The organism is Streptomyces sp. NPDC111507 (assembly GCF_055638955.1).
On sequence record NZ_JBVKBU010000004.1, the window covers coordinates 170,392 to 396,256 of the forward strand.

The window sequence follows — 225,865 nt, forward strand, 5'->3', positions numbered from 1 at the left end:
CCCCCACGGTCCGCAGACAAAGAACCCACCCGAGCCTCAGCTCAAGCGCCGGGCGCCCGCCGAAGGCACCGCCGGAAAGACCCGAGGAGCCGTATGACCGGCGGAGCCGAACGCCTCGGTCACCGCCTTCGTCACCGTGTCCACGTCCGCCGACTCCACCAGCACGATCGCCGAGCCGCCGAAGCCGCCCCCGGTCATCCGCGCACCCAGCGCCCCCGCGGCGTTGGCCGTGGCGACCACCAGGTCCAGTTCCTCGCAGGAGATCCGCAGGTCGTCCCGGAGCGAGGCGTGCCCGTCCGTGAGGACCGGACCGATGGCCCGGACGTCCCCGGCGTCCAGCAGCGCGATGACCCGCTCCACCCGGTGATCGTCCGAGACGACGTGGCGGACGTATCGGCGTACGCGCTCGTCCGAGAGGCGCGCGAGCGCCGCGTCGAGCTCCTCGTACGCGACATCCCGCAGATGTGAGACCCCGAGCTGCCGCGCGCCCTCCTCGCACCCTTCGCGCCGCTCGGCGTACGCACCGTCGCCCAGCGCGTGCTTCACCCGCGTGTCGACGACCAGCAACTCCAGCCCCTGGGAGGCCAGATCGAAGGGGACCTGCCGGATGGACAGATCGCGGCAGTCGAGGTGCAGGGCGTGCCCCTCGGTGCAGCACGCGGACGCCGTCTGGTCCATGATCCCGCAGGGCACGCCGACGAAGTCGTTCTCGGCGCGCTGGGCGAGCCGGGCCAGTTCGGGCCCGGTGAGGCCGAGTTCGTACAGGTCGTTGAGGGCGAGCGCCGTCACGACCTCCAGAGCGGCGGAGGAGGACAGGCCCGCCCCCGTCGGCACGGTCGAGGCGAGGTGCACGTCCGCGCCCGTCACCGCGTGCCCCGCCTCGCGCAGCGCCCACACCACGCCCGCCGGGTACGCGGCCCAGCTGGTGTTGGTCAGCGGCGCCAGCTCGTCGACATGCAGTTCGACGACCGGGCCCTCGATGTCGGCGGAGTGCAGCCGCAGCACCCCGTCCGTGCGCCGCGACACCGCCGCCACCGCCGTGTGCGGCAGGGCGAGCGGCATCACGAACCCCTCGTTGAAGTCCGTGTACTCGCCGATCAGGTTGACCCGCCCCGGCGCCGCCCAGACGCCTTCCGGCGCGGTCCCGTACAGCTCCTCGAACCCCTCGCGAACGCCCACCGAATTACCTACCGCTCCTTGTTCTGAGCGAACGCCCACGCGTCCGCGACGATCCCCGCGAGATCCGCGCGGGACGGGTTCCAGCCGAGCCGCTCGCGCGCGGTCGCCGCCGAGGCGACGAGCACGGCCGGGTCCCCGGCCCGACGCGGGGCCATGACCTCGGGGATCGGGTGCCCCGTGACCTGGCGGACGGTCTCGATGACCTCGCGGACGGAGAAGCCGTTGCCGTTGCCGAGATTGCAGATGAGGTGCTCACCGGCGGTGGCCGTCTCGACGGCCAGCAGGTGCGCCTCCGCCAGGTCCGCCACGTGGATGTAGTCACGGACGCAGGTGCCGTCCGGCGTCGGGTAGTCGTCGCCGAAGACGGAGATCGCCTCCCGCCGCCCCTGCGCGACCTGGAGGACGAGCGGGATGAGGTGCGACTCGGGGTCGTGGCGCTCGCCCTGCGCCCCGTAGGCGCCGGCCACGTTGAAGTAGCGCAGCGACACCGCGCCCAGTCCGTGGGCCGCCGCCTCGCCGGTGATCATGTGGTCGACGGCGAGCTTGGAGGCGCCGTAGGGGTTGGTGGGCCTCGTCGGCGCGGACTCGACGATCGGGGTCTGCTCCGGCTCGCCGTACGTGGCGGCCGTGGAGGAGAAGACCAGCTTGCGCACGCCCGCCTCGCGCATCGCCGCGAGCAGCGCCATGGTGCCGCCGACGTTGTTGTCCCAGTACTTCTCGGGCTTCACGACGGACTCGCCGACCTGCGAGAACGCGGCGAAGTGCAGCACGGCGTCGTACGAGGAGTCCAGCCACTTGCCGGCGTCGCGGATGTCGCCCTCGATGAAGGAAGCCCCCGCCGGGACGCCCTCGCGGAAGCCCGTGGACAGGTTGTCGAGGACCGTCACCTCGTGACCGGCCTCGATCAGATGCTGCGCGACCACGCTGCCGACATAGCCCGCGCCACCCGTGACCAGGTACTTCCCACTCATGAACTCGCTACCTCTCGCAGTCGCTGGGCCGCGGCTTCCGGCGGCACGTCGTTGATGAACACGCTCATGCCGGACTCGGAACCCGCGAGGAACTTCAGCTTGCCGGAAGTGCGGCGAATGGTGAAAAGCTCGAGGTGAAGCGCGAAGTCGTCCCTGTTCACGCCCTCGAACTCGGCCAGCGCGCCGAACGGCGCCTGGTGCCAGGCGGCGATGTACGGCGTCGGAGGCTCCCCTTCACCGAAGATCCGGTCGAAGCGCCTCAAGAGTTCCAGATAGACCTGGGGGAACTCTGTGCGGGCCTCCTCGTCGAGCCCGAGCAGGTCGGGCACCCGCCGCTTGGGGTAGAGGTGGACCTCGTAGGGCCAGTGCGCGGCGTACGGCACGAAGGCGACCCACTGCTCGGTCTCCAGGACGATCCGGTCGCCCTCGGCGAGTTCGCGTGCGACGACGTCGTCGAAGAGGTTCTGACCGCCGGTGGCCTCCTTGTGCGCGGCCAGCGAGCGCAGCATCAGGGCCGTACGCGGGGTGGTGAACGGGTAGCCGTAGATCTGCCCGTGCGGATGGCCGAGGGTGACGCCGATCTCCTCGCCGCGGTTCTCGAAACAGAAGACCTGTTCGACGGAGGAGAGATGGGACAGCTCCGCCGTGCGGTCCGTCCACGCCTCCAGGACGAGCCCCGCCTGCTCCTCGGTGAGGTCGGCGAAGGACGAGTCGTGGTCGGAGGTGAAGCAGACGACCTCGCAGCGCCCGGAGTCGCCGGCGAGCGAGGGGAAGCGATTCTCGAAGACGACGACGTCGTACGAGGAGTCCGGGATCTCGCTCAACCGGTCGCCCTGCGAGGGGCACAGCGGGCACTCGTTCGCCGGGGGGTGGTAGGTGCGCCCCTGGCGGTGCGAGGCGATCGCGACCGAGTCGCCGAGGAGCGGGTCCCGGCGCACCTGGGAGCTGGTGACGGTGGGCTCCAGCGGGCGGCGGTCCACCGCGTCGCGCACCTTGTCGTCGCGTGAGTCGTAGTAGATCAGCTCACGACCGTCGGCGAGCCGGGTCGAGGTCTTCTTCACCGCTGGACTCCTCATCCACACCACACCCAACCATCAAACATAACCGAACACAACAAACCACAAAGCAACAGGGACGTCAATGCCCGCGGGGGTTTGGGGGGTGTCTGTGCAGCTTGGGCAGCATCGTGGGACTCCTGGGGCATGGATACGGGCATGCATGCCCCCACATACCTCGCCGCAGGGCTCCGGCTCCCCACGAACGGGCTCGACTACACGATCCTCGGCATCTATTTCCTCGTCGTGCTCGGCATCGGTTTCGCCGCCAAGGCCTCGGTCAGGACCAGCCTCGACTTCTTCCTCTCCGGGCGGTCGCTGCCCGCCTGGATCACCGGCCTCGCGTTCATCTCCGCCAACCTCGGCGCGACCGAGATCCTGGGGATGGCCGCGAACAGCGCGCAGTACGGCGTCTACACCGTGCACTGGTACTGGATCGGCGCGATCCCCGCCATGGTGTTCCTGGGCCTGGTGATGATGCCGTTCTACTACGGCTCGAAGGTCCGCTCGGTCCCCGAGTTCCTGCTCCTGCGCTTCGACAAGGCGGCGCACCTGCTGAGTTCGGTCCTGTTCGCCTTCGCGGCGATCCTGATCGCGGGCGTCAACCTGTACTCACTGGCGATCGTGGTCGAGGCACTGCTCGGCTGGCCGCAGTGGGTGGCGATCGTGATCGCGGGGCTCTTCGTCCTGGCGTACATCACGCTCGGCGGCCTGTCCTCGGCGATCTACAACGAGGTGCTGCAGTTCTTCGTGATCCTCGCGGCCCTGATCCCGATCGCCGCGCTCGGTCTGAAGCGGGTCGGCGGCTGGGACGGCCTGACCCACTCGCTCGACAAGACCCACGGCAGTGACTTCACCACCGCCTGGGGCGGTACGGGCATCGGCCATGCGAACCCGCTGGGCGCGAACTGGCTGACCATCGTCCTCGGCCTCGGCTTCGTCCTCTCCTTCGGCTACTGGACGACGAACTTCGCGGAGGTGCAGCGCGCGCTCTCGGCGAAGAACCTGTCGGCGGCCCAGCGCACCCCGCTCATCGCGGCGTTCCCCAAGATCTTCATCGTCTTCCTGGTGATGATCCCGGGCCTGGTGGCGGCGGTCCTGGTGCCCAGGATCGGCACGAGCGGCTCGGACCTCCAGTACAACGACGCGGTCCCGTACCTGATGCAGGAACTGCTGCCGAACGGCGTGCTGGGCATCGCGGTGACGGGGCTCCTGGCGGCCTTCATGGCGGGCATGGCGGCCAACGTCTCGTCGTTCAACACGGTGTTCACGTCCGACATCTGGCGGCGCTACGTCATGACCGACCGGGAGGACTCCTACTACGTCCGCTTCGGACGCCTGATCACGGTGATCGGCGTCCTGGCGTCGATCGGCACGGCGTTCCTGGCGTCTTCCTTCTCCAACATCATGGCCTACCTGCAGACCCTCTTCTCCTTCTTCAACGTGCCGATGTTCGTGGCCTTCATCGTCGGTATGTTCTGGAAGCGCGCGTCGGCGAAATCGGGTTTCTGGGGCCTGTTGGCAGGCACGACGGCGGCGATGGTCAACTACTTCGTCATCTACAAGCAGGGGATCATCGCCATCCCCTCCGACCAGGGAGCCAACTTCGTCTCCGCGATCGCGGGCTTCGTGGCCGGCGCGGTGGTGATGGTCGCGGTCTCCCTCTTCACGGCACCCAAACCGGCGGAGGACCTCCAGGGCCTGGTCTACGGCACCGTCTCCCCCGGCATGGCCGAGCCGCCGGCCGTGGGCGACGACGCGTGGTACCGCAGGCCGGCACTGCTGGGCTGGGGCGCGCTGATCCTGGCGGCGGCCTGCTACATCCCGTTCTCGTTCTGACGCAGGAGGCCTGAGCAACCATGTCCGACCACTATTCGGACCGTGATGTCCAGCGCGAGGTCACGGAGCTGGAGCATCAGTCCGCGACCGCGACCCGCCTCTTCGACATCCGCACCGTCATCGGCGGCCTGTTCGTCGTCTACGGCGTCATCGTCACCCTCGCGGGCCTGACCGCCTCCAACGCCGAACTCGCCAAGGCCCAGGGCGTCAACATCAACCTCTGGACCGGCCTCGGCATGCTCGCCCTGGGCATCTTCTTCCTGGTGTGGCTGTGGCTGCGCCCGCTGGCTCCGCCCGCGCCGTTGCCCGACGAAGAATGATCACTCCGGGTGGTCGCCCGTTCACAGTAGCGAGCACCCCCGTTCGAAGCATCTCCGTCACGCGCCTCTGACCTGCGCCTTTCCTTCCAGTGAGGACCTTGGCGAACAGCACGGCCTGGAGTGCATAGGACACGTGGAGTTGCCGGAGGCCGCGCCGCGGGGCCTCCTGGGCTCGGGGATACCTCCCCAACTTCTTCACACAACACACGAAGAAAGGCGCGGAATGTTCTCTTTCAAGCGCTTCGGGTCCGCTGTCGCCTCGGCCGCGGCCCTGGCCTCCCTGTCCATGGCGATAGCCCCGGCGGCCATCGCCGCCTCGGACCCGCAGCCCGTCGTCCAGGAGTCCAAGGGCCCGAAGCCGCCGACGACCCCGACGGTCTGCGCCACGCTGAGCGGTCAGCTCTCCACGCAGCTGCAGGCCGCCGCGACGGCTCTGGCCGCCACGCCGACGCCCAACGTCGCCGCGGCCCAGACGGCGGTCGCCGCGGCCCAGGCCACGGTCGCACAGCTCCGTGCCGCCGGATGCCTCCCGGCAGCGCCTCCGACGCCGCCGACCTGTGCGGCCCTCGCTCTGCAGCTGCAGGCGCAGCTGCAGGTCCTCACCGCCGCGCTGGCGGCCGTCCCGCCCGTCCCGGCCAACATCACCGCGGCGCTGAACGCGGTGCTCGCCACCGCGGCGCAGCTCTTCACCGTTTGCACGTGACCGGTCGTTCACCGCGCACCGTGCCGGCGACTCACGAACACGCCTGACATCGCGCTCTGAACGTATGACGACTGCGGCGTTGCGGCGTTGGGTTCGGCGGTACTTCACCGTCGGACCCAACGCCTTTTGCGTACGCGGTGACTACGCGGGCCCAGGGTCTTCCGCACTCCCCAGCCCCGCCGCCACCGGCCCCGCCCGGTCCAGCAAGCCCGTCCGCGCGGCCAGGGCGGCCGCCTCCAGCCGCGACCCCACCCCCAGCTTCATCAGCACCCGCTGGACATGGGTCCTGGCGGTCGACGGGGCTATCCCCATACCGGCCGCGATGAGCCTCGTGTCCTCCCCGTCCGCGACCCTCACCAGGACCTCCACCTCGCGTGGAGTGAGCATCTGCAGGAGCCGCTGGCCCTCGTCGTCCGGTTGGGCGGCGGGGTTCAGCAGCTCGCTGAAGGCGCCCTGGAGCAGGGCGGGGGCGACCGCCGCCTCACCCGCCCTCGCCTTCATGATGGCGCGCTCGACTCCCTCTATCCGCTCGTCGTGGCGCACGTAGCCCGACGCGCCCGCGGCGAACGCGGCGGCGATACCGCGCGGGTTCGGGACCGGACCCAGAACCAGGACCGCCACCTGCGGACGCTCCCGTTTGATCCTGATCACCGGGTCGAAGATTCCCGGCTCGGCGGGTGTCGCCGTACCGATCAGGCACACCTCCGGCGCCCTGGTGATCACCAGCTCCGCCGCTCCCGCGGCGGGCGCCGCCGCGGCGAGCACCCGGTGCCCCCGCAGTTTCAACGCCGAGGCCAACGCCTCCGCGAGCAGTCGGTGGTCGTCGACCACCATGAGCCGCACTCCCATCGAGCAACCCCCCAGTCCCCCCAAGCATCCCCACTGGTTCCCCGTGGATTAGGAGCCCCCCGGCTCTCCATCCCCCGGAAGCTACACGCTTGTTCGACGTTGCGCTTCCCCTACCGGTGAGAAGTGCCCCGGAATATCGAAATTCCTCGCATTCGGGAGTGATGAGGGGTAAGCGAACGGCCCCGTCCCTGAGCTGGGACGGGGCCATGGTCAAAAGAAGTTGACCTACTGCGTGCCGAACGCGATCGCCAGGTACTCCTTCTCGGAGGCGCTGTACGGCTTGTGGGCGTAGACCGCGGACATGTACAGGTGACCCTCGCTGTAAAGGATCTCGGCGTAGTCCGGGAGCATGCTCGTCTCCGCGTCGCGGACCGCCTCGGTCGCCGGGTTCTCCAGGAGCTTGGTCTCCTTGAAGGAGGTGCCGTCGATGCTCACGATCTGACCGCCCTTGTCGTAGGGCGGACGCTTGTACGCGAGGAGGTTGCCGCCGTCCATGCGCAGCGGGGAGATGTCGTAGCCGTCGCCCGCGTCCGCGCGCTGGCCGGTCTGCTTGCCGGTGCCCAGGTCGAAGGCGACGATCTCGTTGATCTGGCCGGACTGGCCGCCGTCGTGCTGCTCGGTCGGGATGTAGAGCCTGTCGTTGCCGACCACCAGTTTCGTGCAGCCCTCGATCCTGCTGATGCCGTCGCACTTGGCGGCGTAGGTCTTGCCCGGCGCGGAGATCCTGGTGCGCAACTGGCCGGTCTTGTTGTCGATGGAGAAGAAGTCCGAGATGCCGCTGCCGTCACCGGCGGAGTCGCCGACGTCGGCGGCCACCACCAGCGGGTTGGTCGACACGACGCTCGCGTACTCGATGCCGGGCGACATCTTGTACTCCGAGATCACCTTCCCGGAGGTCGGGTCGATGGTCTGGATGTGCAACTGCCGCGTACTGCCGTACTCGCCGCACTTGCGGACCGCGACCAGCTTGTCGCCGCCGCCGTACCCGGCGTCGTAGCAGGTGTCCGTGGGCTTGGGTGCCCACAGCACCTTGCCCGTGGAGATGTCGAACGCGGCGCCACCGTTGGTGCTGCCCACGGCGACGGTGTTCGCGCTGGTGGTGACGTTTTCGAGGCCGATCTTCTGGTCACCGGACTTGACCGACTTCGTCCACAGCAGCTTGCCCGCGGCGAGGTCGAGGGCGGAGAGCTCGCTGCAGCCGTGGGAAGGCTTCGCCTTGGTCGGCATGGCGGGCTCGTAGACGATCGCGGTCCGGCCGGAATCGGTGGTGTGGCGGCTGGCCGTGCACACCGGGCCGGGGAGCTTGATCGTCCAGACCTTGGCGCCGGAGTCGGGGTCGTAGCCGTTGATCTCGGCGTCGCCGCTCTTGGCGTACACCTTGTCGGTGAGCCAGGAGCCGACGGTGGACACGCTGCTCTCCGCGGGCACGGCGGGCGCGGGGACCTGGAAGAGGACCTTGGAGCTGGTGTCGGCGGGGACCTTCTCCTTGCCGGTGGAACCGGTGGTCTTGTCGCCGCCCGAACCGCCCTTGCCTCCGGTGCCGCCGCTCGTACCGGAGGAGTTGTTCTTGCTGTCGTCCTTGCCGGAGCTCGCGTACCAGACCCCGCCGCCGATGATCAGCGCGACGGCCACCACGGCCGCCACGATGATGACCACCTGGCTGTTCGGCTTCCGCCCGCCGCCCCCGCCCTGGGGAACCTGGGGCTGCATCGGGTAGGTCGGCGGCTGCTGCGGATAGCCGTAGCCGTACGGGGGGCCCGGGGGCTGGGCGGGCTGCTGGCCGGGGTAGCCGTAGCCCGGCTGGGCCGGGGGCCCCGGCGGGGGCGCCTGCTGCGGGTAGCCGTAACCGGGACCCTGCGGAGGCGGCGGGGCGCCGAACCCACCGGGCGGCGGAGCCTGGGGCGCGCCGAACCCGCCCGGCGGAGGGTCCTGAGGGGCGCCGAAGCCACCCGGCGGAGGGTCCTGCGGCGCGCCGAAGCCACCCTGTGGGGGCTGGTTCGGCGGTGGTGGGGGTGGCGGCTGGCTCATGACGTGTCTACCTCGGATGCGGATGCGTTGGGGACGGAGATGCGGGAGACGAAGAAGGTGGCGAACGGGGCGAAGGTGGCGTGAGCGTGCGTCACTTGCCGTAGGCCAGCATCAACTTCTCCTTCGACTGGTCGTTGCCCGTCAGCCGGGTGGTGGAGAGGTAGAAGCGCCCGTCCACGTAGTCGACCGCCTTCGAGAAGAAGCCGTTCTCGACCGACGCCGTGCCCTGTGGGTTCTGCAGCAGCTTGGTGGGCTGGTGACTGCTTCCGGTCGTGGGGATCGACACGATCTGCCCGCCGGCGTCGTACGACGGTTCGACGTACGCGATCAACCGCGTGCCGTCCATCTTCAGCGGCAGCATCGACTCGGCGGCCGGGGACTTGACGCGCCACTTCTCCTTGCCGGTCGACAGGTCGAAGGCGACGATCTCGTTGGCGCCGCTCTTCGCCTCGGTCGGCAGATAGAGCGTGTTCGCGTCGGCGGCGGTGCCGAAGCAGCCTGTCAGGTCGCGGTCGAGGATGGCGAAACCGCACTCGGGCCTGAAGGCGTCGCTGCTCTTGAGCTGCGAGCGGACGGCACCGTTGTCCTTGAACGTGGTGACGTTGACCTTCTTCTGGTCCTTGTTGGTCATGTAGATGACGACGGGGTCGACGGAGTACGTGCGCTCGACCGACCAGCCCTTGGGGATCTTCGTGGTCCACTTGGCCTTGCCGGTGGCCGGGTCCAGCTGCTGCACCTCGTCGTGCTCGGTGTCGGTGGCGGCACCGCAGGAGGCGACGGACAGCAGCTTGGCGCCGCCCGCGAACGCGGCCGGGTAGCAGGCCTGGCCGTAGTTCTTCTTGTCCCAGAGCTTCTTGCCGCTGGTGATGTCGTACGCCGTGCCGGACTGCGAGCGACCCACCATCAGCGTCTTGCCGGTGACCGACAGTTCGATGGTGAGCGTGCTGTCGAAGAGCGCTCCGTCAGCGACCTTGCCGCTCCAGCCCTTGGCACCGGTGTCGAGGTCTATCTGCTGGAGCTGGTTGCACTTGGCGCTGTCGCCGGCACCGCTCTTGTACGCCACGACGACCTTGTCGTCGGACGTCTTCTGCGGGGTGACCGCGCAGATCGGCTGCGGGAACGTGATCGGGGCCCAAGTGGGCTTGCCGTCCCCGACGTTGTACGCGAACACCTGCGTGTACGCGGCTTTCACCGCTGTCTTGTCGGTGATCCACAGGCCGGGGGCGTCGGCGCCGGAACCGGGCGCGTCGGGCGCCTGCTTGTACCAGAGCACCTTCGCCTCACCGGCCTGGCGGCCCGAGTTGAGGTTCTCGGGGTCCCCGCCACCGTTGCCGCTGCCGTCACCGGGGTTGACCGGATCCGCGGAGGAGGAGGCCTTCGTGCCCTTGCTGTCCTGGGCGACCGGCTTCTTGCCGTCGTCGCCGCCCCCGCCGCTGACGGCCCAGACCGTCCCGCCGACGACGAGCAGCGCGGCCACGGCGGCGCCGATGACCATGGCCGGGCGGCCCTTGAAGGGGTTCTTCGAACCACCGGGAGGAGGCGGCGGGGTGGCCGGGCCGCCGGGATACTGCGCCTGGCCCGGATAGCCGTACCCGGACCCGTATCCGGGCTGCTGACCGTATGCGGGCTGCTGACCGTACGGGCCGGGCTGGGCGTACGGACCGGGCTGGGCGTACGGACCGGGCTGCTGCGGCGGCTGTGCGTACGGGCCCGCCTGCTGCTGCGGTGCGTACGGGGCTGCCGGCTGCTGCGGCGGTGGTGCGTACGGGCCGGGCTGGGCGTAAGGCCCGGGCTGCTGCGGGTATCCGTAACCGGGCGCCGGCGGACCGGCGGGCGGAGGGGGCGTGCCCTGGGGCGTGTTGGGGGGTGCGCCGAACCCTCCCTGCGCCGGTGCCGCCGGTGGAACCGGTGGCGTCGACGGCGTCGGTGGCTGGTCCTGCGGTGCTCCGAAGTCACCCTGCGGCGGCTCACTCGGCGGCTGACTCATCAGCGCGTTCCCCCTCGTTCACTGATGTGGCGCCCCACCGGCGGCGCGGTCGGCGGCGCCGTTTTCGCGCCACACCGGTGGTTCTCAGACTGTTCTCAGACGGACCTTTCTATCACTCTGGGGACCTCGAACAAGGGGCCGGTACTCCCCCTGTTCCCAAGGGAGGACCGGCCCGTGATGCCCTCGTTATGCGCCTTCACGCCCCCTTCACGGGACGCGCGCGCCACCCGCCAGCGGCTTACGCGTCCTCCGCGAGCTCCAGCCAGCGCAGCTCCAGTTCCTCGCGCTCACCGGTCAACTGGCGCAGTTCGGCGTCGAGTTTGGCGACCTTCTCGAAGTCCGTCGCGTTGTCGGCGATTTGGGTGTGGAGCTTGCTCTCCTTCTCGGAGATCTTGTCGAGCTGACGCTCGATCTTCTGCAGCTCCTTCTTCGCGGCGCGGGCGTCGGCGGCGGAGGCGGCCCTGGCGGACGGCGCGGGCGCGGCGGCGAGCACGGCGGCCGCGGCGACCTCCTCCATGCGCTTGCGCCGCTCCAGGTACTCGTCGATCCCGCGCGGCAGCATCCGCAGGGTGCTGTCGCCGAGCAGCGCGAACACGTTGTCCGTCGTGCGCTCGATGAAGAACCGGTCGTGGGAGATCACGATCATCGAGCCGGGCCAGCCGTCGAGCAGGTCCTCCAGCTGGGTCAGCGTCTCGATGTCGAGGTCGTTGGTGGGCTCGTCGAGGAAGAGGACGTTGGGCTCGTCCATGAGCAGCCGCAGCAGCTGAAGCCGCCGCCGCTCACCACCGCTGAGGTCCCCGACGGGCGTCCACTGCTTGTCCTTGTTGAAGCCGAACGTCTCGCACAGCTGTCCCGCGGTCAGCTCGCGTCCCTTGCCCAGGTCGACCCGGTCGCGGACGGCCTGCACGGCCTGCAGCACCCGCCAGGTCGGGTCGAGCTCGGCGACCTCCTGCGACAGATAGGCGAGCTTGACGGTCTTGCCGGTGCTGATCCGCCCGGCGACGGGCTGCGTCTCCCCGTCGCTGCGGGCGGCCTCGGCCATGGCGCGCAGAAGGGAGGTCTTGCCGGCTCCGTTCACCCCCACGAGCCCGACCCGGTCGCCGGGTCCGAGCTGCCAGGTGAGGTGCTTGAGCAGGACCTTCGGGCCCGCCTGCACCGTCACGTCCTCAAGATCGAAGACCGTCCTGCCCAGGCGCGAGCTGGCGAACTTCATCAGTTCGCTCTTGTCGCGGGGCGGCGGCACGTCCGCGATCAGTTCGTTGGCGGCCTCGATGCGGAAGCGCGGCTTGGAGGTACGGGCGGGGGCGCCGCGCCGCAGCCAGGCCAGCTCCTTGCGCACCAGGTTCTGCCGCTTGACCTCCTCGGTGGCGGCGATGCGCTCACGCTCCGCACGCGCGAAGACGTAGTCGGAGTACCCGCCCTCGTACTCGTACACCGCGCCCTTCTGCACGTCCCACATACGGGTGCAGACCTGGTCGAGGAACCACCGGTCGTGGGTCACGCACACCAGCGCCGACCGCCGCTCCCGCAGGTGCTGGGCGAGCCAGGCGATGCCCTCCACGTCCAGGTGGTTGGTGGGCTCGTCGAGGATGATCAGGTCCTGCTCCTCGATGAGCAGCTTGGCGAGCGCGATACGGCGGCGCTCACCGCCGGAGAGCGGGCCGATCACCGTGTCGAGCCCCTGCGGGAACCCCGGCAGGTCAAGGCCGCCGAACAGTCCCGTCAGGACGTCCCTGATCTTGGCGTTGCCCGCCCACTCATGGTCGGCGAGGTCCCGGATGACCTCGTGCCGGACGGTGGCGGCGGGATCGAGGGAATCGTGCTGGGTCAGCACTCCCAGATGCAGCCCGCCGGAGTGCGTGACACGGCCGGTGTCGGCCTCCTCCAGCTTGGCGAGCATGCGGATGAGGGTGGTCTTGCCGTCGCCGTTCCGCCCGACCACACCGATCCGGTCGCCCTCGCTGACGCCGAGGGAGACTCCGTCGAGCAGGGCACGGGTGCCGTACACCTTGCTGACGGACTCGACATTGACCAGGTTGACGGCCATTTCTCTCCTGAACAAGGGGGACGATCGACCCTCAAGGGTAGTCCGGCTCCCTCACCTCCCGAGCCACCCCCTTTCCCGCCCCAGCCCTCGCCGGAGGGCACTGACGATCCCCTGGCAGGATCCGGGTGCTCAGGCGCCGTCGCCGACGCAGCCCGCTACGAGTGGAGCTTCACCGGCAAGACAGTGGCTGAGGAATGGGAAGCGCGTGGCTCAGGAGGACGTAGAGAGATCCTCCACGACCGTCGCGCCCGGAGCGGGGCCGTCGGTGACCCGTACCGTCCGGCAGGTTCCTGAGGCGCGCAGCGCGTCGGCGACCGTGCGCGCGGACGCGGCGTCCGCCGCGAGGAAGGCCGTGGTCGGACCCGAGCCGGAGACCAGGGCCGCGAGCGCACCGGCGTTCCGCCCGGCGGCGAGCGTGTCGGCGAGGGCAGGGAAGAGGGAGAGGGCGGCGGGCTGGAGGTCGTTAGCGACGGCGCGGGCGACGGCCCCGGCGTCCCCCTTGGCCAGCGCGTCGAGCAGCTCCTGCGAGGCGACCGGCTCCGGGATCCGTACGCCCTCGTTCATCCGGTCGAACTCCCGGAAGACCGCCGGGGTCGACAGCCCGCGCTCGGCGATCGCGAAGACCCAGTGGAAGGTCCCGCCGACGTCCAGCGTCCGCAGCTGCTCACCCCGCCCGACACCCAGCGCCGCCCCGCCCACCAGGCTGAACGGCACGTCACTGCCCAACTCGGCGCAGATGTCGAGGAGTTCCTCGCGGGAGGCGTTCGTCCCCCAGAGGGCGTCGCAGGCGAGCAGCGCGCCGGCGCCGTCGGCGCTGCCGCCCGCCATGCCGCCCGCGACGGGGATGTCCTTGGCGATGTGGAGGTGGACCCTCGGTTCGACGCCGTACCGGCGGGCGAGTTCGAGGGCCGCGCGGGCCGCCAGGTTCGTGGAGTCGAGAGGGACCTGGTCGGCGTCCGGGCCCTCGCAGGTGATCCGCAGCTCGTCCGCCGGCGTCACGGTGACCTCGTCGTACAGCCCTACGGCGAGGAAGACGTTGGCCAGGTCGTGGAAGCCGTCGGGGCGGGCGGCGCCGACGGCGAGCTGGACGTTGACCTTGGCGGGGACACGTACGGTCACGACGTCCGTGCCCGTCCCCGTGCCCTTGCCCGTGTGCGTCGTGGGCTCGGTCTTCGACTCCGTCACGGCTGAGCGCTCTCCTTGTTCTCGGCCTTGTGCTCGGCGTTCTCAGCCTTGCCCTCGGCCTTGTCCTCGGCCTTGTTCTCGGCGATACGGGCGAACTCCTCCACCGTCAGCGACTCCCCGCGGGCCTGCGGTGAGACCCCGGCGGCGACGAGCGCGACCTCGGCGGCGGGCGCGGAACCGGCCCACCCGGCGAGGGCGGCGCGCAGCGTCTTGCGTCGCTGGGCGAAGGCGGCGTCGACGACCGCGAAGACCTCGCGCTTGGAGGCCGTGGTCCTGACGGGCTCGGCGCGCCGGACGAGCGACACGAGGCCGCTGTCGACGTTCGGCGCGGGCCAGAAGACGTTCCGTCCGATGGAGCCGGCCCGCTTCACGTCGGCGTACCAGTTGGCCTTGACGCTCGGCACGCCGTACACCTTCGAGCCGGGGTCGGCGGCGAGCCGGTCGGCGACCTCGGCCTGCACCATCACCAGCGTGCGCTCGATGGTCGGGAAGGTGTCGAGCATGTGCAGCAGCACGGGGACGGCGACGTTGTACGGGAGGTTCGCGACGAGGGCGGTGGGGGCGGGGCCGGGGAGCTCGTTCACGTGCATGGCGTCGGAGTGCACGAGGGCGAAGCGGTCGGCGCGGGCCGGCATACGGGCGGCGATGGTCGCCGGGAGCGCCCCCGCGAGCACGTCGTCGATCTCCACGGCGACGACCCGGTCGGCCGCCTCCAGCAGCGCGAGGGTCAGCGAGCCGAGGCCCGGGCCGACCTCGACGACCACGTCGTCGGCCCGCACACCGGCGGTGCGCACGATGCGGCGCACGGTGTTGGCGTCGATCACGAAGTTCTGGCCGCGCTGCTTGGTGGGCCGCACACCGAGGGCACCCGCGAGCTCGCGGACGTCGGCGGGGCCCAGGAGGGCGTCGGGGGTGGGGCTGTTCACGCCCCAAGACTACGGGGGCGCGGGGCGCAGCCCCCGCCTCAGGGGGCGCGGGGCGCTGCTGGATGCGCGCTCCGCCGCGTGGGCGCGAACAACCCCCACGGGGCCCGCAGCCGGAGAACCCGTCAGCCGTGGAGGTGGGCTCCGCAGTGGGGCCACGGGCTCGCGCCCCGGCGGACGTACAGCTTCTTCGCCCGGCGGGTCTGCTCCGCGGCCGGCGCGTCCTGGGGCCGCCCGGACCCCCCGAGCGTGTGCCAGGTGTGGGTGTCGAACTGGTACAGGCCGCCGTAGGTGCCGGAGGGGTCCACGGCGCCGGGGCGGCCGCCGGACTCGCACGCCGCGAGCCCGGACCAGTTCAGATGGTCGGCACCCTGCGGAGAATCGGGCCGCGGCTTCGTACCGACCCGCACCACCTGTCCACGCGGCTCCCGGACCACCTCGTCGCCGACCCTCCGCGGCTTCTGCCTGACCCCGTTGACGGTCCGCAGCAGGTAGGTGACCCGCCGGGCCCCGGGCTCCCCGGCCCGGTCGACGACCTCGGTGCCACGGAACAGCGAGGGGTCGTTCGTCCGTGTCGTCCGGAAGGGGATCGCCTCCTCGCGGACCTCCTGGGTGCCGGTGATCCGCATCACGCTGACCGTCTGTCCGTCCCGGGGGAAGCTCCCTGGCGGGACGGACGTCGTGTCCTCGCCGTGGAGGGTGATCCCGGCTCTCTCGACGGCCTCGCCGACGGTCGCCGCGTTCGTCCGGATCGTCCGTGCCCGCCCGTCCGCCATGATCGTCACCGTCCGCTCGGTGCGGACGTCGAGCGCGAGGCCCTCACGGCCGATGCGCCGGGAGCGCGAGGTCGACAGGTACGCCCCCTCGGCGCGCACCCCGAGCTGCTGGAGCGCCCCGTCCACCGTGTGCGCCGTCGTCCACACCTCGTGCGGCTGTCCGTCGAGGGTGAGCCGTACGGGCCGCCCGTAGTGGACCGCGATCTCGTCACCGCTGGTCAGCTCGGTACCGGGGGCGGGCGCGACGACGTCGTGCGCGCCGACCCGCACACCCTCCTCGGCGAGCAGTTCGGTGACGTCGTCGGCGAAGGTGTGCAGCGTGCGCGCTTTGCCGTCGACGCTGAGATCGATGGCCTTGTCGTTGGCGACGAAGGCGGACGTGCCGCCGGCGAGGAAGGCGACGACCAGTGCCTGGGGCAGCAGCCGCCGCAGCGGGTCGGGACGCTCGGCGGTGCGCCGGCGCCGGGCGGCGCGCCGGGCAGCGGCCCGCCCGCCGGACCGGGGATCCTCCGCCGCATCACCGAGCGCCTGCGTCTGCACCAACGTCTGCGTCTGCCGGGGCAGTATCGGCTCGGTCGGCGCCTGGGACGCCGCCAGTGCCTCGTACGCGGGCCGGTAGGTGTCCGCGTAGCCGCCGCGGTCCGGGCTTCCGGCACCGTACGACGGCTGCTCACCAGTTTCTCGGTCCTCGAACGACGTTCCAGTCAGGCCAAACGTCTCGTTCTGCGAGTTGCTCACGACGACACGCTCCAGGGGGGTCCGGATCGGGCGACCAGAACCTAGCGGAGCGGTCGTCACTCTCCCAAGCAACGCGGCTACGCTGTGTCGCGATACTGCCCTGGGGTGTGACCCCCAAAGATGGCCGGAAGCGTTATCCCTCAGTAACCGAAGGCCCGTGCGGTGTTCGCCGAGAGCGCCGTCGCCAGCGTGTCCTCGTCGATGCCGCGCACGGCCGCCATGGCGCGCACCGTGACCGGAATGAGATAGGGCGCGTTAGGCCGTCCGCGGTAGGGGGCGGGGGTCAGGAAGGGCGCGTCGGTCTCGACGAGGACGAGTTCCAGGGGGGCCACGGCCAGCGCGTCGCGCAGTGGCTGGGCGTTCTTGAAGGTCATGTTTCCGGCGAAGGACATGTAGTACCCGGCCTGGGCGCAGATTTCGGCCATCATCGCGTCGCCGGAGTAGCAGTGGAAGACGGTCCGCTCGGGCGCGCCTTCCTCCTTCAGGACGCGCAGCACGTCGGCGTGCGCGTCCCGGTCGTGAATGACCAGGGCTTTTCCGTGCCGCTTGGCGATCTCTATGTGGGCGCGGAAGGAGCGCTCCTGAGCGGCCTTGCCTTCGGGGCCCGTACGGAAATAGTCGAGCCCGGTCTCGCCGACGCCCTTGACCTGGGGCAGGGCGGCGAGGCGGTCGATCTCGGCGAGGGCCTCGTCCAGGGCGCCGTCGCCGCCGGGCTGTCGTGCGCCTTGGCGGGACCAGCCGTCGGGGTCGCCGTGCACGATACGGGGCGCCTCGTTGGGGTGCAGGGCGACGGTGGCGTGGACGGCTTCGTACGCGGCGGCGGTCTCGGCCGCCCAGCGGGAGCCCTTCAGGTCGCAGCCGACCTGGACGACCGTGCTCACGCCGACCGAGGCGGCCTTGGCGAGGCCTTCCTCGACGGTGCCGGACTGCATGTCGAGGTGGGTGTGCGAGTCGGCGACGGGGACGCGCAGCGGCTCGGGGAGCGGTGGCGCTTCGGTCTTGTCGGAGGGCATGCCCCGATCCTACGAAAGGGGCATGCCGGACCGGACCTCACCCGGGCGAGGTCACCGCGCTTCCGCGATCAGCCCGCCTTGCGGTGGTGGAAGGGGTGCAGCAGGTCGGAGAGGTGCCAGTGGTGGGGTTCCCTGGGCACGGCCGGCTGGTCGACGGCCTCGTCGTGGGTCTGCTCGCCGTGGGCCTGCTCGGGGTGGGCCGGCACCGGTCGGTGCGTGTGCTGGTGCATGGAGTTCTGGACGGAGGACACCTGTCCGGCGCGCATGATGCGCACCACGTGTCCGTCGCAGTTCTGGCAGGAGGGCCGACTCAGCGGCGACGGCACGACATGGCCGTCCGCCACGTACATCACGAACTCGCCGCCCTCGGCGTCGCGGTGGTGCTCTATCTCGAACGACTGCTCCCAGCCGTGCCCGCAGCGCATGCATGCGAAGGAATACGACTCGTTGACGACGGCGGTCGCCGCGCTGCGGTTGCCGGTCTGCCCTGCGATCTCACTCATGCCAGCTCCTGCTGTTCCGCTGGACAAGCGCCCCCGGTCGGCGGGGGCGAGGGACGGGTACGTCCCTTCAACCAGTGGACGCTTCTCCGAGCGGGAACGCATCAGGCCTGTCGACTATTGGAGTCGTTTTGGCCTTTCCTTGTCGGAATGCCTCAAAGACACGGCCTGAGCTTTGCTTTCCGTGCGGGCCCTTTGCTCTTCTATGGGGCGCTGTGCGCCGCGTTCTTTGCCGCGACCACCGCATCGAAGACGTCGCGCTTGGGAATTCCCGCCTCGGCCGCGACCGCCGCGATGGCCTCCTTGCGGCGCTCTCCCGCCTCTTCCCGCACCCGCACCCTGCGCACCAGTTCGCCCGCGTCCAGTTCTTCGGCGCCCTTCTCCGGCGCACCCTCGACCACCACCGTGATCTCCCCGCGTACGCCCTCGGCGGCCCAGGCCGCCAGTTCGCCCAGCGGTCCGCGCTTGACCTCCTCGTACGTCTTGGTCAGCTCGCGGCAGACGGCGGCCCGCCGCCCGTCCCCGAAGACCTCGGCCATCGCGGCGAGGGTGTCGTCGAGGCGGTGGGGAGCCTCGAAGTAGACCATCGTGCGGCGCTCGCCCTCGACCTCCCGCAGCCGGGACAGCCGCTCGCCCGCCTTCCTCGGCAGGAACCCCTCGAAGCAGAACCGATCGACGGGCAGCCCGGACAGCGCGAGCGCGGTGAGCACGGCGGACGGGCCGGGTACGGCGGTGACCTTGATGTCCTTCTCGACGGCCGCGGCGACCAGCCGGTACCCGGGGTCGGAGACGGACGGCATCCCGGCGTCGGTCACCAGCAGCACGCGCGCCCCGCCGGCCAGCGCCTCGACGAGTTCGGGCGTGCGGGCGGCCTCGTTCCCCTCGAAGTACGACACCACGCGCCCGGTGGGCTGCACGCCCAGCGCCTGGGTCAGCCGGCGCAGCCTGCGGGTGTCCTCGGCGGCGACGACGTCCGCGCCCGCCAGCTCCTGGGCGAGCCGGGGCGGGGCGTCGGCCACGTCGCCGATGGGGGTGCCGGCCAAAACAAGGGTTCCTGTCACGGTTCCATCCTCGCAGGGGCATTCGGCGGCAGCCGCATCCACCCATTAGGCCCGTGCACGGGACTCCCACAGACCTGTTCCCTACGATGGCGCGGTGACCAGTACCGCGTCCTCCACGGACACCCGGCAGGGCCAGGCAGCCGAAGAACGGCGGCCGTCGTGGCAGCAGCGGCTGCGCCGCTTCGGATACAACGCGCCACCCAGAGGCGATGTGCGTGATCGGCTCGTGCCGCCGTACGCCGAGCCCAGTCCCCGGATCTGGGCTGCGTTCGGGCTGCGCCACGAGGTCGCGGAGCGCATCACGCGCTGGTCGGGCTGGGGCGGCCCGCTGCTCGTGACCCTGATGGCGGGGCTGATGCGGTTCTGGAACCTGGGCAGCCCGAAGGCGGTGATATTCGACGAGACGTACTACGCCAAGGACGCCTGGGCGCTGATCCACCGCGGGTACGAGGTCAACTGGGACAAGAACGCCAATGACCTGATCCTGCAGAACAACGGGCACGTCGGCATCCCCTCCGACGCCGCCTATGTGGTGCATCCCCCGGTCGGCAAGTACGTCATCGGGCTCGGCGAATGGATGTTCGGCTTCAATCCGTTCGGCTGGCGTTTCATGACGGCGCTGCTCGGCACGCTGTCGGTGCTGCTGCTGTGCCGGATCGGGCGCCGGATGTTCCGCTCGACGTTCCTGGGCTGTCTCGCGGGCGCGCTGATGGCGGTGGACGGGCTGCACTTCGTGATGAGCCGCACCTCGCTGCTCGACGGTGTGCTGATGTTCTTCGTGCTGGCGGCCTTCGGCTGTCTGATCGTGGACCGCGACCGCGCGCGTGCCCGGCTGGCGGCCGCCCTGCCCACGGACGCGGACGGTCTCGTACGCCCCGACACGCACATCGCCGAGTCCACCCGCCTCGGCTGGCGCCCCTGGCGCTGGACGGCCGGTCTGATGCTGGGCCTGGCCCTCGGCACCAAGTGGAGCGGCCTGTACGTCCTCTTCGCGTTCTGCCTGATGGCGGTCCTGTGGGACGTCGGCGCGCGCCGGGTCGCGGGTGCCCGTCACCCGTATGTGGCCGCCCTCAAGCACGACACGGGCATCACGTTCCTCGCGACGGTCCCGGTGGCGATCGCCACGTACTTCATCTCCTGGACCGGCTGGATCCTCTCCCCCACCAACGGCAAGGGCGGCTACTTCCGCAACTGGGCCGCGACCGACGGCAAGGGCGGCAGCTGGACCTTCCTGCCCGACTGGCTGCGCAGCCTGTGGCACTACGAGCACGAGGTGTACGAGTTCCACGTCGGCCTCTCGTCCCCGCACACCTACCAGTCGAACCCGTGGAGCTGGATCGTCCTGGGCCGCCCGGTCTCGTACTTCTACGAGTCCCCGCTGCCCGGCAAGGACGGCTGCCCCGCTGACGCGGGCGACAAGTGCGCCCGCGAGGTCCTGGCCCTGGGCACGCCCCTCCTCTGGTGGGCCGCCTGCTTCGCGATCGTCTACGTCCTGTGGCGCTGGGCGTTCCGCCGCGACTGGCGGGCGGGCGCGATCGCCTGCGGCATCGCGGCCGGCTACCTCCCCTGGTTCATGTACCAGGAGCGCACGATCTTCTTCTTCTACGCCATCATCTTCGTCCCGTTCCTGTGCCTGGCGGTCGCCATGATGATCGGCGCGATCCTCGGCCCACCCGGCTCCACGGAACGCCGCCGCGTCATCGGCGCGGCGAGCGCGGGCGTCCTGGTCCTCCTGATCGCCTGGAACTTCATCTACTTCTGGCCCCTGTACACGGGCACCGCGATCCCCATAGACCAGTGGCGCTCCCGGATGTGGCTGGACACCTGGGTCTAGCTGCACAGACACAGACCGATGGCGCGGCAGGCTGCCGCGCCATCGTTGTTGTTGGCGGTCGTTGTTGGCTGTTGTTGGCCACCCTCGTACGGCCCAGAGACGGCCCCAGCTACGCCCCGCAGCAGATTTACAGCGGGCCGCTTCCGACCTGCCCCACCTGGCAAGAAGGGCAACGGAGCGTTCCTCGGGGGACACCCGGGGGAATCACGGCTGTGGGCGCCGTGCGGCTAGCCGGCCCGACCGTGCCAGGACAAACTTCGAAAAGCTTCCGCTACGCCACCAGCAGACCGCCAGCCGGCGGCTCGGGGCCACCCATACGAGCCAGCAGGTAAGCGCCGTAGACACTCAGGATGCTGGCGAAGTACTCCCCGAGATCCAGCGGGATCCGGGTATCAACGAGGGCGAGGACGACGGCAACCCACACGAGCTGGGCCGCCACCTTCATCGCCGCCAGCTGCCCCTCGCGGTCGTCGGGCGGCTGGTCCTCGCCATGGTTGTCGGGCGGGGGTGACTTCCTGTCTACTGACATTGGGCCCCTTTCGAGGGCTATAGGTGGGCCGCGTTTCAGTTTTCGAGGACTTGGGGCGCGGCTCCACCGACAACATCTGGACTCCATCGCGACGCCGTGGAGGGTTCTGCCCTCGGCGACCGCGTCGGCGTGAGCCCGCGAGGGGTTTTTCGGGGGTCACCCGGCTCCCTCGTTTTTTGCCTGGCGATTTTTTCGCCACCTGCCTGGCTCACGGGGGGAGCGTAATCACACGGAGTGAGGTGCCGCAACTACCCAAGGTCGTAGAGGGAGGCTTCCATGCCTCCCTCGCGCGCGCGGCGCACGACGACAGCGCCTTCCGTAAGCCGCAGCCCACCCTGCGGGCGACCGCTTCTCACTCGCCGCACCTCCTTGGCGAAACGACCCGCACACCTCATCTGAGCTGCGAACACTTGCCAGTACCGGCCACCAGGAGGCGCGAGCCGGCCGGCCGTGAACCGAGAACGGGTTGCAGAACGATGCAGCGCAAGATTACGCTCGCGAACGCGCGCGAGGCGACCAGAAAAAAAATCGCCAGGCAAAATTTTGGAGAGGGGCGAGCCGATGACATCCGAGGCGAACATGCAGGCGATGGCTGAGGGCATGGACATGCGCCCGGTCTCGTTCAAGACCCCGGCGTTCCGGACCATGATCGGAAAGATGCCTTCGTTCAACTTCGTGCACCCAGTCCCGGCCCTGGTGGAGCTGAGGGCACGCACGGAGTCAGGGGTGATCGTCCGTAAGGACTTTGATCTTGATGACGAGGAGTACGGAAACCGCCCGATCGACTTCAAGCATGTCGAGAAGATCGCTAACGGACTCTACGACCGCCCCGACACGCCGATTCAGCAGATCCAGTTGGCCATCCCCACAGACATCGACGGCCAGGAGACGTACCGCTGGGAGGGTGTCAAGAACCCCATCGCTCCTGGCGTCGAGTTCGGCATGCTCACGGTTTACCAGGGCACGCCTATGCACATCGAGAACGGGCAGCACACGCTGGAGGCGCTCGCCCGGGTCTGGGATCGCGTGAAGGGCGCCTCCTTCGGTGAGGATCAGAAGAAGGAAGGCGTCCTGAAGGCAAGTGCCGCCCCCATCCAGGTACTCGTGCAGAGTGACCGTGACGAGGTCACGAGGATGTTCGTGGTGGCAGGGATGACAAAGCCGATCTCGCCAGCACTCATGACAGCTCTTGACCAGAGTTCGTATGCGAATCGGTTCGGTACGCAGGTAGGGCGGCGCGCACGACTCCTCACTGACGAACCTGCCCGGCTCGTCTATCTCCGCTCTGCCGCACGTGAGGAGGCGTTGTACTCGACCGCACACATGCGGGGATTCACTACAGCCACCGTGGTCGGCTTCAGGGATCGCACTCCCGATGCGCGCGAGACAAACGTACGCAAGGTTCTCGAAGAGCGTGCTGGGTCAAGCGGGAACCTCAATGACGAGTTGGAGGCGGTCGTCGGCGAAACCGTGGCCGCTCTCGACTACGCGTATGAGCGGATCCCCGGCTGGAAGGACCTTCGCCGTTCGCCAGATGGAACAGGCCTGTCACCCAAGCAGTTCCGCGCGGAGTACTTGCACGGATCCCCAGCCGGCCTTTACGTGATCGGCGGTGTCCTTGGCGCTGCACGATTCTGTGGCGTCCCGCTGAAAGACGTCATTGACGCACTCGCAGGACTCGCGTGGGGACGGTCTGAGGGCAAGCTCCGCAAGGTGGACGGCACTGACCAGATGCAGCATCTCCTCTTTGAGGGCACTCTAGTTCGCTTCGAGAAGGGAACTGACTCGGACGGCAACGTGATCTGGTCGCCGACTACTGCAGGTGGGGCCCGCACCAACTACGAGGCCGCCACGGAAAAGGTTCTGAAGGAGCTCGCGCGTGATGCGGCCCTCAAGGAGCTGTATCACGCCAGGACGCTTCAACACCTTGGACTCCGTTCAGCCAAGGGCCGGGGTCGCCCGCGCAAGGTGGTGGAGGGTTAAGCGCCTGCTTCCAGGTACCCCGCGGAGACCCACACGACGATCACACGCGAAAGGTGAAACAGCCACAACTCCGTTGTCAGTGCTGTGACCTACGGTGTCAGCCATGGCTCCTTCTGAGATCACCCGGGCGGGCATCCTGCGAGCGATTGACGAGCACGACCGACTTGGGGTGGACGAGTTCCGTGCCACCTATCGCTTCCACGCGGCTGCAACGTACCTACTCGTGCACGAGGGACGGCAGTACGACTCAAAGGCCATAGCCGGCGTCGCCCACAAGTACGACTTCGGCGAAGCGCTAAAGCCCTCATCGCCAGGGTTCAGCGGTGGCCTCAAGCACGCCGTGGCGTGGCTGCGGCGGGAGGGCTTCACCGTCGTGGAGCCGCCCAAGACCTTCCACCGCCGTGTGGGAGACCTACGGCCGGCACGAAGCGCAGCCGGCACTACGTTGCACCGGCCCGTACTTCTCCTGTGGGCGATCGGACAGGCCGCTGCCGGCGCCCCACGAATGCGATCCTGGTCCGCAACGCGCGATGCTGTAGCCCCGCTGATGGAGAAGTACGCCCAGGTCGACGATGGCCTGGCCGGTGCGCGGTACCCGTTTTGGGCACTCGTGCGCGATAACTTGTGGATTTTGGATCGTGCAGAGGACCTCATCCTCACCAGCCGTGAGCGACGCCCCACCGCGGAGTCCCTGGACCAGGTCGACCCCGCCGGCGGTCTCCGCGAGGACGACTATGCGCTGCTGCAAGCACACCCTGAAGCCGCAGCCTCTGCCGCAGCCGGCCTCATCCTGCGCTACTTCTACCCGCTGCCCCCCGACCTCCTAGGGGACTTCGCGCTGCACGATCTACTCGCCGGCCGGTGGGCCGACGCGCTACGTCCCCAACTAGGTGAGGGTTTCAAGGATCGCGACGCCATCTGGCGGGCCTACGGTGGTCAAAAGATGGCAGGGATCGGCTGCCTCGCCGATGGCATCCTGAGTGCCTTCTCGGACGAGAAGGGGCCCTACAACGACAGCCGCGTCCCGGACACGAACTGGATCGCCTATGTAGGAGACGGACTCTCGGGCGACCAGAAGGTCATCGATGGCAACGAGTTGATGGCCGAGTACCAGGCCGCGGGGCGCCCTCTCAGATACTGGCACAAGCCGTACCAAGGGCAGTTCGGCTTCGAGACCTGGGCGGTCATCGCCCAACGCCGGCTGCGCTGGGGAAGGGGAGCCGACAAGAAGTGGCGACGCGAGTTCCACTGGATCCTGGCCCCCGTTCCCTCCCCGGAGCGCGAGACGTGGCCCGCGGAAGTGTTCGAGGCCCTGGATGCGGACTCGGGCGCCCTGTACGACGAGACGGTCTCCTACCGCCCAAGTGACGTAGACCCGGAAGTACGTGACACCTCCGAGAGAGACGAGGACGCGTACAAGCGTCTGACGCAGAACGCGGAAGCCAACGCCGAGCGGCGAGGGCGGCTCAAGAAGCCTTCACTCGCGGACCGCTTCGTCCGTGACCCCAGCGCCAGAGCAGCAGTCATTCGACGCAGCAAGGGCAACTGCGAGAGCCCCCAATGCGCCGGCCACCCCAAAGAGCTCACCACAGCCGGCAACCCAATCTTGCAGGTCGACCACGTACAAGACCTGGCCAAGGACGGACCCGACGTCCCCTGGAACATGATCGCCCTATGCCCCAACTGCCACGCTCTCAAGACCTATGGCATCAACAGGGAGAAACTTCGGCGCATCCTCGCTGCCACCGCGAAGCGCCTACACACAGAGGCGCTTCGCTAGTTCTCGACATATCTCTCCCCTGGATGCCCGGGGAGAGACGATCGCGCAACCAGCCCCGTCCCGGGGTCGGCCTTGCGTGTGCGTCCGCCAGATCTACGTTGCCATCACGGACTGCCCTCAAGCCCGCTGCTGGCCAGCCTGATTAACTGTGCAACAGCGCACGAAGCAACGCGCCACTGTGGTCTACTCAGTTCTCGTGATGACCGTAGGGGAACGGCAACTCTTCCACTTCACGCACGTGCGCCACCTGTCCGACATCCTGGCCGAGAAGCAGTTGGTCTCGGACACTGTCATGCAAGCCAGGGGCGGAGTGCTGATGGAGTGCGGCGACAGGGACGTCAAGGCTGAACGACGCACGCGACAGATCGTTGCGCCCCCTTACGGACGCCCTTCTGATTACGTTCCGTTCTACTTCGCCCCGCGATCACCCATGATGTATGTGATCAGTCGGGGCGGCGTACCTACGTACCGCGAGGGGCAGACTCCACTTGTCTACCTGGTCACGACCGTAGACGCCGTCAGGACGTCCGGAAGGCCGTACGTGTTCAGTGACGGCAATTGCGCGAGCGCGATCACCCGTCACTTCACCGACCTGAGCATGATGCCACGCGTCGTGGACTGGGAGATCATGGCAGCACCGTACTGGGCGAACACGGTCGACGACGGCGATCGCATGCGACGACGCATGGCAGAACTTCTCGTGCACGAGCATCTTCCAGTGACCGCCGTGCAGGAGGTTGCAACCTTCGATCATGATCACGCTCAGCAGGTGCGGCATCTGCTCCGGGAGGCGGGGACCGAGATCCCAGTGAGTGTCAGACGCGAGTGGTACTACTGACGTGGCAGTAACGAACGGACCCTTCAGGGAAGGACAACGATGATCACGCGCGGCACCGGCAACCTGCTACTAGCAGATGTCGATGCCCTTGTTAACACGGTGAACACCGTGGGCGTCATGGGCAAGGGCATCGCCTTGCAGTTCAAGCGGGCTTATCCGGAGAACTTCGAGGATTACAAGGCGTCTTGCGATCGCGGTGACGTCACGGTCGGCCGAATGCATGTGCATGAGGTTAAGCAGTTTGGCAACCCCAGATTCATCGTCAACTTCCCAACGAAACGCCACTGGCGCGCACCCTCCCGAATCGAGGATATCGCCTCGGGCCTCGTCGCATTGCGAGACGAGATTGTCGAACGCGGAATGAAGTCCATTGCAGTACCACCTCTTGGATGCGGTAACGGTGGGCTCGCATGGCGCGATGTCGAACCAATGATCCTTCAGACATTGGGAACTATTCCCGGGGTGGAAGTTCGTGTCTGGGAGCCAGCTGGAGCACCAAGCGCCTCCTCGATGCCGAATGCCACCGAAGCACCAGCGATGACCCGCGAACGCGCCGCATTTCTCGCCGCGCTCAGCCGTTACATCCGGAATGGAATTGCACGCGGGCTCGCCTTCGAGCCTCGGGTCTCACTGCTGGAAGCGCACAAGGTTGCATACTTCCTACAGAAGCTGAAACTTCCACTAGGACTTCACTTCGAAAAAGGTATCTACGGCCCGTACTCGCAGCCCCTAGACAGGGCTGTTTCGGCAATGGAGGGCCACTTCGTTACAGGCTTCGGTGACGGCACTAGTGGCGCTCAGGCGATCTTGGAGATCAATAAAGACTCCGCAGAAGACGCCGAGCGACTCCTGAAGAAGTATCCGGAATTCGAAGAGACCGCGAGCAAGTTCCAGACACTAACGGCAGGGTTCGAAGACGCATTTGGGATGGAGCTGTTGAGCACTGTCCTGTTTGCCGCCGAAGAACTCGTTATTCCACCACCTACGCCTGAGTCTGTGACTGCCTGTATCAGGGGATGGAATAGTCGAAAGCAGCACCTCTTTACGGAGGATCATGTCCGTATCGCTTGGCAACGATTGTCCGAGGCCGGCCTCTTGTAGCTGGTCAGGCGCAGCCTCTATGAGCAGGACAGCCACGAAGGACCCGGCCAACGTGCCGGGCCCTTCGCCTATCAGCAGCAATAGTGCTGGACTTAAACCCACGGCGGTTTAAGACCGGTCGGATATGTGCAGCCAGATAGCTTCTAACTTGCGCCGCACTCCTCCAGGGCAGCAACATCTGCCGTGCATTGGCCGGAGGATGGCCACAAAGGGCCGCGCGAGTCACGCTCAAGCCGCAAACCGAAGCCTTTCGGGCGCCGGCGCACGGTCCGCGAACCCGTGATCAGCCTGCCGCGCTGCCCGCTGTGCGAGCCAGCCGGAAACCCGGGGACCGCCGTTCACTGCCCCGCCCTCCCGGACAGTGCGAACGTGCGTGAAACCGTGGGCAAGGTAGTAGCGCTGAAGCCCCTCGTTCGTCGTCCACGCGTCCAGACGGAGCCACCGTGCGCCCGCACGTTGCGCACGGTCGCCGGCCCAGTCGAGTAGCCGGCCCCCGAGGTCCTGCCCCGCGTACTCGCGAGCGACAGTGAGCTTGTTGACGAACATCGACGGTTCGGCCAGTTCACCGTCCGTCCACAGCCCCTCTTCGGCGTCCGGCGTGAGCGTAATCGTGCCGGCGGTCGTATGCCCGTCCCGGAGCATGAACACGGTGCCTGCCTCGATCGTGGCCAACAGCTTGTCGGCGGGATACGGACGGCTCCACTGGTCGGACCCCAGACCACGCAACCAGGCTGCCGCTTCCTCGCGAAAGTTGAGCAACTTGGTCACGTCGTGTGGTTCTGCGGGAGTGATGATCACGCGTTCTCGTTTCGGGCGGACAGCTCGCCGATCTCGTAGTTCATGCGGTTCAGATCCCCTCGGAACGTTGTGATCGTGCACCGAATAGGGCGATCGGCGGAGTAGCCCGTACGCGTCCAGAGCATCACTGGCACGCCAGCTCCGATCTCCAGTAGTCGGGCTTCCTCCGGCGTGGGCATCCGGGCGGCGATCTCATCGAAGTACCCGACCTGCTCGATGCCTCGCGAGGCGAGGTATCGAGTGGTGCCTTCCTCTATGTCTCCCGGCTCAGCCAGTCGCGGCGACGCCTCGACGAGCCAGGACGGATAGTAGGTCGCCTGCGTGGACCACGGAACGTCGTCTACATAGCGATGACAAAACCGCAATACCGCCTTCGTACCTGCCGGGACCTTGAGTCGCTCAGCGACGTACTTCGAAGCCGGGAGCATCTCCACGCGGAATGTCTGGTGGGGCCGCCGACCAGCGTTCGTCACGTCGGTGCTGTAGGCGTCGCCGTTCTGCGGGAAGGTCAGATTCTCGAACCGTGTCGCGTTCAGCTCGAACACCTCGTGCGACTTGACCTCGTATCCAAGCCCCTGGCTGGACGTGATCAGACCTTCGCTGACCAGCAGGCTTAGTCCGTTGCGGATCGTGTTTCTGGACGCGTCGAAGCGCTGCTGCAAGTCGTTCTCAGAGGGCAGCCGCGCCCCCGGCGCGTAGGTGCCGTTGTCGATCTCGCGGCGCAGGACGTCAGCGACTTGCCGGTACTTCGGCTGCTTGTTCATGGCCCCATCATGACGCACTCGCACCTCTTGTTGGTACATGTAGCCCCTAACCCCTTGACGGCTCACTGCCCGTGGGTGCAGCATCACTGCATCAGCTTGTACCAACAAGCTGAGCAAGTGGTGCAACACCTCCAAGTTTGCCCGCTTGCGCTGGCAGCGTCCGGAGGAAAGCCCGCAGGGGTGAGTACGAAGGAAACGCCCGTTGGTTGAGAACTCAACAGAGTGCCGACCCAGCCACCCGAACACGGGTGGTCGATGGGTGCGGGTCACCACCCCGACCGCCCATGTCGGGTCGGGTGGCCCGCCCGGATCCGCCCCCCGGGGCGGTGACTGGCATTGCGTGATCTGAAGTCCGCAGCACCTTCACGAGGGTTCGCCCCTCGTCTCGATCGGCTCAGCGGCCGAACGCCGCTGCCGGTTGCCCGATCCCGCCCCGCCGAACTGTCGGGGCGGGTGAGGGGAGCCGGGAACTGCCCCCTCACCTCCTAGGAGTCCCTCATGACTGCCGCTATCGAGATCGTTTCGTTCGGCTACCTGCACGACGAGCCGCCCGCCGCGCATATGACCATCGACCTGCGCCAGCACTTCCGAGACCCGCACGTCAGCCCGGAACTGCGGTACATGACCGCGGACGACGAGCCGGTACGCACGGCGGTGCTGTCCACGCCGGGTATCGCGGCCCTCGTACTCGCGACCGCCACGGCGGTGGAGGCGTTCACGTCCGGCCCGTCCGCCGGAACCGTCACCGTCGCCGATGGGTGTGCGGGAGGCCGGCACCGCGCCCCCGCCTTCGCCCGTGCACTCGCTGAACTGCTGCGCGACGCGGGCCACGACGTCACCGTCCGGCACCGCGACCTCGATAAGGACGTCGTCCAGCGCTGACCGCCCGCTCTCGCCTCGGACCCGCCGCGCTGCGACGGGGGCCACGACGGTGCCGGATCGAATCCGGCCCGGGGCACCGGCCGCAACTCTGCGGCCCGCCGCACCACTCGCGTGCGGCTCTCACCTCAACGGCGCGCGGTCCCCGGGATGCCCCCCGGGGACCGCTTCGGGCCGTACCACCGACTAGGGAGAACACGACCCAATGAACCACATCGTCACTGTTCAGGAAGCTGTTACCGCATTCGCCGACTGGAACGAACCGACGGATGCGGACCTGGCCGCGATCGAGTCGGAAATGCCGCTGATCCTGGCGGATGTCGACCTGATCGACGCGCAGATCATCGCCATGGACCACACCCCGAACGAGGTCGACACCCGCCGCGTGCGCCGCGCCCTCGCCCGGGTCCTCACCGAGTGGCGGATCCTCGCCAACCGCACCACCGACGAGGCGACCGGGGGCGCGGCATGAGCGCCACCACCGGTCAGAGCCTCACCGCCGCACACGCGGAAGTGAAGGCGGAGATCGCCCGCACCGACACGAAGACTGGCCTGCTGCTGGCGTTCGTCGGCGCCGTCCTCGCCGGGACGTGGACCGTCGGGCACGACCTCCCCCTGACCCGCCCCGCCCTCGCGGCCGGCATCGCGGGCATGGGGTTGCTGATCGTCGCGGCGGGGCTGCTGCTGCGGTCGGTCCGCCCGAACCTGCGCGGCCTGCACGGCTTCCCGCTGTGGGCGACCCTCACCCCCGACGAGATCCCCGGTGCCCTCTCGGCCGATCTCGCCGCCGACATCGCCGGACTCGCCCGGCTCGCGGTCGCCAAGTTCACCTGCCTGCGCCGCGCCATCGATCTCACCTACGCCGCCGGCGCCCTGCTCATCCTCGCCGCCCTGCTCTCCCTCGGAGGTGCGGCATGAACGCCAGGACCACCAAGACCGTGCTGCCCGCCGTCGCGATGACGGCGGTGTCCATGGTCCTCACCCTGGCCGTGGTCGTGATGTGGCTGGGCACGGCGATGCCGTGGCCGGTCGCCCTGGTCGTCGGTCTCGGCATCGACGGCGGATGGCTGGCCACCCTCGCCTACGAACGCCGCCTCGCAGCGCAAGGCGACCACAGCCACGCCGTCACCGGGGTCGGCTGGTCCTTCGGCCTGATCGCCGCCGGCGTCCTGATCGCCCACGCACTCACCGCCGAAGAGTCCGCCGGCGCATGGCTGGCCGTGGCCTGGCTGCCCATCGCCGCCAAGGCCCTGTGGCTGGTCCACGGACTGTGGGAGCGCACCGCACTCACCCCGAACGCCCTCGGAGCGATCCGCGGAATCCAGCAAGAGGCCCGCGACGAAGCCGCCGTGGCCCGCGCCCGCCTCCGAGCCGAAGCCACCACCGAGGAGACCCGGCTCACCGCCGTGACGCAGGCCGGCGCCCGCGTCGCACGCGTCCAAGCAAAGACCGCACAGACCCTCTCCCGGGCCTGGTCGACGCTGGAGACGGCACGGGACGGCGAGGACACCGGCAGGGCCCTGACCAGCGTGACGAACCGCGTCACACCCGACGTCACACCCCACTGGCAACTGCCCGTCTGGGGACCCACCGAGCCGGTATCCGCGTTCACGCTGGACGTGGCGCCCGCCCTCACCGACGAAGCGCTTGACGCGCTGGTTGACGAGATCCGCCACAGCGAAACCCCCGCCCTCTCGTACCGGGAGATGGCCACCCGCTTCCGCGCGGCCGGCCACTCCGCATCCGAGGTCCGCCTGCGGGCCGCGTGGAAGCGCGTGGTCGCCTGATGTCGGCCGCGTTCGGCAAGTGCTTCGACCCGTCTGGCGCCCGCTACGGCATCCCCACCTACCCCTGGAAGTTCGCCCCCGACGACGACCAGTTGGCCACCCGCCGGCAGTTACGGGCCCGGGGGCTGCGTCCGGGCGGTCAGCCGATCGCAGCGCAGGTCATGCGCGTCAACCGGCGCGCCGGAAACGTCCGGGTCGCCTACCTCTACCGCGTCGACCTCGCCAAGCCCGTACGGCCGATGACGTCGCGGAAGTGGGGCGCGCTCGCGCTGGCGATGCTCGCCCGCCGCACCTGCCCCAAGTGCCAGATCACTTACAGCTACTGCATGCCGCGCTCGCTCGGCATGTGCGTGCTGTGCGCCTACCCCGACAGCCACGACTCCGCCCACCAGGAGGCCTGTTGAGCATCTGCCGTGAGACCGCCGCCGATGACTGCGCCCGCACCGTGGGCCTGATGGCCGCCCTCGGTGACTCCCTGCCCCCCGACCGCGAGCCGGACGAGTTCGAACAGACCATCGCCCGTGCCCTGTACGCCAACCGGTGCGACCAGCCGCCCGCCGGCCACACCTACCCCAGGAAGGGATGACCATGGCCAACTCCGACATTCGCCGTCTGGACCGCGAGATCCAGCACACGCAGAAGAAGCTCGAAGCCGTCCGCCGGGGCGAGTGGTGGCCGCTGAACGGCTCGGAGCGCCGCGCCATGGCCCGCGCCCTGGCCGGCGGCGCCTACCGCGCCTCCCGCGGCCGCAGCACCGGCCGTGCCGAAGAGCGGATGGACGCCACCGGGTCGGCTGCTGAGATGCGGCTGAACGCGGAACTGACCGCCCTGCACGGCGAGCGGCAGCGACTCATCACCGAGGCCGCCCGTGCCAAGGCCGCGAAGAAGTCTTCCGGCTGGTGGTGACCAGCCCGCACCACCCGCCGGGGTGCCCGCCCCCTGCCACGGACACGGCCACCCCGGCGCCCTCCACAACTCCCGCCCTAAAAGGGCAGTCAGGAGCACCCTCAGCATGTCTGAGAACGTCATTCACCTCCACAAGCCCACCGACCCCCCAACCGACCCCGCGGCGCCCACGGTGCTGACCGTCGTACCCGACACCCCGCCGGCGCCCCCGGCGCCGCTGTGGGTGCGCTCCGGACGCGCCGTCAAGACCGCGGTCACACACGAGACCACGAAGACCACGGTGCGGGCGGTGGCACGGCACGGCCTCTACACGTTCAACGGGGGCCGGATCGTGGCCCGCCGCACCTGGGACGGCAAGACCGGAGCCCGCTACGAGCGCATGATCCGTACGGCCGAAGCCGCGGGGAACCTTGAGGCGGCCGAGGAGTGGGAGGAGCGGTTGCAGCGCTTCCGTGCCGCCCGCCACCACCGCCGCATGGACCTCCTGCACTCGCCCGTAGAGGCCGCCAAGGGCATTGCGGTCGGCACCGGCGTGAGCATCGGGGTACTGGTCGCGCTCGGGGTCGTGATGGCCATCAACAACCACGACGTCACCGACGTCATCACCCCACTCCGAGCCACCATCGACTTCATCGCCCTGCTCATCCGGATCGTGCAGGTCGTATGGGGTCCGGCCCTCACGATCGGCCCGTTCCTCGCCCTGCTCGCCCTGTGGACCGTCGGCAGCAAGCAGCAAGCAGCCCCGCAGTGGGCCCTGCCCGCCAACGTCCGCAACGGTGAGGGCGAGCCGATCACCCCCTCGATCGTCGTCAAGGCACTGCGAGACCTCGGGGTGCCCGCGCTGCGCAACGCCATCAAGGAGATGGGCGACGCCGGCGCCTCGATGCTCGGACCGATCCGGATCGCCGGATGCGGCGTGGAAGTCGACGTCACGCTGCCCTCGGGGGTGTCGACGAACGAGGTGCAGGGCAAGCGGCGCAAGCTCGCAGAGAACCTCACCCGGCACGAACACGAGGTGTTCATCACCATCCCGACCGCGGCGCGCACAGTGCGGCTGTGGGTGGCCGACTCCGGCGCGCTGGACGAGCCGATCGGCCCCTCCCCGCTGGTCACCGACGAGACCCTGACCGCGAACTACAAGACCGGTAAGGCCCCGTGGGGTCAGGATCTGCGCGGCGATGCCGCACAGATCAGCCTCTTCCAACGTCACCTTCTGATCACCGGTCTGTCCAACCAGGGCAAGACTGCCGCTCTTCGCTCCCTCGCCCTGTGGCTGGCTCTGGACCGCTCCGTGCAGTTCTGGACCGCCGACCTCAAGGGCGTCGGAGACTGGCGCTTCATGGACGGCATCGCCGACGTCCTAATCCAGGGCCCCACCGATGACCACGTCATCCAGGCGACAGAGATGGCCGAGGCCGCCGTGGACGAGATGAACCGCCGTCTCCAGGCACGCCAGAGCGACCCGCACGCCGTCTTCCCACCGCTCATCGTCATCGTCGACGAAGCACAGGTGGCGTTCATGTGCCCGGCCAAGGACGAGGAGAACCGGCCCTACGGCGGATCCAAGGCCACCTCCCGGTACTTCATGGCCGTCCGGAAGATCCACAACCAGGGCCGTGCCGTGGACGTGCTGATGTGGCAGGGCACCCAGGACCCGACCAACGACAACCTGCCCAAGCTGGTCCGGGAAGGCGCCCACACCCGCGCCTCGCTCGCCCTGGGCACCGAACAGCAGGCCCGCATGGCACTCGGGGACAAGGCCGTCGACGGCGGCGCCGCCCCCAACCTGCTGCGCCCCGGCCTGGACAAGGGCACCCTCGTGGTCGCCTCGGACGGCATCACCATCCCGGCCGGCCAGGCATCCATCACCGTGCGCACCCACTACATCGACGACGACGCGGCCGAAGCGCTCGCCGAGCGCGCCAAGACCCTGCGCAACGGCATCACCACGCTGCACGTCGTCGACAACGACCGCGAAGTCCGTGACCCGCTCGCCGACATCGCCTCGGTCGTCGGCACGGACACCCGCGTGCTCACTCAGGACGTCCTCAAGCGACTCGCCGTGCTCGCCCCGGACACCTACGGCAAGTGGTCGTTCATCGACCTCAAGCGCGTGCTGGACGGCACCGGAGCCGAACCGTACAAGTCCGACGGGCGCATGGTCATCGGTCGTGACCGCCTCGCCCGCGCGCTCGCCGACCGCGACGAGACGGGTTCCGCTTCCGCTTCCGAGTGACAGGGAGCCGACCCGCCCCGGGTCAGGGAGGCAGGGAGAACTCCCTGACCCCCTCCCTGACCCACCTCCCTGCCTCTGACCTGCGTAATTGATCGTTCAGGGAGGCAGGGAGGCACCCCAGGTCAGACCCCCGAAACCCCCCTCTCAGCGCCCCCGGAAGGGGGTGTCTCCTCCTCCCTGAACCGTGACCGGAAGGGATTCCGCATGTACCCCGAACAGCTCGGCCATCTGCCCGGCGAACGGGCCGTGACCATCCACCAACCCACCCCCCTCGCGCCCGTTCAGGCCGCGCCCCTCGTGCCCATGCAGCCCGCCGGCATCCCTGCGGTGGCGAGCATCGTCCTGCCCGACGGGCGAGTCGTCACCGGCTACGCCATCGAGCCCACCAAACCCGAACCCGTCGCCACCAAGCCCGCAGTGTCCCGCGCCGCGGTGAACATCGCACTCGGGGGCATCGGGTTCGGCGCCGTGTGCGGCGGCCTCGTGCTACTGACCACGTTCATCGCCGCGCTCGCCGCGCTGATCCATCAGCTCATCATTCTCGCCGCCGTCATCTTCGGCGGATGGGTCGCCGTGCAGGTCTTCAGCGCGAGCGGCCACCGCGACGGGACCACGGTCAACATCCGCAAAGCCGTCATCAAGCGCAACCACTTCCACGGCTGAACAGCCCTCGAAAGGAAGCCATGACCGCGCCCGCAACGAAGCCTGCCGTCTGGACCGACGGAGACCCCCTCATGGAAGCCATCGCCCTGGCCGTCTGGGAGCACTGCAACAGGGATGGCTACAACACCGTCGTTGACGACCCGCGCAACATCGCCGCCGTCGCCGCATCCGTCGCCCGGCAGCACGCCATCACCGACCACCAGGCCAAGAGCCAGTAGCTACGCCAAGGGCGGCCCCCGTCTCGCCAAAGCCATGGGCCGCCCTTGTCCACCAGCCGTCAACAGACCTGTGGAGGTCTCCAGCATGACCCAACCGACCGACATCCGACGAGTGCACGCGCTGCCCGGTCACCTGCGGACCGCACTGAACCTTGCGGCGGCCGGTGTGCCGCCGCTGCCGCTCCGGGCGGGGAAGGTGCCGTTCGGGAACTGTCGCGCCTGCGCGAAGAACGCGTGCGGCGGCCGGCCGAACATGAAAGCCCCCGGCCCCTGTACCTGCCCGGCGCCCTGCCACGGCTGGGCCGCCGCGACCATCGACCCGAACGTCATCAACTCGCCCACATGGCGGCGGGCGTGGCGGGAAGCGGCGGGCGTGGCCTACCACCCCGGCGGCGCCGGTCTCACCGTGGTGGATCTCGACAACGCCGACGCCATCGCGTGGGCCCGTGCGAGCCTGCCCGTCACGCGGGTCGTGCCGACGACGCGGGGTGAGCACTGGCTCTATCGGGGCGCGATGCAGTCCGCCAACGCCGTACGGCCCGGCGTGGACGTCAAGTCGTCCATGCAGTACGCCCGGTGGCTCGGGCCCGGTACCGGCACCATGACGGCCCTGCCGGACGTCGTGCGCTCCTTGACCGTGAAGGAGCCGGCCACGGTCCGACCGGTGGCCGTCACGGTGCCCGCGCCGGTCGGTGGCGGGGAGTGCCCGCACCGCACGCCGACCTACTTGGACCGTGGTATCGCCATGGCGGAGCAGCGCATCACCGAGGCCCGTGAGGCGGTGCACGCCACCGTCTACCGAACGTTCCTCGCTGTGCTGTCCACGCACGGCCGGTGCGGCTGCCTCACCGAGGCGCACACCGCGCGGCTGTTCACCGCCGCGCAGGCCAAGGGGGAGTCGCCCCGGCACTGCACCGACGCGTGGACCAACGCCCTGACCACGTTGGGACTGAGCCATGTCTGAGGACGAGAAGGACCCCGCCCGCCAGATCATCGCGGACTACGCACAGTCCCACTTCCGGTACTTCCGCACTGCCGACGGGACCGTGTACGCGCAGCGGAACGGCCACCCCGTGGCCCGCCCGATGCGCTCGCAGGGCACCACGGGCAGCCACCGGCAGGAACTCATGGTCGGCCTGTTCAAGGACGGGCGCGGCGTGTTCAACGGGTCGGCGATGAAGGAGGCGTTGGACTTGATCGAAGCCCTCGCGTTGGACGCGGACACGCACGCCGTGCACATCCGTGTCGCTCCCGGTTTCGACGGGGCGACGTGGCTGGACTTGGGCCGCGATGACGGGCAGTCCGTCCGTATCCACCCCACCGGCTGGGAAGTCCTCGTCCCCGACCCGCGTGAGGTGTGCTGGCGGCGCACGCAGCTCACCGGGGAACTTCCCCTGCCGGCCAAGGACACCGACGGCAAGGGCATCGACCTGCTGATGCGGCTGTGCAACTTCGCCAACGCCGAAACCGAATGCCTGGCCATCGCTTGGCTGATCGGTTGTCTCGGGCCATCCGTGCCGGTACCGGCGCCGTTCCTCACCGGGCCGCAGGGGGCGGGGAAGTCGACCGGGGGCCGGATGCTCACCCGGATCATCGAGGGGATGAGCGGTGACCTGCGACGGGCGCCGAAGGACGAGGAGAACCTCATTGCGGCGGTGGCGGCGGGATGGATCACCGCGCTGGACAACCTCTCCCACATGACCCCGGATCTGTCGGACGCGATGTGCTGCATCGTGACCGGAGCCGAGAGCGTCAAGCGCGCCCTGTTCACCGACGGAGACGTGTTCCGCGTCGGCTACCGCCGCCCCCTGCTCCTCACCGGCATCGACGTCGGCGTCATCCGCCCCGACCTAGCGGAGAGGCTCCTGCCTCTGCGTTTGGAGCGGCCCCGCGTCCGGCGCACCGAAGCCGAACTCTGGGCGGACTACGCGGAAGTCCTGCCCGTGGTCCTCGGCTCGCTCCTCGACCTTACGGTCAAGGTCCGCGCGGTGGACGCGGAGACCCCCACCGATCTGCGGATGGCGGACTTCGCGCACCTGTGCGCGCAGTTCGACGCGGCAACCGGCCTCGGAGCGCTCCCCGCATACCGGGCCAGTCTGGACGACCTGAACGACGACGTGATCGAGGGTGACCTCCTCGCGCAAACCGTCCTGCGGTATGCCGACACCATCGAGCCGGGCGCGGCGCAGCAGATGACGTCCACGGAGTGGCTGTCCTGCCTCGGCCGCCTCTACAGCGGCGAGGACGGCCGTCCCCTGCCCAAGGGGTGGCCGACCACGGGCAAAGTCCTCTCCGACCGCCTCAAGCGCCTCCAACCGACACTGGCGGCCCGGGGTGTCCTCATCGACTCGGGCCGCACCAAGGCGGGCCGCTACCTCGAAATGACCCGCACCGTCGTCCTAACCCTGCCTCCCCACGAGCAGACGCGGGCGTTCTGATCCGCGATCCGCACGCTCAAGCGAACAGCAAGAGGAGCACGTGCTCCTCTTGCTGTTCGGCGGAACGCCGCCTCAAGGTCGTGCCGCGCAGCGGCTCCTTCTTCGCTCTGTGAGGCGCACCGAACTACAACAGGCAGCCCCTTCTTTGTCCTAAGAGGGAAGACGCTGCGTCACCTGCGTCACCCGGCTCGGAAAACGGCCGCTGACCTGCGGCAACAGCGATGACGCAGACGGCCGGCTCTGCGTCATCCTGCGTCACCTGCGTCACCCGGTGACGCAGCCGATGACGCAGCGGTGACGCAGCCCCAATCCGCCGCGTCACCCAAAACAGCAGGTCAGAGCCTCAAGTGACGCTGATGACGCGGTGACGCAGAAATCCGAACCTCGGACAGAAGCGCACCGCGAGAAGCCCCCGAGCCATCCCGACTCGATGCCGAGGCCCCTTATGAGCCGCTCCCATCCCGCTCAACCCGACCCCCGAAGTACCCTCCGTAGCGGCTTGCCCGATCGGTACCTCACCCCCGACGACATCGCCGAGATGTTCGACGTGCCCAAAGAGACCGTCTACCAGTGGCGCCGGAAGCGCAGCGGCCCGCCCGGCTTCCGCATCGGCAAGCACGTTCGCTACGACCCTGCCGACGTCCGCACCTACGTCACCCAGCGCAAGAGCGCCGACCAGGACGCCGGCTGATACAGCCAGACACCGCGCACCGCACCGCTTCCCCAGGGAGGGCCACACCGTGGCCCTCCCTTCTCCTTGCCCAGAAGGGACCGCCGCCGCATGGCAGGCCACATTCAAGACCGCTGGTTCAAGACCGAGACCACGCCCGACGGCAAGACCGTCAAGGTGAAATCCGACCGCTACGGCACTGGCTTGAGGTACCGCGCCCGGTACATCGGCCCCGACGGCACCGAGAAAAGCAAATCGTTCCGCGACAGGGAAAAGCGGCTCGCTGAGAAGTGGCTCACCCATATCGAGGCCGACATGTCGCGCGGCCAGTACGTCGACCCTCGCACCGCGCGAACGACCTTCCGGCAGTACGCGGAACGCTGGGTGAAGACGCACACGGGCGAGATCAACAGCCGGGAGGCAGCAGAACGTCGGCTCCGCCTGCACGCGTACCCCCACATCGGGACTCGCCCGCTCGGTTCGTTCAAGCCGGAGCACATCCGAGACTGGATCGCGGCCCTGGAAGACACCGTGCCGGCGGAATCACACCGCCGCATCATCGTGGGCACCGTCTCGGCAGCGCTAAGCGCGGCCGTCGACGACGGACTCCTGAGCAAGAACCCCTGCCGCGCCCGAACGGTGCAGCTTCCGAAGCCAGGCAAGCCGCGCGTCACCCCGTGGACGGCAGACCAGACGTTCGGCGTGCGGGCCGCCCTCGAACGGCGCTTCCGGGCCGCCGTCGACTCCGGAGCGGGGTGCGGGTTGAGGCAAGGGGAGATCTTCGGTCTGTCCGAAGACGAACTCGACTACGAGGGCGGTTGGCTGGCCGTAGGCCACCAGCTCAAGCGCATCCGCGGTAAGTACGTGTTCGCGCTGCCGAAGGGCGGCAAGGTTCGTGACGTGCCGCTGCCGAAGGCCGTGAGCGCCGCCCTCCGGGACCACGCCAAGGAGTTCCCCCCGGTCGATGTGACGCTCCCTTGGCGTACGCCGGACGGTACGCTCGTGACGAAACGACTCCTGTTCAGCGGGGTCGAAGGCAACCACGTGCGCGTGAGCAACTTCAACGACCATCATTGGAAGGCCGCTCTGGCTGCCGCAGGCATCATCCCGGCGCGGGAGGCGGGCGAGCGGTACGCGTCGGCCCCCGAGCACGGCATGCACGCGCTCAGGCACTTCTACGCGTCGGTGCTGCTGGACGCGGGCGAAAACATCCGGGCCCTGAGCCAGTACCTCGGTCACGGCGATCCGGGATTCACGCTCCGGACGTACACGCACCTGATGCCGAGTAGCGAGGGACGTACGCGAAAGGCCGTCGACAGCCTCTATCTGGCCTCCACTCCACAAGATCACGGCCCAGAGACGGCCCAAGCAGCCTGACACGGCCCCGATCAGTGCCAAACGCCCTGGTCGGGGCCCCATCAGGGCAGATCTCGCAGACTTCATCTACTTCTGGCCCCTGTACACGGGCACGGCGATCCCCATAGACCAGTGGCGCTCGCGGATGTGGCTGGACACCTGGGTCTAGCTGCACGGACACACCACGAGGGCGCGGTTGTCAGCCGCGCCCTCGAGGTCGTCGTCCTCACCGGCCCTTCAGCACCGCCTCCATCGGCATCTCGGCGAACCCACTGTCGATCGATTCCAGTCCGTACCGCGCAAGGAGGGTGCTCATATCTCGCGCAGTCGGCCTGACATTCTCTTCCCCCTTTGAAGGGGAGACGGTCACCGAAATGTTCGGATTCTGCAGCACCCACCACGTGGTGAGTTGTTTTCGCCTTCTTGTCGCCGCAGTCAGATAACTTCCCTCACGCAGAGGAAACGTCCACTTCAGAAAATCAACGCTCGCGGGTGCGCCACCTCTCACCCATTCCGGAGCATCGCTGACGTGTTTAAGTGATGATTCATCCCAGGACTTTTGCACGTCGGGAGTGTCGAGAGATACCCGATCCTTTCTTACCAGAATGGCTTCGGCGTAAGCCATGAGGGTCTGATACTTGACATCCTTTGGCAGCCGGATAACACGATCCACCGTCCGAGTCTCTCCGGGGTCCAACCACGTGTCCGTGCCGGGATAGAAGATCATGCCATTCTCGATCACGGTCGCGCCCTTGATCTGGAAATTATCCCGGACAACACCGTTCGATGCGCCATACAGCCAGTTCTTGCGAGTTCCCGCCACCTGGCTCGTGTCCTCATATTGCCCCTGGACCACGTAGATACTCTGGGGGACATATGCGGAGACCTTCCCGCCATTCTTCAGCGTCAGACGCAGCGGCACCGTAGTGCCACCGGTGACATCGTTCGCCACAGGCTTTTCAAACTCCGCCGTAACCGAGACGAGCATAGGGGTGGAATAGGGTAGATAAACCTGCGAGTACGCAAAGTTACCGAACGCCAAAAGCGTCGTCGCCAGGGCCCCCACGGCGAACGCGCGGGGTGCTGGAATATCTTTCCAGACTTTTTCGCGCCGCAGGAGCACCCATAATGCCCAGCCCGACCAGGCTATAAGAGCAATCCAGGCGATCAGCCAGTTCGTGGGTTCGCGTCCTTCTATCTGCATCGCCAAAAGTCCGGCGTTGATGATCAGGACAAGCAGAACGGCGGCCAGGACGAACATTCCCGATGCTCTGAAGCTCCGCCCTCCCCAGTAGTCGCAAGCGGCAACTACGGCAAGAAACATCAGCAGGGCGAAGACCAATGCGGAGAAGCCGGTTGTCCGGCCCGCGAACGACAGCGCTTCGCTAACGTCCTTCAATCCGAACCAGGCGAGTATGCCGCCGCCGGTCACCAGACCTGCAGCCATCACGATCGCTACGGGAAGGTTTCGGGGCCGTCCACTTGCGTCTTCGTGCGACCGAACAACATTCGGCTCTTCCATAAAGCCACCATGAGCGCAACCGTTGGGCAGAGCACGCCGAATTGCGCCATCCGTGACATGGGTACGGTCCTGGTCGTGTCTGCGTTGGCGCCGTCATCCCAGGATATGGTGCGTGCTGTTCGTGTTGGGAATGCCGCCACCCTGGCGGTTCGGGTCGTTCGTCGCAGTTGGCGTGTTGGGCGTGTTGGGAATGTGCCCGCCGCCGCTCCCTCCACTCGGCGCATTTTGTGTATGTGAGGGGAGCGGTGGGCGCGGGTTGCTGGCCGAATGCACCACTGCGCCGTTCCCGGTTGTGATCACAGCCTCGGCGCCGGCCAAGCCGGCTGTACCAGCGAGCAGCGCAGCAGCAGAGGAAACCCCTACTACGCGCGCGATCCGATTTCGATCAATAAACACGAGAGCCTCGCTATCCGCCGTTTATGCCATTTACAGGTGCGCCCTTCCAGCGGATTCCCTGCACGGTCCAAGTAGGAAATTAGGCAGAACAGCAGATTCAGTGTGGGCAGAACTATCCCTCGGAGACGGGCCGAATCAGGCATCACGCCGAAAGGCGGGTGCACCAGAAAAAGGGGCAGAGGTCCAGGAGAGTTCGAACTTCAGCGATCACCACCGGAAGCCCGCTCTGACAGCCGCAGATATCATCCTGGCACGGGAAGCGGGCGAGCGCGATGTGTCAGCCCCCGAGGACGGAATGCGCATGTGCTCAGGCACTCCTACGCGTCCATACTGCTGGACACCGGCGAGGGAATCCCGGCCCTGAGTTCCCACCTCGGTCACGCCGACCCGGGGTTCACTCTCCGGACCTACACGCACCTCATGCCGAGCAACGAGGGATTTCCCGGAAGGCGGTCGACAGCCTCCGTCCGGCGTCGCCCCCTCAAGATCACGACGCGGAGACGGCCCAAGCCGCCCCGCGTCGTTGCCGTTGGTGGTCGTCGGTCGGTCAGCCCGCCGGGTGGACGGTGTAGTCGCCGAGGAGGTCGGCGTAGACGTCGACAGCGGTGGAGCCCGCGTTGTACAGGTCGATCTCGCCGTCGGTGCCGACCTTGACCAGCGCGCGGTCGGCCACGGTGTGTCCGGCGGTGAAGTCGACCGAGTGCACGCCGGGGCGGGAGGTTCCGTCGGCGTAGGCGATGAGATAGCCGGTGCCGGACGGCGAGGGCACGGTGAGGTTGAGGTCCACGGCGCTCACCCCGCTCGCAGGGACCCCGTGCGCACCAGCGACCTTGAGCTTCAGCGTGGCGTGGGCACCGAGCTTGGCGGTTCTGCCGCTTCCGGTGCCGGTGCGGGTGTTCAGGATCCGTGCCGGGCCGACCGGCTGGAACTCCGCACCGCTCACGGTCGGGCCGTACCAGCCGACGAGGTCCGCGGCGAGGTTCGCCGACGCCCTGCTGGTGTTGCGCAGGACGACCTTGCCGTCCACCAGCGGGAGCACGATCTGGTCGGAGGCGGTCTGCCCGGTCGTCCAGAACGGGCCCGTCACGCTGGAGTCGGAGGTGCCGTGGGTGGAGACGGTGAGGCTGCCGGAGGCCTTGGTGGTGGTCGCCGCGACGTTGAGCACCACCGCGTTCGCCCCGGTCGGGACGCCGTGGGTGCCGGCGACTGTCAGTGTCACCGCGCGGCCGCCCGCGACCGGGCCGGCGGCGGCGCCGGTGCCACTTCGGGTGTCGAGCAGACGGACCGGCGTAGCCGGGTGGTAGGTCCGGGCGAACTGGGCGTGCGATTGGAGGCCGACCGTGCCGACCTCGACGGTCACCGGGCCGGAGCTGCCGTTGTAGACGTCGACCGAGCCGGTCGGAGTGACCTTGACGGTCGCCTCGTTGGTGGTCGTCCGGCCGGGCTCGAAGTTGATGCTGGAGGTGCCCGGCCGGGTGGTGCCGTCGGTGTAGAGGGTCAGGGAGCCGCCCGCCCTGGCCTCCCTGGCGACGATCTGCAGTTGGGCCGCGTCCACGCCGTCGGAGTCGGCCCCCATGGTGGCAGCCGAGAGCTTCAGGACCCCGTGGGCCGCGATGGTCTTCTCCGTGTCGAACTGCGGGGTCATGGGGACGAAGGCGTCCGCGGCGTGGAAGGTCGTTCTGGCGGTGGTGACCCGGCCGAGCCGGTCCGTCTGCGTCAGCGTGGCGGTGTACGTGCCGGGGGCGGGGTACTGGTGCTCCGCCTGGAGGCCGGCGGGCAGGTTCTCCAGGTTGCCGTCACCGAATGTCAGGGTCTGGTAGGCGACCTCCCACGCGTCCGCCGGTGCCGCAAGGGTGAACCGCGCGTATCCCGCGTTGACCTGCCCGTCCACGGTGTCGGCGGCGGCGGACAGCGACGCGGCGGGCGGGGTGGCCGTACCCGCCACGCCCTCGCCGTACCACCCGGTCCGGGTCGATCCGTCGGCGTCAGTCACCGTGATCCTCGCGGAGTATCTACCCGGCGTGGTGTAGCTGTGTGTGATCGGGTCGCCCGGGGTGCCGGTGCCCGGGGCGGTGCCGTCCCCGAAGTCGAACGAGTACGTGAGTGGTTCGCCCCACGAACTGGTGGCGCCGTCGGTCTTCCACGAGGTGACGAACGGCGCGACGCCGGTCGTCGGCGACGGGTAGCCGCCGTTCGGAACGTTGATGATGTCGTGCCGCTCGAAGGCGCCCCGGTCGAGGTACGTCGTCGTGCCGGTGCCGGTGTCGGCGACGATCCGGTCGTCCACGCGCGGGACACCGTCGATGTCGGTGGTGAGCTCGCCGGGCGCGTCGGCGTCGGCCGAGTCGATGAGTGGGGAGTGTTCGGACGGTACCGCCAGAAACTGCGCGTTGAGCCCGTCGATGTCGTGCGCACCCTGCCCGGTCCCGTCCCGCAGTGCCGCGGTGGTGGCGTAGGGGGTGCCGGCCCACGCGTACTCGGGGCGGGGGCGGGCGGAGCCGCCCGCACCGTTCGCCGCCACGTTGTAGTCGCCGGTGACCCGACCCGCCGACTCGGCCGACACCGCGTACAGCGGAGCGGTGGGCGCCTGGCACGTAGCGCTCTGCCTCGCCGCCGTGGAGGCGACCACGTTGTTCTCCACCGTCCCGGAGATCTGGCCGTCCAGCGAGATTCCGGTGGCGCAGGGCGCGATGACGGTGTTGCTCGTCACGTTCGCGCCGGTCGTCCCCGTCATTACGATGCCGCCCAGCCCCGGGGTGGTCACCACGTTGGTCGTCGCGGTGACCCGCGCCGCTCCCGGCTCCACCCGCACGCCGTAGGCGTATCCGTCGCCGATCCGATTCCGCGACACGGTCACGTCCGAGGACGCGCCGTCCACGGTGACCGCGGTCCCCGCGCTGGGGGCCCGCACTGCGGGGCGGGGGAACGACAGCCGGTCGAGGCCGACGCCTTGGGAGCCCGTCACCGCCACCCCGTCCCCGCCGCGGTACCAGAACGCCAGGTGTTCGACCCGTACGTCGTGCACCGCTTTGAGCGTCAGCGCCGGCGCGGATCCGGTGGACGCGAGCTCCGCCTCCGAACCGCCCACGGCGAGGGGCGCCCCGGTGAACGTGATCGGGGCGTCCTTGGTGCCCGACCTGGTCAAGGTCACCGACCCCGAGTACGACAGATGGTCCGGCGACTCGATCCGGACCGTCTGCCCCGGCTCCACCACGTCCGCCGCCGCCTGCACCGTGCAGAAGGGCGCGCTCTGGGTGCCCGCGCCCGTGTCGCTGCACGTCACGTCGTGGTTCACGTACAACGTCCCGGCCGAACCCGCGTCCGCCGTCGCCCTGCCGGTACCCCAGCCACTCATCACCCCCGCCACGATGAGCACGGCCACGGACACCCCGACAGCGGGGCGAGGTCTATGCATGAGGTCTCCACGAAGCGTTCGCGGTGAGGGCAGTGAGGGTGGTCACGCTGGTGAAACTGGTGAGGCCGGTGAAACTGGTGAAGCTGCGTCATCGTGTCAGGCTCACGCCCAAGAAACGGCCATGATCCACCCTCGCCTTGCCCAAGACCGGTCTGTCCAGGGCGCGTTGGGGCGAGCCGTTCATCCCGGTCGATGACCGGCGTTCACGGATGCGGCTGGACATCCGGGTTTAACGATTCGGAGAACCTCCACCCCACTCGCCACTCGTCCCGCATACAGTGCCCTGCAGACCGGCTTTTCTGAACGCGTTCAGAAGTTCGGGGGAGGGGTCCACGGGGAGGGTTTCGCGCGATGCGCAAGGGGGCAAAGGCCGCCGTCATCGGCAGTGTGTTCGCCGTGATGGTGGGGGGTGCCGGATACGGCGCCTTCAATGTGATGTCGGCGCTCAGCGGGAGCGAGGGCGGGGGCTCGGGGAACGGCGGACCCGCGGCCGTGAAGACGGGACCGCCGAGCAGCGCGGAGGTCAAGGAGACCTCGACGAAGTTCTTCGCCGCCTGGGAGCAGGGGGACGCCGCCAAGGCCGCCGCGTACACCAACTTCGCCCAGAAGGCGCAGGAGTTGCTGGCCGGCTACCGCGACGACGCACACCTCACCGGTGTGAAGATCACCCCGGGGGCGGCGACGGGAGTCACCGTGCCGTTCTCCGTCAAGGCGACGGTGTCGTTCGAAGGGAAGTCCAAGCCCTTCGCGTACGACTCCCGGCTGACCGTCGTACGCGGCGAGACCACCGGGAAGGCGCTGGTCGACTGGAAGCCGTCCGTCGTGCATCCCGAGTTGCAGGAGGGGGACACGCTGGTCACGGGCGATTCGGCGAGCCCGCCCATCGAGGCCGTGGACCGGAACAACGTTGTCCTGACGAAGGAGAAGTACCCCTCGCTGGGACCGATCCTGGACGCGCTGCGCGAGAAGTACGGCGACACGGCGGGCGGTACGGCCGGAGTCGAGCTGGCGATCCATCACGCGACCGAGGGCGCGGGGGACACCGCCCTGGTGACCCTCGCCAAGGGCAAGGCCGGCAAGCTGCGCACCACCCTCAGCGCGAGCGTGCAGGCCGCGGCGGAGAAGGCGGTCGCCCGGTACGCCGAGTCCTCCGTGGTCGCCGTGCAGCCGAGCAGCGGTGAGGTGCTGGCGGTCGCCAACCACCGTGCGGACGGCTTCAACGCGGCCTTCCAGGGCACCCTTGCCCCCGGCTCCACGATGAAGATCATCACCGCGGCGATGCTCATCGACAACGGCGTGACCACCATGAACGGCCCGGCGCCCTGCCCGGAGACCGCGACCTGGCAGAGCCAGACCTTCCACAACCTCACCAACCTCGCGCCGAACGAGAAGGCGAGCCTCGCCAACAGCTTCATGCGGTCCTGCAACACGGCCTTCGTGAAACTGATCGACGAGAAGCCGCTCACGGACGAGTCCCTGACGACCGAGGCACAGACGCGCTTCGGCCTCGGCCAGAACAACTGGAAGACCGGCATCCCCTCCTTCGACGGCAGCGTCCCCGCCTCCGGCGGCCCGGACCGCGCCGCGAACGCGATCGGCCAGGGCCAGGTCCAGATGAGCCCGCTGAACATGGCGTCGGTCACAGCGACGGTGCTGACGGGCACCTTCCGGCAGCCGGTCATCGTCTCGCCCAAGCTCGACGACCGGGTACTGGCGACGGCGAAGGGCCTGCCCAGCAGTACGTCGGCGCAGCTGCGCGCGATGATGAACCTCACCGCGACCAGCGGCACCGCCGCCCAGGTGATGGCGGGGCTCGGCGGCACCATCGGCGCCAAGACGGGTTCGGCCGAGGTCGACGCCCAGTCCAGGTCGAACAGCTGGTTCACCGGCTATCGGAACGACATCGCGGCAGCCGCGATGACCCAGGGAGGCGGTCACGGGGTGGACGCGGCCGGTCCGATCGTCGCAGCTGTGCTACGAACGGGCGGCTGAAGTCACCCTTGACAGGGCGGGACCCTAGGGTAGGGGTTCTCGTTGAGGAGCATGAGGGTGCCGGGGGACTTGGGGAACAGGCGGAGGATCGAAAACTGTGGGGAACAGAAGGCGCGTCGCCGAGCGACGAAAGACGAAGCCCGCCGTGGTCGGCGGGCTGATCGCGGTGGTCGTCGGCGGCGGGGCGTTCGGCGCCTACAGCCTGTACGGCGGCGGGGCGTCGGCCGAGGACCGCACGTCGGAGACCGCCGCCCACAAGGCCGTGAAGACCGGTCCGCCGTCGGCGGCCGAGGTCACGGCGCTGTCCACGCGGTTCCTGACCGCCTGGCAGAGCGGTGACGTCGCGAAGGCGGCCGCGGCCACCGACGACTCGGCGGCCGCGACGACCTTGCTGACCGGCTACGGCAAGGACGCCCACATCACCGGCGTCAAGCTGACTCCGGGCACGGCGTCCGGGTCCTCCGTCCCCTTCTCCGTCAAGGCCACCGTCACGTACAAGGGCAAGAGCAAGCCCCTGGCGTACGACTCGAAACTGACCGTCGTGCGGCGCGCCAAGGACGGTGTGGCGCTGGTCGGCTGGAAGGCGTCGGTCGTGCACCCCGACCTCCAGGACGGCGACCGCCTGGTCACCGGTCCTGCGGGCACTCCCCCGGTCACCGCTCTCGACCGGGACGGCGGCGAGATCACCACGGCCAAGTACCCCTCGCTGGGCACGGTGCTGGACGGGCTGCGCGAGAAGTACGGAAAGATCGCCGGCGGCAAGGCGGGCATCGAACTGCGTGTGGTCCGCAAGGCCGCCACCAAGGGCACCCAGAAGACCCCCGACAAGACCCTGGTGACCCTCAGCGAGGGCACCCCGGGGACCGTGAAGACCACGCTCAGCCCGACCCTCCAGGCCGACGCCGAGCAGCAGGTCGCCAAGAAGGACCGGGCGTCCGTGGTCCTGATGCGCCCCTCGACGGGCGAGATCCTCGCGGTCGCCAACACCAGCCACGGCTTCAACACGGCCTTCCAGGGCTCGCTGGCCCCCGGCTCCACCATGAAGGTCATCACGTCGTCGCTGCTCATCGACAAGGGGCTCGCCTCGGCCGACAAGCAGCACCCGTGCCCGAAGTACGTGACGTACGGCGGCTGGAAGTTCCAGAACGACGACAAGTTCGAGATCAAGGGCGGCACGTTCAAGGCGAGCTTCGCGCGCTCCTGCAACACCGCTTTCATCAGCCAGGCCAAGAAGCTGTCGAACTCTGACCTGACGAACCAGGCGCAGCAGTACTTCGGCCTGTCCATGAACAACTGGGCCATCGGCGTCCCGTCCTTCGACGGCTCGGTCCCGGTCCAGTCGGCGGCCCAGATGGCGGCCTCGCTGATCGGCCAGGGCGGGGTCCGCATGAACCCGCTGAACATGGCCTCGGTCGCCTCCACGGTCAAGACGGGCGCCTTCCACCAGCCGTACCTGGTGTCTCCGACGGTCGACAACCGCAAGCTGGCGACGGCCTCCCGCACCCTCTCCGCCACCACCCTCGCCCAGCTCCGCGAACTCATGCAGTACACGGCGGCGTACGGCACCGCCGCCGAGGCGATGTCCGGCCTCGGCCCCGACTACGGCGCGAAGACCGGCTCCGCGGAGGTCGACGGCCAGAAGAAGCCCAACGGCTGGTTCACCGCGTGGAAGGGCGACCTCGCCGCGGCGGGCGTCGTCCAACAGGGCGGCCACGGCGGCGACACGGCGGGCCCGATCGTGGCGGCGCTCCTGAAGGCGGGGAGCTAGCCGGGCGGGGAACCAGGACCTGTGCGGGCGGGGGGCGGGGGGCCCTGCGTCATGCGGCTCGGGAGGGACTTGAGAGCGACTCGGGAGCCATGTCAGTGGGGGCCTCTACGCTCCGCGCATGACGTTCTCCCTTCCCGCGGGACTGCCCGCGGGATTGCCCGCAGGCCGTGCCGTCCCCGACGGCTCCCCCGTCATGTGGCGCTCCGACACGCCTCCGTCGGACCCCCTGGCCTGGTGGACACGTTGCCAGCGGCAGCAGGGCGAGACCGGTCTGCTGCCGATCCTCTGTTACGGGGACGACGACCGGCCGCGCTCGCTCGACCTCGCCGAGATAGCCGCCGTCGACCTCGAAGCCGAGCTGGAGCAGAGCTGGCGCGCGTACCGGCGTGACCAACTCGCCCGGCTCGCCGCTCCGTCCGAACCGCTCGAACTGCCCGAGGACATCGCGCCGTTCGTGGAGCCGTGGGAGGACGACCCCGGCGCGCCCTTCGACCACTGGCCCGGGCTGGCCCCCGCCACCCTCGCCTCCTGCGGCGTCGACCCGGACGAGGCCGCCCGCTCGGCCTTCGCCCACCTCATGGCCGACGACCCGTACAACGCGACGGACGCCCGTCTCGGCCTCGTCGCCGCCGCACGCAGCGCCGACATCCCCGCCGTCGTCGGCTGGCGTGCGGAGGCGCCACTGCCCCTGCTCTGCGCTCTCCTGCGCAGTTGGGAGGACCGCTTCGGCGCCCGTGTCCTCACCGTCGTCGGAGCGACGCTGTACGTCTCCGTCGCGAGCCCGCCGCGCGACGAACAGCAGGCCGCCCACATCGCGCTCGAACACCTCCTGACCACCGCCGACAACATCGTCAACGACCCCCCGACCCCCTTCCCCCGTTACGCCGCCTCCCTGGTCGATGCCCCGCTGTGGCGCTTCTGGTGGGACTAGGACCGGTACGAGACCCGGCACGCGGCGCGCCGGAACCCGCTCGCGTGCCTCCTACACCGACCGATAGCGTGCCGCCCATGACGACCGACGCCGCCGAAGAGTCCGGAGCCCACCCCCGTTTCGCCGAGGCCCTGGCGGACCTGGGTCTCGCCGATCTGCTGCTGCGCATCCGCCGCTTCCCGGACGCGACCCGTACCGCCGAGGAGGCCGCCGCCGCGATCGGGTGCGAGCTGAGCCAGATCTGCAAGTCGCTGATCTTCGCCGCGGACGGCGTGCCGGTGCTGGTGCTGATGGACGGGGCGTCGCGCGTGGACGTGGAGCTCGTGCGGCGGGAACTCGGGGCCGAGAAGGTGACGCGGGCCAGGGTCGAGCTCGTACGGGAGACGACCGGGTACGCGATCGGCGGGGTGCCGCCCTTCGGCCACCGTACGAGGACGCGGGTGCTCGCGGACCGTTCGCTGCTCGGCCACGACGTGGTGTGGGCCGCGGCCGGCACCCCGTACACCGTGTTCCCCATGGACCCCAAGACGCTGGTCGCGCATGCGGGCGGCACGCTGGTGGACGTGCGCGAGCAGCACCCGTGACGCCGCTGGTCACCGCGGCGGTGCTGATCGGGCTGGTGCCGATGCCGTTCGTGGCGGTGCCGGCGGCCGTGTTCGCGCACGAGGTGGCGAACGCGTGGGCGGCGCCCCAACTGGGCCGCCATCGACGCGGCGTTGGCCACCGGTGTGTCGATCGCCGCGTACACCGTCGTGGATGTACTCGGCGTACGCCGCCTACCGCCTGTGCTCCCAGCTCGTCCCCGTCCTGCGGCCCTTCGCCGCCCTGCGCGAGTCCTCAGTCAAGGCGTGCTCGTGCAGTAATGAATTCCCTGGTCAGGGGGCTGGAGAAGTAATTCCGTGCGCCCCGGCCTCGTTCCGCGCCATGAGAGCGCGATGGGGATCTACCGTCTCTTTGACGTCAGTTGCCAACGTTCTCAACCCAGCGTGAGCCATCGGATGCCCAAGCGGTTGACGTCCCCTGCTTCCTCCCTGGTGATCGGCTCGCGCCCCGTCGCCTTGCGCAGGAAGCGGAGCTGACCCCAGCCCAGCTTCTCCAGTGCCGCTGCCCCCTCCGGCCCGAGCAGAAGATCCTGCACCAAATCTGCTGCCTGGGAAGTCAGCCACGGCTCGCGCCCCAGGGCGTCGGCCAGGTCCAGGCCGTGCACGGCGACCTCAACCACGCGCGTCAGCAGGAACTCCGACAGGAGCATCGGATCGCCGTGCCGGGTGCGCACCACACGCCCTTCGGGCTCGGCCCGGCACAGTCGGTCCACCTGTCGCCAAGTGGCGTTGAAGTCCTCGGCAAGCACGGCACCGCTGAGCTGCTCGGCCGCATGATCCTGGGCCAGAGCGATCCGAGCCGCGTCGGTGTCCGGAGCGAAACGGTCGTCGGGCCGGTAGTACTCCACCGCCGAGACCTCGGCACGGTTCGGCGCCGGCGCGGCCAGCATGCCCGGCAGCCAGGCAATCACCACCCGGACATGCGCCAGCAACTCGCTCACCGTCCACGGTGCGCACCGCGTCGGCAGACGCCACTCGGCCCCCGAGACCCCCGTCATCGTCCGCGCGAGCTGCCCCGCCTCAAGACGAAACGCTTCACCTACCCGCCCCTGCTCCATGCCGATCAAGCTACCCAACCAGAACTGGCACAGCAGTTGATCCCAAACGCGCTCTGTGCGCTGGGTCCGGTCGAGGTCGTATCCAGTGCTGCGACCGGACAGGTGTACCGGTCGCCGACCAGATCGCTCCACAGGTTGCCGGGTACTCTCCTCCCGTCGTTGGCTGAGGGGAGTTGCCGAGTGGCTCGGTTACGTGGACCTGTTCTGCGCACGCGGAGGCTGGTGATGGAGCCGATTCGCCGCGAGGACAGCGACGATCTGTTCGAGGCTGTGGTCAGTCAGGACAGCGTCATGCGGTGGCTGGCGACCGGCCGGGCGGACAGCCGGTCGGCGGCCGAGGCCATGTGCGACGATCACGTCGCTCACTGGGCGAGGCACGGCTACGGCGACTTTGCGGTCAGGGACGCGGCGACCCATGCCTTCCTCGGGCGGGTGGGACTGCGCAACCGGGCCTGGTACGGGACCGACCTCGGCTTCGCCGTGCATCCACGGGCACAGGGCCGCGGCATCGCAGGAGAGGCAGGCCGTGCCTGCTTGGACCTGGCGTTTCGTCGACTCGCGCTCCCGGTCGTCTTCGCGTTCGTCCTGCCCGGCAACACGGCCTCGATCGCGGCGCTGCGCCGCCTGGGTGCTCAGGAGGCCGGGACCGTCCAGTCCAGCGGCCTGCACTGTCTGCGGTACCGGTTTGACCCCACAGCCGGCCCGGCCGCGTCGGGGCACGCGGTGGACGACGGTGATGACGGTGTTGGAGGCCTCCGACTGCGCTATGCGCCCGGCCCCGGCGACCGGGAGGACAACGTCGCACTCCGCGACGGTCTGCCCGACCCCTTCGGAGTCGACGGACTCGGTCTGATCCGGGCGGACAAGGAACACACGCTCACGGCCGTCTGTGACGGCCGGCTGGTGGCTTCTACGGGGTGGCTGCTGCGGGAGATGGCATTCGATGGGGCACCGCGCCGTGTCGCCGGGCTGGGCAGCGTGCTGGTGCACCCTGCTCATCGGGACCGGGGCATCGCCAAGACCATGATCAGCGTCGCGGTCGAACACGCACGGGCGGCCGGGGCCGAAACGGTGATGCTGCTGTGCCGCCCGGAGCTGGTCCCGCTCTCCACGCGGTTCGGATGGCGCCAGATGTCTGCGCCGGTCACCTTCCGGCAGCCTGTCGGCACCCGGCTCTGCCCGCTGGCCGCCGTGACGTACGACCTGGCCGAGCTGCCCCGGCCCACCGTCGGCGTGGACCTACGGGGCCTGCCGTTTTGACGTGCTGGGCAGGGGTTCACCGATGAGATCAGGCTGACCCGGCATGAGGGCGTCCGCTGGGGTGGGAGATCACTCAAAGCCGCGTGATGCAGCCTGCCCATGATGTCCTCAACGCGTCTGCCGCTGCTCGGGGGCAAGGAATCCCCGGACGATGGCATTGAATGCATGCGGCGCCGTCATGGGCACCAGGTGCCCGGCGTGCGGAACCACGGACAGGCGGGCTCCCGGATGGCCGCCGCCGTCCGTCGGGCATCCGGCAGGCCGGCGCGATCCCGCTTCCCGCACAGCACAAGCGTGGGCGCGGCGATCTGCCGAAGTACACCGGAGAGATCGCTCGTTTCCAGAGCGTCCAGTATGTCGATCCACCCGACGCGATCGGGAAGGTCGGAGATGACGCGCACCAGCCAGCCGGGGCGATGCCGTGCGATCCGAAGCCGCCGCGATGACGTCCTGCCTGGTGCGATCTCAGGCCCACCGGACAGAACCAACCGGGCAACGAGGTCCGGGGTTTCAGCTGCAACCCGTGCCGCCACGATCGCTCCAAGAGAGTGGCCGCACAGGTGCACCGGCCGTAGCTGCCGGGCGACCTCGGTGGCGGATTCGACTGCCGCCGCCAGGCTGAACGGGCCCGGCCTACCGTCAAACCCCGGCAGGTCAGGAGCAACGACGTGAAAGCTGTCGGACAACGCTCCCAGCTGACGTCGCCACATCCGCGCGCCTCGGCCGGCACCGTGCACCAAGACCAGCGCCGGACGATCAATCTCGTCGCCGGCCTCCAGAACTTGCCTTCTCGTGATCACAAGATGGCAGCCTGACGGGTGCCAGACCAGCCCCGGCCCCAGCCCCAGCCCCAGCCCGGCAAACCTATCCGGTCAGAGCGTCAGCGCAGGCGTGACCTTGGCGCTGTTCAGTCACGCCGGACGGCGAACAGGCGCGCCGCCACAGCCAGCACCAGCCCGGCCGCGATGAGGTACAGGCCAAGACGTTCTTCGGGCACTGCCGGTGACCACACCCGCCAGGCTGACGAGGTGTAGGCATCGGCTGCCAGGAAGGATCCGTAGGAGGATGACGAGAGACTGGGGGGCGTACTGGTCTGGCTGCGCACCCACAGCAGGGTGCCGATGGCCCCGCAGGTCGCGGATATCGCATACAGGACCGTGGCGCGGCGCCGGACCGGTCTGTTCACGGCTTCTCCCTCGGCTTTGTCATCGTGATGCGTGGATTCTCGCTGGCCTTACCGGTCGCGTCCGCGCCGGGGCATCGTGTCGAATACCCGTGAGTACAGCAGCTCTTCTGCGCCATGCCCGCACGCTCGACCACGCTCGGTCGGAACATCAACATCCGGCCCACGCTGAATCTTTGAATCTTTGGTCTTCCGCCCCTTCGATCTGCTGGGCTTGATCCCATGGACACCGCCGCCGCCGACCGTCCGTCGGCGACCTACGACCGCATCGGTATCGGATACAGCGAAATCCGACGCCCTGACCCCCGCCTGCATGCTCTCATCGGCCAAGCGCTGAAAGGTGCCCGCACGGTTGTCAATGTCGGCGCCGGCACTGGCTCCTACGAGCCGGAAGGCGTCAGCGTGACCGCGGTCGATCCTTCTGAGGTCATGCTCGGCCAACATCTCGGGACGAACAAGGTGAAGGCCGCGGCCGAAGCCCTGCCGTTCGCGGACGGTTCCTTCGACACGGCCATGGCCGTCATGACTGTCCACCACTGGCCCGACCTGCACCGTGGACTCGGCGAACTGCGTCGCGTCGCCGACAGGCAGGTCGTCTTCACCTGGGATCCCACGCACCGGACGGAATTGTGGCTACTGGAGGAGTACCTGCCGGAGATCCGTGAGCTGGACCATGCCCGCTTCACCCCTGTGACCGAGGTCGCCGACGCGCTCGACGCGCACACTGTGACGCCCTTTTCCATCCCGCACGACTTCACCGACGGCTTCCAGTGCGCGTACTGGCGCCGACCGGAGTGCTACCTCGACCCAATCATCCGCCAGGCCAGCTCCACCTTCGCCCAGCTACCGCCCTCCGTCGTAGAGCCGGCGATCGCCCGGCTCCGCTCCGACCTCGACTCCGGCACCTGGCACCGCCGCCACGCCGACCTGCTGGGCCAGCAGAGCATGGACTACGGATACCGCCTGCTCATCGCAGGCAGGTAGTCCTGCCGGCTGGCGAAAGCTGTTCAGCGACTCTGCTCAGTCAAGCCTTGCTGATGCGGCAATAACTTCGCCGTGCGCACCACACGCCCTTCGGGCGCGGGCCGGCACAGTCAGTCCACCTGTCGCCAAATGGCGTTGAGTCGTCGGCGAGTGCGGCAACGTTGAACTGTTCGGCCGCATGATCTCGGGCCGGAGCGATCCGAGCCGCGTTGATGTCCGGAGCGAAACGGTCGTCGGGCCAGTAGTCCTCCGCTGCCGAGACCCCGGTCAACGTGAGGTGCCCCGGTGACGGGACGCCACGTCGAGCAGTGGCTCGGGCGGTCGAGCGCCAGGCGGCCAAGTTCCCCCCACGGACAGGGCTGAAAAGCGCTACGCGTCTCGCGCGGCTCCTCGGCCCTGCGCTGAAGGATCCCTAGAAGATGATTGATTCCAAGGGGCTCAGCGGCGGCCTCGCCGGTCCTCGTAGTTGACGAAGTAGCTCACAACAACGAGCAAGCCGAAAATCCCCAGGGCGAAGGTACCGAGGATCGTCCAGATCCCCTTCCCGTCCAACGCGGAGCGCACCCCACCGCCGAGCCCGCCAACGGACATGCAGAAGCCGAAGACGAGCATCTGTGAACTTTGGGGTCTCAGCCAGTGCCGCAGGTCCGGGCGGCGGCGCCCGCGCGTGGGCGGGCCTGCGGAGTGCGTCATTGCTACCTCACCTTTCCCGGTTCTGCCGGGGCGTCCACATGGGTGTCGCTTGGCCCCTTGGGCGTCTCGGGCGTGCAGTAGAAGCCGATCCCCGTCGCGACCACGGCGACCGGCACGCCGAATATCTTCTCCCCGAACTTGCCGATCGTGTTGATGAACGTGGGGCGATGGTGCCTGTATCGCGCCGTCGACATCTCCGTGCAGTGCCGCCTGGCCGCCGTCCGTCCAGCAGCGGTTGTACTCCTCCGAGCCCGTCCGGGCCTGCTGCGCCTGCCAGGCGTCGGTGCTCGCGCTTTTTGAGAGAGCCGTAGTACGTGCTGCCGAACTCATGCTTGTCCCTGGCGAGTTGCCACAGGCACCAGGACCAGGTCGAGTCCGCTTCCGTTGCCCGGGCGATGATCGCATCGATACGCCGCTGCAGGGCGTCGCCGTGCGAGCGGCTCCGCCCCCCAGGACAGCCATACAAAAGACCAGCGTCTGTCGGCCGGCCTGCATCGGCCGGCCTGCAAGAGTGCTCGGACGGCCGTCTTGAGCATGTGGCTGAAGCCATCCTCGGCAGCGAGCCGCTTCCCGCTCGGGAAAGCGATCAACTCCAGGGCGTGCTGTGGCGCGGATACCACGGGCCGTGGCCCGGCGCCACGGTCCCTACCGGCGGTGCAGCGCTCGAGGGGTCAGTGGGCCCGGTCGCCGTGCCCGGCGCCTGCGCGAGTCCGGTGGCCCACAGCTGGTCGACACGCGAGCGCTCGGTGGTGTCCGGGTAGCGGTTGGTGCAGGACGGGCCGGGGCTGCCGCCCGACATCAGCTCACTGCACGGCCCGCTGTAGTCGTCCGGCAGGCCCAGCACGTGCCCGGTCTCGTGGGTGACGACGCGGACCGAGTCGTACTGCTGGTTCTGGGAGTAGTCGAGGAAGACGTAGCCGCTTCCGTGACCGTTGGTGGAGGCGTAGGACCCGCGCGCGTCGTTGCCCTCCCGGTAGGAGAAGTCGGCACCGCTCGACGCCTCCTGGAGCTTGACGTTGGACTCGGAACTGTTCCAGATCGAGGCCGCGCTCGATATCTGCGAACGGAAGCTCGGTGCCTGGGAGGCGTTGTAGTAGATGGTCACCGCCTGCGCGTTCGGCTGGGCGGCGCGCTTCTGGGCGACGGACTTGAGCACGGCCTCGAAGAACGCCTTGTTGTTCGCGGCCTCCTCACCCGACCCGTCGTACCGCGCCACGGAGGTACCGGCGGCAGCGGACGGGGGAGCGGCCGTCTGGGCGCTCGCCGGCACCGCCGCGCCCAGCGCGCTGGAGGCCAGACCCAGGCCGAGAGGGAGGGCGAGGAGTCTCGCGGACGTTCGGGACGACTTCATGTGGGGGGCTCCTACTCACTCGGTGACGCCGAGCACCCGGTGCGCGGTCGGCTCTGCGTGAACACCGGTTCCGAACTGCGGCGACGTCCTGTGGGTCGACATTCTTAGAACGGCTCGACAGGGAGCGCAAAGGGTCCCGCCACTACGTCGCCTCGTAGGTCCCGGGACCTCGCCGGGGCAGTGCCCACGGGTCTCCGGTCCGCACATGGCCGCAGGAGGAAAACTGTCGCGGCGTCAGAAGCCTTACCTCACACGGCAACAGGCGTGCGGGCCGACCACGCGGAATCCCGGGACACGCGGCGGGATCCACATCCGGGCCAAGACGGACATATCCTCAGATGTCCGCCATGCCTCGTCTACTAAGCGTGCAGGTTGATTGGTGGGGCGCTGTGACCGACGTCATAGAACGTCACGGAACATGGGCTTCCGCTTCTTTCGCGCCCCACCGGCCCCGGGGCACCCGCCCCCAGGAGTCACCCTCGGCATGGGCGGCATCCCTCACCGCCGAGCCGCCGCCGCTCAGTCCTGATCAGGAGGGAGCCCGGGCCCGCCGTGCAGCCCGGCGAGCGGCATGGGGGAGAAATCGATGGGTTCCTCGCCCGCCTCCAGCAGGGTGTCCGCCACACCTGGCGGCTTCGGGACCAATGCGGGCCGGGCTGTCGTCAGCCACGCGAACGAGGTGCGTGCCCGGCCGTAGAGCGCCGGCCGCACTCCGGCCCCTTCCGCCGGCACCCGCACCACCCAGTCGTCTTCCATCTCCTTGCGCGGGACGTATCCCCGGGCCCCATCCAGAACGCGGCCGCACGCGGCACATCCGAGACACCCAGCACAACGGAACCGACTCTCAGCACGCGCCGACGCTGACGGACAGCAGCGAGCCGAGGCCCCCTACCAGGCACTCCTTCATCCGCTTGAGGGCGACGGCGCATGGCGTGGAGCTCGGCGGTCGTGAAGTCGTCATCGGTGAGCCACGGTTGTTTCAGCTCCTCCAGCTTCGCCCGGTCCTTTTCGTCCGCGAGAACATCGGCCTCGCCGCGGGCCCGCCCGGGGTGACGGCGGTCTTGGCCAACTTTGATCGGGACATGACAAGACGCTGCACAGACTCATGCCGCGCACGGCACGCGAGCCGATGCCGCACACGGAGTGATGCCGCACGCGGAGTAGAAGGGTCGTCAGTGAGCCACCGGAGTCACCGCTGTGTACGTGCGGCGCAGGAAGCGGATCAGGACCTTCGAGTCGAACTGCACCACGGACACGCCTTGCGCGGAGTGGAACTCCACGACCGCCTGCACCCGGCCGCACGGCCACACGCGTACGTCGCCGGACTCGACCGGACCACGCAGGCCCCGTTCGAGGAGTTCCCGGGGGAAGGCCCACTCGTGGGGGCCGGGCAGCGTCATGTGAACCTGGCGGGGATCAGCGTCGGGGTCGTAGCTGAGGGCCACCGGGACGACCTGGTGTTCATCCTCGGCGGAGTCTGCCGTGTCGGTGACGATGTGGGCTCGTGCGTACTGTTCGACGGCAGACATGAACCGACTCCTTGCGCTGCGTTACCTGCGTGGAATATATGAATCCGTCACCTCTCCAATGTCGCACATTTCGGAGATTTCGCCCACGGACTCCCTTATCCATCGCGTTCCCTGATCGGCCCTCGTCATGCATCACCGCCTCGCCGCTATTCATGGGAGCCTCGCTCTTGCAAGTCATTCGCAACAAGGCACTATCATCGAACGGTGCATGTCCCTGACGGATTCATCAACGCCCCGGTCTCCGCGGTCACCGGAGTGGTCGCCGCCGGCGCCATCGCCGTGAGCCTGCGGGGCGCCCGCCGCGAACTCGACGAGAAGACCGCGCCGCTCGCCGGCCTGGTCGCCGCCTTCATCTTCGCCGTACAGATGCTGAACTTCCCGGTCGCCGCCGGGACCAGCGGACATCTGCTCGGCGGCGCGCTCGCGGCGATACTCGTCGGCCCCTTCACCGGGGTCCTCTGCGTCTCCGTGGTCCTGCTGATGCAGGGCATCCTCTTCGCCGACGGCGGCCTGACCGCACTCGGCGTGAACATCACCGACATGGCGATCGTCACGACGGTCGTCTCGTACGCCGTCTTCCGGGGCCTGGTGAAGGTCCTGCCGCGCAAGAAGCGCTCCATCACCGTGGCGGCCTTCGTCTCCGCGCTCCTCTCCGTCCCGGCCGCCGCCGTCGCCTTCACCCTCATCTACGCCCTCGGCGGCACCACCGACGTCCCGATCACCAAGGTCGCCACCGCGATGATCGGCGTGCACGTCCTCATCGGCATCGGCGAGGCCACCATCACCGCTCTCACGGTCGGCGCGGTCATCGCCGTACGACCTGACCTCGTGTACGGGGCCCGCGGTCTGCAGCAGCGGCTGAAGCTGCGCGTCGGCGGCGAACTGGTCGACGCACCCGCGCCCGCCGCCGTCCCCGTGGCCGCCCATACCTCCCGCCGCAAGGTGTGGGCGGTCGGCCTCGTCACCTCCCTCGTCCTCGCGGGCTTCGTCAGCTTCTACGCCTCCGCGAGCCCCGACGGCCTGGAGAAGGTCGCCAAGGACCAGGGCATCGACCAGAACACCAAGAAGCACCACACCGAGGACTCCCCGCTCGCCGGGTACGGCGTCAAGGACATCTCCGACGCCCGGATCTCCGGCGGCCTCGCGGGCGTGATCGGCGTCGGCGTCACCGTCGTCGCGGGCACGGGGATCTTCTGGGCGGTGCGCAGGCGCCGCACCGCCGACGTCTCCCCCTCGCAGGTGGCCTGAGGTGGGCGCGGGTCACGCCCACCGGCTCTACCGGCACGGGCACTCCCCCGTGCACGCCCTGCCTCCGCACACCAAACTCGCCGCGACGTTCGCCTTCGTCGTCGTGGTCGTCTCCACCCCGCGCGAGGCGATGTGGGCCTTCGCGCTGTACGCCGCGCTGCTGGCGACGGTGGCGTACCAGGCCCGGGTGCCGGCCGCCTTCCTGCTCAAGCGGCTGCTGATCGAGATCCCGTTCGTCGCCTTCGCCGTGCTCATGCCGTTCGTGGCGCAGGGCGAGCGGGTGGACGTCCTCGGGCTGTCGCTCAGTGTGAACGGCCTGTGGGGCGCCTGGAACGTCCTGGCCAAGGGCACCCTGGGCGTCGCCGCCTCCGTGCTCCTCGCCTCGACGACCGAACTGCGCGAACTGCTGCTGGGGCTCCAGCGACTGAAGCTGCCCCCGCTCCTCGTGCAGATCGCCTCCTTCATGATCCGCTACGGCGATGTCATCACGGACGAGATGCGGCGGATGCGGATCGCGCGGGAGTCGCGGGGCTTCGAGGCCCGGGGTGTACGGCACTGGGGCGTCCTCGCGAAGTCGGCGGGCGCGCTGTTCATCCGCTCCTACGAACGCGGTGAGCGTGTCCACCTCGCCATGGTGAGCCGCGGATACGCCGGTTCGATGCCGGTCATCGACGAGGTGACCGCGTCCCGGGCGCAGTGGTCGTACGCCCTCGCCCTCCCGTTCGCCGCCCTTGTCGTCTGCCTGCTGGGATGGACCCTGTGACCCCCTCTCTCGAAGTGGCCGGACTGGCCTTCGCCTACCCCGACGGCCACCAGGCCCTCTTCGGCGTCGACTTCCGCATCGGGCGTGGCGAGCGTGTCGCGCTGCTCGGTCCGAACGGTGCCGGCAAGACCACGCTCGTCCTCCATCTCAACGGCATCCTGACCGGCGGCGCCGGAACCGTGACGGTGGCCGGACTCCCGGTCGGCAAAAGGCACATGGCGGAGATCCGGCGCAAGGTCGGCATCGTCTTCCAGGACCCGGACGACCAGTTGTTCATGCCGACCGTGCGCGAGGACGTGGCCTTCGGGCCCGCTGCGGCCGGGCTGAAGGGCGCCGAGCTGGAGGACCGCGTCCGTACGGCCCTGGAGCGGGTCGGCATGGCGGACTTCGCCGACCGTCCCCCGCACCATCTGTCGTTCGGGCAGCGCCGCCGGGTGGCCGTCGCGACCGTCCTCGCGATGGAGCCGGAGATCCTCGTCCTCGACGAGCCGTCCTCCAACCTGGACCCGGCCTCACGCCGCGAACTCGCCGACATCCTGCGGTCGTTGGACGTGACCGTCCTCATGGTCACGCACGACCTGCCGTACGCCCTCGAACTGTGCCCCCGGGCGCTGATCCTGAGCGACGGCGCGATCGCGGCGGACGGGAAGACCGGCGAACTGCTCTCCGACGACGAGCTGATGCGCACCCACCGGCTGGAGCTGCCCTTCGGTTTCGATCCGCGCTCGACAGCTGTGCGTACTCCGTGACAATGGGCGCGTGACGAAACAAGGGGACCAAGAGGACTTCGGATCGGCCGGGTCGCTGTTCCTCGACGACCAGTTGTGCTTCGCGCTCTACGCGGCCCAGCGCGCGGTGACCGCCGCGTACCGCCCGCTGCTGGAGGAACTGGGCCTCACCTACCCGCAGTACCTCGTCCTGCTGTTCCTCTGGGAGCGCGGCGAGACCACGGTCAAGGAGCTGGCGGGCGCGCTGCGGCTGGACTACGGCACGATGTCGCCGCTGCTCAAGCGCCTGGAGTCGGCCGGTCTGGTCCGCCGTGAACGCTCGCCGCGCGACGAGCGGTCGGTACTGGTGGCGGTCACCGGGCGCGGTGAGGCGCTGCGGGAGCGTGCGGCGGGCGTACCGCGAGCGCTGCTGGCGTCGACCGGCCTCGCCGGGGACGAGGTGGCCAGGCTGCGGCACGAGCTGTGGGGGCTGGCCGAGCGCGCGGAGGGTGCGGCGGGACGCGGACGCTGACCTGCCCGGGCGGGGGTTACCGACGGTTTCTACCCCCTGGTAGGCGCATCTTCCGTACCGGCCGGTACCTTGTGCACGATGTACTTGCGCACTCCTGTGTTTTCCGTCCTGGGGGAGGTCCCGCCATGATCGACGGCACCGCTGTCGACACCCGCCCGACGAAGATCATGTACGTCGCCGAGGCCACCGCGCACGGCGGCCGGGACGGCTATGTCACCAGCCAGGACGGCCAGATCGAGCTGAAGGTCGCGATGCCGCCCGCGCTCGGCGGTGACGGCAACGGCACCAACCCCGAGCAGCTCTTCGCGGCCGGGTACAGCGCCTGCTTCCACAACGCGCTGGTGCTGGTGGGCCGCCGCGCCGGACTGGACCTGACCGGCTCCACCGTCGCCGCGAAGGTCGGCATCGGACCCAACAAGCAGCGCGGCTACGGCCTCGCGGTCGCCCTGAGCGTCTCGCTGCCCGTCCTCGACCAGGACGTCGCGACCAAGCTCGTGGACGCGGCGCACGAGGTCTGCCCGTACTCGAACGCGACCCGGAACAACATCGAGGTCACGATCCTGCTCGGCTAGGAATCGAGCCTTCCGCGTGGGTGTTACATCCACTGTTGAGGGTGGCCGGGCGACAGGGAGTACGGACGTGAACGTGAACGGCGAAGTGGCCGAGGGCTTCGAGCCGGTCAGGGAAGCGTTCGCACGCAACTTCGAGACGCTCGGGGAACGGGGTGCGGCGGTCTCCGTGTACCGGCACGGGCGCAAGGTCGTCGACCTGTGGGGCGGCACGCGGGACGTGGACGGTACGGCCGATTCGGCACCCTGGGAGCACGACACGGCCCACGTCATGCACTCGGCGACGAAGGGTGTCGGGGCCGCCGTACTCCTGATGCTGCACGAGCGCGGCGAGCTGGACCTGGACGCACCGGTCGGGAAGTACTGGCCCGAGTTCGAGGCTCGGGGCAAGGAACACCTCCTGGTCCGGCATGTGCTGTCGCACCAGGCGGGCGTGCCCGTGGTCGACGCGCCGCTGACCCCGGCCGAGGCCGCCGACCCGGACCGTACGGCCGAGTCGATCGCGGCGCAGACCCCCCTCTGGGAGCCGGGCACGGACCACGGCTACCACCCCCACACCTTCGGCTGGATGCTCTCCGAACTGGTCCGCCGCGTCACCGGCGGCCGGGGCGTGGGCGAGTTCATCGCGACGGAGATCGCCGCCCCGCTCGGCCTGGACCTCTGGGTCGGGCTGCCGCAGGCCGAGGCCCACCGGGTGGGCCGCGCGGGCCGGGTCGACGCTCCCGAGCCGTCGAGCGCCCTGCGCACCCGCCCGAAGCGGTCGGTGGCCGAGGCCTACAAGGACCCGGACTCGACGACCGTCCGCGCCTTCGCCGCGATCACCCCGCCGCCCGACGACAACGACCCCGCCTATCGCGCGGCGGCCCTCCCCGCCTCGAACGGCATCGCCACGGCCGACGGTCTCGCGCGTTTCTACGCCGCCCTGATCGGCGAGCTGGACGGCACCCGGCTGTTCACCCCGGCCACGGTCGACCTGGCCCGCGCCGAGGCGTCGGCGGGACCGGACCGCACCCTGGTCATCAGCACGCGTTTCGGCCTCGGCTACATGCTCCACGGCACGGCCTCCCCGCTGCTGGGCCCGGCCTCGTTCGGCCACCCCGGCCGCGGCGGCCCCCTGGGCTTCGCGGACCCCGAGTCGGGCATCGCCTTCGGCTACGTCACGAACGGCTTCCGCAAGACGGTGACGGCGGATCCACGGGCGCAGGCCCTGGTCCGGGCGGTACGGTCGGCGCTGTCGTCGTAGCCGAGCGGGCCGGGTACGTGTCGTAGCCGACCGGGCCGGGACCGCGTCGTAGCCGGTCGGGCCGGGGGCGCGTCGTAACCGATCCGGCCGAGGACATGTCGTAGCCGATCCGGCCAGGGCCGTGCCAGGACACCCCCGCGATCCTGGCCCGCCCCTTCCGGTCCGCCCGTCCCTCGCCGCGCGGCGATCACCAGAATGCGCGGCCGACCGCCCGCCTGTCGTTGGCGCACAGTCGCCACCTACTTGGCGCAGCGTCCACGGCCTTCCGGACGTCCCTCACGCTCCTCGGCCACCGCCTGCCTCCGGAGTTCACTCGGCGGAACGCCATGGGCGGCGCGGAAGGCCCGGGTGAACTCGGCGGCGCGAGGGAAGCCCCAGCGGGCGGCGACGGCATGGACCGGCATCGCGCGCAGTGCCGGGTCGGCGAGGTCGCGGCGGGCGTTGTCCAGCCGCTGATCGCGGATGTAGGAGGCCACGGTGAGGCCCTCGGCCTGGAAGAGGCGGTACAGATGGCTGCGCGAGATGTGGTGCGCGGCGGCGATCCGGGCGGGAGTCAGCTCCTGGTCGCCCAGATGCCGGCGGATGAACGCCTTGATGCGCAGGGTCAGCGTCCGGCCGCGGGTCTCCGGCGGCAGCAGGGCCTCGGCGTCCAGGGCGCCCGCGAAGACCGCCGTGACCAGATCGGCGAGGACCGTGCCCAGCCGGGGTCCGTCCGACGGCTGGTAGGAGCCGGTGTCCGAGGCCAGCTGGACGAGGAACTGCGCCAGGAGCGCGCCGACTCCCTCACGGCCCGAGATCCGGCTGCCGATCACCTGGTCGGCCCGGTTCGCGGGCAGCGCCACCAGCGACCGCGGGATCTCGACTCCCACGAGGCTGACCGGGTCGGGGCCGGTGTGTATCTCGTACGACCGCGAGGAACAGTTCGTGTGGATGTCGTTGACCCGGTACGCGGCCTGCTGTCTGTCCCAGACCGCCGCTCCCTCTCCCCTCAGCAGGAGGGAGAGGTGGTACACCTCGGGATCGGACTGGCGGATCAGCTTCGGCGTCCGGCGGAAGACCAGATGGTCGAAGGTCGCCGGCCAGACCGTGACCTCGCCCAGCCCGATCATGCGCTGGTGCGCGCGGTAGTCCGCCGCGCGGTCGCTGGCCAACTGCATGGGCGCGTGCGTACGGCCCATGCGCTGCGTCCACGCCTCGAACCGGTCACCGACCGGCAGGTCCGCGGATCTGAAGACCGACTCCTGCAACACGGTCAGCGGACGGACACGTGCGCCACGAACCGCCCCCGGGTGGCGGGGACGACGGCTGTCTCGACGCGGTCGCCGACCTCGGGACCGCTGCTGTGGCCGCTCGTGAACCAGTGGAGTTCCGAAGTGCTCACAGTTCCCCCAGGCTTGTTCGACGAAGGCCGGCGACTCCCCTGGTGAGAGAGCCTGAGACCGGATGATGCCATAGCGTAGTTCGAGGATTCGGAGCTGCCACGGGTCCGGGACCGGGCTCCGGGTCGGAGGCGGCGCTCGCGGGCCGAGTTGTCGCGCCCCATACCTGGTGCCGCCCCCGCCACCACGGCCGCCGTTCACTGCCGGGGGGCACCTACCCGGCATGCGCTGCTGTCTCCCCGCTCCCCTCGCCGCCCTGTCGGCTCTCCCCTCCCCCTGCGACGTCCTGCGCTCCGGCGCCCTCCTCGTCCCCGCTCTGCTGCGGACCGCCGCCGCGCGCAGGGCAGGCCGCCGGCACCCCGACTCCCTGATCGCGGTCCACCTGGAACTGGTCACCCTCGCCGAGGACCGCGCCGTCATCACCTGGTACACCGGCATACCCGGCACCGACGACGGGTTCGGTCATCCGCTGCCCGCGGTGACGGAGGGCGAGGTCGTCTACGGCACCCACCCCGCCCGGCTGAACCGCACCGCGGCCGAGGACGGGCCCACCGCACACCACTACGTGGAGCTCACGGACCTGGAACCGGGCCAGACCTACTACTACCGGGCCGGCTCGCGGGGCGTCGCCGCCACACCCACACCCCTGCACCTCGTGCGCGGCAACGCCGTCGGCACCTCCCTCCACGGGCTCGGCTCCGTCGGCGGCCCGTACTCCTTCACCACGCCCCAGCCCCCGCCCGGCCGCCACCTCCTGTCCATCGCGCTCTGCAACGACCTGCACCTCGGCGAGACGGCCGCGGGCCTGGTGGCCGGGATCCCCCTGATACGCGGGGTGTCGCAGACGCCGGGGCTCGCGCCGTACCCCGAGACCATGAGCCGGGCCCTGGTCGAGGAGGCGCGTCGGCGGGGGGCGGACCTGCTGCTGGCCGCCGGGGACGTCTCGGCCGGCGGGGCCCCGCGGGACCTGGCCGAGGCCAGGCGGATCATGGACGGTTTCGGCACCCACGGGCAGGACTACTTCGTCGTACGCGGCAACCACGACCGGCCCGGACAGCCCGGTGCCGCCTTCCACGACGCCTTCCTCGACACCTTCCACGGCGGTGACGGGCCCGCCTACTTCGCCCGTGACCTCGGCGGGCTGGGGATCATCGGCCTCGACACCTACGAGAAGGAAGGCGCCGGCGGTGACGCGGGCGGGCTCGGCGCCGAGCAACTCTCCTGGTTCCGCGCCCGGTTGAAGGAGCGCGGCGACCAGCCGACCGTGGTGTTCGGCCACCATCCGCTGGCCGTGCGGGACTCCGTCTTCCCCATGGGCCGCGGGCAGCGCCTCGACCGTCGCCAGGCGCGCGCGATCCTCGACGCCTACGCCGCCGCCCCGGGCGTCTTCCTCCACCACGCGGGCCACACCCACCGCAACAAACGCACCGTCCTGCCGCAAGCCCCGCACGTCACCCAGCAGGAGGTCAGCGCCGTCAAGGACTATCCCGGGGGCTTCTGCCTGCTACGGATCCACTCCGGAGGCTTCGCCCTCAACCACTACAAGCCCGGCGGTGCCCGCGCCCGCGAGTGGGCCGAGCGCAGCCGCCGGGTGGCCGGGGGCCTGTGGCCACACCACGCCCTCGGCCGCTCGGTCACCGACCGCAACAGCGTGACCGTCCGCGACCTGTCCGGCGTCACCGGCCCCTTGATACGTCAGCGGGAGGCGACGTAGACACTTCCCCCGGCGCTTGCTCGGCCAGGACAACAGTGAGGGGCACCCTGCCACAGCGCAGGGTGCCCCTCACCATCTCAGCCAGACAGCCAGTCAGGCCTCAGACCCGTACCAGCTCCCGGTCCTCGTCCCGGCCCCCGTCGCCGCGGCCCTGGCCCTTCTCCTCCGCCGTGCGCAGGCCCTCGCCCTCGACGTCCACGTTGGGAAGCGCCCGGTCCAGCCACTTCGGCAGCCACCAGGCCTTCTTCCCGAGCAGGGCCAGCACCGCCGGGACGATCGCCATGCGGACCACGAACGCGTCGAAGAAGACCGCGATCGCGAGGCCGAAGCCGATCATCTTGATCATCGACTCGCTGGAGCCGATGAAGCCGGAGAAGACGGCGATCATGATGACCGCGGCCGCCGTGACGACCCGTGCGCCGTGCCTGAACCCGGTCACGATCGCCTGGTGGGGCTTCTCCCCGTGGACGTACGCCTCGCGCATCCGGGTCACGAGGAACACCTCGTAGTCCATCGCGAGACCGAAGACGACACCCACCATGAAGATCGGCATCATCGACATGATCGGGCCGGTTTCCTCGACGCCCAGGAGGCCGGACAGCCAGCCCCACTGGAAGACGGCGACGACCGCGCCGAGCGCCGCCATCACGCTCAGCAGGAAGCCGAGCGCCGCCTTCAGCGGGACCAGGATCGAGCGGAAGACCACGATCAGGAGGAGGAACGCGAGGCCGACGACCAGCGCGAGATACGGGATCAGCGCGTCGTTCAGCTTCTGCGAGAAGTCGATGTTCATCGCGGTGGTACCGGTGACCAGCACCTTCGCGTCGGTCTTCGCCGTGATGCTGCCGCCCGCGTCACGGATGGCGTGCACCAGGTCCTCGGTCTTGACGGAGGACGGCTTGGAGTCGGGGATGACCGTGATCGTCGCGGTGTCCCCGGCCTTGTTGAACGCCGCCGGGCTGACCGACACGACGTCCTTCATGTCCTTGACCGTGTTGGTGACCTTGGTGGCCGCGGCCTTGGGGTCGTCGCTGGACTTGCCGTCCACGACGAGCATCAGGGGACCGTTGAAGCCGGGACCGAAGCCGTCGGACAGCGCGTCGTACGCCCGGCGCTGCGTGGTCGACGTCGGCTGCGAACCGTCGTCGGGCAGACCCAGTTCGAGCGAGGCCGCCGGGAGCGCGGCGGCGCCCAGGCCGATCACACCGAGCACCAGCACGGCGAGCGGCCGGCGCACGACGAAGCTCGCCCAGCGGGTGCCCATGTTGGGCTTGCCCTCCTTCTTCGCGGCGCGCCCGCCACCGAGCAGCTTGCTCTTCTTGCCCGCGGGCTGGACCTTGCGGCCCGCGTAGCCCAGCAGCGCCGGAATCAGCGACAGCGCGATCAGTACCGCGATGGCGACCGTGCCCGCCGCCGCGACACCCATCTTCGTCAGCATCGGGATGTTGACGACCGACAGACCGACCAGCGCGATCACGACCGTCAGACCGGCGAAGACGACCGCGGAACCCGCCGTGCCGACGGCCCGTCCGGCCGCCTCCTCGCGCTCCCGGCCCTCGGCCAGTTCGGCACGGTAGCGGGAGACGATGAAGAGGGCGTAGTCGATGCCGACCGCGAGGCCGATCATCATCGCCAGGGTGGAGGTGGTGGTGCCCAGGTCCAGCGCGTTCGCCAGCGCCGTGATCGTCGAGACGCCGATACCGACGCCGATCAGCGCGGTCAGCAGCGGCAGCCCGGCCGCGATCAGTGAACCGAAGGTGATGACGAGCACGACCGCGGCGACCGCGATACCGATGACCTCGGTCGACCCGGTCTCGGGCGTCGCCTGGAGCGCGTCACCGCCGACCTCGACGCTCAGCCCGGCGTCCCGCGCCTGCTGCGCGGCCTCCTCCAGGGCGGTCTTCGAGGAGTCCTTCAACTCCATGCCGGACACCTTGTACTTCACCGAGGTGTAGGCGACCGACCCGTTCTTGCTCACCGCGTGGGACTTGAAGGGGTCGGAGACGGAGGTGACCTCGGAGCCGTCGCCGAGCGCCTTGACGGTCTTCTCGACGGTCGCCTTGTTGGCCTTGTCGCCCATCTTCTCGCCGGCGGGCGCCTTGAAGACCACACGGGCGGTCGCGCCGTCGGCGCTCATCCCGGGGAAGCGCTGTTCGAGCAGGTCGAAAGCTTTCTGCGCCTCGGTGCCCGGGATCGAGAAAGAGGACGCTCCCGCGGTGGGCGCGGAGGCGGCGCCGACACCCGCCAGCGTCAGCAGGGCCACCCATATCAGGGCGACGAAATGGCGTCGCCTGAAGGCGAATCGGCCGAGTTTGTAAAGGAATGTGGCCACGAGGGCGTACTCCCGGTCAGGTCGTTTGCTGGCAACTGGGCAGGGGAGATCAGCCCGACGACGTGAGCGGTCGCGTCAGGTGCGGGTGTGCGTTGTCTCAGGGATCTCAGGCGCCGAGAGCGGGGAGGATCACGGCATCCATGTACGAGGTGAGGAAGGCCTGGGTGGGTGGCAGCTGGTCGATGACACCGCGCACCGCGAAGGCGCCGATCATCATGTGCAGCACGTACTCCTGGGCGGGGTTGTCCGCTCGGACCTCACCCCGGTCGACAGCCCGCCGCAGGATCACACGGAGCATCTCGGTCTCCGGCTCGATGATCCACTCACGGAAGGCTTTCAGGAGATCGGGGTTTCCGTGCAGTGCCGTGGCCAGACCTCGCATCAGCGCGGAGTTCTGCTCCATGTGGCAGTCGTCCTCACGCCGCACCATGGCGTGGAAGTCGCCCCGCAGGGACCCGGTGTCGACGTCGCTGGTGATCGGCTTCTCGTGCCGCAGCGCCTTCACGACGAGCTCGGCCTTGCCGCCCCACTGGCGGTAGAGGGTGGCCTTGCTGGACTTGGTGCGGGCGGCGACGGCGTCCATGGTCAGGGCGTCGTAGCCGACCTCCCGGAGCAGCTCGAGCACGGCCGCGTACAGCTCGGCCTCGCGCTCGGGGGTGATCCGACTGCGACGCACCGTTGCGGCTTCAGTCATCCCACTCACCTTCTCTGCTCCGGACGATACTGTTTCGTACACCTACGAAGATACCCCGAGATCAAGCGAAACGAAACCGTTTCGTACGTGTGTTGGGTCACGCCCGTCCGAAAGGACACCTACTCACAAGTTGCCAGGGGCCTCCGGGAGGAAAAGCATGGGTAGGTGAGCGACGCGTATGAGAAGGCGACCACGGACCATGCGCCCCCCGGGGACAACGCGACCATCGGGGGCAACGCATCCGGCTATCTCCGCTTCCCCCATCTCAGCGGCGACCACCTCTGCTTCGCCGCCGAGGACGACCTGTGGATGGCCCCCCTCGACGGGCCGGGCCGCGCCTGGCGGCTCACCGTCGACCGGACCAAGGTCGGCCACCCCCGCTTCTCCCCCGACGGCCGGCTGATCGCGTACACGAGCTGGCGCAGCCTGGTGCCGGAGATCCACCTGGTGCCGGTGGACGGCGGCCCCTCCCGCCGGCTCACCTACTGGGGCAGCGCGGACACCCAGGTCTGCGGCTGGTCGCCGCCCGACAAGGACGGGCACAGCGACATCCTCGCCGTCGCCTCCCACGGCCAGCCCTTCTCGTACTTCACCTGGGCCTACAAGGTCCCCACCGACGGCGACCCCGGCGGCGCGCTGCCCTGGGGCCCGGTCTCCGCCATCCAGGTCGCCGACCTCGACGGCGAACACAAGACGCTCCTGCTGACCGGCACCCCGCCGCACGAGCCCGCCTCCTGGAAGCGCTACCGGGGCGGCGCCACCGGGCGGCTCTGGCTGCACGGACGGCGACTGCTCGCCGATCTCGACGGCCACCTCGACTCCCCCATGTTCGTCGGCGGCCGTATCGCCTTCCTCTCCGACCACGAGGGCATCGGGAACCTGTACTCGTGCGCGTACGACGGCACTGACCTGCGCCGCCACACCGACCACGACGCCTTCTACGCCCGGCACGCCTCCAGTGACGGCACCCGGGTCGTCTACCAGTGCGCCGGGGACCTGTGGATCGTCGACGACCTGTCCCCGGACTCGGTCCCGCGCCGCCTCGACGTCCGCCTCGGCGGTCCGCGCGCGGGACGCCGTACGTACCAGGTGCCCGCGGCGCAGCACGTGGACGGTCTCTCGGTCGACGAGACGGGCCGGGCCAGCGCCGTCGTCGTGCGCGGCAGCCTGCACTGGCTCACCCACCGCGACGGCCCCGCGCGCACCATCGCGGACACTCCCGGCGTACGCGTCCGGCTCCCCGAGATGCTCGGCTCCGGCGGTCGGATCGCCTACGTCACCGACGCGGACGGCGAGGACGCCGTCGAGATCGCCTTCCTCCCCCGGGCCTCCGGCCAGCGCGAGCCGCGCCGGCTCGCCTCCGGCGAACTGGGGCGCGTGCTGGAGATGGTCTCCGACCCCCAGGGCGAACGCCTCGCGATCGCCTCGAACGACGGACGCCTGCTGATCCTCGACGCGACGGAGGAGTCCGGGGACACGTCCCCGTCCCGGGCGGAGCCCGAGGAAGCCTCCCGGGCGGAGCCCGGCACCACCTCGGAGCCGGAGTCCGAGGACACCTCGCAGCCGGAGTCCGAGGACACCTCGCAGACGGGGTCCGAGGAAGCCGACCGAACGGAGCCCGGCGACACCTCACCGGCCGAGACCGAGGGAGGGGAGGTCACTGAGCTGATCACGTCGATCAACGGGCCGGTCCGGGACCTCGCCTTCTCCCCGGACGGGGCCTGGCTGACCTGGTCGCACCCGGGGATCGGCCGCTCCCTGCGTCAGATCAAGATCGCACGCATAAAGGACCGGCTCATCGTCGACGTCACCAACGGCCGCTTCGAGGACGAGAACCCCGTGTTCACCCGCGACGGCCGCTACCTCGCCTTCCTCTCCTGGCGCGGCTTCGACCCGGTGTACGACGTCCACACCGGCGACCTCTCCTTCCCGCTCGGCTGCCGCCCCTACCTCGTCCCGCTGTCCTCCGCCACCCCCTCCCCCTTCGCGCTCAACCCCGACGGACGGCCGGTCGCCGGAGGCCTGGACCCGATCGAGGACGAGAGCGCGGACGGCGCGGTGAGCGTCGAACTGGAAGGCCTGGAGAGCCGGGTGACCCCCTTCCCGGTCACCGCCTCCAAGTACTCGGCGCTGTACCCGGTCGCGGGCGGCGGCCTGGTCTGGCTGCGCTGGCCGATCTCGGGCGCCCTCGGCGAGACCTTCGTCAACCCCGACGACACCTCCGGCCGCCCGACGCTGGAGTTCTTCAACATCAGCAAGGCGAAGAAGTCCGAACTCGTCCAGCACCTGGACTGGTTCGCGGTCAGCGGCGACGGCTCCCGGCTGGTCGTCGTGGACGAGGGCGACCTGCGAGCGGTCCCCTCGACCGAGGCCGGTGACTCCGACTCGACGGTCTGGATCGATCTGCGGCGCATCATCCACGAGGTGGACCCGCCCGCCGAGTGGCGCCAGGCCTACGCGGAAGCGGGCCGTCTCACCCGCGCCTACTTCTGGGAACCCCACATGTGCGGCATCGACTGGGACGGTGTGCTCGCCCAGTACCGCCCGCTGGTCGAACGGGTCGCCTCCCCCGACGACTTCGCCGACCTCCTGCGCGAGGTCCTCGGCGAACTCGGCACCTCCCACGCGTACGTCGCCGCCGCCCGCCGCAACGAGGGCCCGGCCCACTACCAGCGCTGGCAGGGCCTGCTCGGCGCCAACTTCGTCCGGCGTGACGGCAGCTGGACGCTGAAGCGGATCCTGCCCGGCGACTCCTCCGACTCCAAGGCACGCTCACCGCTCGCCGGTACCGGCATCCGCGAGGGCGCGGTCCTCACCCACGTCGACGGCCGCCCGGTCGACCCGGTCACCGGCCCCTATCCCCTCCTCGCGGGCGCGGGCGGTACGACGGTGGAGCTCACGTTCACCCCCGAGGCGGGCGAGGGCCGCTCACGCCGGGTGGCCGTGGTCCCGCTGATCGACGAGCGCCCCCTGCGCTACCAGGACTGGGTGGCCAAACGCCGCGAGGTCGTCCGGGAGTTGAGCGGGGGCCGGTGCGGCTACCTCCACATCCCGGACATGGGCGGCTCGGGCTGGGCCCAGTTCAACCGCGACCTGCGCCTTGAGGTCTCGCGCCCCGCACTGATCGTCGACGTGCGCGGCAACGCGGGCGGCCACATCAGCGAACTCGTCGTGGAGAAGCTCACCCGCACGATCCTCGGCTGGGACCTGACACGCAACGCCCAGCCGGTGTCGTACGCCTCGAACGCCCCGCGCGGTCCGATCGTCGCCCTCGCCGACGAGGCGACCGCCTCCGACGGTGACATGATCACTGCCGCGTTCAAGCTGCTGAAGCTCGGCCCCGTCGTCGGCCAGCGCACCTGGGGCGGAGTCGTCGGCATGACCGGCCGCCACCGCCTCGGCGACGGCACGGTGATCACGGTGCCGATGAACGCGGCCTGGTTCGACGCCTACGGCTGGTCCGTCGAGAACCAGGGCGTCCCCCCGGACCTGGCGGTCCTGCGCACCCCCTTGGACTGGGCGGAGGGCCACCACACCGAAATGGACACCGCCATCCAACTGGCCCTGGACCTCCTGACCACCCACCACGCAGCCTCCCCACCCGACTACTCGAACGCCCCCGACAGATCAAGACCAAAACTCCCCCCACGATCTCAATAGAGGTCTTAGAGGTCAGGGGGACGCCCCGTCAGGGGCGCGGGGAACCGCGCGACAAGCCCCCACCCACCCGCACCCGACAACGCCCCCCGACGCCGACAAAAAGCGTGGGGCGCCCCCAACCAACAGGGGCGCCCCACAACTCGGCCTAAGCCGGCGCAGCTAACCGTCAGACGTCGTAGTCCTGGTCGAGCCGGTCCTTCGCCTCACGCTGCACGCGCTCGGCCTCCGGGATCGTCCGGTCGCCCCTCTGCGGGGAGCGCTCACCCGACTGCGGGGAACGCGCGCCCTGCTGCGAGGTGCGGGCACCCGGCTGCGGGGAGTGCTCGCCGGGACGGGCCTTCTCGTGGCCGATGTCCTGGCCCATCTTCTTCTTGCCCTGCTGCTTCATCTGCTCGGCCTTGTTCTGCATCTGGTCCTTCTTGCCCATGAGGTTTCACTCCCATTTGTGGGTGAGGGGGATCGGGCTCGACCAGACTTACACGCACGGACTACGCACGCATTTCGATCACTCACTCACGGTGATATCCCCTGCTGGCGCTGCTCGTCGGCCGCCCCGCCGGCACCCACGAGCCCCGTACTCACGCCTTTGAGCCGCGGCTCGAACCGCCGCATCTCCCGTTGTCCCACGGCCCCGATGATCCCCGGGAGGTAGCCCCGGACGCCCTGCATCCCGCGCAGCCACCACTGCGCGTACACATGGCCGGACCGCCGCTCGATCCCCGCGACGATACGGTCGACGGCCGGCCCCAGCGGATACGTCTTGTTGGACGGCCACGGCAGCCGCTGCCTCAACTCCCGCATCACCTCGTCCTGATCGGCCCCGCGCACCATGTCGGTGTCGGTCCAGGACAGGTAACCGATCCCGACCCGTACGCCCTTGTGGCCGACCTCGGCACGCAGGCTGTGCGCGTACGCCTCCACGCCCGACTTGGACGCGCAGTACGCCGTCATCATCGGCGCCGGGGTGATGGCCGCGAGCGAGGCGATCTGCAGCAGATACCCCCGGCTTTCCATGAGCACGGGCAGGAACGCCCGCGCGGTGACCGCCGATCCGATGAGGTTGACCTCGATGACCCGCCGCCAGGCGACGGGATCGGACTCGACGAAGGGACCGCCGTTCGCCACACCGGCGTTGGCGACGACGATGTCGACCTTCCCGAACCGTTCCTTCACCTCGGCCGCGACCTGGGCCATCGCCTCGTGGTCGGTGACATCCGCATGCCAGAAGCCGCTTTCGCCGTGCAGCCGGTCCGAGACCTGCTTGAGCGCGTCCGGCTCCAGGCCGACCAGCGCGACCTTGGCACCGCGCGCGGAGAGCTTGCGGGCGAGGAGTTCGCCGACGCCCCGCGCGGCCCCCGTGACGACCGCGACCTGCCCTTCCAGGCTCACCTTGGTCATGCGCTGCCCTCCTTGATCTCTGCGTAGGTGGAGACGAGTTCGCGTATGCGGGCGGTGACCAGTTCCGGCGCCTCCACCGGTGTCATGTGCCCGAGTCCGGTCAGTTCGGTGACGCCGACACAGTTCGGCAGGGCCGCGACCAGGGCGCGCGCGTGTACCACGGGCGTCAGCCGGTCCGCCGTACCCACCACCACGGCCGTCGGCACCGCCAACGCCCGTACGCCGTGGTCGAGATCGAGCAGGTCGAGCACCTTCGACCAGGCGTGCCGCACCGTGCGCGGACAGGCGTGCACGATCCGCGCGCACGCCTCCACCATGCCCGGTGACGAACCGGCGCCCATGGTCGCGTACTTGAGGATCCGCCGGGCGAGCGGGGTGACGGGCCCGAGCGGCGCGGCCGACCCGAGGATCCTCTTGGTCACCTGGGTCCGCAGCCACCCGGCCGGCATCGGCACCACCCGCGCCTCGGCCACCAGCCGCGAACTGCCCGTGCTGCACAGCAGAGCCGCCACCGCGTGCTCCCGGAAACGTGGCCGCGCCGAGGCCGCCATCAGCGTCATCCCGCCCATGGAGTGCCCGACGAGCACGGCCTTCTCGCCGGGTGCGAGCGTGGCCGCGAGCACGGCTTCCAGATCGTCGGCGAGCGCGTCCGCGGTGCACGTCTGGCTCGCGGGACTGCGGCCGTGCCCGCGCTGGTCGTACGCGATCACCCGGTGGTCGACGGCGAGGTCCCGTATCTGCGCGGCCCAGAAGGCGGTCGAACAGGTCCAGCCGTGCGCGAGGACGACGACGGGCGCGGCCGGGTTGTCCTCGGGTCCGTGCACCTCTACGTGCAACCGGGCGCCGTCGGCGGAGACGGCGGTCAGTTCGCGCGCCGGCGCGGGCGGCGCGTACGCCCCGTGCTCCACATGCGTCAGTCGACTCACGCTCCCGCCTCCACCTTCTTGGCACCCTTTGTGCCGGAGCTCTTGGTGCGCGACTCGGGTGCGCGCGGCCCGGATGTGTTCGGCGCAGGGGCGCGCAGCACCTCGTACTCTCCCAGGTCCACTCGCCGGGTGGCGCTACGGAACTCGGTCGTCGTGCCGGGCCAGATGGTGGTGTTGCGGCCGCTCGCGTCGAGGTACCAGCTCGTGCAGCCGCCGGTGTTCCACACCGTGCGCAGCATCCGCTTCTGGACCTTGTCGTTCCAGCCCTCCACGGCGTCGGGGCGCGCGTCGAGAGCCGCGCGTCCGCCCAGGACGTCCAACTGCCGCACGTAGTCGGCCATGTAGTTCAGCTGGGACTCGATCATCAGGATCATGCTGGAGTTCCCGAGCCCGGTGTTCGGACCGATGATCGTCATCCAGTTGGGGAACCCGGCCGCGGTGGCCCCGCGCAGCGACTTCATGCCGTCGCGCCACACCTCCGCGAGCGTCCTGCCCTCGGTTCCGACGACCCGGTCCGCGATCGGCATGTCGGTGACGTGGAAGCCCGTACCGAAGATGATCGCGTCGACCTCGGCCGTGCTGCCGTCGGCGGCGACGAGCGTGGAGCCGTCGATCTTGGCGAGCCCGGAGTCCACGACGTCGACGTTGGCCCGGGTGAGCGCCGGATAGTAGGTGTTGGAGAGCAGGATCCGCTTGCACCCGATCCGGTAGTCGGGGGTCAACTTGGCCCGCAGTTCCGGATCCCGGACGGCCCGCGCCATGTTCCGCCTGGCCAGCCGCTCGACGAGGCCCAGCTCGTCAGGACGCTTCGTGAACGCCTGGACCTGCAGCTCCCTGATCCCCCACAGCAGTCCGCGCCGGGCCTGTGTGGTGAAGGGCAACTGCTTGTGCAGCCACCGTTCGGCACCGGTGATGGCCCGGTCGACCCGGGGCATCACCCACGGCGGCGTGCGCTGGAAGAGGGTCAGCCGGGACACGTCGGGCTGGATGGCGGGCACGATCTGGATGGCGGATGCGCCCGTGCCGATCATGGCGACGCGCTTGCCGCGCAGGTCGTAGTCGTGGTCCCAGCGGGCCGAGTGGAAGACCTTGCCGGGGAAGGAGTCGATCCCCGGTATGTCGGGGATCTTGGGGTCGGAGAGTGGCCCGGTCGCGGACACGACGACATCGGCGGTGAGGAAGCCACGGCTGGTCTCGATCCCCCACCGGAGCTTCTCCTGGTCCCACGTCATCATCTTCACTTCGGAGTCGAAGCGCAGATGCGGGCGCAGTCCGAAGACGTCGGTGACGTGCTCCAGGTAGGCCCGGATGTGCTCCTGCCCCGAGAAGGTGCGCGGCCAGTCGGGGTGGGGCGCGAACGAGAACGAGTACAGGTGCGAGGGCACATCACAGGCGCACCCCGGGTAACTGTTGTCCCGCCACGTACCCCCGACGCTTCCGGCCCGTTCCAGGACGACGAAGTCGGTGATCCCTTCGCGGCGCAGCCGCACCGCGGCCCCCAGACCGCCGAACCCGGACCCGATCACCGCGACGCGCACATGCTCGTGCTCGGTCATCCCGACCATCCCACGCCTCCCTAGCCGCCCGACTCTGCCAGTGAACACTGGCGCAATGGGAGCGTAGAGCAGCTCCGTACTGATGGGTAGGGTTGCGACCACGAAAGTTACCGACGGTACGACGTAGGGTTTCGCACGTGGCGGAGAAGCGTGAGTACCGGATGGAGGAGCTGGCCAAGGAGGCCGGCATCACCGTGCGCACCCTGCGCTTCTACCGGGAGCGCAAGCTGATACCGCCGCCCCGCCGCGAGGGCCGTATCGCCTGGTACGACCACACCCACCTGGCCCGCCTGCGCACGATCTCGGCGCTGCTCGAACGCGGCCACACCCTCAGCGGCATCGCGGAGCTGGCCGAGGCCTTCGACCACGGCCGTGACGTCGGTGAACTCCTCGGTCTCGGCGAGCCCACCGAGGAGACCCCCGTCCGCCTCTCCCCCGAGGAGCTGGCCGACGTCTTCGCCGGCCAGGCCACCCCGGAGAACCTCGCCGCGGCCCTCGACCTCGGGTACCTCGGCACCGACGGCGGCGAGATCGTCCACATCAGCCGCCGCCTGCTCGACGTCTCGGCGGCCCTGGTCCGCGAGGGCATCCCCCTGGCCGACGTCCTCACCGCCGCCCGCCGCGTCCGCGACCACGCCGACGCCCTCGCCGACCTCTTCGCCGGCATCGTCCTCACGCAGAACCGCACCACCGAGGACCTCAAACGCCTACGCCCCCTGGCGAAGAGCGTGGTGGAGGCGGAAGTGTCGATGGCCCTGGACCGGCGGCTGCGGGACCAGAGCTCGTAGCCGACCGTCACCGGCGGCCGCAGCGCTACAGCTCGTAGACGACCGTCACCGGCGCATGGTCGGACCAGCGCTCCGCATGCGTCGCCGCCCGCTCCACGAACCCCTTCACGGCCTTGCCCGCGAGCCCCGGCGTCGAGACGTGGTAGTCGATGCGCCATCCGCTGTCGTTGTCGAAGGCCCGCCCCCGGTACGACCACCACGAGTACGGTCCCTCGGCGTCCGGGTGCAGTGACCGTACGACGTCGACGTACCCGCCGTCGTCCGCGGCCAGCACCCGCCCCAGCCACTCGCGCTCCTCGGGCAGGAAGCCGGAGTTCTTCTTGTTGGCACGCCAGTTCTTGAGGTCGGCCTCCTGGTGGGCGATGTTCCAGTCGCCGCAGACGACGACCTCGCGCCCGTCGGCGGCGGCGCGCTCGCGCAGCTCCTTCAGGTGGGCGAGGAACTCGTCCATGAACCGGACCTTCTCGTCCTGCCGTTCGGTTCCGACCTCACCGGAGGGCAGGTAGAGGCTGGCGACGGTGACACCGGGGAGGTCGGCCTCGACGTACCGTCCGCTGGAGTCGAACTCCTCGGACCCGAAACCGATCCGCACCCGGTCGGGCTCGCGCCGGGTGTACAGGGAGACGCCCGCGCGCCCCTTGGCCGCCGCGGGGGCGTGCACGACGTGCCACCCCCCCGGCGCCCGCACCTCCTCGGGCAGCTGCCCGGGCTCGGCCCGCACCTCCTGAAGGCACAGCACGTCCGCGGAGGTCTCCGCGAGCCACTCCACGAAGCCCTTCTTCGCGGCGGCCCGGAGCCCGTTCACATTCACCGAGGTAACAGTCAGCACCCGGGCACGATACTTAATCCATTCCACCCAGAGGGCGCATAGATGTACGATACCTCGCATGAGTATCCGCCCGGTCCCGTACGACCACCCCGACGCCGTCAAACTCAACGACCAGGTGCAGGCCGAATACGCCGAGCGCTACGGCGATGAGGGCGATGTCACACCGCTCGACGCGTCGATGTTCAAGCCGCCGCTCGGCCTCTACCTCCTCGCCTACAACGAGCGGGACCGCCCGATCGCGTCCGGCGGCTGGCGCGGCCAGGACAGGAACGACGAGGGGTACGCGGACGGCGACGCCGAGCTCAAGCGCATGTACGTGACCCCGGAGGCCCGCGGTCTCGGCCTCGCCCGCCGCATCCTGGCCGCCCTGGAGGACGACGCCCGCGCGGCCGGCCGCACCCGCATGGTCCTGGAGACCGGCGCCAAGCAGCCCGAGGCGGTCGCCCTCTACCTCTCCAGCGGCTACGAACCCTGTGCCAAGTTCGGCTACTACCGCTTCCACGAACTGAGCCTCTGCTACGCCAAGCCGCTGACCGTTCGGTGAACGAGCGAGTGTGGCCGAACAGGCAAGAACCCCGCCGGACGAATCCGACGGGGTTCTGAATTGCAGTGGACCTGAGGGGATTTGAACCCCTGGCCCCCTCGATGCGAACGAGGTGCGCTACCGGACTGCGCCACAGGCCCTTGCAACGAGTGAAACTCTAGCATCCCCGTCGGGGTGCTTGGAAATCCGTTCCTGGCAGGTCAGCCGGGGCTCCCGAGCGCCTGGTCATTCATTGGCGGCACGCGGCCGTTCGCCGTCCTCGTACTGGTCGAACAGCGGAGTGCGACCGCGCTCACGGGCCCGCCGGGCGGACGCGGCGCGCCGGGCGTCACTTCGACCGTCGTCGGCGGCCTCGGCCGTCTCGGCGGCTTCGTGGCCCTCCTCGGCGGCGGGCTCCGCCTCCGGCTCGCTCGGCTCGGCGGCGCTGGAGCGCGCCGAGCTCCACGCGTCCGGCGCCCCCAGATCGACACTGGACGTGGCCCGGGGCGCGACCGGCGCGGTCACGTACGTAGGCAGCGGAACCGGCACCGGATCCCAGCTGTCGCCCCGGCCGGGGCCCCGCTGGCGCTCACGCTGCTGGTCGACCCACTCGGCGTGGTCGGTCTGCTCGACGAGGGCGCGGCGGTCGGCCGCGAGCGCGGACAGACCGGGGTCGGTCTCCGGCTCGGGGCTGTCGTCGGGCTCGTCGGCGCCGGGGTCGAGGGTGGGTCGCCGGCGCGGCTGCCGCTCCCTGAGCCGCTGCGCCGCGGCCTCGGCCCGGCGCCGGTCCATGGTGTACGTGAAGCGCCGTCGTTCCTGGGCGCGCAGGTACACGATGTACGAGCTCAGCATCACGGCGGGCACGCCGGGCGCCCACAGGAACGCGAGCCCCCCGACGGCCGCCACGATCGCGCCGAGCGTGAAGGCGAGGAAGAGCATCACGGTCGTACGCCGTCGGCGCGCGAGCACCTTCGAGCGCCGGGCGCGCGCCGCGGCCTCCGCCGCGGAGGCCCGCCGCGCGGCCGGAACCCTGGAGGCCCCGGAGTTGGCCGAATCCGATCCTGAATCCAGTCCCGGCCCCGGTCCCGAGCCCAATCCCGAGCCCGAGCCCGAGTTCGGCTCGGGTTGGGCCGATTGCTGCGGCACCGCCCGGCCGGCCGCCGAGGAGCCCTGTGGGGCGCCCTTCCGGGCGGCGGCCTGTGGCGCCCGCTGCGGTTCGGGCTGGGCGGGCGGCGGGAGTTGGGCCTTGGTCTGCTGCCGGACCGGAGGCATGGCGAAGGCCCGGACGTCCACCGAGTCGGTGACGGCGTCCGGCCCGGCGCTGGGCTCCCCCTCTTCGGTGGAGCGCGCCCGCAGGTCCTTGGCGTACCGGCGCTCCATTCCCGCCCGTCCGGAAAGCAGCCGGATGGCGGTGCTGAAGCGTTCCGTCGGACGGGCTTCGTTCAGCTCGTCCTGCCTACGGAGCCACATCGGCACCAAGTAGGCGGCCCAGGCCCCGACGATGACTGCGTAGATGAGGCCGCTGCTGCTCACGCCTCACACGGTAGAGGGGTTTGCATGAGGCCATCTGCCAATTCGGCCGGTGTGTCGCACGATCCGGCTGATATTTCGAGCTTTTTTTGTGACCGATGCGATCAGCAGGCCGCAGCGAGCGCGAATTTAATGCCCTGAGCCGATCACGCACCGATCAATTTCGAACATACATTTCATTTACTGAGTGCCGGGCTTGCTCTGGTTCTCCGAACGGGCCTGCATCGATCGTGCCCGCCGCCAACGCCCCAGCAACCCCTCCGGCACCTCTTCCGCGGTGAGTGCGAAGACGAGATGGTCCCGCCAGGCCCCGTCGATGTGCAGATAGCGCGGCCTGAGCCCTTCCTCGCGGAATCCGAGTTTCTCCACCACTCGGCGGCTCGGCCCGTTCTCCGGGCGAATGCAGACTTCGATGCGGTGCAGTCCGACCGTGCGGAAGCAGTGGTCGGTCACCATCGCCACGGCCGTCGGCATCACTCCGCGCCCCGCGACCGACTGGTCCACCCAGTAGCCGATGTGCCCGGAGCACATCGATCCCCAGGTGATGCCGGCGACGGTCAGCTGCCCGACCAGACGGCCCTGGTACTCGATGACGAAGGGCAGCATCCGGCCCGCGTTGGCCTCGGCGCGCAGATGCCGGACCATCTGACGGTAGGTCGGCCGGTGCGCTATCGGACCGCTGGGCGTGGGTGGCGGAATCGTCGCCTCCCAGGGCCGCAGCCAGTCCCGGTTGCGCCGGTTCACCTCGCGCCAGGCCCGCTGGTCGCGCACCTTTATCGGCCGAAGGACGACATCGCCGTCCACCAGCTCGACGGGCCAGGATGGGCTGTTCAGCTCGCACCCCCACTGCCGCTGGGTCTGGGGTGGTCGCCGCCACGGATCTGGTCGACGGCGTGGATCAGAAGGGGCTCCAGAACGGCCAGGCCGTCCTTCACCCCGCCGGTGGAACCCGGCAGGTTGACGATCAACGTCCGTCCCGTGACTCCGGCGAGCCCTCGGGACAGCGCCGCCGTGGGCACCTTCTCTCTCCCGAACGCCCTGATGGCCTCGGGAATGCCCGGCACCTCGTGATCGAGTACGCGCCGGGTCGCCTCGGGCGTCCGGTCGGTGGGCGAGATCCCCGTACCGCCCGTCGTCACGATCACGTCGTACCCGGCGTCGACGCCCGCGCGCAGTGCCGCCTCCACGGGGTCGCCGTCCGGCACCACCCGGGGGCCGTCGACCTCGAAGCCGTACGCCGTGAGCCCCTCGGCGATCAAGGGGCCGCCCTTGTCCTCGTAGACGCCCGCGGCGGCTCTGTTCGAGGCCGTGACCACGAGCGCGCGGTACGACGGTGCCGTCATGCCCGGCTCCAGTCGCCCGACTTTCCGCCCGTCTTCTCTTCCACCCGTACGTCCGTAATGACAGCCCCCTTGTCGACCGCCTTGACCATGTCGATCACGGTGAGGGCCGCCACGCTGACCGCGGTGAGGGCCTCCATCTCGACGCCCGTACGGTCGGTGGTCTTCACGGTGGCGAGGATCTCGACCGCGTCGTCCGCGACCGACAGATCGAGCTTGACACCCGAGACCGACAACGGATGGCAGAGCGGGATCAGATCCGGGGTGCGCTTGGCGCCCATGATGCCCGCGATGCGCGCGGTGGCCAGGGCGTCGCCCTTGGGGACGCCCTCACCACGCAACAGTTCGATCACACGGGGCGAGACCAGGACACGGCCGCTGGCGCGGGCGGTGCGCGCGGTCACGTCCTTCCCGGAGACGTCGACCATACGGGCGGCGCCCGCCTCGTCGATGTGGGTCAGTCGGTCCTGCGTACTCATGTCTGCGCGGCGCTCCCGGTCGGGCCTCTTGTGCGCGACACGGTACCGCCACTCGGGGCACTCAGCCGAGCAGGACCACTTCGACCTCGGTGCCGGGCTCGACCGAGGTGACGTCCTCGGGGACGACGATCAGTGCGTCGGCCTGGGCCAGGGCCGCGACCAGGTGGGATCCGGCGCCGCCGACCGGGGTCACCTTGCCGTCGGCGTACCTCCCGCGCAGGAACTGCCGGCGGCCGTCCGGCGAGGTCAGCGCCTTGCCCGTCTCCAAGGTCGCCCTGGTGGTGGGGCGGTGGATGTCGTCCAGGCCCGACAAGGTGCGGATCGCGGGGCGGACGAACAGCTCGAAGGAGACGTACGAGGAGACGGGGTTGCCGGGCAGCGCGAGCAGCGGGGTGTGCTCGGGGCCGATCGTGCCGAAGCCCTGGGGCTTGCCGGGCTGCATGGCGAGCTTGCGGAAGTCGATGCCGCTGCCCTCCTCGTCCTCGTCGCCCACCGAGGACAGGGCCTCCTTGACGACGTCGTACGCGCCGACGCTCACGCCGCCCGTGGTGACCAGCAGGTCCGCGCGGATGAGCTGGTCCTCGATGGTGGCGCGGAGCGTCACGGCGTCGTCGGCGACCGCGCCCACCCGGTAGGCGATGGCCCCGGCGTCGCGGGCGGCGGCGCACAGGGCGAAGCTGTTGGAGTCGTAGATCTGGCCGGCGCCCAACGGCTCGTCGGGCTGGACAAGTTCACTGCCGGTGGACAGGACAACCACGCGCGGGCGCGGGCGCACGCGTACGGTGCCGCGGCCGATCGCGGCGAGCAGGCCGATCTGCGGCGGGCCGAGGATCGTGCCTGCTTCGAGGGCGCGGTCCCCCGCCTTCACGTCGCTGCCCTTCGCGCGCACATGCGCGCGTGCCTCGGCCGGGCGGTGGACGTGCACCTGGCCGGAGGCGCCCTCGGGGGACGCGCTGTGGGCGCGCATCCCGGAGACGGGACCCTCCCCCAGGCCGCCGTCGGTCCACTCCACCGGGACGACGGCCTCGGCGCCGGGCGGCAGCGGGGCGCCGGTCATGATGCGGGCGGCCTCACCGGGGCCCACATGGGGCTGCTCGCCCTGGCCGGCCGCGACGTCGCCGACGACCGTGAGGACCGCCGGGTACTCCTCGCTCGCGCCCGCGACATCGGCGACCCGGACCGCGTACCCGTCCATCGAGCTGTTGTCGAACGGCGGCAGGGAGACCGGCACCGTGACGTCCTCGACCAGGACACAGCCCTGGGCGTCGAGGAGTTGCAGCTCGATGGGTTCGAGAGGGCGAACGGTCGCGAGGATGTCCTCCAGGTGCTCGGTCACCGACCAGAGGTGGTCCTGGCCGGTGACACGGGTCGCGGCGCTGCTCAAGTTCCTACATCTCCTCGGCTACGTAACTGCGAAGCCAGGTCCGGAAGTCCGGGCCCAGGTCATCACGTTCGCACGCGAGCCTGACAATGGCACGCAGATAGTCGCCGCGGTCGCCGGTGTCATAGCGGCGGCCCTTGAAGACGACGCCGTGCACGGGGCCGCCGACCTTCTCGTCGTGCGCGAGCTGCTGGAGGGCGTCGGTGAGCTGGATCTCGCCGCCGCGACCCGGCTCGGTCTTACGGAGTATGTCGAAGATGTGCGGGTCGAGGACGTAGCGCCCGATGATCGCGTAGTTGCTGGGCGCGTCCGCCGGGTCCGGCTTCTCGACCAGGCCGGTCACCTTGACGAGGTCGCCCTCGGCGGTGGTCTCGACGGCCGCGCACCCGTAGAGGTGGATCTGCTCGGGCGCGACCTCCATGAGCGCGATGACGCTGCCGCCGTGCTGCTCCTGGACCTCGACCATGCGGGCGAGGAGGGGGTCGCGGGGGTCGATCAGGTCGTCGCCGAGGAGCACGGCGAAGGGCTCGTGGCCGACGTGCGGCGCCGCACACAGGACGGCGTGGCCGAGGCCCTTGGGGTCGCCCTGGCGCACGTAGTGCATGGTGGCCAGGTCGCTGGACTCCTGGACCTTGGCGAGCCGGTTGGCGTCGCCCTTCTTCTGAAGGGCGGACTCCAGCTCGTAATTGCGGTCGAAGTGGTCCTCGAGGGGGCGCTTGTTGCGGCCGGTGATCATCAGGACGTCGTCGAGACCCGCCGACGCGGCCTCTTCGACCACGTACTGGATCGCCGGCTTGTCGACGACCGGCAGCATCTCTTTGGGAGTGGCCTTGGTGGCCGGCAGGAACCGGGTGCCGAGGCCTGCTGCGGGGATGACAGCCTTGCTGATCCTGGGGTGCGACTCAGTCATGCGCGTAACCATATCCGGTGGCTATGAGCGCAATCTGTTGGTCCCGTTAAATAGCTCTCATATGAGCGCATAAGGAACGGTACGGAGTGAGCTGTGAGTCACGTGGGACGTGCGGCAGAGCCTGACAAGCAAATGTTGCGGCGAGGATTCCTCGCGGTGAGAAGCAGGTTGACACCCTACGACCTGCGGGTATCCGCCGGGGCCCTGGCCCTGCGGGCGCTGGAGTTGCCGGAGCTGGCGCACGCGCGCACGGTGGCGGCGTACGTCTCCGTGGGGAGCGAGCCGGGCACCCTCGCGCTCCTTGACGCGCTCCACGCGCGCGGGGTGCGCGTGCTGCTGCCGGTCCTGATGGAGGACAACGACCTGGACTGGGGCGCGTACGCCGGAGAGGGCTCCCTGGAGCGTGTCCGGCACGGCAGCAGGATGGCTCTCCTGGAGCCGGCGGGTGAGCGGCTCGGCCCCGAGGCCGCCCAGGAGGCCGACGCCGTCCTGCTCCCCGGCCTGGCCGTGGACCGGCGCGGAATGCGTCTGGGGCGCGGCGGTGGCTCGTACGACCGCGTCCTGGCCCGCCTGGAGCGCGCGGGGGCCGATCCCGCCCTCGTGGTGCTGCTGTACGACGCGGAGGTCGTCGAGCACGTCCCGGCGGAGTCTCACGACCGTCCCGTACACGCGGTGGTGACGCCTTCGGGGGTGCGTCGGTTCGGCTGACGGGGCCGGGCGGACGAAAGGGCCCTCCACGCGTGTGTGGAGGGCCCTTTCACCTGTCGCCGTCAGTAACTCACAGTCGCCGTCGGTGACTCGTGGTCGCCGTCAATGGCTCACGGCTTGAGCACCAGGGTGTCGCTCGTGCTCTTGTCGACCGCCTTGTCCGAGAAGGACCACGGCAGCAGTTCACCCTTGGCCCACTTGTCCGTCTGGTCGGTGTAGTGGGCGCTGTAGGCGTGCCCGGAGGCGCCGGAGAGGTTGATCCACTTCGACTTGTCGAAGTCGTCGAGGTTGACCACCATCCGCATGGACGGCACCCAGACCACTCCGTAGCCGCCCGCGGCGTTCCAGCCGGTCGCGTTGACCGTCGCCTCGCCGCCGCTGAGCCTCCAGGGGCCACGGTTGAGCATGTACTGCAGGACGCCGGGGCCTTCGGTGCCCAGGGTCTGGTTCTTCAGGAACAGGCGGTGCAGCCGGCCCCAGCTCCAGGTGTCCATGTCCTTGCCGAGCTTGGCGGTCAGCTCCCAGCGGGCGTCCTTCATGGCTCGCGCGAAGAGCTCGTCCCGGTTGTCGGCCGCCTTGTCGAGGCGCGTCTTGGGCGCCTTCCACCAGTCGTTGTTCGGGTCGTTGATGATCTTGCGGACCACCTCGAACCAGCGGTCGCCGCCGTCCGGTTGCGCCTGGTCCGCCTCACGCTGGCCGCACTCGCGCACGGTCTGGTTCTCGTCCGCGGGGCCGGTGGTGTCGACCGGGGCGACGTTCAGGCACTGGCCCTTGACCCGCAGCTCCTTGGGCAGCTTGTTGCCGAAGGCGAGCTTGAGGATGTTGCGCCAGGTCGCGTTGAAGTACGCGGCCGCCGCGGAGTCGGCGTCCTGGGTGTAGTCCCAGCCCTCCAGGAGCTTCTGCGCGTCGCGGACGTTCTTGTCGGCGACGTCGATCTTGAGCAGCTTGGGCACGATCAGCTTGGCGATCTCACTGCTGTCGTCGAGCTGCATCTGGCGCATGTCGTCGGTCGAGATCTTGCCGCCGCCCTTGATCTTCGCCTCGATGAGATCGGTGATCCGCTGGCTGCGCGTCCCGTAACCCCAGTCCGTGGTGAGCGTGTAGGGGTACTTGTCCTTGTCGACGACCGCCTGGTTGGCGGTCACGATGTAGCCGCGCTTCGGGTCGTACTCGTAGGGCAGCTCGGACTGCTTGATGAAGCCGGTCCACTGGTACTTGGAGTCCCAGCCGGGCGACGGGAGCGAGCCGTCGTCGCCCTTCGACCGGGTCGGGATCTTGCCGGGCAGCTGGTAGCCGATGTGGTTCTCGGTGTCGGCGTAGATCAGGTTCTGCGAGGGCACGTCGAAGGACGCGGACGCCGTGCGGAATTCCGCCCAGTTCGACGCCTTGTCCAGCTGGAAGACGGCGTCCATGGAGTTGCCCGGATCAAGGGCCGTCCAGCGCAGCGCGATGGCGTAGCCGTCGCCGCGGTCGGGGGCCCCGCTGTCGACGGTGGCCTTCTTGCCGACCTTGACCAGTTCGTCGTCGCGGTCGGAGAGCAGCGGCATCCCGTCCTTGGTCTCCCGGACGACGATCGTCTTGCTCGCGCCGCCCGCGACCTTGATCGTTTCCTTGCGGGTCGTGAAGGGCAGCACCTTGCCGTCGTACTCGTAGCCCTCGCCGGTGATCTTCTCCAGGTAGAGGTCGGTGACGTCGACCCCGGAGTTGGTCATGCCCCAGGCGATGTCCTGGTTGTGGCCGATGACCACGCCGGGCATGCCCGCGAAGGTGTAGCCGGAGACGTCGTACTGGCACTTGCTGGAGACGCTCGTGCAGTGCAGGCCCATCTGGTACCAGACCGAGGGCAGCGAGGCCGACAGGTGCGGGTCGTTGGCCAGCAGCGGCTTACCGGTGATCGTGTACTTGCCCGCGACGACCCAGGAGTTCGAGCCGATGCCGTTGCCGTTCACGCCGACGGCGGTGGGCACGTTGTCGAGCACGTTGTAGAGCTTGGAGAGCTGGCTCTGCAGGCCGCCCGGCGCGGTGGTGTTCCCCGCGAGGCCGGTGCCCGCCGTGGACTGCGTCCCGCCGCTCGTCGTCGTGCTGCTGCCCTGGACGTACGACCCGGTGACGCTGTCGTACTGGCCCTCCTGCGTAATCGTCTTGTTCCGGCTGTAGGGGTACTCCGGGTACAGGTCGGCGATCTGCTTCGGGCCCAGGCGGCTGGTCATCAGGGAGCGGTCGATCTCCTCCTGCATGTTGCCGCGCAGGTCCCAGGCCATCGCCTTCAGCCACGCGACCGAGTCGACCGGGGTCCACTCCTGGGGCTTGTAGTCGTTGGTGAAACCAAGGGCCGCGTACTCCAGGGAGATGTCCTTGCCGTCCTTGCCCTTCAGGTAGGCATTGACTCCCTTGGCGTACGCCTGGAGGTACTTCTTCGTGGAGGCCGACAGCTTCTTGTCGTACTCCTCCTTGGCGACCCGGTCCCAGCCCATCGTGCGCAGGAACTCGTCGTTCTTGACCTGGCCCGAGCCGAACATCTCGGACAGCCGGCCCGAGGTCATGTGACGGCGTACGTCCATCTCGTAGAACCGGTCCTGCGCCTGGACGTAGCCCTGCGCCATGAACAGGTCCTCGTCGGACGAGGCGTAGATCTGCGGGATCCCGTTGCCGTCCCGCTTGACGTCCACGGGGCCCGACAGCCCCTCGAGCGTGAGGGAGCCCTTGGTCTGCGGGAAGGAGGCACGGACGGTACTGACCCCCCAGTAGCCGCCATAGGCAACGCCTCCGAAGAGAGCCAGAACCAGGACGATCAGGAACAGTCGGGCCTTGCGCCCCTTCTTCCTGCCGGACTTGCCCGGCTTCTGGCCGGAAGAGGCGGTGGTGTTCGGGGGCATCGCTGTCCTTGCTGTCCTAACGCGAGCGGCAGGCGGTCCTGGAGTGCTGGAGCAACCATAGGCGCAGGGCCCGACGCGCCTTGACGCGGAGTCGGGTACAGGACGGACGAGCGTTCGATCTCGGCCCATGGAGTGTCAAGAAAGCGTCAAGAGTTAGGTAAGGTAACGAAGTACTTGGACTCATGTACCGACTCCGGGTGTTCGGATCGACGTGCTGGGATCCGCGCGATCACCTCGATTCCACGCGTTGACCTCGACGCGATCACATCGGATCGACGTGTTCACATCCACACGTTCGAATCCAGTGCCCGGATTGGCGAGAAGGGAACAGCCGCTGACTGTCCACCACCTCAACCAGCTCCTGCTCGTCTGCTCGCTCGTTCTGCTCGTCGCGGTGGCAGCGGTTCGTATCTCTTCGCGCAGCGGGCTCCCCAGCCTGCTCGTCTACCTCGGCATAGGCATCGCCATGGGCCAGGACGGGGTCGGCGACGTCCACTTCAGCAACGCCGAACTGACGCAGGTCATCGGGTACGCGGCCCTGGTCGTGATCCTGGCCGAGGGCGGCCTCGGCACGAAGTGGAAGGAAATCAAGCCGGCCCTGCCGGCGGCCACCTCGCTGGCCCTGGTCGGCATCGCGGTGAGCGTCGGAGTGACGGCCACGGCCGCCCACTACCTGATCGGCCTGGAATGGCGGCAGGCGCTCATCATCGGCGCGGTGGTGTCCTCGACGGACGCGGCGGCCGTCTTCTCGGTGCTGCGGAAAGTACCCCTCCCCGCGCGCGTGACGGGCATCCTGGAGGCCGAGTCCGGCTTCAACGACGCCCCGGTGGTCATCCTCGTCGTCGCGTTCTGCACGGCGGGCCCCGTGGAGCACTGGTACGTGCTGCTGGGCGAGATCACCCTGGAGCTGGCCATCGGCGCGGCCATCGGCCTCGCGGTGGGCTGGCTCGGCTCCTGGGGGCTGCGGCACGTGGCACTGCCCGCCTCCGGCCTCTACCCGATCGCCGTGATGGCGATCGCGGTCACCGCCTACGCCGCCGGCGCGCTCGCGCACGGCAGCGGCTTCCTCGCCGTCTACCTCGCGGCGATGATGCTCGGCAACGCCAAACTGCCGCACTGGCCCGCCACCCGGGGCTTCGCCGAAGGGCTCGGCTGGATCGCCCAGATCGGCATGTTCGTCCTGCTCGGCCTGCTGGTCACCCCGCACGAGATGGGCGACGACATCGTGCCGGCCCTCGTCATCGGCCTGGTGCTCACCATGGTGGCGCGCCCCCTGAGCGTCGTGGTCGGCCTGCTGCCCTTCCGGATCCCCTGGCAGGAGCAGACGCTGCTGTCCTGGGCGGGCCTGCGCGGCGCCGTGCCCATCATCCTGGCGACCATCCCGATGGTGAGTGGCATCGCGGAGAGCCGCCGGATCTTCAACATCGTCTTCGTCCTGGTCGTCGCCTACACCCTCATCCAGGGCCCCACGCTGCCCTGGCTGGCCCGCAAGCTGCGGCTGGGCGAGTCCGAGGGCGCCGCCGACCTCGGGATCGAATCGGCACCCCTGGAGCGACTGCGCGGCCATCTGCTGTCCGTCGTGATCCCGAAGGGCTCCCGCATGCACGGCGTGGAGGTGGCCGAGCTGCGCATGCCCTCGGGCGCCGCCGTCACCCTCGTCGTGCGCGACGGGACCTCCTTCGTGCCGCTGCCCACGACCGTTCTGCGACGCGGCGACGAGTTGCTCGTGGTGGCCACCGACCCGGTCCGGGACGCGGCCGAGCGACGGCTGCGCGCGGTGGGCCAGGGCGGCAAGCTGGCGGGCTGGCTGGGCCTCGCGGGCAACGGCGCCGAACCGCACTCCCGACATTCCGGACAGTAAACGGGACATTAAGGGGCGATGTGCATTCACAGGCGAACACCGCCATGGTGCTCACTTTCACAGGCATCGCAGCACTCGCCCCTGTACGATGAAGGCACACCTTGATCGAACCAACTCTGCCTGACGCAGAGCTGGCGCGACCGTATGGCGGTCGTGACGCCCCGGCAGTGGGCGGCGCGGCATCTACCGCAGTTCCGCGCAAGAGGACAGCTCTCGGCGCCGCCCGACAAAAGGGGCCGCGCTACCAGGCGGCAGAAAGGCACGGGCCGTGGCATCCACGGTCACCTCCCGCCCCGGATACGGACAGCTGCTGCGCACCCGCGGCGCCTGGACGTTCCTGCTTCCCGGCTTCGCCGCACGTCAGCCCTTCGCGATGCTGACGCTCTCCCTCGTCCTCCTCGTCCAGCACACCACGGGCTCGTACGGGGCCGCCGGCGCCGTCGCCGCCGTCACCGGCGTCTCCATGGCGCTGTTCGCACCCTTCACCGGCCGTCTCGCCGACCGCCACGGTCAGCGGGCCGTCCTGCTGCCCGGCGTCCTGGTGCACGCCCTGGCAGGCCTCTCCCTGACGGCGCTGGCCCTGGCGAACGCCCCCTTGTGGGCCCTTTTCCTCGCCGCCGTGCCGACCGGCGCCTCGGTGCCCCAGGTCGGGCCCATGGTGCGCGCCCGCTGGGGCGTGAAACTCCAGGACTCGCCCCTGATGACCACCGCGGCGGCCTTCGAGTCCGTCACGGACGAGCTGACCTTCGTGTTCGGCCCGCTGCTCGCCACGGCGCTGTGCACCGCCGTGCACCCGGCCGCGGGCCTGCTGACCGAGGCCGGGCTGACCCTGATCGGCGGTCTCCTCTTCGCCGCGCAGAAGAGCACCCAGCCCGTTGTCGCAGCCGCCGGGCACACACGCGTGGAGCACGCTTCCGCCCTGCGGGTCCCCGGAGTGCGCGTGCTGATCGTGACCTTCCTGGGCATCGGCTCCGTCTTCGGCGGTATGCAGGTCTCGCTCGCCGCGTTCAGTGAGTCGATCGGCGAGCCCGGTCTGAACGGCGTCCTGTACGGCGTCTTCGCCGCGGGCAACATGCTCTCCGGCGTCGTCTGCGGCGCCATCGCCTGGAAGGTGGCCCCGCAGCGGCGGCTCGTCATCGGCTACGCCGCCCTGGCGCTCGTCGCGTCCGGACTGTGGGCCGCGCACTCCGTGGTCGTGCTCGCCGCTGTCGGCCTCCTGGTCGGCATGTGCATCGCTCCGTCCCTGATCACCGGCTACACGCTGGTCGAGGGTCTGGTCCCGGCGGGCGCCCGCACCGAGGCCTTCACCTGGCTGACCGGCGCCGTCGCGCTCGGCCAGGCGGCGGCCGTCACGGTCGCCGGACAGCTGGAGGACCGCCTGTGGAACGGTGCCGGATTCCTGGTGCCGATGGCCGGTACGGCACTGGCGCTGGTGACCCTGTTGGCCCTGCGCTCACGGCTGGCCACGCGGCCGAGCGGACGCACCGTCGCACGTGGCGTCGGTCACCGAGTGCCGGTGACAGTGGACTGATCTCGCGGAATACGTCAGTATGGATCGTCGTTAGCACTCATTGAGTGAGAGTGCCAGGAGGAAGACAAGTGCCGACCTACCAGTACCAGTGCACCGAGTGTGGCGAGGGCCTCGAGGCGGTGCAGAAGTTCACCGACGATGCCCTGACCGAGTGCCCCAACTGCGGTGGACGCCTGAAGAAGGTGTTCTCGGCCGTCGGCATTGTCTTCAAGGGCTCCGGCTTCTACCGCAACGACAGCCGTGGCTCCTCGTCGAGCAGCTCGCCGGCCTCCAAGCCGTCGACCACTTCGACGTCGTCCTCGTCGTCGACGACCTCGTCGTCGTCGGACTCGAAGTCGTCGGGCAGCGGCTCGTCGAGCAGCAGCTCGGCCGCGTAGGACTTTCTCGCGGGGACCCTGTCGTCTTACGACGATGGGGTCCTCGGCGTTTTCGGGGGCAGGTTCCCCCCGGAGTTTTCGGAGGACGGGTCCTCGACCTTTTCGGAGGACGGGGTCCCCGACGTTTCCGGAGGCAGACCTTCGAAGCCCGCTACTGTGCTTGTCATGGCGAACGCAGAGATCGGTGTCATCGGTGGCTCGGGCTTCTACTCCTTCCTCGACGATGTGACCGAGATACAAGTCGAGACCCCCTACGGGCCGCCGAGTGACTCCCTGTTCCTCGGCGAGATCGCCGGGCGACGGGTCGCCTTCCTTCCCCGCCACGGCCGCGGCCACCATCTGCCGCCGCACCGCATCAACTACCGGGCCAACCTCTGGGCGCTGCGCTCCGTAGGCGCCCGTCAGATTCTCGGACCGTGCGCGGTGGGCGGACTGCGCCCCCAGTACGGGCCGGGAACGCTGCTCGTGCCGGACCAGCTGGTCGACCGTACGAAGACGCGGACGCAGACGTTCTTCGACGGGCTGCCGCTGCCGGACGGCACCGTGCCGAACGTCGTGCACGTGTCGCTGGCCGACCCCTACTGCCCCATCGGCCGCAAGGCCGCCCTCGAAGCGGCGCGTGGGCGTGACTGGGAGCCGGTGGACGGCGGCACGCTCGTGGTGATCGAAGGACCGCGGTTCTCCACCCGCGCCGAGTCGCTGTGGCACCAGGCGCAGGGCTGGTCCGTGGTGGGCATGACCGGTCACCCCGAGGCCGCGCTCGCCCGTGAACTCGAGCTCTGCTACACCTCGTTGACCTTGGTCACCGACCTCGACGCGGGCGCGGAGGCCGGCGAGGGCGTCTCGCACGACGAGGTGCTGAAGGTGTTCGCGTCGAACGTGGACCGGCTGCGGGACGTGCTGTACGACGCGGTGGCGGCCCTGCCGGAGAACGGGACGCGGGACTGTCTGTGCACGACGGCGCTGGGTGGCATGGATCCGGGTTTCGAGCTGCTGTGACGATGGCCTCGACGGGCGCTCGGTGGGCGCCGATGGGCACCGATGGGCACCGATGGGCACTGACGGGCACTGACGGGCGACGACAAGCGGTGACGGGCGATGACTGGCGTTGACGGGCGTCTTCACGCCGTGGAACTTCCCGTTCGGGTGAGGGAGTTGTCCACAACTCGCCGGTAGTCCACCGGCGCCGACGGGCTCCGCCGCGAAGCCTCATCGTGGGATCGCAAGCCGATCTCTCGTCGCAGGTGGTGGTCCCATGGCACAGCACGCTCCTTTTGTACGCCCGCTGGACACGGATCTCGTACGGGCTCCGGGCACGGATCCTGTACGTCCGCCCGGTGTGGACGCGCCTCCGATCCGCGAGGTGCCGCAGTTCGCCCCCGTGCACGTGCGCGGCGGGCGGTACAGGCTGCGGCGCCTCACCCGTCACAAGCGGCGGGCCGTGGCCGCGGGGCTCGCCGTCACGGCGGCGGCCCTCGTGGCGGCGGGCCCCGGTGACCCCGGGAGGGCACGGGGCCATCCGACGGCGGCTCCCCCGTCCACGTCCGCTTCCTCCCCCCTTTCCTCTTCTTCCTCTTCTCCCTCTTCCCCTTCCGCTACCGCGTCCGTGCGGGGGCGGGGCGCGGTGGAGACGGTGACGGCGCCGGTGCGGATCGCCGACGCGGCCACGGTGCGGCTGCTCAGGCCGGGCGACCGGGTCGACGTGATCGCGGCGGACGGGGGCGGCGAGGGCCGCGTGGTCGCGGCCGGGGCGCGGGTGGCCGAGGTTCCGGACTTCGCCGCCACCGAGACCGGGGCGCTGGTGGTCCTCTCCGTGCCCCGGGCCACGGCGGCGCGACTGGCGGGCACGACCGCACGGCTGGCGGTGACACTGTGTTGAGCGTCGTGCGCAATGCCGTACTGACGGCCCTCCTGGATATCGAATCGGTGTCAACTCTCTCGATCGTGCTACCGAATTGGACAGGTCCGGCGGGCCCTGCCGTAGGTTGCGGAGCTGTTTGTTCCACAACTTGTGCAGAGGGGCCTCTTGGTGAGCGAGAAGAAGCAACCCGGTGTCTGGGAGGGCTTCAAGGCCTTTCTGATGCGGGGCAACGTCATCGACCTGGCCGTCGCGGTGGTCATCGGCGCGGCCTTCACCAACATCGTCAACTCGGTGGTGAAGGGCGTCATCAACCCGCTGGTGGGTGCGATCGGCACGCAGAACCTCGACAGCTACAGCTCCTGCCTCAAAGGTCCCTGCACCGGCACCGGGGACATGGCGACGGGCGTCCGGATCCTGTGGGGCTCCGTGCTGGGCGCCACGCTCAGCTTCGTGATCACCGCGGCCGTCGTCTACTTCCTGATGGTCCTGCCGATGTCGAAGTTCCTGGCCCGGCAGGCGGCCCGGCAGAAGGCGAAGGAGGGCACCCACGAGGTCATCGAGGTGTCCGAGCTCGAGGTGCTCAAGGAAATCCGCGACGTCCTGGTGGCCCAGCGCGGTTCGGGCAACAGCCGGCACTGACGGAGAAGACCGGGGCCGGCCCACGGAAGCCCGGAGGCCGTCTCCGGACGTTCGGGGGCCGTCTCCGCACGCTCGGAGTCGTCCTTCGTTCGCTCCAGGCCTGGATCCGCGACCGTTCTCTCCAGGCCGGGATCCGCAACCGCAGGTCCGGCCGCGACGGCCTCGGGACCGGCGCTCGCCAGGGCGGGGGCGGCAGGCGGCGCCGAAATACGGCGGCTCAGAGGTGGTGCGGCGGCTTCTCGTCGAGGAACCGCTTCAGGTCCGCCACGCTGTCACCGTCACCGCCGGACTGCTCGCCCCATCCCCGGTCCGTGTCGTCCGAGGACTGCTGGCTCAGCGGGTCGTCGAAGATCAGCGCGGACTTCGGATCGCGCGGTGCGGACGCGTCACGCGGTTCGGAGGCGGGGGCGGGGCCGGTGCTCATGCGTCCCAGAGTACGCCGCGGGGTCCCGGGCCCACCCCAGTACGGCCGGGTCCTGCGACCGTCAACCCGAGCGACCTGGACTCTTTTCTGCTGTGCTTGGCCGTATGACGTCCAGCGCCGCTTCCGAACCCAATCCGACGCCCAGGACGGCCCGACTCGGGCCCCTGCGCAGAATGACCGCCCGGAGGAGGGACGAGGCGCACCGCGTCGCGTCGCCGCTGGAGCTCTTCTTCGACCTGTGCTTCGTCGTGGCCATCGCCCAGGCGGGCAGCCAGCTGGTGCACGCCGTGGCGGCGGGACACGCGGGCGAGGGCATCCTCAACTACGCGATGATCTTCTTCGCGATCTGGTGGGCGTGGATGAACTTCACCTGGTTCTCCTCGGCGTACGACAACGACGACGCGCTCTACCGGGTCGTGACACTGGTGCAGATCGCCGGTGTCCTGGTCCTCGCCGCCGGGGTGTCGCGGGCGTTCGAGGACCATGTGTACCTGGCCGTCTGGCTCGGCTACGTGATCATGCGGTTCGCGCTGATCGCCCAGTGGCTGCGAGTGGCCCGCAACACACAGGGCCCCGAGAGAACCATGGCGCTGCGGTACGTGCGCGGTGTGCTGCTGTGCCAGGTCGGCTGGCTGGGGCTGGTGGTCCTGCCGGAGGCCGGGCGTCCCTGGGTGTTCCTGGTGATGGCGATCGCCGAGATGTGCGTCCCCGAGTACGCGGAGAAGGACTTCGTCACCTCCTGGCATCCGCACCACGTCTCCGAGCGGTTCGGCCTGTTCACGATCATCGTTCTGGGCGAGACGATTGCCGCGTCGACGATGGCCATGAAGTCGGCGGTGGACGAGCACGACGCGCTGGGCGAGCTGTTGCCGATCGCCGCCGGCGGGCTGCTGATCGTCTTCTCCGCCTGGTGGATCTACTTCGTGGTACCCATCCACGGGCACCTGCGGTCCAAAACCCACGCGTTCCTGTGGGGATACGGCCACTACCTGATCTTCGCGTCGGCGGCCGCGATCGGCGCGGGCTTGGAGGTCGCGGTCGAGCAGGCGGTCGGCAAGACACAGATCTCGACGCTCGCCGCGTCAGCCGCGGTGACACTGCCGACGGCGCTGTACTTCCTCACCGTGTGGCTGTTGCACGCGCGCCATTTCAAGATGGGCATCACAGAGCAACTCGTCCTGCCGACGACGGCGTTGCTCGTGATCCTGTGCACCTTCCTGCGCAGCTGGGCGGTGCTCGCGGCGGGCATCGTGGCGGCGCTGTCGGTAGCGGTCGGGGTCACCCTGACGGCACGGATGGTCACAACGAGGGGAGAGGGGACCGCGGGGCGGGAAACACTGGAGACATGACAGTTGACGCTCTGACGGATGTCGCGGGGTTGCGCGTGGGACACGCGACGTGTTCCGGCGACGGTTGGCTCACCGGCACCACGGTCGTGCTCGCTCCTGCGGGCGGCGCCATCGCGGCCGTGGACGTACGCGGCGGCGGGCCCGGCACCAAGGAGACCGACGCGCTCGACCCGCGCAACCTGGTGCAGAAGGTGGAGGCGGTCGTACTGACCGGCGGCAGCGCGTACGGGCTGGACTCCGCGTCCGGGGTGATGGCCTGGCTGGAGGAGCGGGGCCGCGGGGTGCGGGTGGGCCTCGATCCGGCGCACGTCGTGCCGGTCGTGCCCGCTGCCTGCGTCTTCGACCTGGGCCGCGGCGGCGACTTCCGGGCGAGGCCGGACGCGGCCACGGGCCGGGCCGCGGTCGAGGCCGCCGACGCGAGCGGGCCGGGCGCGCCGGTGCCGGAGGGGTGCGTGGGCGCCGGGACGGGGGCGACGGTCGGGCGGATCAAGGGCGGGATCGGGACGGCGAGCGCCGTGCTCGACTCGGGGATCACGGTGGCCGCGCTGGTGGTGGCCAACGCGGCGGGTTCGGCGGTGGATCCGGAGACGGGGGTGTTGTACGGGGAGTTGCTGCGAGACGGTCGTACGGCCTATCCCTCCGCCGAGGTCCACGAGGCGGCGCGGCAACGGCTCGCCGAAGCCGCCGCGAAGAACGCGCCTCCCCCGCTGAACACCACGCTCGCCGTCGTCGCCACCGACGCCGACCTCACCCGCGCCCAGGCCCACAAGCTGGCCGGCACGGCCCATGACGGCATCGCGCGCGCCGTCCGCCCGGTCCACCTCCTGAACGACGGCGACACGGTCTTCACCCTGGCCACGGGCGCCCGCCCGCTCCGTCCCGACCACCCCCTGGCCCTCAACGAGATCCTCGCGGCGGGTGCGGATCTGGTGACCCGGGCGATCGTCCGCGCGGTACGAGCGGCCGACCCGGTGGACGGGCCGGGCGGGGTGTGGCCGTCGTACGGGGAGCTGTACGGGAGCGCCTAGGACGGGTCCTGGCCCGTGGTTCCGGGTGACCCGCTGCCCTCACTGACGCCAAGTCGCGCCAGGGGGAGGGGGAGTTCGTCGTGGGCCCGGTGGGTGATTGTCCCGGTTCTGTCACGCGACGGTGTTGGGCCGGGGACGGTGGGAACCCTTCGCGGCACCGCTCGCTCTTTCTCCACGCACTGGAGCGGATCACGCACATCACGAGAAACTGGAGTAGCCCGTGACAACGCCGAACATGACAGCGCGGCGCGCACTGGGGGCCTGTGCCGCCCTGATGGTCGGCGCCCTCACCCTGACCGGCTGCGGCGGCAACGCCAGCGCCGACGCCAAGGGCGGCAAGGACAGCGGTACCTCGGCCAAGACGTCCACAGCGAAGATCGTCATCTCGGCCAAGGACGGTTCGACGGACGCGTCCATCAACGCGACGGGCGTGAAGGTCAGCGACGGCAAGCTGACCGACGTGAAGATGACGGTGTCGGGGGCCGGGACGGCGGTGCCGGGGGCGATCACCGCGGACGGGACCGGCTGGAAGCCGGCGGCGCAGTTGGAGCGCGGGACGAAGTACCAGATCTCGGCGACCGCGAAGGACGCGAGCGGACGCACGGCCGCCGCCAACTCCATCTTCACGACGGTCTCCTCGAGCAACAGCTTCATCGGCACGTACACGCCCGACAACGGCACCACGGTCGGCGTCGGAATGCCGGTGTCGTTCAACTTCGACAAGGTGATCAGCAACCAGAAGGCCGTGCAGTCGCACATCACGGTCACGTCCAGCAGCGGGCAGCAGGTGGCCGGGCACTGGTTCGGCTCGCAGCGGCTCGACTTCCGGCCCGAGACGTACTGGAAGGCCGGTTCCAAGGTCACGATGAAGATCGACCTGGACGGCGTCGAGGGCGCGAACGGCGTCTTCGGGGTGCAGAAGAAGACGGTCACCTTCACCGTCGGCCGCTCCCAGGTCTCCACGGTCGACGTCAACACGCAGACCATGACGGTCGTGCGAGACGGCAAGACGCTCAAGTCGGTGCCGATCTCGGCGGGCAGCCCGGAGCACACCACGTACAACGGTCAGATGGTGATCTCCGAGAAGTTCGTCCAGACGCGGATGAACGGCTCGACGGTGGGCTACGGCGGCGAGTACGACATCCCGGACGTGCCGCACGCGATGCGACTGACGTCTTCGGGGACGTTCATCCACGGCAACTACTGGTACAACCGCGGGAACCCGCCGTTCGGACAGCAGGGCACCAGCCACGGATGTGTCGGTCTCGCCGATGTGCAGGGCGCGCAGGGCGACACCAGCGCGAAGTGGTTCTACGACAACTCTCTCGTCGGGGACGTCGTAGTGGTGAAGAACTCGCCCGACAAGACCGTCTCGCCGGACAACGGACTGAACGGCTGGAACATGTCCTGGAGTGCGTGGACCGCGGGAAGTACGGTCTGACCTGGGGCCGTTGACGTCACGGCGGGCCGCGCGGGAACTTGCCGCGCGGCCCGCTCGTTTTCTGTCCGTACGTTTTCTCGGTTCGCAGGATTGATGTCCGACCGAGGGGCTACGGTATGCACCCACAAGGTGACATGCAGCAACGCCGGGAGAAGCCTTGAGCGTTCCGTACGAGACAGCAGCGTACGAACCACCCGAGTCGCCCGAGTCTCCGGAGGAGCACCTCGAGCGACTCCTCGGCCGTGCCCTGAACTCCTTCGAGCTGCCCGACGAGACGATAAGGCGGCTCGACTGCGCGCTGGCGCACGACAGTTCGCTGCACTCCGCGCATCACAGCGCGGGGCTGCACCGCGAGACGTACCGGCACACCTGGCTGCTCGCCGACGGCTCGGCGGTCACGCTGTGGGAGCTCGTGCACAACACGGCGCTCGGGAGTGAGCCGCAGCACGAGGTGTATGTCGACGAGGAGGAGCTGCGCGCCGCCACGGCCCGGCTGCCGCTGCCGCCGGACGCGCCGGACTTCGAACTGCCCGTGATGGTCCATCCGTCACCGGTCCCCGAGCCGCGGCACGTCTACCTGACGGACGACTCGGCGGATCACGCGCGGCGGTTGCTGCGGCGGGCGGAGAACGCGGACCGGCCGGGGGCCGACATCACGACGCTGCTGCTGCGCACCGCGTTCGCGCACCAGATCACCCAGGCCTTCGGGCGCCCCTGCCGGGCGGGCCAGGTCGGGCTGTGCTTCTCGCTCTACGAGCACGCGTTCCTGCTCCGCGACGGCCAGGAGATCTCCCTGTGGGAGGTCGAGCACACGGCGACGCCGGACGGCCGGCACATGTGTGAGGTCTATCCGACGGAGCACGCGGCTCGGGCCGCCATGGAACGCCGGGCGGCGCGGCTCGCCTAGAGCCTGGCAGGGTTGTTGAGCCGAACACCCCCTTCGTCAGGGGAACCCCCGTTCGTCAGGGGCGGCTGTCGCTGAACTGGCGTACCAGGCCCGCGAACGCGGCGCGTTCCTCGGGGGTGAGTTCCACGGTCTCCGCGGCGGGGCCGGACCGGCGCTGACGCGGTATGGCGCGCAGCACCTGCCCGCGGTGGCGCACGGGAGCCCCGGTGCGCGCGTGGCGCAGCAGGCGGGACAGGCCGACGACCCAGATGACGGTCGCGAGGGCGAGGACGGCCACGCCCATCAGCTGGAGGATCGACACATGCTCAGGCATGCCCCCAGTAGACACCACGGTCCGGGACTTTGACCCCGGACCGTGACGTATCTCGCAGATGCCCTAAAAGGGCGAGTAGTTGGCCGTTCAGGCCGCGACCGGCTCCTTGGAGTCGACCTTCGCCGCTGTCGCGGTGTCGGCGACCCCCGCGCCGGTCCCCTCGGGGGCCTGCTTGCGCATGCCCTTCAGGACGACCACCAGGGCGGTGGTGACACAGACACCGGCCGCGATGGCGATCAGGTAGAGGAACGGGTTGCCGATCAGCGGGACCACGAAGATGCCGCCGTGCGGGGCCCGCAGCGTGGCGCCGAAGGCCATCGACAGGGAGCCGGTGACCGCGCCGCCCACCATGGCGGAGGGGATCACGCGCAGCGGGTCGGCCGCCGCGAACGGGATCGCGCCCTCTGAGATGAAGGAGGCGCCCAGGACCCAGGCCGCCTTGCCGTTCTCCCGCTCGGTCTGGGTGAAGAGCTTGCCGCGCACGGTCGTGGCGAGCGCCATGGCCAGCGGCGGAACCATGCCCGCCGCCATCACGGCCGCCATGATCTTCATCGCCGAGTCACTGGGGCTCGCGACGGCGATACCGGCGGTGGCGAACGTGTACGCGACCTTGTTGACCGGGCCACCGAGGTCGAAGCACATCATCAGGCCGAGCAGCGCGCCGAGCAGGACGGCGTTGGTGCCGGTGAGGCCGTTGAGCCAGTCGGTCATGCCCTTCTGCGCGGAGGCGATGGGCTTGCCGATGACCACGAACATCAGGAATCCGACGATCGCCGCGGAGATCAGCGGGATCACCACCACCGGCATGATGCCGCGCAACGCCGCCGGGATCTTCACCTTCTGGATCCCGATCACCACACCACCGGCGATGAGACCGGCGGCCAGACCGCCGAGGAAGCCCGCGTTGATGGTGAGGGAGATCGCGCCGCCGACGAAGCCGGGCACGAGACCCGGCCGGTCCGCCATGCCGTAGGCGATGTAGCCGGCCAGGACCGGGACGAGGAAGCCGAACGCGACGCCGCCGATCTGGAAGAGCAGGGCGCCCCAGCTGTCCGCCTGGGTCCACACGAAGTGGTCCATGACCGACGGCGCCTTGTTGACCGTGTAGCCGCCGATCGCGAATCCGAGGGCGATCAGCAGACCGCCCGCGGCGACGAACGGGACCATGTAACTGACGCCAGACATCAGCCACTTGCGGAGCTTGGTGCCGTATCCCTCGGTGGAGTCGCCGGAGCGCTCGACCGGCGTACCCGGCGCGGATCCCGCGCTGACCTCGCCGCGCGCGGCCTTGCCACGCACCTCGGTGATCAGCTCGGTCGGCTTGTTGATGCCCGCCTTCACGCCGACGTCGACGGTGGGCTTGCCGGCGAACCGGTCCTTGTCCCGTACGGGCACGTCGTGCGCGAAGATCACACCGTCCGCGGCCGCGATGACCGCCGGGTCGAGCCGGGTGAAGCCGGCCGAGCCCTGTGTCTCGACGACGACCTCGACGCCCGCCTCGCGGCCCGCGTTCTCCAGTGACTCGGCCGCCATGTAGGTGTGCGCGATGCCGGTGGGGCAGGAGGTGACGGCGACGATCCGGAACGGACGCTCACCGGAGGCTCCGGTGTCCGCGGTGGTGTCGGTCGTCGTGTCGGTCGTGTCGGTCGTGTCGGTCGTGGTGCCCGTGGCGGTGTCGGCGGAGGCCGCCGCCGACACCGCCACGGAGTTCTTGGAGCCGTCGGTGGACTCGGTGCCCTCGGGCGCGGTCGAGGCCGCGGCCGCCGGGGACTCGTCCCCGCGGATGAGCGCGGCCGCGGCCGCCGCGTCGTCCACGGCCCGCAGCGCGGACGTGAACTCGGCGTTCATGAGCTGACGGGCCAGCGACGACAGGATCGTCAGATGCGCGTCGTCGGCGCCCGCCGGGGCGGCGATCAGGAAGATCAGGTCGGCGGGGCCGTCCGGCGCGCCGAAGTCGATCCCGGCCGCGCTGCGCCCGAAGCCGAGCGTCGGCTCGGTGACGTGAGCGCTCCGGCAGTGCGGGATGCCGATCCCGCCGTCGAGGCCGGTGGGCATCTGGGCCTCGCGGGCGGCCACGTCGGCGAGGAAGCCGTCGAGGTCGGTCACCCGCCCCAGGGTCACCATGCGCTCGGCGAGGGCGCGTGCCGCCGCCTCTTTGGTCTCGGCGGACAGGTCGAGATCGACCAGGTCCGCGGTGATCATCTCGCTCATCGCGGGCTCCTTCGCACGCGTATCGCCCGGGGGAAGTGGTGGGCGGGGGTGGGGACGGGGGTGCCGCACTCAGGGAGGGCGGGGTCTGCGGGTGTGGCGGAGGCGGGGCCGGGGAAACCCCGCCTCATCAGGGCCTGCTCAGGGGGTGCGACCGCGGTGGTACCGGCCGTCGGAACAGCTTGGTTCGTCGGAACAGGTGGGTTCGTCGAAGCAGCTGGGTTCGTCATGACGCGGGCTCCGTGAGTACGCGGTCCGCGGGGACCTCCGACGTGACGGTCACGGCGGAGGGGTCGAGGTCGGCCGGGCCCGGCATCACACTGCCGGGCAGCTGTACGGCCGCGGCGCCATGGGCGACGGCGGAGGCGAGGGCCTCCGGGCCGCGGCCACCGGCGATCAGGAATCCGGCGAGGGAGGAGTCACCGGCGCCCACGTTGCTGCGTACGGCATCGACCCGTGCGCTGCCGAACCAGGCGCCCGCGCCGTCCACGAGCAGCTGCCCGTCCGCGCCGAGGCTCGCGAGCACGGCGTCGGCGCCCATCTCACGCAGTTCCTCGGCGGCCTTGACCGCGTCACCGACGGTGACAAGGGGGCGCCCGACGGCTTCGGCGAGCTCCTCGGCGTTGGGCTTCACCACGTCGGGCCGCTCGCGCAGCGCCGCGAGCAGCGCGGGGCCGGAGGTGTCCAGCGCGATCCGGGCGCCGGCCGCGTGGGCGCGGGCGACGAGGTCGGCGTACCAGGAAGGACCGAGTCCGCGCGGCAGGCTGCCGCAGCAGGTGATCCAGTCGGTGTCGCCGGAACGATACTGCTGACGCACCGTCTCCAGGAGCAGCTCCGCCTCGGCGGCGGTGAGTTCGGGGCCGGGGGCGTTGATCTTCGTGAGCGTGCCGTCCGGTTCGGCGACGGAGATGTTCGAGCGGGTGGCTCCGGTGACCGGGACCGGCGCGACCTCGATGCCCTGCGCGTGGAGCAGCTCGGCGACGAGTGCGCCGGGCGCACCGCCCAGCGGCAGTACAGCGATCGTGCGCTGCCCCGCCGCCGCGACCGCGCGCGAGACGTTCACGCCCTTGCCGCCCGGGTCCATGCGTTCGCCGGTGGCCCGGATGACCTCGCCGCGGTCGAGCGACGGGACCTCGTACGTACGGTCGAGGGAGGGGTTGGGGGTGACGGTGAGGATCATGCGCGCACTACTTCCGTGCCACCGCGCTCGATGTCGGTGGCGTCTTCGGGGCTCAGCCCGCTGTCGGTGATCAGCAGGTCCACGTCGCTCAGGTCGCCGAAGCGGGCGAAGTGCTCCTGGCCGTGCTTGGAGGAGTCGGCGAGCAGCACCACGCGGCGAGCGGCGCGGACGGCCGCGCGCTTCACGGCGGCCTCGGCGAGGTCGGGGGTGGTCAGTCCGTGCTCGGCGGAGAAGCCGTTGGCCGCGACGAACAGGACGTCGGCGCGGATCTCGGCGTACGCGCGCAGCGCCCAGGCGTCCACGGCGGCGCGCGTACGGTGCCGGACGCGCCCTCCGACCAGGTGGAGCTGAATGCCGGGGTGGTCCGCGAGGCGGGCCGCGATCGGCAGGCTGTGCGTGACGACGGTGAGCGTCGCCTCCAGCGGAAGGTCCCCGGCGAGCCGGGCGACCGTGCTGCCCGCGTCGAGGATCATCGTGCCCTGGTCCGGCAGTTCGGCGACGGCGGCCTGTGCGATGCGGTCCTTCTCGTCGGCCGCGGTGGACTCGCGCTCGGCGAGGTCGGGCTCGAAGTCCAGCCGCCCGGCCGGTATGGCACCGCCGTGCACCCGCCGCAGGAGTCCCGCGCGGTCGAGGGTCTTCAGATCGCGACGGATGGTCTCCGCGGTGACCTGGAACTCCTCGGCCAGCGAGAGCACGTCCACCCGACCGCCGTCACGGGCAAGCCGGAGGATCTCCTGCTGCCGCTCCGGTGCGTACATGTCCGTTCGCCTCCGATTGATGTCCGGCCGATGCCCGAACTTGTGGTTTCGCTCGGAGGCTACGCCCGGATTTCCGGAAAGTAAACAGGTTCGGGTGCCAGGTGGACACAAACGGGCATCGAGGTGAGCCCTCCGCCCTGCTCGTTTCGGCCTCGCAGAAGTCCTGACGCCGTGTCATCGCGTCCGTATCCTGGACTGTGGGACACAACTTCTCGGGGGGTGTTGTGGACAGGGACGGTCTCCGCGCCCACCCGGACCATGACTGGCAGCAGGCCGTGGTCCAGGCGCTGTGCGATTCCCCGGTCCTGGGCGACCGGGGCGCCCGCGCGATGCTGGCCGAGCTGATCGGCGACCGGCTGGGGCGGCCGGTGGCCCTGCGGGAACAGGCGACCACGCAGCTGCAGCTGCTCGAACTGGTGCGGTTCTGCGTCCGCGAGGAGATCGCGGCGAACCACGGACTGTCCGCGTTGGCCGACGCGGTGTCACTGCTGGAGGGCCGTAGCCGGACGGCCGACGCCGTCGGTGAGCTCGTAAGGGAGCACGTCGTAAGGGAGAACGTCGTACGAGAGCACGTCGTACGGGAGAACGACGTACGGGCCGCACCACCGCATGCCGCCTCGCACACCGACCTCCCTGTTCACCTGGTTCACCTGTTCCTCTCCTGCGCCGTCACCGACCTCGCATGGGCCTCCTGGATCGCCTGGCACCTGGAGAACGCGGGCGTCGGCGTACGCCTCGACCTCCTCGGCACACCGCTGAGCGGTCTGGAACAGAGAGGTCCGCAACAGTGCGAGCGCGTCCTCGCCCTCCTGTCCCCGGCCTACGCCGGCTCCGAAGCCGTCCAGCAGGCCTGGCAGGCCGTGCACCGCCGGAGCCCCGAGGGCATGGCCGAGTTGCTGGTGCCGGTCATGGTGGAGCCGTGCCGGCCGCCATGGCCGCTGTCCACGGTCGCGTGCACCGACCTCACGGGCCTCGGCGAGGACGCGGCCCGCACCCGGCTCCTCGACGCCGTCGGCGTCACCCGCACCGCCCCCACCAGGCACGCCGCACCTCCGCGCTTCCCCGACCCGGCGGGCCGACGTTGACGGGACAGGGCGGCGCGGGCCGCCACAACCCGGCGTTACGGATACGGGAGCGGATCGGCGAGGAGGCCCTCGACGCACTGCTCGCGGTCCCCGCGCTCCACGACCGCTACGCGCGCGCCCTGCTGACCGATCTGGTGGGCGAGGCGCTGGGGCACCGGGCCGACCTGCGGGAGCAGTCCACCGTGCCGCTGCAGCTGCTGGAACTGTTCCGCTTCTGCACCCGCAATCAGGACGGGCTGTCGGCGCTCGCGCGGAAACTGCAGATGCTGGATCCGGGCTGCCCGCAGGGACCCGTCGTACAACGGCTCGCCGACGAATGGACGGCCGTGGACTCGCTCGACGGCCTGCCGGAGGTCACCGGCTCCTGGGATTTCCTCGGTGCCACCCTGGGCACGCCGGCCATGTCGTACGCCATGCGGAGGGCCCTCGTCCGGACGGCCACCGAGGCCAGGGTCTCCGCACCGCCGCCGCACGCCGACACCTGCTGGCACGACTTCCTGCACATGGCCGGGCAGGGAGCTCCACGGGGCGGGCTGCCACCGTGGATGGTCTACCTCGACCGCGCTGCCGACGCGATGGGCCACCCCGTCGCGGTCGAGCTGCTCGCACGCAACCGGCAGTGGGCCCTGAGCTGCGGCCTGGCCGAGCTGCTCGACCTCGACCGCGCCCGGACTCCGGCGCCCCCGCCGGCGGTCAGGCCGGGCCAGGAGTACCTGGCGATCCACATCGCTCCGGACCCGCTGGAGAACGGGCGCTACACGGTCTCGCACTCCCTCATGTCCGACGCCGGCGGCCCGAACTGGCAGCACGGCGACCCGATGCAGCGGGTGCCGACCGACGGGCTGCAGCACGCCGTGACCCGCGTCATCAAAGCGGTCGAAGGGGGCGGCGGCGACCGGCTGGCCCATGTGTGGCTGGAGTTCGTACTCCCCTTCGAACTGCTCAACCTGCCCGTCGACTGGTGGCCCCGGGACACCACCGAAGTACCGAACGTGCCGCTCGCGGTGGACTACCCGGTGGTCGTGCGCAGCCTGGACCGACTGCAGAACCGGGACTGGTACCGGTTCTGGCGTACCCGCTGGCAGCAGCTGGCGCGCGACGAACACCCGTCGAAGTCGGTGTACGTCAACGTCGCGCACCACAACGGCAACCATCTGCGCGGCCTGGAGGCCCGCCTCGGGGACAACGAGCACTGCGTGGCCCTGGTGCTGAGCGAGCCGCCGCTGCCCGAACACGGCAACGGCCGCCGGGAGCTGCACGCGGCCCTGCGCAGCGGGCTGCCCGTGGTGATCTGGCACCGCGCGGGCCGTTCCACCCAGGAGTTCCGGGGTGTCCTCGACGGGCTCCTCACCGAGGGCCTGTCGCGGTTCCCGGCCAAGGTGGCCGCCTACCGCCGCCGTGCGGCGATCGACGCCGCCGACGACGAGGACGCCGCGCACATCGGCCGCCACCTCGCGGTCCTGTGGGACGACCCCGACCGCAAACCTGTGCGCCCCGAGCCACCGTGACCACGGCCCGCGCGACCACGGACCAGCAGTGCGGACCGGCGCCACCGGTCCGGGCATCGCCACCCCAGTCGTCGTACGGAGGGACGCCGTTCATGCCGCCGAACAGCCAGTCGTGGGGACTGTACCGAGGCACGGGGCTGCCCGGTGCGACAGCGGAGGAGTGGCCTCAGGCACCGGCCTGGCGCAGCTTCGGTGGCGGCCCCGAGCTGCCCCCGCCGCCCGTCGACGACCCGTGCGCCCCCGCGGTGCTGGGCACCATCAGGCAGCCACTGCCCGCTCCGCCGGACGAGGTGGCCCGGGTGAACGTGGCGCTGCACCTGCGCCGCCCCCTGCTCGTCACGGGCGAGCCCGGCACCGGCAAGTCGTCCCTCGCCTACCGCATCAGCGGGGAGCTCGGCCTCGGCCCGGTCCTGCGCTGGCAGATCACTTCCCTGAGCACACTTCGGGAGGGCCTGTACGACGGCGTGTACGACGGCCCGTACAACGGCCCGCACGAGGGCCCGCACGAGGGTCATGACGCGGGCGGGCACGACGGTGGCATCCGGCTCGGGCCCCTGGGGACCGCCTTCCTGCCGTACCGCAGGCCCCGTGTGCTGCTGATCGACCGGCTGGACCGGGCCGAGATCAGTCTGCCCGAGGACCTGTGCACGGTACTGACGGCCGGAGGATTCTCCCTGCCGGACGGAACGGTGCGTTGCCGGGCCTTCCCCGTGGTGGTCATCACCACCACGGGTGAGCGGGATCTGCCATCGGATCTCGTACGCCGCTGTGTGACCCTGCGGACCCAGCGGCCCGGCCCTGACCTGCTGCGCGCCATCGCCGCGAACCGGTTCCCCGCGGAGCACGGCCGTCCCGGCCCGGCGCCGGACGCCGTGGACGCCTTCGTCGAACGGGCCACCGCCGCCGAGGGACCGGTGCTGGAACGGTTCCTGGACGCACTCCGCCTGGCCGCCGACGGTGTCCTCCAGGCCGTGGCGGAGGACGGCAACTGGCAGGAGGCCGTCGACACCCTCTGGCAGTGGACCGCGCCGGAGGAGCCATGACGGAACCCGGCCCGTTTCCCGCGGCGCTCCCGCCGGGGCTTCCGCAGGCCCTGCGGCACATCGGCACCGCGCTCGGCACCACCGCTGTCCGGGACGTGGCGGTGGTGGCCGACGCGGGGCCGACGATGGGGATCTGGCAGCGGACGGTCCACGAGTTCGCCACGGCGCTGCATCGATGCGGGGCCTTCGGCCGGATCACCACGCACGGGCTGCCGTCCGGGCACAGCGCCGACCCCGCGACCCTGCCGCGTCACCGTGCGGGCACCCGGCTGACCCTGCTCCTCACCGACGGCGCGGGCCCCCGCTGGCACACCCACGAGGTGGAACCGCTGCTGCGCCGCTGGGGCCAGTCCGGACCGCTCGCGCTGATCCACCTGCTGCCGCACCCGGTATGGCACACGACGGGGCTGCGCGGCTGGCAGGTGCTGCTGCGCTCGCCCACCCCGGGCGCGGCCAACCACCGGCTGCGGTGGCGGCCCCGCGGCCTGGGCCCCGATCAACAAGGCCTGCCGCCGGCCCACCGTCCCGACGTGGCCGTACCCGTGCTCGAACTCGCCCCCCGCTGGCTGGAGGCCTGGTCCGGCCTGCTGGGCGGGGGCCCGCCGCCGTGGCTGCCGATGACGGTGATGTTCCCCCGCGCGCGCGTACCCGCCGCCGCGGCGGCGGAGCCCGACCCCACCCCGGCGGCCCGGGTGGCGCGTTTCCAGTCGTCCGTGCCCCGGAGCGTGTTCACGCTCGCCACCATGCTCTCCGCGATACCCCTCGACGCCGGGCTGATCGAGGAGGTGCGGGGCGCGCTCCTGTCCGGCACCTCCCTCGCCGATGTCGCGCACCTGCTGGTGCACGGCCTGGTCCGACCGGCCGACCGGGGGCACGCCAGCTTCGCGTTCGCCCCCGGGATCCGCGAGGAGCTGCTGGCCACCGGACGGCGTACCGATGTGGTGCGGGTAGTCGAGTTGATCGGGGATCGCCGGGGATCCGGCGGGGAACACTTGTGGCGACTGCCCCGGTTGCTGCGCGGGGCCGCCGTGCACCGACTCCCGCCGGTCGACGCGGAGTCCGGGCCGTGGCTCATGGCGGAGAGCGCTGTGCTCCACGCCCTGTCCGGGCCGTTCCTGAAGCCGGCGAGGGAGGTCGACGAGGCCCTCGCGGCCGCCCCGGCCGATCGGACCCGCCCGCAGCACGCACAGCACCACGGCACCGCCACCACACCCGAAACATCCACAGCACCCACAGCACCCAGCGATGCCGTCGTCCGGCCCCCGGGCGACGCCGACCGTCGGACCGATCAGGGGAAGAGGAGGCCGGTGATGCCGCAGCAGGCCCCGGCGAGCACGGTGGGCAACGGACGTACCAGGAGCGCGCCCACGATCTGGGGAAACATCCCGCCCAGGAATCCGAACTTCACGGGCCGCGAGGAACTCCTCGACACGCTGCACCAGCGGCTGCTGCGGGAGAAGGCGACCGCCGTGCTGCCCCACACGCTGCACGGCATGGGCGGCGTCGGCAAGAGCCTGCTGGCCGTCGAGTACCTCTACCGTCGTATGGCGGAGTACGACGTGGTCTGGTGGATCTCCGCGGAGCGCAGCGCGCAGATCTCCCTGTCCCTGGTGGAGCTGGCACCGCGCCTGGGCCTGCCGACCGGGTCCGACGTCTCCTCGACCGTCGCCTCGGTCCTGGAGGCGCTGCGCATCGGCGTGCCCCACGCCAACTGGATCCTGGTCTTCGACAACGCCGAAAGCCCGGAATCCGTACGGCAGTTCTTCCCCGCCGGAGGACCGGGCAACATCCTCATCACCTCGCGCAATCCCCAATGGGCCTCCGTCGCCCGGCCGCTGGAGGTCGACGTCTTCATGCGGGAGGAGAGCAAACAGCTGCTGCGCGTACGCGGCCCGGAGATCAGCGACGCCGAGGCCGACCGGCTCGCGGAGGCACTCGGCGACCTGCCGCTCGCCATCGAGCAGGCCGCCGCCTGGCACGCGGAGACGGGCATGCCCGTGGACGAGTACCTGCGGCTGCTCGACGAGAAGCGCGTGGACCTGCTGCGCGGCACCGCGCCGCTCGGCAACCAGCATCCGGTGATAGCGGCCTGGAACATCTCCCTGGACCGGCTGGAGGCCAAGAGCCCGGCCGCGTACCAGCTGCTTCAGGTGTGCTCCTTCTATGCGCCCGAACCCGTCGCGCGGACCATGTTCATGCGGATGCCGCCCAGTCCCATCACCCCCGAGCTGGACGCCGCCCTGGAGGATCCGATCCGGCTCGGCCAGGCCATCCGCGACATCGGCCGCTACTCCCTGGCCCGCTTCGACCACCGCACCAACTCCCTCCAGATGCACCGGCTGGTGCAGGCGGCGCTGCAGTTCCGGATGACCGAGGCGGACCGGTCCACCATGCGGCACGGGGCGCACATGCTGCTGGTGGCGAGCGACCCCAACGACCCCGGCAACGCGCTGCGCTGGGACCGGTACGGCGCGCTCTACCCCCACGTGGTGGTCTCCGGCGCGGTGCAGTCCGACGAGACCTGGGTGCGCAGGCTGGTGGTGAACGAGGTCAAGTACCTCCTTCGCTGGGGCGACTACGAGTCCTGCCTGGAACTCGCCCGTTCCGCGTACGAGAACTGGTCCCGCCGACTGGGCGAGGAACACACCCAGACCTTGCAGATCGCCCGCTGGCTCGGATTCCTCCAGTTCAACATGGGCCGTTACAAGGAAGCCGCCGAGCTCAACGCGACGACGTTGGAGGCCTGTCTCAGGTCGCTGGGCCCCCACCACCAGGACACGTTCGACGCGCTCGGCAACGTCGCCATAGACCACCGCGTGCGCGGCGCGTTCGCCGAGGCCCTCCAACTCTCCGACTCCGTGCACCAGCAGTACGTGCAACTCATCGGTCCGGACGATCCGGAGACCCTGCGGGCCGCGCACAACCTGGGCGTGAGCCTGCGCCTGGTGGGCCAGTTCGGGCGCGCCTACGAACTGGACAAACAGACTCGGCACAACCGCATTCAGACCTTCGGCCAGGACCACGTCGACTCCTTGCGCACCTGGCTGGGGATGATCGTCGACCTGCGTGAACTCGGCGACTACGACACCGCGTTGACCTACCACCGCGAGATCACGGAGCAGGCCACCACACTGCTCGGCGACAGCAATCCGTTCACCCTGTCCTGTGTCCGCCTCCTCGCCGTCGCCCTGCGCAAGGCCGGCGAACACGAGGAGGCGGGAGCGAAGGCGGAACACATCCACTCCGAGCTCGTGCGCCGCTACGGCGATCACAACCCCGAATCCATGGCCGCCACGCTCGAGTTGACCATCCACCTGCGGCACCGGGGAAGCCTGGACGAGGCGCTGCGCCTGGGCACCGAGATCTGCCGTCGCTACGAGGACACCTACGGCAGGCACCATCCGCATGCCCTGTCCGCCGCCGTGAATCTCGCGATCACCTACCGGCTGCTGGGCGACGCGGCGGCCGCACACTACGTAGACGCCGTGGCGCTGGAACAGCTCACGGAGATGCTGGGCGCGACGCACCCCTCGACGCTGGTGTGCCGCACCAATCTCGCGAGCGACCGCTACGCACTCGGCGACCCGGCCGGCGCACTGGACCTCGACACCGAAACGGTGGGCAGGTCGCGGGAGGTCTTCGACGCCGATCACCCCTCCACCCTGGCCTGTGCCGCGAACCTCGCGATGGACCTGCGGGCCGTGGGACGCGTCGAGGAGGCGGAGGCACTGCACGGCGACACCCACAACCGCCTCCTGCGCACCCTGGGCAGCGGCCACCCGGCGGTCGCCCAGGCCTTCGACCGGGACCACCGAGCGGACTGCGACATCGACCCGATGCCGCTGTGACGGACCCCGCGCCGCGATCGTCGAGCACGGCCATCGGCCCGGCCGGTGCGGACGTCGCTACTCCGCGAGCCAGTGGGCCAGGAGCACCGGATCCGGCGGGGTGGGCAGCACATGGCCGATGGCCAGAGCCAGTTCGGGGTGTTCGGTCAGGGCGTTCCCGGCGGCTCGCTCGCCGCACTCGGTCAGCGCCAGGCCCAGACCGGCCCAGGCGGCGGGCCTGGCGCCCGGACCGCTGAGCTCCTCGCCGTACAGCTTGACCGCCGTCGTGGCGTCGCCGTCCACCAGCGCCAGATCGGCGGGGACGACACCCGGCACCTTCCTCGCCGGGTCCTCCGCCACACGCAGGGCGTCGAACTCCCCGGGAGCGACAAGGCTGAGGCGCGCCAGCAACGCGAGCGTGTCCAGTCGGCAGGCCTGCGGGTCGGCCCGCAGCGCGGGCTCGGGATGCCGCGTGACGACGCGCCCGCGCTGCCGGCGCGCGGACCAGGCCTCCGCCAGCTCCTCCGCATGCGCCGTGGGCACCTGAAGATGGTGTGCGCGCCAGGTCGCACGGTGGTGGACCGTCGCGAGGTGCGCGAGGCGCTGTTCGCGTACTCCCACCGGCTCCGCGTGCCAGCCGGTGGTCTGTTCGTCCAGGCTGTCGACCAGCGCGTGCCCCAGTGGGGTGAGCGTGGGGTGCTCGCGCAGGGTCCCGAGCACCCCATGCACGGCGCTGCGCCACAGCGCGTACTCGAAGCCCGCGAGCCCCGCCGCACCTCGTGTGCGCCAGTAGTGCGCGACCCCGGAGAAGGCATAAGCCCCATGCACAAGCCCGCCGAGAGGGCGCGGATCGTCTCGCCAGGGGGCGTAGAACAGCTCGTCACAGTCCTCGAACAGGGGCATGAGGAAGATGAGGCCGTTGAGCAGGGTGTGCCGGAACTCATGAACGACGGCGACGCCCAGCTGCGCCGGGAGGGCATCCTCGTCCTCGTCGGGCTCGGAGAGCAACAGGCACCCGAACGCGTCGCTCGACGAAGCCGCCCGCGCACGCAGGCGCTCGCCCCGCGGCAGCGGAACGACGGAGCGCAACCCCGTGGTCAGGGCCCGGGCGCTGACCACGTGATCGTTCACCAGTACCGGCCACATGCGGGCGAACCAGTTCTGCCAAGAAGCGAACTGCGCGGAGGAAAGCCGTCCCGGCACCGCCAGCGCAGGCACCGGTGCGTAGGGTCCCAGGTCGTCGAGGGTAAGGGTCAGGCGCATACCCGCGTGCTCCGCGCGCAGCCGCCGCTGCCCCTCCCACCCCGGGACGTCGTTCTCCGTATCGTCCGGCAACGTCACGGTGACGTCGCCCGCGGCGACCCGGATCGTGCCATCCTGCCCCCACACCTCGGCGGTGCCCCAGGGCTCGCCACCGACGGTCGCCCGGCCGAGGCCCGGCAGGAACACCCGGCCGTCCCGCACCGGCACGCGCGCGCGGAAGTCGACGCCGGCGGCGATGAACACGGCCGCCGCCAACTGCCCGAGGAACCCCAGTTCCACGCGCAGCGGAGGCTCATCCGCGGTCGCCGCCGGATCCGGGCGGGACAGTCTGCGCAGCAGGCTCGCCGCCCACACACCGACCTGTGGGTCGAGGAGCACCGTCCGGAAGACCGCCGGGTCCGCCCGCTCGGCGGCTTCGAGCAGCGGCCAGGCCCGACGTACGTCGTCGGCGTCCGCTGCCGCGTCGCGGATCGCACGCAACAGCAACAGGCGTCGGCTCGATTCCGCGTCGAGCAGGAAACCGACGGCTTCCTCGTCCTCTGTGACGGAGTTCAGCGCGTCCAGGACGGGTTCGGAAAGGTGGTGACGGCGCATCGGCACGACGATTCCTTGTTCACAGGGCCGTGACTGGGGCACTCCTTGGCAGATCGCGACGGGGCCCTAACTGCCGTCGCTGCCCGCGATGGTGGAGAGAGGGCGACCGACCCGAAGCCTCAGGCGCTCGATCGACGGCCGTAGAACCGCGTCATCAAGGGCCGCGACCTCCTCGAGCGACAGTGCCGACAACGTGGGAAGCCAGGATTGCGGCGCCCCGGACACCGCCGCTTCACGGGAGGTGACGTGTTCCCTCGATGACATGGCGTCACCGTATATCAACGTGCGCTCTCAAGAAACGCAGAACCACGGCACCAACGCGGTGTGCCCGCCCCCGGCGGCGGAGGGCGGGCACACGACCAAAACGTCGATACCAGGACGTCAGCCCATCAGCACCGGCTCACCGTCGGACGCCAGGGCGCCCGCCGCCGGGTTCCCGCTCTCCTGTTCGCCGACCGCGGTGTCCTCCGCCCCCTCGACATGCTGCGCCGGCCGCTTCGGCAGGGCGAACATCAGCAGGAAGATCGCGACCATCACCGCCGCGACCCAGCCCAGCGCGTGCTGGAAGCCGTTGACGAAGGCCGGGCCCACCTGGGCGCGGGTCAAGTGGTCGCCGATCTGGCCGAAGAAGACCACGGACACCAGGCCGAGTCCGAGCGCGTTGCCCATCTGCTGCACGGTGTTGATGAGGCCTGACGCCGAACCGGAGTGCTCGCGCGGGACCTCCGACAGCACCGCGTCGGTCAGCGGGGCCACGATGAAGCCCATGCCCGCGCCCATGACGACCAGCGGAAGCGCCATCTGCCAGGGGGCGATGGACAGGCCGTACCGCTCGGACTCCCAGATGTAGAGCAGTACCCCCACCGCCATGATCAGCGCGCCCGCCTGGAGCACCTTGCGCCCGAATCGCGGGACGAGCAGCTGCACCGACATGCCCGCCGCGGCCGAGACCGCGATCGAGAACGGAACCCCGGTCAGACCCGCCCGCAGCGGACGCCAGCCCAGGCCGACCTGCATGTACAGCGTCCAGACCAGGAAGAAGATACCGAGGCCGACCCCGAAGACGGTCTGGACGGCGATGCCCGCGGCGAAGCTCTTCACCTTGAACAGCGACAGCTCGACCAGCGGCGAACCGTCCCGCGCGGCCTTCCGCCGCTCGTACGCCACCAGCGCCGCGAAGACGAGGAGGGCGCCGCCCATCGACAGATACCCCCACAGCGGCCAGCCCAGCTCACGCCCGCGCGTCAGCGGGTAGAGCAGCATCAGCAGGCCCAGCGTCACGAGGGCCACACCGACGAGGTCGAGCTTGAGGGCCTTCGGGGCCTTGGACTCGCTGATGAAGCGTCGTCCCAGGATCAGCGCGGCGATGCCCACCGGCAGGTTGATGAGGAAGATCGGCCGCCACTCGAGACCGAAGAGGTTCCACTCGGTGAGCAGCGCGCCGAGCAGTGGGCCGGACACGGCACCCAGGCCGACGATCGCTCCGAAGAGACCGAAGACCTTGCCCCGCTCGTTCGCCGGGAAGGTCGCGTGCACGATCGACAGCACCTGCGGCACCATCAGCGCGGCCATCCCGCCCTGCAGGATGCGCGAGGCGACGAGCATCTCCGGGTTCGCGGCGAAGCCGCACAGCGCGGAGGCGATCGTGAAGCCGCCTATGCCGACCAGGAAGAGCCGCTTGCGTCCGTGGATGTCGCCGAGCCGTCCACCGGTGATGAGCCCGGCGGCGAAGGCGAGCGCGTAGCCGGCGGTGATCCACTGGATCTGGCTGAAGGACGCGCCCTCGTCCCGCTGGATCGAGGGAATCGCGATGTTGACGATCGTGACGTCGACCAGGTCCATGAAGGCCGCGGTCATCACGATGGCGAGCGCGAACCAGCGCCGTCGGTCGGCCGCGGCTGCCGGGCCCTTCGGCGGCTCGGCCGGACTGCTGGGAGTGGTCTCGGTGGAGGTCATGGCTTGAAGGTAGACCCCCATTAGGCCAGATCGTGTCCTAGATGTGCGGCACTCTGGGAAACATGACGACGGACACACCGGCCCGGCTCCTCCAGCTGCTCTCCCTGCTCCAGACGCCCCGCGAATGGCCCGGTGGCGAGCTGTCCGAGCGGCTGGGCGTGTCCCGGCGTACCGTCCGCCGCGACATCGACCGGCTCCGGGAGCTGGGTTATCCGGTGCAGGCGACGAAGGGGGCCGACGGCGGGTACCGGCTGGTGGCGGGCAAGGCGATGCCGCCGCTCGTGCTCGACGACGAGGAGGCGGTGGCGATCGCGGTGGGGCTGCGGGCCGGCGCCGGGCACGCGGTCGAGGGCGTCGACGAGGCCTCCGTACGGGCCCTCGCCAAGCTGGAGCAGGTGCTGCCGTCCCGGCTGCGCCACCGTGTGTCCACGCTCCAGGCCGCGACCACTCCGCTGACCAGCGGGGACGGGGCGAGCATCGCGCCCGAGACGCTGACCGTGATCGCCGCGTCGGTGACCGGGCGGGAGCGGCTGCGGTTCGCCTACCGCTCCGGGGACGACACCCCCTCACGACGCCTGGCCGAGCCCTACCGCCTCGTCTCCACCGGCCGTCGCTGGTACCTCGTCGCCTACGACCTCGACCGCGACGACTGGCGCACCTTCCGCGTCGACCGGATCGCCGAGCCCTGCGCGACCGGCGTCCGTTTCACGCCACGCGAACTGCCGACGGGGAACGCGGCCGAGTACCTGCGGCAGTCGATGTACGGGCGCCAGGAGACGTACGACTTCGAGGTCGCCTTCGCCGCGCCCGCCGCGTTCGTCGCGGCCCGCCTGCCCAAGTGGTTCGGCGCGCCCGAGCCGATCGACGAGCGCAACTGCCTGCTGCGTTCCTCCGCCGGGGACTCCGTGGAGTGGCTGGCGGTACGGCTCGCGATGGTCGACTGCGAGTTCACGGTACGGCGGCCGGCGGAACTGGTGGAGTGCGTACGGGAGTGGGGCGGGCGCCTGACTCGGGCGGCGGGCGGCTCGGAAGACGGGTCGGGGGGTGCCTCGGAGGGCGGGTCGGAGGGCGGTCGCCGGGAAGGGCGCGGCGTCAGGGCCGGGTGAGCCCCGCGCGGGCCGCACCGGTCCGCGGCGCGCTCACACGGTGCCCAGGGGAAGTCATACGGTGCCCAGGGGAAGTCACGCGGTGCCCCAGGGGAAGTCACGCAGCGCTTCCAGATGACGTACCGCGAGCGCGACTGGTCCTGCCGGACCGTCGGCCGGCTCGTCACCGGCGGCCCAGGCCTCCACCGCCACCCGAACCGCCGCACCGGCCACGGCGGCACCGAGCCGGAACTCCGCCCCGCCGCCCGCCACGGAAGCCCTCGCCTCCAATACCCGCGCCAGCGTCCGTTCCGCCCCCTGACACGCCTCGCCCCACACCCTCAGCAGCGCCGGGCTCCCCTCGGCCAACCGGAGCAGAGCGCGGACCCGGTCCATGGACTCCGGTCGCACCCCGACGCCCGGGGTGAGGGTCTGGACGACGGCGTGACGAAGAGCCTCCGGCACGGACAGGTCGGCCGGGGCGTCACGTACGGCCTCGGCCCACTTCTCGACGCCCGCGGAGAAGAGCGGGGCGAGGCACTCTTCCTTGCCGGCGAAGTAGCGGTAGAAGGTGCGTGGCGCGACACCGGCGGCGCGGGCGATGTCCTCGGCTCGGGTGGCACGCAGACCCTGCCTCATGAAGAGCCCGGCCGCGGCCCGCGCGATCTCCATCCGGGTGGCGGCCTTGCGTCGCTCCGTGAGCGAGAGCCCGGAAGCGGCGGCCGCGCGGTCGGTACCGGTCACGGACGGCAGGCTATGCCCCTGTGGCACAATCTGCCATCCGGGTCACCCCGGGGTTCAGGTACGGGGTGGCCCGTCGGCCTGCCCGAAAACCACCGCTCCCCCGGAGCGAGTCCCGGACGAACCCTGCGCAAAAAGGAGCCGAGCCCCGGCGCCAGGGGGGGAAAGGCGCCGAAGCTCGGCTCTGGAGAGTCCCGGCGCGGGGGGGGGAGTGCGTCGGGACTCGGTTCTGGGGGGTCTTGGGGCTGCGCCCCGGGACCCTGAACCCTGGGCCCTGAAGTCTTGTGCCCAGAGCCCAGCGAGTTAAGCGGCGTTACATGGCCATGTCCGGTCGACTTATGGCCGACCTCGGGCCATCGGACCCCGTCAGATCCGTCGAACCCGTACGAACCATACGTGGCACACCAACCACATGAACCACGCAAACCGCACTAACCGTGGACATTCTTAAGCCGCCGCGTCAAAACCGGTGTCGCGGGCCAGCTTCTTCAGCTCCAGCAGCGCGTGCTTCTCGATCTGGCGGATGCGCTCACGGGTGAGCCCGTGCTCCTTGCCGACTTCCGTGAGCGTGCGCTCCCGGCCGTCGTCGATGCCGTACCGCATCTTGATGATCGAGGCCGTGCGCTGGTCGAGGCGGCCGATCAGGTCGTCGAGCTCCTCGCTGCGCAGCAGGGTGAGGACGGACTGCTCGGGCGAGACCGCAGAGGTGTCCTCGAGGAGGTCACCGAACTGGGTGTCACCGTCGTCGTCCACCGACATGTTCAGCGAGACCGGGTCGCGCGCCCAGTCCAGGACGTCCGTCACACGCTCCGGGGTCGAGTCCAGCTCGGCGGCGATCTCCGCGTGCTCGGGCTCGCGCCCGTTCTTGCGGTTGAACTCGCGCTGCACGCGACGGATCCGGCCCAGCTCCTCGACCAGGTGCACGGGGAGGCGGATCGTGCGCGACTGGTCGGCGATGGAGCGGGTGATGGCCTGACGGATCCACCACGTGGCGTACGTCGAGAACTTGAAGCCCTTGCGGTAGTCGAACTTCTCGACCGCGCGCACCAGGCCCGCGTTGCCCTCCTGGATCAGGTCGAGCAGGGGCAGGCCGCTACGGGGATACCGCCGGGCCACGGCGACGACCAGCCGCAGGTTGGAGCGGATGAAGACATCCTTGGCCCGCTCCCCCTCGGCGACCAGCGCCTCGAGCTCCTCGCGGGTCGCGTCCGCCTTGGGGGGATCGACCTCGTCGTCGAGGATCTGCCGGGCGAACACACCCGCCTCGATGATCTGGGACAGCTCGACTTCCTTGGCGGCGTCGAGCAGCGGCGTACGCGCGATCTCGTCGAGGTACATGCCGACCAGGTCGCGGTCGGCGATTTCGCCGCCTACGGCGCGAACACTGCGTGCCGCGTCGGTGGTCTCGCCGGTGGCGGACTGACGACGGGCGACGGCACGGGTTGCCATGCGTGCTCCCTTGCGATGGTGGGCTTGCGGGTCCTAGTGGCGGCTCGGACACTCTTCCGAGTGCCCGGCATCCGAAGGAAACAACGACTGGAATCCGGACAGAATTCCCAACCCGCCCCTCTATTTTTCTGATCATGCAGTACCCTGTGCCGCCACAGCGGGAGGCCGGATGTCAACGGAACGTACAGAGGCGCAGGTCAGGCCGGGAGTCGAGGCCGACCTCGACGCCCTCACGGCCATCTACAACCACTACATTCGCGAGACGCCCATCACCTTCGACACTGCCGTCTTCACCCCGGAAGAGCGCCGCCCTTGGCTGCTCTCCCACCCTGAAGACGGCCCGCACCGCCTGATGGTTGCCACGGACACGGACTCACAGGAGGTTCCCGGGAACGCACAGCGAATTCTGGGATACGCCACGTCCAGCGCCTTCCGCCCCAGGCCCGCCTACGACACCTCCGTCGCGGTCAGCATCTACCTCGCCCCCGACGCGGGCGGCCGGGGCGTCGGCACGCTGCTCTACAAGTCCCTCTTCGAGGCGCTCAGCGACGAGGGCGTGCACCGCGCCTACGCGGGCATCGCCCAGCCCAACGAAGCGTCCGTGCGGCTGCACGAACGCTTCGGGTTCCGGCATGTCGGTACGTACCGGGAGGTGGGCCGGAAGTTCGGCCGGTACTGGGATGTCGCCTGGTACGAGAAGGACCTCTAGATCAGCCGAACTGCACCGACCGCTTGGCCAGCCCCATCCAGAACCCGTCGATCACCGAACGCTGCTCGTCCAGCTCGCCCGTGGCGTCCGCCGCGCCCATCGTCACGAAGAGCGGGGCGAAGTGCTCGGTACGGGGGTGGGCGAGCAGGCCGGCCGGGGACTTGTGACCGAAGTCGAGCAGGGCGTCCCAGTCACGGGCGTCCAGAGCGCGGTGGCCCCAGTCGTCGAACTCGACCGACCAGGAGGGGACGCCGCCCTGGCGCAGCGCGGCCAGGTTGTGGGTGAAGAAGCCTGAGCCCACGATCAGGACACCCTCGTCGCGCAGCGGCGCCAGCTTGCGTCCGATCTCCATCAGCTTCACCGGATCGAGGGTCGGCATGGAGATCTGCAGGACAGGGATGTCGGCGTCGGGGAACATCTCGACCAAGGGGACGTAGGCGCCGTGGTCGAGGCCCCGGTCGGGGATGTCCTGGACGGGAACGCCCGGGGCGCGCAGCAGCTTCCTTACGGACTCGGCGAGTTGGGGGGCGCCGGGAGCCTCGTACCGGACCTGGTAGTAGTGCTCGGGGAAGCCCCAGAAGTCGTAGACGAGCGGTACGGTCTGGACCGCGCCGAGGGCCAGCGGGGCCTCCTCCCAGTGGGCGGAGACCATCAGGATCGCCTTGGGGCGAGGCAGTTCGGCGGACCAGGCGGCCAGCTCTCCGGGCCAGATCGGGTCGTCGGCGAGCGGCGGAGCGCCATGACTGAGGTAGAGGGCGGGCATGCGCTTCCGCGGGGCACGCCCTTCGGTGACGGCAGACGTGGCGACAGACATGGCGGCTGCTCCCTCCGGGGGGCCATCGTAAGACTGATGGGGAAGTTATTTGAAGTCTCAAGCTTCCACCCAGAACCATACTCCCGATTTGTTTAATATTCAAGAAGGGGCTCGTACAGTGGAGTCCATGACTACGGCATCCGCATCCGCTGAAGAGCCGCGTTGGCTCACCGACGAGGAACAGCGCACCTGGCGTGCGTACATGAACGCCGCCACCCTCCTCGAGGACCATCTCGACCGTCAGCTGCAGCGCGACGCGGGCATGCCGCACGTCTACTACGGTCTGCTCGTCCAGCTCGTCGAGGCGCCGCGCAGAAGGATGCGCATGACCGAGCTGGCCATGAACGCGAAGATCACCCGCTCGCGCCTCTCGCACGCGATCGCCCGCCTGGAGAAGAACGGGTGGGTGCGCCGCGAGGACTGTCCCTCCGACAAGCGGGGCCAGTTCGCCGTCCTCACCGACGCCGGTTACGAGGTGCTGAGCAAGGCCGCGCCGGGCCATGTCGACGCCGTACGACAGGCCTTCTTCGACCGGCTCACCTCCGAACAGCACAAGGCCCTCGGCGAGGCCATGCGGATCATCGCCGAGGGGCTGCAGCCGACGGACGCGGGTGCGGATCTGCCTTGGCTGCGTTGAGCGGACCTGCCTTGGCTGCGTTGAGCGGATCTGCCTTGACTGCGTTGAGCGGGCTGACGAACTGACAGGCCGAAGGGTTGACGGGTTGACCCGGGAGGTGGACGCGGGTCCGCCCCGGTCCCGATGAACTCGGAACCGGGGCGGACCCTGGGAATCGTACGGGCGAGGCGTCCCCACCCCGCGCCCGCACTCGAAGCACCTGAAGCACCGGAGGTACCAGCGGCGGTACGGGCGGTACGGGTGATCAGTGGGCGATCACCGGCACCTTGACCTCGTCCTCGGCACCGTCGCCCGCGCCGGAGGCCGCGGACATGTCCGGGCGGCCGGTGTTGACGAGGGTCGCGGCGATCGTGGCCGCGACCACCAGGATGCCGACGGCGAACCAGATGGCGTTGGTGTAGCCGTTCACCATGCCCTGCAGCTGGACGAGCTGCTGCTGCGGCTTGGAGGCGGCACCGGCGATGTGGTCCTTGATGTACGAGGTGGTCGCCGAGGCGGCGATCGTGTTCAGCAGGGCCGTACCGATCGCGCCACCCACCTGCTGCGAGGTGTTGACCATCGCGGAGGCGACACCGGCGTCCTTCGGCTGGACACCGTACGTGGCCAGGGACATGGCGGGCATGAACGCCGTACCCATACCGAGGCCGAGCAGCAGCTGGGCCGGGAGCAGCAGACCCGCGTAGGAGGAGTTGATCTCCATCTGGGTCAGCAGCAGCATGCCCACGGCGGCCAGGGCGAAGCCCGGTGCCATCAGCAGCCGCGGCGGGACGCGGGTCATCAGACGGGCGCCGATCTGGGTGGAGCCCGTGATCATGCCCGCGATCATCGGCAGGAAGGCGAAGCCGGTCTTGACCGGCGAGTAGCCCTTCACGATCTGCAGGTAGTAGGTCAGGAAGAGGAACAGACCGAACATCGCGATGATCGCGAGGCCGAGCGAGAGGTAGACACCGCCACGGTTGCGCTCCGTGATGACGCGCAGGGGCAGCAGCGGGGCCTTGACCTTGGACTCGGTGAACACGAAGGCCGCGAGCAGCACCGCCGAGGCGACGAACAGACCGATGGTGGTGGAGTCGCTCCAGCCGTTGGACTCGGCACGGGTGAAGCCGTAGACCAGGGAGACCAGACCCAGGGTGGAGAGGATGACACCGGGGATGTCGAGCGGCGAGCGGTTGCGGCCACCGGCCGGCTCACGGATGACGAAGTACGCGCCCAGGGCGGCGATGATCGCGAACGGGATGTTCACGAAGAACGTCCAGCGCCAGTTCAGGTACTCGGTGAGGAAACCGCCGAGGATCAGGCCGACGGCGCCACCGCCACCGGCGATCGCACCGTAGATGCCGAACGCCTTGGCGCGCTCCTTGGCGTCGGTGAACATCACCGCGAGCAGCGAGAGCGCGGCGGGGGCCAGGAGAGCACCGAAGGCACCCTGCAGGGCGCGGGCGCCGAGCAGCATCGCCTCGCTCTGCGCGGCGCCGCCGATGGCGGAGGCGCCCGCGAAGCCGATCAGACCGGTGACGAAGGTGCGCTTGCGGCCCCACAGGTCGGCGATACGGCCGCCGAAGAGCAGCAGACCGCCGAAGGCGAGGGCGTAGGCCGTGATGACCCACTGACGGTTGCCGTCCGATATACCCAGGTCCTGCTGGGCGGAGGGCAGCGCGATGTTCACGATGGTCGCGTCGAGGACGACCATCAGCTGGGCGAGCGCGATGAACGCGAGCGCTTTCCAGCGGTTGCTGTGTGCGTCGGCGAGTTCGGCCGCCGACTTTGCCGAGGCTGAGGTGCCTGTTTCAGACATGGGGATACCCACTCCGGTACTTCGCAGTGAAAAAGGTGAGGGAAGGTCACGGGAGCCGGCGGCTCGTCTTCGTCGACGGCCGCAAGCCTCCGGAAGCTTGTCGGACTAAGGACTGGCGCTGTGCGCCGATCTCATCGGTCAGGGTGGCTGCTGGCTGGTCAGGCTGTTCGCAGATCCTCCACGGTGGCCGCCACTCCGGGCAGTACGGAGCGGGCCGGTGCCCGCAGACCGTCCAGGAACAGCTGCAGATGACGGTGCACGAAACGGTCGATGCCCTCGCACGCGGTGCCGGGCAGCGGCCGGGTGAGCTGGCTGACGGCGACCAGGAGGTCACCTGACTCGACGTCGGGACGCAACTGTCCGGCCTCGCGGGCGCGCCTCATCAGCGCGTCGACCATCTCCGTGGTCCGCTCGCGTGCGGCGAACAGATCCGGGTGGTGCTGGTCGAAGGCTTCGGAGAGCATGGGGCACAGGGCGCCGATCCGCTCGTCCGCCGCGAAGTGCACGAAGTCGCTCAGCGCCTGGAAGGCGTCGCCGCCCTCCACAAGAGCCGACTCGATCCACTCCGACGTGCGGTCCATGACCGAGCAGACGACCTCCCGCGCGAGCGCGTCGCGGTCCGGGAAGTTGCGGTACACCGTGGCGTTGCCGACACCGGCGCGGCGGGCGATCTCGTCGAACGGCACGTCGGGGCCGAACTCGACGAACATCTCACGCGCGGCGGCGACGATCCGCTCCCGGTTGCGCAGGGCATCGGCGCGGGGCCGGGGCACGCGACGCTTCACGGGGGTGGCGGTCTCCACGGCGTACTCCTCAGATGTAGGTAGGAAGACTGTGGCGCGATCCGGGGAATCCGTCCCCGTTTCACTCGGACACATGGCTAAACGGGGAAACGGTCCCCGGTTATTTCCCGCATTCCCAGAGATCTGATGTGACCTGCGTCACTGGGTGGTGGGGGGTGTGGGGGGGCTGGCGTTGGGGGTGGGGCGCGGCCCGACGTCCGGTGCGGTGGGTGGCCCGGAGTTTGGGTCCCTGCGCGGCGGGCGGCCCGGCGTCCGGCCTGGCGGGCGGCTCGGCGGGCGGCCTGGCGTCTTGCTCGGCGGGCGGCCCGGCGTCCGGCTCGGCGGGCGGCCCGGCGTCCGGCCTGGCGTCTTGCTCGGCGGGCGGCCCGGCGTCCGGCATACAACCCGACGTCCGGCATGACTCCGGCCTGACGTCCGGCGTGACTCCGGCCTGACGTCCGGCATGACTCCAGCCCGAGGTCCGGCACGATGCGTGGCGCGGCGTCCGGCGTGACGCCGCACCGAGCATCCGGCCAGACTCCGAGCGCAGCAGCCTGCGCGGCGCGCGACCCAGCATCCGGCGCGGCTCCGGCAGAGCATCCTGCGCAGCGCACGGCCAAGCATCCGACGCGGCTCGCGACCGGCATCCCGCGCGGCCGGCGGCCACGCGCCCAGCGCGGCACGGCACGGCACGGCCCAGCGCGGCACGGCGCAGCTCGGCGCGCTGGGCCGCGCATCCGACACGGCCCGCGGCTCAGCACCCGTCGCAGCCCACGCCCGCCCCACCTCCACGCCCCCACATCCACACCGCCCCGGCCCGTGGTCAAACCTCTGACGCGGCTCCTGTCACCCCTCCCCCGGCAAGAAACCCACGTTCGGGCTCTTCCAGCGCGCGCCCCCGTATCGCCCGTCACAGGGTGATCGCACAGGGTGCAGCCGGTGACCGGGTGGCTGCCGTGAGCGAAGGGCCCCTGCATGCAGACGATGCAGCCCACCACCCGCCGGATACGCTCGCGCCGCGTGACCGCCCTCGCCACGGTGACCCTTCTGACGCTGACGGTCAGCACCTCCGCCGGCACCGGTCACCTCCCGGTGGGCTCCACGACGGCGGGCTCCATCGCGCTGGCCCGCTCCACGGCGCTCGGCCCCTGCATGATCACCGGCGCGATGGGCGTACAGATGGGCGAGGGCATACCGACCCAACCCGGATACGCCCGCTCCACCGGCACCGTCCGAGCCCTCACCCTGATGGTCGACTTCTCCGACGCGCCCGGCCCGGGCAGCGCACTCGACCGGCTCGCCGAGTTCTTCCCGCAGACCCAGAACTGGTTTCGCACCAGTTCCTACGGCCGCCTCGACTACCGCCCCGAGACCCCCATCCAGCACTGGCTCCGCATGCCCAAGCCCTTCAAGGCGTACGGCATAGAACGCGGCGCCCCCTTCGACCCCGGCTACCGTGATCTGGTCCAGGACATAGTGGCCACGGCCGACCCCGAGGTGGACTTCCGCTCGTACGACCTCCTGAACGTGCTGGTGACGCCGAACGCCGGGCCCTCCGCCCTGGACACCGTCCTGTCCGTCACCTTCGCCGGCAACACCGAGGCACCCATAGCCGACGGCGTCCCCGTCTCCAACGCGTCCTTCGTCTACAGCCGCCAGGACGACGGCTCCGGCTCCTACGCCCAGACCGGCTACCGGGTACTCCCCCACGAGAACGGCCACACCTTCGGCCTGCCCGACCTCTACACCCCGGAGGGCGGAGGCGCGGTCGGCCACTGGGACATCATGAGCGAGGACTGGGGCGCCGACAACGACCTCCTCGGCTGGCACAAGTGGAAGCTGGGCTGGCTCGACGAGTCGCAGGTCAAATGCGCCGCGTCGCCCGGGACGACGGAGTACACCCTCACCCCGCTGTCCCGGCCCGGCGGCGAGAAGCTGGTCTTCGTACCCACCAGCACCAAGACGGGGTACGCCTTCGAACTGCGCACCCACGACGGCAACGACTCCGCCGTCTGCCGCCCCGGCATCCTCATCTACAAGGTCGACGCGGGCGTGGACACCGGAAACGGCCCCATCACCGTCTACGACTCCAAGCGCCACAGCGGCGGCTGCACCCGCAGCCCCAACGTCCACGCGGAACTCTCCGACGCCCCCTTCACTCCCGGCGAGTCCTTCAAGGACCCCAAGACCGGCATCACGATCGCGGTCACGGCGTCGGATCCGAACGGTGACTACCGGGTGTCCGTCACCCGCCGCTGACCGGCCGCTCCCCCGCCCCTCCCGGCCTCCGACCTGCTGACCTGGCCGTGCAAGGGCTACGGTGTCTGTTCTGAGTCTCTTCGGAGATCCGCGACTGCGTCTCTTCAGAGATCCGCATCGGAGAGCCCATGCCATCGAACCTCGCACCGGCCCCCGGGACCGGCACCAGCAGCGCCGCAGGCGCCGAGGCCGCGGTGCCCGCCGAGGCCGTCACCCCCCTCATCCGCGGTATCGCCGTACTGCGGCGGCTGACCGACGCCGACGGAGTGTCCAGCCTCAGCGGTCTGGAGCGGTCCACCGGGCTCGCGCGCTCCACCGTCGACCGGATCACCGCGACCCTGGCGCGCCGGGGGTACGTACGCCTCGACGGCCGCGACGCCGTCCTGGCCCCCCGTCTGATGGAACTCGGCAACGCCTACCTGGCCGCCCTGCGCCTGCCCCGCCTCCTCGACGCGCACGCCGACGCCCTCGCCGACGAGCTCGACGAGTCCGTCTCACTGGCGGTCGGCGACCAGGACGGCATCCGCTTCATCCACCAGGCGACCCGGCGCCGCGCCATGTCGCTGAGCTTCCGCATCGGCGACCTGCTGCCCGCCGAACGCACCGCGCCCGGCCCGCTGTTCGCCACCGAGTGGGGCGATCGGGAGTGGGCGCGGTGGCGCGAGCGGCGCGCGGCCGACCCGGAGGACCGGGGATTTCCGGCGGTCCCGGCGCGGAGCCGGCCGATCGAGTACGGCGAGGACGACCGAAACGACGAGAAGGACCGGACCGGCGCGCACCGCACGAGCCGCACGAACGGCAAAGACCTCACCGATGCCAAAGACCTGACCGTCACCAAGGACCTCACCGTCGGCAAGGACCTCACCGTCGGCCGAAGCCTCGCGGCGGACAGGCCGGAGGAGCCGGGCGCCGGCCGAAGCACACGCCGGCTTCCCACCCTCGGCGACGACTTCGAGCAGCGTACGGCCGAGGCGCGGGAGGCCGGCTGGGCGCTGGACGACCAGTTGATCGAACCGGGCCTGGTCGCCCTCTCCATGCCCGTACGGGAGTCGGGCCGCATCGCCTGTGTGGTGAGCGTGGTCAGCCACACCAGCCGGCACACCGCGGCCGATCTGCGCGACACCCTGCTGCCCCGGCTACGGGACGCCGTCATCGCGATGGAACGGGAACTGCGGGAGGCACAGCACGCCGAATCCGCCGCGCCGCGCACCACCCCCGCCGCCCCCTCCGGCCTCGCCGTCTGGACCGGCGCCTCCAAGCAGGAACTGGGCCGGGAGTTCATCGAGTCGCTGGCCCGGGGCCTCACCGTCATCACCGCCTTCGGCGAGGGCCGCGCCGAACTGAACCTCACCGAGGTCGCCCAGGCCACCGGACTCGCCCGGGCGACCGCCCGCCGCGCCCTGATCACCCTGGAACACCTCGGATACGTCACCGCGCACGACCGGGTCTTCCGCCTCACCCCCCGCGTGCTGGGCCTCGGCTTCCCTCCCCTGTCACGGACCTCGCTCGCCGAGATCGCCGCCCCGCACCTCACCGAACTCTCGCAGCGGCTGCACGACTCGGTGTCGCTGGCGGTCCTGACCGGCGACGAGATCCGGTACACGGGCCGCGTCTCCACCAGCCGCGTCATGAGCGTCCACATCACCATCGGCACCCGTCTGCCCGCGTACCCCACCGCGCTGGGCCGGGCGATGCTGGCGGACCTGCCCGAGCCCCCGCTCACCGAACTGCTCCCGTTGACCCCCCGCACGATCACGGACCCCGATCAGCTGAAAGCCGTCCTGGACCGCGTACGGGAAGAGGGATACGCCCTGGTCGACGAGGAGTTGGAGGTGGGGCTGCGCTCGGTCGCGGTGCCGGTGCGCGAGCGCGGTGGTCGGGTCGTGGCCGCCGTCAATGTCGCGATGCACAGCAGCCGCCGTACGCCCGAGGAGTGCGTCGCCGAGGTGCTGCCGGAGTTGCGGGTCACGGTGGGACGGATCCAGGAGGACCTGTGGGTGGCGGGACGGTTCCGCCGGGTACCGCGGACGTGACGCGTCGGCGCGTACCCCTTCTGTCGACCGTTTGAGCACGTGAACGCCCGTGTCCGGGCCACGGCAACGTGGTCCGGACACGGGCGGAGCAGATGTGGGGGTGCCCCCTGGCCGTCCCTGGCCGCCCTGGACGTCAGTGGCTGACCTCCGCGCCCCCGGCCGGCACGACCTCCGACACCCCCTGGCCCCACACACCCTCGTCCGCCGCACCCTCCTGCGACGCGGCCTCGGTCGCACCCTGGTCCGAGGCCGAGGCTCCGGCGGGCCTGCCGTCGCGCATCAGGAAGACGGCGAGGACGGCCGCGACCAGGACTCCCGCCCCGCCCGCCAGGAAGCTTGCCGACATCGCGCTGGTGAAGGCGTCGTGGGTGGAGGCGAGCAGGGAAGTGTCGCCGGTGCGGGCGGTGACGGCGAGGGCGTCGCCGATCGAGTGGCGGGCGGCGGCCGGGGCGGTGGCGGGCATGTGGCCGGTGAAGGTGCTGGAGAGGACCGCGCCGAGGACGGCGACACCGAGCGCGGCGCCGGCCTGCTGGACGGTGTCGTTGAGCGCTGAGCCCACACCGGCGTGCTCGTCCGGGATCGCACCCATCATGGCCGCCATCGCCGCGGGCATCGTCAGCCCGCCGCCGGCGCCCATGAGGCACATGGCACCGGCGAGCACTCCCCACCCGCTGTCCGGGTTCAGCGTGGACAGCAGCCCGAACCCGGAGGCGATGACGAGGAGTCCGAAGACCACCATGGCGCGATTGCCGGTCTTCGGCAGCAGAGCGGCGCCGACGCTGTTGAAGGCGAGGGTCGCGAGGGCCAGCGGGGTGAAGGCGAGACCGGTCTGGGTGGCGGAGTAGCCGAGGACGAACTGCAGGTACTGGGTCAGCACCAGCATCAGGCCGCCCTGGGCCAGGGTCAGCAGCACGAGGGAGAAGCTGGCGCCGGTGAAGACACGGTTGCGGTAGAGCGAGACCGGGATCATCGGCGAGGAGCAGCGGCTCTCCCACACCCCGAACCCGACCAGCCCGAGCACGGCGACGCCGAGCGAAAGCTGCGTGCCCTGCTGACCCAGCCCGCCCTTGGGGAACTCGATGATCGTCCAGATGAGCGCGGTCATGCCGACCATCGACAGCAGCATGCCGATGGGGTCGGCCTTGCGCCAGGGCCCCTTGGACTCGGGCATGAGGACCAGCGCGGCGATGATCGCGAGACCGGCGATGGGGATGTTGAGGAGGAAGACGACCCCCCACCAGAAGTGGGCCAGCAGCGCGCCGCCGACGACCGGACCACCGACGAGCCCGACCATGGCGACGGCGCTCCAGGCGGCGATGGCCTTGGGCCGCTCGGCGTCGTCGAAGACGGTGATCAGGATCGACAGCGTGCTGGGCATGATCAGCGCACCCCCGACGCCCATCAGCACGCGCCCCAGGATCAGCGCCCCGGGCGTGGCGGCCTCCATGGCCACCACCGAGGCCGCCCCGAAGAGCGCGAGCCCGACGACCATCACCTTCCGCCGCCCGAACTTGTCGGAGAGGCTGCCCGCGGTCAGCAGCAGCCCGGCGAAGACCAGCATGTACGAGTCGAGGATCCACTGGAGGTCCTGGGCGCTGGCCTTCAGGTCCTCGGCGATCGTCGGGATCGCCACGGTGAGAACCATGTTGTCGACAACCAGCACCAGGGTGCTGAGGCACAACACGATCAGGATGAGCCAGCGACGCGGATGACGGTCCATCTCACTACCTCTCGAACGGCGGGCTGAGTCGCACACACCGTGCGCTCTGTGGAACACCGTACGGGGTTGCGCACACTGTACGCAAGAGAGAACGCCGTACGAATCCATGGCCGCCCGTACGCACCCTGCGCATGCTGTGCGCTACGGTGGCCGGACCGGGAGAGAGGAAGCCGCATGTCCCCCCAGGAGCAGGCAGAAGCCGGGCCGCCGACGCCCGTCCAGTCGGTGTGGACCCGCCCCCGGGCCGGTCGCGAACAGCCGGCGCTGAGCCGGGACCAGATCGTGGCCGAGGCGCTACGCCTGCTCGACTCCGACGGCATCGACGCCCTGAGCATGCGCAAACTCGGCACCCGCCTCGGCGCCGGAGCCACCTCGCTCTACCGGCACGTGGCCAACAAGGACGAGCTCATCGAGCTGGCCATCGACGAGATCTACGGCGAAATCGAGATCCCCCGGTCCACCGACCCCGCGACCTGGCGCACGGACGCGACCCACTGCGCGCAGAGCCTGCGCGCGACGATGCTGCGCCACCCGTGGATCGCCTCGGTCCTCGGCGAGATGGGCATGTCGTACCTCGGCCCGAACGCGATGCGCCTGGCCGAGTTCCTGCTCGCCCTCTTCACCCGCGCGGGCCTGCCCACCACCGAGGCCGACCAGGCCGCCTCGACCCTCGTCGCCTACGTCACCGGCATGGCCACCAGCGAGGCCGCCTACCTCAACGTCCTCGCCCGCAGCGGCCACACCGAACAGCAGTACGTGGAAAGCCTCTGGCCCACCGCCGAACAGGCCGCCGAGTCCTACCCCCACCTCCGCGAGGGCTACGCCGAACAACGCGGCAAGGATCCCCGCACCGCCCGCGACGAGAACTTCCAGTACGGCCTCGACCGCGTCCTGGACGGCCTGGAAACCCGAACCACCCACTGACCGAACGCCAGAACCCCCACCCCACCGAATCCGCTACGCTAGTCGCCGGGTCTCACCGAGATCCCCCCGCCTTCGTAGCTCAGGGGATAGAGCACCGCTCTCCTAAAGCGGGTGTCGCAGGTTCGAATCCTGCCGGGGGCACCAGTTCAAAGGGCCCCCTGCTCCCAAATTTGGGAGCAGGGGGCCCTTTGACATCCACGTCTGACATCAACGGGGACGAGACGGAGCGCATCCGGCATGACGAGAGATGAGGCCCTCGACCGGTTGAGGCAGCTTGCACGGGCTCAGGCACTCGGACGTCACGTCGGCTCGGACCGCCTGATCCAAGCTGGCCTTGACGCTCTCCTGGCCGATGTCGATTCCCCGTCGCTTGCCCTCCTGGCCGGTCTAGGCCGCCGTGAGGAGCATGAGGCACGGGAGCTGTTCGACCACGTCGTCGACGAGCTGGGGTTGGGTTTCGAGGCGCCCGCGGACCCGATCGCTGCCAGGTGGGCGTTGGCTCACTGGTTGGCCGCTCAGATCGTCGACGGCTCCTTGGACCCGGCGACCGGTGCCGACCTCATATGGGTCGAAGCAGCGTCAGAACTCGGCTACCCCGACGCCCTGCAGCCGATCGTCGAGTGCGCCATCCATCTGGACGACTGGAACGCCGATTGGAGCACTCCGCTGGAGCAGCTCAAGGGAGAGGTCATTGTCGCCGCCCGTGCGCTTGTTGAACGCGGAAAGTACGAGTCCGATCTCTGAAAGGCCACGGAGCCCCAGGACTGCCATGGTCCCGGGGCTTCGCGTCTTGTGACGGGGGACAACGGAGGGCGGTCAGCCCGAATCAGGACGCCTCTTCAATAGCCGGTCCATGTGGCTCATGGCTTCGCGCTGGGTGTCTTGGACGACGTGGGTGTAGACGTCCATGGTGATGCTGATCTGGGAGTGGCCCAGGATCTCCATCACGACGCGAGGTGCGACCCCGGCAGCGGTGAGGAGGGTGGCCGTCCCATGGCGGGCGTCGTGCAGCCTGATCACGCGGAGGTCGGCGGACTCGGCGACGCGGGTGAAGGAGCGGTAGAGGTTGCGCGGCTCGATGGGGCGCCCGGTACGGGTGGCGAAGACGTAGCCGGAGTCCTGCCACTTCTCCCCCGCCTTGCCGCGAGTCGCAGCCTGCCTCAGGCGGTGCCAGCGCAGGGGCGCGATGCAGAGGGCGGGCAGCGGGACGGCGCGGCGACGGCGGCTCTTGGGGTCGTCGTCGTACAGGACACCACGGCGGCGCTGGACCTGGTGACGGACGTAGAGGACGCGGTTGTCGAGGTCGACGTCCGACCAACGGAGGCCGACGATCTCTCCCCGGCGCAGGCCCATGGCGATGGCGAGGACGAAGGCCGCGTAGAGCGGGTCCTTCCGGGACACGGCGAGGAAGTCGAGCGTCTCGTCGAGGGTCCACGGGTGCAGCTCGGGCGTGTCCGCGCGGGGCGGCTCGACGAGCTTGGCGACGTTGCGCGTGATCAGTTCCTCCCGGCAGGCGGAGGACAGGGCCGAGCGCAGTACTCGGTGCGATTCCTTGGCGGTCGCGGCGGTGGTCTCCTTCTCCAGGCGGACGAGGAAGCGGCGGACGTCGGCGACGCCGAGGGATTCGAGACGCTTGGCACCGAGGAGGGGCACCAGGTAGAGCCGCACGTGTGCCTCGTACTTGTCGAAGGTGCTGAGCTTCCGTCGGGGCTTGATGACGTTGTCCAGCCAGTACGGCAGCCACTCGGAGAGCTTGGCGGACTTGGTGGGCACGGGCACGCCCTGGTCCACCTTGTCGAGCAGCTCGCGCCGCTTGGCGTCGCACTCGGCCCACGTCTTGCCGTAGGCGAACTTGCGAGCGCGGGTGCCGTCCGGCTGGAGCACGTAGACCGCGCACTGGAAGCGGCCGTCCTTGCGCTTGGTGATGGTGCCAGCGCCGTTCGGGTTGCGCTTGCGCTGGATGGCCATCAGGCTGCTTCCTCCAACTGACCGAGGACGAAGTCCCGGACTGCGTCAGCCGGGATCCGGCGGGCGCCGTCGATCTTGATCGAGACGAGGCGGTGCGACCGGATGAGGTCGTAAACCTTGGAGCGTCCGAGCTTGAGCCGTGCCATGACCTCCGGCACGGTGAGGAGTTCGGCGGTGGCGGTGGTCATGCTGCGGCTTCCCCCTCGGTGAGCTTGTCGCGCAGGGCCTCGCGGGCGGTCTCGCGGTTGGTCTGGAGGTCGCGGGCGATGGTGGCGGCGAGAGCGGCTTCGCCGGGGGTGTGGCCGTGTCCGGCGTACTGCCAGTCGGTCAGGACGAGGACGCTGTCCGGCTCCCGGTCGTCTAGGCCGAGGGCGGAGGCCTCTTGGGCGGCGCGGTAATCGGCGCGTTCCTGTCGGAGGGCCCCGAGAGTGGTCGAGTAGGTGCGCGACTTGGACGAGAAGTGGCCGCGGAATCCGAGCATGTGCGCCCAGGCCCAGAGGCGCCGGTCCGGGTAGAGCGCGTCAAGGTCGCGGCACGCGGTGATGAGGCGGCGAGTGTGATCGGGCACGTGATGGCGGTCGAGTTCGGCGAGTTCGCCGATGCGGCGGTCCAGGGTGCCGGTGTTCTCGGCGGCCTTGGTGGCGTACTTGGCCACGTAGGAGGCAACGGCCTGTTCGGTGATGTCGGAGCCGTCACCGAAGGCTTTGACCGGGCGGACGTCGAGCTGTCGGCCCCAGCGGAATGTTCGGGCTGGTTGGTCAGCGGCGGCCGGGACGGAGACGGACGTGTACGAGTGCGCGGCGGCGGCGCGTATCGCGTCGGTGAGGAGGTCGACCGTGGCCCAGGCGGGCGGCGGTGTGCCGGGTCCCTCCGGGCCGTCGAGGCGTACGACTGCGTGGAAGTGGAGGGCACCGCGCTTTTGGAATTCGGCGACTTTGCCGTAGGAGACGCGGAGGTGGTCGGCGAGTTCGCGGCGGGGCAGACCGGCGCGGGCGGCGAGTTCGCGGCGCAGGCGGGTGGTGAAGCGCTGCCAGAGCTGTCCGGCGTGGTTGTTGAAGAGGACGGCGCCCGCGTAGTCGTAGGTGTTCGGGTCGAGAGCAGTGCCTAGCTCGGAGGCGTCGGGGGTGTGTGGCGTGCCGCAGCGGCAGGCGGCGCCGTGGTCGGGACGGTTGTGGACCGGACCGAAGGAGGGGGCGGTCAGGGTGGTGAAGACGCGCGGGTGGTCCCGGACGGCGGCGGGGATGTCTCGGCGATCGTCACCGGCCAGGCCCACGCGGATGAGGTGGTAGGTATCGCCCGCGTACGTCCAGGCGCAGGAGGGGCAGCGGGAGGCTCGACGGTTGCCGCAGGCGAGGCGGAGGCGTCCGCCCGGTTCGTTCGCGGTGGAGTAGTGGTGCAGGGTCTCGCCGGTGGTCTTGTCCTTGGTGAGGGTCCAGCCGGTGAGGTGGATGGGGTCGGAGCAGCCGCCGGTGCGGCGGATCTGGTCTTCCCAGCGGGTGTAGTCGGAGGCCGAGGCCACTCGGAGGATGTCTCCGAGGGTGGTCGGGTCGAGCGGTCGGGCGGGCGTGGGTGTCTTCTGTGTCGCGCGTGAGGCCCGGTGGGCCATGCTGGGGGTTCCTTCCGGTTGCTAGATCGATCGGTGGGGACGGCTCCCGGGCGGCGGATGCTTGGCGGTATCGAGGCCGCCCGGGGCCGGTCAGCGACGCTTGCCCTCGGAGGCGAGCAGGGAGCGCAGGACGACCGCGCAGACGGCGACCGAGGCGCCGGTGATGGCGACCGCCAGGAGCAGCGAGACCAGGACGGCGCCGAGGACCAAGACGACGGCCGTGCCACCGCCGACGAGGGCGAGGGCGGTGCCGGGGGTGAGCTGGACGGCCGGGCGGGACGGCGCGGGGGCGACGGGCGCCGTCGACAGGACCGGGGCGCCGGGGGTGATGGTGGTCGGCTGGATGACGGCGGGCGGGTTGGTCAGGCCGGTGGGCTGGGGCATGGTCGGAACCTTGGGCCGGAACATGGGTGGTTCTCCTTTCGCGGCGGGTTACTTGACGGCGGTGTCGATGACGGGGGCGAAGACGCTGTCGGCAAGGAGGTAGCCGCCGAGGAGGAGCACGCAGATCAGCCACCAGGGCGGGCGGATGAGCTTGACGCCGAGGTAGCCGACGGCCAGCAGGGCGAACCAGAGCGGGACGTCCATGAGCGGTGTCTCCTAGCGGACGGTGCAGCGGTGGGTGCGGGCGGCGAGCTGGGCAGCGGTCTGGCTGGAGTAGTCGGCGGACCAGCCGCAGCGGTCGGCGGTGCAGACGGCCGCGTGTGTGGTGCGGCCGTGGCGGTCGCGGTGGGTGCCGATCTGCACGGGGCCGATCCGCATCAGGGAGTGGAAGTTGTCGCGGGCGGGCATCGCGGGTGTCTCCTTCCTGGTCAGGCGAGGTGGGCGGCGATGGCGTCGGCGAGGTGAGGCGGGACGCCGAGGCGGGAGCGGAGTGTGTCGGGGTCGATCGGAGAGCCGGTGCGGGCGCGGTACTCGTCGGCGACCTTGCGGGCGTGGTCGACGAGGACGGCGGGGACCGGGGGCACCGGTGCCGCAGAGGCCGAGGCTTCCGGCGCGGGGGCCGCGTCGGGCCCGGGCACGGCTTCCCGTACGGGCTGCTCGGCGTCCGACGTGTCTGCGACAGGTGCCGGCGGAACCGGCTCCGCAGCGGACGCGTGGGCAAGGAGGGTGCCGCCGAGGAAGGCGAGTGCGGGCCATCCCGCGATGCCGAGGCGGAGCAGGGCCGGCGGGTCGGTTAGGTCGAGGAACCCGGCGGTGGCGATGTTGGCACCGAGTGAGGCGAACAGCGCGACGACGAACCAGCACCAGGCCAGCCGGGACGGCCCCTCACTGCGCAGCCGCCGCCACGCCGCGACCATGAGCAGGTCGACACTGACCGGGTAAGCCCACGCCTTCCACCCGTTCTGTCCGGCAGCGGCGGCCAGGTCGTGCAGGTGGGCGAAGGACAGGGCACCGGCGATCCCGGCCTGAATCAGCACCGCGTCGACCCGGAGACCGTGACGGGCGCCCATCAGGCGTCGCCCGGGTAGGCGGGGCCGCCATCGGGGTCGTAGTCGTCCGGGAACATGCCGGGCGGCGGCTCGGGCAGCGAGGCGGCGAGGGACGGGCTGATGGCGTCCACGAAGTCGAGGTCGGCGACGGCCGTGTCGGCGTAGAGCGCGAGTTGGCCGAGCAGGAGCACGGTCCGGGCGAAGTCCTCGCAGTCCGGGCACATGGCGGGTCTCCCTTCATCAGGCATGGCGGGGGTAGGGACTTGGCGCGGAGGCGGTCGCGCCGACCGATGGGGGCCAGCGGGAGATCAGGCGGTGGCCGAGGACGCCTTGACCAGCTGCACGGGAGCGGTGTCGTAGCCGGGGAGGTTGGGCCGGAAGGCGGCCAGCTCAGACAGTTCCGGCGTCCGATCGGCGTACCGGTTGCAGATGTTCACGGCCTGGCGCAGCGAGGTGTGCGGGGCACGGATGCGGTGCCACCCGCCGGAAGAGTCGCCCGCGATGGCGAGCCCCCGCATCTCGGCCGGGATCTGGATGGCGGCGAGGACGGCGTCCGGGGACACGTCACCGAATGCCATGTTGGCGGATGTCTCGTCGTTGACGCGGTGGGCGGTACGGCCGGTGAGCTGGGCGCGGAGCATGGTGATGCCCTTGCCGAGTTCGGAGCCGAAGCGCTGTCCGCAGATTTCGAGGTAGATGCCGGCCGCGCGGCCGAGCTGGGCGAGGCGGACCAGGTCGGTGATGATGCGGTCCCGGCGCTTCTCCTCCTCCTTGTTGGCGTACAGGGCGAGTTCGGCGACCTCGTCGACCAGGACGACGACCGGGGTCGGACGCAGTCCGTCGGGCAGGTCCCAGATGTCGGCGGCGATCTCCGCGTCCGGCACGTCGGCGGTGATGCGCTGCTGGGACCTGATGAGCCGATAGACGTCTCCCATACGGGCCACAAGCGCGTCGAGCACTTCGGCTGCGGTGTCGGGGTCGTCGGCCAGCGCGGAGAACCGGCGGGCCAGCGGGAACAGCTCGACTCCCTGCTTGCAGTCGATGCCGACGAGGGCGACATCCATCGGGGCGAGTCCGGCGACCAGGTTGCGTTGGTAGACAGACTTACCGGACTCCGTGGCCCCGAGGGTGAGGGCGTGGGGTATCGCCCGGTAGTCGCGGTAGTGCACCGAGCCGTCCTCCCGCAGGGCGACGGGTACCCGCATGGGCCGGGCGTCAGTCACCGCGGGCATCTGCACCCGCTTGAGCACGTCGTAGCCGGTCATCCGCACCTCGACGACACCGGAGCGCAGTTCACGCGAGGTCACGCCGTACATCGAGAACGAATGCCGGAGCCGGTCCGAGGCGGCGGCGATGTCGAAGGCGTCCTGCCCGGGGCGGAGCTTGAGCCGCAGGACCAGACCGGTACGAGTCGGCCGCAGCCGCAGAATGCGCGGCGGACGCGGCTCCGGTATCGGCCGGTTGGTGGCACGGGCCAGGGCGAGCCGCCACCGAGCGGGCGGGACGGTCAGCCCGCACGCGTCCATGACCGAGCCGTACCGGACCAGGACCCGCACCACGGCCAGCGTGACCCCGAAGGTCAACCAGTACCAGGCGGGGCGCCGCCACCGCAGGAGACCCACGGCGGCGACGACCAGCACCAGAACGACCGCGAACCCGGTCACGATCAGGCCGCCTTGGACCCTGCGGAGGCACCGACGAGCGAGGTGACCGCGACAGCGCGGAACGCGATGCCGTGCCGCCTCTGGCCGTTGAAGTCGTTCTCCCACGGGCGGGCGATCAGGCCGGTGAGCGCGACGGGCGTACCCATGGCCAGCTCACCGGAGATGCCCGGCTCCGGAACGGTGATGGACAGGATCTCCACCTCCTCGTTCGCCGCGAACATCACGTCCACCGTCATCAGCCTCGCCCCGGTCTCGACGTCGGTGGCGATCTCACCGGTACGACGGTCACGCACCTTGACCTGCGGGGACTTGGCGACCATCACAACCGCGCCGGAGGTGTCGACAGGAATCTGACGCACAGCAGTCACTCCTCTATAGATGCTGAACTCCGTCACTCATGTATATGAGTGACATGAAGAAGAGTGCCTCACTCCTGTACATGAGTCAACCCGCCACGAAGAAGAACTCGCGACGGGCTGCGGGAAGTTGAGCGGACGTCAGTCGGCGGCAGGGATCCTGTACTCGAAAACGAACTGGTCAGCGGCCATGAGGGTGTCGCACACCTCGACCACGAGCCCCGCGGTCGTCCGGGCCTCACGGATCAGGTGAACCACCGGCGCACCCGGGCTGAGTGCCAGCTCCGAGGCTTCCGCCTTGGACGCCGGCCGCGCTTGCAGCGTCTCGACGAACTCCGCGAACTCATGCCCGTGGTCTTCGAGTCGGGCGTAGATGCCACCGCCGCCGGGGTTCTCTGCGAACAGCTCCGGGATCTCCTTCACGACATCCCAGGGCAGGTAGGACGAGGCGGTCTCGACCGGGGTGCCGTTGCGGAAGTAGAGGCGCCGACGGGCAAGCACCTGCGTGCCAGCCGGGACGCCCAGACGTTGGGCGGCATCCTCGGGCGCGTCCATGGGCCCGATGTAGAGCACGCTGACCTTGGCGGTGGCGCCGGACTGCGCGGACTCCGCGAGGTAAGCCGCCTGCCCTCCCTGCCGAAGCGAGCGCCGGAAGCGATCGGAGGAGCGATGCCGCACCGGAGGCCGGCTCTGCACGATCGAGCCCTTGCCGTGCCGAGTCTCGACCAGCCCACTCGCCCGCACCTCGACCATGGCCTTACGGATCGTCCCGCCGGACACGCCATAGCGATCCACCAGCTCAGACTCACTCGGCACCATGTCACCGGGCTTGAGAACCCCCGCCCGGATCTGCTGCACGATCTCTTCCGCGATCTGCACGTACCGAGGCCCGGAACCGACCCCTCCAGCAGCAGTTCCCATAGTCCTTCTCTGCCTCCTATGCTCCTTTACATGAGTCAACCACAGGAAGCGACACCGTCCCCCCTGCACTCCGTGTCCGTGGCCGGAGTAGTGGTGCGCGAGGACGGCCGCCTCCTGGCGATCCGCCGAGCCGACAACGGCACCTGGGAGCTCCCCGGCGGCATCCTCGAACTCGACGAGACCCCGGAGGCCGGCGTCGCTCGCGAGGTCCTGGAGGAGACAGGCATCCACGCCGAGGTGGACGAACTCACCGGCGTCTACAAGAACTTGACCCGCGGCATCGTGGCCCTGGTCTTCCGCTGCAAGCCCTCCGGCGGCACCGAACGCACCTCAAGCGAGTCCACAGCCGTCTCCTGGCTCACGCCCGACGAGGTCAGCGAGCGCATGTCCGAAGCCTTCGCCATCAGACTCCTGGACGCCTTGGACGGCAACGGCCCCCACGTACGCAGCCACGACGGCAAGCGCCTCATCCCAGCGGGATAGGACTTTCTCTCCTTCATCAAGGCCCGCGCACGGCGCGGGCGCGCGCCGCCTCTGCGGCGCGGCCTGCCTCCTGTCTGCGCCCCGGCTGGCCGCGCCCGGCGGCGCGCTGCGTGCATGCGGGCAAGGGCGGGATGTTCCCCGCAGGTCAAGGACGATGCCTCCGGCGGGGGATCGGCCGGCACCGGGTGGGAGGGGGCGCCGTTCCCGGCCGCGGGCAGATCGTGGTGAGCGTGGTGGGCTCCCATCCCGTCCACCGTCGACCCAGGCAGAGCCGAGCAGACGCGGCCCATGGCGTCCAGGTCGTTCGTACAGTGGCGCGCTCCACCTGGACGCCATGAACCACGCCCGCTCCACGGTGTGTGGGTCGACGGCGCACGGGATGGGAACTAGTACTCCAGTTGCACTTCTCCATTTGTCCTGGTCACAGGGTCTTTTGTGAGTCTAGTGAGCTGACGCTCCATCAGGGTGGTGGTGGTTCGTGACTCACCCGATCGGGGTGCGTTGAACCAGTCATGGGGACGGAGAGCGATGTCGAAGTAGGTCTGTGGGATGCCGAGTTGGAGTCGTTGCTGCAGCGGGTGGGCGGGCGCTTCGGCCGCGTTGAGCCCCGGCGGCGGATGCGGGACTACGTGCGCGGCCTGCTGGGCCCGGTGGGCAGGAAGAACAGCTGGCAGATGGCCGAGTACGCGGGCCACGGCACCCCGCATGGACTACAGCGGCTGCTGTCATGGTGCCAGTGGGACCCGGAGCAGATCCGCGACGACCTGCAGGACTACGTGGCTGAGAGGCTCGGGCAGCCAGGCGGCGTGCTGATCGTCGACGACACGGGCTTCCTGAAGAAGGGCACCGTCTCCGCCGGGGTGCAGCGGCAATATTCCGGCACCGCGGGCCGTACGGAGAATTGCCAGATCGGGGTGTTCGCCGCCTACGCTTCTGCCAGGGGCCGGGCGCTGGTGGACCGCGAGCTCTACCTACCCAAGTCCTGGACTGAGGATCCCGATCGGTGCCGCGCGGCCCGGATCCCCGAGGAGAAGTCCTTCGCTACCAAGCCGGAGCTGGCACGTGTCATGGTTCAGCGGGCGCTGGACTCTGCTCTGCCGATTGCCTGGGTGACCGCGGATGCGGCCTACGGGCAGGAGTGGCACTTCCGGCGGATGCTGGAAGAAGCCGGTGTGGGTTACGTCCTGGCGGTGCCCAAGTCGCAGCAGGTCAAGTCGCCTGCGGGGAGCTGGCGTATCGACCATGTCCTGACCGGAGCCCCGCCCGATGCCTGGGAGCGAATCTCCTGCGGGGACGGCGCGAAGGGGCCGCGGGTCTACGACTGGGCCGCAGCCAAACTGCCCACCATCGAGGGCTCAGACCCTGCCCACTACCGCTGGGTGCTGGCCCGCCGCAGCCTGGCCCGTCCCGAGGAGGTCGCCTGCTACCTCGCGTTCGCCCCGGCTGACACCGTCGTCACGGAGTTGGTCCGGGTGGCCGGCGCCCGGTGGGCCATCGAGGAGTGTTTCCAGGCCGCCAAGAACGAATGCGGCCTGGACCAGTACGAAGTCCGCCGCTATGTCGGCTGGTACCGCCACATCACCCTTGCCATGCTCGCGCACGCCTTCCTGGCCGCCATGACCGCCCATGCCCTCGAAAGGGGGGCCGAAGAAACGGTTCGAGCGGCCTCGTTCCCCTCTCCGTGGCAGAAGTCCGGAGGCTCCTGGACCTTGCCCGTCCCTCCGCGGCCCGGCATCGGTCACCCGCGCACCGGCTCCACTGGTCCCACTGGCGCCGACGCCATCAGGCCATCGCCCGCCACGGCCACTACCAGCGCCGCACGCACCCTGATCGGGTGAGTCACGAACCACCACCACCCTGATGGAGCGTCAGCTCACTAGACTCACAAAAGACCCTGTGACCAGGACAAATGGAGAAGTGCAACTGGAGTACTAGGGAGAGTGGCGGGCGGGCCACTCCACATGGCAATTCCTGGATTCTCACCCCGTCACCCCTAGTCACCCCTTAGCCTGACTGAATAGCGAAATCGAGAAGGCTTGCAGATAACCGCTCACGTTTGACGTAACCGTCAAATACAGACAGAGAACAGGGCTAGAGAAGTGGCTGACCCGACCGAGTTGATGTTGGCCGACCTCTCACAGAGGTACGCGGACATGAATATTTCGAATGCATTCCTGCGACTTTACGTGAGTGACGCGCGCTTCGGTCGCGCTTTCGCTAGCCTCCACGAGCGACTGAACGAGCATTTCGAGTCCATAAACGACAGAGCCGAGACGACCAAGCATTACTGGGCCGAGAACAGCAGACAAATGCTCGCACTGGCCAGAGAAGTGAACGACTTTCTCCACTCTCTTAAACATGCCGGTCTAGAAGTGCACTTGGCACGACCCTACACGGCTGCCATGAAGAGTTGCCAGTCATGGCTGGCCCGTAGCGGGGGTAGCACCGTTCCGGATGACTTTGAGCAGATCGAGATCATCAAATACGCGCCGGTTTTTTCTCGCCCAGACACTGAGATCAAACTCAAGAAGTCCGCAGAACGCAATCAGTTGCAGCTGATCGGCGAGGGGTCGTACGCGAAGGTCTTCTCATTCACCGACAATGACTATGGAATCAAATTCGCACTTAAGCGCGCCAACAAGGGCCTAGGGGAACGCGACCTCTACCGGTTTCGGAAAGAGTTCGAGATCCTCAAAGAACTGAGCTTCCCTTATATCGTACAGGTGTTTCAATTCGATGAAAATCGAAACGAATACAAAATGGAGTTCTGCGAATCCACACTTCGAAACTACATCAAGAGGCGCAATAATCAGCTACCGTTCTCCTCACGGAAGAGAATTGCGCTTCAATTCTTGTACGGCATAAATTATATCCACAGCAAGAACCTACTCCATCGCGACGTAAGCCTACAAAACGTCCTAGTGAAGACCTTCGATGGCGGAGCCGTTCTCGTGAAGCTCTCAGACTTCGGCCTCGTAAAAGACAGGAACTCAGAATACACCCGGACGAGGACCGAGATGCGCGGAACAATCCGGGACCCCCTACTGGTCAGCTTCAAAGAATACGACGTTCGCAATGAAATCTACGCGATCGGGTGGGTGCTTTCCTACATATTCACCGGCAGGGAAGCCCTGATGTCTCAAACAAATGCGCCGAGTCAGATCGTGCGGAAATGTACAGCACATGATGTTGCTGACAGGTACCAGAGCGTACGTGAACTAATCGGCGACGTTGAGAAACTAGAAGCGACTCCGACCACTACGGACGCGCCAGCTTGACATCTGATACCAACTTAACGCCTGTGACGGCACCTGAGTGTCTAACCTGGCCGAAGCTGCTGCCGGTAGATAGCCTCCGTCGTCGCCTGACTGGTGTGGCCGACAAGCTGGGCGATGCGCTCCAGCAGGATGCCGTGGTTCGGCCTCGCTCGTCGCTGAGGATCACCGCCGTTCGTTGCCCGCCAAGGTCGTTTTTCCTCGCTTCCCTCGGGGAGCCCCACCTTGACGGACTCCTCGCCGGCGGACAGGAGAGCGACCATCGAGCGACGACCCGAACGGTTGCCAGCCCGGCCGAGGACTCAAGCTGCAATAAGTCGCCTAGCATTAGTTATCTTTATGAAGTCGTAGTGAGATTCCTCATCCCGGGTCATAGCAATGATTTCCACGGGCGGAAATGAGAGTTCCCAATAGCCCATTTTTCGGATGCTGGTCACATCCTCTCGGCAACCGTAGATGACCAAGACATCCAAATCGCGTGGTTGCTCCGACCGCAGCATCGATCCGAACACCCAGATCTCCATGCCGGGGAAGCCGGCGGCGCACTCGCATAGCTCATCGAGGATTGGCCAACGCCGCCTCAGGTCCATCTATCGCGGACTTTACTGGCAAAGTCATCCAATCTATACAGGGGAACATTGGCTTCGCGAGCGCTAGTAACCACCCGCTTCCCGAATCCTTGTGCTGAAGGGTTCGTGATAACTAGGGCATCGATGTCGAGGCTTGGGTACTCGTCAAGAATTCCGGAAAATCCTTCATCGGTCAGCTCGTAGCGGTCGTGGGTCACCACGGTCAACGATCGGAGCCCATTGGTTCGCTGCAGCTCCCACGCCCGATGACCTCGACGAGTCACGGAGATCACAGCTCTTGTGGAAAACATGCGCTTCCTGAAATATGACTCTTCAGGGTGGATGTAATCAGAGATGTCGTCGAGGAATGTGATCGCACGGTTGAAGCCACCGAAAGTATCCACACAAACACCAAGTTCCAGTGCCCGTGAATGGACGTCAGGGTCAACCGGCCGCCTGGTCACGATTACCATGCCCGCTTCGGGGAGATTTCCAAGCGCCTCTTCAAGCATTGGCACGGTAAATGGCAAGCTGTCCGGCTCCACGCAGTATCCGGTAGCATCTGGCCGGCCTGCGCGCGCCACCCTCACACCGCAGTCGCCGACAGCCTGGACGGTTCTCCCGGAGTCCTTGAGCTGTTTGACCACCCATGATCGGATGCTCATGTATCACCCTTCATAATCGAGTCTATCCCCTCCGGAAATCGCGTGGACCCTGGAGTCCAGTTCCCCTCCAGGTGACGCTCCTCAAGCTGCTGCGCATGTATGGCAAAAATATCGAGAGTTGTCTTCTCTGCGACTGTCAGCAAGTCACGATTCGATTGGAGGAGGTGCAGCAAGGCCCTGTTATTCGGGATGACCGTATCCACCACATGCCGACTCCACTGATCGGCGCGGGTGTCATCGAATACGTCATCGAGTGGGCCGTATAGCTGAAAGACTGCCCGGTTGGCGCCCAGGAGGGGTTCTATGGCGGCTCGCGCTTCAGCCCTCGACGTGAACTGCGGCGTCCCGAAAGCGATGGCACGCGCTCGCTGAGTCCGCTCTTTCCAACGGCGCAATATTCCCGCAGGGTACTGACTAGGGCCTTTGTCAATCATGGTATGGCACGTAGGGCACAGTACGAGAATGTTCGTCGGGTCAGCACGCTCTGACTCGGTGAGGTCCGCACCTTCTGTTGCGCGAGGCCCCTTGGTACTTGCTGGAATGATGTGTGCAAGCTCCGCCACGTGCACCTGGTCTACAAAGGCATGTAGATCAACTCGACATCCCGGATTTTGACAGTGGCCGCCAGATTCTGACCAGAGTATGTCTTTTGCAGATTGTGAGAGCTTTACCCGATTTGTCGATCTTGCTGCCACCCTTGCAACCTCCAGGAACAGCCGTACGAACCCAGACCATTGAAAGGCCCTGGATGCCATTGTCCCACTGGCCAAGACCCCCGGCATGGGATTTGAGCACATAACGATGTTGGCAGCCCAGCTCAGCGAAGCCGCGGTCCGACCGTAGCGCGTGACCACCTGGACGACTGGAACGGAAGACCCGCTTAGCGGCGCACCAAGAGCCAGGGCTGGGCGAACACGGACCTGTAGCCAGTGAGTGTCTAACTGCGTGACAACGCCGACGAACGGCGGCGGACACCCGCGCACACCTACGGACCATCACAGCAGGTGAGGGGCACACCGGCCCCAGGTCGAGCCACCGCCCAAGTTGCTTCGGGAAGAAGCGGTCGCGGGTTCAAATCCCGCCACCTCAACAGGGAAGTACCAGCTCAGGGCAGTGGGTCAGCTGATCTGCGAAGCGGGTTGACTCTCCAGTAGTGCTTCCACCGTCAGGGTTCCTGCCAACGTGCCAGTCAGCCATTCCGCGAGGTTGATGCCCTGAGGCCAGTGCTCTCCCTCATGGGTGCACCACATGGCGCCCGCAGGATCGCGGAAGTCGACCAGCGACCAGATGGTGCAGCCCCAGTCGTAGATCAGCACTAGGCCGGCGGGGATGCGGCCGGACGGATCCGGACCGTCCTGGTACAGCTCAGCGATGTCCGCAAAGTTGCCTTGCGCAGGCCCTCCGCTCACTCCCAGGATTCCTTCGTCTGGGCCGAATCCGCCGTTGGCGACTTCGAGGTACAGGTGCCGTAGGAGGGGAGGCAGCGGGAAGCCGATGGCTTCTTCCGCCTCGGTGACAGCCTCCGCAGTTGCGGGTGGTGGCAAGGTCCTAGTCCGGGCTACGGTCCGCAACACCTCCACAACCTCATCATCAGTCACCGGCTCAGCCTCTCAACCGGGAGCGGTGGCGGCCATACCTTCGAGGGCTGGAACCAAACAGTCACTCGCCATTGTGGGCCGCCCCGATCGCCGGCCGTCTCTGGGCCGTGCGAGGGCGCTCGGCGGTGACCGACGGCGACAACCAGTGACGGGTCACCTACCCGCGCGGTCGGTGAACGGGCAGGTCAAGGGCCCCTGGCCGAACGGGTTTCCTTCGAGGGGTGGCTGCCAGGCAAGACGGGGTGTTTCTGGCTACCTGCCCGATGACATCGTGTCGCGTATGGACGCACTCTTCGACATGCCTCAGGCCGACGTTTCCGAACAGGCTGTCATCGCCCATTTCCGCCTGAGTGGGGAGCAGTTCGGGGAACCGGACGAGCGTGCTGCACTCTACGATGCGGAACGCGCGATGACGGATGCCGTTGAGAACACCGGAGTTGGCGAGGTGGACGGGAATGAGTTCGGCGGCGGTGAGGCTGTGGTGTACGCCTACGGGCCGAATGCTGACGCCCTCTTCAAGGTCATGGAGCCAACGCTGCGGGAACTTCCCTTTCGACCTGCGTACGTCGTTCTTCGTCGTGGCGATGCCGAGGCCGACGCGTCTCGGGTGGATCTGTGACTGTCCACGACGAGAGGACGTGCCAGATCCGTGCCAGATCGTACGGGGAACTGCGGGGAACACCAGGGAACAGGCCAAGAGCTGAACCGACGGCAACTCTGCTCCGGCGCAGGTCAGCAAGGCGACGCCTCCCAGACCACCTGAGCTTCCCAAGCTAAGAGTCGGTTATAGCATCGCGCATGCGGCGAGGTAGCCCCTGCCAGTCCTCCATCGCGCCCTGGATCAGTCGCTGTAGGCGTTCTCGACTCTCAACCCTGAGTATGTCCCGCAGGCAGGCGCAGTCAGCCAAGTCCCTGTTACCGGTGATGCACACGTATATACCCGCGATCTGCAAGCCCCTCGCGGCCGCCGAGAGCTTCGCATCAATCGGCAGCGGGATCCTCCGGACCAGCTCCTGAGCAAAGATCCGCTCGATCCTGGGGCGCCCTAGCAGGCCGAAGAGGCCGCCGGCAGCGCGACCAACGGCATCATGTAGCCGGTCTTTGCCCTTGAGGATGCTGCGTGCCAGCTCGGCGAGATCACCGCAGCCTCTGCGGCGATGGCGTTTTACGAGGGTCTTCCACGTCTCGTCCGAGACGTAGGCCGATGCACGCTCAGCAATGACAGCAGGACCACCTTGTTCGATGACGTCCATGCATAGCCGTGCCGCCTTCTCCGCTCTCTGACGCTCTTGAGTGGCTTGCGTCGGAGGCTGAGGGCGTCGTTGGGGCCGATTGGCGGCCCTGGGCGTGGCCGCCTGCCGCGGAGCTCGACGCGGCGCTTGGGCACGCTTTGCAGGTTGCTTTCGGGGCGTGGGGACGCGCCCTGCTGGCCGATCGAGGTGGTGATGACACCGCACGTCTGGGCCAGTCACTCGGTTCTTGCACAACGTCCCGTCGTCGGTCTGCGCACGGCACCGATACACCATGCCGGAAGTGTGTGGACGGAGTCAGAAGCCGGACAAGTATGCCTAATCGGCCAACAAGGTGCCCGCGCTCCCCGTCGGGCTACCGCAGTCGAGGCCGACGTAGCGCAACGTGGAGGGCAGCCCGGGTTGGTGCCCGAACTGCCCTCCCCGCGTGGAACAGAGGCCTTCATCGGCAGGCGCCGTCTTGCGGCCTCCTCTTCAGATGCGGTGAGGCTCGTTCACCGCCAGGAGGTGACCGCGGCTGGTCGCAACGCGGAGCACGTCCCGTAAAGCACCGGTCAGTTCCTGAGCCAGCCGTCGCAGGTCCTCCGGGCCCGTGTCCTGATCAACGAAGGTTTCGGAGGCCTGCTCCAGCAATTCAGCCGCCGTGCCGAGTTGGACCGCTTCGATGTTGTCCGCCAGGCGGCTCATGTAGCCGTCCCTGTCATCGGTGCTGAGGTAGCAGGGCTTGCCCTCCGGCCCCGACCACGGGAGAAGCCGCAGTTCGTTCTGTGCCGTCATCCGTGCCTCCGCCTCTCATCGATCACGTAGTGGGTGGTGAAGACCGCGTCGACCCGATCCCCTGGGAACACCAGGAGTGCGGCCTCGACGACTCGGCCGGTGGAGTCGGTCGCCACGCGTGTGATCGCGAGGACTGCCGCGGCGGAGCCGATCCGGAGAGCTGATGTCTCGTCCGGTGTCGGTGGGCGGGCGCACACCGTCTCCCGGACAGCGGACGGCGGCGGGCTGAGGACGGCGAATCTCGTGACTGCCTCCCGGCACGAGGACGCGTCGTCGAGTACTCCGGCGGGTGCCAGGTCGCGGGGGATGTAGATGCGGGCCAGCCCGTGCGGTGACTCCCCCTCGTGGCTGATGCAGAAGAACTCTGTGAGAGGGCTGCCCGCCGGCACTTTCAGCAAGGTGGTCAGGTGCCCGTGCGACTGAACCGTTGTGGTGCGAACGGTGACTCGCAACGCCGCTTCGGCGGCGGTCCACGGGTCCAGCGTCCCCCATCCGCCGACGTACATGATCTTGCGGAGGGGGCGTCGGACGAAGTTCCCCTTGCCGTGGATCTTCTCGACGAGACCCTCCCCCTGGAGCACCGCGAGGGCACTTCGCAGTGTCACCGTGCTGACCTTGTACCGGTCGGCGAGGCCGACCTCTGACGGAAGACGTTCGCCGGGCTTGATGCGACCGGTCGTGATCTGGTGCCGGAGGTCGTCGGCGATGTCGTGATGGCGAGAAGGCACGGACCGGCTCACCGCCTTCTCAGCATGCGCACGGCAACGAGCCTGGTTCGCGTGTGTATGGTCAGCAGCTCGCCCGATTCGAACAGGATCTGCTTGGCGCCCTGGGAGAGTTGGAAGAGGTCTCTCACCCGGCAGGCTTGGCCGCCGAGTTGGATGATGTCGCCGCGCTGCACAGTGGTCGCGGTGACCTCGATGCTGGAGACCAGTGCGCCGCTGGGTGCCCAGTCGCTCAATGCTTCACCTCCGCAGACGTGGCCCGGTCGGACGCCGAGTGGCACGGGCAGTCACACGTTTCGTAGACCACCGGGAGGCCGACCGGCGCCGAGGCCGGAGAGGACTCCGCGCAGGCGGAGTGCGTGCCGATCCGGCAGGCGGTCGAGCGGTAGGGGATGGCCGAGACGTCCGTGATGTGCGGCTGTCGGCGAGGCGGCATCAGCGGACCCCCGCGAGGGACGACCAGGCATCGGCCGACAGGTGGGGAGCGACGACCATCGGGCACAGTCGTACTCGCTTCTCCCAGGCAAGCACGTACGGGCGGACAAGCTCGGTGTCCTCACCCCTGAGGAGGTGTCGGTGGTTCGCGCTGTCGGAAGCGCGGGCCAGGTCGACCGTCGTCGCGTCAGCGGACGCAGGCCAGGCCGGGGCGGCCAGCGGCAGGGCTGGCGTTAAGGGACGGCGGTGCCTGCCCTTGGGGAAGTGCCGCGCTCTGGTGAGGGAGACGGCGCGGCGGATACGGTTGAGCACGCTGTTCAGCTCCTATCGCTGATGGCTCGGTCCCCCGACATCGCCCGTCGTGGGGACCGCTTTGCGTACGACCGCCCAGAGGGTGCGGCCGTTCATGCTGGTGGCCAGGAGTCCGAACCGATCGGCCTCAGCCACCACTTGCAGGACCTCCCGCCATGACTCGGCGGAGAGCGATTCCGGTATCTCCGCTTCGACCGACGTGTGTAAGGCGTGCTCCTCCAGGCGCGCGGGGAGCCCTACGGCGGACAGCCGGGCGGCGATGGCCGCCGCGCTAACTCCCGAAGCGGGCACAGGGCAGCCTCCGTCACCGACGATCACTTTAAGTGAAGCTAGTTAACTAGATTAGAGCTAGTGGACTAGATTTTCCATATGCCTGAGCAGCCGCCCTATCTCCGCATCGCCGACGAGCTTCGCCAGCGCATCGCGGAGCACGTATGGGAGCCGGGTGACCGCCTGCCGTCCCGCGCCCAGATCGGCCAGGAGTGCGGCGTGGGCGAGAACGTGGTCCGCCGGGCTCAGGAGTTGCTGATCTCGCAAGGCGTGCTGGAAGGCCGCGCCGGATCGGGCACGTACGTCGCCGAACCCCGGAAGCGGGTGCGGGTGGTCCGTTCATCGGCGCGCGAGCAGCCCCAAGGGTCCCCGTTCCGCGCGGACATGAAGGCGCTGGGCAGACAGGGCGACTGGGAGAGCCGAACCGACGCCAAGGTGCCGGCTCCAGCGGAGATCGCGGCCCGGCTCGGCGTCGCCGAGGGCAAGCTGTGCGTCCGGACGGTGTACGAGTTCCTGTCGGACGGCAGACCCGTACAACTGTCGACGAGTTGGGAGCCGTACGACCTCACCGCCGGCACTCTCGTCGTCCTCCCCGAGGGAGGGCCACACGCCGGGGCGGGCGTCGTGAACCGTATGGCCGCGATCGGCATCACCGTCAGCCACGCCGTGGAGCAGCCGGAACCACGACAGGCGACCGTCGAGGAGGCGTCCCTGTTGGGTATCCAGAAGGCGGCGCTCGTGACGCACATCCGGCGTACGTACTACAGCGACCAAGGGCGACCCGTGGAAACGGCGGACATCGTGGTGCCCGCCGCCCACTGTGAGATCGTCTATGAGATCCCGATCAACCGCTAAGCGGACCCAGCGAAGTCATCTGCTTAGCGGCGGCTACCGCCCAAGGCGCCATCCGGATCGTCTAGGGCGGATCGTGCCAGCTCGCGGAAGGGGCTCAAGCTCGGCCAACGGGCACGTATGGACGATGACGGGTCGCTCCGCCTGGCTGACTCCAGCCCATGCCTTATGAGCGTGCTTCTCAGAACGGACCCGTAAGCCCGTGCTACTGATAGGGCTTCCGCGGCCACGACGCCCGGCCCGGCTAGAGCCACGGCGCTCTCGGCCTTCGAGAGCGCCGACATGAGTCGGCGCGCCTCGGCGGACCGCTCCATCAGGTCTGCCGGTACTGAGCCCTCTGTCGAAGTGAGGGCGGAGATCGCGGGAGCAAGTTCGTCTGCTGCGTTTGCGAACCGGGCGTAGGCATCAGCACGAGCCTGCCGCTGCCAGTGCTCGTGCTGCGAGCGGCGCTGGGAGTTCCCCGTATTCTTGGCCGCGCGTATGGCCCCGAAGGCACCGAGTCCCGCTCCAACTACAGCCGCTGCAGCGGCAATTGATGCCGTTCCCCCTAGATTCATTGGCTCATTATGCCAAGCACTGACACGGGACCAAGGGTGGACTTCAGGTCCACTTAAGTCGCTGCTTACGTGGCGACTTCTGACATCCACGGCTGACATCAACGAGGCCGGACGACGGCACACAGCAGCACCCCCGCACGACCGTCGGACCAGCCGCCGACGGCCCCAGGGGCGGGCGTGGATCGAACTCCTAAAGCGGGTGTCGCAGGTTCGAATCCTGCCGGGGGCACCACGCGTTACCGCTCTGACCTGGGGTTTCCCCCCAGGGAGGCGCTCTGTTCGGCTTCGGACTCCTCGTCCGGGGCCGTTTGCGTGAGCGGACGGAGAGTTGATCTCCCGAATATCTCCCAAAGGATCAGCCTCATCCGGCACGGATCCCGGGCCGAGCCTCTCGCGCCGTCGGGCTCTGTGGCTCCGCTGGGAGCGCTGTTCTCGGGGGTGGGGCGCGCGGTACGAGCCGGGATGCGGCCTCGTCGATCGTCAGGTCCGGTCAGCTACGAAAAATCGCGCCCATCCGTTCTGCCCCGACCGGATACGACGCGATGAACAGGCTGGACGGGCCCGAGATCAGGAACTGGCCCCGTCGGCCCCCTCCTGCCGACCGCCGAAGGGCAGGCCCGCCAGCAGAGCGCGCCGGCTGGCCCTGACATGCTCACGCATGACGCGCTCGGCGCTGTCGCCGTCCTTTTCCAGGATCAGCTCCAGGACGAGGTGGTGCTCACGGTCGGACTGGACGGCGCGGCCCGGCTGGCTCAGCGAGGTGTTCACCAGCCGGGAGTACGCGAGCTGGTTCATCAGCACCCGGTAGTGGGCCTGCAGCTTGCTGTTGTCGGAGCCGGCTATGAGCAGGTCGTGGAACTCCTGGACCAGCGCCGCGTACCGTTCCCGGTCGTCCTGCTCCACCGCCGCATCGGCCTCGCGCAGGTTTCGCTCGAGCGAGTCGATCTCCGGGACACGGCCGCGCTGAGCGAGGAGACGCGCGGCCGCACCCTCCATGAGTTCCTTCATCTCGAAGAGTTCCGTGATCTCACGGCGGGAGGGAATGGTGACGAACGTCCCGACGCGGGGCCGGATCTCGACGAGCCCTTCGGTCTGCAGCTGCTTGAGGGCCTCGCGCACCGGCGTACGACTCACACCGAACTCGTCCGCGAGGGCAGCCTCCGAGAGTGAAGCTCCGGGTTCGACATCGCCTTTGATGATGCGCCTGCGCATTTCGGCGATCACCGTGGCCTGCATCGACCCGTTCTTCGGTTCGCTCTTCGCGCGATTCACCGAGTGCTCCTTCCATCTCCCGTACTGCCCACTGGACACTGGATCATCCCAGAGACGTGAGTGCCCCGCCGTCGAAGAACCTTCCCGCGCTGTAGACCATGGGATGAAGCTCGGTGACCGCGGCGTGCACCACTCGGCAGATGAAAATGGTGTGGGTACTGGCCTGGAGCCGCTCTCGAATCCGCACTTCCATCTGCGCGCTGCTCCGGGCGATCAGCGGACTGCCGAACGGGCCGCTCTCCCAGTCCAGGTCCTTGAACTTGTCAGCGGCTTTGCTCGCGAACGTGCCGACGACGTCGAGCTGGTCGGTGGACAGGATGTTGATCGCGAGGTGATCCGCCCGGAACAGACAGTCATGGGTGGACGAGGTGTGCTGGACGCACACCATCACGGTGGGAGGGTCGAGCGAGATGCTCGAGAACGCGTTGACGGCCAGCCCTCTGGGGGTCTCTCCATCCATCGCGGTCACGACCGTGACCCCGGTGACGAACTGCCGGTTCACCTGCTTCATCACGTCGATGTCGAGGGTGGAGGCAAGCGCGGCCATGAGGGTGCTCCTTGTCATCTTGATCGTCAGTCCTGTCCCACACTGATGATGCCCAGCGCCGCGAGCAGAGCCCGGGGATCCCACGTCACGTACTCCTCGACGATCCGGTCCCCCTCGAAGCGGGCGAACGTGGCGCCGCCGATGTCCACGCGCCGCTTGGTGGACGGGACACCGAGGAAGGAATTCACGTGCGTTCCGCTGCTGTGCCAGCGGATCGCGACCCTGTCACCTTCGATCACGATGTCGTCGATGACGGTGGTCAGGTCCGGGAACGCCGCACGTGTGGAGACGATTGCCGCCTTGAAGGAGTCCAGGTTCTGGGGGTGCGGGTCGGTCCCGTGGCGCAGGTAGGCCGGGCTCAGCAGCACGTCGAGTGCGTCGACGTCGCCCTGCCCCCAAGCCTCGGCCCATACCGTCTCGATTCGTTCCCTACGGGCGGCGTCGGTGTGCGCCATCTCTTCCCCTTCCACAGTGACGGCTTTCTGGAATACGCGGTCCGTCCGCCGGCGCGAACGGGAGAGCCCGCGCCCTGTCGGAGACAACAAGAAGAGCCGAGAAGGAGGAAGCGGAACCCGTTCGCTTCTCCTCCGCCACGCCCTCGGCTGTGCCGTGCATGGCGGTTTTTCACTGCTCCCCGACGGCTGGGCAGCCGCGACTTCCGCACCCGTTCGAAGGTGAACGGCCATGGAACCCCTGGGTCCACCAGGCTGAACCCCGGCCCGCGTTGGCATACAAGAAGCAGTAAGGCACGCCACAGAGGGAGCGTCAAGGGATCGGCGGCACCGGATTGCTTCCCCAACCCCACTGACCACCAGAACATGCAGCTCAAGTGCCCTTTAGCAGGTGTCGACCCAAAGGCCTGGAAGGCGTGCGAAGGCCATTCGGACCGGACCTCTTGACCCGTTTGCCAGCACGTGCCTATCGTCCTGTGCCATGCAAGAGAGCTTGGAACTCACTGACGAGAGCATCGGTCTCCGCAAGCTCGTGCTCTACCGTGACGTCGTCCTGACCGAGGCGGGCGAGGTGCCCGCGCGACCCGCGTGGCGCGCCAGCGTCGCCGCGGTCATACGGAATCCATGGGTGGACTCCGGCCCTTCGGCCGACCTGTCCCTGGAGCAGGCTCGTATCGCACCGGTACTCGCGAAGCTGCTGACCGACCGGCTCATCACTTCCCTGGGCGGTGCGGACGAGATCGAATCGTTCGGCAAGGCCGCCATCGTCGGCACGGCAGGCGAGATCGAGCATGCCGGGGCACTCATCCACACCCCGTACTTCGGGAACCTGGTGAGAGAGTTCCTCCAGGGCGAGTCCATCATCTGTTTCGCCGACACGCGTGCCGAGGCCGGAGAGTCGCTGATCATCCCCCTCTGGCACAAGAACCACGCCGCGACGCGCAGTCATTACCAGACCATCAGCGCCCGTGTGTCCGACGGACCTCGTGCGGACGAGATCGTCGTCATCGCGGCCGCGTCGACGGGGCCGCGCCCGCATCCCCGTATCGGGGACCGTATGACCGACCCCGTCGTCACCACCGAAACCCTGGAGGTTATTCCCTCATGAGCGTCCGCAGGATCGTGACCGTCGTCGAGGAGATCCGCGCCGAGGGCGGCCGGGAGCTCGACCGTCCCGCCCGGATCGCCGTCGTCGCGGCGGTGATCGAGAACCCCTGGGCCGGCCGGGGCTTCGTCGAGGATCTGGGCCCCGGCATCGAGGCGAACGCCTCCGACCTCGGCGCACTGCTGGCTCCGGCGGTCCTCGACGCCCTCGGGGCCCCCGCCGAGGCATACGGCAAGGCCGCCATCGTCGGTCTGGACGGCGAGATCGAGCACGGCTCGGCGCTGATCCACACCCTCAAGTTCGGCGACCACTTCCGCAAGGCGGCCCATGCCACCACCCTGCTGCCCGCGGTCGAGAAGCGTGGGCCCGCCGGCGTGGTCTTCGACATCCCGCTGAAGCACATCACGGACGCCACGATCCGTTCGCACCACCAGAGTTTCGAGGTCCGCATCAGCGACGCCCCGCACCCGAACGAGATCGTCATCGCGCTCGCCGCCGCCGCTCAGGGACGCCCCCAGCAGCGCCTGGCGCCGCTCACGACCGAACAGTAGGTGCTCCATGAGCAAGCCGACCGTGGTCCTTCTGCACGGCGTCGGGCTCGACCACACCATGTGGGAGCCCATCGCCGCGCTCCTGGCCGACCGCTTCACCGTGATCACCCCCGACCTGCCGGGCCACGGCACCCGCCCGCCGGTGAGCGACGGAGTGACGCTCGGGGACCTGGCCGACGGGGTGGCCGATGAGATCCCGCTCGGCTCGCACCTGGTCGGATTCTCACTGGGGGCGCTGGTCGCCCAGCACCTGGCTCTGCACCGGCCCGAGCTGGTGGCCACCCTGACCTCGGTCAGCTCGGTGTGCGAGCGCACGGCCGAGGAGCGGACCTCCGTCCTCGACCGGCTGCGCACCGCGGAGGCCGACTTCCCGGCGAGCGCGGCCGCGTCCCTCAAGCGGTGGTACGACGGTACGGACGTCGGCGCCGACCGGGTGGCCCGCACCGAGGCCACGCTGCTCGCCAATGACGTCGGCTCCTTCCTCGGCTGTTATCGCGTGTTCGCCACGGCGGACGCGGAACTCGGGCCGGACCTGGGTGCCATCGTCGTACCCGCACTGGCGGTGACCGGGGAGAACGATCCCGGCTCCACCCCGGAGATGACCCGTCGGCTCGCCGCGGCGCTTCCCGACTGCCGTGCGGTGGTCGTCCCCGAGGCGCGTCACATGCTGCCCGTCGAGCGTCCCCAGGCGCTGGTCGACTCCCTCACGACCTTCCTCGGAGAGTGTTCACATGTCTGACCTCACCACGTTGCAGCACTTCATCGGCGGCGAGCGGATGGAGCCCGCGTCGGGCGAGTACTTCGAGAGCACCAACCCGGCCACCCGCGAGGTCCTCTACCGGGCCGCGCGCGGCGACGCCGCCGACATCGACCGGGCCGTCGCCGCCGCGAAGAGTGCCTTCGAGGACCCGCGCTGGCGCGACCTCAGCCAGACCCGGCGGGGGCACCTGCTGCGCCGCCTCGGTGACCTGATCGCCGAGAACGCCGAGGAACTCGCCCGGATGGAGACGCTGGACAACGGCAAGCTGCTGCGCGAGATGCGAGGACAGCTGGCCACCCTGCCGGAGTACTACCACTACTACGCGGGGCTCGCCGACAAGATCCACGGCGACTTCATCCCCACCTCCGACCGCCAGGTGCTGAACTACACGAACCGGGAGCCGCTCGGCGTCGTAGGGGCGATCACGCCCTGGAACTCCCCGCTGACGCTGACCAGCAGCAAGCTGGCCCCGGCTCTCTGCGCCGGCAACACCGTCGTGATCAAGCCCTCCGAGTACACCTCGGCGACCGTCGTCAGGCTTGCCGAGCTGGCCCTGGAGGCGGGCTTCCCGCCGGGCGCGGTCAACGTCGTCACCGGGTTCGGGGCCGAGGCGGGACAGGCCCTGGTCGACCACCGCGACCTCGCGAAGATCTCCTTCACCGGCAGCACCGCCACGGGGGCGCGGATCGCGGCGGCGACCGCGAGCCGGTTCATCGGCTCCACGCTCGAACTCGGCGGCAAGTCCCCCAACATCGTCTTCGAGGACGCGAACATCGCGAACGCGGCGATGGGCGTCGTGGCCGGCATCTTCGCCGCCGCCGGACAGACCTGCATCGCGGGCAGCCGCGTCTTCGCCCACCGGTCGGTCTACGACGAGCTGCTCGAGCGGGTCGCCGAACGCGCCAGGACCATCCGCATCGGCGACCCCCTGGACGCGGCGACCGAGCTCGGCCCGCTGGCCTTCGCCGACCAGCGCGACAAGGTGGCGGGATACGTCGATCTCGGACGCAGCGAAGGCGCCCGGGTGCTGACCGGCGGGCAGCCCACCGACGGCGGGCTCGGCGGCTGGTTCTACGAGCCCACCATCCTCGTGGACGTCGACAACAGCATGCGCGTCGTCCGTGAGGAGATCTTCGGACCCGTGCTGGCCGTCATGCCGTTCGACACCGAGGAGGAGGTCGTCCGGCTGGCCAACGACACCGACTACGGGCTCGCGGCCGGCGTCTGGACGACGAACCTCGCCCGGGCGCACCGGATGGCGGCCCGGCTCGACGCCGGGACCGTCTGGGTCAACACCTACCGGGCCATGTCCCCCATGTCCCCACGGCAGGGTTTCAAGACCAGCGGCGTCGGTGTCGAGCACGGCACCGAGTCCATCAAGGAGTACACCCGCCTCAAGAGCGTGTGGATCAACACCAGCGACGAGCCGGTGGCCGACCCGTTCACCATGCGGAGCTGACAGGAGCCGACATGCCACAGGTCGCCATCACCCTCGCTGAGGGCCGCACCCCGGAGCAGATCCGGGCCCTGCTGCACGAAGTGCACGCAGCGGTCCTGCGCACCACGAACACCCGGCCCGAACACATCCGTGTCGTCGTTCACGAGGTTCCCCGGTCGCACTGGGCCACCGGCGACGTCACCCTCACCGAGATGGACTCCGCCGGCACGGGACAGTCCGGCTCGACCACCGACAGACACAGCGGCCAGGACACCGCACGGCACCTGGCCGGCCCGCAGGACGAGGAGCAGTCATGAGGTTTTCGTTGTTCGTACACATGGAGCGCTGGGACGAGGAGGTCAGCCACCGCCAGCTCTTCGAGAACCTCACCGAGCTGGCCCTGATGGCCGAGGCGGGCGGGTTCGGCACCGTGTGGATCGGCGAGCACCACTCGATGGAGTACACCATCTCCCCCAGTCCGATCCCGATCCTCGCCCACCTGGCCGCGCAGACCACGACCATCCGCCTCGGCGCCGGGACCATCGTCGCCCCGTTCTGGAACCCGATCCGCGCCGCCGGTGAGTGCGCGCTGCTCGACGTCATCAGCAACGGCCGGATGGAGGTGGGACTCGCCCGGGGCGCCTACCAGTTCGAGTTCGACCGGCTGGCGGGCGGCCTGTCGGCCCGCGACGGCGGCAAGCACCTGCGCGAGCTCGTGCCCGCCGTCCGGGCGCTCTGGCAGGGCGACTACGCCCACGACGGCGAGATCTGGAAGTTCCCGACGTCGACCAGCGTGCCCAAGCCGGTGCAGCAGCCCACCCCGCCCATGTGGATCGCCGCCCGCGACCCCGACTCCCACGACTTCGCCGTCGCCCAGGGCTGCAACGTCATGGTCACCCCGCTGATGAAGGGGGACGAGGAAGTCGTCGACCTGAAGCAGAAGTTCGACACCGCGGTGGCCAACCACCCCGAGGTGTCGCGTCCCGAGCTGATGGTGCTGCGGCACACCCACGTCCACTCCCCCGACGAGCCCGACGGGTGGCGCCCGGCCGCGGAGGCGATCGGCCGGTTCTACCGGACCTTCGACGCCTGGTTCGGTAATAAGACCACCCCTCGGAACGGGTTCCTCGACCCCAGCCCGGAGTCGAAGTTCGAGGGCCGCCCCGAGTTCGCGCCGGAGTCGCTGCACAGGACGGCGATGATCGGCACCCCTGCCGAAGTGATCGAACGGCTGCGCGCCTACCAGGAGCTCGGCGTCGACGAGTACAGCTTCTGGATCGACACCGGCCTGTCGCACGAGGAGAAGCGCACGTCGCTGGAGCTGTTCATCAAGGAGGTCATGCCGGCGTTCCAGTAGGCCGGCTCTGTCCGGCGGAGTCGTAGCCCAGGAGAGTCGGCGACTGTGCTCGGAACACGCCCTGGGCTCGGACTCGGTTTTCCAGGCGGTCAACCGCAACTCGCCTGCCTTGCCCGGCAGGTTGCGCCCCTTTCGCGACCAGGGCAGCCGCCTGGACCCCCAAGCCCCTTCCACACACCCCTGGTCAACGAAATCGTGCACCCGGCCGAAGGTGAAGATCGGTGAGCGGCTCGACACCCGCAGCCACACCACCTTCACCGGCCGGGTCGTCACCACCCGCCACCTGGCCTCGGCCCACAGGTGTGCAGCGGCAGAGCGTTCGACATCTCACGGATGGCCCCGCCCTGGTGAGACTCCACAGCCGCCCCCACCCCCCACTGAAGCAGCCTCCTTTCCCCGTCCCCAGGAGCACGCCATGTCCCACGATGCCTCGGCACCGGTGTACGGCAGCGCGGTCACCAAGGTCGAACCCTTCGGGGTCGACCACATCCCCGACAACGAGCGCCACGGCAGGCCCAGTTCGCAGTTCTTCGTCTGGTTCGCGGCCGGCCTCAACTTCCCGATCATCCTGCTCGGCTTCAGCGCGGCCTGGTTCGGGCTGAGCTTCGGCGCCGCCGTCACCGCCATCGTCATCGGCGCGGCGCTCGGCTCACTGCTGATGGCCGTGATGTCCCGGATGGGCATACGGCTCGGCGTGCCGCAGCAGATCCAGGCCCGCGGCCCGCTCGGCTTCTTCGGCAACTTCGTGCCCGTGGCATACATCAACGTCTTCTCCGGAGTCGGCTGGGCGGCGGTCACCGTCATCCTGGGCGGCAAGGCGTTCGCGGAGCTGACCCATCTGCCGTTCTGGCTGTGCGGCGCCGTGCTCACGGCCATCGAACTGGTGGTGTCGATCTACGGCTACAACATGATCAACTACCTGCAGAAGGTGCTGACCTACATCCTGACTCCGCTCTTCCTGCTGATCACCGTGGTTGCGGTGGTGCGCGGCGGGAGTCTCTTCCACGCCGACTCGCACGCGTCCGGGTACATCGGCTCCACCGGCGGCTGGATCACCTTCGGCGGCTGGTTCCTTTCCTTCCTGGTGGCCTGGGCGCCGTTCGCCTCGGACTACTCCCGCTATCTGCCGGACACTCCCGACGTCGTCACCCGCACCGCCTGGTACACCGGCCTCGGCAACTTCGTCACCATCTGCTGGCTGGGCATCCTCGGCGTGGTCGTCGGCGGCAGCGCCACGAGTTCCGACTCGATCACCGCCCTGCACGAACTGGCCGGTCCCTTCGCGGTCCCCGCCCTGCTCGCCGTCGGCCTGTCCGCCCTCGCGCAGAACTTCCTCAACGTCTACGGCGGCGCGATCTCGGTCCAGACGCTGAAGATCCCGGTCACGCGCTCGCAGGCGGTCACCGTCATCTGTCTGCTGGCCTATGTGATCAGCCTGTGGGGCGAGTCGGGTACGGAGGCCAAGTTCAAGGTCTTCCTCAACCTCACCGCCTACTTCATCGCCCCCTTCGCCGCCGTGCTGCTGCTCGACTTCTACCTCGGCGGCCGCTCCGACCCGTCCCGCATCGAGGAGCTCTACGACCGGCGCCGGGTGCTGGACTGGGGCTTCGTCGCCTGGGCCGGCGGGGTCGCCGTCTCCGTCCCGTTCTGGCAGTCCAGCTTCTACACCGGGCCGTTCTCCAAGGCGTACCCGGGCGCGGGCGATCTGAGCATGTTCGTCGCGGCCGGTGCGGGGGCGGTGCTGTACCTGCTGACGTACCGCCTCAAGCCCCTGTGGGTCCGCGACGGCGCGACCTCACCCGGGGCACATGCCGAGAACCCGACGGCCTTGACGGACTTCTGACGAGGCGTCGGGGATCGGGCGGCGCCGCTGTGCGGTGCCGCCCGATCGGCGGCCGGCCGCCCGCCACGCCGCGGCTCTTCATCCGGCTGCGGGCATCGCTGCGTGGGGTGCGGCGTAAGCCGATGGAACCGACGGCATGCGCTGAGAGTGTGGCACCGTCGAGTGCGGTGCTTCATCAGCCTGCCCGACCAACAGGGGTGGGGGGTGCGGGGGCGCCTCCAAAGGCTTGTGGATCGATTCGTCGGCGTTCTCGCGTGCTGTGCCGTCGACGGGCACGGCACGGCAGGTCAGCCTCCACCTTCCGTCAATTGACCCTGTTGTGGCGGATGCGGCGCGTCAACAACATCCTGACCCGCCAGGACGCGGGCTTCTTGAGTGCGCGATGCGTGAGCGGACTGTCCGGCACGAAGCGTCATACGGGGGATCGAGCACGCAACTGCACGCTGCTGACCAGGGGAACCAGCACGGCGTAGCAGCGTCGAGCACCACCCGGCAAGGATTCGATCCCCCTCCTCAAGCGGGTGTCGCAGGTTCGAATCCTGCCGGGGGCACACGATGAAGGGCCAGTTCGCGGGGATGATCCTCCCGAACTGGCCCTTTGCTGTGAGCACGTCCGTGCCACACCCGTGCCACAAAGTCCGCTAAGAGTCCACGTCACCCCGCTCTTTACGGATCATCAAGAGCCCGCGCAAGACGCGGGCCGGCGACCCCAGGGGCCGCTGCGAGCTACGGCCCTGAGTCAAGCCCTGGACGGACAAGGCCACGGTCAGAACGGCCAAGTCCTACCGGACCGGCGACGTGTTCACCGGCGTCGTCAAGGTTTCCGCTCCCTTCCCTGCGGAGATCGACCTCGGGCAGCTCTGACCTCGCGTTCAACGATCACTGGTGCGAGCTTCCGCGCGTGAGCGATGCGTGAGCGGACGATCCGGCGCAGGGCGCCACGAGGAAGACCCACCAACCTGCCGCACGGCGCTGACAACGAGAAACCGCACCACACGGCAGCGCCAAGCGCCCCCCGTTCACCGAGAGTCAGCTCCATGGCCGGACTGGTTGCGATCGTCGGCTTTGACCAACGCCGAGCGGTGGAGGCAAGCGCAGTCCGGAGCAGGTCCCGGCCCTGCTCCCAGGCCCCGGTCAGCAGGTATGCCGTGTGCGGCAGCGATCTCGACCACGACGCCGCCAGGCTCCCCACGGGGAGCATCGGAGGCATGCGGCCTCCCAGCACTCGCCCATGCGACTGCCGAGCGCGTCACGCGCAGGGCCCGGCGAGCTGCGCCGGCTCGTCGCGGCGCTGACCCGGCACGCGACGGCGCTCCCCGAAATCCAAGAGTCCCACGTCCCCGGGCTGCAACTGCGGCCGGCGGACCTTGAGGAACTTCCCCGACCGCGGCCTCTTGTCCATGCGTTGAGTATCGAGCACCAGGACGCCCGGCAGCCTGCCCCTGGCAGGGGCAGGCTGCGAGCGGCCGACGCCAGCACACTCGGAGCCACGAGCAGGGCGCAGGGCCGGTCCCGGCACGGAACACGGGCGGGGGGCGACCGGCGTCACCAGCCCGGAACCCGGTACGGCGACCTCGCCGTCCACGCGGCGCCGGCTTCGGCTCGGCCCGACTCACCTGGACACGGCATCCCCGCCCACCACGTCCCGGACGCGATGTCCGGCGTAGCGGCCGGACCGCGTCTTCGGAAGGAAGCACGACCCATGAGGCTGAAGCATTCCGCGATCGTCGTGGTCCTCACCGACATGACGGCCCTCGGCACCGCGCTGAGCGACACCACCGCCGCCCACGCCACGCCCGGCCGACACGCCACCACGTCCGCCCACAGCCCTTCCGGGCCGGCGGCGACCGTCGTCGAGGCCAGGGGGCCGAGGGTCTTCCCTCATTGGACGACGAGGACACGTCGGCGCCGAACGGTCTCACCTCCGCCGGCGAAGCCCTGAGCCGCCGCCCCCACCCCCCAGCACAGAAACCGCGTACCCAGTGACCGATATCGGACATACCGCCGACGGCCCATTCGCCTTGTCCGCCTTGACCGCCGACACGTCGATATCCGCGGCGGCCGCGTGGCAGTTCGTGCGAGTACGCCACGGAACACGACTGGGCCCGCACAGCATGGACGTCTTCGATCGCGGCCACGGCGGGACGGACGCCGCGGAGTACCGCCACGCGAACGCCCATGTTCCGCCGCCTCGTTCCCCGCGCGACTGCATCGGAACCCCGGCATCCGCCGCCCGGTCGACCGCGGACGGCGGTACGAACGCGTGAAGCCCAGGCTCGATCCGCTGTCCATGGCGGCGATGGCAGTCACCGTGGTCTCCGTCTCGGCCACCGCCCCGCTCACCGCCGCCGCCTCCGCCTCACCGCTCGCCATGGCCTTCTGGCGCAACTGTCTCGGCTTCGCCGTACTCGGGCCTCTCCTGCTGTTACTGCGCCGTCGCGAGGTGGTGCGCGTCGCGCGCGGCGAGCGCCGCCTGCTGCGCCGGGAACAGTGGCGGCCCTTGCTCTTCGGCTTCCTCGCGGCCACGTCGCTCGCCCTCCACTTCGCGGCCTTCATGACGAGCACCCGGCTGACCTCGGTCGCCATGTCCACGGCGCTCGTCGCCACCCAGCCCGTCTGGCAGGCCCTCATCGCCGCGGGCCAGGGCGTCCGGACGCCCCGCCGGACCTGGGCGGGTCTCACGCTCTCCGTGCTCGGAGCGGCCGCGGCGGGCGGTCTCGACATCAGGTCCGGCGGTACGGCGCTGCTGGGGGACCTGCTCGCCCTCGTCGGGGCCGTCGCCCAGGCCGGGTACACCGCGCTGAGCGAACGGTCGCGCGCGGATGTCAGCACACCGCTGTATTCGACGTTCACTTCGCTGGTCTGCGGTCTGGAACTCCTCGCCGTCTGCCGACTGGCCCACATCCCGCTGACGGGCTTCGACAGATCCACGCAACTGTCGCTGCTCGGGCTGCTCGTCCTTCCCCAGATCCTGGGACTCGGCTCACTGAACTTCGCCCTCGGCAGGACATCGGCGACGACAATGAGCGTCCTGCTCCTGCTGGAGACCCCCGTGGCGGCGCTCGCCGCGTGGTGGTTCATGGGGCAGGGCATCAAGCCCGCGACCGTGCCCGGACTCCTGTTGATCACCGTCGGCGTCACGGTCGTGGTGACGAGCGGCGTCGCGGAACAAGCCACGGCACAGCAGGGCAGACACCGCAGTACGGGAATACCTCCGTACCCGGCCTACGCCCCCGACCCGCCCCAGCCTCCGCCCGCACCGCGGCACCCGACGTTCCCGGACTCCGCCGGACACGACCCCAGAGTGGACTGGGCAAGGTACACCGCGGACGAGAGCCCGACGATCACCCTCACCTATCACGGTGCGGGGGCCTTCGACACCATGCTCTTGCGCATGCCGCACATGGAGGAGGGGCCGAACCTCGACCGTCCCGCTGAGGCATCGGCGGACCGCGGTGGGCGGCGGTAGACCGCCCATCCGAGCGCGGCCCGAACACGGTCCGCTTCCGGACCCGGACCCGGCCGCACTCAAGTTGCCCGTGCCAGGTCCGGGGTGTCCGGGGTGTTCGGTCGAGCGGCGCCGGGGGCGGTCAGCCGGGGTCGGCACCCGCAGCAGCTTCGCCGGGCGAGGCGCTCCATCCGTGTTCGAGGAGGTCGAAGGCGACGTCAACGGCTCGTTCGGGGTCGTCGGCGCGGCGGGCGAAGGCGGAGGTCTCCAGGGCGGCGTCGGCTCGGCTTCCTCGCCCCCGGCACCGTCCGATGGGGCCACAAGCTGGAGCGCGCCGAACCGCTCGGCGACGGCCGCGACCGCCTGCACTTCACCCGCGGCCACGGCACCGAAACCGACCCCGTGGTCGTAGGCCCGTAGCCGCGCCCATCCTTCGTCGATGTGCCGGTCCTTCAACGGGGAGAGGCGGGCCACGCCTCGCCCTCGATCCCCCGGCCCTCGGCACGGAGTTGGGCGACGGCAGCGTCCAGGAAGAGGGTGTTCCACAGGCAGATGGCGCGGGTGAGGCGATGGCGGGTGCGTCGCGGCGAACGGCCGTCGTCCTTTCGGCCGAGGCTCGGGGGCACTACCGGCCGTTGTGCCGAGGCAGTGGAGCAGGTGGGAGAGGAAGCTCTGAGGGGAACAGCCGGTAGGGACCGGCCGTCACGGGAATCGAGGGAGCACCCCATGAAGCGCATCGTCATAGCCCTGGCCGCGGCCGCCGTGCTGGCGGCAGGCGTGGTGACGGCGTGGAACGTGTTCGACAACTCGTCGGTCGCCACCGCGGGCGGAGCGGATCACACGGTTTCGCGCGCGGTGGTCGAGAAGCTGGCCAAGGAGAACTACGGCATCCCCTTCATCCAGGACGGCCCGCAGTCCGTGAGCTGCCCGAGCGGCCTGCACGCGAAGATGGACTACACCGTTTCGTGCACCGCCGTCTTCAAGGGCGAGAAGAAGACGATGCTGATCTCCGTGACCGGGGTGAACGGCGACAGGGTGAGCTTCGACTACGGCCTGTCGAAGTAGAAGAGGGCGAGGGGGAGTCGGAGGCCGGACGCGGCGGCGGGAAAGGGCGGGCAGCAGCAGCCCGCCCGCCGGACGGCATGGTGCGGCGACGGGTTCAGCGGTCGCCGACCACGCCGCAGCGCCATGCCCAGGCGGCGATCTCCACGCGGTTCCGCAGCCCCAACTTGACCTGGATGTTGGTCAGATGGGACTTGACGGTGGAGAGCGAGACGCAGAGCTCGGCGCAGATCTCCTGATTGGTCCGCCCGTCGGCGACCAGCCGGGCCACATCCAACTCCCGTTCCGTCAAAGGCCCGGAAGACACCTCGCTGCCGGCGGCGGGCCGCTGCTCGCCGATCCGCTTCAGGAGCCGTACGGTCACGGAGGGGGAGATCAGCGCGTCGCCGCGCGCCGCCGCGCGTACCGCCTCCACCAGCAGTCCGGGGCCCGCGTCCTTCAACAGGAACCCGCAGGCACCGTTGCTCAACGCCCCGTAGACGTAGTCGTCCTGGTCGAAGGTGGTCACGACCACCACGCGCAGCGGAGCGACGGCCTTCGGGCCCGCGAGCAGCCGGGTCACTTCCAGCCCGTCGAGTTTCGGCATCCGGATGTCGACCAGGCACACGTCGGGCCGCAGCTTCCTGGCCAGGTCCACGCACTCCGCGCCGTCGGCCGCCTCGCCCACGACCTCGATACCGGGCTGGGTCTGGAGGATCAACCGGAAGCCCGTGCGCACCATTTCCTGGTCGTCGGCGATCAGGACCCGGATCGACGATCCGTCTGATCCACCTGATCCGCCCGATGCGCCCGATGCGCTCGATGCGCTCGATGCGCTTGATCCGCCAGCGTTGGTCATGCGGGGGATCCTGCCACAGCGCCGCGCAGCGGGAACTCCGCCGTCAGCCTCCAGCCGCCGTCCTCGGCCCGGCTCGCGTGGAGCGTGCCGCCGACCGCCTCGGCGCGTTCGGTCAGCCCGATGAGGCCGAGGCCGCCGCGCCCGCCGAGAGGTTCGGCGTTCGGCTCCGCCTGCCGCGGCGTTGGTGGTGCGTTGTGCACCTCGACCCGAAGCCGCCGGGCGGCCGCGCTGTCGACATCACCGCCGCCGTCGTCCGACAGGGCGATCCGTACGGAGACGGACGGTGAACCCGGCGCGTGGCGGCGTACGTTCGTCAGCGCCTCACGCACGACGTTGCGCACGGAGGTCTCCACCTCGGGGGCCGGCCGCGCCTGCCGGGCCTCGGCCGCGACCTGGAGGGTGGCCGGGACGTCGCGTTCGGAGAAAGTGGCGACCAGTTCGCCCAGTTCGGCGTACAGCTCCCCCGGCCGCACCGCCCGTTTGGTGTCGTCGCGCAGCACGCGCACCAGCTTGCGCATCGACTGCAGGGTCTCGCCCCCGGCCTGCTCGATACCGCGCAGCAGCGGGTCCACCTGCTCGGGCGCGATCTCGCGGATCGTACGGGCCGCCTGGGCCTGGACGACGATACCCGTGACGTGGTGGGCGACGAAGTCGTGCAGTTCGCGGGCGAGTTCAAGGCGTTCGTTCTGGCGCGTTTCGGCGACGGCGCGGCTTCTGCGGTCGTCGAGGCTGCGGAGGTAGGAACCGATGCCCACGGCACCACCCGTGAAGAAGATCAGGAGGAAGGAGAAGACCGAGTTGCCGCTCTCGTCGTCCATCCGCATCGGTGCCGCGATCACGGCGGAGGCGAGTGCGGTGCCCAGCGTGGCGGCCAGCCAGGGCTGCGGTACGTCTCTCGCGGTACGCACCAGCAGGAGCAACAGGCACAGCGTCTCCAGCAGGCCCCAGTCGGCGATCAGCGACGGCTTCACGGACGTGAAGAGAACCAGCGTCACCGTCCAGGAGACGAGCACCGCGGCACCCGCACCCCAGGCCGGCGCGATACGTCTGCCGGGCAGCAGCAGCGCGACGGCCGCCACGAGGCCCGGGGCCGGCCTCCACCATGCGCTGCCGCCTTCGAGTCCGGCATCGGACGCGACGCCGGCCACGTCGACCACCCACAACAGCGCCATGACCACCCCCAGTGCGGTGAGGGCGGTGCGCTGGGGCAGCGGGGAATTCCGGGTGTGATCGTCTGTGTCTCTCGCGTCTGGCACATCTCGCAGCGTAGGGGCGGCCCCCGCCGTGCGGCCTCGGTCAAAAGGACGACGCGGCGGCTCCCAACCGGTCGGCCGGCCGAGGCGAGGGTCCGCCGCAGCGGCGGATGTTGGAGTACATGACCAACAACTACTCCGCTCCGCCACCCGTGTTGAGCGGTATCGGACTGTCCAAGTCCTTCGGATCCACCCACGCGCTCGACGGCGTGGACATCGCCGTGCGAGCAGGCGAGTCGCTGGCCGTGATGGGCCCCTCCGGGTCCGGCAAGTCGACGTTGCTGCACTGCCTCGCGAACATCGAGCGCCCGGACAGCGGCCAAGTGCTGCTGAACGGCGAGCGCATCGACCAGTTGCGCGAGCCGCACCGCAGCGAGCTGCGCCGTACCCGCTTCGGCTTCGTCTTCCAGTTCGGGCAGTTGCTGCCCGAACTGCCGGCGGTGGAGAACGTGGCGCTCCCGCTGATGCTCGGCGGTACCTCGCGCCGCGAGGCGGAGCGGCGCGCGCGTCAGTGGTTCGCGCCGCTGGGCCTGGAGGGCAAGGAGGACAGCCGTCCCGGCCAGCTGTCCGGCGGACAGGCACAACGGGTGGCTCTCGCACGGGCGTTGGTCGCGGGCGCCCAGGTCGTCTTCGCCGACGAGCCGACGGGCGCGCTCGACCAGGCCACCGGGCAGGACGTGATCCGGATGCTGACGGAGGTCACCAGGACGCAGAACACGGCGTTGGTCGTGGTCACCCACGACCGGTCGGTGGCTCGCTGGTGCGACCGTACCGTGCAGGTGCGGGACGGGCGGATCGTCCGGGAGGCAGAAGCGGAGGCAGAAGCCGATGCGGGGCCGGAGTCGGCCTGGACCGGCGTGGCCGGCGACGTAACCGGCGCGACCAGCGGCGTTGCGCGATGAGGACCCTGGACCGCACCATATGGACACTGACCTGGCGGCTGCTCCGCGGCGGCGGCCGGCACGGCCGGCTAGGCGCCGGACTGTCCGTCGCCGCCGCGGCGATCTGCACCACGCTGCTGCTCCTGTGCGTCGGCGCCAACCTCGGCTTCGGCTCACGCGCCGCGCACGCCGACTGGCGCACCCCCGCCACGGCCGGGATCTCGCGCGCGGTGGCCGTCGAAGCGGTGGGCACCACCTTCGTCGGCGGTGAGCCCGTGACCGTCGTCGATGTCGCGGCGTTGCCGGGCCGGAGCGGCGAGGCGCCCGCGCCTCCCGGTATGCCGCACTTCCCGGAGCCGGGCGAGGTGTGGACGTCGCCCGCGCTCGGCAAGCTGCCCGGCGGCAGGAACACCACCGGCACGCTCGGCCGCGCCGCGCTGGTCAGGCCCGGCGAGAAGGTGGCCGTCGTCGGGCACCGCGCCGATGACCCGGCGATGACGGTGCGGCGCGGCACCGACCCGCGCCGTCCGGGGGACATCGTCACGCCCACGCCCGTCGCGGACTTCGCGGGCAAGCGCACGGCGGACGGCCTCGGTGCGCAGTACCAGGCTCTGGTGAAGATCGCCACGGTACTGCTGATCGTGCCGCTGCTCGCGCTCGGCGCCTCCTCGGCCCGGCTGTCCGTCTCGCGTCGCGACACCCGGCTGGCGACGCTGCGGCTGCTGGGCGCTGCGCCGGGCCGGATCGCGGGGATCGCGGTGGCCGAGGCGACGCTGACCGGTACGGCAGGGGCCGTCGCGGGCGCGCTGGGCTATGCGGTCCTGCTGCCCCTTGCGGCCAAGGTCCCCCTCGCAGGCGGAAGTTGGTACGTCTCCGACCTCTGGGTCGGTACGGGAGTCCTGCTCGCCGTGCTCGCCGGCGTGGTGCTGATGGTGGCGGCCAGCGCGCTGGCGGGACTGCGGCAGGTGGTCGTGGGCCCGCTCGGCGTCGTACGCCGCTCGCGCACTCCTCGTATGAACGCCGTACGCGCGCTGCTGTTCGTCGCCGTACTGCTCGGCTACTGGCAACTGTCCAAAGGCAAGCCGATGGACATCAACGCGGTGGTGTACTGCTGCGCCGCCGTCTTCGCCGCGCTGTCCGTCATCGGCCCCTGGGTGGTCGGCGTACTCGGCACTCTCGTCGCCGGGTCGGCGCGGCGACCGGCGACGCTGCTTGCGGGGCGCCGTCTGCTCGACGACCCCAAGTCCGTGTGGCGTGCGGTGTCGGCGCTGACGCTCGCGGCCTTCGTGGCCGGTTTCTTCGCGCTGTTCAGCCTCGGCGGCGACTCGCCGTGGGGCAGCGCGGACCAGCTCGCGCTGTCCGTGCCGAAGGAGCGCGTCGCCGCCGTACGGCAGCAGGCCACCGCACGGCTGGAACGCGCGGGCGTCCACGCCACCGTCGTCACGAACGACGACTGGGTCGCCACCGGCGTGGGCGGAGGCGGCGAGCGCCAGGTCACCGCGACCGTCGCGGACCCGGCCCGACTGGACGCGGCGCGCGCTGTGCTCACCGGCCTCGTGCCCGGCCAGTACCCGGTCACGGGCCCCGATGTCGCCTGGCAGTCACGGCAGTTCGACCGCGACTTCCACCTCGTGACGCTGGCCGTGCTCGGTGCGAGCTTCGCCATCGCCATCGCCTCTACGGGCATCACGGCCGCCTCGTCCGTCCTGGACCGCCGCCGCACGTACGGCCTGCTGCATCTCGCGGGCACCCCGCTGCGGGTCCTGGACGCGGCCAGGCGCACGGAATCGGTGCTGCCCGCCGCCGTGCTCGCAGGCGGCGCGGTGCTCACGGGGCTGTTCTGCGCGGCGCCGCTGACGCTCGCCGGGGGTGCCCCGCAGTTCGACGGCCGTGGCACCGCGCTCCTCGCCGGCTGCCTGGCGCTGGGCTTCGCGGGCCTGGCCGGCGCGAGCGTGGCGAGCCGCCCGCTGCTGCGCTCGGTCGCGGGAGAAGCGGGCCCGCGCCCGGACTAGCCAGAACTGTGCCGCCGACCTCGACCTCGTTGACCGGTTTTGACGGTCATCCATGAACTCCCTATCGCAAGAAGGTTCCCCCGCGCCATGCGCACCAAGCTTGATGCCATCTCCCTCACCGCCGTGCTGGTGACGGTCGGCGCGTTTTCCGCGACCGCGCCGCTCACCGCGTTCGCCACCGGCTCCGCGCTCGCGCTGGCGCTGGGCCGCAACGCGCTGGGGCTCCTGACCCTCGGACCGGTGGTCGCGCTGATCCGCCGGCGCGAGTTCGGGAAGGTCTTCCGCGGCGAGCGTTTTCTCGTGCGCAAGGAGCAACGCCGAGGTGCTCTCCTGGGCGCTCTCGCCGGTACGGCGCTGGCCGCGCACTTCGCCACCTTCTCGACGCTGCAGGGCCACCGGCTGCCGCGCGCGACCTTCTGCGGGCGATGCCCGACGGCGACACCGACGATCTCGACGACCTGCAGCCGTCGAGATCGAGGGCGACACGGCTCGCCTCGTCGGCCGCTTCATCACCGATGCGACGGTCTGTGGCACCCGCGCGAACCGGCGGCTGCAACTGACCATGGCCCCTGACTGCCAGCTGCATGCCCGCTTTCCAGGACGCGGACTTCATGCGTGAGCGATGCGTGAGCGGACTGTCCGGCACGAGGCGTCATGAGCCGGACGGAGCACGCTGCCGCGCGGCGCTGATCTCGAATCCTGCCGGGGGCACAAGGGCAAGGGCCCCGGATCGATCACTGTCCGGGGCCCTTGACGCAGCCAACGGCGGTGATCACTGGCGACTGGGACGTTTTCTGAGAAGAGCGGTACAGGTTGCGCGGCTCGGCCGGGCTCCGACGGAGGCGGCGCCCGGGCGTGAACGCCCGGGGTTCCTCGCGAGATCAGGCTGACTTCGGGAAACCGTGGACTGTCCGGCCCTCAGTGTTCGTGCGGCTCATCCCGGTGGACCGGGCCGTGCGACTCCGCGCAGTGCCCCGCGTCATCGGTGGGCAGCAGGTCACGGTCGCCGGGCAGGGCGACCTGCGGCACCGAGGCCGGTGCGTGGTCTACCTGGAGGGTGGTGTGGGCGATGCCGTAGTCGTGGCGCAGGAGTTCTTCGAGGTCGCGGCGGACGGCGTGGCAGTCGCCGCTCGGCTCGACCAGGACGTGGGCGGAGAGGGCGGACTGGCCTGAGGTGATCTGCCAGACGTGCAGGTCGTGGACTTCGACGACCGTCGGCTCGGCGACCAGCTTGTCGCCGAGGGCGTCCGGGTCGACGTTGGCCGGGGCCGCCTCGAGGAAGATGCGGCCGGACTCGCGCAGCAGCCCGTACCCGGCCTTCACCATCAGCGCGACGACGACGAGGGTGGCGATCGCGTCGGCGCGGGCGAAGCCGGTCAGGACGACGATCAGCGCGGCGATCGCGGTGCCGATGAAGGCGAACAGGTCGTTGAGGATGTGCTGGTAGGCGCCCTCGACGTTGAGGGAGGAGCGGTTGGCCTTGGAGAGGCACCAGGTCGCGACCACGTTCACGGCGATGCCGGCGAGCGCGGTGGCGAGCATGAGGCCGCCCTCGACCGCGGGCGGGGAGATCAGCCGGCGTACCGCCTCGTACGCCAGCCAGGCGCCCAGCAGGAGCAGGGTCAGGCCGTTGGCCTGGGCGGAGAGGATCTCGGCGCGCTTGAGGCCGTAGGTGTAGCCGCCCTTGGCCGGACGGGCCGCCAGCCGCATCGCGATCAGCGCCAGGACGATCGAGGCGGCGTCGGTGAGCATGTGCGCCGCGTCCGAGATCAGGGCCAGTGAGCCGGCGACGACGCCGATGACGACCTCGACGGCCATGAACGCGGTGATGAGGGTGAGGGCGATGGCCAGCCAACGGCGGTCCGCGTCCGCCGAGACGCCATGGGAGTGGCCTGCGTGGCCGCCCGCGCCATGGTCGTGTCCCGCGCCGTGATCGTGTCCCGGACCAGTCTCGCGCTCGTGGCTGTGACCGCTCATGCTGACGCCTTCCCCCTCGTGTCGTGCGACGGTGTCCTGATCGCAGTGAAACGCACGGCTGCGCCCATCACCAAAGGCTGCATCGGTCACCGTTGTCATGTGCGGTAACAGGGCCCCGACCTGCACGTACGTGCGGAACTTGGCGATGGGTCGAGTGACGACGCCGCGACTGCCGACCCTGTCGTGAACCGGCGGGCGGGCTTTCGAAGGCCCGTACCTCGATGCGTCCGCGCCGCCCGCGAGAAGCCGTCTCTCCGGCGTCCGGCGTGCTGCGGGGACTACGGGCGAGCGTGCTGGCGGTGTTGTGCGTGCTGCTGCCGCTGGGCGGGCATGTGCCGGCACGGTCCTGCGACGGTGTCGCCCGCTCCGCCCGGCCGGTAGGGAATGATGGCGGCCGTGCCACCTGATCACGTGACCGGGCACGAGAGACATGCCCGAGCGGGCCGGGCCAGCCACGCGGGTGCGTGCGCGCGGGCCGGCCTGTTCGCCGTGCTCGGCACCGTACTCGCGGCCTTCGGGCACCACACGATCGCCGAAGGCACCGTGCCCTGGCGGCTGGCGGCCCTGTTGATCGTGGCGCAGTTCGCGGCGGTCTGGCCGCTCGCCCGGCGCCGCTACGCACCGGTCGCGACCCTCACCCTCACCCTGACGACACAGGGGGTACTGCACCTCGCGCTGTCCGCCATGGACGGCGCCACCTCGATGGCGATGCCGCGGCACGCGATGCACGCCGGGCACATGGCCTCCGCCTCCGGGGACGGTCACTCCTGGCATCACGCCGGAGTGGCGATGACGGCCGTGCACACGCTCGCCGCGCTGGCGGTGGCGTGGCTGCTGCACCGGGCGGACGTACGGATGACCGCGGCGCTCGGCACGCTGCGCACACTGACCAGGGCGGCCGCGGCGGCCCTGGCCCAGGTGCTGCCGCGAGCGATCACCGATCCGGAGAGGGTGGTGCTCCGGCTGCCGACTCGGCGGGCCGGCCCCTTCTTCGCGGTGGCGGCCCAGGCATGGGAAGAAGTACTGGAGCACGCGGTGGTGCGCAGGGGACCACCGCAGCGGGAGAACCCTTCGGTCCTTCACCGGTCCCGGCAGCCGCGGGGCCGGATTCTCCCGTATCAGCAAGGAGTCTCCCTGTGTCCATGTCCACCCGCCCCCCGGCACGTGCCGGCCGGCGTTTCGTACTGGCCGGCGCTGTCGCGCTGACGGCCACGCTCGCCCTGGCCGCACCGGCCGCCGCCCACGCGGAGGTCGAAGCCGACCGCCCACAGGCCCTGGCGGAGAACGTCACCCTGAGCTTCGTCTCCGAGGCCGAGTCCGCCTCCGCGGGCTTCACCGCGATGCGGATCGTGCTTCCCGAGGGCATCGCCCCTGCCGACGTCACCCTCGACGAGGCCCCCAAGGGCTGGAAGCTGACGGCGGCCAAAGACGGTTACACGGTCGGCGGCCCGGCGCTGAAGGCCGGGGTCGACGCCGAGTACAAGATCAAGGTCCGGCAGCTGCCGGACGCGAAGGAGCTGGTGTTCAAGACCGTCGAGACCTACAGCGACGGGAAGGTCTCCCGCTGGATCGAACTCCCCACGGGTGGCCAGGAACCCGAGCAGCCCGCCCCGGTCCTCGCACTGAAGGCGGCGGCCCCGGGCGCCAAGCCGGTCAACCCCAGCGCCGGCGCCGGCTCCAGCCCGACGGCGACGCAGTCGGAGAGCGCGGCCTCCTCCCCCTCCGCCGCCGCGACGGAGTCCGACGCCTCGGCGGCTGCCCGTGACACGGCGGCTGATGAGGGCGACGGCATGTCCTCCGGTGCCCTGGCCGGCGTGATCGTCGTCGTCCTGCTCGTGCTCGGCGGCGGGGCCTGGTGGCTGGTCAGGCGGCGGACCGCCTCGTCCCAGAGCTGACGTCCACCGCCGTCGCCCTGGGGTGCAACTGCCCCGGGGCGACGGTCGGCCGCTGCCGTGAACGTTCCTGGGCCGGCCGGCGTCACAGCGGTGGCCGACACCGAGGAGCCCCCATGACCGACGCACGTTCCCGTCGCCGTGCCCCCTCCCTCTCCGCCGCCGCGCCGGTCGCGACCCTGCTGTGTGCCGCCACCACGGCCTGCTCGTCCTCGGCATCGTCGGAATCCGCCGAGGGGAACAAGCCGGACCGAGGCCGTCGGGCTCGACGAGGACAGCCGACGCCAGGCACGAGACCTGCCTGCAGGCTCCACCGGCCGGACCACGTCACAAGACAGGGTGGGGTGTACGCGGCCGCAGCACGCGGCAGGTGAAGGCGGTGCCGGACGCTACGACGTGCTCGGGGCCGCGGTGGGGCCGTAGCCCCTCAGCTGCCGGATGGTTCCCCCGAGTTTGGAGCGGAACCCCTCGAGCAGTTCGGGCTGGGCACTGACGATCCAGCGGGTGCCGACGAGGTACTTGCCCCCGTATCCGCTGGCGCTGTCCAGCCAGAGCTCCTTGTACCGATCCTCGGGGAAGGTGGTGATGAGGTAGTCGACCTTCTTCGTGTGGCATACGCCCTGGCGCAGTTCCTCCGCGTCGATGCGGATCTTGGGCTTGCAGCCGGTCAGGTTGGCGATCACCTCGACCTTCGCGGGTGCCACGACCCCGGCCGCGGGAGCGGCCGTCACGGACGCCTTCGCCCGCTTGCGCTCCGCAGCGGCGTCGTCCTCACCTCCGCTGCACGCCGTGGCCAGGGGGAGCAGGGTCAGGCCACCGACCAGCGCGGCGCCGCGCACCAGGCGGGAAGTGGTCAGAGTGCGTCCGGTACGTCCGCCACGTCCGCGTGGCTGCTGCTGAAGCACGTGCCTCTCCGTCTCCGCGTATCCGCGTTGAGCTGCCCGCAGCGCGGACAGGCGTACGACAAGGAGTACGGGTGAACGCCAAGGGCTGTTCACCCCGTATGTCACCGCGAGCCCGTGGGGCGGTCGGGACAACCGCCCCACGGGCCTGTCCTCATGCCAGGGCGCGGGTGCGCTCGGGCTGGACGGTGTGTGCGTTGTGCGGGTCTGCCCAGTTCTGCAGGGTGCTCATGCAGGCGTGGTCGAGGTGGCGCGGCCCGGCGAGGTTCAGCTCGACGGGCCGGCCGGCGGGCAACTGCTCCAGGGTGTCGAGGAGGTGCGGCAGGCGCAGGAAGGTCGCGGCCGGCAGCGCGGTGGTCCACCCGTTCGAGATGGACACCGTCGTCACACGCTCCGGCGACCGCCTCGTCGCCACCCACTACAACCTGTACACCATGGTGTCCGCGCCGTGGCTCGCCGCGGCCTGAACAAAGAGGAAGGCCCGAACAAAGGGGAAGGGGAGACCGGTGGCGGCCGGTCTCCCCTCTTCTCAGAACATTCCCGCGCCCCGGTCAGCGCAGACGCAGCGCCTCACGGATCGTCGTGAACAGGTCCGTCTGGTTCGTGACACCCAGCACCCGGTACGCCTGCGGACCCTGCGCCGCGATCCGCACCTCGGTGCCGGTGTGCTCCTGGGACTGGCCCGGCGTGTTGGTCGAGTAGTTGACCTTCAGCTGCTGTCCCTCGTTGGTGACGAGCGTGGAGGACAGGCCGGGCGGGGTGGCCTCCAGCGGGACGATCTGGCTGGTGTGGCCGTGGTCGGCGGTGGTCACCACGAGCGTGTCGGGGTGCTTGGCCGCGTACGCCCGGGCCACCTTCACCGCGCGGTCGAAGGCCGCGGTCTCGCCGATCTGCCCGCACGGGTCGGCCGCGTGGTCCTGCTTGTCGATCGAGGCGCCCTCGATCTGCAGGAAGAAGCCCTTCTTGGAGTGCTTCTGCTTGGCCTCGAGGAGCTGGATCGCCTTGGTGGCGGAGTCGGCAAGGCTCGGCGTGTTCGACGGCCGGTTCGGGTTGGAGGTCACGCACCGCTGCGGGTCGGTGCCGCCGACAGCGGCGGCCTTGCCGGTCCACTCCACCGGCACGTTGCCGGTGGCGAACAGGCCGAGCACCGGCTTGCCCGCCTTGGCCGCCTTCATCGACGCGTCGTCGGTGACGACCTGGTAGCCGACCTTCCGCGCCTGCTCGGCGACCGTCAGGCCCTTGTACTTGCCGTCGGTGACCTTCTGGTCGAACCGCTGCTTGCCGCCGCCGAAGAGCACGTCCACCTTGTGGTTGACGGACTGCTCGGCGATCGAGCCCGGGCCGCCGGCCGCGATCGCGTCCGTCGGGCACTTGGCCATGTCGGCCGGGCCCTGGCAGGAGCGGTCGGTGACGTGCGAGTCGAGGACCGCCGGGGTCGCGTCGGTCAGCTCGGCGGTGGTGACGTTGCCGGTGGCGTAGCCGCTCTTCTGCGCCAGCTCCAGGATCGTCCGTACGGCCTTGTCGGTACCCGGCGTCTTGGAGATCCGCCCGTTGACGGTCTTGACGCCGGTCGCCCAGCCGGTGCCGCTCGCCGCCGAGTCGGTCACGTAGTCCGGGGTGCCGTCCGCGTGCACCGCGTACGTCGTGTACGCACCCGTCAGCGGGAACTTGTCCATGTTCAGGCGGCCGTTGGCGCCCACGGTGTAGTCACGGGCGAGGGTGATCTCCGAGTCGCCCATGCCGTCGCCGATCAGCAGGATGACGTTCTTCGCCTTCCCGCCCTTGACCGCGTTCTCGGCCTGCTCCTTGGTGTCGGACGCTCCGGCGACGGAGGTGACGGCCACTGCGGCCGCGATGGCGGCGACCACGGAGGTGCCGATCGTGAGGTGACGACGGGACGTTCTGTGCATGGAGTTGGCTCCTGGGATCTCGTGTCGCTGCGGGTGCCGACGGACGCCAGACCATCAGCCGTCGGTGAATCGAGGGTGACATTCCGGGGCTGCCGTCACATCAGAAACATGACCCGAACTTGACCCGAACTTGGTCGCCCAAATCGGAGGACATGATGTGCCGACAGGCTTGCTCGGGGTCCTCGACGATCAGCGGGGCGTACCGAACGCGGTCGAGCCGATCGCCGCCGCGTGGGTGGAAGAGGGCCGCGCGCTCGATCTCCGGACGTGGTCAGGCGTGTTGGGGCAGTACGGTGTCGGGCTGGTCGCCGAAACCGGCGTCGCGTGCGCGCAGTGCGGCGGCGGCCCGGTCATGCACCTCCAGTTTGGTGAAGATGCGGGAGACGTAGTTGCGAACGGTCTTCTCTGCGAGAAAGAGACGCCGGGCGATCTGACGGTTGTTCATGCCGTCCGCGAGCAGTTCCAGTATCTCTGTCTCCCTGCACGTCAGTTGGGAGAACTCCGGCGGCTCGGGGAGTCTTTGCATGGTGGCGAAGAACGTGCTGAAGCGAGCCGCGATCGTCGGGCTGAACGCGGCACCCCCGCGTGCCACGATGTGCAGGGACTGAAACAGTTCCTCCGGGGACGCGATCCGGGCGAGATACCCGTTCACGCCGAGGCGGAGGGCGGAGACGATCACGTCGTCGTAGTCGTTCTGCGACACCACGACGATCTGTGGCCGTGACTTCTCCTGGCGATACAGGGAGACGATCCACGCTACGTTCCTGCAGATGGCGCGTTTTGACGGCGGCTCACCGATGATCACCACGTCCGGCCGGAGCGGGTTGTTCTCCAGACATCGAAGGCCGTGGGACTCGTCCACCGCCGTGCCGATGAGGTTGACGCTGTCGTCCTGTTCGACGATCGCCTCAAGTCCGGCCAGGGACACCGGGTCCTCACTGAGAATGAACAGGTTGATCCGCATAGCTTTGCACCCCCATGGTTAGCGTTTGTACGCCTGCAAAGACGCTGCCAGCCTAAGCAGACGAAACGGACGACCTGCACCGAGTTGAGCGGTGATGGTCCTGTTCCGGCCGCGTTGGACGCCCTGCTGATCAGACACCTAGGTTGGGGACATGGGAGATGTCTCGCGCCGACGCCTGATCCTCCTCGACGGGGCGGCGGCCCTCGGGTTCGCCCTGCTTCCGCAACTGACGCTGGTACGGCCCGAGAGCGGCGGCGCGCCCGGTGGGCTCGCCGTATCACTGCTCTCGCTCGCCACCGCGCTGCCGCTCGCCGTACGGCGGCTGTGGCCCCTCCCGGTGTTCGCGATCGTCCTCACCGCGTCCTGCGCGGCGCTGGCCGCCGGTCTCGGCCCTGCCGTCTTCCTCTCCGCGGCCTACGCCCTGTACCTGGTCGCGACGACACGGCGACGGCAGCTGGGGCGGTCGGCCGTGATCGTCGGCGGGGCGAGCACGGCGGGCGCGGCCCTGCTGACGGTGACGGGCGGGCAGCACTACACAGGCGGCACCGTGGCGGTGCAGTTGCTGTTCGGGCTGTTGATGCTGGGGGCGACGTGGGCCGCGGGAACGGCCGTACGGGAGCGCCGCGAGAGCCTACGGCGGACCATCGTGCAGGCGGCCGAGCAGGCCAAGGTCGAAGAACGCATGAGGATCGCCCGGGACATCCACGACGTCGTCACCCACAGCGTGGGCCTGATCGCGATCAAGGCCGGGGTCGCCAACCACGTCATCGCCACCCACCCCGAGGAGGCCAAAGAAGCCCTCACCGTCATCGAGGACATCAGCCGCAGGGCGCTGCGCGACATGCGGGCCACCCTCAAGGTGCTGCGCCGAGAACACGTCGACCAGCAGCAGGACCTCCAGCCGGTCCCCGGACTGTCGGACCTGCCTTCCCTGGTGCATACGGCCGAGGCGGCGGGCGTCAGCGTCGACCTGCGCTCCGACTGCGCGGAGGAACCACCCGACGGGGTCGCGCTGACCGCGTTCCGGATCGTCCAGGAGGCGCTGACCAACGTCGTCAAACACGCTGCCCCGACCCGCTGCCTGGTCAGCGTCACCGCGCAGGACGGCGTGCTGACGATCGGCGTCACCGACGACGGCCCCGGAGCCGGGCACCGGCCGACAGTGCCCGGCGGCAACATGGGGCTCGTCGGGATGAGGGAACGGGCCGTCGCACACGGCGGGACCCTCACGGCAGGCCCCCGCCCCGGCACGGGCTTCCGGATCCTCGCGACACTGCCGTACTAGTGCCACGGCAACCGCCCTACGTCCCGCCCACCGCATATGGCTGAAACGGTCTCATACCCCGGTATGGGTCCGGTCCGCGAAACCGGCCCGCACCGTCCCGACCCCGGTCCGATGTACGGTGCGGCTGCCGCGGCCAGACTCGTCGCGTGATTGACGTCCAGAACCTGACCAAGCGGTACGGGCCGGCCACCGTCGTGGACGGCCTGACCTTCACGGTGCGGCCCGGAGCCGTCACCGGCTTCCTCGGCCCCAACGGCGCCGGGAAGTCGACCACCCTGCGGATGATGCTGGGCCTGACCCGCCCCGACACCGGAACCGCGCGGATCGACGGGCACGCCTACGGCGACCTGGCCCACCCCCTCCGCCACATCGGCGCCCTGCTGGAGACCTCGGCCCCGCACCGCGGCCTGACCGCGCGCGACCATCTGCTCTGGCTCGCCCAGAGCAACCGGATCGCCCGCGGCCGGGTCGCCGAGGTCCTGGAGACGGTCGGGCTCGCGGACGCGGCCCGCCGCCGGACCGGCACCTTCTCCCTCGGCATGGGCCAGCGGCTGGGCCTGGCCGCCGCGCTCCTCGGCGACCCGCCCGTGCTGGTGCTCGACGAACCGGTCAACGGCCTGGACACCGAGGGCATCCGCTGGCTGCGCGACCTGCTGCGCTCGATGGCCGCCGAGGGCCGTACCGTCCTCATCTCCAGCCACCTGATGACCGAGATGGCCCTGGTCGCCGATCACCTGGTCGTCATCAGCCGGGGCAGGCTCCTCGCGGACACCGGAATGTCGGACTTCATCGAGCGCCACGGACGGTCGTACGTCCGCGTCCGCACCCCCGAACCCGACAGGCTCGGCAGGGAGCTGGAAGGTGGCGGCGCCACCGTGACCCGTATCCCCGGCGGAGGCCTGGACGTCGTGGGCATGGCGGCCGCGGACGTCAGCCGGATCGCCGCGGCGGGCGGCTTCCCGCTCGACGAACTCGGCACCCACGCCACGTCGTTGGAGGAGACCTTCCTCGACGTCGTCGGAGAAGAAGGCACCCGCACGGGAGCCGGCAGCGAACGCGTCCTCGGTGAGAAGGGCAGGAACACGCATGTCTGAGACCCTCGCGGCCGTCCGCGCCGAGACCACCAAGCTGCGCGGCATTCGCGGCACCCAGATCTCCCTGCTGCTGTTCGCCGCGGTCAGCGTGCTCATCGCCGCCCTCGACGGCTGGTCCGCGAAGAACGCGCTGGAGTCCGACAACCCGAGCCTGCGTTCCGACTTCACCCCGGAACAGGCCGGTCTTGACGGCATCCTCTACGGCCAGTTGGCGCTGATCGTGTTCGGCGTGCTCGTCGTCACCAGCGAGTACACGTCCGGCATGATCCGTGTCTCGCTGCTCGCCGTACCCCGGCGCGGGCGGCTGTACGCGGCGAAGATGGGCGTCACCGCCCTGGCGGCGGTGGCCGTCTCCGTCCCCGTCACCGTCCTCGGCTATCTGGTCACGCAGGCGGCTCTCGGGTCCCACGGTTCCTCGCTCGGCGCGAGCGGTGTCCCGCGCGCCCTGGCCGGGGCGGTCGTCTATCTGACCTTGATGTGCCTGTTCGCGGCCGGTATCGCGGCGATCGCCCGCAACGCCGTCGTACCGCTGGCCGTTCTGCTGCCGATGGTGCTCGCCGGGACGCACATCCTGTCCCTCATCGGGGCGACCAAGGAGATGGCCCGGTACTTCCCCGACCAGGCGGGAAACGAACTCCTCACCGTCCGCTCCCCGCACACGGCCTTCGGCGTCACGGTGCTGCTCGCCTGGACCATCGCCGCCCTCGGCTGGGGCTGGCTGCGCCAGCGCCGTTGGGACAGCTGACAGGACGGGCATGGGACAGCTGCCCCATGCCCTTGGGACATTCCGCCACGTAACTTCCGTGACAGATCACAGGCCGAACAAGGTCGGCCTGACCGATCCGATACGGGAGGACGCCCATGTCCGCGATCTACGAGCCCCCCATGCTCCAGGAAGTCGGCGACTTCGAGGAGCTCACGAAGTGCCTCGGCGTCGGAAGCTGCAACGACTTCGCCGGCTGCGGCTACGCGATCGTCTGCTTCTGGTGATCACGTCCGGTGCCGGTGCGTTCACGCGCACCGGCACCATCCGGGGTGACGAGGAGACGGGAGCGAGGCGACATGGAATTCGTGGTTCTTCCGGACTGCCCGGCCGGTGCCGCGGTGGCCGGCCGGCTGCGGGCGGCACGGCGCGTCGACCACGCGTCGGGGCGCCCCTGGATAGTCGGCGACTGGCCCGAGACAGAGGCCGTGTTCGTCGAGGCGGGCCCACGGCGGATGGCCGTGCTGGGACACACCCGGCTCGACACGGCCGCCGCGACCGCCGCGCTCGGCCGGCTGCGCTCGCCGCACGACGTGGACGCGATCGCGTCCCGGCTGCCGGGAGCCGTCCACCTGGCGGTGTCACTGGACGGCAGGACCAGGGTGCAGGGTTCGGCCGTCGGCGTACGACAGATCTTCACGACCGTCGTCGACGGGGTGACCGTCGCCGCGAGCGGGGTGGCGCCCCTGCTGCGGCTGACCGGCGCCGACCTCGACGAGGGCGTGCTCGCCGCCCGCCTGCTGGCGCCGGGCGGACCGCCCTGGCCGCTCGCCCAACGCCCGGTCCGCCGGGGCATCGAGGCGCTCACCACCGGCCACTGGCTGGAACTGGACACCGACGGCCGGGCCCGGCGGCACCGCTGGTGGGAACTCCCGGAACCGTCCCTCACACTCGCGGAGGGAGCGGCCGCCGTCCGCTCCGCGCTGGACGACGCGATCACCACCCGGGTCGCCGCGGGCGGCACCCTCAGCGCCGACCTGTCCGGCGGCCTGGACTCGACCTCGCTGTGCTTCCTCGCCCACGCGGCCGGCGCCGACCTGATCACGTACCACGTGATGCCGATCGACAGCGCCAACGCGGACACGGTCTGGGCCCGCCGGGCCGCGGAGTGCCTGCCGGCGGCCCGGCACCACACGCTGTCCGCCGACCGCTCCGAGAACCTCTTCGACGTCGGCTACACCGCCGACCTCGTGGGCGCGGCCCCGGAGGGCCCCTCGACCTGGGCCTCCGGACTCGCCCACATCCAGGACCTGGCCAAGCGGGCCACGGCCGAGGGCGCCTCGCTGCACCTGACCGGCTTCGGCGGTGACGAGCTGTTCGGCCGGATGCCCGCCTGCGCCTGGTCGCTGGCCCGGGCCACCCCGGTCGGCGGGCTGCGGCTCGTCAACCGCTACCGGCTGGCCAATCGCTGGCCGTGGCGGGCGACCGTACGCTCGCTCCTCGACCGGTCGACGTTCGCGCGGAACCTCGGCCGGGTCGCCGCCCGCATCGACGCCCCGCCCCCGCCCGTCGACGAGCCGGACTTCGGCTGGGTGTTCGCGCCCCGCATGCCGGCCTGGGCGACCCCCGACGCGGTGGACGCGGTCCGCGCCCTGCTCACCGATGCCGCGACCGAGGGGCCCGGGCCCCTGGACGCCGACCGGGCCCGGCACCAGGCGCTCGCCTCGCTCGTCTTCGAGGGAACGACCGTCCGCCAGGTCAACACCGCGCTCGGGGACACCGGCATCACCTGGGACGCGCCCTTCCTCGACGACCGGGTGGTGGAGGCGGCCCTGGCCACCCGGATCGACCAGCGCCTGACCGGCGGGCGGTTCAAGCCACTGCTCACCTCGGCCGCGCGGGGTCTGGTCCCCGCGGACATCCTGGGCCGCCGCGACAAGGGCGAGTTCAGCGCGGAGGCGTTCCGGGGCCTGGCCCGCAACCGGGCCCGGATCCTGGAGCTGTGCGAGGACTCCCACCTCGCCCGGCTCGGTCTCATCGACCCGGCGGCCTTCCGGTCCGCGGTGCTGAACCCGGGACCGATGTCCCACCATCTCCAGCCGATCGACACCACCGTGGCCTGCGAGAGCTGGCTGCGGACGCACCCGGAGACGTACCCCCCGCCCTCCGCCGAGAACACGCACACGGGAGAACTCCGATGAAGCTGACCCTCGCCCGCGACGTCACCCTCACCGACATCGACTCCGGGGCCGTCCTGCTCGACGGGCGCCGCGGCCGCTACTGGCAGCTGAACCACTCCGGCGCGGGCGTGCTGCGCCAGCTGCTCGACGGAACGGCGCCCGACGCGGCCGCCGCCGGCCTGTGCGCCGCCGCCCCGGTCGGCGACGACCAGGCACGGCAGGACGTCCAGGCCCTCATCGACGCGCTCAGCGCCGCCAAACTGGTGGAGGTGGCCTCGTGACCACCCCCGCCGTGGCCGAACAGGCCCCACGGCTGCCCTGGTACCGGCAGTTGGGCCCCCGGTGCGCCGCCGGGGCGGCACGGCTGCTGGTCCGGTTGCCCCCGGCCCGGCTGCATCGCGTGCTGGGTGTGGTCAGCAAGGGGTCCCAGCCCGCCGGATACGCCGAGGTGGCGTACGCGCGCCGGTCCGTCGTCTCGGTGAGCACCCGCTGCGCGGGCCTCGGCTGCCTCCAGCGTTCCGTGGCCACCGCCTTGCTGTGCCGGGCGCACGGCAGGTGGGCCGACTGGTGCACGGGGTTCAGAACCGAACCGTTCGGCGCGCACGCCTGGGTGGAGGCCGACGGGCGGCCGGTGGACGAACCCGGTGAACTCAGCGTGTTCCACACGGTGTTGGCGGTCCGCCGCCCGGACCGGCGCCGGACCACCTCCGGCCGGCCGCTCCACCCCTCCGAGGGGAGTCGCTCATGACGGCGGTCCGGGCCGAGGGCCTCTACGCGTACTACGGCACCACGCCGGCCGTGAACGGGCTCGACCTGACCGTGCCCACGGGCAGCGTCTACGGCTTCCTCGGGCCGAACGGCGCGGGCAAGACCACCACCATCAACATGCTGATCACCCTGCTGCGGCCCACCGCGGGCCGCGCGGAGGTGGCCGGCTTCGACGTCGCCGCCCGGCCCGCCGAGGTCCGCCGCCGGATCGGCATCGTGTTCCAGGAGTCGACCCTCGACCTGGACCTCACCGCCGCCGAGAACCTCCGCTTCCAGGCCGACCTGTGCGGCCTGTCCCGCCGCGCGTCCCGCGAGGCCATCGCCTCGATGCTCGATCTGATGGACCTCTCCGAACGCCACCGGGTGCCGGTACGGCAGTTCTCCACCGGACTGCGCCGTCGTCTGGAGATCGCCCGCGGTCTGCTCGCCGAGCCCAGTGTGCTGTTCCTCGACGAGCCGACGACCGGGCTGGACGCCCAGACCCGCGCCGCCGTCTGGGACCACCTGGAGCGGCTGCGGCGGGAGCGGGGCATCACGGTGTTCGTCACCACCCACCAGCTGGACGAGGCCGAGCACTGCGACCGGATCGCGATCATCGACCGCGGCAAGGTGGTCACGGAGGGCACACCCGCGGACCTCAAGTCCGTCATCGGGGCCGACCTCGTGGTCCTGCGCACCGACGACGACCCGCGGGCCGCCGACGTCCTCGCCGACCGGTTCGGTCTCCCGGTGGAGTCCACTCCGGACGGTCTGCTGCTCCGGGTGGAGCGCGCGGCGGCCCTGGTGCCGCGGCTGTGCACCGAACTCGGCGTGACCGTACGTGAGGTGGCCGTCGCGCCGCCCACGCTCGACGACGTCTTCCTGCACCACACCGGTCTCGCCATCCGGGAGAGCCCGACCGGCCCGCGCACGCTCGGCAATCTCGGGGAAGGACTGCGATGAGCCGGACCGACACCGCACCCGCCGCACTCGACGACGTCAAAGCCGCATCGCCACCGGCCGACCGGTCCCGCCACCCGGCCCGCCCTGTACTGCTGCTGTGGCGGCGGGAGATGACCCGGCTGCGGCACAACCCCGTACGCCTGGCCATGGGCCTCGTGACACCGCTGCTGTTCCTCGTCGTCCTCGGCACCGGCCTCGACGCCGCGTCCTCCAGCCTCGGCAAGGCCCAACTGAACGACTACCGTGCCTACTTGTTCCCCGGTACGCTGGTCATGTCGGTGCAGGCGCCGGCCATCGCGGTGGGCATCTCGCTGGTGTGGGACCGCAGGCTGGGGGTGCTGCGCCAGATGCTGGTGGCGCCGTTCCCCCGCGCGTCCATCGTCTTCGGGCTGGCCTTCGGGGGCGCCACCACGGGCGCGGTCTACGGCCTCATGGTGCTGTCCGTCGGCGGGATCGCGAGCATCCGCTACACGCCGATGCTGCTGGTCGTACTGCTCGAACTCCTGCTGGTCTCACTGATGTTCACCGCGCTCGGGCTGCTGGCCGCCGTCACCATCCGGCAGGTCGACACCTTCCAAGTCGTGGTGAACCTGAGTCTGATGCCGCTGATGTTCTTCTCCGGCGCGATGTTCCCGCCCAACGGCCTGCCCGGCTGGCTCGACACCGTCGTCAAGCTCAATCCGCTGACGTACGGCGTCGACGCGGTCCGCCGGACCCTGCCGGGCCCGAGCGTGCTCACCTCGGCGCAGACCCGGCTGATGCTCGGCGACTGGCATCCGCCCGTGGTCGCCGAACTGGGTGTCCTGGCCGCCCTCACGGCGGTCGCGCTGGGCCTCGCCGGCTACCGGTTCTCCCGTACGTCATGAGCCGGGGAGGACAGGACACGGTGGACGCGGGCCCGGCGGACGTCATGACGACGGTCAACCCCGTTGTCCCGGACGGGCGTTGGGCGGGCATGGCACGACTCGCGGCCCGGCTGCTGCTGGCGGCGGTGCTGGCCTACGCGGGTCTGGTGAAGATCGGGGACCTCACGGAGGCCGGACGGACGGTCGCGCTCTACCGCATCGTGCCCGCCGATTCCGCCCAGCTCGTGGGCGGAGTCCTGCCGTTCGTCGAGGTGGCGCTCGCGCTGCTGCTCGCGGCCGGGCTGGCCACCAGGGCCGCGGCGGCGGGCACGGCCGTCCTGCTGCTCGCCTACGCGGCGGCCATCGCCTCGGTGTGGGCCCGGGGCATGTCCATCGACTGCGGCTGTTTCGGCGGCGGAGGCACGCTCAGCGGTGGCGCCGTACGCGGCTACGCGCTCGACATCGGGCGTGACCTGCTGCTGCTCGGCGCGGCCGCCCTCCTGATCCGGAATCCGCGCACCCGGTACGCGCTGGACGGCTGGGTCCTCGACCCGAAGGAGTGAGGGCATGACGGACATGGACACACGGACAACGGACGCCATGGTGCGCCGGATGGTGCACCAACGACACCGGCGACGGCGCGCGGTGGTGGTGTCCCTGGTGGCCGCCCTGGTGGTGGTCGCCGCCGCGCTGGTCGGCGCGGGCCTGGTCCGGGCGACCAACACGGCCCCCGGCAAGGCGCCGAGCCGGGTACCGGCCGGGATCGCCGCCGACAAGTCGGGCGTGGCCGCGTCCACCGGCGCCGTACGCGTCGACGTGTACCTCGACTACCTCTGCCCCGAATGCCGTCGTACCGACCGAGCCCTGACCGCGGCCCTGGACGGTCTGAAGGCGCACGGCGGCGTGAGCGTCGTCTACCACCCGGTCGCCTTCCTCGACGACCGCAGCTCACCCGCGGGCTACTCGACCCAGGCGGCCTCGGCGGCGGCCTGCGCGGCGGACGCGGGGCGGTTCGAGCAGTACTCCACGGTCCTGTTCTCGAAGCAGCCCGCCGAGCAGGGCCCCGGGCTCAGCGAGGCCCAGCTGATCGCGGCCGGCCGGGACGCCGGCATCACCGCGGCGTCCTTCGCCCGCTGCGTCGAGGACGCCCCGTACCTGCCCTGGGTGCGGTACGTCTCCGATCTCGCCGCCTCCCACAAGGTGGCGCTGACCCCGACCGTCATGGTGGCGGGCAGCCGGGTCGACGTCACCGGTTCCGATCCGGGCGGTGCGCTCACCCGTGCGGTCACGGCGGCCCGGCGGTGACCCGGCTGACCGTGGCCCTCTCCGGTGACTTCATGGCCACCCGGGGAGCGGTGATCACCTCCGACCCGGCCGCCGGACGGCTCCGCGATCTCCTCCACGACGCCGACTTCGCCGTCACGAACCTGGAGGTGGTCCCCTACGACGGCCACGGACACCCGGTGCACAACGCGGCCGGCGGCGGCTGTCTGATCGCGGACTCCGGGGTGCTGGACGAGGTCACGGCGTCCGGGTTCACCGTGCTGGGCTGCGCCAACAACCACGCCATGGACCTGGGCACGCAGGGCGTGCTCGGCACGGTGGCCCAACTCCGGTCCCGGCGGCTCCCGTTCGCCGGGATCGGCGCCGACCTGACCACGGCACGCCGGCCCGTCTACGTCGACCGGCCGGGCGGCAGCCTGGCGCTGCTCGCCTGCACCACGACGTTCCTGCCCGGCCAGGAGGCGGCCGATCCGTCGCCGGAACTGCCCGGCCGGCCGGGCCTCAGCCCGCTGCGGCACTCCGCGACCCTGCGGGTGACGGCCCCGCAGATGGACGTGCTGCGGACGATCGACGCCGAGACGGGTCTGCGGGCCCGCCGGGCCGAGGCCCGCACCCTGCTCGGGGTCGATCCCGCCATTCTCGCGCCCGATCGGCTCACCCTGTTCGGCACCCGCTTCCTGACGGCGGACGAGCCGGGCTTCACCACCGAGTGCGACCCGCGCGACCTCGACGAGCTCGCGCGCTGGGTCGGCGAGGCCCGCCTCCGCGCGGACCTCGTCGTGGTGAGCGTGCACTCCCACGAGCCCGGCCCGACGCCCGAGACACCGGGCGAGTTCCTCCGGGTCTTCGCGCACCGCATGATCGACGAGGGCGCGGACGTCGTGGTCGGGCACGGCCCGCACTTCTTGCGCGGAGTCGAGCTGTACCGGAACAGGCCGATCTTCTACAGCCTCGGCAACTTCGTCAGCCAGATCGACCTGGCCGACCGTGTCTCCGCCGAGGACTACGCCAAGGTCACCACCGACCGGCCGCCCACCCCGGGCCGCTACTACGACCGGCTGAGCGGCCACGGCACCCGGCTGTTCGCCCCGCACCGCCGCTACTGGCAGTCGCTCCTGCCGGTCCTCACCTTCGACGACGGCAACCTCGTGGCGGCCCGGCTCCACCCGGTCGACCTCGGCTTCGCCCTACCGGTGCACCGCAGGGGCCGCCCCCGTCTGGCCGACCAGGCCGAGGCCAAGGACATCCTGACCGAGGTCGCCCGGCTGTCGGAGTCGTACGGCACGACGGTCGGGGCGGGGACCGACGGCACAGCCGAGCTGCTGCTGGACATGGCGTGAACGGCCCCGCGGGGCAGGCGGGTTGACGAGGGAGCTCGGCTAAAATGCCCCACGTCACCACGTTCTACGAGCGCACGAGGAACCGGGGAACACGCATGGCCGAGGCGGTCCGGGTACTGATCGCGGACGACCAGGCACTCCTGCGCGGGAGCTTCCGGGTCCTCGTGGACTCCACGCCCGGCATGGAGGTCGTCGGCGAGGCGGCCGACGGTGCCGCGGCGGTCCGGCTCGCCCGGGAACTCGCCCCGGACGTCGTCCTGATGGACCTCCGGATGCCGGTCCTCGACGGCATCGCGGCCACCCGGGAGATCTGCTCCGACGAGACGCTGGCCGGGGTCCGGGTGTTGGCCCTGACCATGTTCGACATGGACGAGTACCTGTACCCGGCCCTCCAGGCGGGCGCCAGCGGCTTCATGCTGAAGGACGCCTCACCGTCCGACCTCGTGGACGGCATCCGGGTCATCGCCACGGGCGAGGGCGTACTGGCCCCGACGGTCACCCGGCGCGTCATCGCCAACTTCTCCCGCCGCGGCGAGACGCCCCGCCCCGCACCACGACTCGTCGGCCTCACCAAACGAGAACACGAAGTCCTCGTCCTCATCGCCAACGGCCTGTCCAACGCCGAGATCTCCACCCACCTGGTCATCAGCATGCCCACCGTGAAGACCCACGTCGGCAGCCTCCTGGCCAAACTGCACGCCCGCGACCGCGCACAGCTGGTCATCATCGCGTACGAGAGCGGTCTGGCTGAGCGGGGAATGCCGACGTGACCGCGGCGCGTCCCCCGCTGGACGGCTGCGGCAAGACACGCTTCCGTACGGACCGGAGAGAGCCACACGTGCCCCTGCGTGCCCGACCAGCCAGTGGGGGCGGCTTCCGGGAGGACGACGGCCAGGACGCTCACGACGCCGACAGGGTACGCGGCGCACCGAACTCCTCAAGCGGGTGTCGCGGGTTCGAATCCTGCCGGGGGTACAGAGAAGCACCTGGTCAAAGGCCCTTCTGTCCGGCGGACGGGAGGGCCTTCCTACGCGCGGCACACCTGCGGCCGCGGGCAGAGGATGAGGATCTGTCGCGAGATACCTGCCGAGAACGAGCCGGCCCGACGCCGGTACGAGAAGCTGGTCGACCGGCTTGAGTCGCCGACGCGAACGAGAGGTGCCCGGGAGATCGAGCAACTCGCTGAACAAGCGGCGGCCAACGCGATGGACCGGGCCTGGCGGGAGGATCGGTGAGCCTGGGGGCCCTGCCCGACCCTGCCGGCCGTAGTCGTCCAGGGCCGGTGGCTCCCCCCGGTCTCGAGGACTGCGGTCGTTCAGGGCCGGTAGACCATCCCCGGCTGGGGCTTGGCGGGGGCGAGCAGCTGCGACACCGTGACGATGGTGTAGCCGCTCTGCTTGAGCGCCTTGATGATTCCCGGGACGGCGGGCACGGTCCCTTTGTGCAGGTCGTGCAGCAGGATGATGCCGTCGCGGTGAGTCTGGTCGAGCACCCGCTTGGTGATCAGGGCCGAGTCGGTCGTCTCGTAGTCCTTGGCCGTGACGCTCCACAACACCTGCGCCAGCCCCAGGTCCTGGCAGATCTTGGCCACCTTGCGGTTGGTGCGGCCCTCCGGCGGGCGCATCAGGATGGGCTTCGTACCGGTGACCTTCTCGATGGCGTCCTGCGTCCGGGTCAGTTCCCGACGGGCGTCGGCCTCGCTGATATCCGTCAGAACCTCGTGGTACCACGTGTGATTGCCGATTTCGTGCCCCTCGTCCGAGATACGACGCAGGATCTTGGGGTACTTCTCGATGTGGCCCTTGCCCTGCACGAAGAACGTCGCGTGCAAATCGTCCTGTTTCAGGATGTCCAGCAGTTTGGGGGTCGTCAGGCTGGGGCCGCCGTCGAAGGTGAGGGCCACACACTTCGCCTTGCGGCAGTCGACGTTCCCGGCCACCGTTCCCGATGCCTTGTCGCGGGCGGCGCGCGGCGAGGTGTGATCGTAGGTCGTGACCGTCAGAGCCACGATCAGCGCGACGGCCACGGCGGCGGCCACTGCTGTGGCGACGGCGATGACTATGCGAGGCCGCCGTATTCGTATGTTGAAGGGCATGCGAGACATTTCCCTGAGTCGGATTGTTGCTGCGGTATGTATGGATGGGGATGGCCTTCACGGCGCTCCGGTTGCTCTCGGCCCGTGTGTCGCCAGAGAGGGCACCCGGTTGAACGGCGGGAAGTTCTCACCTCGCGCTATCGCGTACGGGCGAGAGCCGGCTTCGCCGCGAGGTCTCGCAGGCGCACGTCGAGCGTCAGGCGGTGCCTCAGGAAGCGTCCGAATCGGCGTTCCACCCATGTGTGGATGAGCGCGGCCAGACCCAGCATGCAGATGACGGACACCGCTATCGAAGGCAACGGTCCCAGCCCCGGAACTGCCTGGATCAAGCCCTTGGCCAAGGGAATTCCGATGCTTTGGTGGACGAGGTAGAAGGGGTAGGTGAGCCCCCCTGCAGTGACCAGCCAACGCCATTGCAGTCCCGCCAACCGTCCGAGACCCGCGAGTGCCAGCAGCCCGAGACAGACGGTGATGACGGCCGCGCACACGGCCCAGGAGGGCTGGCCCTCGCCGGGGGACGTGGTGGCATGGTCGGCCACCCGGAATTCGAGCACGGTGAGTTCGTAGCACCAGGCGAAGCCCAGCAGGAGCCACAGCAGGAGGTTCTGTCCGAACCTGTGCATGAGGTAGAGAACGATCCCGGCGACGAAGAGGCCGGTGTACCGGGTCAGCACGAACTCGTTGAGCAGCGACGAGTGAAGTTCAAGGGCGATGACGCCGGCCAGGAGCCAGGCTCCGCAGAAAGCCACCATCCGCCGATAGGACAGTCCGGAGATGAGCAGGACGGCCATCAGCAGGTAGAAGCGAGCCTCCACCCAGAGTGTCCAGCTGACTCCGCTGACCAGGTTGAGTCCCAGCGGCCCCGGAACCATCGTCAGGTTTCCCAGGACCGTACGAGGGTCGATGTGCGTGGCGGCGGGCCAGTGGCCCATCCGTGCGACCAGGACAACCACGACGACCAGGAGCACCGCGCACCAGTAGGCAGGGAAGAGCCGCGATATCCGGGAGACCGCGAACTGTGCGGGAGTCCGCCCCCAGCAGCTCATGCAGATGACGAATCCGCTGATGATGAAGAAGAACTCGACGCCGAGCCAGCCGTAGCGGCTGATCTCGTGCAGGAACGGGGCGAAATCCCTGATCTCGGTCTTTCCCCAGAAGTGCGGGGTGGGTGTCCCCAGGAAGTGATAGGCGGCCACCATCACCGCCGCTACCAGGCGGAGCCCGTCTATCGCGGCCAGCCGCGCCTGCCCGCTCCGCGGTCCACTCGAGTCGACGGACCCACTCGGCTCACCGTGTCCCGGGATCGGACGTCGCGTACGACGAGGAAGTGTCCACATCCCGGCGGTCACCTCACTTCCTGACGGCCCTCGGGGTGGCACAGGGCATGGCCGATCCGGTGGGCGAGGCCGGCGCGGCTGTCGCGCGGTTCCTTCGGTGACTTGGCGTCGGCGGGCATGGCGAAGTGACCTCCGTGCTGAGGGGACCCCGGCGAAGGGGGTCGCCGAGAAGGGGATCGAGAAAGGACCGGGAAGGGATCGGGAAGGGATCGGGAAGGGATCCGGAAGAGAAGCGGCACGAGGCCCGGATCGCGGGTCCCCTGACGGGGGAAAGACCGATGCGGTGGCGTGCCGCCGTCAGACGCGGCGGCGCAGGAGCAGCATGGTGGCGGCCGTGAACAGGAGGGCGAGGCCGCCGAGGACGGCGGTATCGGTCCACTGGAAGGTCCAGTAGTCACCGGCCGGGTTGGCCTCGTAGAAACGGGCGACGTATCCGTGCTGGGCCATGCACTCCCTGAGGTCGGCGCCCGAGGGGAAGGCGCACTTCAACACGTCGTCGTGACGGCCGGAGGCGGTGATCAGGCCGTAGTGGCCGGTCGACCACTTGTCACCCATGGGCGCCTTGGGAACGATGCCGGCGCTCACGTACGTATGTGGCGACACCAGCAGGCGCGTCCTGTGCGTCCACTCCAGCAGAAGGGTCATCACCCCGGTCACCAGGAGGGCCAGGCCCATCGCGGCCAGGACCCGGCGGGCCAGCAGACCCAGCAGTGTGCCGGCCGCCAGCCCGAAGAGGGCGGCTGCGACGACGCGCGGGCCCGAGCCGCTCAGGGCTGTGCTGTCGTACCAGAACAGGCCGTAGCTGCGGTCGGCGGCGGGCCGCCACCACCAGGTGAACACTCCCGCCAGCAGGCCGGAGAGGGTCACCGTGGTCGCCGCGGCGAGGCCGAACCGGGAGGCGAACCACTGGCTGCGGCTTATGCCCTGGGCGAGGACCATGCGGTGCGTGCCCAGTTCCCTGTCGCGGCCCAGCAGCGGGGCGCCCCAGAAGACTCCGATCAGGACGGGCAGGGCGATGTTCACCATCCCCAGGTACTGCAGCGGGGCGATGTCCAGCACCAGCGGCTGGCCGGTGTCGGTGCGCGAGCAGTACAACGGTCCGGTGCCGCAGTGGTCGAACAGTCCGCTGTGCAGGGCGTCCAGCATGCCCGAGCGGTAGTACGCGGCGATCGCCACGGCGGCGGCCAGGACGGCTGCGCCGAGGCCGACCAGCACGCGCTGCTGACGCCACGCGAGCCAGAGGGCACCGATCCGGAGCGAACCGACACGGACGGGATCGACACGGACGGGACCGGTACGGAGGGAGTTCTTCATGCCGTCGCCTCCGTCCGCTCCGCGCCGGCCGGGCGCACCGTGTCCCCGGCGTGCAGGTAGCCGATCAGGATGTCCTCCAGGCTGGGCCGGTCGACGTGCCAGTCGCCGACCAGTGGTCCTTGCTGCCGCACCAGGGCGGTCATCTGTCTGCCACCGGCCCGGCGGTGTACGACGGTGTGCCGTGCGGCCAGGGTGTCGGCCTGATCGGCGTGTCCGGTCAGTAGGGCGTGGCTCTCACGCAACGCCTCGGCGTCCTCGCTCAGCTCGACGCGGCCGTCCCGCAGCAGCAGTACCCAGTCGCAGGTCTGCTCCAGTTCGGGCAGGACGTGCGAGGACAGCACGATGCTCGTCCCGTGCTCGGCGGCCTCGGCCAACAGCGCGGCCATGATCTCACCGCGCGCCACGGGGTCGAGGTCGGCCATCGGCTCGTCGAGCAGCAGCAGGTCGGGCCGTTTGCCGAGCGCCAGGGCGAGCGCGACACGGGTGCGGTGTCCGGGGGACAGCTCGCCGACGCGGGCGGAGAGTGCGATACCGCCCTCGCGGACGGTCCCCTCGGCGACGGCCTGGTCCCACGAGGAGTTCAGCTTCTCGCCCATCAGCAGGGTGTCCGCCACGGTGAAGCGGGGGTAGAGCGGCTTGTCCTGGGTGAGCAGCGCGACCCGGGCGCGGGTCTCGGGCGTACCCGGTACGGCGGCGTCCAGTACCCGTATCTCCCCGGCGCGGGGCCGCAGCAGGCCGGCGGCCAGCTGCAGCAGGGTGCTCTTGCCGGCGCCGTTGCGTCCGACGAGGGCGGTGATACGACCCCCGGGCACCGTGAACTCGCAGTCCCGCAGGGCCCAGCCGCCGCGCGCCCGGTACCGGAATCCGAGTCCCGTGGCGCACAGCGCGGCCGGCGCGTCAGGCCCGGTCATGCGTTCTCCTCTTTCCGTTCCCGGTCGCCCGGGGTGCGGCTGTGTTGCTCGTTGTCGTAGGCGTCCAGGGTGGCGGTGACCAGGGCGAGGATGTCGGCCCGTTCGAGTCCCGCCGCCCGTGCGCGTGCCGTCCAGTCGGTGAGCTCCGCGCGCAAGGGCGAGTCGTTCTCCGCGCCGGGCCGGGCGAGCGACCGCGTCACGAAGGTCCCCAGCCCGCGGCGCAGTTCGACCAGGCCGGCCTGCTCCATGTCGCGGTAGGCCCGCAGCACGGTGTTGGGGTTGATGGCGGTCACCGCCACCACCTCCCTGGCCGTGGGCAACTTGTCCCCGACCTTCAACGTGCCTATCCGGAGGGCCCGTTCGGTCTGCTCGACGATCTGCACGTAGGCCGGTACGCCGCTGCCCCGGTCGATCCGGTACTCGACCACGTCACCTTCCCTGACCACAGTGCGCCCAGTGCACTTCCACTAATGAATTAATACAAGCATGGTGGAGGCGCGGCAGCGATGTCAAACAGGGACACGACCCAAGCGGCCCTCGCCCGCCAGACCCTTCGGGCGTGACGCGTACGGCGGACAGGGACCGGAGTCCAACACGGCCCCCAACGCGCGATCGACCGCCCTCGAGCTCACGGCCACTCGCGTGTCACTACGTCCGGGGGGGAGCGGTTGTCCGAGAGGGCTTAGGGCATCACTCGCATGGTGCGCTGGTCCGACGGTGAGGTCACTCTCTACCCGGACGTCAGCGCTTCGGGCATGAGCAGAGAAGTCCAGATGGCGCCCTCCGGCTCCATCTGGAAGAACGCGATTCAGATCTCGGCCGGGCAGTTCCACAACGGAAAGTACGCCACGGACCTGATGGTGCGCTGGGTCGACGGCGAACTGACCCTCTACACGTATGTCGGTGCCGGCACCTTCGGGACCGAGAAGCGCCTTCTGGCTCCGAACGACACCTGGAAGAACGCCACCTTGCTGACCAGTGGGAACTTCAGCGGCAAGGCCAACTGGGACGTTCTCGTACGCTGGGTGGACGGCGAGCTCGACACCTACGTGGCCACCTCGACCGCGGGCCTCGGCGCCGAGGCCCGCATGCGCGACCCCAACGACCTGTGGAAGCACGACCTGGTCATGACGGAGGGGCCCAACCGTTCGTCAAACGGACAGACCATGCATTCAGGGGGAACGATGCGAGCGACCACACGTCTCACCGCCGAGTTGGGAGTGCTCATGGTGGGCTTGGCCGTCACGGCCTGTGGCCACAAGGCCGGAGAGAACGGGACCGCCCCTCCCGCGAGTGGCGCCGCGAGTCCGTCCGTTCCGTCCGTCACTTCGTCCGCCACTTCCTCCGAGGCGCCGGAACCCACCGGGTGCCGAACCGGTTCTTTGACGTGGACGCTGGTCCTGCTCCCCACGAAAAGCAGTGATCGGCGCGACGCACTATTGACCGCTGCCAACAAGGGGCCCAAAGCCTGCGTGTTTGCCGGCTACCCGGGTTTCAGCGTCCACAACGGGAAGGCGAACAGCATTGAGGGCGTCGGCCACGGACACCCCAAGCCAGTCACTCTGCACAAGGGGGCCAGAGTGACGGTCGACGTTCAGTACACGCCCCGCGGTGCGAAAGGCGCCGGCGATTATTGCGTCAAGGAGGGCGAAGCGCTGGTCTCGGCACCGCACAACCCCGACCGTGAGCGCACGAACGTCCCCGTCCTGGACACACATCGTGCAGCGGCACAGATCGATGCCTGCGGCGACTCCATCTCCCTGTCACCACCGCATTGACCACCACGACGCCGGCACGGGCGCGGCCACCCGCGTGCGGGACGGTCCGTCCAGACCGTCCCGCACTCGGCCGGCGGCGGAGATGCTTACCCGCCGCCCGCCGGCTGTGTCGCCGCTGCCATGGGTTCGCTGCCTCCCATGTCCAGCCGGAACGGCGGGTACTTGTCGGTCATGAGGTACACGTAGACGAGCACCCTCATCGTCCAGCGCAGCAGGCCCATGAGGAAGTCGAACAGACCACGCGGGTAGCTCCCCGTGAACATCAGGATCACCACCGCGATGGTGGAGAGCACGCCGATGAGCCCGGAGCCGATCGGACTGTAGTCATCGAGGTGCCGGTACACGCTCGAGGGACTGCTCACCAATATCATGATCACCAGCAACTGCGGTATGACCAGCAGCCACTTGACCAGAACCAGGCCGCGGGACAGTCGCTTGGGATAGGCGACATCGACGCGGATCGGATAGTCGGGCACGTCTTTGAGGGTGAACGGCGGATACCTGTCGGTGCCGAGCACTGAGGAGGCGTAGTAATTGACTCGCGTGTTCCACCGTAGGACGCCGACATTGAAATCGAAGAGCGGTCGGGGGTATCTGCCGGTGATGAGGATGCTGAAGAACGCGACGATGCTCAGCAGCAGGAACACGATCCACAGGAAGAGAAGGACGATGTAGTGCGGGAGGGCGAGGATCCACTTCACCAGCCACTTCCATCGGGTCAGGCGGGGATCCAGGGTCGCTTCGACGCATAGGGGATGAGCGGAAGTGAGAGACATTACTGCCACATCCTTTCTTGTGCGAATAGGAGGAAATGTGGCCCGTAAATCGCATCCCCAGGACTTTTTCGACGATGCGGGCGGGCCACTTGCTCTCTGTGAGCCGTGTCTCCATTAGGTCCCGGCAATCGAATTGCGTCATGCCCCTGGATTTCGTGTCAGGGGAACACGTGACTTGACGGATCGCGGCGGACCCGATAGGCGCGGCGGCGGAGTAGGGCGTCGGCGGTCACCAGCGCGTATACGCGCTCGACCAGGCCAATCACCGATGTCGAGCTGTCAAGCCACGAGATTCCGTGGCATGACGTGAGGCTCTCCGGCCGGTCTTCCTGGATATGGAATTCCTCAGGATCGCGTGAGGCTCAGGACACCCTTCTCCTGGAGAGCGGCCGCTCAGGGCGCCTTACGGTCCGGGCGTACGAGCAGTCCGCGTTCCAGGGCCACGACCACCGCGTGGGTACGGGATCGCCGGACCGGGGTACGGCCCGGCTCATGGCCTCGCGCTGAGGGCCGGCCCGGCGAGGGACATGTCGCCGCTGAGCTGGGCGACCTGCGAAACGGTCACCTTCTCGAAGGTGATGGTGCGGGTGGGAGCGGCGGGGTGGGAGAGCCACGGGGGCAGCGCGTCGGGGGTGACGGTGACGCTGCGGTCCGCCGGGAGCGGAGCGCCGCCCAGTCCGACGAGCGTGCCGGACAGCTTCTGGGTGTACAGAGTCACCACGTCCTTGCCCTTGAGCGTGGATGTGGTCGCGGGCTTGGTCCGCAGACGCACCGCCGCGCGGCCACGGCCCGCCGTCAGGTCGAGGTCGCCGAAGTCCAGCGACTGTGCGGTGAACTTCAGCATCCGCTGGGACCCGGCCGCGGTCCGGACGGTGACCACGCCGCGGAAGGCACTGCCGTGGAGTACGAGTCTGTCGGCGCGCAGCACCCAGGGGGTGTTCGCCGGCCGGCCCGGCAGTCGGGCAGCCGGCGTACCGGCATCTGCTGGTGCCTTGGACGTACGGATGCCGCCGGGGGCGAGCAACGCCTTCGAGGCCGCCGGTGTGGCGAGGTGCAGGACCAAGGGCAGGCCGGCGACGGCCAGCGCGCAGGCGAGGGGCCACAGCAGTTGACCGGCCAGGCGGTTGTTCACCGCACGGCCCGGACGGCAGGGATCGGACTCCGGCCCGCTTGCCGCACAGCTGGTCGGCTCATCACTTGCCACCGTGGTCCTCACCCGCGGGGATGGTCGTTGACGCAGGGTTCGCTGCGGGCTGCGACTCGGCGGCGCCCGTCGGAGGGATCCAGGCACAGGCCAGGGATCCGCCGATCAGGCCGGACATCAACCCGATGAGGAGGCCCCCGAAATTGGCGACGGGAAACGAGACGAGGGCGAGCAGAATGACCGCGATCCCTGCGAATACGCGCGCCTGCTGGTGGAACCAGAGGGAGATGGCCAGGGCCACGAGGAGTACTCCGATGATCAGCGACCCCGCGCCGGCCGAGGTCGACAGTGCCAGTGGGATGGCGTTGAACTTCAGGTGCGCGTACGGAAAGTAGATGATGGGCACGCCCGCCGTGAAGGTGAACAGGCCTGCCCAGAAGGGACGTTCGTGCCGCCAGGTCCTGAATTCGCGTCGGGCGGCGGTGGCGGTGGCGGCGACGCGCAGGTTCCGGCGCCTGCCGAATCGTTCGAAGAACACGTGGGCTTCCGTGATGTTCGGCGGGCGGGAGTACGCGGCGAGCGGGTGCGAAGGGCGCGTGTTGCGTGACGCTGGGTCAGAAGCACTCGTGGTGGCCCTGTCTGAGCCGCACATCGAGGTCCGGGACGTTGAACGTGGCGGCCGAGACCGCGACCGTGGTGAAGTGCACGTTGGTCAGGAAGGCCGAATCCGCCTGTTGGGCAACGCCGTTGGGATCGAAGAACCGGGAGTTCCTGTCCCCCCGGTTGATCGGGCCCTTGCTGACCGCTCCCGCCGCCACACCGATGTCGAGGTCGTTGAAATTCGCCTGCGTGCTCGACACGGATGTCGCGTCGAGGAACAAGTTCTTCGCCTCGACCCGCCTGCGGTCGCCGCCGGTGATCCTCAGCGTGTACGGGCCCAGAACCGGGATCGAAACCACCACGGACTGGCACAGCCCGCCGATCTCCGCGCGGCTGGCCCCGGTGACCACGACCGGCACCAGGGCGCCCTTCCTGGTCACGTCCACCATGCCGTAGATGCTCAGACCACGGACGTCCAGGGTGTCCAGGGCCACCTGGAACTTCTGGCCGGAGATGAGGAACGACGCGGCCAGCGCTCCTTGGGCCATGCCGACGCCGAGGGCAGCGGCGGCCATGACACTCGGGGCGAGCACGGTGGCGAAGCGCTTCCAGGAGGTCCTGCCTGCGCGGTGCAGCATCCCGTCTCCTTCCGGTCATGCCGTGGGCTCGCCGATGCCAGACAGGGGTGCGACGCCCCTCTCTCTAGTGGCGGATCCTAGGCTTCCCGGCACGTCAGCCGACGGCACGCCGGGTCGGCCGGATGGGTGAGTCTGTTTCCGTTGCGGCATACGGATGACACGCGACGCGGTGACACCGTCGGTGTCTGCGATCCGCCGGCCATCGCCGAGTGGACGCGCTCCTGAGCCACCGGGTCAGCAGCAGGGAAGGAGAGGAACTGGCGAGCAGGCCCATGGCGCCCTTACTTCATGACCGGGGAGACCGCCACTCCTGGACTACGCGCTCAGGGGTCGAGTGAGCACGGGCGAGGGCACGGCTCGGAGCACCGACCCGCCCGTCGACCGGCTCATGCGACGGCGGCGGCATGCCGTCGATTTCGAGTATTTCGATCCCCTCAGGCTTAATCCACCGACTTGATTTCTGCAGATGAACAGACGGACGGCCCGGGTGTGGAACCCGGGCCGTCTCAGGGGCGACGCTCAGTGGCCAACTCGCAGGGGCGACTCAGCCGCGGTGGCTCGCTCGGGCGAGGGCGGGCACGAAGCGGAGGGCGTCGACGGTGCCCACGCCGGTGGCCATGTCGTAGCCGTTGACGGCCTTGTAGCCGGTGACGCCTTCGTAGCTGTTGTTCGTACCGTCGTTGACGTCGACGACGCCGGCGCTCTTGTCGTGATGGGCGGAACGCTTGGACAGGGCGTACAGCGCCTCGTTGATGTTGCCCACCCGGTGGCCGGCCGCCTGGTCGGCGAGGGCGACGATGCCCGAGAAGAGCGGGCTGGCCTCACTGGTACCGCCGGTGACGTCCCAGCCGGTGGCGGTCGGGTCGTAGCTGGAGTAGATCCAGGCACCGCCGTTGACCGCGGCGGCCAGCGACACGTCCGGGGTGCCGCGGCGGGCGCCGACGACGTTCTTCACGCCGTTCTGGAAGGCCGGGCGGGAGAAGACGTGGGACTGGCCGCCGCCGCCCGAGCCGTAGTCGTTGTAGACGCTGTCGGGCTTGACGCGCTGACCCTTGTCGTTCAGGTGGAGCTGGGTGCCACCGATGGAGGTGACCAACGGGTCCGAGGACGGCCAGGAGTTGACGCGCTTGTCGTAGTAGGTCTTGCCGTCCGCCTTCAGGTCCGTGGCGCCGCCGTCACCCGAGGAGGCGAGGACGGTCACGTGCTTGCGGTTCGCGTCCTCGAAGGCGTAGCGCAGCTTCTTGATGCTGGAGAAGTCGCCCTTGTCGAAACCGGGGAAGGTGTCCTCGGTGGCGCCGAAGCTCTGGCTGATGACATCACCGACGCCACGGTCGATCAGGTGCTTCTCGGCGTCCATCATCTCCGGCAGACCGGTGGTGCCCTCGGTCTCCGCGACCGCCGTCTCCACCAGGACGATCTTGGCGTCGGGCGCCACGGCGTGCGCCATCTCGACGTCCAGGGTGGTCTCCCCCGCCCAGCCGGTCATGTCGGCGTTCTTGGGATCGAAGACGGGAACCTTGCCCCACTTGACCACGTTGACCTTGGTGCTGCGCAGGCCGAACTGCTTGCTGTAGACGTCGAGATCGTGCTGGACGGTCGGGGAGCCGTACGAGTCGACGATGACGATGGTGCGCCCCTTGCCCGTGATGCCCTTCCGGTACAGCGCGTTGAGGTCGTACGCGGTGCGGTACTGGAGCGGGTTGTAACAGGCGATGTGCCACTTGGCCTGGCACTGCTCACTGGAGAGCGGGCTGGCCACGTCGCGGACCAGGGTGTGCCCGGCGATGGCCGGGACGGCCTTGGTGTGCGGTACGGCGGCAGGCGCGGCGGTGGTGACGCCGGCCAGCGGAGCGGTCGCCAGCGCGGCGACGGCGAGGGCGGCGGTGGCGGCCGTGGAGGCCGCGACGCCGCGCCCGGTACGGGATATGTGCATGAATCCCCCTGGGTGGTCCTGAGTTGCACGGAGTGGTCTCCGTGCATCTCATCGAGTGAGACATGCACAGGACAAGACCATTGAACTGTCGATGCCGAACCCTTTACCCAAACAGCACCTGCGGTGCGAACGGCCTGCTTGGCCAGCGCGTTTCACGGCGCGCGGACCCGCCGGGCGGGCAGCCGGGCGGCGGTCGCCCGGGGACGCCGTCGTACCGCCGTCCGTCAAGGGCGCGACGTCGGCGGCTGCAGGTCGAACGCGGCGGTGTTCAGCGAGCGCCGCATGGCCAGCGCGAGGGGCCGCTCGACGAAGCGGTGCACGAGGTACGACAGGACGATCAAAGCGGTCACCGTGGCCACGACCAGCACCGAGGGGTCGATCCGGTCGCCGTAGTGGTGGGCGACGGTCATTCCGATCGTGTCGTGCAACAGGTACAGCGGGAAGGTCATCGCACCCGCGACGGTCAGCCCGCGCCAGCGGATCCGGCGGGTCCCGCCGAGCGCGATGGCGCCCATCACCAGGAAGAACAGCGTGGTCACGAGGATCAGCCAGCCGCGCCACGGCGCCCACGTGGCCCAGTTGACGCGACCGCCGTGGGGTGCCAGCAGGAAGTGCAGCGCCAGCAGCCACGACATGGCGACGATCCCCCACAGCAGCGGCGTCGGCCGGTAGCGGTGCATGAGGTAGAAGGCCATGCCCGCGATGAAGTACGGGGCGGACGTCGGGTTCACGATCAGCGTGAGCAGCGGGATCTGGGCGCTGGGTGCCAGCACCGCGGCGACCGTCCACAACCCGCAGAAGATCACCACCCGCTGGTGGGTGAGGCCCTTCCACACCACGACGGCGAACGTGAGGTAGAAGCAGAGTTCCGGCCAGAGCGTCCAGTAGACCGGGTCCAGGTTGGACACACCGAGCGGGGTCTGCAGCATCGTGAAGTTCGCGAAGAGCACCCGCGGGTTGGGGTGCCCGAACGGGGTGTCGGCGAAGTAGATGACACAGGCCGACACCACGATCGCGATCCAGTACATCGGGTACAGACGAGTGACGCGTGAGATGAAGAAGTCACGCGGGGTACGCCCCCACGCGCTCATGCAGATCACAAAGCCGCTGATCAGGAAGAACAGGTCGACGCCGAGCCGTCCGAAGGCGAAGTAGGCGTGCGCCTCCGGAAAGGTGCTCCGGTACGAACGCCCCCAGACGACGACCATCGCTCCGGGGGTCTGGCCGACGAAGTGGAAGAGCACCACCGACAGCGCCGCCAGGAATCGCAGCCCGTCCAACGCGGCGAGCCGGTTCTCGCGGGCGCCCCGCCGGACCGGGATCACCCGCGGCGCACGGGCCGGCTGCGGCGACGGCGCCTCCTCCGCGACCGCTCCCTCGAGCCCCTGTCTCGTGGCCACGCCGGCCAGTCCCCTGCGATCGTCCGCCTGGGTCATGCGTCCCCCGTTCCAGGGTCGTCCTTCTCTTCCGGACAGACCGCGGAAGCCACCGATCACATGCCCGACGGTCACATGGCAAGGTTGCCGTATTTGTCCCCTTCAGGGTGGATGACGGCGCCGCCGAGGCCCACAGATGGCGCGTACCCACTGTCCACCGTGCGATACGGGCCCATCGGTGTGAGCCAGGCCGCACACGACGGGAGGCCGGGGCGTTCCGGAAGGCTGCGCGGAGAGGCGACGGCGGGGCTGGTGAAACGGACCGTGCCGTCGCCGAGGCGAGTGACGCCTTCGGCCTCGTCGAGCGCGGCGAGATGCGTGCCGTGGTCCCGGTGGACTTCGGCGATGTACGTGACGACGGAGCCGGACTGCTGTTCCAGGGCGAACATGACATCCGCGTAGCGGGCGTGGTCGAGTACGGCGCTCACGCCTTCCCCGACGGTCAACAGACCCGTGGCGACCCGGTCGTTGGCGAAGACGCGGCCGGGTCGAACCCGGTGGGTGCTGGAGCGGGCCTTCTAGAGCAGGCCCAGGTCGCCGAGTTCCTTGTGGAGGTCGGCGCGTGGGTTGTCGGCGCGGGGCTGAAGGGCGCCGCGGGTGGTCGGGCCGGTGCCGCCGCCGGAGTGGGTGTCCTTGGCGGGCCGGGGGTGTCGGTCCCGGAAGAGCCAGGCCCCGACCAGGCCGCCGATCAGGCCGCCGAGGTGTCCCAGCCAGCTCACCCCCGGCGTCCCGGGCACCGCCACGGTGAGCATGTAGGCGAAGGAGGCCGCCATGACGACACCGATCAGCGTGTCGATCAGATGCCGGTCGAAGAGCCCGCGCACCACGACATAGCCGAAGTACCCGAAGATCAGGCCGCTGGCGCCGACCGTGTCGACGTTGCCCTGCTCGAGGAACCAGACCGTGAGGCCGCTGGTCACCACGATGAGCAGGCTCAGCCCGAGGAAACGGACCACCCCTCGGTAGGCGGCGAGGAATCCGAAGACGAACAGCGGTCCCGAGTTGCTCTCGATGTGTGCCCAGTTCCAGTGCAGGAAGGGTGCGGTGAGGATGTTGGGCAGCGTGCCGATGTCGCCGGACACCACTCCGTAGTCCCGCGAGAGTGCGTAGTGGTCGGCGAAGTTCGCGAGCTGCGCCAGCCAGACCAGCGCGAGGAACCCGAACATCACGAAGAACGCCTTCCGCGCCTCCGCGATCATCTGCTCGGGACCCATCGGCCCCGTACCGGCCCGTTCCCGTTCCGCCCCGTCCATGGCACGCTCCCCTCCCCGGCGGATCCGCATCCGCTCCACGACCACACCCCCAGAATGCCAGCAGCCACCGGGCCCGGATCCCCACGGTCGGGGCCCAGATTGTTGACGATTTTGTGTACCCATCCTACGGTCGGTAACCATCTCCCTGGAGAGCGGAGAGCTCGAGGAAGCCCGAGGAAGCCTGCGGCGCTCCAGGAGTTCGAGACCGAAGGAGTACGTACGTGTCCCCAGCTACCGGCAGTGCCAAAGGCAGCGGCGCCGCGGCCAAGGAGCAGGCCCTCGTCGCGCTGCGCGGGGCCATCCTCGCCGGTGACATGGTGCCAGGGCAGCGACTGGTCGAGGCCGAGTTGGCCGAGCAGTTCGACGTCACGCGGGCCAGCGTGCGGGCCGCGCTGGTCGATCTCGCCGCCGACGGCCTTGTGGAGCGGATCCGCAACCGCGGGGCCCGGGTCCGGACCGTGTCCGTGAGCGAGGCGGTGGAGATCTACGAGTGCCGCATGGTGCTCGAGGGGCTGTGCGCGGCCAAGGCCGCCGAACGGGTCACCGATGCGCAGATCACGCAACTCCTCGCACTCGGCGAGCAGTTGCGCGCCGCCGTCCTGGCCGCCGAGCCCCTGAAGTACTCCGAGCTCAACCGCCAACTGCACGACTTCGTCCGGGACATCTCCGGCCAGGACACCGCCGCCGAACTCCTCACCCGCCTGAACGCCCAGATCGTCCGCCACCAGTTCCGGCTGGCCCTGCAGTCCGGGCGCCCCCAGGTCTCCCTGGGCGAACACCTCGCCCTCGTCGAGGCCATCGCCGCGCGTGATCCGCAGCGCGCCGAGGCGGCCGCCCGTGCTCATGTGGCCAGCGTCATCGAGGCCCTGCGCACCGTCGAGGGGCCCGGGACGGGCAAGGCCTGAACCTCAAAGGGGACGGTCAGACTCTCGGCTCCAGGGGAGACCGAGAGCCTGTCGGGCCGGCGTTCCTCACGCCCGCCCGACCACCCCGCGAACGGGTCAGTTCTGGTACGTCTTGTTGCGGCCGGGGCCACCGGACAGGAAGTCCTTGCCGGCGCCTCCGTGCAGGACGTCGTTGCCGCTGTTGCCGTACAGCTTGTCGTCGCCCGCCCCGCCGTACAGGGTGTCGTCGCCACGGCCGCCCTGGAGCAGGTCGCGGCCCGCGTTGCCGTACAGCTTGTCGTTGCCGTCGTCGCCGAACAGCGCGTTGTCGCCGCTCGTGCCCGACAGGCTGTCGTTGCCCGCGCCACCGTGGCACTCGGCGCTGCAGTTGACGAGGGTGTCGTTGCCCGCGCCACCGTTCGCGCCCTCGTCGTAGACCCCGCCGCCGCCGGAGAGACGGTCGTTGCCGCCCTGGCCGTAGAGGACGTCGACGCCGTGGCCGGTCAGGGTGTCGTTGCCCGGCCCGCCGTAGATCCTCGTGTACCCGCCGCTGGTGTTGCTGGTCGTCGCGGTGTCGTTGCCGTCGCCGAGGTCGACGATCAGGGAGTCGAGGTCGGACGCCGAGGTGTTGGGCTCGGTCACCGTGCAGACGGCCTTGGTGTCGTCGCCGCCGGCCGGGCGGACGCAGCCCGCGCCGAGGGAGATCTTGACGGTGTCGTCGAAGGTGTAGATGTAGTCGCTCAGCTGGGAATCCGGGTCGAACGCACCGAGCGCCCAGGAGATGGACAGGTGGTTCGTCTGACCGGCGGCCGCCGTGTAGAACAGCTTCTGGCCGACGACGACCGCGGTCGCGCTCCTGGCGGGCGCGGCCTGTGCCGCGGGGGCGGCGAGGGTGACGGCCACGGCGGCGGTGGCGAGCGCCAGCGCCTTCGGCAGAGCGGTGATGCGGCGACTGAACATGGTCGGTTCTCCTCCACGGGGCCCGATGGGCCCAACGGGGCCCTGGGGGCCGATGAGGTCCGCGCGTGAGTCTGTGCGCGTGTGGTCATCCCGTTCGACGGCGTCCTCAGCGGGGAAGTTGTGGCTTCGGTCGTACAACTTTTCGGCGTTCAGAGGGCGTTCACTTCTGGTTGCTTCTGTTGTGGTGTGGACACTTCCGGGCGTTGACGGGAGCTCGAAATCAGCAGCGTCGCGGCGACCGACGTGATCGCCATCACCGTCATCGCCGTTCCGGGCGAGGTGAGTTGGGCGACCGACCCCGCCAGCGCCGCGCTCACCCCCTGCATCGTGAGCATGCCCGAGGAGTGCAGCCCCAGGGCGTGCCCGCTCAGCTCGTCCGGGGTCAGGGCCATCAGGCGTTCCTGCTGGATCAGACTCGCCCCGAAGCCGACCGAGGCGAGGGCGACCGCGCCCGCCGCCACCGCCACCCCCGGCCGCAGCGCGAACAGCAGATAGGGCGTCGCCAGGAGCAGCAGGAACGGGATGCCCAGGCGACCGCGGACCGCGGGCGGGAGGAAACGGCCCGTCGTCACATCGCCCACGAACATGCCGAACGCCGCGAAGGCGAAGAGCAGACCCGCCCGGTCCGGGGCGTAGGACACGTACAGGGACTCACAGCCGACGATCAGACCGTTCGGGATCCACAGGAGCAGGTACGTCGTCCGGCGCGGGCGCGAGGACCACAACAGCGCGTTGGTACGCCAGGTCTGCGCGATCGAGGGGCGGCCGGTGGCCCTCGGCGCCCGGCGGGTCATGCCGAAGCGGGTGATCAGGGCCGCCGCGAGATACAGGGCCGCCGCGCCCGCCAGCGTGATCCTCGGCGAGAGCACCGCCACCAGGACGCCACCCGTCGCGTAACCCGTGATCTGCGTGAGGCCGTTCGCCATGTTGAGGACCGAACGGCCCAGCAGGTAGCCCTCCTTGGACAGGATCTCGTTCAGCAGACCCCAGCGGACACCGCCGCCGAGGGACGAGACAAGACCGAGGACGAAGATCAGGAGGAACAGCGCCCAGACCGGAAGGCCCGGCGTCGCCATCACCGCCGTACCGACGGCGAAGGACAGGGCGATGCCCGTCATCGTGGCGCGCGGCGCCAGCCGGTCCGCCGCCGACAGCAAGGTGGTCGCGCCGACCACCTGGGCGAGCTGCGGCCCGAACATGCTCACGGCCGACAGCAGCGGCGAGTCCGTGGCCCTGTACACCAGCGTCCCGACGGCCAGACCGGCGATCGTCGAGGCCGCCGAGTTGAGCGCGGAGGACAGGAAGAGAGGGGTGAACTCCCGGGTGCGGAAAAGGTCGGAGTAGCTGCGCATGCGCGGAGTCTCGGGTGGCGCCCGGCGTGGTCGTTATTGTTTCGCGGAGAAGCGAAACCACGCAGGGCCATGCACAGCGGGAGACAAGCGGCGGGAGGTGCGGATGGGCTGGTGGCAGATCAACGCCGACACCCTCGCCCGCACCCGTTTCGTGCTCTCCCCGCTCGCCGAGACCTTCGCCGCCGTCAAGCTGTTGCACGCGGGGACCGCCGCGCACCCCGGGGAGCGGGCCTGGCTCGACGCCCACCTGCCCGCGTACAAGAGGCGGCTGGCCGGTGACCCCGTCACCGCGCTCCTCATACGGTCCGGGCTCGGGCGGAACTGGATCGCCGACTTCCTGACGCCGACGCCGCGCGGCGAGGCCGACTTCGAGGAGGAGGTCGCCCGGGTGCGGGAGGCGTCGGCCGCGGACGCGCGGGCCCATCTCACCGTCTCCCTCGCAAGGCCGCTGCCCGCCGCCCTGCACCGCGACGACCTCCCGGAGCGCGCCGCCGACCTGCTCACCCACGTCTGGACCGAGGCCGTACGCCCCTACTGGGACCGGCGGCGGCGCGTCCTGGAGGCCGATGTCATTGCCCGGACCGCGCAGGTGAGCCAGGGAGGCTGGGCGGCGGCCCTCGACACGCTGCGGCCGGGCACGCGCTGGCTCGGCGACAACCGGCTGCAGATCAATCTCCACGAGTACCCGCCACGCGAGATCTCCGGCGCCGAGCTGGTGTTCGTACCGATCACACCGCAGCGGCACGGCTGGGTGGCGTGGGAGGAGCCGGACCGGTACGCCGTCGTCTACCCCTGCTCGGGCGTGCTCGCCGACACCGGCCCCGAGGCCGTGCCGGAGAGCCTGGGCACGCTACTCGGACCCGCCCGCGCCGGGGTCCTCGTCCTCCTCGACTCCCCCATGAGCACGACCCAGTTGGTGGCCCTGACCGGGCAGGGTCTCGGCTCGGTCGGACGCCATCTGAAGGTGCTGCTGGACGCCCGGCTGGTACGGAGGGGGCGGGCCGGGCGGTCGGTGCTGTACTCCCGTACGGCCGCCGGGGAGGTACTCGTGAAGGCCCAGCGGGAGTAGGCCGGGAGGAGCGGGTGTCCCGGGTCACCGGCGTGCCGGTCTACCGGTGCCGCTGGATGCGCGGGGCGCCGGTCACCGACATCATCAGCGAGTACAAGGACGTGGACGCCGTGATGAAGAGGCGGTTGTTCCTGGGGCCGCCGAAGGTGAGGTTGGAGACCCTCTCGGGGACCAGGAGCCGGCCGATGAGGGTGCCGTCGGGGTCGTAGCAGTGCACCCCGTCGTCCAGGGCGGCCGCCCACAGCCTGCCCTCGTCGTCGAAGCGGATGTTGTCGAAGTGGACACCATTCTTTGCTTCCGCGAACGTTTTCCCGTCCGCGAGGGTGCCGTCGTCGCGGACGTCGAAGACGCGGATGCGGGCGGCGCGGGAGTCGGAGACGTACAGCTGCCGTTCGTCGGGCGAGAAGACGACGCCGTTCGGCCCGTCGAAGCCGTCCGCGGCGAGCCGTACCTCGCCGGTCCCCGGGTCGAGGCGGTAGACGTGGCACGCGCCGATCTCCGACTCGGCCCGGTGGCCCTCGTAGTCGCTCAGGATCCCGAAGTCCGGGTCGGAGAACCAGACCGAACCGTCCGACCGTACGACCGCGTCGTTCGGGCTGTTGAGCCGCTTGCCGTCGTAGCGGTCGGCGAGGACGGTGACCGATCCGTCGTGCTCCGTCCGGGTCACCCGGCGGTTGCCCTGCTCGCAGCTGATCAGGCGGCCTTCGCGGTCCAGGGTGTTGCCGTTGCTGTTGCCCGCGGGGGTGCGCAGGACGCCGACCGTGCCGGTGGGCTCGTCCCAGCGCAGGATGCGGTCGTTGGGGATGTCGCTCCAGATGAGCTGGCGCCAGGCGGGCACGTACAGCGGGCCCTCGGCCCAGCGGGAGCCGTCGTGGAGGACCTCGAGCCTGCCGTCGCCGTTCGTGCAGCGGCCGGTGACGAAGCGGTCGTCGAGTACCTCGTAGATGCCCTTGATCGTGTTCGCTGTGGTCACGCTCGCGACCTTACCGAGCGGACGGGGACGTGGCCGGGCGGCGGCAGGGGCGACATCAGGCGGAGTTAGCATCCGTTTATGACTACTGACAGTTCAAGCAGTTCCGTGCTCGACGTCCAGATCGACTCCCTCCAGGGCGGCACCGCGGACCTCGGGCAGTACCGCGGCAAGACCGTGCTCATCGTGAACGTGGCCTCCAAGTGCGGGCTGACCCCGCAGTACGCGGGGCTGGAGCGGCTGCACGAGCAGTACGCGGGACAGGGCTTCACCGTGCTCGGTGTGCCCTGCAACCAGTTCATGGGGCAGGAGCCCGGCACCTCCGAGGAGATCGCCGAGTTCTGCTCCGCGACCTACGGCGTCACCTTCCCGATGACCGAGAAGGTCGAGGTCAACGGGGACGCGCGGCACGAGCTCTACCAGCGGCTGGTGAACACCGCCGACAGCGAGGGCCACACCGGTGACATCCGCTGGAACTTCGAGAAGTTCCTGATCGGGCCGGGTGGAGACGTGGTGGCGCGGTTCTCGCCGCAGACCGAGCCGGAGTCGGCGGAGGTCGTGGCGGCGGTGGAGAAGGCGCTCGCGTAACTGCGGGTTCCGCCCTTGAAAGCCGTTGGCGACCTGGTGAAAGCCGTTGGTTGACCTTGCCCCTGGGACAGGGAGCAGCGTCCTTTGTCACCGGGCGGAAGGCGCCCGGTGACGGAGGATGGGCTCGTGCGACAGGAACTGCTCACGATCGGCGCGTTCGCCGCCCGCGCGCGGCTCTCGCCGAAGGCGCTTCGGCTGTACGACCGGCTCGGACTGCTCGCTCCGGCCCATGTCGACGAGGTCAGCGGATACCGCTACTACCGCGCCGACCAGGTCGAGCGCGCCCGGCTGGTCGCGCTGCTGCGGCAGCTCGACATGCCGCTCGCGCGGATCGCCGAGGTGGTGGAGGCCGGGGCGGCGCAGGGCGCCGTGCTCCTCGCCACGTACTGGGCGGATGCCGAGGCCCGGTTCGCTTCGCAGCGGACGCTCGCCGAGTACCTCCGTGGAAGGCTGTCCGGGAGGAGTACCGACATGTACGGGAAGTTCGTGGTCGAGACGGTGGAGCTGCCGGAGCGGGTGGTGCTGACGGAGAAGCGGCACACGCTGGCGGATGAGCTGCCGGTCTGGATTCCGGCCTCGCTGACGCGACTGGAGGACGGGGCGCGGGAGTGCGGCGGGACGACCGGCTCGCCCTTCGTCGTCTATTACGCCGAGGTCACCATGGAGAGTGACGGGCCCGCCGAGTCGTGTGTGCCGGTCGCCGACGAGGAGGCTGCGCGGGCGTGGGCCGAGAAGCGGGGGCGGGCCTCGGGGATCGGGGTGCGGGTGGAGCCGGCGCGACGGCTCGCGTACGCGCGGATCACCAAGGCTCAGGTGGCTCATCCGCAGATCATCGCCGCGTTCGAGGCGGTCGAGGCGTGGATCGGGGAGCGGGGGCTGTCGTACGACGGTCCCTGCCGGGAGGTGTACTTCGCGGACTGGGATGCGGCGGGGCCGGAGGACGCGGTGTGTGACGTGGCGTTTCCCGTGAAGTGACGTGAAGTGAGGTGAGACGCGGGGCGCCGGGGCGGGGCCAAGGGCCTTCCTCGCCCCCGCCGCCCCTACCCGACCCGTCCCTGGGGGCTCGGCGCGCAGTTCCCCGCGCCCCTGGGGCGCAGCCCCCACCGGGCCGACCGGCGCAGTCGTCAGGTCAGCGCAGTTCCTCGGGGCACGGGGTTCCCCGGGGAAGTTGGTAGGGGGCCGCGAGGCGGTAGGTGCCGGGGGCGGGGGCCAGGAGTTCGGTCCACTTGTCGCCGGAGGCGTTCTCCGCGGTTTCCATGAGGCAGCCGTTGAGGTTGTCGTACGTCTTCGGCGTGCCCTGCGCACGGTGCTTGGACTTCTGCGTCTCCTGCGGAGCCTTCACGCTCTTGCCCTTGGCGTCGACGAGCCCGAGCCACGGGGAGTACGGGATGCGGATGAGAACCCGGCCCGCCTTCTTCACCTCGATGGTCAGTTCGCCCTGCTCCGCCCGGTCGACGACGGCCGGCGGATCGGCCAGCGGCATGGGATCCGTGACCGAGAAGAGCTGCCAGTTCGCGTCGCCCCAGATCTGGCGTAGGTAGGGCATGCCGCGCTGGACCAGCTTGCGCTCGCGTTCGCCGCCGTCCCCGTCCGGTTCGCCCTTGGGCAGCACCACGTAGTGGACGGCCCAGCGCTGCAGCCACTCGTGGTAGTTCGCGGAGTTGAGGGTGTCGTCGTAGAAGAGCGGGTTGCGCTCCATGTCGGCCTGGCGGTTCCAGCCGCGGGCGAGGTTCACGTACGGCGCGAGCGCGGACGCCTCGCGGTGGGAGCGGGCGGGGACCACCTCCACGCGGCCCTTCTCGGCACCGACGACCTGGAGCTGGTTCACCAGCGGAGCGAGCTCGCGGGCCCAGGACGCCGCCGGTGTCGTATGGATGATGTCGTCGACCGACTTGAAGCCGATCCACCCGACGAATCCGGTGAAGGCGAGGACGGTCACGTACCACTTGCGTGACTTCGGCACGGTGAAGGGGAGCGCGGCGAGCAGCACGACACCCTCGAGGAGCATCGCGAGGCGGGTGATGTTCGAGCCGATCTGCGAGCTGATCAGCCACACGAGGAGCACGGCGAGTCCGTACACCGCCGCCGTGATCCGGACCGTCTTCCACTCCTTGGGAACGAGCGCGAAGACCAGCCCGGCGGAGATCAGCGGCAGCGAGGCCGAGCCGAAGGACATCGGCTGGGTGCCGGAGAAGGGGAACAGCCAGGCCGAGAGCGCGACGACGACGGCCGGCGCGATGCCGAGCGCGTACGCGCCGGGACGGCGTTTCTGAAGGAAAAGGGCGACCGCGACCAGGCCCACGAACAGTCCGGCCACCGGCGAGGCGGCGGTCGCCAGCGCGGCGAGCGGCGCCGCGCACAGGGCCTTCACCCAGCGCTTGTAGCGCCAGCGGTACGGCCAGCAGAAGACCACGGCCGCCGCGGCGAGCCCGAAGACCATGCCGAGGCCGTACGTGACGCGCCCCGAAATCGCGTTGCAGATGAGCGCGAAGACACCCGCGAAGGCCGGCGCCAGCGGCTGCCGTATCGCCCGGCTGCGGATGAGGATCATCGTCAGCAGGCCCGCCGAGATCGTCCCGGCGATCATCATCGTCGTACGGACGCCGAGGACCGACATCAGATACGGCGACACCACGCTGTACGACACCGGGTGCATACCGCCGTACCAGGCGAGGTTGTACGCCGAGTCCGGGTGCCGTCCGACGAACTCCGCCCACGCGTCCTGCGCCGCGAGGTCTCCGCCACTGTTCGCGAAGGTGAAGAACCAGACGACGTGCAGGAGGCCGGCCACGACGGTGACGAAGGCGACAGGGTGGCGCAGGGCGAAGGTCTTGAGGCGGGTACGTCGGCCCTGCGTCTCGGACTCCGACGTCTCGGACTCCGACGCCTTGGACTCCGACGCCTTGAACTCAGGTGTCACGGGCTCCCGCGTCACCGGCTCCCGCGGCTCGTCGTCCGTGAGGCCGTCGGGGGCGTGTGCGGGCAGCCGTATTCGCGAGCCCGGTCCGCGATCCGGTCCAGGACCTGGTCCAGGATCGGCGTCGTCGGCGTGTGTCGGCTCCGCTGTCGCCACTGCAAGGCTCCCGTGTCCCGTTTTCTCGTGTTCGGCCCGGGACCCGCGGCCCGCGACCTGCCCCGATCTCGCGACGCTAGCACGCACCCCGCCGGGGAGCTCCCGGGTGGGGCGCCCCGACGGGGTGCGGTGCGTTCGTGCCGCGCTCACGGCGGGCTCACGGCGCGTTCACATGGCGTTCGGGGCGCTTCCGGCGTACGGGGGATACGCCCCCTGCCGGAAGCGCGCCCCACTCGTACGCCCGTACCCGTACCCGTACGCCCGCACCCTCCTGCGTACGTCCGCTCGGCCCGCCGTGTACGGCCGCTCAGCTCACGCGGGTCAGCTTGGCGCCGAAGCCCGGCTCGGCGAGATCCTTCTGGAGCTCGACAGGAACCTGCACGGCACTGCTGCTGCCGCCGTCACCCACGGTGAGCGAGCCCACCTTGGTACCGGCCTTCGCGGAGTGCGGCAGCTCCGAGGAGACGAAGGACAGCTTGACCTTGAGTCCGGCCCAGCCGACCGCCGTGACGTCCTTGGTGATCACGACCGGCGTACGGCCGCCGAGCCCGTCGTCGACGTAACCGACGACATCGCCCTTCTTCAGGATCGTCGCGGACTTGAGCGAGGCCTGCGCGGCGCGGATCAGCTTGTCGCCCGCGGCCAGGGCGCCGCCGAGGATGGTGTTGTCGGAGCCGCCGGGTCCCTGGCTGATCACCGCGCCGACGATGGTCCGCACCTCGCCGCCGATCTCCTTGGTCGCCGCGAAGACGAGGTTGCCGCCGGCCGCGGTGGTGGTGCCGGTCTTGATGCCGATGACGTTGTTCGAGCCGACGAGGTGGTTCCAGTTGCTGTGCTTGGTGCCCTTGTAGTCGATGTACTCCATCATCCGGGCGACCTCACGGAAGGAGGCTTCCTTCATCGCGGCCTTCGCCAGCTTCACCTGGTCCGAGGCCGTGCTCACGGTCGTCTTCGTCAGGCCGGACGGGTCGGTGTACGTCGTGTTCGTCATCCCGAGGTCCTTGGCGGCGGCGTTCATCTTGGCGACGAAGGCCGTCTCGGAACCGGCGTCCCAGCGGGCCAGCAGCCGGGCCACGTTGTTCGCCGACGCGATCAGGACGCCCTCCAGGGCCTCCTTCTGCGTGATGGTGTCGCCCGCGTGCACGTTGACCGTCGACTCGTCGCCGGCGTCCGACTGGTCCTGGGCCTTCTGGTCCACCTTGATCTTCGCGCCGTCGCCGGACTTGATCGGGTGGTCGCGCAGGATCAGGTACGCCGTCATCACCTTGGCGACGCTCGCGATCGGCGCCGCCTTCTGCGCGCCGGACGTGCCGAACGAACCGATGCCCTGGACGTCGAGCGCGCCCTGACCGGAGGACGGCCACGGGATGGAGGCGTCGCCGCCGCCGAAGGTGTAGCTGGACTCGGCGGTGAGGTCGAGCGTGGGGGTCGGCAGCGGCCGGAGTGACTGTGCGACCGCAAAGACGACCGCGAGCAGCAGGACCAGCGGCGTCCAGATCTTCACCCGGCGCGCGAGCGTCCGCACCGGGGTCTGGGCGGGCGGCGGCGTGTTCGTCAGCTCGGCCAGCAGGTCCAGCGGCGGCTTCGGCGGCAGCGGCTGCTGCGTGGTGCGCTCGGGGCCGACCTGCGGGAGGGCGGCGGTGGCGTCGGCGGGGGCCACCCCGGCGGGCGAGGAGGAGGCGGAGGGAACGGACGGGGTCGCGGTGGCCTTCGGCTTCACCCTCGACACCGGTTCGTCGAGGGGCTTGAGGGCCACGAATTTGCTGGTGCGCTCGGACGGGGTCTCGGGCTTCGGCCGGTCCGTCTTGGGCTGGTCGGCCTTGGGCTGGTCGGCCCTCGACTGGTCCGTGGGCTTGTCGGTGGCCGGTTTGGCACCGCCCAGCTTGAGCATGGTGGTGGGCTGGTCCACCGCCGGGCGCTTCGGCGCCTTGAAGATGGCGGTGGGCTGGTCGACGGGGGGCTCGGACGCGTCGTCGGTGTCCGGGGCCGCCTTCGCGGACGGCGAGTCATCGGCGGACGCCGAACCGTCGGCGGGCGGCGTGTCCTTGGAGTCCTTCTGAGCCGCCGCGTCCTTGGAGTCCTTGGAGTCCTTGGAGTCCTTGGAGTCCTCGACGTCCGAAGTGGCCTCGGGGCTCGCGGAATCTTCACGACCTTCGGCGTCCTCGGCGTCCTCGGAAGTCTCGGCGCCCTCGGAGGTCTTCCCCGAAGACTCAGACGTCTCGGACGCGTCCTCCGGAGAGTCCTTCGCCTCCGCCGGCTTCGCGTCCTCGGTCTCGGTCTCCGTCTCGGTCTCGGTCTCCGTCTCGGGCTCGGACGCCGTCTCGGGCTCGGACGCCGTCTCGGGCTCGGACGCCGTCTCGGGCTCGGACGCCGTCTCGGGCTCGGCGTCCGCCGTGGACTTCGCGTCCGCCGTGGACTTCGCGTCCGTCGTCGGCTCGGCGTCAGCATCGGCGTCATCCGCCGCCGCGCCCTCGGCCTCAACTTCACCCTCGGACCCGGACTCGGACTTGCCGTCAGAGCCCGCGTCGGCGTCGGCGTCAGCATCAGCGGCGGCATCGATGTCAGCACCGGCGTCGGACCCCGAAGCCGACTCCCCGTCAGCCTCGCCCCCAACTCCAGCCGCAACCTCGGCCCCAGCCCCCGTCTCAACCTCGGCCCCAGCCTCGGTCTCAGCGTCAGCCTCGGTCCCGGTCGCGCCCTTCGCCGCCGTACCGGCCTTCTCCGCGCCCTTGGAGGCCTTGTCGGGGCCCTCCGGGCCCTTGGAGGCTTCCGGAACCTCGGACTCCCCCTCAGGGGCCTCCTCGTCCGCCCCGGCGACCCAGGCGGCCACGGCCTCGCGCAGTCGCGCGTCCTCCACGGGGCCCTTCCCTCCGGACCCGGCGGAACCTTCCGCCAACGCCCGCGTCGAGAACACCGCCGTCGCCTGATCCACCCTCACCGTGGCGGCCCGTTCGCGGGCCACCGCCAGACGGGGGTCGGCCGCCGCCGCGGCGGCCCGGTTCGAGCCCGGAACCGCGGCCGGGGTCCCCGGCGTCGCTTCTGCCGACGATGCCGACGACTCGTGCTGCTTCGACCTGTCGGGGGACTCGCCCGCCACCGATGCCTCCTCCGTGCGCCACCCACCGGGCGCCCAACGAACCGTGAACCCTTGACCCGCCGCCCGGACATCGCTGTCCGAACCATGTACCAGTGTCCTGTGTGCGGGCTTAACCCCTGCAGTAGACGAGAACGACATACCTGCTGGTTCCATAACGAACCGGTCAGGCACTCTCGACAGACCAATGTGAGAGGGGTCACCCTGTCATTCATCCACGCGGGGAGGCATGGATGGGCAGGAGCCGCAGAACTCTTCCGGAAGAGCTTCTGCTGCTGGCGTTGGACCCGACCACGGGTACCACCGCACAGCCGCAGTCGCTCGACCTCGGTCTGGCCGGAGCACAGCTAGTAGAGCTGGCGCTGGCCGGACGGATAGCCCCAGACGGGGATCGTATCGCCGTGGTGCAGCCACGGCCGACTGGAGATCCAACACTGGACTGTGCGTTGGAACTGCTTCGCCGACGCGGAGCACCCGTACGCGCGGTCAACTGGATTGGCGGACCCCGACTGGGGCTGCGCCAGACCTACCTCTCGCATCTGGAGAGGTGCGGCATGGTCCATGCCGTGGCCGGCCAGATGTGCGGGGTGCTTCCGACGACTCGCTACCAAGCGACGGACACGGAGATCAGCCGGGAGATCAGGTCCCGGCTGGACAGCGCGATCCGCACCGGCGTACCGCCGGACCCGCGGACCGCGGCGCTCGCCGCGCTGGCCCATGCGGTCGGACTCGGCAAGCACCTGTATCCGGGCAACGAGGGACGCTCGTCCCGCTCCCGGCTACGGGACCTGATCAGGCATGACCCCATGGGCGGCCTCGTGGCCCACGCGGTCATGGACGTTCAGAACGGTGTGGGTGCACAGCCACGCCGCAACCCGGCACCGGCAGGCCGTCCGGCCACCGCCGGCGTCAGGTCCGCACCGGAACCCGCCCGCGGTGTTCCGATGCAACCGCGCCACGGTTCCATGGCGCGCGCCGTGGTCCACTGAGCCGCAGTCCCACGGCGCCACCAGGCACCGTACGCACCACCACGCACCACAGCACCGCCACGCACCACAAAGAGCACCGCCACGCACCGCAAGCACGACCTCAGCGCCGCACCGCAGTCCCCAAGACCCGGTCCGGGAGCCGCTGGCTCGCGCGGGGCGGTGGGGCCGTACGTCCGGACGACGACACGGCCCCACCGCCCCGCGCGGCCGCATTTCGCGGGTGTCGCGCATATGCGGACGGTACGAGTGAAGGCGACGTACGCGTACGCGATCCGCGTGATATCCGCGCCAGATCTCCGAACAGGCGTGTACCCAGTGCATATCCGGTGTTTTCCAGCGGTAGAACGCACCTTGGTGGCAGTCTGCTCAACAGCAGATACGCAAAGTAGAGGCCCGCAGCCGGAGGTGCACGTCCCGTGGCGTCCAATGTCAATCCCACCGTCCGGCGGCGCCGGCTGGGCCAGGAGCTGCGCCGGCTCCGCGAGCTCAAGGGCATGACGGCCGAAGAGGTCGCCGAGCGGCTGCTGGTCTCGCAGTCGAAGATCAGCCGGCTGGAGAACGGACGGCGCAGTATCAGCCAGCGTGACGTCCGCGATCTGTGCGGGGTCTACGAGGTCGAGGACCACCGGATCGTCGACTCTCTGATGCAGATGGCCAAGGACTCGCGCCAGCAGGGCTGGTGGCACTCCTTCGGCGACATCCCGTACAGCGTCTACATCGGGCTGGAAACCGACGCCGCGTCACTTCGCGTCTACGATCCCCAGGTCGTCCCCGGCCTCCTGCAGACCCGGCCGTACGCCGAGGCGTTGATCGCGGGCGCGCTGCCGGAGACCGCTTCCGCCGACATCGACAAGCGCGTCCAGGTGCGGCTGCGCCGACAGGAACGTATCTCCGCCCCGGAGAACCCGCTCCGGCTGTGGACCGTCCTCGACGAGGCCGCACTGCGCCGCGTCGTCGGGAACCGCTCCCTCATGCGCGACCAGCTGGAACACCTCGTCGAACAGTCCCAGCTCCCGCACGTCACCGTGCAGGTGATCCCCTTCGAGATGGGCGCGCACCCGGGGCTCAACGGGCAGTACGCGATCCTGGAGTTCCCCGACGCGGCCGACTCCAGCGTGGTCTACATCGAGGGCGTCACCAGTGACCTGTATCTGGAGAAGGCGAACGACGTCCAGAAATACAGCGTGATGTATGAGCATCTGCGGGCACAGGCTCTGAACGTGGAGCAGTCGCGGCAGTTCATCGCGGACATCGCCAAGGAGTACGCGCGCTGACGCGCACCCCGGAGAACGGGCTCCCGGCGGGAAAGTGCCGCAGAGTACACCCTCACCACGTCCAGACGGAAGACTCCACTGGTATATGCCACCCGGTCGAGTGAACGGCCCCTTCGCCCGCCGATGTTGGCGAGTAGCGTCGATCACGCCATCGAGCAACAACGTTGGCGCAAACCGCACGGCGAGTTCCGTAGCGAACCCGCAGTGCGGTGACAGCAACTCTCAACAACTGGCTATCCGGAGCGAACATGGCAATCCAGCAAGGCGCCACGGACACGTGGACCAAGTCCTCCTACTCCACCGGCAACGGCGCATGTGTCGAGGTCAAGTCCCCGGTTCTCGCGGCGATGGCCGTACGGGACTCCAAGGTCTCCGCGGGCCCCACGCTGGCGTTCCCCGCGGACTCGTGGAACGCCTTCGTGGCCGAGGTCAGCCGGGGGGCTTTCGACCTCGCCTGATGCGACGACACTTGCATCCACCACCACAACTGCACCGACCAACCGCATACGCACCACCGAAATAGCCCTCTCGACTGGCCCGCCGTCCTGGCCGAGGGGGCTATCCCCCTTTTTTTGGGCTCGGTTCGCCTCCGGGGCGCAAAAGCCTGTGTCGAGACGGCGATCGTGCCATAGGGCGCCGCCCGTTCACCTCAGGCGATCCACGTACCTGTCCGTCCCCGGCACCGTCGGAACAAAGGGGGCCACCAGCTCCACCCTCCCCAAGCCCCCTTCCGCCACCGCTTCCTCCAGTCCGCCGAAGTGGTCCTCCCAGCACTCCCTCGGGTCCGCCTCCAGGAACCACAGGAGGGTCAGCCGGGTGTCGACGCCCTCGACCTGCTTCACGTACGTCATGCGGTCGCCGGGGAGCGGGGTGGGACGGAAGACGGTCACCATCGCGGCCGGGGAGCCCGCCAGGCGCCGGGGGAGGTGGCGGGCGCGCAGCCACTCCAGCAGCTCGGCGCGCCGGTCGGCGGAGTCGGCGTCGACGACCTGGAGGACGAGGCCCGCGTAGGGGTGGTCCAGGGCGTGGAAGTCGCGGGGCCCGGCGGCGCCGTCGCGGTACACCGTGGCCGCGTGGTCCTGGAATGCCGTGAAGACATGTGTCCGGTCCTGGTACACGCGACCGTCGCGATTCAGCCGTTTGTTGATGCCGACGGTCCACCTCATGTGGTCGTCGTAGCGGCCCTCGGTGACCCAGTACGTCGAGAGGTAGCAGCCGGCGGTGACCGGCTGGGCGACCGCCGACTTCTCGGGGTACCGCAGGAGTTGGAGATCGCGGGTGGCGACCCAACGGCGGCCCGCGTACATCCAGGGCATGGCCATCGCGCCGGCGTAGTAGTGGTCGTCCTCGTACCAGCGGTTGTACGCGTACTCGTGGCCCGGGTGCGGCTCGACCATGGTGATCAGGGCGTGGCCCGGGTGGACGCCGTACGGGCCGAGGGCGGCCAGTTCCGCGTACACGTCGCTACGGGTCTCCTCCGACATGACGATCCCCTTCCTCGCTCTTCCTTCCTCCGGCGGACGCCCATACTCTGACGCTCCGTCAGACAATGCGCCAGGGCCGGGGAGGCTTTCGATGTCACTGCTCGCGGGGAAGACGGTCGTCGTCTCGGGGGTCGGGGCCGGGCTCGGCCATCAGGTCGCGGCGGCCGTCGTGCGGGACGGGGGCAACGCGGTGCTGGGCGCTCGCACGGAGGCCAATCTCGCCTCGTCCGCGGCCGAGCTCGACCCGGACGGCGCGCACACGGCGTACCGGGCCACGGACATCACGGACGAGAAGCAGTGCGAGGCGCTCGCGGAGCTCGCGACGGAGCGGTTCGGGCGGATCGACGCGGTGGTGCACGTGGCGGCCTGGGACAGCTACTTCGGCGGCCTGGAGGACGCGGATTTCGCCACCTGGCAGTCGGTCATCGATGTGAATCTGCTGGGCACCCTGCGGATGACCCGGGCCTGTCTGCCCGCGCTGAAGGTGTGCGGCGGCTCGGTCGTCATCATCGGGACGCAGTCGTCGGTGGCCGCGCCGAGCCAGGTGCGGCAGGCGGCGTACGCGGCGTCCAAGGGCGCGCTGACGAGCGCGATGTACTCGCTGGCGAGGGAACTGGGCCCGCATCGCGTCCGTGTGAACACCGTGCTGCCGGGGTGGATGTGGGGGCCGCCCGTCGAGGCGTACGTCCAGTTCACCGCGCACACCGAGGGCGTACCGGAGGCGGACGTCCTGCAGCGGCTCACCGAGCGGATGGCGCTGCCCGAACTGGCCACGGACGGGGACGTGGCGGACGCCGCGGTGTTCCTGGCGTCCGACCGGGCGCGGGCGATCACGGGGCAGTCGCTGCTCGTGAACGCCGGCGAACTCATGCGCTAGCGGAACCGATGGTGGACTCCAGTCGGCCGTCCCCTCCCAGCCGCGCGGGACCCGCATCCCGTACGCCTGATCGACTTGTCGGTGTGAACCTGCCTGCGTGGTCTGACGAAGTGCCCGCTCATGGTGTGGTCCACGTCACGAGCACGACAACAGCCGTACGGGTAAAGTGGAGGCAAAATCGTTCTGCTTTCTGATCTGTGTTCATATCTGTGACCGAGAAAGGTCTTGACCGCCCCCTCCGAACGGCGGTTCAATCCCCAAAGCCCCCGCTCCCGCACGGGGCGCCGCCCCATGTGCGTACTGGCGAAGTGCCGTCCGGTATCTGCAGGTTCACAAGGCGGACCCCTGGAGGGGGCACATGAACGGCTTCGACTGGGCCGTCCTGGTCGCGTACTTCGGCGTCATGACCGCGATCGGTGTCTGGTCCCACAAGCGTGTGGACGACGTCAGCGACTTCTTCACCGCGGGCGGCAAGATGCCCTGGTGGCTGTCCGGCATCTCGCACCACATGTCGGGCTACAGCGCGGTGATGTTCACCGGGTACGCCGGTATCGCGTACACGTACGGCATCACCTCGTACGTCACCTGGGCGCTGCCCATCGCCATCGGCGTGCTGCTCGGCGCGAAGCTGTTCGCGCCCCGGCTCAACCGGCTCCGCTCCCGGCTGCACGTGGCCTCACCGCTCGAATACCTCAAGGACCGCTACAACGTGCCGACGCAGCAGGCGCTCGCCTGGTCGGGCATTCTGCTGAAGATCGTGGACGTCGGTGCGAAGTGGGCGGCGATCGCGACCCTGCTGAGCGTCTTCACCGGGGTCACGATCACCCAGGGCATCCTCATCACCGGTGGCATCACGGCCGTGTACTGCACGATCGGCGGTCTGTGGGCGGACGCGCTGACGGAACTGGGTCAGTTCGTGATCCAGTTGCTGGCGGGGCTCTCGATGCTGATCATCGTGCTGAACAAGATCTCCGACCAGGGTGGCCTGTCCAAGGCCCTCGATTCGCCGAAGCTGCACGGTCACGCGAACGGATTCGCGGGGCCGTACCTGACGGTGTTCTTCATCGCGTACCTGTTCATCAAGCTGTTCGAGTACAACGGCGGGATGTGGAACCAGGCCCAGCGCTACATGGCGACGGGCAGCGCCAAGCAGGCCACGAAGTCGGCCTTCCTGTCCGCCGCGCTCTGGTTCGTGTGGCCGGTGATCCTGTTCATCCCGATGTGGCTGTCGCCGCTCCTCGTCACGGCGAAGAAGCCTGACGGCTCGGACGCGTACGGTCTGATGACCGAACAGCTCCTCCCCCACGGGCTGCTGGGTCTGGTCGTGGTCGGCTTCTTCTCGCACACGATGGCCATGTGCTCGTCGGACGCGAACGCGATCGCCGCGGTGTTCACCCGGGACGTGGCGCCGGTTCTCTCCAGGGCCGCGCGTGCCTGGGACACCCGGACCGGTCTCATCGCGGGGCGGATCACGACCGTCGCCTTCCTCGGGTTCTCGATGGCGGTGGCGACGCAGGTCAACTCCCCCACGTTCAAGGACATCATCACGGTCGTCATCAAATGGGTGGCGGGGCTCATGGGGCCGATCGCGATCCCGTTCATCCTGGGTCTGCTGCGACCGTTCCGTAAGTCCGGTCCGACGGCGGCGCTCGTCAGTTGGGCCTGTGGTCTGCTCGCGTTCTTCTTCGTCAACTACAACCTGGACTTCTCCCAGCGCACCGATGTGAAGCTGCAGTACCAGGTCGCCGTCCCGATGGTCATCTCCCTCATCCTGTACATCCTCATCGGCTTCCTGAAGCCCGAGGACACGCCGGAGCGCGACGCGATCATCGAGAAGATCAACACGGATGACGACGAGGGCGGGGCCGGGGCGGCGGCGGTTCCCGCCCCGGCGGAAGCCGCGGACGGGGCCGGCACCGCCAGCCCGTCCGGCGTCTGAGAACCCCGGCGGCCGGCGGTCGGACGACTGCCGGCCGCCGGTCGCCGGGGGCCTCGACCGGGGCCGTCGTTCGGCTGCGGGGCGGTGGGGGCTGGTCGCGCGGTTCCCCGCGCCCCCTCAGGGCGCGGGGAAGGCTTACGCCCGCGGGTAACGGGCCAGCCAGCCCGGTGCGGAGCCGCCCGGGCCGTGCAGGGCCGGGCCCTGGGTCATCTCCATCGCGAAGTCGTCCGCGAGGGCCAGCATCGTGGGACGGCCCTCCAGCTCGGCCAGCCAGGCGGGCGGGAGGGCCGTCTCGCCGTGCAGGGCGCCCAGCAGCCCCCCGGTGAGCGCACCGGCGACACCGGAGGGCCCACCCTGGTTCACCGCGAGGCACAGGCCGTGCCGGATGTCGTCGCCCACCAGCGCGCAGTACACGGCAACCGCGAGCAACCCCTCCGCCGTACCGTCCCCGGCGAGTTCCTCCACCCGCCCCGGCGTCGGCATCCCCTGCCGCACGGCCCCCAGCGCATGCTGGAGCGCGTCCGCGACGGGCTGCTGCCCTGGCCGCGCCGCGAGGATCGCGAGCGCCCGCTGCACGGCCCCGTCGAGGCTCTCGCCACGAGCCAACGTGTGCACGATGACGGCGTACGCGCCCGCCGCGAGGTACGCCGTGGGGTGCCCGTGCGTCTGCGCGGCGCACTCGACGGCGAGCTGCATCACGAGCTGCGGCTCCCAGCCGACGAGCAGCCCGAAGGGCGCCGAGCGGGCGGCGGCCTCGGGCCCGAGCTCGCCGGGGCTCTTGGGCGCGTCCAGCGTGCCCATGATGTCGTCGCCGAAGCCGATCAGGCAGGCGCGGGCCGGGTCGCGGCGGGCGTACAGCCACTCCTCGCGGGCCAGCCAGCCGTCGTCCTTGCGGCGCTCGTCGGGGCCCCAGTCGCTCTGGGTGGACGCCCAGCGCCGGTACGCCCGGTGGAGGTCGGTGGGCGGATGCCAGGCGCCGGTGTCACGGCGTACCTGGGCGCGTATCAGACCGTCGAGGGAGAAGAGGGTCAGCTGGGTGAGGTGGGTGACGGAGCCGCGCCGGCCGTGCCCGAAGGCGAGGTCGACCAGCCCCTCCGCGCCGTGGGCCTCCCGGATCCCCTCCAGGGTGAGCCCGTCGACCGGCGCCCCGAGGGCGTCCCCGACGGCCGCGCCCAGCAGGGTCCCCCGTACCCGGCTACGGAAGTCCTGCTGCTCCGCACGGCCCCAGACGGCACCGGCTGTCGCACCCACCGAGACCTCCCCAGGCACAGTCCGTACGTCCGACAGCTCAGCACTGTAATCGACCGGGAACGGTCCGTTCAGGGCACGATCGGTATACGGAGTGCGGGACGAGTGAACCCGCCCGGTCAGTCCCGGTCGGTGACGAGGGCAAGGCTCCCTCGGCATCCGCTCCGACGCCTGACGACAGCCCGCCGGTGACGTACTCGGCACTCGGGTTGTAGTCCCAGGCCCAATCCGTCACAGTCCGGCCTCCGCCTCGGCCGCCTCCCGGATCGAGCGAATTGCGACGACGGCCTCTGCCGGGTCCTGCTCGCCCGTATCCACGATGCGCTCCAGTTCACGCAGACGGGCGGCACGTTGCGGGTGTCGCTCGATCGCCACGAACACCGCCCAGGAGTGGACGAAGGCCCGCAGTGGCGCGAGGCTCTGCGTCTGCTGGGCATTCGTCGTGGCTTCGAAGAGGTGCTGTGTGAGGGCGGGGACGCGGCTCGGCGCGATCCGCGCGACCGCTGCCCGCAACGCGTCCGGGTTGAGTTCCGGCATGGGGATCAGCGGTCCGTACGGGCCGTCGGTCTGGGCGCTCACGGTGACCTCCGGTGCGGGTGGCCCGGTCCTCGTACGGTACCGGCGGAGGGAGTGGTGCGCTGCTGCGGCGGCGCTTGTCATGCGGATGCTCCGAGGCCCGTCACGCCGCGCTGGTCGATGTGCGGCAGTCACGGCACCGGCCTGGTTGGGGCGCCCGGAAGGCCCGCTCGCAGCCGTCGCAGGTCTGGAGGGGGGCCGGGCGGTGGGGGCGCAGTGGTGGTGGAGCGGCGGGGAGGGGCGGAGGCAGGAGCGCGGTGAGGCGGTGGGCGAGGAAGGCCGCCGGGTGCTTGATCGGGTCCTCGGGCAGACCGCTCGTCAGCGTCCGCCGTACGGCGGCGAGAGGCACACCTCGCTCCAGCCAGGCGTCGACGGAGGGCGCCAGGCGGTTCACATCCCGTTCGGTGAGCAGCAGACGGGAGTCCTGAACCCGCAGGCCGGAGAGCAGGTCGGCGGCTGTGTGGTGCGGTGGCGCGACGGTCGTGGGAGCGGGGGCCTGCGGGACCGGACGGTGGGGTTCGGTGGGCGTGCTGGCTGCTACCGCCGCCCGCCGTGGCTTGTTGTACGAGATCGTCCGGGTCGTCACTCGGCCCGATTGAAGACGCTCCCTGGCACGCGTGAGGTAACCGTGTTCCTCCAGCTCCCGCAGGGCGGCGGCGATCCTGATCTCGCCCTCGGGGAACTTGGCCGCCAGCACCTTGATCCCGATGGAGGTCCCGGCGGGCAGCGACTGGATGTGGGTCGCGAGGCCGATCGCCGTCAGCGACAACTCGGGGTGCTGGGCGAGGTGGTTGCCGACCACGGTGAAGTTGTCGTGATGGGGTTCGTTCACGTGGGTGACGCCGGAGTGGGAATGCCGGGTCTTCGGGTGCGCGGGCGCGCTAGGCTGCTTTTCAGTCATCGGGAAGCGACTTCTTCCTTGGTGATCAGGCCCTCGCACTGGGATTGCCGTCCCGGCGGGGGCCGATGCATGTCTGCGGCTGTTGCGGCTGACGCTGCACCACAAGTGCCTCTCCGCGCCAGTCGAGTTGGGCATATTCACTCCGGCGGGTGATCGACGGGGGCGGTGGGGGTGGGTTCGGTTCTTTCCCCGGTTCTTTGGTCTTTGACGTCGGGAGCCACCGGGTCACATTCCCCCGCGTCCCGGCGCCAGTTCGGCCCAGACCGTCTTCGCGTGGGCCGGTGCCTCGTCGACGCCCCAGCGGTGCGCGTACGCCGCAACGATCAGTAGTCCGCGCCCGGTTTCCGCCTCATCGTCCTCCGGGTCCTTGATGCACGGGACCCGGTCACCCCGCGCGTCCGGTTGGACGGAGTTCGTCAGTTCGGTCCGCCGCTGAGGCGAGCGCGCAGGGCGGCGGCCCACTCGTAGGAGGGGCGCAGCTCCAGCGCGCGGTCCAGGGCGGCGAGTGCCTCCTCACGGCGCCCCAGGTCGGCCAGCGCCGCGCCCCGGCTGGCGTGGGCCGAGGCGTACGCGGGGTCGATGGTGAGCGCCTCGTCGTAGTCGGCGAGGGCCTCCTCGGGGCGGCCCGCCACCCGGAGGGCGTCGCCGCGTTCGCAGTGGCCCCAGCCCCAGTCGGGCCAGAGCGTGAGGGCCCGGTCGAGGTCGGCCAACTGGCGGTCGTGTTCGGCGAGTCCGCGCCAGACCCGGGCCCGGCGGCCCAGCGCCCAGGCGTAGTCCGGCTTGAGGTCGAGCGCGCGGCCGAAGTCGGCGAGGGCCGCGTCGAGGTCTCCGGCGCGCTCGTGGGTGGCGCCTCGGGAGGCCCAGGCGAAGGCGCTGGCCGGGTCGCGTCGAATGCCTTCGCTCAGGTCCCGGACGGCCTCGTCGGCATGGCGCAGGAGGCGGTGGTACTCGCCGCGCAGGACGACGTTGTAGGGGTTGTCCGGCTCCAGCTCCACAACGCGCTCGACGTCGGCGAGTGCCCCCTCGTGGTCGCCCAGGCCGCTGCGGGTCAGGGCCCGCCCCCGGTGGGCCCGCACCAGGTCCGGGTCCAGGGCGAGGGCGCGGCCGTACTCCTCCAGGGCGCGTTCGTACGCACCGTCCCGCGCGAGGGAGTCGGCCAGCTCCGCCCGCGCCCGCGCCCGCCAGGGCTCGTCGCCCCGCGCCCGGCCCAGCAGCAGCCGGAGCACCTCGGGCTTGCCTCCCTCGTCGAGCGCCCGTGTCAGGTCGCTTCCGCAGGCCCGCACGGCCTGGGCGTCCGCGTCCTCTCCCGCGTCGGCCAGCAGCCGCATCCAGCGCCTCACCAGGTCGTCCGCCTGACCGCAGGCATCCACGACGTCGGTGAGGACGGCGGGGAGCGCGGAGCGGGGTGCGGCGCACAGCAGGTGGTAGGACTCCGCGAGCCGCAGCTCCCGCCAGTCCTCGTCGGCCCACCCGTAGCCGTCCTCCAGTGCGGCTTCGGTCTCCTCCCGCCACCCGGCGAAGGCCGCCGCGAGCCGCTCGTGCCGCTCGGCCCAACGCCTGGGCGAGCCCTTGCGCTGGAGGCGCAGCATCGGGGCCCGTACGACGTCGTGGTACTGCATCCGGTCGCCGCGTTCGTCGACGAACGGTCGCTCCCGCAACCAGCCGTAAAGGGCGTCGAGTTCGGTGTCCGCACAGTCCACGACCACCCGGAACACGTCCGCGTCCAGGCGCCGTGGCAGCGCGCACGCCAGGGCGGCCTGGCGCCGCACCGGATCCGGCTCCCACTTCAGGAACCGCTCCACTGCCGTCGTGCTCGGGTCTCCCACGCCGTCCGGATCGGTGGGCCGGGTCTGCGCGAGGGTCGACACCAGCACCGGCAGCCCGCCCGTGAGCCGCAGCACCTCGTCGACGACCGGCTCGGCCACCA

The 225,865-nt window shown here is 69.7% G+C and carries 213 protein-coding genes, 2 tRNA genes and 3 pseudogenes (1 of these 218 cut by a window edge); 107 read left to right on the forward strand and 111 right to left on the reverse strand.

Annotated elements, in window-relative coordinates:
- Positions 1–36 precede the first annotated feature (36 nt).
- The 3 genes from galK to galT are packed head-to-tail and all read right to left on the reverse strand — an operon-like array spanning position 37 to position 3,211.
- A complete protein-coding gene (gene galK, locus ACZ7M2_RS18420) occupies positions 37–1,179 on the reverse strand; it encodes a galactokinase (RefSeq protein WP_471596138.1) in 1,143 nt (380 codons plus the stop codon).
- Positions 1,180–1,187: 8 nt separating this feature from the next.
- A complete protein-coding gene (gene galE / locus ACZ7M2_RS18425) occupies positions 1,188–2,150 on the reverse strand; it encodes a UDP-glucose 4-epimerase GalE (RefSeq protein WP_471596139.1) in 963 nt (320 codons plus the stop codon).
- Positions 2,147–3,211: a galactose-1-phosphate uridylyltransferase gene (gene galT, locus ACZ7M2_RS18430; RefSeq protein ID WP_470058630.1), complete on the reverse strand. Its 1,065-nt coding sequence runs from the start codon at positions 3,209–3,211 to the stop codon at positions 2,147–2,149. Before galT ends, galE begins: the two co-directional genes overlap by 4 nt.
- 153 nt (positions 3,212–3,364) lie before the next feature.
- On the opposite strand from galT, the gene ACZ7M2_RS18435 reads away from it, so the two are divergent.
- The 3 genes from ACZ7M2_RS18435 to ACZ7M2_RS18445 all read left to right on the forward strand — a co-directional run bounded on the left by ACZ7M2_RS18435 (position 3,365) and on the right by ACZ7M2_RS18445 (position 6,067).
- Positions 3,365–5,044: a sodium:solute symporter family protein gene (locus tag ACZ7M2_RS18435; protein ID WP_471596140.1), complete on the forward strand. Its 1,680-nt coding sequence runs from the start codon at positions 3,365–3,367 to the stop codon at positions 5,042–5,044.
- 20 nt (positions 5,045–5,064) lie between these two features.
- Entirely contained in the window at positions 5,065–5,364 is a 300-nt protein-coding gene (locus tag ACZ7M2_RS18440; RefSeq protein ID WP_471596141.1) for a hypothetical protein, read from the forward strand.
- Between the two features lie 223 nt (positions 5,365–5,587).
- Positions 5,588–6,067, forward strand: coding sequence for a hypothetical protein (locus ACZ7M2_RS18445; protein WP_471596142.1), 480 nt, complete (start codon positions 5,588–5,590; stop codon positions 6,065–6,067).
- 141 nt (positions 6,068–6,208) lie between these two features.
- Here ACZ7M2_RS18445 and ACZ7M2_RS18450 read toward each other — a convergent pair whose 3' ends face one another.
- The 10 genes from ACZ7M2_RS18450 to rsmI form a co-directional block, all read right to left on the reverse strand.
- The gene (locus tag ACZ7M2_RS18450) at positions 6,209–6,916 is read right to left on the reverse strand and encodes a helix-turn-helix transcriptional regulator (protein WP_352044332.1); all 708 of its coding nucleotides are present in this window, start codon (positions 6,914–6,916) and stop codon (positions 6,209–6,211) included.
- A gap of 225 nt (positions 6,917–7,141) precedes the next feature.
- Positions 7,142–8,944 (reverse strand): outer membrane protein assembly factor BamB family protein, encoded by a 1,803-nt coding sequence (locus ACZ7M2_RS18455; protein WP_471596143.1) that lies wholly within the window; start codon positions 8,942–8,944, stop codon positions 7,142–7,144.
- A gap of 91 nt (positions 8,945–9,035) precedes the next feature.
- Entirely contained in the window at positions 9,036–10,931 is a 1,896-nt protein-coding gene (locus ACZ7M2_RS18460) for an outer membrane protein assembly factor BamB family protein (protein ID WP_471596144.1), read from the reverse strand.
- A 238-nt stretch (positions 10,932–11,169) separates the two neighbouring features.
- Positions 11,170–12,978, reverse strand: a complete 1,809-nt coding sequence (locus ACZ7M2_RS18465; protein ID WP_471596145.1) for an ABC-F family ATP-binding cassette domain-containing protein — start codon at positions 12,976–12,978, stop codon at positions 11,170–11,172.
- A gap of 210 nt (positions 12,979–13,188) precedes the next feature.
- On the reverse strand, positions 13,189–14,097 hold the full coding sequence (locus tag ACZ7M2_RS18470) for a 4-(cytidine 5'-diphospho)-2-C-methyl-D-erythritol kinase (protein ID WP_471596520.1): 909 nt from the start codon (positions 14,095–14,097) through the stop codon (positions 13,189–13,191).
- Between the two features lie 62 nt (positions 14,098–14,159).
- Entirely contained in the window at positions 14,160–15,089 is a 930-nt protein-coding gene (gene rsmA / locus ACZ7M2_RS18475; protein ID WP_471596146.1) for a 16S rRNA (adenine(1518)-N(6)/adenine(1519)-N(6))-dimethyltransferase RsmA, read from the reverse strand.
- Between the two features lie 122 nt (positions 15,090–15,211).
- Positions 15,212–16,600 (reverse strand): ubiquitin-like domain-containing protein, encoded by a 1,389-nt coding sequence (locus tag ACZ7M2_RS18480; protein ID WP_471596147.1) that lies wholly within the window; start codon positions 16,598–16,600, stop codon positions 15,212–15,214.
- A gap of 140 nt (positions 16,601–16,740) precedes the next feature.
- The gene (locus ACZ7M2_RS18485) at positions 16,741–17,613 is read right to left on the reverse strand and encodes a TatD family hydrolase (RefSeq protein WP_471596148.1); all 873 of its coding nucleotides are present in this window, start codon (positions 17,611–17,613) and stop codon (positions 16,741–16,743) included.
- Positions 17,614–17,681: 68 nt separating this feature from the next.
- On the reverse strand, positions 17,682–18,116 hold the full coding sequence (locus tag ACZ7M2_RS18490; protein ID WP_471596149.1) for a hypothetical protein: 435 nt from the start codon (positions 18,114–18,116) through the stop codon (positions 17,682–17,684).
- A 200-nt stretch (positions 18,117–18,316) separates the two neighbouring features.
- Positions 18,317–19,174, reverse strand: coding sequence for a 16S rRNA (cytidine(1402)-2'-O)-methyltransferase (gene rsmI, locus ACZ7M2_RS18495; RefSeq protein ID WP_382034787.1), 858 nt, complete (start codon positions 19,172–19,174; stop codon positions 18,317–18,319).
- 94 nt (positions 19,175–19,268) lie between these two features.
- On the opposite strand from rsmI, the gene ACZ7M2_RS18500 reads away from it, so the two are divergent.
- Positions 19,269–21,008: a dolichyl-phosphate-mannose--protein mannosyltransferase gene (locus tag ACZ7M2_RS18500; protein ID WP_471596150.1), complete on the forward strand. Its 1,740-nt coding sequence runs from the start codon at positions 19,269–19,271 to the stop codon at positions 21,006–21,008.
- A 271-nt stretch (positions 21,009–21,279) separates the two neighbouring features.
- Here ACZ7M2_RS18500 and ACZ7M2_RS18505 read toward each other — a convergent pair whose 3' ends face one another.
- Complete coding sequence (locus ACZ7M2_RS18505; protein WP_471596151.1) at positions 21,280–21,537, reverse strand: hypothetical protein; 258 nt, start codon at positions 21,535–21,537, stop codon at positions 21,280–21,282.
- Positions 21,538–22,098: 561 nt separating this feature from the next.
- On the opposite strand from ACZ7M2_RS18505, the gene ACZ7M2_RS18510 reads away from it, so the two are divergent.
- From ACZ7M2_RS18510 to darG, 4 genes are all read left to right on the forward strand, one after another.
- The gene (locus ACZ7M2_RS18510) at positions 22,099–23,520 is read left to right on the forward strand and encodes a DNA sulfur modification protein DndB (RefSeq protein WP_471596152.1); all 1,422 of its coding nucleotides are present in this window, start codon (positions 22,099–22,101) and stop codon (positions 23,518–23,520) included.
- Between the two features lie 103 nt (positions 23,521–23,623).
- Positions 23,624–25,300: an SRA domain-containing endonuclease gene (locus tag ACZ7M2_RS18515; RefSeq protein WP_471596153.1), complete on the forward strand. Its 1,677-nt coding sequence runs from the start codon at positions 23,624–23,626 to the stop codon at positions 25,298–25,300.
- Positions 25,301–25,448: 148 nt separating this feature from the next.
- A complete protein-coding gene (gene darT / locus ACZ7M2_RS18520) occupies positions 25,449–26,138 on the forward strand; it encodes a type II toxin-antitoxin system toxin DNA ADP-ribosyl transferase DarT (RefSeq protein WP_471596154.1) in 690 nt (229 codons plus the stop codon).
- Between the two features lie 39 nt (positions 26,139–26,177).
- Positions 26,178–27,239, forward strand: coding sequence for a type II toxin-antitoxin system antitoxin DNA ADP-ribosyl glycohydrolase DarG (gene darG / locus ACZ7M2_RS18525; RefSeq protein WP_471596155.1), 1,062 nt, complete (start codon positions 26,178–26,180; stop codon positions 27,237–27,239).
- A gap of 228 nt (positions 27,240–27,467) precedes the next feature.
- Here the strand turns inward: darG and ACZ7M2_RS18530 are convergent, their stop codons facing one another.
- Together ACZ7M2_RS18530 and ACZ7M2_RS18535 are read right to left on the reverse strand one after the other, a co-directional pair.
- Positions 27,468–28,037: a GNAT family N-acetyltransferase gene (locus tag ACZ7M2_RS18530; protein ID WP_471596156.1), complete on the reverse strand. Its 570-nt coding sequence runs from the start codon at positions 28,035–28,037 to the stop codon at positions 27,468–27,470.
- Positions 28,034–28,801: a GntR family transcriptional regulator gene (locus tag ACZ7M2_RS18535; RefSeq protein WP_471596157.1), complete on the reverse strand. Its 768-nt coding sequence runs from the start codon at positions 28,799–28,801 to the stop codon at positions 28,034–28,036. The genes ACZ7M2_RS18530 and ACZ7M2_RS18535 overlap by 4 nt, the downstream gene beginning before the upstream one ends.
- Before the next feature lie 498 nt (positions 28,802–29,299).
- On the opposite strand from ACZ7M2_RS18535, the gene ACZ7M2_RS18540 reads away from it, so the two are divergent.
- The 14 genes from ACZ7M2_RS18540 to ACZ7M2_RS18605 all read left to right on the forward strand — a co-directional run bounded on the left by ACZ7M2_RS18540 (position 29,300) and on the right by ACZ7M2_RS18605 (position 39,975).
- Positions 29,300–29,683 (forward strand): RapZ C-terminal domain-containing protein, encoded by a 384-nt coding sequence (locus ACZ7M2_RS18540; protein ID WP_471596158.1) that lies wholly within the window; start codon positions 29,300–29,302, stop codon positions 29,681–29,683.
- Positions 29,684–29,885: 202 nt separating this feature from the next.
- Positions 29,886–30,152 carry a DUF6284 family protein gene (locus ACZ7M2_RS18545; RefSeq protein ID WP_471596159.1) on the forward strand — a complete coding sequence of 89 codons (267 nt, stop codon included), beginning with the start codon at positions 29,886–29,888 and terminating at the stop codon, positions 30,150–30,152.
- Positions 30,149–30,598: a Pycsar system effector family protein gene (locus ACZ7M2_RS18550; RefSeq protein WP_471596160.1), complete on the forward strand. Its 450-nt coding sequence runs from the start codon at positions 30,149–30,151 to the stop codon at positions 30,596–30,598. Before ACZ7M2_RS18545 ends, ACZ7M2_RS18550 begins: the two co-directional genes overlap by 4 nt.
- Positions 30,595–31,467 carry a protein spdB gene (locus ACZ7M2_RS18555; RefSeq protein WP_471596161.1) on the forward strand — a complete coding sequence of 291 codons (873 nt, stop codon included), beginning with the start codon at positions 30,595–30,597 and terminating at the stop codon, positions 31,465–31,467. Before ACZ7M2_RS18550 ends, ACZ7M2_RS18555 begins: the two co-directional genes overlap by 4 nt.
- Positions 31,467–31,871 (forward strand): RRQRL motif-containing zinc-binding protein, encoded by a 405-nt coding sequence (locus tag ACZ7M2_RS18560; RefSeq protein WP_471596162.1) that lies wholly within the window; start codon positions 31,467–31,469, stop codon positions 31,869–31,871. Before ACZ7M2_RS18555 ends, ACZ7M2_RS18560 begins: the two co-directional genes overlap by 1 nt.
- A complete protein-coding gene (locus ACZ7M2_RS18565) occupies positions 31,868–32,053 on the forward strand; it encodes a hypothetical protein (RefSeq protein ID WP_471596163.1) in 186 nt (61 codons plus the stop codon). The genes ACZ7M2_RS18560 and ACZ7M2_RS18565 overlap by 4 nt, the downstream gene beginning before the upstream one ends.
- 2 nt (positions 32,054–32,055) lie before the next feature.
- Positions 32,056–32,373, forward strand: coding sequence for a hypothetical protein (locus ACZ7M2_RS18570; protein WP_471596164.1), 318 nt, complete (start codon positions 32,056–32,058; stop codon positions 32,371–32,373).
- Between the two features lie 106 nt (positions 32,374–32,479).
- Positions 32,480–34,609, forward strand: coding sequence for an FtsK/SpoIIIE domain-containing protein (locus tag ACZ7M2_RS18575; RefSeq protein ID WP_471596165.1), 2,130 nt, complete (start codon positions 32,480–32,482; stop codon positions 34,607–34,609).
- Between the two features lie 204 nt (positions 34,610–34,813).
- Positions 34,814–35,272 carry a hypothetical protein gene (locus ACZ7M2_RS18580; protein WP_471596166.1) on the forward strand — a complete coding sequence of 153 codons (459 nt, stop codon included), beginning with the start codon at positions 34,814–34,816 and terminating at the stop codon, positions 35,270–35,272.
- Positions 35,273–35,292: 20 nt separating this feature from the next.
- Positions 35,293–35,490, forward strand: coding sequence for a hypothetical protein (locus tag ACZ7M2_RS18585; protein WP_382149632.1), 198 nt, complete (start codon positions 35,293–35,295; stop codon positions 35,488–35,490).
- 85 nt (positions 35,491–35,575) lie between these two features.
- Positions 35,576–36,454, forward strand: coding sequence for a bifunctional DNA primase/polymerase (locus tag ACZ7M2_RS18590; protein WP_471596167.1), 879 nt, complete (start codon positions 35,576–35,578; stop codon positions 36,452–36,454).
- Positions 36,447–37,928 carry an ATP-binding protein gene (locus ACZ7M2_RS18595; RefSeq protein ID WP_471596168.1) on the forward strand — a complete coding sequence of 494 codons (1,482 nt, stop codon included), beginning with the start codon at positions 36,447–36,449 and terminating at the stop codon, positions 37,926–37,928. The genes ACZ7M2_RS18590 and ACZ7M2_RS18595 overlap by 8 nt, the downstream gene beginning before the upstream one ends.
- Positions 37,929–38,373: 445 nt before the next feature.
- A complete protein-coding gene (locus ACZ7M2_RS18600) occupies positions 38,374–38,619 on the forward strand; it encodes a helix-turn-helix domain-containing protein (RefSeq protein ID WP_471596521.1) in 246 nt (81 codons plus the stop codon).
- Between the two features lie 90 nt (positions 38,620–38,709).
- A complete protein-coding gene (locus ACZ7M2_RS18605) occupies positions 38,710–39,975 on the forward strand; it encodes a tyrosine-type recombinase/integrase (protein ID WP_471596169.1) in 1,266 nt (421 codons plus the stop codon).
- 205 nt (positions 39,976–40,180) lie between these two features.
- Here ACZ7M2_RS18605 and ACZ7M2_RS18610 read toward each other — a convergent pair whose 3' ends face one another.
- Both ACZ7M2_RS18610 and ACZ7M2_RS18615 read right to left on the reverse strand, forming a co-directional pair.
- Positions 40,181–41,476, reverse strand: coding sequence for a Yip1 family protein (locus ACZ7M2_RS18610; protein WP_471596170.1), 1,296 nt, complete (start codon positions 41,474–41,476; stop codon positions 40,181–40,183).
- Between the two features lie 943 nt (positions 41,477–42,419).
- A complete protein-coding gene (locus ACZ7M2_RS18615; RefSeq protein ID WP_471596171.1) occupies positions 42,420–45,287 on the reverse strand; it encodes a PKD domain-containing protein in 2,868 nt (955 codons plus the stop codon).
- 351 nt (positions 45,288–45,638) lie between these two features.
- Here ACZ7M2_RS18615 and ACZ7M2_RS18620 point away from each other — a divergent pair, with 351 nt between their 5' ends.
- The 5 genes and pseudogenes from ACZ7M2_RS18620 to ACZ7M2_RS18640 form a co-directional block, all read left to right on the forward strand.
- Positions 45,639–47,279: a penicillin-binding transpeptidase domain-containing protein gene (locus ACZ7M2_RS18620; RefSeq protein ID WP_471596172.1), complete on the forward strand. Its 1,641-nt coding sequence runs from the start codon at positions 45,639–45,641 to the stop codon at positions 47,277–47,279.
- A 97-nt stretch (positions 47,280–47,376) separates the two neighbouring features.
- Positions 47,377–49,047, forward strand: coding sequence for a penicillin-binding transpeptidase domain-containing protein (locus ACZ7M2_RS18625; RefSeq protein ID WP_403688965.1), 1,671 nt, complete (start codon positions 47,377–47,379; stop codon positions 49,045–49,047).
- A gap of 118 nt (positions 49,048–49,165) precedes the next feature.
- Positions 49,166–49,978: a DUF4253 domain-containing protein gene (locus ACZ7M2_RS18630; protein ID WP_471596173.1), complete on the forward strand. Its 813-nt coding sequence runs from the start codon at positions 49,166–49,168 to the stop codon at positions 49,976–49,978.
- A gap of 77 nt (positions 49,979–50,055) precedes the next feature.
- A complete protein-coding gene (locus ACZ7M2_RS18635) occupies positions 50,056–50,562 on the forward strand; it encodes a YbaK/EbsC family protein (RefSeq protein ID WP_471596174.1) in 507 nt (168 codons plus the stop codon).
- An 84-nt stretch (positions 50,563–50,646) separates the two neighbouring features.
- Positions 50,647–50,751 (forward strand): annotated as a pseudogene (locus ACZ7M2_RS18640) (EamA family transporter); the annotation flags it as partial.
- A 203-nt stretch (positions 50,752–50,954) separates the two neighbouring features.
- Here the strand turns inward: ACZ7M2_RS18640 and ACZ7M2_RS18645 are convergent.
- Complete coding sequence (locus ACZ7M2_RS18645) at positions 50,955–51,638, reverse strand: maleylpyruvate isomerase N-terminal domain-containing protein (RefSeq protein ID WP_471596522.1); 684 nt, start codon at positions 51,636–51,638, stop codon at positions 50,955–50,957.
- 225 nt (positions 51,639–51,863) lie between these two features.
- Here ACZ7M2_RS18645 and ACZ7M2_RS18650 point away from each other — a divergent pair, with 225 nt between their 5' ends.
- Positions 51,864–52,898, forward strand: a complete 1,035-nt coding sequence (locus tag ACZ7M2_RS18650; protein ID WP_471596175.1) for a GNAT family N-acetyltransferase — start codon at positions 51,864–51,866, stop codon at positions 52,896–52,898.
- A gap of 176 nt (positions 52,899–53,074) precedes the next feature.
- On the opposite strand, the gene ACZ7M2_RS18655 is transcribed toward ACZ7M2_RS18650, so the two are convergent.
- Both ACZ7M2_RS18655 and ACZ7M2_RS18660 read right to left on the reverse strand, forming a co-directional pair.
- Positions 53,075–53,698, reverse strand: coding sequence for an alpha/beta fold hydrolase (locus tag ACZ7M2_RS18655; protein ID WP_471596176.1), 624 nt, complete (start codon positions 53,696–53,698; stop codon positions 53,075–53,077).
- 107 nt (positions 53,699–53,805) lie between these two features.
- On the reverse strand, positions 53,806–54,084 hold the full coding sequence (locus tag ACZ7M2_RS18660) for a hypothetical protein (RefSeq protein ID WP_471596177.1): 279 nt from the start codon (positions 54,082–54,084) through the stop codon (positions 53,806–53,808).
- Between the two features lie 219 nt (positions 54,085–54,303).
- Here ACZ7M2_RS18660 and ACZ7M2_RS18665 point away from each other — a divergent pair, with 219 nt between their 5' ends.
- Positions 54,304–55,065, forward strand: a complete 762-nt coding sequence (locus ACZ7M2_RS18665) for a class I SAM-dependent methyltransferase (protein WP_471596178.1) — start codon at positions 54,304–54,306, stop codon at positions 55,063–55,065.
- Positions 55,066–55,503: 438 nt separating this feature from the next.
- Here ACZ7M2_RS18665 and ACZ7M2_RS18670 read toward each other — a convergent pair whose 3' ends face one another.
- The 5 genes from ACZ7M2_RS18670 to ACZ7M2_RS18690 all read right to left on the reverse strand — a co-directional run bounded on the left by ACZ7M2_RS18670 (position 55,504) and on the right by ACZ7M2_RS18690 (position 58,638).
- Entirely contained in the window at positions 55,504–55,758 is a 255-nt protein-coding gene (locus ACZ7M2_RS18670) for a hypothetical protein (RefSeq protein WP_471596179.1), read from the reverse strand.
- 2 nt (positions 55,759–55,760) lie between these two features.
- Positions 55,761–55,952 (reverse strand): hypothetical protein, encoded by a 192-nt coding sequence (locus ACZ7M2_RS18675; RefSeq protein WP_471596180.1) that lies wholly within the window; start codon positions 55,950–55,952, stop codon positions 55,761–55,763.
- Positions 55,953–56,344: 392 nt separating this feature from the next.
- Complete coding sequence (gene snpA / locus ACZ7M2_RS18680; protein ID WP_471596181.1) at positions 56,345–57,109, reverse strand: snapalysin; 765 nt, start codon at positions 57,107–57,109, stop codon at positions 56,345–56,347.
- Between the two features lie 519 nt (positions 57,110–57,628).
- Entirely contained in the window at positions 57,629–57,865 is a 237-nt protein-coding gene (locus ACZ7M2_RS18685; RefSeq protein ID WP_471596182.1) for a hypothetical protein, read from the reverse strand.
- Positions 57,866–58,281: 416 nt separating this feature from the next.
- Entirely contained in the window at positions 58,282–58,638 is a 357-nt protein-coding gene (locus tag ACZ7M2_RS18690; RefSeq protein ID WP_319749004.1) for an SsgA family sporulation/cell division regulator, read from the reverse strand.
- Between the two features lie 204 nt (positions 58,639–58,842).
- On the opposite strand from ACZ7M2_RS18690, the gene ACZ7M2_RS18695 reads away from it, so the two are divergent.
- The 6 genes from ACZ7M2_RS18695 (at position 58,843) to ACZ7M2_RS18720 (ending at position 63,700) form a co-directional block, all read left to right on the forward strand.
- Positions 58,843–59,886 (forward strand): energy-coupling factor ABC transporter permease, encoded by a 1,044-nt coding sequence (locus tag ACZ7M2_RS18695; protein ID WP_471596183.1) that lies wholly within the window; start codon positions 58,843–58,845, stop codon positions 59,884–59,886.
- A gap of 1 nt (position 59,887) precedes the next feature.
- Positions 59,888–60,649 carry a cobalt ECF transporter T component CbiQ gene (gene cbiQ, locus ACZ7M2_RS18700; protein ID WP_168509128.1) on the forward strand — a complete coding sequence of 254 codons (762 nt, stop codon included), beginning with the start codon at positions 59,888–59,890 and terminating at the stop codon, positions 60,647–60,649.
- Positions 60,637–61,398, forward strand: a complete 762-nt coding sequence (locus tag ACZ7M2_RS18705; RefSeq protein WP_471596184.1) for an energy-coupling factor ABC transporter ATP-binding protein — start codon at positions 60,637–60,639, stop codon at positions 61,396–61,398. The genes cbiQ and ACZ7M2_RS18705 overlap by 13 nt, the downstream gene beginning before the upstream one ends.
- 10 nt (positions 61,399–61,408) lie before the next feature.
- Entirely contained in the window at positions 61,409–61,888 is a 480-nt protein-coding gene (locus tag ACZ7M2_RS18710; protein WP_471596185.1) for a MarR family winged helix-turn-helix transcriptional regulator, read from the forward strand.
- 125 nt (positions 61,889–62,013) lie between these two features.
- Positions 62,014–62,460, forward strand: coding sequence for an organic hydroperoxide resistance protein (locus tag ACZ7M2_RS18715; RefSeq protein ID WP_352044306.1), 447 nt, complete (start codon positions 62,014–62,016; stop codon positions 62,458–62,460).
- A 67-nt stretch (positions 62,461–62,527) separates the two neighbouring features.
- Positions 62,528–63,700: a serine hydrolase domain-containing protein gene (locus ACZ7M2_RS18720; protein ID WP_471596186.1), complete on the forward strand. Its 1,173-nt coding sequence runs from the start codon at positions 62,528–62,530 to the stop codon at positions 63,698–63,700.
- A 239-nt stretch (positions 63,701–63,939) separates the two neighbouring features.
- Here the strand turns inward: ACZ7M2_RS18720 and ACZ7M2_RS18725 are convergent, their stop codons facing one another.
- Positions 63,940–64,950 carry a helix-turn-helix domain-containing protein gene (locus ACZ7M2_RS18725; protein ID WP_471596187.1) on the reverse strand — a complete coding sequence of 337 codons (1,011 nt, stop codon included), beginning with the start codon at positions 64,948–64,950 and terminating at the stop codon, positions 63,940–63,942.
- A 2-nt stretch (positions 64,951–64,952) separates the two neighbouring features.
- A complete protein-coding gene (locus ACZ7M2_RS18730; protein WP_352044303.1) occupies positions 64,953–65,081 on the reverse strand; it encodes a hypothetical protein in 129 nt (42 codons plus the stop codon).
- A 221-nt stretch (positions 65,082–65,302) separates the two neighbouring features.
- On the opposite strand from ACZ7M2_RS18730, the gene ACZ7M2_RS18735 reads away from it, so the two are divergent.
- On the forward strand, positions 65,303–66,793 hold the full coding sequence (locus ACZ7M2_RS18735) for a purple acid phosphatase family protein (RefSeq protein ID WP_471596188.1): 1,491 nt from the start codon (positions 65,303–65,305) through the stop codon (positions 66,791–66,793).
- A 100-nt stretch (positions 66,794–66,893) separates the two neighbouring features.
- Here the strand turns inward: ACZ7M2_RS18735 and ACZ7M2_RS18740 are convergent, their stop codons facing one another.
- Both ACZ7M2_RS18740 and ACZ7M2_RS18745 read right to left on the reverse strand, forming a co-directional pair.
- On the reverse strand, positions 66,894–69,125 hold the full coding sequence (locus ACZ7M2_RS18740; protein WP_352044301.1) for an MMPL family transporter: 2,232 nt from the start codon (positions 69,123–69,125) through the stop codon (positions 66,894–66,896).
- Positions 69,126–69,231: 106 nt separating this feature from the next.
- Positions 69,232–69,819, reverse strand: a complete 588-nt coding sequence (locus ACZ7M2_RS18745; protein WP_471596189.1) for a TetR/AcrR family transcriptional regulator — start codon at positions 69,817–69,819, stop codon at positions 69,232–69,234.
- A 225-nt stretch (positions 69,820–70,044) separates the two neighbouring features.
- On the opposite strand from ACZ7M2_RS18745, the gene ACZ7M2_RS18750 reads away from it, so the two are divergent.
- Entirely contained in the window at positions 70,045–73,479 is a 3,435-nt protein-coding gene (locus ACZ7M2_RS18750; RefSeq protein WP_471596523.1) for a S41 family peptidase, read from the forward strand.
- 166 nt (positions 73,480–73,645) lie between these two features.
- Here the strand turns inward: ACZ7M2_RS18750 and ACZ7M2_RS18755 are convergent, their stop codons facing one another.
- The 4 genes from ACZ7M2_RS18755 to ACZ7M2_RS18770 form a co-directional block, all read right to left on the reverse strand.
- Positions 73,646–73,906, reverse strand: coding sequence for a hypothetical protein (locus ACZ7M2_RS18755; RefSeq protein ID WP_403689007.1), 261 nt, complete (start codon positions 73,904–73,906; stop codon positions 73,646–73,648).
- Positions 73,907–73,992: 86 nt separating this feature from the next.
- Positions 73,993–74,877 carry an SDR family oxidoreductase gene (locus ACZ7M2_RS18760; protein ID WP_403689009.1) on the reverse strand — a complete coding sequence of 295 codons (885 nt, stop codon included), beginning with the start codon at positions 74,875–74,877 and terminating at the stop codon, positions 73,993–73,995.
- Positions 74,874–75,803 carry an alpha/beta fold hydrolase gene (locus ACZ7M2_RS18765; RefSeq protein WP_471596190.1) on the reverse strand — a complete coding sequence of 310 codons (930 nt, stop codon included), beginning with the start codon at positions 75,801–75,803 and terminating at the stop codon, positions 74,874–74,876. The genes ACZ7M2_RS18760 and ACZ7M2_RS18765 overlap by 4 nt, the downstream gene beginning before the upstream one ends.
- Positions 75,800–77,359 carry a flavin-containing monooxygenase gene (locus ACZ7M2_RS18770; RefSeq protein WP_471596191.1) on the reverse strand — a complete coding sequence of 520 codons (1,560 nt, stop codon included), beginning with the start codon at positions 77,357–77,359 and terminating at the stop codon, positions 75,800–75,802. Before ACZ7M2_RS18770 ends, ACZ7M2_RS18765 begins: the two co-directional genes overlap by 4 nt.
- Positions 77,360–77,520: 161 nt before the next feature.
- On the opposite strand from ACZ7M2_RS18770, the gene ACZ7M2_RS18775 reads away from it, so the two are divergent.
- The gene (locus tag ACZ7M2_RS18775) at positions 77,521–78,147 is read left to right on the forward strand and encodes a MerR family transcriptional regulator (RefSeq protein ID WP_471596524.1); all 627 of its coding nucleotides are present in this window, start codon (positions 77,521–77,523) and stop codon (positions 78,145–78,147) included.
- Between the two features lie 25 nt (positions 78,148–78,172).
- On the opposite strand, the gene ACZ7M2_RS18780 is transcribed toward ACZ7M2_RS18775, so the two are convergent.
- Positions 78,173–78,976, reverse strand: coding sequence for an exodeoxyribonuclease III (locus ACZ7M2_RS18780; protein WP_471596192.1), 804 nt, complete (start codon positions 78,974–78,976; stop codon positions 78,173–78,175).
- Between the two features lie 58 nt (positions 78,977–79,034).
- Between ACZ7M2_RS18780 and ACZ7M2_RS18785 the strand changes: the two genes are divergently transcribed.
- A complete protein-coding gene (locus ACZ7M2_RS18785; RefSeq protein ID WP_471596193.1) occupies positions 79,035–79,520 on the forward strand; it encodes a GNAT family N-acetyltransferase in 486 nt (161 codons plus the stop codon).
- A 66-nt stretch (positions 79,521–79,586) separates the two neighbouring features.
- Here the strand turns inward: ACZ7M2_RS18785 and ACZ7M2_RS18790 are convergent.
- The 7 genes from ACZ7M2_RS18790 to galU all read right to left on the reverse strand — a co-directional run bounded on the left by ACZ7M2_RS18790 (position 79,587) and on the right by galU (position 85,139).
- Positions 79,587–79,660, reverse strand: a tRNA-Ala gene (locus tag ACZ7M2_RS18790).
- A gap of 85 nt (positions 79,661–79,745) precedes the next feature.
- Positions 79,746–81,032 carry a divisome protein SepX/GlpR gene (gene sepX, locus ACZ7M2_RS18795; RefSeq protein WP_471596194.1) on the reverse strand — a complete coding sequence of 429 codons (1,287 nt, stop codon included), beginning with the start codon at positions 81,030–81,032 and terminating at the stop codon, positions 79,746–79,748.
- Between the two features lie 177 nt (positions 81,033–81,209).
- Positions 81,210–81,863, reverse strand: coding sequence for a GNAT family N-acetyltransferase (locus ACZ7M2_RS18800; protein ID WP_054233071.1), 654 nt, complete (start codon positions 81,861–81,863; stop codon positions 81,210–81,212).
- On the reverse strand, positions 81,860–82,372 hold the full coding sequence (locus tag ACZ7M2_RS18805; protein ID WP_471596195.1) for a MogA/MoaB family molybdenum cofactor biosynthesis protein: 513 nt from the start codon (positions 82,370–82,372) through the stop codon (positions 81,860–81,862). The genes ACZ7M2_RS18800 and ACZ7M2_RS18805 overlap by 4 nt, the downstream gene beginning before the upstream one ends.
- Entirely contained in the window at positions 82,369–82,848 is a 480-nt protein-coding gene (gene moaC, locus ACZ7M2_RS18810; RefSeq protein ID WP_053852462.1) for a cyclic pyranopterin monophosphate synthase MoaC, read from the reverse strand. The genes ACZ7M2_RS18805 and moaC overlap by 4 nt, the downstream gene beginning before the upstream one ends.
- Before the next feature lie 61 nt (positions 82,849–82,909).
- A complete protein-coding gene (glp, locus tag ACZ7M2_RS18815; RefSeq protein WP_471596196.1) occupies positions 82,910–84,232 on the reverse strand; it encodes a molybdotransferase-like divisome protein Glp in 1,323 nt (440 codons plus the stop codon).
- 4 nt (positions 84,233–84,236) lie between these two features.
- Positions 84,237–85,139: a UTP--glucose-1-phosphate uridylyltransferase GalU gene (galU, locus tag ACZ7M2_RS18820; protein ID WP_471596197.1), complete on the reverse strand. Its 903-nt coding sequence runs from the start codon at positions 85,137–85,139 to the stop codon at positions 84,237–84,239.
- Positions 85,140–85,271: 132 nt separating this feature from the next.
- On the opposite strand from galU, the gene ACZ7M2_RS18825 reads away from it, so the two are divergent.
- Entirely contained in the window at positions 85,272–85,847 is a 576-nt protein-coding gene (locus ACZ7M2_RS18825; RefSeq protein WP_471596198.1) for a 5-formyltetrahydrofolate cyclo-ligase, read from the forward strand.
- A gap of 110 nt (positions 85,848–85,957) precedes the next feature.
- On the opposite strand, the gene ACZ7M2_RS18830 is transcribed toward ACZ7M2_RS18825, so the two are convergent.
- Positions 85,958–88,723 carry a penicillin acylase family protein gene (locus ACZ7M2_RS18830; protein WP_471596199.1) on the reverse strand — a complete coding sequence of 922 codons (2,766 nt, stop codon included), beginning with the start codon at positions 88,721–88,723 and terminating at the stop codon, positions 85,958–85,960.
- Positions 88,724–89,027: 304 nt separating this feature from the next.
- Here ACZ7M2_RS18830 and ACZ7M2_RS18835 point away from each other — a divergent pair, with 304 nt between their 5' ends.
- The 6 genes from ACZ7M2_RS18835 (at position 89,028) to mscL (ending at position 94,992) form a co-directional block, all read left to right on the forward strand.
- The gene (locus ACZ7M2_RS18835) at positions 89,028–90,584 is read left to right on the forward strand and encodes a potassium/proton antiporter (protein WP_471596200.1); all 1,557 of its coding nucleotides are present in this window, start codon (positions 89,028–89,030) and stop codon (positions 90,582–90,584) included.
- Between the two features lie 268 nt (positions 90,585–90,852).
- Positions 90,853–92,115 (forward strand): MFS transporter, encoded by a 1,263-nt coding sequence (locus tag ACZ7M2_RS18840; protein WP_471596201.1) that lies wholly within the window; start codon positions 90,853–90,855, stop codon positions 92,113–92,115.
- A 68-nt stretch (positions 92,116–92,183) separates the two neighbouring features.
- The gene (locus ACZ7M2_RS18845) at positions 92,184–92,492 is read left to right on the forward strand and encodes an FmdB family zinc ribbon protein (protein WP_352044285.1); all 309 of its coding nucleotides are present in this window, start codon (positions 92,184–92,186) and stop codon (positions 92,490–92,492) included.
- Positions 92,493–92,657: 165 nt separating this feature from the next.
- A complete protein-coding gene (locus ACZ7M2_RS18850) occupies positions 92,658–93,491 on the forward strand; it encodes an S-methyl-5'-thioadenosine phosphorylase (protein ID WP_471596202.1) in 834 nt (277 codons plus the stop codon).
- Between the two features lie 256 nt (positions 93,492–93,747).
- Complete coding sequence (locus ACZ7M2_RS18855) at positions 93,748–94,371, forward strand: hypothetical protein (RefSeq protein WP_471596203.1); 624 nt, start codon at positions 93,748–93,750, stop codon at positions 94,369–94,371.
- Between the two features lie 150 nt (positions 94,372–94,521).
- Complete coding sequence (gene mscL, locus ACZ7M2_RS18860) at positions 94,522–94,992, forward strand: large conductance mechanosensitive channel protein MscL (RefSeq protein ID WP_471596204.1); 471 nt, start codon at positions 94,522–94,524, stop codon at positions 94,990–94,992.
- Between the two features lie 217 nt (positions 94,993–95,209).
- Here the strand turns inward: mscL and ACZ7M2_RS18865 are convergent, their stop codons facing one another.
- Positions 95,210–95,416: a hypothetical protein gene (locus ACZ7M2_RS18865; protein ID WP_060901778.1), complete on the reverse strand. Its 207-nt coding sequence runs from the start codon at positions 95,414–95,416 to the stop codon at positions 95,210–95,212.
- A 104-nt stretch (positions 95,417–95,520) separates the two neighbouring features.
- Between ACZ7M2_RS18865 and ACZ7M2_RS18870 the strand changes: the two genes are divergently transcribed.
- The 4 genes from ACZ7M2_RS18870 (at position 95,521) to ACZ7M2_RS18885 (ending at position 100,141) form a co-directional block, all read left to right on the forward strand.
- On the forward strand, positions 95,521–96,765 hold the full coding sequence (locus ACZ7M2_RS18870) for a low temperature requirement protein A (protein WP_471596205.1): 1,245 nt from the start codon (positions 95,521–95,523) through the stop codon (positions 96,763–96,765).
- Positions 96,762–97,793: a P1 family peptidase gene (locus ACZ7M2_RS18875; RefSeq protein WP_471596206.1), complete on the forward strand. Its 1,032-nt coding sequence runs from the start codon at positions 96,762–96,764 to the stop codon at positions 97,791–97,793. The genes ACZ7M2_RS18870 and ACZ7M2_RS18875 overlap by 4 nt, the downstream gene beginning before the upstream one ends.
- A 220-nt stretch (positions 97,794–98,013) precedes the next feature.
- On the forward strand, positions 98,014–99,234 hold the full coding sequence (locus ACZ7M2_RS18880; RefSeq protein ID WP_471596207.1) for a L,D-transpeptidase: 1,221 nt from the start codon (positions 98,014–98,016) through the stop codon (positions 99,232–99,234).
- A gap of 157 nt (positions 99,235–99,391) precedes the next feature.
- Entirely contained in the window at positions 99,392–100,141 is a 750-nt protein-coding gene (locus tag ACZ7M2_RS18885) for a DUF6227 family protein (RefSeq protein WP_351300673.1), read from the forward strand.
- Positions 100,142–100,196: 55 nt separating this feature from the next.
- Here ACZ7M2_RS18885 and ACZ7M2_RS18890 read toward each other — a convergent pair whose 3' ends face one another.
- The 4 genes from ACZ7M2_RS18890 to ACZ7M2_RS18905 all read right to left on the reverse strand — a co-directional run bounded on the left by ACZ7M2_RS18890 (position 100,197) and on the right by ACZ7M2_RS18905 (position 104,600).
- On the reverse strand, positions 100,197–100,454 hold the full coding sequence (locus ACZ7M2_RS18890; RefSeq protein WP_471596208.1) for a hypothetical protein: 258 nt from the start codon (positions 100,452–100,454) through the stop codon (positions 100,197–100,199).
- Between the two features lie 87 nt (positions 100,455–100,541).
- On the reverse strand, positions 100,542–102,665 hold the full coding sequence (locus tag ACZ7M2_RS18895) for a PTS fructose transporter subunit IIABC (RefSeq protein WP_471596209.1): 2,124 nt from the start codon (positions 102,663–102,665) through the stop codon (positions 100,542–100,544).
- 223 nt (positions 102,666–102,888) lie between these two features.
- Complete coding sequence (gene pfkB / locus ACZ7M2_RS18900; protein WP_471596210.1) at positions 102,889–103,842, reverse strand: 1-phosphofructokinase; 954 nt, start codon at positions 103,840–103,842, stop codon at positions 102,889–102,891.
- Positions 103,839–104,600, reverse strand: coding sequence for a DeoR/GlpR family DNA-binding transcription regulator (locus ACZ7M2_RS18905; protein WP_352044275.1), 762 nt, complete (start codon positions 104,598–104,600; stop codon positions 103,839–103,841). Before ACZ7M2_RS18905 ends, pfkB begins: the two co-directional genes overlap by 4 nt.
- Positions 104,601–104,824: 224 nt before the next feature.
- Between ACZ7M2_RS18905 and ACZ7M2_RS18910 the strand changes: the two genes are divergently transcribed.
- From ACZ7M2_RS18910 to fxsT, 4 genes are all read left to right on the forward strand, one after another.
- Positions 104,825–105,685, forward strand: coding sequence for a TIR domain-containing protein (locus ACZ7M2_RS18910; protein WP_471596211.1), 861 nt, complete (start codon positions 104,825–104,827; stop codon positions 105,683–105,685).
- Positions 105,682–107,193 carry a VMAP-C domain-containing protein gene (locus ACZ7M2_RS18915; RefSeq protein ID WP_471596212.1) on the forward strand — a complete coding sequence of 504 codons (1,512 nt, stop codon included), beginning with the start codon at positions 105,682–105,684 and terminating at the stop codon, positions 107,191–107,193. The genes ACZ7M2_RS18910 and ACZ7M2_RS18915 overlap by 4 nt, the downstream gene beginning before the upstream one ends.
- Positions 107,194–107,285: 92 nt before the next feature.
- Entirely contained in the window at positions 107,286–108,236 is a 951-nt protein-coding gene (locus tag ACZ7M2_RS18920; protein ID WP_471596213.1) for an AAA family ATPase, read from the forward strand.
- A complete protein-coding gene (gene fxsT, locus ACZ7M2_RS18925; RefSeq protein WP_471596214.1) occupies positions 108,233–112,084 on the forward strand; it encodes an FxSxx-COOH system tetratricopeptide repeat protein in 3,852 nt (1,283 codons plus the stop codon). The genes ACZ7M2_RS18920 and fxsT overlap by 4 nt, the downstream gene beginning before the upstream one ends.
- Before the next feature lie 57 nt (positions 112,085–112,141).
- On the opposite strand, the gene ACZ7M2_RS18930 is transcribed toward fxsT, so the two are convergent.
- The gene (locus tag ACZ7M2_RS18930; protein WP_471596525.1) at positions 112,142–113,920 is read right to left on the reverse strand and encodes an HEXXH motif domain-containing protein; all 1,779 of its coding nucleotides are present in this window, start codon (positions 113,918–113,920) and stop codon (positions 112,142–112,144) included.
- A gap of 381 nt (positions 113,921–114,301) precedes the next feature.
- Positions 114,302–115,876: an MFS transporter gene (locus ACZ7M2_RS18935; RefSeq protein ID WP_471596215.1), complete on the reverse strand. Its 1,575-nt coding sequence runs from the start codon at positions 115,874–115,876 to the stop codon at positions 114,302–114,304.
- Positions 115,877–115,938: 62 nt separating this feature from the next.
- Here ACZ7M2_RS18935 and ACZ7M2_RS18940 point away from each other — a divergent pair, with 62 nt between their 5' ends.
- The gene (locus ACZ7M2_RS18940) at positions 115,939–116,982 is read left to right on the forward strand and encodes a helix-turn-helix transcriptional regulator (protein WP_471596216.1); all 1,044 of its coding nucleotides are present in this window, start codon (positions 115,939–115,941) and stop codon (positions 116,980–116,982) included.
- A gap of 75 nt (positions 116,983–117,057) precedes the next feature.
- Here ACZ7M2_RS18940 and ACZ7M2_RS18945 read toward each other — a convergent pair whose 3' ends face one another.
- Together ACZ7M2_RS18945 and ACZ7M2_RS18950 are read right to left on the reverse strand one after the other, a co-directional pair.
- Positions 117,058–117,633, reverse strand: coding sequence for a TetR family transcriptional regulator (locus tag ACZ7M2_RS18945; RefSeq protein ID WP_471596526.1), 576 nt, complete (start codon positions 117,631–117,633; stop codon positions 117,058–117,060).
- A 516-nt stretch (positions 117,634–118,149) separates the two neighbouring features.
- Positions 118,150–119,151 (reverse strand): sigma-70 family RNA polymerase sigma factor, encoded by a 1,002-nt coding sequence (locus ACZ7M2_RS18950; protein WP_471596217.1) that lies wholly within the window; start codon positions 119,149–119,151, stop codon positions 118,150–118,152.
- A gap of 169 nt (positions 119,152–119,320) precedes the next feature.
- On the opposite strand from ACZ7M2_RS18950, the gene ACZ7M2_RS18955 reads away from it, so the two are divergent.
- Complete coding sequence (locus ACZ7M2_RS18955) at positions 119,321–119,860, forward strand: GNAT family N-acetyltransferase (RefSeq protein WP_471596218.1); 540 nt, start codon at positions 119,321–119,323, stop codon at positions 119,858–119,860.
- 1 nt (position 119,861) lies between these two features.
- Here ACZ7M2_RS18955 and ACZ7M2_RS18960 read toward each other — a convergent pair whose 3' ends face one another.
- Positions 119,862–120,674, reverse strand: a complete 813-nt coding sequence (locus ACZ7M2_RS18960; RefSeq protein WP_471596219.1) for a dioxygenase family protein — start codon at positions 120,672–120,674, stop codon at positions 119,862–119,864.
- A gap of 127 nt (positions 120,675–120,801) precedes the next feature.
- Here ACZ7M2_RS18960 and ACZ7M2_RS18965 point away from each other — a divergent pair, with 127 nt between their 5' ends.
- Positions 120,802–121,311, forward strand: a complete 510-nt coding sequence (locus tag ACZ7M2_RS18965; protein ID WP_471596220.1) for a MarR family winged helix-turn-helix transcriptional regulator — start codon at positions 120,802–120,804, stop codon at positions 121,309–121,311.
- Positions 121,312–121,555: 244 nt separating this feature from the next.
- Here ACZ7M2_RS18965 and ACZ7M2_RS18970 read toward each other — a convergent pair whose 3' ends face one another.
- Positions 121,556–123,106: an MFS transporter gene (locus ACZ7M2_RS18970; RefSeq protein ID WP_352044265.1), complete on the reverse strand. Its 1,551-nt coding sequence runs from the start codon at positions 123,104–123,106 to the stop codon at positions 121,556–121,558.
- A 158-nt stretch (positions 123,107–123,264) separates the two neighbouring features.
- On the reverse strand, positions 123,265–123,909 hold the full coding sequence (locus ACZ7M2_RS18975; protein ID WP_352044264.1) for a TetR/AcrR family transcriptional regulator: 645 nt from the start codon (positions 123,907–123,909) through the stop codon (positions 123,265–123,267).
- A 963-nt stretch (positions 123,910–124,872) separates the two neighbouring features.
- On the opposite strand from ACZ7M2_RS18975, the gene ACZ7M2_RS18980 reads away from it, so the two are divergent.
- On the forward strand, positions 124,873–126,147 hold the full coding sequence (locus tag ACZ7M2_RS18980) for a M6 family metalloprotease domain-containing protein (protein ID WP_471596527.1): 1,275 nt from the start codon (positions 124,873–124,875) through the stop codon (positions 126,145–126,147).
- A gap of 128 nt (positions 126,148–126,275) precedes the next feature.
- Positions 126,276–128,180 (forward strand): IclR family transcriptional regulator domain-containing protein, encoded by a 1,905-nt coding sequence (locus ACZ7M2_RS18985; RefSeq protein ID WP_471596221.1) that lies wholly within the window; start codon positions 126,276–126,278, stop codon positions 128,178–128,180.
- Between the two features lie 133 nt (positions 128,181–128,313).
- Here ACZ7M2_RS18985 and ACZ7M2_RS18990 read toward each other — a convergent pair whose 3' ends face one another.
- Positions 128,314–129,900: an MFS transporter gene (locus tag ACZ7M2_RS18990; RefSeq protein ID WP_471596222.1), complete on the reverse strand. Its 1,587-nt coding sequence runs from the start codon at positions 129,898–129,900 to the stop codon at positions 128,314–128,316.
- Positions 129,901–130,074: 174 nt separating this feature from the next.
- Here ACZ7M2_RS18990 and ACZ7M2_RS18995 point away from each other — a divergent pair, with 174 nt between their 5' ends.
- The 3 genes from ACZ7M2_RS18995 (at position 130,075) to ACZ7M2_RS19005 (ending at position 131,568) form a co-directional block, all read left to right on the forward strand.
- Positions 130,075–130,824 (forward strand): TetR/AcrR family transcriptional regulator, encoded by a 750-nt coding sequence (locus tag ACZ7M2_RS18995; RefSeq protein WP_190171839.1) that lies wholly within the window; start codon positions 130,075–130,077, stop codon positions 130,822–130,824.
- Between the two features lie 68 nt (positions 130,825–130,892).
- Positions 130,893–130,968, forward strand: a tRNA-Arg gene (locus ACZ7M2_RS19000).
- A 93-nt stretch (positions 130,969–131,061) separates the two neighbouring features.
- Complete coding sequence (locus ACZ7M2_RS19005; protein ID WP_471596223.1) at positions 131,062–131,568, forward strand: hypothetical protein; 507 nt, start codon at positions 131,062–131,064, stop codon at positions 131,566–131,568.
- Positions 131,569–131,640: 72 nt separating this feature from the next.
- Here ACZ7M2_RS19005 and ACZ7M2_RS19010 read toward each other — a convergent pair whose 3' ends face one another.
- The 11 genes from ACZ7M2_RS19010 to ACZ7M2_RS19060 form a co-directional block, all read right to left on the reverse strand.
- Entirely contained in the window at positions 131,641–132,792 is a 1,152-nt protein-coding gene (locus tag ACZ7M2_RS19010; RefSeq protein WP_471596224.1) for a tyrosine-type recombinase/integrase, read from the reverse strand.
- Positions 132,792–132,980, reverse strand: coding sequence for a helix-turn-helix domain-containing protein (locus ACZ7M2_RS19015; protein WP_263209762.1), 189 nt, complete (start codon positions 132,978–132,980; stop codon positions 132,792–132,794). The genes ACZ7M2_RS19010 and ACZ7M2_RS19015 overlap by 1 nt, the downstream gene beginning before the upstream one ends.
- Entirely contained in the window at positions 132,977–134,398 is a 1,422-nt protein-coding gene (gene repSA, locus ACZ7M2_RS19020; protein ID WP_471596225.1) for a replication initiator protein RepSA, read from the reverse strand. Before repSA ends, ACZ7M2_RS19015 begins: the two co-directional genes overlap by 4 nt.
- A gap of 90 nt (positions 134,399–134,488) precedes the next feature.
- Positions 134,489–134,806 (reverse strand): SpdD-like protein, encoded by a 318-nt coding sequence (locus tag ACZ7M2_RS19025; RefSeq protein WP_471596226.1) that lies wholly within the window; start codon positions 134,804–134,806, stop codon positions 134,489–134,491.
- Positions 134,807–134,830: 24 nt separating this feature from the next.
- Complete coding sequence (locus ACZ7M2_RS19030; RefSeq protein WP_388406704.1) at positions 134,831–134,986, reverse strand: hypothetical protein; 156 nt, start codon at positions 134,984–134,986, stop codon at positions 134,831–134,833.
- A 12-nt stretch (positions 134,987–134,998) separates the two neighbouring features.
- Positions 134,999–135,190: a mobile element transfer protein gene (locus ACZ7M2_RS19035; protein ID WP_471596227.1), complete on the reverse strand. Its 192-nt coding sequence runs from the start codon at positions 135,188–135,190 to the stop codon at positions 134,999–135,001.
- 20 nt (positions 135,191–135,210) lie between these two features.
- A complete protein-coding gene (locus ACZ7M2_RS19040) occupies positions 135,211–135,852 on the reverse strand; it encodes a DUF2637 domain-containing protein (RefSeq protein WP_471596228.1) in 642 nt (213 codons plus the stop codon).
- Complete coding sequence (locus tag ACZ7M2_RS19045; protein ID WP_471596229.1) at positions 135,852–136,055, reverse strand: hypothetical protein; 204 nt, start codon at positions 136,053–136,055, stop codon at positions 135,852–135,854. The genes ACZ7M2_RS19040 and ACZ7M2_RS19045 overlap by 1 nt, the downstream gene beginning before the upstream one ends.
- An 84-nt stretch (positions 136,056–136,139) precedes the next feature.
- Entirely contained in the window at positions 136,140–137,495 is a 1,356-nt protein-coding gene (locus ACZ7M2_RS19050) for an FtsK/SpoIIIE domain-containing protein (protein ID WP_471596230.1), read from the reverse strand.
- A 2-nt stretch (positions 137,496–137,497) separates the two neighbouring features.
- The gene (locus tag ACZ7M2_RS19055; protein ID WP_471596231.1) at positions 137,498–137,854 is read right to left on the reverse strand and encodes an SCO3933 family regulatory protein; all 357 of its coding nucleotides are present in this window, start codon (positions 137,852–137,854) and stop codon (positions 137,498–137,500) included.
- A gap of 138 nt (positions 137,855–137,992) precedes the next feature.
- On the reverse strand, positions 137,993–138,772 hold the full coding sequence (locus tag ACZ7M2_RS19060) for a GntR family transcriptional regulator (RefSeq protein ID WP_471596232.1): 780 nt from the start codon (positions 138,770–138,772) through the stop codon (positions 137,993–137,995).
- Between the two features lie 18 nt (positions 138,773–138,790).
- On the opposite strand from ACZ7M2_RS19060, the gene ACZ7M2_RS19065 reads away from it, so the two are divergent.
- From ACZ7M2_RS19065 to ACZ7M2_RS19075, 3 genes and pseudogenes are all read left to right on the forward strand, one after another.
- On the forward strand, positions 138,791–139,255 hold the full coding sequence (locus ACZ7M2_RS19065) for an NUDIX hydrolase (protein WP_471596233.1): 465 nt from the start codon (positions 138,791–138,793) through the stop codon (positions 139,253–139,255).
- Positions 139,256–139,767: 512 nt separating this feature from the next.
- Positions 139,768–140,916, forward strand: a pseudogene (locus tag ACZ7M2_RS19070) (IS701 family transposase); the annotation flags it as partial.
- A 438-nt stretch (positions 140,917–141,354) separates the two neighbouring features.
- Positions 141,355–142,533: a protein kinase family protein gene (locus ACZ7M2_RS19075; protein WP_471596234.1), complete on the forward strand. Its 1,179-nt coding sequence runs from the start codon at positions 141,355–141,357 to the stop codon at positions 142,531–142,533.
- A 299-nt stretch (positions 142,534–142,832) separates the two neighbouring features.
- Here ACZ7M2_RS19075 and ACZ7M2_RS19080 read toward each other — a convergent pair whose 3' ends face one another.
- Together ACZ7M2_RS19080 and ACZ7M2_RS19085 are read right to left on the reverse strand one after the other, a co-directional pair.
- A complete protein-coding gene (locus ACZ7M2_RS19080) occupies positions 142,833–143,120 on the reverse strand; it encodes a nucleotidyltransferase domain-containing protein (protein ID WP_471596235.1) in 288 nt (95 codons plus the stop codon).
- Positions 143,111–143,644 (reverse strand): hypothetical protein, encoded by a 534-nt coding sequence (locus ACZ7M2_RS19085; protein WP_471596236.1) that lies wholly within the window; start codon positions 143,642–143,644, stop codon positions 143,111–143,113. The genes ACZ7M2_RS19080 and ACZ7M2_RS19085 overlap by 10 nt, the downstream gene beginning before the upstream one ends.
- A gap of 191 nt (positions 143,645–143,835) precedes the next feature.
- Here ACZ7M2_RS19085 and ACZ7M2_RS19090 point away from each other — a divergent pair, with 191 nt between their 5' ends.
- Positions 143,836–144,030, forward strand: a complete 195-nt coding sequence (locus ACZ7M2_RS19090; protein WP_471528849.1) for a hypothetical protein — start codon at positions 143,836–143,838, stop codon at positions 144,028–144,030.
- A gap of 165 nt (positions 144,031–144,195) precedes the next feature.
- On the opposite strand, the pseudogene ACZ7M2_RS19095 reads toward ACZ7M2_RS19090, so the two are convergent.
- Positions 144,196–144,561 (reverse strand): annotated as a pseudogene (locus ACZ7M2_RS19095) (HNH endonuclease signature motif containing protein); the annotation flags it as partial.
- Positions 144,562–144,882: 321 nt separating this feature from the next.
- A complete protein-coding gene (locus ACZ7M2_RS19100; RefSeq protein WP_471596237.1) occupies positions 144,883–145,362 on the reverse strand; it encodes an SMI1/KNR4 family protein in 480 nt (159 codons plus the stop codon).
- Positions 145,363–145,642: 280 nt separating this feature from the next.
- Here ACZ7M2_RS19100 and ACZ7M2_RS19105 point away from each other — a divergent pair, with 280 nt between their 5' ends.
- Positions 145,643–145,981, forward strand: coding sequence for a hypothetical protein (locus ACZ7M2_RS19105; protein WP_471596238.1), 339 nt, complete (start codon positions 145,643–145,645; stop codon positions 145,979–145,981).
- Between the two features lie 154 nt (positions 145,982–146,135).
- Here ACZ7M2_RS19105 and ACZ7M2_RS19110 read toward each other — a convergent pair whose 3' ends face one another.
- The 6 genes from ACZ7M2_RS19110 to ACZ7M2_RS19135 all read right to left on the reverse strand — a co-directional run bounded on the left by ACZ7M2_RS19110 (position 146,136) and on the right by ACZ7M2_RS19135 (position 149,152).
- Positions 146,136–146,615, reverse strand: a complete 480-nt coding sequence (locus ACZ7M2_RS19110) for a hypothetical protein (protein WP_471596239.1) — start codon at positions 146,613–146,615, stop codon at positions 146,136–146,138.
- 471 nt (positions 146,616–147,086) lie between these two features.
- Positions 147,087–147,389: a hypothetical protein gene (locus ACZ7M2_RS19115; RefSeq protein ID WP_471596240.1), complete on the reverse strand. Its 303-nt coding sequence runs from the start codon at positions 147,387–147,389 to the stop codon at positions 147,087–147,089.
- On the reverse strand, positions 147,386–148,129 hold the full coding sequence (locus ACZ7M2_RS19120) for a GntR family transcriptional regulator (protein ID WP_471596241.1): 744 nt from the start codon (positions 148,127–148,129) through the stop codon (positions 147,386–147,388). Before ACZ7M2_RS19120 ends, ACZ7M2_RS19115 begins: the two co-directional genes overlap by 4 nt.
- Positions 148,126–148,350 (reverse strand): hypothetical protein, encoded by a 225-nt coding sequence (locus ACZ7M2_RS19125; RefSeq protein ID WP_471596242.1) that lies wholly within the window; start codon positions 148,348–148,350, stop codon positions 148,126–148,128. Before ACZ7M2_RS19125 ends, ACZ7M2_RS19120 begins: the two co-directional genes overlap by 4 nt.
- Before the next feature lie 199 nt (positions 148,351–148,549).
- The gene (locus ACZ7M2_RS19130; protein ID WP_471596243.1) at positions 148,550–148,861 is read right to left on the reverse strand and encodes a hypothetical protein; all 312 of its coding nucleotides are present in this window, start codon (positions 148,859–148,861) and stop codon (positions 148,550–148,552) included.
- Between the two features lie 12 nt (positions 148,862–148,873).
- Entirely contained in the window at positions 148,874–149,152 is a 279-nt protein-coding gene (locus ACZ7M2_RS19135) for a hypothetical protein (protein WP_471596244.1), read from the reverse strand.
- Positions 149,153–149,230: 78 nt separating this feature from the next.
- On the opposite strand from ACZ7M2_RS19135, the gene ACZ7M2_RS19140 reads away from it, so the two are divergent.
- Positions 149,231–149,986 (forward strand): GntR family transcriptional regulator, encoded by a 756-nt coding sequence (locus tag ACZ7M2_RS19140; RefSeq protein ID WP_471596245.1) that lies wholly within the window; start codon positions 149,231–149,233, stop codon positions 149,984–149,986.
- Between the two features lie 1,121 nt (positions 149,987–151,107).
- Here ACZ7M2_RS19140 and ACZ7M2_RS19145 read toward each other — a convergent pair.
- The 3 genes from ACZ7M2_RS19145 to ACZ7M2_RS19155 are packed head-to-tail and all read right to left on the reverse strand — an operon-like array spanning position 151,108 to position 152,814.
- Positions 151,108–151,812: a GntR family transcriptional regulator gene (locus ACZ7M2_RS19145; protein WP_471596246.1), complete on the reverse strand. Its 705-nt coding sequence runs from the start codon at positions 151,810–151,812 to the stop codon at positions 151,108–151,110.
- A gap of 43 nt (positions 151,813–151,855) precedes the next feature.
- Entirely contained in the window at positions 151,856–152,359 is a 504-nt protein-coding gene (locus ACZ7M2_RS19150) for a flavin reductase family protein (protein ID WP_471596247.1), read from the reverse strand.
- Positions 152,360–152,385: 26 nt separating this feature from the next.
- The gene (locus ACZ7M2_RS19155; RefSeq protein WP_471596248.1) at positions 152,386–152,814 is read right to left on the reverse strand and encodes an ester cyclase; all 429 of its coding nucleotides are present in this window, start codon (positions 152,812–152,814) and stop codon (positions 152,386–152,388) included.
- Positions 152,815–153,292: 478 nt separating this feature from the next.
- On the opposite strand from ACZ7M2_RS19155, the gene ACZ7M2_RS19160 reads away from it, so the two are divergent.
- The 7 genes from ACZ7M2_RS19160 (at position 153,293) to ACZ7M2_RS19190 (ending at position 159,865) form a co-directional block, all read left to right on the forward strand.
- Positions 153,293–153,919 carry an amino acid synthesis family protein gene (locus ACZ7M2_RS19160; protein ID WP_471596249.1) on the forward strand — a complete coding sequence of 209 codons (627 nt, stop codon included), beginning with the start codon at positions 153,293–153,295 and terminating at the stop codon, positions 153,917–153,919.
- Entirely contained in the window at positions 153,916–154,467 is a 552-nt protein-coding gene (locus tag ACZ7M2_RS19165) for an amino acid synthesis family protein (protein ID WP_471596250.1), read from the forward strand. The genes ACZ7M2_RS19160 and ACZ7M2_RS19165 overlap by 4 nt, the downstream gene beginning before the upstream one ends.
- A gap of 7 nt (positions 154,468–154,474) precedes the next feature.
- Entirely contained in the window at positions 154,475–155,206 is a 732-nt protein-coding gene (locus tag ACZ7M2_RS19170) for an alpha/beta fold hydrolase (RefSeq protein ID WP_471596251.1), read from the forward strand.
- Complete coding sequence (locus ACZ7M2_RS19175; RefSeq protein WP_471596252.1) at positions 155,199–156,686, forward strand: aldehyde dehydrogenase; 1,488 nt, start codon at positions 155,199–155,201, stop codon at positions 156,684–156,686. Before ACZ7M2_RS19170 ends, ACZ7M2_RS19175 begins: the two co-directional genes overlap by 8 nt.
- Before the next feature lie 11 nt (positions 156,687–156,697).
- Entirely contained in the window at positions 156,698–156,982 is a 285-nt protein-coding gene (locus tag ACZ7M2_RS19180; protein WP_471596253.1) for a tautomerase family protein, read from the forward strand.
- The gene (locus tag ACZ7M2_RS19185) at positions 156,979–158,022 is read left to right on the forward strand and encodes an LLM class flavin-dependent oxidoreductase (protein ID WP_471596254.1); all 1,044 of its coding nucleotides are present in this window, start codon (positions 156,979–156,981) and stop codon (positions 158,020–158,022) included. Before ACZ7M2_RS19180 ends, ACZ7M2_RS19185 begins: the two co-directional genes overlap by 4 nt.
- Positions 158,023–158,437: 415 nt before the next feature.
- The gene (locus tag ACZ7M2_RS19190) at positions 158,438–159,865 is read left to right on the forward strand and encodes a purine-cytosine permease family protein (protein WP_471596255.1); all 1,428 of its coding nucleotides are present in this window, start codon (positions 158,438–158,440) and stop codon (positions 159,863–159,865) included.
- Between the two features lie 1,249 nt (positions 159,866–161,114).
- Here the strand turns inward: ACZ7M2_RS19190 and ACZ7M2_RS19195 are convergent.
- Positions 161,115–161,267 (reverse strand): hypothetical protein, encoded by a 153-nt coding sequence (locus tag ACZ7M2_RS19195; RefSeq protein WP_471596256.1) that lies wholly within the window; start codon positions 161,265–161,267, stop codon positions 161,115–161,117.
- A 300-nt stretch (positions 161,268–161,567) separates the two neighbouring features.
- Between ACZ7M2_RS19195 and ACZ7M2_RS19200 the strand changes: the two genes are divergently transcribed.
- The 4 genes from ACZ7M2_RS19200 to ACZ7M2_RS19215 all read left to right on the forward strand — a co-directional run bounded on the left by ACZ7M2_RS19200 (position 161,568) and on the right by ACZ7M2_RS19215 (position 164,378).
- Positions 161,568–161,807 carry a hypothetical protein gene (locus ACZ7M2_RS19200; RefSeq protein ID WP_471596257.1) on the forward strand — a complete coding sequence of 80 codons (240 nt, stop codon included), beginning with the start codon at positions 161,568–161,570 and terminating at the stop codon, positions 161,805–161,807.
- An 88-nt stretch (positions 161,808–161,895) separates the two neighbouring features.
- Complete coding sequence (locus tag ACZ7M2_RS19205) at positions 161,896–162,132, forward strand: hypothetical protein (protein WP_471596258.1); 237 nt, start codon at positions 161,896–161,898, stop codon at positions 162,130–162,132.
- Complete coding sequence (locus ACZ7M2_RS19210; protein ID WP_471596259.1) at positions 162,129–163,334, forward strand: DMT family transporter; 1,206 nt, start codon at positions 162,129–162,131, stop codon at positions 163,332–163,334. The genes ACZ7M2_RS19205 and ACZ7M2_RS19210 overlap by 4 nt, the downstream gene beginning before the upstream one ends.
- A gap of 705 nt (positions 163,335–164,039) precedes the next feature.
- Entirely contained in the window at positions 164,040–164,378 is a 339-nt protein-coding gene (locus ACZ7M2_RS19215) for a DUF4333 domain-containing protein (RefSeq protein WP_471596260.1), read from the forward strand.
- A gap of 94 nt (positions 164,379–164,472) precedes the next feature.
- Here the strand turns inward: ACZ7M2_RS19215 and ACZ7M2_RS19220 are convergent, their stop codons facing one another.
- On the reverse strand, positions 164,473–165,096 hold the full coding sequence (locus ACZ7M2_RS19220) for a response regulator (protein ID WP_471596528.1): 624 nt from the start codon (positions 165,094–165,096) through the stop codon (positions 164,473–164,475).
- A 113-nt stretch (positions 165,097–165,209) separates the two neighbouring features.
- The gene (locus ACZ7M2_RS19225) at positions 165,210–166,469 is read right to left on the reverse strand and encodes a sensor histidine kinase (RefSeq protein WP_471596261.1); all 1,260 of its coding nucleotides are present in this window, start codon (positions 166,467–166,469) and stop codon (positions 165,210–165,212) included.
- 119 nt (positions 166,470–166,588) lie between these two features.
- On the opposite strand from ACZ7M2_RS19225, the gene ACZ7M2_RS19230 reads away from it, so the two are divergent.
- The 3 genes from ACZ7M2_RS19230 to ACZ7M2_RS19240 all read left to right on the forward strand — a co-directional run bounded on the left by ACZ7M2_RS19230 (position 166,589) and on the right by ACZ7M2_RS19240 (position 169,932).
- Positions 166,589–167,368: an ABC transporter ATP-binding protein gene (locus ACZ7M2_RS19230; RefSeq protein ID WP_471596262.1), complete on the forward strand. Its 780-nt coding sequence runs from the start codon at positions 166,589–166,591 to the stop codon at positions 167,366–167,368.
- Complete coding sequence (locus ACZ7M2_RS19235) at positions 167,365–169,359, forward strand: FtsX-like permease family protein (RefSeq protein ID WP_471596263.1); 1,995 nt, start codon at positions 167,365–167,367, stop codon at positions 169,357–169,359. Before ACZ7M2_RS19230 ends, ACZ7M2_RS19235 begins: the two co-directional genes overlap by 4 nt.
- 87 nt (positions 169,360–169,446) lie before the next feature.
- Positions 169,447–169,932 (forward strand): hypothetical protein, encoded by a 486-nt coding sequence (locus ACZ7M2_RS19240; RefSeq protein WP_471596264.1) that lies wholly within the window; start codon positions 169,447–169,449, stop codon positions 169,930–169,932.
- A gap of 345 nt (positions 169,933–170,277) precedes the next feature.
- Here ACZ7M2_RS19240 and ACZ7M2_RS19245 read toward each other — a convergent pair whose 3' ends face one another.
- Positions 170,278–171,336, reverse strand: coding sequence for a cation diffusion facilitator family transporter (locus tag ACZ7M2_RS19245; RefSeq protein ID WP_471596265.1), 1,059 nt, complete (start codon positions 171,334–171,336; stop codon positions 170,278–170,280).
- A gap of 396 nt (positions 171,337–171,732) precedes the next feature.
- Here ACZ7M2_RS19245 and ACZ7M2_RS19250 point away from each other — a divergent pair, with 396 nt between their 5' ends.
- A complete protein-coding gene (locus tag ACZ7M2_RS19250; RefSeq protein ID WP_471596266.1) occupies positions 171,733–172,542 on the forward strand; it encodes a hypothetical protein in 810 nt (269 codons plus the stop codon).
- Positions 172,479–173,231 (forward strand): DUF1775 domain-containing protein, encoded by a 753-nt coding sequence (locus ACZ7M2_RS19255; RefSeq protein WP_471596267.1) that lies wholly within the window; start codon positions 172,479–172,481, stop codon positions 173,229–173,231. The genes ACZ7M2_RS19250 and ACZ7M2_RS19255 overlap by 64 nt, the downstream gene beginning before the upstream one ends.
- 386 nt (positions 173,232–173,617) lie before the next feature.
- On the opposite strand, the gene ACZ7M2_RS19260 is transcribed toward ACZ7M2_RS19255, so the two are convergent.
- The 4 genes from ACZ7M2_RS19260 to ACZ7M2_RS19275 all read right to left on the reverse strand — a co-directional run bounded on the left by ACZ7M2_RS19260 (position 173,618) and on the right by ACZ7M2_RS19275 (position 177,004).
- The gene (locus tag ACZ7M2_RS19260; protein WP_471596268.1) at positions 173,618–174,133 is read right to left on the reverse strand and encodes a hypothetical protein; all 516 of its coding nucleotides are present in this window, start codon (positions 174,131–174,133) and stop codon (positions 173,618–173,620) included.
- A gap of 151 nt (positions 174,134–174,284) precedes the next feature.
- Positions 174,285–174,509, reverse strand: a complete 225-nt coding sequence (locus ACZ7M2_RS19265) for a hypothetical protein (protein WP_471596543.1) — start codon at positions 174,507–174,509, stop codon at positions 174,285–174,287.
- A 172-nt stretch (positions 174,510–174,681) separates the two neighbouring features.
- Entirely contained in the window at positions 174,682–176,040 is a 1,359-nt protein-coding gene (locus tag ACZ7M2_RS19270; RefSeq protein WP_471596269.1) for an alkaline phosphatase, read from the reverse strand.
- Positions 176,041–176,311: 271 nt separating this feature from the next.
- The gene (locus tag ACZ7M2_RS19275; RefSeq protein WP_471596270.1) at positions 176,312–177,004 is read right to left on the reverse strand and encodes a LuxR C-terminal-related transcriptional regulator; all 693 of its coding nucleotides are present in this window, start codon (positions 177,002–177,004) and stop codon (positions 176,312–176,314) included.
- A 151-nt stretch (positions 177,005–177,155) separates the two neighbouring features.
- On the opposite strand from ACZ7M2_RS19275, the gene ACZ7M2_RS19280 reads away from it, so the two are divergent.
- The 13 genes from ACZ7M2_RS19280 to ACZ7M2_RS19340 all read left to right on the forward strand — a co-directional run bounded on the left by ACZ7M2_RS19280 (position 177,156) and on the right by ACZ7M2_RS19340 (position 188,215).
- Positions 177,156–178,289 carry a sensor histidine kinase gene (locus ACZ7M2_RS19280; RefSeq protein WP_471596271.1) on the forward strand — a complete coding sequence of 378 codons (1,134 nt, stop codon included), beginning with the start codon at positions 177,156–177,158 and terminating at the stop codon, positions 178,287–178,289.
- A 146-nt stretch (positions 178,290–178,435) separates the two neighbouring features.
- A complete protein-coding gene (locus ACZ7M2_RS19285) occupies positions 178,436–179,383 on the forward strand; it encodes an ABC transporter ATP-binding protein (RefSeq protein WP_471596272.1) in 948 nt (315 codons plus the stop codon).
- On the forward strand, positions 179,376–180,128 hold the full coding sequence (locus tag ACZ7M2_RS19290) for an ABC transporter permease (RefSeq protein WP_471596273.1): 753 nt from the start codon (positions 179,376–179,378) through the stop codon (positions 180,126–180,128). The genes ACZ7M2_RS19285 and ACZ7M2_RS19290 overlap by 8 nt, the downstream gene beginning before the upstream one ends.
- A 116-nt stretch (positions 180,129–180,244) precedes the next feature.
- Positions 180,245–180,373 carry an aborycin family tricyclic lasso peptide gene (locus ACZ7M2_RS19295; RefSeq protein WP_103079660.1) on the forward strand — a complete coding sequence of 43 codons (129 nt, stop codon included), beginning with the start codon at positions 180,245–180,247 and terminating at the stop codon, positions 180,371–180,373.
- A 72-nt stretch (positions 180,374–180,445) separates the two neighbouring features.
- Positions 180,446–182,287, forward strand: coding sequence for a lasso peptide isopeptide bond-forming cyclase (locus ACZ7M2_RS19300; RefSeq protein WP_471596274.1), 1,842 nt, complete (start codon positions 180,446–180,448; stop codon positions 182,285–182,287).
- A complete protein-coding gene (locus ACZ7M2_RS19305) occupies positions 182,284–182,547 on the forward strand; it encodes a lasso peptide biosynthesis PqqD family chaperone (RefSeq protein WP_352044234.1) in 264 nt (87 codons plus the stop codon). Before ACZ7M2_RS19300 ends, ACZ7M2_RS19305 begins: the two co-directional genes overlap by 4 nt.
- Complete coding sequence (locus ACZ7M2_RS19310; protein WP_471596275.1) at positions 182,544–183,014, forward strand: lasso peptide biosynthesis B2 protein; 471 nt, start codon at positions 182,544–182,546, stop codon at positions 183,012–183,014. Before ACZ7M2_RS19305 ends, ACZ7M2_RS19310 begins: the two co-directional genes overlap by 4 nt.
- On the forward strand, positions 183,011–183,976 hold the full coding sequence (locus ACZ7M2_RS19315; protein ID WP_471596276.1) for an ATP-binding cassette domain-containing protein: 966 nt from the start codon (positions 183,011–183,013) through the stop codon (positions 183,974–183,976). The genes ACZ7M2_RS19310 and ACZ7M2_RS19315 overlap by 4 nt, the downstream gene beginning before the upstream one ends.
- Positions 183,973–184,842 carry an ABC transporter permease gene (locus ACZ7M2_RS19320; RefSeq protein WP_471596277.1) on the forward strand — a complete coding sequence of 290 codons (870 nt, stop codon included), beginning with the start codon at positions 183,973–183,975 and terminating at the stop codon, positions 184,840–184,842. The genes ACZ7M2_RS19315 and ACZ7M2_RS19320 overlap by 4 nt, the downstream gene beginning before the upstream one ends.
- The gene (locus ACZ7M2_RS19325) at positions 184,839–185,384 is read left to right on the forward strand and encodes a MauE/DoxX family redox-associated membrane protein (protein ID WP_471596278.1); all 546 of its coding nucleotides are present in this window, start codon (positions 184,839–184,841) and stop codon (positions 185,382–185,384) included. The genes ACZ7M2_RS19320 and ACZ7M2_RS19325 overlap by 4 nt, the downstream gene beginning before the upstream one ends.
- A 4-nt stretch (positions 185,385–185,388) precedes the next feature.
- Complete coding sequence (locus tag ACZ7M2_RS19330; RefSeq protein ID WP_471596279.1) at positions 185,389–186,126, forward strand: DsbA family protein; 738 nt, start codon at positions 185,389–185,391, stop codon at positions 186,124–186,126.
- Positions 186,123–187,445 (forward strand): lasso peptide C-terminal Trp epimerase, encoded by a 1,323-nt coding sequence (gene mslH / locus ACZ7M2_RS19335; protein WP_471596280.1) that lies wholly within the window; start codon positions 186,123–186,125, stop codon positions 187,443–187,445. Before ACZ7M2_RS19330 ends, mslH begins: the two co-directional genes overlap by 4 nt.
- A gap of 95 nt (positions 187,446–187,540) precedes the next feature.
- Positions 187,541–188,215: a response regulator gene (locus ACZ7M2_RS19340; protein ID WP_471596529.1), complete on the forward strand. Its 675-nt coding sequence runs from the start codon at positions 187,541–187,543 to the stop codon at positions 188,213–188,215.
- 545 nt (positions 188,216–188,760) lie between these two features.
- Here the strand turns inward: ACZ7M2_RS19340 and ACZ7M2_RS19345 are convergent.
- The 5 genes from ACZ7M2_RS19345 to ACZ7M2_RS19365 all read right to left on the reverse strand — a co-directional run bounded on the left by ACZ7M2_RS19345 (position 188,761) and on the right by ACZ7M2_RS19365 (position 193,530).
- A complete protein-coding gene (locus tag ACZ7M2_RS19345; protein WP_471596281.1) occupies positions 188,761–189,540 on the reverse strand; it encodes a polysaccharide deacetylase family protein in 780 nt (259 codons plus the stop codon).
- Positions 189,541–189,677: 137 nt separating this feature from the next.
- Positions 189,678–190,844 carry an acyltransferase family protein gene (locus tag ACZ7M2_RS19350; protein ID WP_471596530.1) on the reverse strand — a complete coding sequence of 389 codons (1,167 nt, stop codon included), beginning with the start codon at positions 190,842–190,844 and terminating at the stop codon, positions 189,678–189,680.
- A gap of 330 nt (positions 190,845–191,174) precedes the next feature.
- A complete protein-coding gene (locus tag ACZ7M2_RS19355; protein WP_471596282.1) occupies positions 191,175–192,191 on the reverse strand; it encodes a transporter in 1,017 nt (338 codons plus the stop codon).
- Complete coding sequence (locus ACZ7M2_RS19360; protein WP_471596283.1) at positions 192,188–193,102, reverse strand: ATP-binding cassette domain-containing protein; 915 nt, start codon at positions 193,100–193,102, stop codon at positions 192,188–192,190. Before ACZ7M2_RS19360 ends, ACZ7M2_RS19355 begins: the two co-directional genes overlap by 4 nt.
- Positions 193,099–193,530: a GntR family transcriptional regulator gene (locus ACZ7M2_RS19365; RefSeq protein WP_471596284.1), complete on the reverse strand. Its 432-nt coding sequence runs from the start codon at positions 193,528–193,530 to the stop codon at positions 193,099–193,101. Before ACZ7M2_RS19365 ends, ACZ7M2_RS19360 begins: the two co-directional genes overlap by 4 nt.
- Before the next feature lie 327 nt (positions 193,531–193,857).
- On the opposite strand from ACZ7M2_RS19365, the gene ACZ7M2_RS19370 reads away from it, so the two are divergent.
- Positions 193,858–194,880, forward strand: coding sequence for a DUF4232 domain-containing protein (locus tag ACZ7M2_RS19370; RefSeq protein WP_471596285.1), 1,023 nt, complete (start codon positions 193,858–193,860; stop codon positions 194,878–194,880).
- Between the two features lie 86 nt (positions 194,881–194,966).
- Here the strand turns inward: ACZ7M2_RS19370 and ACZ7M2_RS19375 are convergent, their stop codons facing one another.
- The 8 genes from ACZ7M2_RS19375 to ACZ7M2_RS19410 all read right to left on the reverse strand — a co-directional run bounded on the left by ACZ7M2_RS19375 (position 194,967) and on the right by ACZ7M2_RS19410 (position 202,660).
- Positions 194,967–195,656, reverse strand: coding sequence for a DUF4389 domain-containing protein (locus ACZ7M2_RS19375; RefSeq protein ID WP_471596286.1), 690 nt, complete (start codon positions 195,654–195,656; stop codon positions 194,967–194,969).
- Positions 195,657–196,146: 490 nt separating this feature from the next.
- The gene (locus ACZ7M2_RS19380) at positions 196,147–196,788 is read right to left on the reverse strand and encodes a hypothetical protein (protein WP_471596287.1); all 642 of its coding nucleotides are present in this window, start codon (positions 196,786–196,788) and stop codon (positions 196,147–196,149) included.
- A 61-nt stretch (positions 196,789–196,849) separates the two neighbouring features.
- Positions 196,850–197,338, reverse strand: a complete 489-nt coding sequence (locus ACZ7M2_RS19385; protein WP_471596288.1) for a DUF6114 domain-containing protein — start codon at positions 197,336–197,338, stop codon at positions 196,850–196,852.
- Between the two features lie 76 nt (positions 197,339–197,414).
- A complete protein-coding gene (locus tag ACZ7M2_RS19390) occupies positions 197,415–198,038 on the reverse strand; it encodes a DUF6230 family protein (RefSeq protein WP_471596289.1) in 624 nt (207 codons plus the stop codon).
- A 544-nt stretch (positions 198,039–198,582) separates the two neighbouring features.
- On the reverse strand, positions 198,583–199,971 hold the full coding sequence (locus ACZ7M2_RS19395) for a S53 family peptidase (protein ID WP_470055044.1): 1,389 nt from the start codon (positions 199,969–199,971) through the stop codon (positions 198,583–198,585).
- Positions 199,972–200,195: 224 nt separating this feature from the next.
- Positions 200,196–201,407: an acyltransferase family protein gene (locus tag ACZ7M2_RS19400; protein ID WP_471596290.1), complete on the reverse strand. Its 1,212-nt coding sequence runs from the start codon at positions 201,405–201,407 to the stop codon at positions 200,196–200,198.
- Positions 201,408–201,478: 71 nt separating this feature from the next.
- The gene (locus tag ACZ7M2_RS19405; protein WP_471596291.1) at positions 201,479–201,835 is read right to left on the reverse strand and encodes a hypothetical protein; all 357 of its coding nucleotides are present in this window, start codon (positions 201,833–201,835) and stop codon (positions 201,479–201,481) included.
- A 90-nt stretch (positions 201,836–201,925) separates the two neighbouring features.
- Positions 201,926–202,660, reverse strand: coding sequence for a rhomboid family intramembrane serine protease (locus tag ACZ7M2_RS19410; RefSeq protein WP_471596292.1), 735 nt, complete (start codon positions 202,658–202,660; stop codon positions 201,926–201,928).
- Between the two features lie 221 nt (positions 202,661–202,881).
- Between ACZ7M2_RS19410 and ACZ7M2_RS19415 the strand changes: the two genes are divergently transcribed.
- Entirely contained in the window at positions 202,882–203,565 is a 684-nt protein-coding gene (locus tag ACZ7M2_RS19415; RefSeq protein ID WP_471596293.1) for a GntR family transcriptional regulator, read from the forward strand.
- Between the two features lie 96 nt (positions 203,566–203,661).
- On the opposite strand, the gene ACZ7M2_RS19420 is transcribed toward ACZ7M2_RS19415, so the two are convergent.
- Both ACZ7M2_RS19420 and ACZ7M2_RS19425 read right to left on the reverse strand, forming a co-directional pair.
- Entirely contained in the window at positions 203,662–204,504 is an 843-nt protein-coding gene (locus ACZ7M2_RS19420) for a calcium-binding protein (protein WP_352044212.1), read from the reverse strand.
- A 149-nt stretch (positions 204,505–204,653) separates the two neighbouring features.
- Complete coding sequence (locus ACZ7M2_RS19425) at positions 204,654–205,856, reverse strand: MFS transporter (protein WP_471596294.1); 1,203 nt, start codon at positions 205,854–205,856, stop codon at positions 204,654–204,656.
- Between the two features lie 103 nt (positions 205,857–205,959).
- Between ACZ7M2_RS19425 and ACZ7M2_RS19430 the strand changes: the two genes are divergently transcribed.
- Entirely contained in the window at positions 205,960–206,925 is a 966-nt protein-coding gene (locus ACZ7M2_RS19430) for an ArsR/SmtB family transcription factor (protein ID WP_471596295.1), read from the forward strand.
- Between the two features lie 40 nt (positions 206,926–206,965).
- On the opposite strand, the gene ACZ7M2_RS19435 is transcribed toward ACZ7M2_RS19430, so the two are convergent.
- Complete coding sequence (locus ACZ7M2_RS19435; RefSeq protein WP_471596296.1) at positions 206,966–207,898, reverse strand: SMP-30/gluconolactonase/LRE family protein; 933 nt, start codon at positions 207,896–207,898, stop codon at positions 206,966–206,968.
- Positions 207,899–207,976: 78 nt separating this feature from the next.
- Here ACZ7M2_RS19435 and ACZ7M2_RS19440 point away from each other — a divergent pair, with 78 nt between their 5' ends.
- Positions 207,977–208,483 carry a glutathione peroxidase gene (locus ACZ7M2_RS19440; protein WP_352044209.1) on the forward strand — a complete coding sequence of 169 codons (507 nt, stop codon included), beginning with the start codon at positions 207,977–207,979 and terminating at the stop codon, positions 208,481–208,483.
- A 108-nt stretch (positions 208,484–208,591) separates the two neighbouring features.
- Positions 208,592–209,458, forward strand: coding sequence for a MerR family transcriptional regulator (locus tag ACZ7M2_RS19445; protein WP_471596297.1), 867 nt, complete (start codon positions 208,592–208,594; stop codon positions 209,456–209,458).
- A 154-nt stretch (positions 209,459–209,612) separates the two neighbouring features.
- Here the strand turns inward: ACZ7M2_RS19445 and ACZ7M2_RS19450 are convergent, their stop codons facing one another.
- Together ACZ7M2_RS19450 and ACZ7M2_RS19455 are read right to left on the reverse strand one after the other, a co-directional pair.
- Entirely contained in the window at positions 209,613–211,403 is a 1,791-nt protein-coding gene (locus tag ACZ7M2_RS19450) for an MFS transporter (protein ID WP_471596298.1), read from the reverse strand.
- A gap of 460 nt (positions 211,404–211,863) precedes the next feature.
- The gene (locus ACZ7M2_RS19455; protein WP_471596299.1) at positions 211,864–214,653 is read right to left on the reverse strand and encodes a D-alanyl-D-alanine carboxypeptidase; all 2,790 of its coding nucleotides are present in this window, start codon (positions 214,651–214,653) and stop codon (positions 211,864–211,866) included.
- Between the two features lie 230 nt (positions 214,654–214,883).
- Between ACZ7M2_RS19455 and ACZ7M2_RS19460 the strand changes: the two genes are divergently transcribed.
- The 3 genes from ACZ7M2_RS19460 (at position 214,884) to ACZ7M2_RS19470 (ending at position 217,371) form a co-directional block, all read left to right on the forward strand.
- Positions 214,884–215,639, forward strand: coding sequence for a GOLPH3/VPS74 family protein (locus ACZ7M2_RS19460; RefSeq protein WP_067372212.1), 756 nt, complete (start codon positions 214,884–214,886; stop codon positions 215,637–215,639).
- A gap of 416 nt (positions 215,640–216,055) precedes the next feature.
- Positions 216,056–216,913 carry a helix-turn-helix domain-containing protein gene (locus ACZ7M2_RS19465; protein WP_352044205.1) on the forward strand — a complete coding sequence of 286 codons (858 nt, stop codon included), beginning with the start codon at positions 216,056–216,058 and terminating at the stop codon, positions 216,911–216,913.
- Between the two features lie 248 nt (positions 216,914–217,161).
- The gene (locus ACZ7M2_RS19470) at positions 217,162–217,371 is read left to right on the forward strand and encodes a DUF397 domain-containing protein (RefSeq protein ID WP_352044204.1); all 210 of its coding nucleotides are present in this window, start codon (positions 217,162–217,164) and stop codon (positions 217,369–217,371) included.
- 186 nt (positions 217,372–217,557) lie between these two features.
- Here the strand turns inward: ACZ7M2_RS19470 and ACZ7M2_RS19475 are convergent, their stop codons facing one another.
- Positions 217,558–218,397: a hypothetical protein gene (locus ACZ7M2_RS19475; protein WP_471596300.1), complete on the reverse strand. Its 840-nt coding sequence runs from the start codon at positions 218,395–218,397 to the stop codon at positions 217,558–217,560.
- Positions 218,398–218,488: 91 nt separating this feature from the next.
- On the opposite strand from ACZ7M2_RS19475, the gene ACZ7M2_RS19480 reads away from it, so the two are divergent.
- Both ACZ7M2_RS19480 and ACZ7M2_RS19485 read left to right on the forward strand, forming a co-directional pair.
- The gene (locus tag ACZ7M2_RS19480) at positions 218,489–219,274 is read left to right on the forward strand and encodes an SDR family oxidoreductase (RefSeq protein WP_190170723.1); all 786 of its coding nucleotides are present in this window, start codon (positions 218,489–218,491) and stop codon (positions 219,272–219,274) included.
- Positions 219,275–219,632: 358 nt separating this feature from the next.
- Positions 219,633–221,213 (forward strand): sodium:solute symporter family protein, encoded by a 1,581-nt coding sequence (locus ACZ7M2_RS19485; protein ID WP_471596301.1) that lies wholly within the window; start codon positions 219,633–219,635, stop codon positions 221,211–221,213.
- A 135-nt stretch (positions 221,214–221,348) separates the two neighbouring features.
- Here the strand turns inward: ACZ7M2_RS19485 and ACZ7M2_RS19490 are convergent, their stop codons facing one another.
- The 4 genes from ACZ7M2_RS19490 to ACZ7M2_RS19505 all read right to left on the reverse strand — a co-directional run.
- Positions 221,349–222,464, reverse strand: a complete 1,116-nt coding sequence (locus tag ACZ7M2_RS19490) for an ADP-ribosylglycohydrolase family protein (protein WP_471596302.1) — start codon at positions 222,462–222,464, stop codon at positions 221,349–221,351.
- 228 nt (positions 222,465–222,692) lie between these two features.
- Positions 222,693–223,040: a DUF6247 family protein gene (locus ACZ7M2_RS19495; protein WP_471596303.1), complete on the reverse strand. Its 348-nt coding sequence runs from the start codon at positions 223,038–223,040 to the stop codon at positions 222,693–222,695.
- Positions 223,041–223,140: 100 nt separating this feature from the next.
- Positions 223,141–223,938: a helix-turn-helix domain-containing protein gene (locus ACZ7M2_RS19500; protein ID WP_471596304.1), complete on the reverse strand. Its 798-nt coding sequence runs from the start codon at positions 223,936–223,938 to the stop codon at positions 223,141–223,143.
- A 416-nt stretch (positions 223,939–224,354) separates the two neighbouring features.
- Positions 224,355–225,865 carry the 3' portion of a tetratricopeptide repeat protein gene (locus tag ACZ7M2_RS19505; RefSeq protein WP_471596305.1) on the reverse strand. It continues 877 nt past the right edge of the window, so the window shows 1,511 of its 2,388 coding nt (coding positions 878–2,388); its start codon lies off the right edge, out of view; its stop codon occupies positions 224,355–224,357.

Excerpts from the sequence above, each read along its gene's own strand:
- galE (WP_471596139.1), bottom strand. The coding sequence starts at position 2,150 with ATGAGTGGGAAGTACCTGGTCACGGGTGGCGCGGGCTATGTCGGCAGC.
- ACZ7M2_RS18435 (WP_471596140.1), top strand. The coding sequence starts at position 3,365 with ATGCATGCCCCCACATACCTCGCCGCAGGGCTCCGGCTCCCCACGAAC.
- ACZ7M2_RS18440 (WP_471596141.1), top strand. The coding sequence starts at position 5,065 with ATGTCCGACCACTATTCGGACCGTGATGTCCAGCGCGAGGTCACGGAG.
- ACZ7M2_RS18445 (WP_471596142.1), top strand. The coding sequence starts at position 5,588 with ATGTTCTCTTTCAAGCGCTTCGGGTCCGCTGTCGCCTCGGCCGCGGCC.
- ACZ7M2_RS18450 (WP_352044332.1), bottom strand. The coding sequence starts at position 6,916 with ATGGGAGTGCGGCTCATGGTGGTCGACGACCACCGACTGCTCGCGGAG.
- ACZ7M2_RS18455 (WP_471596143.1), bottom strand. The coding sequence starts at position 8,944 with ATGAGCCAGCCGCCACCCCCACCACCGCCGAACCAGCCCCCACAGGGT.
- ACZ7M2_RS18460 (WP_471596144.1), bottom strand. The coding sequence starts at position 10,931 with ATGAGTCAGCCGCCGAGTGAGCCGCCGCAGGGTGACTTCGGAGCACCG.
- ACZ7M2_RS18465 (WP_471596145.1), bottom strand. The coding sequence starts at position 12,978 with ATGGCCGTCAACCTGGTCAATGTCGAGTCCGTCAGCAAGGTGTACGGC.
- ACZ7M2_RS18485 (WP_471596148.1), bottom strand. The coding sequence starts at position 17,613 with ATGCCCTCCGACAAGACCGAAGCGCCACCGCTCCCCGAGCCGCTGCGC.
- ACZ7M2_RS18490 (WP_471596149.1), bottom strand. The coding sequence starts at position 18,116 with ATGAGTGAGATCGCAGGGCAGACCGGCAACCGCAGCGCGGCGACCGCC.
- ACZ7M2_RS18505 (WP_471596151.1), bottom strand. The coding sequence starts at position 21,537 with ATGTCAGTAGACAGGAAGTCACCCCCGCCCGACAACCATGGCGAGGAC.
- ACZ7M2_RS18510 (WP_471596152.1), top strand. The coding sequence starts at position 22,099 with ATGACATCCGAGGCGAACATGCAGGCGATGGCTGAGGGCATGGACATG.
- ACZ7M2_RS18515 (WP_471596153.1), top strand. The coding sequence starts at position 23,624 with ATGGCTCCTTCTGAGATCACCCGGGCGGGCATCCTGCGAGCGATTGAC.
- darG (WP_471596155.1), top strand. The coding sequence starts at position 26,178 with ATGATCACGCGCGGCACCGGCAACCTGCTACTAGCAGATGTCGATGCC.
- ACZ7M2_RS18535 (WP_471596157.1), bottom strand. The coding sequence starts at position 28,801 with ATGAACAAGCAGCCGAAGTACCGGCAAGTCGCTGACGTCCTGCGCCGC.
- ACZ7M2_RS18540 (WP_471596158.1), top strand. The coding sequence starts at position 29,300 with ATGACTGCCGCTATCGAGATCGTTTCGTTCGGCTACCTGCACGACGAG.
- ACZ7M2_RS18545 (WP_471596159.1), top strand. The coding sequence starts at position 29,886 with ATGAACCACATCGTCACTGTTCAGGAAGCTGTTACCGCATTCGCCGAC.
- ACZ7M2_RS18550 (WP_471596160.1), top strand. The coding sequence starts at position 30,149 with ATGAGCGCCACCACCGGTCAGAGCCTCACCGCCGCACACGCGGAAGTG.
- ACZ7M2_RS18555 (WP_471596161.1), top strand. The coding sequence starts at position 30,595 with ATGAACGCCAGGACCACCAAGACCGTGCTGCCCGCCGTCGCGATGACG.
- ACZ7M2_RS18560 (WP_471596162.1), top strand. The coding sequence starts at position 31,467 with ATGTCGGCCGCGTTCGGCAAGTGCTTCGACCCGTCTGGCGCCCGCTAC.
- ACZ7M2_RS18570 (WP_471596164.1), top strand. The coding sequence starts at position 32,056 with ATGGCCAACTCCGACATTCGCCGTCTGGACCGCGAGATCCAGCACACG.
- ACZ7M2_RS18575 (WP_471596165.1), top strand. The coding sequence starts at position 32,480 with ATGTCTGAGAACGTCATTCACCTCCACAAGCCCACCGACCCCCCAACC.
- ACZ7M2_RS18580 (WP_471596166.1), top strand. The coding sequence starts at position 34,814 with ATGTACCCCGAACAGCTCGGCCATCTGCCCGGCGAACGGGCCGTGACC.
- ACZ7M2_RS18585 (WP_382149632.1), top strand. The coding sequence starts at position 35,293 with ATGACCGCGCCCGCAACGAAGCCTGCCGTCTGGACCGACGGAGACCCC.
- ACZ7M2_RS18590 (WP_471596167.1), top strand. The coding sequence starts at position 35,576 with ATGACCCAACCGACCGACATCCGACGAGTGCACGCGCTGCCCGGTCAC.
- ACZ7M2_RS18595 (WP_471596168.1), top strand. The coding sequence starts at position 36,447 with ATGTCTGAGGACGAGAAGGACCCCGCCCGCCAGATCATCGCGGACTAC.
- ACZ7M2_RS18600 (WP_471596521.1), top strand. The coding sequence starts at position 38,374 with ATGAGCCGCTCCCATCCCGCTCAACCCGACCCCCGAAGTACCCTCCGT.
- ACZ7M2_RS18605 (WP_471596169.1), top strand. The coding sequence starts at position 38,710 with ATGGCAGGCCACATTCAAGACCGCTGGTTCAAGACCGAGACCACGCCC.
- ACZ7M2_RS18610 (WP_471596170.1), bottom strand. The coding sequence starts at position 41,476 with ATGGAAGAGCCGAATGTTGTTCGGTCGCACGAAGACGCAAGTGGACGG.
- ACZ7M2_RS18615 (WP_471596171.1), bottom strand. The coding sequence starts at position 45,287 with ATGCATAGACCTCGCCCCGCTGTCGGGGTGTCCGTGGCCGTGCTCATC.
- ACZ7M2_RS18620 (WP_471596172.1), top strand. The coding sequence starts at position 45,639 with ATGCGCAAGGGGGCAAAGGCCGCCGTCATCGGCAGTGTGTTCGCCGTG.
- ACZ7M2_RS18630 (WP_471596173.1), top strand. The coding sequence starts at position 49,166 with ATGACGTTCTCCCTTCCCGCGGGACTGCCCGCGGGATTGCCCGCAGGC.
- ACZ7M2_RS18635 (WP_471596174.1), top strand. The coding sequence starts at position 50,056 with ATGACGACCGACGCCGCCGAAGAGTCCGGAGCCCACCCCCGTTTCGCC.
- ACZ7M2_RS18645 (WP_471596522.1), bottom strand. The coding sequence starts at position 51,638 with ATGGAGCAGGGGCGGGTAGGTGAAGCGTTTCGTCTTGAGGCGGGGCAG.
- ACZ7M2_RS18650 (WP_471596175.1), top strand. The coding sequence starts at position 51,864 with ATGGAGCCGATTCGCCGCGAGGACAGCGACGATCTGTTCGAGGCTGTG.
- ACZ7M2_RS18665 (WP_471596178.1), top strand. The coding sequence starts at position 54,304 with ATGGACACCGCCGCCGCCGACCGTCCGTCGGCGACCTACGACCGCATC.
- ACZ7M2_RS18670 (WP_471596179.1), bottom strand. The coding sequence starts at position 55,758 with ATGACGCACTCCGCAGGCCCGCCCACGCGCGGGCGCCGCCGCCCGGAC.
- ACZ7M2_RS18675 (WP_471596180.1), bottom strand. The coding sequence starts at position 55,952 with ATGTCGACGGCGCGATACAGGCACCATCGCCCCACGTTCATCAACACG.
- snpA (WP_471596181.1), bottom strand. The coding sequence starts at position 57,109 with ATGAAGTCGTCCCGAACGTCCGCGAGACTCCTCGCCCTCCCTCTCGGC.
- ACZ7M2_RS18685 (WP_471596182.1), bottom strand. The coding sequence starts at position 57,865 with ATGGAAGACGACTGGGTGGTGCGGGTGCCGGCGGAAGGGGCCGGAGTG.
- ACZ7M2_RS18690 (WP_319749004.1), bottom strand. The coding sequence starts at position 58,638 with ATGTCTGCCGTCGAACAGTACGCACGAGCCCACATCGTCACCGACACG.
- ACZ7M2_RS18705 (WP_471596184.1), top strand. The coding sequence starts at position 60,637 with ATGGACCCTGTGACCCCCTCTCTCGAAGTGGCCGGACTGGCCTTCGCC.
- ACZ7M2_RS18715 (WP_352044306.1), top strand. The coding sequence starts at position 62,014 with ATGATCGACGGCACCGCTGTCGACACCCGCCCGACGAAGATCATGTAC.
- ACZ7M2_RS18735 (WP_471596188.1), top strand. The coding sequence starts at position 65,303 with ATGCGCTGCTGTCTCCCCGCTCCCCTCGCCGCCCTGTCGGCTCTCCCC.
- ACZ7M2_RS18745 (WP_471596189.1), bottom strand. The coding sequence starts at position 69,819 with ATGACTGAAGCCGCAACGGTGCGTCGCAGTCGGATCACCCCCGAGCGC.
- ACZ7M2_RS18755 (WP_403689007.1), bottom strand. The coding sequence starts at position 73,906 with ATGGGCAAGAAGGACCAGATGCAGAACAAGGCCGAGCAGATGAAGCAG.
- ACZ7M2_RS18760 (WP_403689009.1), bottom strand. The coding sequence starts at position 74,877 with ATGACCAAGGTGAGCCTGGAAGGGCAGGTCGCGGTCGTCACGGGGGCC.
- ACZ7M2_RS18770 (WP_471596191.1), bottom strand. The coding sequence starts at position 77,359 with ATGACCGAGCACGAGCATGTGCGCGTCGCGGTGATCGGGTCCGGGTTC.
- ACZ7M2_RS18775 (WP_471596524.1), top strand. The coding sequence starts at position 77,521 with ATGGAGGAGCTGGCCAAGGAGGCCGGCATCACCGTGCGCACCCTGCGC.
- ACZ7M2_RS18785 (WP_471596193.1), top strand. The coding sequence starts at position 79,035 with ATGAGTATCCGCCCGGTCCCGTACGACCACCCCGACGCCGTCAAACTC.
- ACZ7M2_RS18805 (WP_471596195.1), bottom strand. The coding sequence starts at position 82,372 with ATGACGGCACCGTCGTACCGCGCGCTCGTGGTCACGGCCTCGAACAGA.
- moaC (WP_053852462.1), bottom strand. The coding sequence starts at position 82,848 with ATGAGTACGCAGGACCGACTGACCCACATCGACGAGGCGGGCGCCGCC.
- galU (WP_471596197.1), bottom strand. The coding sequence starts at position 85,139 with ATGACTGAGTCGCACCCCAGGATCAGCAAGGCTGTCATCCCCGCAGCA.
- ACZ7M2_RS18825 (WP_471596198.1), top strand. The coding sequence starts at position 85,272 with ATGTTGCGGCGAGGATTCCTCGCGGTGAGAAGCAGGTTGACACCCTAC.
- ACZ7M2_RS18830 (WP_471596199.1), bottom strand. The coding sequence starts at position 88,723 with ATGCCCCCGAACACCACCGCCTCTTCCGGCCAGAAGCCGGGCAAGTCC.
- ACZ7M2_RS18850 (WP_471596202.1), top strand. The coding sequence starts at position 92,658 with ATGGCGAACGCAGAGATCGGTGTCATCGGTGGCTCGGGCTTCTACTCC.
- ACZ7M2_RS18855 (WP_471596203.1), top strand. The coding sequence starts at position 93,748 with ATGGCACAGCACGCTCCTTTTGTACGCCCGCTGGACACGGATCTCGTA.
- ACZ7M2_RS18865 (WP_060901778.1), bottom strand. The coding sequence starts at position 95,416 with ATGAGCACCGGCCCCGCCCCCGCCTCCGAACCGCGTGACGCGTCCGCA.
- ACZ7M2_RS18870 (WP_471596205.1), top strand. The coding sequence starts at position 95,521 with ATGACGTCCAGCGCCGCTTCCGAACCCAATCCGACGCCCAGGACGGCC.
- ACZ7M2_RS18875 (WP_471596206.1), top strand. The coding sequence starts at position 96,762 with ATGACAGTTGACGCTCTGACGGATGTCGCGGGGTTGCGCGTGGGACAC.
- ACZ7M2_RS18890 (WP_471596208.1), bottom strand. The coding sequence starts at position 100,454 with ATGCCTGAGCATGTGTCGATCCTCCAGCTGATGGGCGTGGCCGTCCTC.
- ACZ7M2_RS18895 (WP_471596209.1), bottom strand. The coding sequence starts at position 102,665 with ATGAGCGAGATGATCACCGCGGACCTGGTCGATCTCGACCTGTCCGCC.
- pfkB (WP_471596210.1), bottom strand. The coding sequence starts at position 103,842 with ATGATCCTCACCGTCACCCCCAACCCCTCCCTCGACCGTACGTACGAG.
- ACZ7M2_RS18905 (WP_352044275.1), bottom strand. The coding sequence starts at position 104,600 with ATGTACGCACCGGAGCGGCAGCAGGAGATCCTCCGGCTTGCCCGTGAC.
- ACZ7M2_RS18920 (WP_471596213.1), top strand. The coding sequence starts at position 107,286 with ATGCCGCCGAACAGCCAGTCGTGGGGACTGTACCGAGGCACGGGGCTG.
- fxsT (WP_471596214.1), top strand. The coding sequence starts at position 108,233 with ATGACGGAACCCGGCCCGTTTCCCGCGGCGCTCCCGCCGGGGCTTCCG.
- ACZ7M2_RS18930 (WP_471596525.1), bottom strand. The coding sequence starts at position 113,920 with ATGCGCCGTCACCACCTTTCCGAACCCGTCCTGGACGCGCTGAACTCC.
- ACZ7M2_RS18935 (WP_471596215.1), bottom strand. The coding sequence starts at position 115,876 with ATGACCTCCACCGAGACCACTCCCAGCAGTCCGGCCGAGCCGCCGAAG.
- ACZ7M2_RS18940 (WP_471596216.1), top strand. The coding sequence starts at position 115,939 with ATGACGACGGACACACCGGCCCGGCTCCTCCAGCTGCTCTCCCTGCTC.
- ACZ7M2_RS18945 (WP_471596526.1), bottom strand. The coding sequence starts at position 117,633 with ATGGAGATCGCGCGGGCCGCGGCCGGGCTCTTCATGAGGCAGGGTCTG.
- ACZ7M2_RS18950 (WP_471596217.1), bottom strand. The coding sequence starts at position 119,151 with ATGGCAACCCGTGCCGTCGCCCGTCGTCAGTCCGCCACCGGCGAGACC.
- ACZ7M2_RS18955 (WP_471596218.1), top strand. The coding sequence starts at position 119,321 with ATGTCAACGGAACGTACAGAGGCGCAGGTCAGGCCGGGAGTCGAGGCC.
- ACZ7M2_RS18960 (WP_471596219.1), bottom strand. The coding sequence starts at position 120,674 with ATGTCTGTCGCCACGTCTGCCGTCACCGAAGGGCGTGCCCCGCGGAAG.
- ACZ7M2_RS18965 (WP_471596220.1), top strand. The coding sequence starts at position 120,802 with ATGACTACGGCATCCGCATCCGCTGAAGAGCCGCGTTGGCTCACCGAC.
- ACZ7M2_RS18970 (WP_352044265.1), bottom strand. The coding sequence starts at position 123,106 with ATGTCTGAAACAGGCACCTCAGCCTCGGCAAAGTCGGCGGCCGAACTC.
- ACZ7M2_RS18980 (WP_471596527.1), top strand. The coding sequence starts at position 124,873 with ATGCAGCCCACCACCCGCCGGATACGCTCGCGCCGCGTGACCGCCCTC.
- ACZ7M2_RS18985 (WP_471596221.1), top strand. The coding sequence starts at position 126,276 with ATGCCATCGAACCTCGCACCGGCCCCCGGGACCGGCACCAGCAGCGCC.
- ACZ7M2_RS18990 (WP_471596222.1), bottom strand. The coding sequence starts at position 129,900 with ATGGACCGTCATCCGCGTCGCTGGCTCATCCTGATCGTGTTGTGCCTC.
- ACZ7M2_RS18995 (WP_190171839.1), top strand. The coding sequence starts at position 130,075 with ATGTCCCCCCAGGAGCAGGCAGAAGCCGGGCCGCCGACGCCCGTCCAG.
- ACZ7M2_RS19005 (WP_471596223.1), top strand. The coding sequence starts at position 131,062 with ATGACGAGAGATGAGGCCCTCGACCGGTTGAGGCAGCTTGCACGGGCT.
- ACZ7M2_RS19010 (WP_471596224.1), bottom strand. The coding sequence starts at position 132,792 with ATGGCCATCCAGCGCAAGCGCAACCCGAACGGCGCTGGCACCATCACC.
- ACZ7M2_RS19015 (WP_263209762.1), bottom strand. The coding sequence starts at position 132,980 with ATGACCACCGCCACCGCCGAACTCCTCACCGTGCCGGAGGTCATGGCA.
- repSA (WP_471596225.1), bottom strand. The coding sequence starts at position 134,398 with ATGGCCCACCGGGCCTCACGCGCGACACAGAAGACACCCACGCCCGCC.
- ACZ7M2_RS19025 (WP_471596226.1), bottom strand. The coding sequence starts at position 134,806 with ATGTTCCGGCCCAAGGTTCCGACCATGCCCCAGCCCACCGGCCTGACC.
- ACZ7M2_RS19030 (WP_388406704.1), bottom strand. The coding sequence starts at position 134,986 with ATGGACGTCCCGCTCTGGTTCGCCCTGCTGGCCGTCGGCTACCTCGGC.
- ACZ7M2_RS19035 (WP_471596227.1), bottom strand. The coding sequence starts at position 135,190 with ATGCCCGCCCGCGACAACTTCCACTCCCTGATGCGGATCGGCCCCGTG.
- ACZ7M2_RS19040 (WP_471596228.1), bottom strand. The coding sequence starts at position 135,852 with ATGGGCGCCCGTCACGGTCTCCGGGTCGACGCGGTGCTGATTCAGGCC.
- ACZ7M2_RS19045 (WP_471596229.1), bottom strand. The coding sequence starts at position 136,055 with ATGTGCCCGGACTGCGAGGACTTCGCCCGGACCGTGCTCCTGCTCGGC.
- ACZ7M2_RS19060 (WP_471596232.1), bottom strand. The coding sequence starts at position 138,772 with ATGGGAACTGCTGCTGGAGGGGTCGGTTCCGGGCCTCGGTACGTGCAG.
- ACZ7M2_RS19065 (WP_471596233.1), top strand. The coding sequence starts at position 138,791 with ATGCTCCTTTACATGAGTCAACCACAGGAAGCGACACCGTCCCCCCTG.
- ACZ7M2_RS19080 (WP_471596235.1), bottom strand. The coding sequence starts at position 143,120 with ATGGACCTGAGGCGGCGTTGGCCAATCCTCGATGAGCTATGCGAGTGC.
- ACZ7M2_RS19105 (WP_471596238.1), top strand. The coding sequence starts at position 145,643 with ATGGACGCACTCTTCGACATGCCTCAGGCCGACGTTTCCGAACAGGCT.
- ACZ7M2_RS19110 (WP_471596239.1), bottom strand. The coding sequence starts at position 146,615 with ATGGACGTCATCGAACAAGGTGGTCCTGCTGTCATTGCTGAGCGTGCA.
- ACZ7M2_RS19115 (WP_471596240.1), bottom strand. The coding sequence starts at position 147,389 with ATGACGGCACAGAACGAACTGCGGCTTCTCCCGTGGTCGGGGCCGGAG.
- ACZ7M2_RS19140 (WP_471596245.1), top strand. The coding sequence starts at position 149,231 with ATGCCTGAGCAGCCGCCCTATCTCCGCATCGCCGACGAGCTTCGCCAG.
- ACZ7M2_RS19150 (WP_471596247.1), bottom strand. The coding sequence starts at position 152,359 with ATGGCCGCGCTTGCCTCCACCCTCGACATCGACGTGATGAAGCAGGTG.
- ACZ7M2_RS19155 (WP_471596248.1), bottom strand. The coding sequence starts at position 152,814 with ATGGCGCACACCGACGCCGCCCGTAGGGAACGAATCGAGACGGTATGG.
- ACZ7M2_RS19160 (WP_471596249.1), top strand. The coding sequence starts at position 153,293 with ATGCAAGAGAGCTTGGAACTCACTGACGAGAGCATCGGTCTCCGCAAG.
- ACZ7M2_RS19165 (WP_471596250.1), top strand. The coding sequence starts at position 153,916 with ATGAGCGTCCGCAGGATCGTGACCGTCGTCGAGGAGATCCGCGCCGAG.
- ACZ7M2_RS19170 (WP_471596251.1), top strand. The coding sequence starts at position 154,475 with ATGAGCAAGCCGACCGTGGTCCTTCTGCACGGCGTCGGGCTCGACCAC.
- ACZ7M2_RS19175 (WP_471596252.1), top strand. The coding sequence starts at position 155,199 with ATGTCTGACCTCACCACGTTGCAGCACTTCATCGGCGGCGAGCGGATG.
- ACZ7M2_RS19180 (WP_471596253.1), top strand. The coding sequence starts at position 156,698 with ATGCCACAGGTCGCCATCACCCTCGCTGAGGGCCGCACCCCGGAGCAG.
- ACZ7M2_RS19185 (WP_471596254.1), top strand. The coding sequence starts at position 156,979 with ATGAGGTTTTCGTTGTTCGTACACATGGAGCGCTGGGACGAGGAGGTC.
- ACZ7M2_RS19190 (WP_471596255.1), top strand. The coding sequence starts at position 158,438 with ATGTCCCACGATGCCTCGGCACCGGTGTACGGCAGCGCGGTCACCAAG.
- ACZ7M2_RS19195 (WP_471596256.1), bottom strand. The coding sequence starts at position 161,267 with ATGGACAAGAGGCCGCGGTCGGGGAAGTTCCTCAAGGTCCGCCGGCCG.
- ACZ7M2_RS19200 (WP_471596257.1), top strand. The coding sequence starts at position 161,568 with ATGAGGCTGAAGCATTCCGCGATCGTCGTGGTCCTCACCGACATGACG.
- ACZ7M2_RS19215 (WP_471596260.1), top strand. The coding sequence starts at position 164,040 with ATGAAGCGCATCGTCATAGCCCTGGCCGCGGCCGCCGTGCTGGCGGCA.
- ACZ7M2_RS19220 (WP_471596528.1), bottom strand. The coding sequence starts at position 165,096 with ATGGTGCGCACGGGCTTCCGGTTGATCCTCCAGACCCAGCCCGGTATC.
- ACZ7M2_RS19230 (WP_471596262.1), top strand. The coding sequence starts at position 166,589 with ATGACCAACAACTACTCCGCTCCGCCACCCGTGTTGAGCGGTATCGGA.
- ACZ7M2_RS19235 (WP_471596263.1), top strand. The coding sequence starts at position 167,365 with ATGAGGACCCTGGACCGCACCATATGGACACTGACCTGGCGGCTGCTC.
- ACZ7M2_RS19240 (WP_471596264.1), top strand. The coding sequence starts at position 169,447 with ATGCGCACCAAGCTTGATGCCATCTCCCTCACCGCCGTGCTGGTGACG.
- ACZ7M2_RS19245 (WP_471596265.1), bottom strand. The coding sequence starts at position 171,336 with ATGAGCGGTCACAGCCACGAGCGCGAGACTGGTCCGGGACACGATCAC.
- ACZ7M2_RS19255 (WP_471596267.1), top strand. The coding sequence starts at position 172,479 with ATGTCCACCCGCCCCCCGGCACGTGCCGGCCGGCGTTTCGTACTGGCC.
- ACZ7M2_RS19270 (WP_471596269.1), bottom strand. The coding sequence starts at position 176,040 with ATGCACAGAACGTCCCGTCGTCACCTCACGATCGGCACCTCCGTGGTC.
- ACZ7M2_RS19275 (WP_471596270.1), bottom strand. The coding sequence starts at position 177,004 with ATGCGGATCAACCTGTTCATTCTCAGTGAGGACCCGGTGTCCCTGGCC.
- ACZ7M2_RS19280 (WP_471596271.1), top strand. The coding sequence starts at position 177,156 with ATGGGAGATGTCTCGCGCCGACGCCTGATCCTCCTCGACGGGGCGGCG.
- ACZ7M2_RS19290 (WP_471596273.1), top strand. The coding sequence starts at position 179,376 with ATGTCTGAGACCCTCGCGGCCGTCCGCGCCGAGACCACCAAGCTGCGC.
- ACZ7M2_RS19295 (WP_103079660.1), top strand. The coding sequence starts at position 180,245 with ATGTCCGCGATCTACGAGCCCCCCATGCTCCAGGAAGTCGGCGACTTC.
- ACZ7M2_RS19300 (WP_471596274.1), top strand. The coding sequence starts at position 180,446 with ATGGAATTCGTGGTTCTTCCGGACTGCCCGGCCGGTGCCGCGGTGGCC.
- ACZ7M2_RS19305 (WP_352044234.1), top strand. The coding sequence starts at position 182,284 with ATGAAGCTGACCCTCGCCCGCGACGTCACCCTCACCGACATCGACTCC.
- ACZ7M2_RS19315 (WP_471596276.1), top strand. The coding sequence starts at position 183,011 with ATGACGGCGGTCCGGGCCGAGGGCCTCTACGCGTACTACGGCACCACG.
- ACZ7M2_RS19320 (WP_471596277.1), top strand. The coding sequence starts at position 183,973 with ATGAGCCGGACCGACACCGCACCCGCCGCACTCGACGACGTCAAAGCC.
- ACZ7M2_RS19325 (WP_471596278.1), top strand. The coding sequence starts at position 184,839 with ATGAGCCGGGGAGGACAGGACACGGTGGACGCGGGCCCGGCGGACGTC.
- ACZ7M2_RS19330 (WP_471596279.1), top strand. The coding sequence starts at position 185,389 with ATGACGGACATGGACACACGGACAACGGACGCCATGGTGCGCCGGATG.
- ACZ7M2_RS19340 (WP_471596529.1), top strand. The coding sequence starts at position 187,541 with ATGGCCGAGGCGGTCCGGGTACTGATCGCGGACGACCAGGCACTCCTG.
- ACZ7M2_RS19345 (WP_471596281.1), bottom strand. The coding sequence starts at position 189,540 with ATGCCCTTCAACATACGAATACGGCGGCCTCGCATAGTCATCGCCGTC.
- ACZ7M2_RS19355 (WP_471596282.1), bottom strand. The coding sequence starts at position 192,191 with ATGAAGAACTCCCTCCGTACCGGTCCCGTCCGTGTCGATCCCGTCCGT.
- ACZ7M2_RS19360 (WP_471596283.1), bottom strand. The coding sequence starts at position 193,102 with ATGACCGGGCCTGACGCGCCGGCCGCGCTGTGCGCCACGGGACTCGGA.
- ACZ7M2_RS19370 (WP_471596285.1), top strand. The coding sequence starts at position 193,858 with ATGAGCAGAGAAGTCCAGATGGCGCCCTCCGGCTCCATCTGGAAGAAC.
- ACZ7M2_RS19375 (WP_471596286.1), bottom strand. The coding sequence starts at position 195,656 with ATGTCTCTCACTTCCGCTCATCCCCTATGCGTCGAAGCGACCCTGGAT.
- ACZ7M2_RS19390 (WP_471596289.1), bottom strand. The coding sequence starts at position 198,038 with ATGCTGCACCGCGCAGGCAGGACCTCCTGGAAGCGCTTCGCCACCGTG.
- ACZ7M2_RS19395 (WP_470055044.1), bottom strand. The coding sequence starts at position 199,971 with ATGCACATATCCCGTACCGGGCGCGGCGTCGCGGCCTCCACGGCCGCC.
- ACZ7M2_RS19400 (WP_471596290.1), bottom strand. The coding sequence starts at position 201,407 with ATGACCCAGGCGGACGATCGCAGGGGACTGGCCGGCGTGGCCACGAGA.
- ACZ7M2_RS19410 (WP_471596292.1), bottom strand. The coding sequence starts at position 202,660 with ATGGACGGGGCGGAACGGGAACGGGCCGGTACGGGGCCGATGGGTCCC.
- ACZ7M2_RS19420 (WP_352044212.1), bottom strand. The coding sequence starts at position 204,504 with ATGTTCAGTCGCCGCATCACCGCTCTGCCGAAGGCGCTGGCGCTCGCC.
- ACZ7M2_RS19425 (WP_471596294.1), bottom strand. The coding sequence starts at position 205,856 with ATGCGCAGCTACTCCGACCTTTTCCGCACCCGGGAGTTCACCCCTCTC.
- ACZ7M2_RS19430 (WP_471596295.1), top strand. The coding sequence starts at position 205,960 with ATGGGCTGGTGGCAGATCAACGCCGACACCCTCGCCCGCACCCGTTTC.
- ACZ7M2_RS19440 (WP_352044209.1), top strand. The coding sequence starts at position 207,977 with ATGACTACTGACAGTTCAAGCAGTTCCGTGCTCGACGTCCAGATCGAC.
- ACZ7M2_RS19460 (WP_067372212.1), top strand. The coding sequence starts at position 214,884 with ATGGGCAGGAGCCGCAGAACTCTTCCGGAAGAGCTTCTGCTGCTGGCG.
- ACZ7M2_RS19470 (WP_352044204.1), top strand. The coding sequence starts at position 217,162 with ATGGCAATCCAGCAAGGCGCCACGGACACGTGGACCAAGTCCTCCTAC.
- ACZ7M2_RS19475 (WP_471596300.1), bottom strand. The coding sequence starts at position 218,397 with ATGTCGGAGGAGACCCGTAGCGACGTGTACGCGGAACTGGCCGCCCTC.
- ACZ7M2_RS19480 (WP_190170723.1), top strand. The coding sequence starts at position 218,489 with ATGTCACTGCTCGCGGGGAAGACGGTCGTCGTCTCGGGGGTCGGGGCC.
- ACZ7M2_RS19485 (WP_471596301.1), top strand. The coding sequence starts at position 219,633 with ATGAACGGCTTCGACTGGGCCGTCCTGGTCGCGTACTTCGGCGTCATG.
- ACZ7M2_RS19500 (WP_471596304.1), bottom strand. The coding sequence starts at position 223,938 with ATGACTGAAAAGCAGCCTAGCGCGCCCGCGCACCCGAAGACCCGGCAT.